Source organism: Methanocorpusculum labreanum Z (assembly GCF_000015765.1).
Classification (GTDB): Archaea; Halobacteriota; Methanomicrobia; order Methanomicrobiales; family Methanocorpusculaceae; genus Methanocorpusculum; species Methanocorpusculum labreanum.
In genome coordinates this window covers 848,826-1,079,511 of record NC_008942.1, presented here as the reverse complement: position 1 = coordinate 1,079,511, position 230,686 = coordinate 848,826, and the positions used below count along the sequence as shown (strand labels likewise).

212 protein-coding genes, 8 tRNA genes and 3 rRNA genes (1 of these 223 running past the window's edge) are annotated in these 230,686 nt (G+C 48.6%); 113 read left to right on the top strand and 110 right to left on the bottom strand.

Annotated elements, in window-relative coordinates:
- Together MLAB_RS05640 and MLAB_RS09960 are read right to left on the bottom strand one after the other, a co-directional pair.
- Nucleotides 1-1,569, bottom strand: the 5' portion of a protein-coding gene (locus MLAB_RS05640; RefSeq protein ID WP_011833437.1) for a heavy metal translocating P-type ATPase. 312 nt of this gene lie to the left of the window's left edge; only the first 1,569 of its 1,881 coding nucleotides appear in the window; it begins with the start codon at nt 1,567-1,569; its stop codon lies beyond the left edge, outside the window.
- Between the two features lie 12 nt (nt 1,570-1,581).
- Nucleotides 1,582-1,800 carry a cation transporter gene (locus tag MLAB_RS09960; RefSeq protein WP_048062063.1) on the bottom strand — a complete coding sequence of 73 codons (219 nt, stop codon included), beginning with the start codon at nt 1,798-1,800 and terminating at the stop codon, nt 1,582-1,584.
- Nucleotides 1,801-2,147: 347 nt separating this feature from the next.
- Between MLAB_RS09960 and MLAB_RS10040 the strand changes: the two genes are divergently transcribed.
- Together MLAB_RS10040 and MLAB_RS05630 are read left to right on the top strand one after the other, a co-directional pair.
- Nucleotides 2,148-2,276 carry a symporter small accessory protein gene (locus MLAB_RS10040; protein WP_342606834.1) on the top strand — a complete coding sequence of 43 codons (129 nt, stop codon included), beginning with the start codon at nt 2,148-2,150 and terminating at the stop codon, nt 2,274-2,276.
- Complete coding sequence (locus tag MLAB_RS05630) at nt 2,260-3,834, top strand: sodium:solute symporter family protein (RefSeq protein ID WP_048062257.1); 1,575 nt, start codon at nt 2,260-2,262, stop codon at nt 3,832-3,834. Before MLAB_RS10040 ends, MLAB_RS05630 begins: the two co-directional genes overlap by 17 nt.
- 84 nt (nt 3,835-3,918) lie before the next feature.
- Here the strand turns inward: MLAB_RS05630 and MLAB_RS05625 are convergent, their stop codons facing one another.
- The 11 genes from MLAB_RS05625 to MLAB_RS05575 all read right to left on the bottom strand — a co-directional run bounded on the left by MLAB_RS05625 (nt 3,919) and on the right by MLAB_RS05575 (nt 15,426).
- A complete protein-coding gene (locus MLAB_RS05625; RefSeq protein ID WP_048062256.1) occupies nt 3,919-4,803 on the bottom strand; it encodes a glycine betaine ABC transporter substrate-binding protein in 885 nt (294 codons plus the stop codon).
- 177 nt (nt 4,804-4,980) lie between these two features.
- On the bottom strand, nt 4,981-5,823 hold the full coding sequence (locus MLAB_RS05620; protein WP_011833433.1) for an ABC transporter permease: 843 nt from the start codon (nt 5,821-5,823) through the stop codon (nt 4,981-4,983).
- Complete coding sequence (locus MLAB_RS05615; protein ID WP_011833432.1) at nt 5,823-7,064, bottom strand: quaternary amine ABC transporter ATP-binding protein; 1,242 nt, start codon at nt 7,062-7,064, stop codon at nt 5,823-5,825. Before MLAB_RS05615 ends, MLAB_RS05620 begins: the two co-directional genes overlap by 1 nt.
- Before the next feature lie 279 nt (nt 7,065-7,343).
- On the bottom strand, nt 7,344-8,282 hold the full coding sequence (locus tag MLAB_RS05610; RefSeq protein ID WP_143702783.1) for a DMT family transporter: 939 nt from the start codon (nt 8,280-8,282) through the stop codon (nt 7,344-7,346).
- Between the two features lie 216 nt (nt 8,283-8,498).
- Nucleotides 8,499-9,737 (bottom strand): Coenzyme F420 hydrogenase/dehydrogenase, beta subunit C-terminal domain, encoded by a 1,239-nt coding sequence (locus MLAB_RS05605; RefSeq protein ID WP_011833430.1) that lies wholly within the window; start codon nt 9,735-9,737, stop codon nt 8,499-8,501.
- 2 nt (nt 9,738-9,739) lie between these two features.
- The gene (locus tag MLAB_RS05600) at nt 9,740-10,912 is read right to left on the bottom strand and encodes a molybdopterin oxidoreductase family protein (protein ID WP_011833429.1); all 1,173 of its coding nucleotides are present in this window, start codon (nt 10,910-10,912) and stop codon (nt 9,740-9,742) included.
- Nucleotides 10,913-11,250: 338 nt separating this feature from the next.
- Complete coding sequence (locus MLAB_RS09610) at nt 11,251-11,982, bottom strand: NifB/NifX family molybdenum-iron cluster-binding protein (protein ID WP_083755059.1); 732 nt, start codon at nt 11,980-11,982, stop codon at nt 11,251-11,253.
- Between the two features lie 84 nt (nt 11,983-12,066).
- A complete protein-coding gene (locus MLAB_RS05590) occupies nt 12,067-12,669 on the bottom strand; it encodes a transglutaminase-like domain-containing protein (protein WP_011833427.1) in 603 nt (200 codons plus the stop codon).
- Between the two features lie 58 nt (nt 12,670-12,727).
- Nucleotides 12,728-14,032: an amidohydrolase gene (locus tag MLAB_RS05585; RefSeq protein WP_011833426.1), complete on the bottom strand. Its 1,305-nt coding sequence runs from the start codon at nt 14,030-14,032 to the stop codon at nt 12,728-12,730.
- Nucleotides 14,029-14,700, bottom strand: a complete 672-nt coding sequence (locus MLAB_RS05580) for an MTAP family purine nucleoside phosphorylase (RefSeq protein ID WP_011833425.1) — start codon at nt 14,698-14,700, stop codon at nt 14,029-14,031. The genes MLAB_RS05585 and MLAB_RS05580 overlap by 4 nt, the downstream gene beginning before the upstream one ends.
- A 57-nt stretch (nt 14,701-14,757) precedes the next feature.
- Nucleotides 14,758-15,426: a cytochrome c biogenesis CcdA family protein gene (locus MLAB_RS05575; RefSeq protein ID WP_011833424.1), complete on the bottom strand. Its 669-nt coding sequence runs from the start codon at nt 15,424-15,426 to the stop codon at nt 14,758-14,760.
- A gap of 147 nt (nt 15,427-15,573) precedes the next feature.
- Here MLAB_RS05575 and MLAB_RS05570 point away from each other — a divergent pair.
- Nucleotides 15,574-15,645 (top strand) — tRNA-Ala (locus tag MLAB_RS05570).
- A 575-nt stretch (nt 15,646-16,220) separates the two neighbouring features.
- Here the strand turns inward: MLAB_RS05570 and MLAB_RS05565 are convergent.
- From MLAB_RS05565 to MLAB_RS05555, 3 genes are all read right to left on the bottom strand, one after another.
- Complete coding sequence (locus MLAB_RS05565) at nt 16,221-18,131, bottom strand: pyridoxal phosphate-dependent decarboxylase family protein (protein ID WP_011833423.1); 1,911 nt, start codon at nt 18,129-18,131, stop codon at nt 16,221-16,223.
- A gap of 16 nt (nt 18,132-18,147) precedes the next feature.
- Entirely contained in the window at nt 18,148-19,569 is a 1,422-nt protein-coding gene (locus tag MLAB_RS05560) for an amino acid permease (protein WP_011833422.1), read from the bottom strand.
- Between the two features lie 146 nt (nt 19,570-19,715).
- Entirely contained in the window at nt 19,716-20,534 is an 819-nt protein-coding gene (locus tag MLAB_RS05555) for a DUF169 domain-containing protein (protein ID WP_048062062.1), read from the bottom strand.
- A 128-nt stretch (nt 20,535-20,662) separates the two neighbouring features.
- Between MLAB_RS05555 and MLAB_RS05550 the strand changes: the two genes are divergently transcribed.
- Nucleotides 20,663-21,310, top strand: a complete 648-nt coding sequence (locus MLAB_RS05550) for a YczE/YyaS/YitT family protein (RefSeq protein ID WP_011833420.1) — start codon at nt 20,663-20,665, stop codon at nt 21,308-21,310.
- Nucleotides 21,311-21,323: 13 nt separating this feature from the next.
- Here MLAB_RS05550 and MLAB_RS05545 read toward each other — a convergent pair whose 3' ends face one another.
- The 3 genes from MLAB_RS05545 to MLAB_RS05535 all read right to left on the bottom strand — a co-directional run bounded on the left by MLAB_RS05545 (nt 21,324) and on the right by MLAB_RS05535 (nt 23,754).
- The gene (locus MLAB_RS05545) at nt 21,324-22,172 is read right to left on the bottom strand and encodes a glycerophosphodiester phosphodiesterase family protein (protein WP_011833419.1); all 849 of its coding nucleotides are present in this window, start codon (nt 22,170-22,172) and stop codon (nt 21,324-21,326) included.
- Nucleotides 22,173-22,291: 119 nt separating this feature from the next.
- Nucleotides 22,292-22,843: a flavodoxin family protein gene (locus MLAB_RS05540; RefSeq protein WP_052288989.1), complete on the bottom strand. Its 552-nt coding sequence runs from the start codon at nt 22,841-22,843 to the stop codon at nt 22,292-22,294.
- Between the two features lie 77 nt (nt 22,844-22,920).
- On the bottom strand, nt 22,921-23,754 hold the full coding sequence (locus tag MLAB_RS05535) for a class I SAM-dependent methyltransferase (protein ID WP_011833417.1): 834 nt from the start codon (nt 23,752-23,754) through the stop codon (nt 22,921-22,923).
- A gap of 464 nt (nt 23,755-24,218) precedes the next feature.
- On the opposite strand from MLAB_RS05535, the gene MLAB_RS05530 reads away from it, so the two are divergent.
- From MLAB_RS05530 to MLAB_RS05505, 6 genes are read left to right on the top strand one after another with little or no spacing between them, the layout of a single operon-like run.
- Nucleotides 24,219-25,151, top strand: a complete 933-nt coding sequence (locus MLAB_RS05530) for an ABC transporter substrate-binding protein (protein ID WP_187146101.1) — start codon at nt 24,219-24,221, stop codon at nt 25,149-25,151.
- A 1-nt stretch (nt 25,152) separates the two neighbouring features.
- Complete coding sequence (locus MLAB_RS05525; protein ID WP_011833415.1) at nt 25,153-26,157, top strand: FecCD family ABC transporter permease; 1,005 nt, start codon at nt 25,153-25,155, stop codon at nt 26,155-26,157.
- Complete coding sequence (locus MLAB_RS05520) at nt 26,154-26,936, top strand: ABC transporter ATP-binding protein (protein WP_011833414.1); 783 nt, start codon at nt 26,154-26,156, stop codon at nt 26,934-26,936. The genes MLAB_RS05525 and MLAB_RS05520 overlap by 4 nt, the downstream gene beginning before the upstream one ends.
- Before the next feature lie 10 nt (nt 26,937-26,946).
- Nucleotides 26,947-27,693, top strand: coding sequence for a nucleotide-binding protein (locus MLAB_RS05515; RefSeq protein ID WP_011833413.1), 747 nt, complete (start codon nt 26,947-26,949; stop codon nt 27,691-27,693).
- A gap of 2 nt (nt 27,694-27,695) precedes the next feature.
- Nucleotides 27,696-28,922, top strand: coding sequence for a nitrogenase component 1 (locus MLAB_RS05510; RefSeq protein ID WP_011833412.1), 1,227 nt, complete (start codon nt 27,696-27,698; stop codon nt 28,920-28,922).
- The gene (locus tag MLAB_RS05505) at nt 28,923-30,086 is read left to right on the top strand and encodes a nitrogenase component 1 (RefSeq protein WP_011833411.1); all 1,164 of its coding nucleotides are present in this window, start codon (nt 28,923-28,925) and stop codon (nt 30,084-30,086) included.
- 103 nt (nt 30,087-30,189) lie between these two features.
- Here the strand turns inward: MLAB_RS05505 and MLAB_RS05500 are convergent, their stop codons facing one another.
- Nucleotides 30,190-31,530, bottom strand: a complete 1,341-nt coding sequence (locus MLAB_RS05500; RefSeq protein WP_011833410.1) for an aspartate aminotransferase family protein — start codon at nt 31,528-31,530, stop codon at nt 30,190-30,192.
- Nucleotides 31,531-31,851: 321 nt separating this feature from the next.
- Entirely contained in the window at nt 31,852-33,303 is a 1,452-nt protein-coding gene (locus MLAB_RS05495) for an aminotransferase class I/II-fold pyridoxal phosphate-dependent enzyme (RefSeq protein ID WP_011833409.1), read from the bottom strand.
- An 837-nt stretch (nt 33,304-34,140) separates the two neighbouring features.
- Between MLAB_RS05495 and MLAB_RS09705 the strand changes: the two genes are divergently transcribed.
- Nucleotides 34,141-34,623 (top strand): SHOCT domain-containing protein, encoded by a 483-nt coding sequence (locus MLAB_RS09705; RefSeq protein ID WP_222702362.1) that lies wholly within the window; start codon nt 34,141-34,143, stop codon nt 34,621-34,623.
- A 388-nt stretch (nt 34,624-35,011) separates the two neighbouring features.
- Here the strand turns inward: MLAB_RS09705 and MLAB_RS05480 are convergent, their stop codons facing one another.
- The 3 genes from MLAB_RS05480 to MLAB_RS05465 all read right to left on the bottom strand — a co-directional run bounded on the left by MLAB_RS05480 (nt 35,012) and on the right by MLAB_RS05465 (nt 37,076).
- Nucleotides 35,012-35,503, bottom strand: a complete 492-nt coding sequence (locus MLAB_RS05480; protein ID WP_048062060.1) for a hypothetical protein — start codon at nt 35,501-35,503, stop codon at nt 35,012-35,014.
- A 581-nt stretch (nt 35,504-36,084) separates the two neighbouring features.
- Nucleotides 36,085-36,534: a GxxExxY protein gene (locus MLAB_RS05470; RefSeq protein ID WP_011833405.1), complete on the bottom strand. Its 450-nt coding sequence runs from the start codon at nt 36,532-36,534 to the stop codon at nt 36,085-36,087.
- A gap of 287 nt (nt 36,535-36,821) precedes the next feature.
- Complete coding sequence (locus MLAB_RS05465; RefSeq protein ID WP_048062059.1) at nt 36,822-37,076, bottom strand: hypothetical protein; 255 nt, start codon at nt 37,074-37,076, stop codon at nt 36,822-36,824.
- Nucleotides 37,077-37,705: 629 nt separating this feature from the next.
- On the opposite strand from MLAB_RS05465, the gene MLAB_RS05460 reads away from it, so the two are divergent.
- From MLAB_RS05460 to wtpA, 8 genes are all read left to right on the top strand, one after another.
- Nucleotides 37,706-38,746: a radical SAM protein gene (locus tag MLAB_RS05460; RefSeq protein ID WP_048062058.1), complete on the top strand. Its 1,041-nt coding sequence runs from the start codon at nt 37,706-37,708 to the stop codon at nt 38,744-38,746.
- Between the two features lie 85 nt (nt 38,747-38,831).
- Nucleotides 38,832-39,104, top strand: coding sequence for an ACT domain-containing protein (locus MLAB_RS05455; RefSeq protein WP_011833403.1), 273 nt, complete (start codon nt 38,832-38,834; stop codon nt 39,102-39,104).
- Between the two features lie 9 nt (nt 39,105-39,113).
- On the top strand, nt 39,114-40,478 hold the full coding sequence (locus MLAB_RS05450) for a PFL family protein (protein ID WP_011833402.1): 1,365 nt from the start codon (nt 39,114-39,116) through the stop codon (nt 40,476-40,478).
- Nucleotides 40,479-40,711: 233 nt separating this feature from the next.
- Nucleotides 40,712-41,476: a hypothetical protein gene (locus tag MLAB_RS05445; protein WP_011833401.1), complete on the top strand. Its 765-nt coding sequence runs from the start codon at nt 40,712-40,714 to the stop codon at nt 41,474-41,476.
- A gap of 1 nt (nt 41,477) precedes the next feature.
- Nucleotides 41,478-42,662: a metallophosphoesterase family protein gene (locus MLAB_RS05440; RefSeq protein WP_011833400.1), complete on the top strand. Its 1,185-nt coding sequence runs from the start codon at nt 41,478-41,480 to the stop codon at nt 42,660-42,662.
- The gene (locus MLAB_RS05435) at nt 42,659-43,501 is read left to right on the top strand and encodes a hypothetical protein (RefSeq protein WP_011833399.1); all 843 of its coding nucleotides are present in this window, start codon (nt 42,659-42,661) and stop codon (nt 43,499-43,501) included. Before MLAB_RS05440 ends, MLAB_RS05435 begins: the two co-directional genes overlap by 4 nt.
- Entirely contained in the window at nt 43,498-44,046 is a 549-nt protein-coding gene (locus MLAB_RS05430) for a molybdopterin-dependent oxidoreductase (RefSeq protein WP_011833398.1), read from the top strand. Before MLAB_RS05435 ends, MLAB_RS05430 begins: the two co-directional genes overlap by 4 nt.
- Nucleotides 44,043-45,029, top strand: a complete 987-nt coding sequence (wtpA, locus tag MLAB_RS05425; protein ID WP_011833397.1) for a tungstate ABC transporter substrate-binding protein WtpA — start codon at nt 44,043-44,045, stop codon at nt 45,027-45,029. The genes MLAB_RS05430 and wtpA overlap by 4 nt, the downstream gene beginning before the upstream one ends.
- On the opposite strand, the gene MLAB_RS05420 is transcribed toward wtpA, so the two are convergent.
- On the bottom strand, nt 45,011-46,018 hold the full coding sequence (locus MLAB_RS05420; protein WP_011833396.1) for an ABC transporter ATP-binding protein: 1,008 nt from the start codon (nt 46,016-46,018) through the stop codon (nt 45,011-45,013). The genes wtpA and MLAB_RS05420 overlap by 19 nt on opposite strands.
- The gene (locus MLAB_RS05415; protein ID WP_011833395.1) at nt 46,005-46,814 is read right to left on the bottom strand and encodes an ABC transporter permease; all 810 of its coding nucleotides are present in this window, start codon (nt 46,812-46,814) and stop codon (nt 46,005-46,007) included. The genes MLAB_RS05420 and MLAB_RS05415 overlap by 14 nt, the downstream gene beginning before the upstream one ends.
- Nucleotides 46,815-46,990: 176 nt before the next feature.
- Here MLAB_RS05415 and MLAB_RS05410 point away from each other — a divergent pair, with 176 nt between their 5' ends.
- A complete protein-coding gene (locus MLAB_RS05410; protein WP_011833394.1) occupies nt 46,991-48,214 on the top strand; it encodes a magnesium transporter in 1,224 nt (407 codons plus the stop codon).
- A gap of 321 nt (nt 48,215-48,535) precedes the next feature.
- On the opposite strand, the gene MLAB_RS05405 is transcribed toward MLAB_RS05410, so the two are convergent.
- The gene (locus tag MLAB_RS05405) at nt 48,536-49,540 is read right to left on the bottom strand and encodes a tetratricopeptide repeat protein (protein WP_011833393.1); all 1,005 of its coding nucleotides are present in this window, start codon (nt 49,538-49,540) and stop codon (nt 48,536-48,538) included.
- A 129-nt stretch (nt 49,541-49,669) separates the two neighbouring features.
- Between MLAB_RS05405 and MLAB_RS05400 the strand changes: the two genes are divergently transcribed.
- On the top strand, nt 49,670-50,647 hold the full coding sequence (locus tag MLAB_RS05400) for a DUF1616 domain-containing protein (protein ID WP_011833392.1): 978 nt from the start codon (nt 49,670-49,672) through the stop codon (nt 50,645-50,647).
- A gap of 90 nt (nt 50,648-50,737) precedes the next feature.
- On the opposite strand, the gene MLAB_RS05395 is transcribed toward MLAB_RS05400, so the two are convergent.
- Nucleotides 50,738-51,244, bottom strand: a complete 507-nt coding sequence (locus tag MLAB_RS05395; protein ID WP_011833391.1) for a nicotinamide-nucleotide adenylyltransferase — start codon at nt 51,242-51,244, stop codon at nt 50,738-50,740.
- Nucleotides 51,241-52,017, bottom strand: a complete 777-nt coding sequence (larB, locus tag MLAB_RS05390) for a nickel pincer cofactor biosynthesis protein LarB (RefSeq protein WP_011833390.1) — start codon at nt 52,015-52,017, stop codon at nt 51,241-51,243. Before larB ends, MLAB_RS05395 begins: the two co-directional genes overlap by 4 nt.
- Before the next feature lie 107 nt (nt 52,018-52,124).
- Between larB and MLAB_RS05385 the strand changes: the two genes are divergently transcribed.
- From MLAB_RS05385 to MLAB_RS05315, 16 genes are all read left to right on the top strand, one after another.
- On the top strand, nt 52,125-53,408 hold the full coding sequence (locus MLAB_RS05385) for an ATP-binding protein (protein ID WP_011833389.1): 1,284 nt from the start codon (nt 52,125-52,127) through the stop codon (nt 53,406-53,408).
- A complete protein-coding gene (locus MLAB_RS05380) occupies nt 53,408-54,127 on the top strand; it encodes an MBL fold metallo-hydrolase (protein WP_011833388.1) in 720 nt (239 codons plus the stop codon). Before MLAB_RS05385 ends, MLAB_RS05380 begins: the two co-directional genes overlap by 1 nt.
- A gap of 122 nt (nt 54,128-54,249) precedes the next feature.
- Complete coding sequence (gene psmB / locus MLAB_RS05375; RefSeq protein ID WP_011833387.1) at nt 54,250-54,888, top strand: archaeal proteasome endopeptidase complex subunit beta; 639 nt, start codon at nt 54,250-54,252, stop codon at nt 54,886-54,888.
- Between the two features lie 26 nt (nt 54,889-54,914).
- Entirely contained in the window at nt 54,915-56,825 is a 1,911-nt protein-coding gene (locus tag MLAB_RS05370; protein ID WP_011833386.1) for a beta-CASP ribonuclease aCPSF1, read from the top strand.
- Nucleotides 56,826-57,026: 201 nt separating this feature from the next.
- A complete protein-coding gene (locus tag MLAB_RS09430) occupies nt 57,027-57,683 on the top strand; it encodes a hypothetical protein (protein WP_143702782.1) in 657 nt (218 codons plus the stop codon).
- Between the two features lie 12 nt (nt 57,684-57,695).
- Nucleotides 57,696-61,145, top strand: coding sequence for a chromosome segregation protein SMC (gene smc / locus MLAB_RS05360; protein ID WP_011833384.1), 3,450 nt, complete (start codon nt 57,696-57,698; stop codon nt 61,143-61,145).
- Entirely contained in the window at nt 61,138-61,899 is a 762-nt protein-coding gene (locus tag MLAB_RS05355) for a segregation/condensation protein A (RefSeq protein ID WP_011833383.1), read from the top strand. Before smc ends, MLAB_RS05355 begins: the two co-directional genes overlap by 8 nt.
- 557 nt (nt 61,900-62,456) lie before the next feature.
- Nucleotides 62,457-63,923, top strand: a 16S ribosomal RNA gene (locus MLAB_RS05350).
- 152 nt (nt 63,924-64,075) lie between these two features.
- Nucleotides 64,076-64,148 (top strand) — tRNA-Ala (locus MLAB_RS05345).
- A 345-nt stretch (nt 64,149-64,493) separates the two neighbouring features.
- Nucleotides 64,494-67,411 (top strand): 23S ribosomal RNA (locus MLAB_RS05340).
- Between the two features lie 234 nt (nt 67,412-67,645).
- Nucleotides 67,646-67,717: transfer RNA gene (locus MLAB_RS09770), tRNA-Cys, on the top strand.
- Between the two features lie 7 nt (nt 67,718-67,724).
- A 5S ribosomal RNA gene (rrf, locus tag MLAB_RS05335) occupies nt 67,725-67,846 on the top strand.
- Together the 16S, 23S and 5S rRNA genes with 2 tRNA genes alongside form the textbook arrangement of a ribosomal RNA operon.
- A 185-nt stretch (nt 67,847-68,031) precedes the next feature.
- Nucleotides 68,032-68,337 (top strand): ferritin family protein, encoded by a 306-nt coding sequence (locus MLAB_RS05330; protein WP_011833382.1) that lies wholly within the window; start codon nt 68,032-68,034, stop codon nt 68,335-68,337.
- A 68-nt stretch (nt 68,338-68,405) separates the two neighbouring features.
- Nucleotides 68,406-68,479 (top strand) — tRNA-Thr (locus MLAB_RS05325).
- Nucleotides 68,480-68,772: 293 nt separating this feature from the next.
- Nucleotides 68,773-70,455, top strand: a complete 1,683-nt coding sequence (locus MLAB_RS05320) for a formate--tetrahydrofolate ligase (RefSeq protein WP_011833381.1) — start codon at nt 68,773-68,775, stop codon at nt 70,453-70,455.
- A gap of 295 nt (nt 70,456-70,750) precedes the next feature.
- Nucleotides 70,751-71,563 (top strand): class I SAM-dependent methyltransferase, encoded by an 813-nt coding sequence (locus MLAB_RS05315; protein ID WP_011833380.1) that lies wholly within the window; start codon nt 70,751-70,753, stop codon nt 71,561-71,563.
- 45 nt (nt 71,564-71,608) lie between these two features.
- Here the strand turns inward: MLAB_RS05315 and MLAB_RS05310 are convergent, their stop codons facing one another.
- The 9 genes from MLAB_RS05310 to MLAB_RS05270 form a co-directional block, all read right to left on the bottom strand.
- Nucleotides 71,609-72,085 carry a pyridoxamine 5'-phosphate oxidase family protein gene (locus MLAB_RS05310; RefSeq protein WP_048062057.1) on the bottom strand — a complete coding sequence of 159 codons (477 nt, stop codon included), beginning with the start codon at nt 72,083-72,085 and terminating at the stop codon, nt 71,609-71,611.
- Complete coding sequence (locus MLAB_RS05305) at nt 72,070-72,567, bottom strand: phosphopantetheine adenylyltransferase (RefSeq protein ID WP_011833378.1); 498 nt, start codon at nt 72,565-72,567, stop codon at nt 72,070-72,072. Before MLAB_RS05305 ends, MLAB_RS05310 begins: the two co-directional genes overlap by 16 nt.
- Nucleotides 72,564-73,955 carry an MFS transporter gene (locus MLAB_RS05300; RefSeq protein ID WP_143702781.1) on the bottom strand — a complete coding sequence of 464 codons (1,392 nt, stop codon included), beginning with the start codon at nt 73,953-73,955 and terminating at the stop codon, nt 72,564-72,566. The genes MLAB_RS05305 and MLAB_RS05300 overlap by 4 nt, the downstream gene beginning before the upstream one ends.
- Entirely contained in the window at nt 73,952-74,602 is a 651-nt protein-coding gene (nth, locus tag MLAB_RS05295; protein WP_011833376.1) for an endonuclease III, read from the bottom strand. Before nth ends, MLAB_RS05300 begins: the two co-directional genes overlap by 4 nt.
- Nucleotides 74,603-74,610: 8 nt before the next feature.
- Nucleotides 74,611-74,685 (bottom strand) — tRNA-Pro (locus tag MLAB_RS05290).
- A gap of 78 nt (nt 74,686-74,763) precedes the next feature.
- Nucleotides 74,764-75,471 (bottom strand): UMP kinase, encoded by a 708-nt coding sequence (gene pyrH / locus MLAB_RS05285; protein ID WP_011833375.1) that lies wholly within the window; start codon nt 75,469-75,471, stop codon nt 74,764-74,766.
- A gap of 115 nt (nt 75,472-75,586) precedes the next feature.
- Nucleotides 75,587-76,384 carry a hypothetical protein gene (locus MLAB_RS05280; RefSeq protein ID WP_048062056.1) on the bottom strand — a complete coding sequence of 266 codons (798 nt, stop codon included), beginning with the start codon at nt 76,382-76,384 and terminating at the stop codon, nt 75,587-75,589.
- Nucleotides 76,385-76,428: 44 nt separating this feature from the next.
- Nucleotides 76,429-76,604, bottom strand: a tRNA-Trp gene (locus MLAB_RS05275).
- Between the two features lie 63 nt (nt 76,605-76,667).
- Nucleotides 76,668-76,892: a hypothetical protein gene (locus tag MLAB_RS05270; RefSeq protein ID WP_048062055.1), complete on the bottom strand. Its 225-nt coding sequence runs from the start codon at nt 76,890-76,892 to the stop codon at nt 76,668-76,670.
- 56 nt (nt 76,893-76,948) lie between these two features.
- Between MLAB_RS05270 and MLAB_RS05265 the strand changes: the two genes are divergently transcribed.
- The gene (locus MLAB_RS05265) at nt 76,949-77,551 is read left to right on the top strand and encodes a PH domain-containing protein (protein ID WP_048062054.1); all 603 of its coding nucleotides are present in this window, start codon (nt 76,949-76,951) and stop codon (nt 77,549-77,551) included.
- Between the two features lie 104 nt (nt 77,552-77,655).
- Complete coding sequence (rbr, locus tag MLAB_RS05260; protein ID WP_011833371.1) at nt 77,656-78,198, top strand: rubrerythrin; 543 nt, start codon at nt 77,656-77,658, stop codon at nt 78,196-78,198.
- Between the two features lie 73 nt (nt 78,199-78,271).
- On the opposite strand, the gene MLAB_RS05255 is transcribed toward rbr, so the two are convergent.
- Together MLAB_RS05255 and MLAB_RS05250 are read right to left on the bottom strand one after the other, a co-directional pair.
- Complete coding sequence (locus tag MLAB_RS05255) at nt 78,272-79,471, bottom strand: inorganic phosphate transporter (RefSeq protein WP_011833370.1); 1,200 nt, start codon at nt 79,469-79,471, stop codon at nt 78,272-78,274.
- A gap of 7 nt (nt 79,472-79,478) precedes the next feature.
- Nucleotides 79,479-80,144, bottom strand: a complete 666-nt coding sequence (locus tag MLAB_RS05250) for a DUF47 domain-containing protein (protein WP_245525957.1) — start codon at nt 80,142-80,144, stop codon at nt 79,479-79,481.
- Between the two features lie 111 nt (nt 80,145-80,255).
- Here MLAB_RS05250 and MLAB_RS05245 point away from each other — a divergent pair, with 111 nt between their 5' ends.
- A complete protein-coding gene (locus MLAB_RS05245; RefSeq protein WP_011833368.1) occupies nt 80,256-81,467 on the top strand; it encodes a bifunctional 5,6,7,8-tetrahydromethanopterin hydro-lyase/3-hexulose-6-phosphate synthase in 1,212 nt (403 codons plus the stop codon).
- Nucleotides 81,468-81,593: 126 nt separating this feature from the next.
- Here the strand turns inward: MLAB_RS05245 and MLAB_RS05240 are convergent, their stop codons facing one another.
- From MLAB_RS05240 to MLAB_RS09420, 8 genes are all read right to left on the bottom strand, one after another.
- Complete coding sequence (locus tag MLAB_RS05240; RefSeq protein WP_011833367.1) at nt 81,594-82,643, bottom strand: M42 family metallopeptidase; 1,050 nt, start codon at nt 82,641-82,643, stop codon at nt 81,594-81,596.
- On the bottom strand, nt 82,644-83,753 hold the full coding sequence (locus MLAB_RS05235; protein WP_011833366.1) for a pyridoxal phosphate-dependent aminotransferase: 1,110 nt from the start codon (nt 83,751-83,753) through the stop codon (nt 82,644-82,646).
- A 1-nt stretch (nt 83,754) separates the two neighbouring features.
- Entirely contained in the window at nt 83,755-84,357 is a 603-nt protein-coding gene (gene hxlB, locus MLAB_RS05230) for a 6-phospho-3-hexuloisomerase (protein WP_011833365.1), read from the bottom strand.
- A 111-nt stretch (nt 84,358-84,468) separates the two neighbouring features.
- Complete coding sequence (locus tag MLAB_RS05225) at nt 84,469-84,996, bottom strand: nitroreductase family protein (protein WP_011833364.1); 528 nt, start codon at nt 84,994-84,996, stop codon at nt 84,469-84,471.
- Nucleotides 84,983-85,345 (bottom strand): hypothetical protein, encoded by a 363-nt coding sequence (locus MLAB_RS05220; RefSeq protein ID WP_011833363.1) that lies wholly within the window; start codon nt 85,343-85,345, stop codon nt 84,983-84,985. The genes MLAB_RS05225 and MLAB_RS05220 overlap by 14 nt, the downstream gene beginning before the upstream one ends.
- 102 nt (nt 85,346-85,447) lie before the next feature.
- Nucleotides 85,448-87,016 (bottom strand): formate dehydrogenase accessory sulfurtransferase FdhD, encoded by a 1,569-nt coding sequence (gene fdhD, locus MLAB_RS09425; protein ID WP_052288986.1) that lies wholly within the window; start codon nt 87,014-87,016, stop codon nt 85,448-85,450.
- 106 nt (nt 87,017-87,122) lie between these two features.
- Nucleotides 87,123-88,319: an ammonium transporter gene (locus tag MLAB_RS05210; protein ID WP_011833361.1), complete on the bottom strand. Its 1,197-nt coding sequence runs from the start codon at nt 88,317-88,319 to the stop codon at nt 87,123-87,125.
- Between the two features lie 165 nt (nt 88,320-88,484).
- Nucleotides 88,485-89,273 carry a TrmB family transcriptional regulator gene (locus tag MLAB_RS09420; protein ID WP_011833360.1) on the bottom strand — a complete coding sequence of 263 codons (789 nt, stop codon included), beginning with the start codon at nt 89,271-89,273 and terminating at the stop codon, nt 88,485-88,487.
- A gap of 309 nt (nt 89,274-89,582) precedes the next feature.
- On the opposite strand from MLAB_RS09420, the gene MLAB_RS05200 reads away from it, so the two are divergent.
- On the top strand, nt 89,583-90,617 hold the full coding sequence (locus tag MLAB_RS05200; RefSeq protein ID WP_011833359.1) for a 4-hydroxy-2-oxovalerate aldolase: 1,035 nt from the start codon (nt 89,583-89,585) through the stop codon (nt 90,615-90,617).
- A 36-nt stretch (nt 90,618-90,653) separates the two neighbouring features.
- Here the strand turns inward: MLAB_RS05200 and MLAB_RS05195 are convergent, their stop codons facing one another.
- Nucleotides 90,654-91,313 (bottom strand): cyclase family protein, encoded by a 660-nt coding sequence (locus MLAB_RS05195; protein WP_011833358.1) that lies wholly within the window; start codon nt 91,311-91,313, stop codon nt 90,654-90,656.
- A gap of 124 nt (nt 91,314-91,437) precedes the next feature.
- On the opposite strand from MLAB_RS05195, the gene MLAB_RS05190 reads away from it, so the two are divergent.
- On the top strand, nt 91,438-93,972 hold the full coding sequence (locus tag MLAB_RS05190; protein WP_011833357.1) for a cation-translocating P-type ATPase: 2,535 nt from the start codon (nt 91,438-91,440) through the stop codon (nt 93,970-93,972).
- Between the two features lie 25 nt (nt 93,973-93,997).
- Here the strand turns inward: MLAB_RS05190 and MLAB_RS05185 are convergent, their stop codons facing one another.
- Nucleotides 93,998-94,786, bottom strand: coding sequence for a winged helix-turn-helix domain-containing protein (locus tag MLAB_RS05185; protein WP_011833356.1), 789 nt, complete (start codon nt 94,784-94,786; stop codon nt 93,998-94,000).
- A gap of 95 nt (nt 94,787-94,881) precedes the next feature.
- Between MLAB_RS05185 and MLAB_RS05180 the strand changes: the two genes are divergently transcribed.
- Nucleotides 94,882-96,534, top strand: coding sequence for a lipocalin-like domain-containing protein (locus MLAB_RS05180; RefSeq protein ID WP_011833355.1), 1,653 nt, complete (start codon nt 94,882-94,884; stop codon nt 96,532-96,534).
- Nucleotides 96,535-96,900: 366 nt separating this feature from the next.
- Here MLAB_RS05180 and MLAB_RS05175 read toward each other — a convergent pair whose 3' ends face one another.
- A complete protein-coding gene (locus MLAB_RS05175) occupies nt 96,901-100,302 on the bottom strand; it encodes a hypothetical protein (protein ID WP_011833354.1) in 3,402 nt (1,133 codons plus the stop codon).
- Between the two features lie 14 nt (nt 100,303-100,316).
- Nucleotides 100,317-100,661 (bottom strand): hypothetical protein, encoded by a 345-nt coding sequence (locus MLAB_RS05170; RefSeq protein ID WP_143702778.1) that lies wholly within the window; start codon nt 100,659-100,661, stop codon nt 100,317-100,319.
- A gap of 657 nt (nt 100,662-101,318) precedes the next feature.
- On the opposite strand from MLAB_RS05170, the gene MLAB_RS05160 reads away from it, so the two are divergent.
- The 7 genes from MLAB_RS05160 (at nt 101,319) to MLAB_RS05130 (ending at nt 112,434) form a co-directional block, all read left to right on the top strand.
- Nucleotides 101,319-101,810 (top strand): gamma carbonic anhydrase family protein, encoded by a 492-nt coding sequence (locus tag MLAB_RS05160; protein WP_011833353.1) that lies wholly within the window; start codon nt 101,319-101,321, stop codon nt 101,808-101,810.
- Nucleotides 101,803-103,089 carry a CoB--CoM heterodisulfide reductase iron-sulfur subunit A family protein gene (locus MLAB_RS05155; RefSeq protein WP_011833352.1) on the top strand — a complete coding sequence of 429 codons (1,287 nt, stop codon included), beginning with the start codon at nt 101,803-101,805 and terminating at the stop codon, nt 103,087-103,089. Before MLAB_RS05160 ends, MLAB_RS05155 begins: the two co-directional genes overlap by 8 nt.
- Nucleotides 103,086-104,102, top strand: coding sequence for an S-methyl-5-thioribose-1-phosphate isomerase (mtnA, locus tag MLAB_RS05150; protein WP_011833351.1), 1,017 nt, complete (start codon nt 103,086-103,088; stop codon nt 104,100-104,102). Before MLAB_RS05155 ends, mtnA begins: the two co-directional genes overlap by 4 nt.
- A complete protein-coding gene (locus MLAB_RS05145; RefSeq protein ID WP_011833350.1) occupies nt 104,103-104,840 on the top strand; it encodes a DUF116 domain-containing protein in 738 nt (245 codons plus the stop codon).
- Between the two features lie 29 nt (nt 104,841-104,869).
- Entirely contained in the window at nt 104,870-107,665 is a 2,796-nt protein-coding gene (gene uvrA, locus MLAB_RS05140; protein WP_011833349.1) for an excinuclease ABC subunit UvrA, read from the top strand.
- 357 nt (nt 107,666-108,022) lie between these two features.
- Nucleotides 108,023-108,199 carry a hypothetical protein gene (locus MLAB_RS09845; RefSeq protein ID WP_187146100.1) on the top strand — a complete coding sequence of 59 codons (177 nt, stop codon included), beginning with the start codon at nt 108,023-108,025 and terminating at the stop codon, nt 108,197-108,199.
- A 398-nt stretch (nt 108,200-108,597) separates the two neighbouring features.
- Nucleotides 108,598-112,434, top strand: coding sequence for a hypothetical protein (locus tag MLAB_RS05130; protein WP_011833347.1), 3,837 nt, complete (start codon nt 108,598-108,600; stop codon nt 112,432-112,434).
- Between the two features lie 254 nt (nt 112,435-112,688).
- On the opposite strand, the gene MLAB_RS09840 is transcribed toward MLAB_RS05130, so the two are convergent.
- The gene (locus MLAB_RS09840) at nt 112,689-112,856 is read right to left on the bottom strand and encodes a hypothetical protein (RefSeq protein ID WP_187146099.1); all 168 of its coding nucleotides are present in this window, start codon (nt 112,854-112,856) and stop codon (nt 112,689-112,691) included.
- A 748-nt stretch (nt 112,857-113,604) separates the two neighbouring features.
- On the opposite strand from MLAB_RS09840, the gene MLAB_RS05120 reads away from it, so the two are divergent.
- Entirely contained in the window at nt 113,605-114,156 is a 552-nt protein-coding gene (locus MLAB_RS05120; protein ID WP_011833345.1) for an O-acetyl-ADP-ribose deacetylase, read from the top strand.
- A gap of 17 nt (nt 114,157-114,173) precedes the next feature.
- Here MLAB_RS05120 and MLAB_RS05115 read toward each other — a convergent pair whose 3' ends face one another.
- The 7 genes from MLAB_RS05115 to MLAB_RS05085 all read right to left on the bottom strand — a co-directional run bounded on the left by MLAB_RS05115 (nt 114,174) and on the right by MLAB_RS05085 (nt 120,423).
- Entirely contained in the window at nt 114,174-115,064 is an 891-nt protein-coding gene (locus MLAB_RS05115; RefSeq protein WP_011833344.1) for a DMT family transporter, read from the bottom strand.
- Nucleotides 115,065-115,099: 35 nt separating this feature from the next.
- Nucleotides 115,100-116,002 (bottom strand): TIGR00269 family protein, encoded by a 903-nt coding sequence (locus MLAB_RS05110; protein WP_011833343.1) that lies wholly within the window; start codon nt 116,000-116,002, stop codon nt 115,100-115,102.
- On the bottom strand, nt 116,003-116,194 hold the full coding sequence (locus MLAB_RS05105) for a hypothetical protein (protein ID WP_011833342.1): 192 nt from the start codon (nt 116,192-116,194) through the stop codon (nt 116,003-116,005). It lies immediately after the preceding gene.
- On the bottom strand, nt 116,194-116,901 hold the full coding sequence (locus MLAB_RS05100; RefSeq protein WP_011833341.1) for a glycosyltransferase: 708 nt from the start codon (nt 116,899-116,901) through the stop codon (nt 116,194-116,196). Before MLAB_RS05100 ends, MLAB_RS05105 begins: the two co-directional genes overlap by 1 nt.
- Nucleotides 116,898-117,872: a glycosyltransferase family 4 protein gene (locus MLAB_RS05095; protein WP_011833340.1), complete on the bottom strand. Its 975-nt coding sequence runs from the start codon at nt 117,870-117,872 to the stop codon at nt 116,898-116,900. Before MLAB_RS05095 ends, MLAB_RS05100 begins: the two co-directional genes overlap by 4 nt.
- Nucleotides 117,863-119,182, bottom strand: a complete 1,320-nt coding sequence (locus MLAB_RS05090; RefSeq protein ID WP_048062049.1) for a protoporphyrinogen/coproporphyrinogen oxidase — start codon at nt 119,180-119,182, stop codon at nt 117,863-117,865. The genes MLAB_RS05095 and MLAB_RS05090 overlap by 10 nt, the downstream gene beginning before the upstream one ends.
- A gap of 92 nt (nt 119,183-119,274) precedes the next feature.
- Entirely contained in the window at nt 119,275-120,423 is a 1,149-nt protein-coding gene (locus MLAB_RS05085) for a DUF362 domain-containing protein (protein ID WP_011833338.1), read from the bottom strand.
- Nucleotides 120,424-120,930: 507 nt separating this feature from the next.
- Between MLAB_RS05085 and MLAB_RS05075 the strand changes: the two genes are divergently transcribed.
- Together MLAB_RS05075 and MLAB_RS05070 are read left to right on the top strand one after the other, a co-directional pair.
- Nucleotides 120,931-122,535, top strand: a complete 1,605-nt coding sequence (locus MLAB_RS05075) for an AAA family ATPase (protein WP_048062240.1) — start codon at nt 120,931-120,933, stop codon at nt 122,533-122,535.
- Nucleotides 122,519-123,997, top strand: a complete 1,479-nt coding sequence (locus MLAB_RS05070; RefSeq protein WP_011833336.1) for a VWA domain-containing protein — start codon at nt 122,519-122,521, stop codon at nt 123,995-123,997. The genes MLAB_RS05075 and MLAB_RS05070 overlap by 17 nt, the downstream gene beginning before the upstream one ends.
- Nucleotides 123,998-124,594: 597 nt before the next feature.
- On the opposite strand, the gene MLAB_RS05065 is transcribed toward MLAB_RS05070, so the two are convergent.
- Genes MLAB_RS05065 through MLAB_RS04995 form a run of 15 tightly spaced genes read right to left on the bottom strand, consistent with a single transcriptional unit; the run spans nt 124,595 to nt 133,238 of the window.
- Entirely contained in the window at nt 124,595-125,077 is a 483-nt protein-coding gene (locus MLAB_RS05065; RefSeq protein WP_052288985.1) for a GNAT family N-acetyltransferase, read from the bottom strand.
- Nucleotides 125,074-125,514 (bottom strand): 4Fe-4S binding protein, encoded by a 441-nt coding sequence (locus MLAB_RS05060; RefSeq protein ID WP_011833334.1) that lies wholly within the window; start codon nt 125,512-125,514, stop codon nt 125,074-125,076. Before MLAB_RS05060 ends, MLAB_RS05065 begins: the two co-directional genes overlap by 4 nt.
- Before the next feature lies 1 nt (nt 125,515).
- Nucleotides 125,516-126,517 carry a respiratory chain complex I subunit 1 family protein gene (locus tag MLAB_RS05055; RefSeq protein WP_011833333.1) on the bottom strand — a complete coding sequence of 334 codons (1,002 nt, stop codon included), beginning with the start codon at nt 126,515-126,517 and terminating at the stop codon, nt 125,516-125,518.
- Nucleotides 126,514-127,734, bottom strand: a complete 1,221-nt coding sequence (locus MLAB_RS05050) for a hydrogenase large subunit (RefSeq protein ID WP_011833332.1) — start codon at nt 127,732-127,734, stop codon at nt 126,514-126,516. Before MLAB_RS05050 ends, MLAB_RS05055 begins: the two co-directional genes overlap by 4 nt.
- The gene (locus MLAB_RS05045; protein WP_011833331.1) at nt 127,735-128,316 is read right to left on the bottom strand and encodes an NADH-quinone oxidoreductase subunit C; all 582 of its coding nucleotides are present in this window, start codon (nt 128,314-128,316) and stop codon (nt 127,735-127,737) included.
- Complete coding sequence (locus MLAB_RS05040; protein ID WP_011833330.1) at nt 128,316-128,747, bottom strand: NADH-quinone oxidoreductase subunit B family protein; 432 nt, start codon at nt 128,745-128,747, stop codon at nt 128,316-128,318. Before MLAB_RS05040 ends, MLAB_RS05045 begins: the two co-directional genes overlap by 1 nt.
- Nucleotides 128,744-129,082: a hypothetical protein gene (locus MLAB_RS05035; protein ID WP_011833329.1), complete on the bottom strand. Its 339-nt coding sequence runs from the start codon at nt 129,080-129,082 to the stop codon at nt 128,744-128,746. Before MLAB_RS05035 ends, MLAB_RS05040 begins: the two co-directional genes overlap by 4 nt.
- Nucleotides 129,079-130,650, bottom strand: coding sequence for a proton-conducting transporter transmembrane domain-containing protein (locus MLAB_RS05030; RefSeq protein ID WP_011833328.1), 1,572 nt, complete (start codon nt 130,648-130,650; stop codon nt 129,079-129,081). The genes MLAB_RS05035 and MLAB_RS05030 overlap by 4 nt, the downstream gene beginning before the upstream one ends.
- A complete protein-coding gene (locus MLAB_RS05025; protein ID WP_011833327.1) occupies nt 130,647-130,994 on the bottom strand; it encodes a sodium:proton antiporter in 348 nt (115 codons plus the stop codon). The genes MLAB_RS05030 and MLAB_RS05025 overlap by 4 nt, the downstream gene beginning before the upstream one ends.
- Nucleotides 130,991-131,524 (bottom strand): Na(+)/H(+) antiporter subunit B, encoded by a 534-nt coding sequence (locus MLAB_RS05020; protein WP_011833326.1) that lies wholly within the window; start codon nt 131,522-131,524, stop codon nt 130,991-130,993. Before MLAB_RS05020 ends, MLAB_RS05025 begins: the two co-directional genes overlap by 4 nt.
- Complete coding sequence (mbhE, locus tag MLAB_RS05015; protein WP_011833325.1) at nt 131,521-131,805, bottom strand: hydrogen gas-evolving membrane-bound hydrogenase subunit E; 285 nt, start codon at nt 131,803-131,805, stop codon at nt 131,521-131,523. The genes MLAB_RS05020 and mbhE overlap by 4 nt, the downstream gene beginning before the upstream one ends.
- On the bottom strand, nt 131,802-132,074 hold the full coding sequence (locus MLAB_RS05010) for a Na(+)/H(+) antiporter subunit B (RefSeq protein ID WP_011833324.1): 273 nt from the start codon (nt 132,072-132,074) through the stop codon (nt 131,802-131,804). The genes mbhE and MLAB_RS05010 overlap by 4 nt, the downstream gene beginning before the upstream one ends.
- Nucleotides 132,071-132,445 (bottom strand): monovalent cation/H(+) antiporter subunit G, encoded by a 375-nt coding sequence (gene mnhG / locus MLAB_RS05005; protein WP_011833323.1) that lies wholly within the window; start codon nt 132,443-132,445, stop codon nt 132,071-132,073. Before mnhG ends, MLAB_RS05010 begins: the two co-directional genes overlap by 4 nt.
- On the bottom strand, nt 132,442-132,702 hold the full coding sequence (locus tag MLAB_RS05000; RefSeq protein WP_011833322.1) for a cation:proton antiporter: 261 nt from the start codon (nt 132,700-132,702) through the stop codon (nt 132,442-132,444). Before MLAB_RS05000 ends, mnhG begins: the two co-directional genes overlap by 4 nt.
- Nucleotides 132,699-133,238, bottom strand: a complete 540-nt coding sequence (locus tag MLAB_RS04995; protein ID WP_011833321.1) for a Na+/H+ antiporter subunit E — start codon at nt 133,236-133,238, stop codon at nt 132,699-132,701. Before MLAB_RS04995 ends, MLAB_RS05000 begins: the two co-directional genes overlap by 4 nt.
- Nucleotides 133,239-133,553: 315 nt before the next feature.
- On the opposite strand from MLAB_RS04995, the gene MLAB_RS04990 reads away from it, so the two are divergent.
- The 8 genes from MLAB_RS04990 to MLAB_RS09415 all read left to right on the top strand — a co-directional run bounded on the left by MLAB_RS04990 (nt 133,554) and on the right by MLAB_RS09415 (nt 142,674).
- Entirely contained in the window at nt 133,554-133,847 is a 294-nt protein-coding gene (locus MLAB_RS04990) for a hypothetical protein (protein ID WP_011833320.1), read from the top strand.
- Nucleotides 133,848-134,247: 400 nt separating this feature from the next.
- A complete protein-coding gene (locus MLAB_RS04985; protein WP_011833319.1) occupies nt 134,248-134,877 on the top strand; it encodes a DUF4013 domain-containing protein in 630 nt (209 codons plus the stop codon).
- 114 nt (nt 134,878-134,991) lie between these two features.
- A complete protein-coding gene (locus MLAB_RS04980) occupies nt 134,992-135,675 on the top strand; it encodes a DUF4013 domain-containing protein (protein ID WP_011833318.1) in 684 nt (227 codons plus the stop codon).
- Between the two features lie 308 nt (nt 135,676-135,983).
- Nucleotides 135,984-136,514: a nucleotide exchange factor GrpE gene (locus MLAB_RS04975; protein ID WP_143702776.1), complete on the top strand. Its 531-nt coding sequence runs from the start codon at nt 135,984-135,986 to the stop codon at nt 136,512-136,514.
- A gap of 15 nt (nt 136,515-136,529) precedes the next feature.
- The gene (gene dnaK / locus MLAB_RS04970; RefSeq protein ID WP_011833316.1) at nt 136,530-138,395 is read left to right on the top strand and encodes a molecular chaperone DnaK; all 1,866 of its coding nucleotides are present in this window, start codon (nt 136,530-136,532) and stop codon (nt 138,393-138,395) included.
- Nucleotides 138,396-138,421: 26 nt separating this feature from the next.
- Complete coding sequence (gene dnaJ / locus MLAB_RS04965; protein ID WP_011833315.1) at nt 138,422-139,555, top strand: molecular chaperone DnaJ; 1,134 nt, start codon at nt 138,422-138,424, stop codon at nt 139,553-139,555.
- Between the two features lie 330 nt (nt 139,556-139,885).
- A complete protein-coding gene (purH, locus tag MLAB_RS04960) occupies nt 139,886-141,379 on the top strand; it encodes a bifunctional phosphoribosylaminoimidazolecarboxamide formyltransferase/IMP cyclohydrolase (RefSeq protein WP_011833314.1) in 1,494 nt (497 codons plus the stop codon).
- A gap of 368 nt (nt 141,380-141,747) precedes the next feature.
- Nucleotides 141,748-142,674 carry a molybdopterin dinucleotide-binding region gene (locus MLAB_RS09415; RefSeq protein WP_011833313.1) on the top strand — a complete coding sequence of 309 codons (927 nt, stop codon included), beginning with the start codon at nt 141,748-141,750 and terminating at the stop codon, nt 142,672-142,674.
- A 46-nt stretch (nt 142,675-142,720) separates the two neighbouring features.
- Here MLAB_RS09415 and MLAB_RS04950 read toward each other — a convergent pair whose 3' ends face one another.
- Nucleotides 142,721-143,686 carry an EF-Tu/IF-2/RF-3 family GTPase gene (locus MLAB_RS04950; protein ID WP_011833312.1) on the bottom strand — a complete coding sequence of 322 codons (966 nt, stop codon included), beginning with the start codon at nt 143,684-143,686 and terminating at the stop codon, nt 142,721-142,723.
- Between the two features lie 148 nt (nt 143,687-143,834).
- On the opposite strand from MLAB_RS04950, the gene MLAB_RS04945 reads away from it, so the two are divergent.
- Entirely contained in the window at nt 143,835-144,017 is a 183-nt protein-coding gene (locus MLAB_RS04945; RefSeq protein ID WP_048062047.1) for a hypothetical protein, read from the top strand.
- Nucleotides 144,018-144,080: 63 nt separating this feature from the next.
- A complete protein-coding gene (locus MLAB_RS04940) occupies nt 144,081-144,758 on the top strand; it encodes a 2,5-diamino-6-(ribosylamino)-4(3H)-pyrimidinone 5'-phosphate reductase (protein ID WP_011833311.1) in 678 nt (225 codons plus the stop codon).
- 3 nt (nt 144,759-144,761) lie between these two features.
- Here the strand turns inward: MLAB_RS04940 and uvrC are convergent, their stop codons facing one another.
- Entirely contained in the window at nt 144,762-146,324 is a 1,563-nt protein-coding gene (uvrC, locus tag MLAB_RS04935) for an excinuclease ABC subunit UvrC (RefSeq protein ID WP_011833310.1), read from the bottom strand.
- Between the two features lie 73 nt (nt 146,325-146,397).
- Here uvrC and MLAB_RS04930 point away from each other — a divergent pair, with 73 nt between their 5' ends.
- On the top strand, nt 146,398-146,595 hold the full coding sequence (locus MLAB_RS04930; protein ID WP_048062046.1) for a hypothetical protein: 198 nt from the start codon (nt 146,398-146,400) through the stop codon (nt 146,593-146,595).
- Between the two features lie 17 nt (nt 146,596-146,612).
- On the opposite strand, the gene MLAB_RS04925 is transcribed toward MLAB_RS04930, so the two are convergent.
- From MLAB_RS04925 to MLAB_RS04910, 4 genes are read right to left on the bottom strand one after another with little or no spacing between them, the layout of a single operon-like run.
- Entirely contained in the window at nt 146,613-148,343 is a 1,731-nt protein-coding gene (locus MLAB_RS04925; protein WP_011833308.1) for a DUF2070 family protein, read from the bottom strand.
- Between the two features lies 1 nt (nt 148,344).
- Nucleotides 148,345-149,001 carry a diphthine--ammonia ligase gene (locus tag MLAB_RS04920; RefSeq protein WP_011833305.1) on the bottom strand — a complete coding sequence of 219 codons (657 nt, stop codon included), beginning with the start codon at nt 148,999-149,001 and terminating at the stop codon, nt 148,345-148,347.
- Complete coding sequence (locus tag MLAB_RS04915; RefSeq protein WP_011833304.1) at nt 149,001-149,897, bottom strand: PfkB family carbohydrate kinase; 897 nt, start codon at nt 149,895-149,897, stop codon at nt 149,001-149,003. Before MLAB_RS04915 ends, MLAB_RS04920 begins: the two co-directional genes overlap by 1 nt.
- Nucleotides 149,881-150,240, bottom strand: a complete 360-nt coding sequence (locus MLAB_RS04910) for a DUF555 domain-containing protein (protein ID WP_011833303.1) — start codon at nt 150,238-150,240, stop codon at nt 149,881-149,883. Before MLAB_RS04910 ends, MLAB_RS04915 begins: the two co-directional genes overlap by 17 nt.
- A gap of 128 nt (nt 150,241-150,368) precedes the next feature.
- Between MLAB_RS04910 and MLAB_RS04905 the strand changes: the two genes are divergently transcribed.
- Both MLAB_RS04905 and MLAB_RS04900 read left to right on the top strand, forming a co-directional pair.
- Nucleotides 150,369-150,608, top strand: a complete 240-nt coding sequence (locus MLAB_RS04905; RefSeq protein WP_245525955.1) for a 5-formyltetrahydrofolate cyclo-ligase — start codon at nt 150,369-150,371, stop codon at nt 150,606-150,608.
- 472 nt (nt 150,609-151,080) lie between these two features.
- A complete protein-coding gene (locus MLAB_RS04900; RefSeq protein WP_048062044.1) occupies nt 151,081-154,335 on the top strand; it encodes a hypothetical protein in 3,255 nt (1,084 codons plus the stop codon).
- A gap of 9 nt (nt 154,336-154,344) precedes the next feature.
- On the opposite strand, the gene MLAB_RS04895 is transcribed toward MLAB_RS04900, so the two are convergent.
- Entirely contained in the window at nt 154,345-155,031 is a 687-nt protein-coding gene (locus MLAB_RS04895) for a 3'-5' exonuclease (RefSeq protein WP_011833300.1), read from the bottom strand.
- A gap of 577 nt (nt 155,032-155,608) precedes the next feature.
- On the opposite strand from MLAB_RS04895, the gene MLAB_RS04890 reads away from it, so the two are divergent.
- The 14 genes from MLAB_RS04890 to MLAB_RS10005 all read left to right on the top strand — a co-directional run bounded on the left by MLAB_RS04890 (nt 155,609) and on the right by MLAB_RS10005 (nt 168,856).
- Nucleotides 155,609-155,938, top strand: coding sequence for a nucleotidyltransferase family protein (locus tag MLAB_RS04890; RefSeq protein ID WP_011833299.1), 330 nt, complete (start codon nt 155,609-155,611; stop codon nt 155,936-155,938).
- Nucleotides 155,939-156,033: 95 nt separating this feature from the next.
- Nucleotides 156,034-156,213: a HepT-like ribonuclease domain-containing protein gene (locus MLAB_RS09595; protein ID WP_143702775.1), complete on the top strand. Its 180-nt coding sequence runs from the start codon at nt 156,034-156,036 to the stop codon at nt 156,211-156,213.
- Nucleotides 156,214-156,589: 376 nt separating this feature from the next.
- Nucleotides 156,590-158,677 (top strand): hypothetical protein, encoded by a 2,088-nt coding sequence (locus MLAB_RS04880; RefSeq protein WP_011833298.1) that lies wholly within the window; start codon nt 156,590-156,592, stop codon nt 158,675-158,677.
- Between the two features lie 81 nt (nt 158,678-158,758).
- Nucleotides 158,759-159,052, top strand: coding sequence for a DUF424 domain-containing protein (locus MLAB_RS04875; RefSeq protein WP_011833297.1), 294 nt, complete (start codon nt 158,759-158,761; stop codon nt 159,050-159,052).
- Nucleotides 159,052-160,143 (top strand): 60S ribosomal export protein NMD3, encoded by a 1,092-nt coding sequence (locus MLAB_RS04870; RefSeq protein ID WP_011833296.1) that lies wholly within the window; start codon nt 159,052-159,054, stop codon nt 160,141-160,143. Before MLAB_RS04875 ends, MLAB_RS04870 begins: the two co-directional genes overlap by 1 nt.
- Complete coding sequence (locus MLAB_RS04865; protein ID WP_011833295.1) at nt 160,094-160,963, top strand: class I SAM-dependent methyltransferase; 870 nt, start codon at nt 160,094-160,096, stop codon at nt 160,961-160,963. Before MLAB_RS04870 ends, MLAB_RS04865 begins: the two co-directional genes overlap by 50 nt.
- Entirely contained in the window at nt 160,960-162,093 is a 1,134-nt protein-coding gene (gene coaBC / locus MLAB_RS04860; protein WP_011833294.1) for a bifunctional phosphopantothenoylcysteine decarboxylase/phosphopantothenate--cysteine ligase CoaBC, read from the top strand. The genes MLAB_RS04865 and coaBC overlap by 4 nt, the downstream gene beginning before the upstream one ends.
- Nucleotides 162,075-162,911 (top strand): pantoate kinase, encoded by an 837-nt coding sequence (locus MLAB_RS04855; RefSeq protein ID WP_011833293.1) that lies wholly within the window; start codon nt 162,075-162,077, stop codon nt 162,909-162,911. The genes coaBC and MLAB_RS04855 overlap by 19 nt, the downstream gene beginning before the upstream one ends.
- Nucleotides 162,904-163,641 carry a 4-phosphopantoate--beta-alanine ligase gene (locus MLAB_RS04850; RefSeq protein ID WP_011833292.1) on the top strand — a complete coding sequence of 246 codons (738 nt, stop codon included), beginning with the start codon at nt 162,904-162,906 and terminating at the stop codon, nt 163,639-163,641. Before MLAB_RS04855 ends, MLAB_RS04850 begins: the two co-directional genes overlap by 8 nt.
- Nucleotides 163,628-164,626, top strand: coding sequence for an AAA family ATPase (locus MLAB_RS04845; RefSeq protein WP_011833291.1), 999 nt, complete (start codon nt 163,628-163,630; stop codon nt 164,624-164,626). The genes MLAB_RS04850 and MLAB_RS04845 overlap by 14 nt, the downstream gene beginning before the upstream one ends.
- A gap of 50 nt (nt 164,627-164,676) precedes the next feature.
- Nucleotides 164,677-165,189, top strand: coding sequence for a DJ-1/PfpI family protein (locus tag MLAB_RS04840; RefSeq protein WP_052288982.1), 513 nt, complete (start codon nt 164,677-164,679; stop codon nt 165,187-165,189).
- A 6-nt stretch (nt 165,190-165,195) separates the two neighbouring features.
- Nucleotides 165,196-167,019: a tetratricopeptide repeat protein gene (locus MLAB_RS04835; RefSeq protein ID WP_011833289.1), complete on the top strand. Its 1,824-nt coding sequence runs from the start codon at nt 165,196-165,198 to the stop codon at nt 167,017-167,019.
- On the top strand, nt 167,006-168,298 hold the full coding sequence (gene brxD / locus MLAB_RS04830; protein ID WP_011833288.1) for a BREX system ATP-binding protein BrxD: 1,293 nt from the start codon (nt 167,006-167,008) through the stop codon (nt 168,296-168,298). The genes MLAB_RS04835 and brxD overlap by 14 nt, the downstream gene beginning before the upstream one ends.
- Nucleotides 168,299-168,727: 429 nt before the next feature.
- Nucleotides 168,728-168,856, top strand: a complete 129-nt coding sequence (locus MLAB_RS10005; RefSeq protein ID WP_281034006.1) for a hypothetical protein — start codon at nt 168,728-168,730, stop codon at nt 168,854-168,856.
- A gap of 314 nt (nt 168,857-169,170) precedes the next feature.
- On the opposite strand, the gene MLAB_RS04820 is transcribed toward MLAB_RS10005, so the two are convergent.
- Entirely contained in the window at nt 169,171-169,602 is a 432-nt protein-coding gene (locus MLAB_RS04820) for a hypothetical protein (protein WP_011833286.1), read from the bottom strand.
- Between the two features lie 450 nt (nt 169,603-170,052).
- On the opposite strand from MLAB_RS04820, the gene MLAB_RS04815 reads away from it, so the two are divergent.
- The 3 genes from MLAB_RS04815 (at nt 170,053) to uvrB (ending at nt 173,906) form a co-directional block, all read left to right on the top strand.
- Nucleotides 170,053-170,994 carry an HD domain-containing protein gene (locus MLAB_RS04815; RefSeq protein WP_011833285.1) on the top strand — a complete coding sequence of 314 codons (942 nt, stop codon included), beginning with the start codon at nt 170,053-170,055 and terminating at the stop codon, nt 170,992-170,994.
- Between the two features lie 66 nt (nt 170,995-171,060).
- Nucleotides 171,061-171,969 (top strand): DUF4013 domain-containing protein, encoded by a 909-nt coding sequence (locus MLAB_RS04810; RefSeq protein ID WP_011833284.1) that lies wholly within the window; start codon nt 171,061-171,063, stop codon nt 171,967-171,969.
- Nucleotides 171,970-171,971: 2 nt separating this feature from the next.
- Nucleotides 171,972-173,906 carry an excinuclease ABC subunit UvrB gene (uvrB, locus tag MLAB_RS04805; protein WP_011833283.1) on the top strand — a complete coding sequence of 645 codons (1,935 nt, stop codon included), beginning with the start codon at nt 171,972-171,974 and terminating at the stop codon, nt 173,904-173,906.
- 421 nt (nt 173,907-174,327) lie between these two features.
- Here the strand turns inward: uvrB and MLAB_RS04800 are convergent, their stop codons facing one another.
- The 8 genes from MLAB_RS04800 to MLAB_RS09835 form a co-directional block, all read right to left on the bottom strand.
- On the bottom strand, nt 174,328-175,251 hold the full coding sequence (locus MLAB_RS04800) for an SDR family oxidoreductase (RefSeq protein WP_011833282.1): 924 nt from the start codon (nt 175,249-175,251) through the stop codon (nt 174,328-174,330).
- A gap of 347 nt (nt 175,252-175,598) precedes the next feature.
- Nucleotides 175,599-176,585, bottom strand: a complete 987-nt coding sequence (locus tag MLAB_RS04795; RefSeq protein WP_011833281.1) for a Fic family protein — start codon at nt 176,583-176,585, stop codon at nt 175,599-175,601.
- 299 nt (nt 176,586-176,884) lie between these two features.
- Nucleotides 176,885-177,376, bottom strand: coding sequence for a hypothetical protein (locus MLAB_RS04790; RefSeq protein WP_011833280.1), 492 nt, complete (start codon nt 177,374-177,376; stop codon nt 176,885-176,887).
- A gap of 850 nt (nt 177,377-178,226) precedes the next feature.
- A complete protein-coding gene (locus MLAB_RS09700) occupies nt 178,227-178,427 on the bottom strand; it encodes a hypothetical protein (RefSeq protein ID WP_143702773.1) in 201 nt (66 codons plus the stop codon).
- 205 nt (nt 178,428-178,632) lie between these two features.
- Nucleotides 178,633-179,121, bottom strand: a complete 489-nt coding sequence (locus MLAB_RS04780) for a hypothetical protein (RefSeq protein ID WP_011833279.1) — start codon at nt 179,119-179,121, stop codon at nt 178,633-178,635.
- The gene (locus MLAB_RS04775; RefSeq protein WP_011833278.1) at nt 179,118-179,384 is read right to left on the bottom strand and encodes a hypothetical protein; all 267 of its coding nucleotides are present in this window, start codon (nt 179,382-179,384) and stop codon (nt 179,118-179,120) included. Before MLAB_RS04775 ends, MLAB_RS04780 begins: the two co-directional genes overlap by 4 nt.
- Nucleotides 179,381-179,875 carry a hypothetical protein gene (locus MLAB_RS04770; RefSeq protein ID WP_011833277.1) on the bottom strand — a complete coding sequence of 165 codons (495 nt, stop codon included), beginning with the start codon at nt 179,873-179,875 and terminating at the stop codon, nt 179,381-179,383. Before MLAB_RS04770 ends, MLAB_RS04775 begins: the two co-directional genes overlap by 4 nt.
- 1,663 nt (nt 179,876-181,538) lie before the next feature.
- A complete protein-coding gene (locus MLAB_RS09835) occupies nt 181,539-181,784 on the bottom strand; it encodes a hypothetical protein (RefSeq protein ID WP_187146140.1) in 246 nt (81 codons plus the stop codon).
- A 1,199-nt stretch (nt 181,785-182,983) separates the two neighbouring features.
- On the opposite strand from MLAB_RS09835, the gene MLAB_RS04760 reads away from it, so the two are divergent.
- From MLAB_RS04760 to MLAB_RS04750, 3 genes are read left to right on the top strand one after another with little or no spacing between them, the layout of a single operon-like run.
- On the top strand, nt 182,984-183,859 hold the full coding sequence (locus tag MLAB_RS04760; protein ID WP_011833275.1) for a glycosyltransferase family 2 protein: 876 nt from the start codon (nt 182,984-182,986) through the stop codon (nt 183,857-183,859).
- Between the two features lie 52 nt (nt 183,860-183,911).
- Nucleotides 183,912-185,309, top strand: a complete 1,398-nt coding sequence (locus tag MLAB_RS04755) for an NAD(P)-binding protein (RefSeq protein ID WP_011833274.1) — start codon at nt 183,912-183,914, stop codon at nt 185,307-185,309.
- Between the two features lies 1 nt (nt 185,310).
- The gene (locus MLAB_RS04750) at nt 185,311-186,414 is read left to right on the top strand and encodes a glycosyltransferase family 4 protein (protein WP_048062038.1); all 1,104 of its coding nucleotides are present in this window, start codon (nt 185,311-185,313) and stop codon (nt 186,412-186,414) included.
- 233 nt (nt 186,415-186,647) lie between these two features.
- Here the strand turns inward: MLAB_RS04750 and MLAB_RS04745 are convergent, their stop codons facing one another.
- The 3 genes from MLAB_RS04745 to MLAB_RS04735 form a co-directional block, all read right to left on the bottom strand.
- Complete coding sequence (locus MLAB_RS04745; RefSeq protein ID WP_011833272.1) at nt 186,648-187,841, bottom strand: nucleotide sugar dehydrogenase; 1,194 nt, start codon at nt 187,839-187,841, stop codon at nt 186,648-186,650.
- 170 nt (nt 187,842-188,011) lie between these two features.
- The gene (gene galU, locus MLAB_RS04740) at nt 188,012-188,881 is read right to left on the bottom strand and encodes a UTP--glucose-1-phosphate uridylyltransferase GalU (RefSeq protein ID WP_143702772.1); all 870 of its coding nucleotides are present in this window, start codon (nt 188,879-188,881) and stop codon (nt 188,012-188,014) included.
- Between the two features lie 220 nt (nt 188,882-189,101).
- Nucleotides 189,102-190,112 (bottom strand): hypothetical protein, encoded by a 1,011-nt coding sequence (locus MLAB_RS04735; RefSeq protein ID WP_048062037.1) that lies wholly within the window; start codon nt 190,110-190,112, stop codon nt 189,102-189,104.
- 80 nt (nt 190,113-190,192) lie between these two features.
- On the opposite strand from MLAB_RS04735, the gene MLAB_RS04730 reads away from it, so the two are divergent.
- From MLAB_RS04730 to MLAB_RS04700, 7 genes are all read left to right on the top strand, one after another.
- Nucleotides 190,193-191,206: an NAD-dependent epimerase gene (locus tag MLAB_RS04730; protein WP_011833269.1), complete on the top strand. Its 1,014-nt coding sequence runs from the start codon at nt 190,193-190,195 to the stop codon at nt 191,204-191,206.
- Nucleotides 191,207-192,142: 936 nt separating this feature from the next.
- Complete coding sequence (locus MLAB_RS09410; protein WP_011833268.1) at nt 192,143-193,324, top strand: glycosyltransferase; 1,182 nt, start codon at nt 192,143-192,145, stop codon at nt 193,322-193,324.
- Nucleotides 193,325-194,076: 752 nt separating this feature from the next.
- Nucleotides 194,077-194,940, top strand: a complete 864-nt coding sequence (locus MLAB_RS04720; protein ID WP_143702771.1) for a hypothetical protein — start codon at nt 194,077-194,079, stop codon at nt 194,938-194,940.
- Nucleotides 194,941-194,994: 54 nt separating this feature from the next.
- The gene (locus tag MLAB_RS04715; protein ID WP_011833266.1) at nt 194,995-196,563 is read left to right on the top strand and encodes a hypothetical protein; all 1,569 of its coding nucleotides are present in this window, start codon (nt 194,995-194,997) and stop codon (nt 196,561-196,563) included.
- 1,273 nt (nt 196,564-197,836) lie between these two features.
- Nucleotides 197,837-198,085: a hypothetical protein gene (locus MLAB_RS04710; protein WP_011833265.1), complete on the top strand. Its 249-nt coding sequence runs from the start codon at nt 197,837-197,839 to the stop codon at nt 198,083-198,085.
- 553 nt (nt 198,086-198,638) lie between these two features.
- Complete coding sequence (locus MLAB_RS04705; RefSeq protein WP_011833264.1) at nt 198,639-198,923, top strand: hypothetical protein; 285 nt, start codon at nt 198,639-198,641, stop codon at nt 198,921-198,923.
- Nucleotides 198,920-199,999 (top strand): virulence RhuM family protein, encoded by a 1,080-nt coding sequence (locus MLAB_RS04700; protein ID WP_011833263.1) that lies wholly within the window; start codon nt 198,920-198,922, stop codon nt 199,997-199,999. Before MLAB_RS04705 ends, MLAB_RS04700 begins: the two co-directional genes overlap by 4 nt.
- Before the next feature lie 572 nt (nt 200,000-200,571).
- Here MLAB_RS04700 and MLAB_RS04695 read toward each other — a convergent pair.
- The 5 genes from MLAB_RS04695 to MLAB_RS04675 all read right to left on the bottom strand — a co-directional run bounded on the left by MLAB_RS04695 (nt 200,572) and on the right by MLAB_RS04675 (nt 204,757).
- The gene (locus MLAB_RS04695) at nt 200,572-201,585 is read right to left on the bottom strand and encodes a nucleotidyl transferase AbiEii/AbiGii toxin family protein (RefSeq protein WP_011833262.1); all 1,014 of its coding nucleotides are present in this window, start codon (nt 201,583-201,585) and stop codon (nt 200,572-200,574) included.
- 6 nt (nt 201,586-201,591) lie between these two features.
- Nucleotides 201,592-202,197 (bottom strand): DUF6088 family protein, encoded by a 606-nt coding sequence (locus tag MLAB_RS04690; protein WP_011833261.1) that lies wholly within the window; start codon nt 202,195-202,197, stop codon nt 201,592-201,594.
- 292 nt (nt 202,198-202,489) lie between these two features.
- Nucleotides 202,490-203,230, bottom strand: coding sequence for an ATP-binding protein (locus tag MLAB_RS04685; protein ID WP_143702770.1), 741 nt, complete (start codon nt 203,228-203,230; stop codon nt 202,490-202,492).
- Nucleotides 203,231-203,753: 523 nt separating this feature from the next.
- On the bottom strand, nt 203,754-204,452 hold the full coding sequence (locus MLAB_RS09405; protein WP_011833259.1) for an AAA family ATPase: 699 nt from the start codon (nt 204,450-204,452) through the stop codon (nt 203,754-203,756).
- A complete protein-coding gene (locus tag MLAB_RS04675; RefSeq protein WP_042699430.1) occupies nt 204,449-204,757 on the bottom strand; it encodes a hypothetical protein in 309 nt (102 codons plus the stop codon). The genes MLAB_RS09405 and MLAB_RS04675 overlap by 4 nt, the downstream gene beginning before the upstream one ends.
- 159 nt (nt 204,758-204,916) lie before the next feature.
- Between MLAB_RS04675 and MLAB_RS04670 the strand changes: the two genes are divergently transcribed.
- The 12 genes from MLAB_RS04670 (at nt 204,917) to MLAB_RS04610 (ending at nt 215,071) form a co-directional block, all read left to right on the top strand.
- A complete protein-coding gene (locus MLAB_RS04670; RefSeq protein ID WP_011833258.1) occupies nt 204,917-205,306 on the top strand; it encodes a nucleotidyltransferase family protein in 390 nt (129 codons plus the stop codon).
- Entirely contained in the window at nt 205,303-205,644 is a 342-nt protein-coding gene (locus MLAB_RS04665) for a HepT-like ribonuclease domain-containing protein (protein ID WP_011833257.1), read from the top strand. Before MLAB_RS04670 ends, MLAB_RS04665 begins: the two co-directional genes overlap by 4 nt.
- A gap of 799 nt (nt 205,645-206,443) precedes the next feature.
- Complete coding sequence (locus MLAB_RS04655) at nt 206,444-206,926, top strand: hypothetical protein (RefSeq protein WP_011833256.1); 483 nt, start codon at nt 206,444-206,446, stop codon at nt 206,924-206,926.
- A 4-nt stretch (nt 206,927-206,930) separates the two neighbouring features.
- Nucleotides 206,931-207,215, top strand: coding sequence for a hypothetical protein (locus tag MLAB_RS04650; protein WP_011833255.1), 285 nt, complete (start codon nt 206,931-206,933; stop codon nt 207,213-207,215).
- Between the two features lie 524 nt (nt 207,216-207,739).
- Nucleotides 207,740-208,006 (top strand): hypothetical protein, encoded by a 267-nt coding sequence (locus MLAB_RS04645; protein WP_011833254.1) that lies wholly within the window; start codon nt 207,740-207,742, stop codon nt 208,004-208,006.
- A complete protein-coding gene (locus MLAB_RS04640; RefSeq protein ID WP_011833253.1) occupies nt 208,003-209,730 on the top strand; it encodes a hypothetical protein in 1,728 nt (575 codons plus the stop codon). The genes MLAB_RS04645 and MLAB_RS04640 overlap by 4 nt, the downstream gene beginning before the upstream one ends.
- Complete coding sequence (locus MLAB_RS04635; protein ID WP_011833252.1) at nt 209,720-210,790, top strand: hypothetical protein; 1,071 nt, start codon at nt 209,720-209,722, stop codon at nt 210,788-210,790. Before MLAB_RS04640 ends, MLAB_RS04635 begins: the two co-directional genes overlap by 11 nt.
- Nucleotides 210,787-211,635, top strand: a complete 849-nt coding sequence (locus tag MLAB_RS04630; RefSeq protein WP_011833251.1) for a DUF4350 domain-containing protein — start codon at nt 210,787-210,789, stop codon at nt 211,633-211,635. The genes MLAB_RS04635 and MLAB_RS04630 overlap by 4 nt, the downstream gene beginning before the upstream one ends.
- A complete protein-coding gene (locus MLAB_RS04625; RefSeq protein WP_011833250.1) occupies nt 211,632-212,597 on the top strand; it encodes an AAA family ATPase in 966 nt (321 codons plus the stop codon). The genes MLAB_RS04630 and MLAB_RS04625 overlap by 4 nt, the downstream gene beginning before the upstream one ends.
- Nucleotides 212,598-212,600: 3 nt before the next feature.
- The gene (locus tag MLAB_RS04620) at nt 212,601-213,863 is read left to right on the top strand and encodes a DUF58 domain-containing protein (RefSeq protein ID WP_011833249.1); all 1,263 of its coding nucleotides are present in this window, start codon (nt 212,601-212,603) and stop codon (nt 213,861-213,863) included.
- Nucleotides 213,864-214,298: a hypothetical protein gene (locus MLAB_RS04615; protein ID WP_011833248.1), complete on the top strand. Its 435-nt coding sequence runs from the start codon at nt 213,864-213,866 to the stop codon at nt 214,296-214,298.
- Nucleotides 214,295-215,071: a hypothetical protein gene (locus tag MLAB_RS04610; RefSeq protein WP_011833247.1), complete on the top strand. Its 777-nt coding sequence runs from the start codon at nt 214,295-214,297 to the stop codon at nt 215,069-215,071. The genes MLAB_RS04615 and MLAB_RS04610 overlap by 4 nt, the downstream gene beginning before the upstream one ends.
- 141 nt (nt 215,072-215,212) lie before the next feature.
- On the opposite strand, the gene MLAB_RS04605 is transcribed toward MLAB_RS04610, so the two are convergent.
- Nucleotides 215,213-215,284, bottom strand: a tRNA-Arg gene (locus tag MLAB_RS04605).
- A 254-nt stretch (nt 215,285-215,538) separates the two neighbouring features.
- Here MLAB_RS04605 and MLAB_RS04600 point away from each other — a divergent pair.
- Nucleotides 215,539-215,721: a hypothetical protein gene (locus tag MLAB_RS04600; RefSeq protein ID WP_048062031.1), complete on the top strand. Its 183-nt coding sequence runs from the start codon at nt 215,539-215,541 to the stop codon at nt 215,719-215,721.
- A gap of 3 nt (nt 215,722-215,724) precedes the next feature.
- Nucleotides 215,725-216,057 carry a hypothetical protein gene (locus MLAB_RS04595; RefSeq protein ID WP_011833246.1) on the top strand — a complete coding sequence of 111 codons (333 nt, stop codon included), beginning with the start codon at nt 215,725-215,727 and terminating at the stop codon, nt 216,055-216,057.
- Between the two features lie 6 nt (nt 216,058-216,063).
- Here MLAB_RS04595 and MLAB_RS04590 read toward each other — a convergent pair whose 3' ends face one another.
- Both MLAB_RS04590 and MLAB_RS04585 read right to left on the bottom strand, forming a co-directional pair.
- Nucleotides 216,064-216,747 (bottom strand): small multi-drug export protein, encoded by a 684-nt coding sequence (locus MLAB_RS04590; RefSeq protein ID WP_011833245.1) that lies wholly within the window; start codon nt 216,745-216,747, stop codon nt 216,064-216,066.
- The gene (locus tag MLAB_RS04585) at nt 216,744-217,466 is read right to left on the bottom strand and encodes a small multi-drug export protein (protein WP_011833244.1); all 723 of its coding nucleotides are present in this window, start codon (nt 217,464-217,466) and stop codon (nt 216,744-216,746) included. Before MLAB_RS04585 ends, MLAB_RS04590 begins: the two co-directional genes overlap by 4 nt.
- Nucleotides 217,467-218,078: 612 nt before the next feature.
- Here MLAB_RS04585 and MLAB_RS04580 point away from each other — a divergent pair.
- Together MLAB_RS04580 and MLAB_RS04575 are read left to right on the top strand one after the other, a co-directional pair.
- Entirely contained in the window at nt 218,079-218,804 is a 726-nt protein-coding gene (locus MLAB_RS04580; RefSeq protein ID WP_011833243.1) for a sugar phosphate isomerase/epimerase family protein, read from the top strand.
- On the top strand, nt 218,801-219,550 hold the full coding sequence (locus MLAB_RS04575; RefSeq protein ID WP_011833242.1) for a hypothetical protein: 750 nt from the start codon (nt 218,801-218,803) through the stop codon (nt 219,548-219,550). The genes MLAB_RS04580 and MLAB_RS04575 overlap by 4 nt, the downstream gene beginning before the upstream one ends.
- 6 nt (nt 219,551-219,556) lie before the next feature.
- Here MLAB_RS04575 and MLAB_RS04570 read toward each other — a convergent pair whose 3' ends face one another.
- The 3 genes from MLAB_RS04570 to MLAB_RS04560 are packed head-to-tail and all read right to left on the bottom strand — an operon-like array spanning nt 219,557 to nt 221,627.
- A complete protein-coding gene (locus MLAB_RS04570; protein ID WP_011833241.1) occupies nt 219,557-219,880 on the bottom strand; it encodes a hypothetical protein in 324 nt (107 codons plus the stop codon).
- Between the two features lie 38 nt (nt 219,881-219,918).
- Nucleotides 219,919-220,338: a DUF5804 family protein gene (locus MLAB_RS04565; RefSeq protein ID WP_011833240.1), complete on the bottom strand. Its 420-nt coding sequence runs from the start codon at nt 220,336-220,338 to the stop codon at nt 219,919-219,921.
- Nucleotides 220,338-221,627: a proteasome-activating nucleotidase gene (locus tag MLAB_RS04560; protein ID WP_011833239.1), complete on the bottom strand. Its 1,290-nt coding sequence runs from the start codon at nt 221,625-221,627 to the stop codon at nt 220,338-220,340. The genes MLAB_RS04565 and MLAB_RS04560 overlap by 1 nt, the downstream gene beginning before the upstream one ends.
- A gap of 185 nt (nt 221,628-221,812) precedes the next feature.
- Between MLAB_RS04560 and MLAB_RS04555 the strand changes: the two genes are divergently transcribed.
- The 3 genes from MLAB_RS04555 to MLAB_RS04545 all read left to right on the top strand — a co-directional run bounded on the left by MLAB_RS04555 (nt 221,813) and on the right by MLAB_RS04545 (nt 225,623).
- Entirely contained in the window at nt 221,813-223,294 is a 1,482-nt protein-coding gene (locus tag MLAB_RS04555; protein ID WP_245525984.1) for a glutamine synthetase family protein, read from the top strand.
- 6 nt (nt 223,295-223,300) lie between these two features.
- Nucleotides 223,301-223,777: a hypothetical protein gene (locus tag MLAB_RS04550; RefSeq protein ID WP_011833237.1), complete on the top strand. Its 477-nt coding sequence runs from the start codon at nt 223,301-223,303 to the stop codon at nt 223,775-223,777.
- Nucleotides 223,778-224,048: 271 nt separating this feature from the next.
- Nucleotides 224,049-225,623 (top strand): sodium:solute symporter family protein, encoded by a 1,575-nt coding sequence (locus MLAB_RS04545; protein WP_011833236.1) that lies wholly within the window; start codon nt 224,049-224,051, stop codon nt 225,621-225,623.
- A gap of 279 nt (nt 225,624-225,902) precedes the next feature.
- Here the strand turns inward: MLAB_RS04545 and MLAB_RS04540 are convergent, their stop codons facing one another.
- From MLAB_RS04540 to MLAB_RS04530, 3 genes are all read right to left on the bottom strand, one after another.
- The gene (locus MLAB_RS04540; protein ID WP_048062030.1) at nt 225,903-226,106 is read right to left on the bottom strand and encodes a hypothetical protein; all 204 of its coding nucleotides are present in this window, start codon (nt 226,104-226,106) and stop codon (nt 225,903-225,905) included.
- 96 nt (nt 226,107-226,202) lie between these two features.
- Nucleotides 226,203-228,266, bottom strand: a complete 2,064-nt coding sequence (locus MLAB_RS04535) for an acetate--CoA ligase family protein (protein ID WP_143702769.1) — start codon at nt 228,264-228,266, stop codon at nt 226,203-226,205.
- 286 nt (nt 228,267-228,552) lie between these two features.
- Nucleotides 228,553-228,981, bottom strand: coding sequence for a hypothetical protein (locus MLAB_RS04530; protein WP_048062029.1), 429 nt, complete (start codon nt 228,979-228,981; stop codon nt 228,553-228,555).
- 191 nt (nt 228,982-229,172) lie between these two features.
- Between MLAB_RS04530 and MLAB_RS04520 the strand changes: the two genes are divergently transcribed.
- A complete protein-coding gene (locus MLAB_RS04520; protein ID WP_011833233.1) occupies nt 229,173-229,367 on the top strand; it encodes a YwbE family protein in 195 nt (64 codons plus the stop codon).
- Here the strand turns inward: MLAB_RS04520 and MLAB_RS04515 are convergent.
- Both MLAB_RS04515 and MLAB_RS04510 read right to left on the bottom strand, forming a co-directional pair.
- The gene (locus tag MLAB_RS04515) at nt 229,361-230,218 is read right to left on the bottom strand and encodes a damage-control phosphatase ARMT1 family protein (protein ID WP_011833232.1); all 858 of its coding nucleotides are present in this window, start codon (nt 230,216-230,218) and stop codon (nt 229,361-229,363) included. The genes MLAB_RS04520 and MLAB_RS04515 overlap by 7 nt on opposite strands.
- 21 nt (nt 230,219-230,239) lie before the next feature.
- Nucleotides 230,240-230,312, bottom strand: a tRNA-Pro gene (locus MLAB_RS04510).
- Between the last annotated feature and the right edge of the window lie 374 nt (nt 230,313-230,686).

Below are 230,686 nucleotides of genomic sequence, written 5' to 3'. Positions count from 1 at the left end.
GATGCCGTCTCCAACGAATGCTGCCATTCGTCCTACCTGCTGTTCTGCCAGAATTTTTTCCAGTGCCGAGACCTTGTCCTGAGGGAGGAGGGACGCGTAATACTCGTCAATTCCCAGCTCACGGGCAATTGCGGCCGCTGCAGGTGGAGCATCGCCGGTAAGCATAATAATTCGATGAATACCACGTCTTTTCAATTCGGCCACTGCCTGAACGGCAGTGGGTTTGATTGTGTCGGCAAGCCTTAACCATCCGGCGTATCTTCCATCAATGGCAACATGGATCAGTGATCCCTCCTTGGAACCATCATCAATGGTGACCCCCTGTTCCTGCAGATATCCGGCGTTTCCAACAGTAATCCGGCGACCAAGATACATTGCAGAAACACCATGGCCCGCATACTCGGAAACATCCGTCAGATTGTCAGTGCTGACCGGCTGCTGATATGCCACCCGTAACGAAACGGCGATCGGATGACTACTGTAGGTTTCGGCATGTGCGGCAATTTCCAGCAGGTCTCTTTCAGAAATTCCAATCGGATGTATATCGGTAACGGAAAAACTCCCGTTGGTAAGAGTGCCTGTTTTATCGAAGACAATCGTGTCGGTTTTCGACAAAGCCTCAAGATAGCTGCTTCCTTTCACGAGTATTCCAGATCGTGAAGCACCCCCGATCCCGCCAAAAAAACTGAGAGGGACAGAAATAACAAGGGCACACGGACAGGAGACGACGAGGAAGATCAAAGCTCGCTCTATCCAGATGGTAAACGGCTCGGCGAGAATCAACGGAGGTATCACGGAAAGAATCACTGCAGCGAGGACGACGACGGGAGTATAATACCGCGAAAATCTTGTGATGAACTGCTCGGTTTTGGCTTTTTTACCAGCCGCATTCTCCACCAGTTCAAGAATACGTGTGACGGTCGATTCACTCAGCGGCTTTTCTACCCGGACATGAAGCACGCCGCTGATATTGATGCATCCGCTGATCACCTTATCGCCGACACCGACATTGCGGGGCAGAGATTCTCCGGTAAGGGATGCTGTATCCAACGCCGACATACCTGCGATCACCACACCGTCGACAGGTACCCTGTCTCCAGCTTTGATAACGATATGGTCTCCGACCTGGAGGATGCCTGGGTCAACAGAGATGATTGCCCCATCCTGCTCGATATATGCATGGTCCGGACTGATATCCATCAGGTCTGCGATCGATCTGCGGGATTTTTCCACCGCATAACTCTGAAACAGTTCTCCGACCTGGTAAAAAAGCATCACGGCAACAGCCTCGGGATACTGGCCAAGGCAGAATGCTCCGATCGTCGCAATCGACATCAGAAAATGTTCATCAAAAACATTTCCGTGGATAATATTTTTGCCGGCACGCAGAAGGACATCCCCGCCGATCACAAGATAAACGGAGAGGAACAGGAAAAACTCGGCATACAGCGAGTATGATTCTGGAAAGACAGCAAATTCTGTGAGCAAAACAGCTCCGGCAAAGAGAATCGAAGCAGCAATGATCCGGTTGAGGGATCGCCGCTGTTTTTTTGTGAGAGTAACAACCATAGGGCTGATTCGTTACTCCATAATGACACAGTCCGGTTCGACCCGTTTGCAGATGACCTTAGCTTCTTTCAGGATATCGGGAAATCTCCCATCATCAGCATCGAGAACAAGCCGTCTGGTCATGAAACTGATACTTGCATCATGGACGCCGTCGATTTTTCTGATTCCGTTCTCCATAACAGCTGCACAATGTGCGCAGTCAAGATTTTCCAGTATGAAACTCTTTTTCATAACAGTCTCCAAATGTATCTTCAAATTGGATTTCAGGAGATATTAAGCAAAAAGTGAGTTGCAAAACAGGTAGTTTCCTACAGGAAACCGAAAATTGGATTGATGCGGCACAAACTCTGGAATGTGCTCATTATTTATAGGTAAAACTCAAACTATGAGACGATTCTCATGGACGTAGAACGCACGAGTAATTCATGCGGCATTCTATCTACGTTCCACGTTTTCTTTTTCTTCTTTAGATAGGAGAACCACCGTTACGCTCGCGTATGGTGGTTCTCCGCTTGATCCGATACAGCGACCGTATGGTGTCGAAAACGCCCGAATCACCCAAAACTAGGTGAATTTCTATGTTAGGCATCAGTGACCCGTGGGTATGGATGACATACCTCATCTGCTTGATAGCACTGCTATTCTGCGGAATTTACGGATATATGAATTGGAACAAGGACAGTGATGATGATGACGGTAAGCACTGAGCTGACAATCGGCATCGTCGCATTCTACCTTGTGATGATCATAGGTATCGGATATTACGGATATAGGCGAACAAAAAAGGTAGAAGACTATATGGTTGCCGGACGAAATACGCATCCGGCTATAATTGCCCTATCCTATGGAGCCACGTTCATCAGTACATCCGCCATCATCGGGTTCGGCGGGACGTCGGCGCAATACGGTATGAGCCTGATGTGGCTGACCGTATTGTGTATCGTCGTTGGGGTGATCATCGCGTTCATCTGTATGGGAAAACGGATCAGACGGATCGGGAAAGATCTTGGGGCCCTGACATATCCCGAACTCCTCGGCAAGATGTACGGATCGAAGAAGATCATCTATGCAACCGGCGCGATTTTCGTTGCAGCAATGCCCCTTTATACTGCGGCCGTTCTGATAGGCGGGGCACGATTCATTGAAACTACACTCGGCATCCCGTACCTCACAGCCCTGCTTGGATTTGCCGGTGTTGTCGCGCTCTATGTCGTCATTGGCGGTTTGATGGCCGTCATGTACACAGATGCGGTACAGGGAGCTATTATGCTGGTTGGGATGGGAGTCCTGCTGGTTCTGACCTATGTATATCTTGGAGGTATAGTGGCAGCGAACAATGCGCTTGAGTCGATGAGCGGTCTTGTTCCAAGTACACTCTCATCTATGGGAATGACCGGTTGGACTTCGATGCCGGAGTTCGGCTCTCCCATTTGGATGACGGTCATTACGACACTCGTTCTCGGGGTTGGCGTGGGTGTTCTTGCCCAACCGCAGCTTGCGGTCAGGTTCATGACGGCAAAAGACGGAAAATCACTGAATCGGGCAATTCCAATCGGCGCTCTCTTCATCGTGATGATGACTGGAGTAGCCTTCACGGTCGGACCGCTGACGAATGTATATTTCATGGATAAACTTGGAATGCTGGCAATCGATGCTGCCGGGGGAAATGCAGATCTGATCATTCCGCTCTACATCAACTCGGCAATGCCCGAACTGTTCGTCATTATCTTTATGCTGACGCTGCTTTCGGCGGCCATGTCGACACTTTCATCTCTTCTGCATACTATGGGAACAACACTCGGCGGGGATATCTTTGCCAGAATGAGAGGTGTTCGTTACTCCATCAGAGCGAATCAGATCGGCATCATGATCATGATGATCGTCAGTATCATCCTCGCAGTAATGATGCCGGGAAGTATTATTGCACGTGCTACTGCCATGTTCATGGGGTTATGTACTGCTGCTCTTCTTCCGGCGTTTGTTCATGGAATCACCTCAAAGAATCCATCCTATCTCGCTGCGAAATGGAGTATGGCAGTTGGTGCCGGCGGCTGGCTTATTTGGGCGGTTTTCTGCCACACAGCGGAGTCGAAGATGCTTGGAATTTGCAATGCACTGTTTGGCGTCAACTCTCTGGTAGGATCGCCCTGGTGCTATCTCGATCCGCTGGTCGTCGGAGTCGTGCTTTCAGTTACTGTGCTTCTTGTCCTGATACCCTTGGACAAAAAGAGAATAACACATGAAGATCAGATGAAACTGATCTGAAACATCCTTTTTTTAATGAGTATTATTATCTGTTGAATACGGAAATCTTCCTGCGAGAATTTTGCGTCAGAAAAAAAGAGAGATTTAGGTGGTTGTACCGTTGATCCAGTAAGTGACAGTGTCAGGATGTGCTTTGACCCATGCTTTTGCCGCATCCGTCTCGGACATGCCGCCCGCGATATCATTCATGACTGATGTGATATCTTCAGTAGTCCACTGGAATCGGCTGAGAATGCCATATGCCTCCGGGTCATCGGTCTCAAGACCAAGACGTGCAAGCGTTACGATGTCCTCAGCTCCGCCGTAGACTCCTTTCGGATCCTCAAGGAACTTGAGATCATACCGGCTGAATTTCCAGTGAGGCGACCATCCGGTTACAACGATCCACTCATTCTTGCTGATTGCTGAACCGAGTTCGGCCGCCATACCAGCACTGCTGCTGGTGACCAGAGTGTAATCGAGACCATACTCATCAATTGCCTGTTCCGTTCGGGATGTAATACCTGCTCCTGGTTCGATACCAATGATCTGGTTCCCGAACTTATCGGCAACGCTGTTCAGCTCGTCAATCGAATTGATCGTCACATATGACGGGACGACAAGACCGATGCGTGCAGCGCCCGGAATGTTTTCATTGACGTAAGCGATTTGGTCACCATAGGTTTCCCAGTAACTTTCATGCGTATAAGGCAGCCATGCAGTAGTCGTGAAATCGACATCACCTTTGGCAAGTGCCTGATACAGCGGACCTGCATCGACTGCGACCAGCGTGACATCATATCCGGCCTCTTCGAACACCTGTTTCATCACATTCGTACTGGAGATAGCACAATCCCATGTGACATATCCGATGCTTATCTCTTTAGCAGGTTCTGTTGTCTGGGATGTACATCCCGCAGTGAATAGAACGAGCATTAAGAGGAGCCCTGTAATTACGATAAGAGTTAATGTTTTTTTCTTTTGAATCATGATTTTCACCATAGAATTACCCGCCTCGTCAAAACAAGACGGGATACTTACCCCGGATAACGGGGTGCGGCAATACGCGGACAAAATGAAGGGAGATGGCTGCGGACACAGCACTGTGCACCCTTCATCATAGTTTTTTGGAGTTTCGTTTTGAGAAAGGAATAGTGAATGTCTGTCTCACTTTTTCCCGTATTTTGGAACAAGATTCTGGGTGATCCTGTCAAAGATAATTGCAAGGATAACGATAGCAAGTCCTGCTTCGAATCCCATGCCGATATCCACTCTTTGGATTCCAACCAGAACCTGATACCCGAGTCCACCCGCACCGATCATAGAGGCGATGACGGTCATCGAAAGGGCAAGCATTATACACTGATTGACCCCGGCCATGATCGTTGGAAGAGCAACCGGAAGCTGAACCTTGAACAATTTTTGTCTGGGAGTTGCGCCGAATGCATCCGCCACCTCTATCAGCTCAACGGGGACCTGCCGGATACCAAGCGTCGTGAGACGCAATGCAGGAGGCATGGCAAAAATCACCGTTGCAATGATGCCGGGTACGCTGCCGAGACCAAAGAAGATCACGGCTGGAATAAGGTACACGAATGACGGCATCGTCTGCATGAAATCGAGAATCGGACGGAGAGCCGCATTCAGCGTATCGCTCCTCGCAGCCCCGATGCCGATGGGAATCGAAAGCGCCAGTGCGATCACCGTCGCGATGAGAACAAGGACCACGGTGAGCATTGATAGATCCCAGAGGCCGAGATCCCATATCAGGACAAGGCCGAGCATCGTAAGGATCGTCATTTTGATGTCGTGACGCGTAACGAACCATACGATAACACCCGTAAGAGCGATCAGCACCGGTGCAGGTACTGCGAGGAGAATATCCTCGAGTCCATTCACAAGAACACGCAGACCATCGCTGATCGCGTCAAGCAGCCAGGAAAAATACGTCTCTATCCAGTCGACAATCGCTTCAACAGCATCGCCAATCGGGATCTTAGGTAATTCCATCAGGAATCACCTCCCTTGCGGGCAAGTGCAGCCAGGATTGATGCACGTGAGATCACGCCATGCAGTCTGCCGTTTTCATCTACAACTGCCATTGGATACTGGCTGTCGACAATCAAAGAGAGAATGTCAGAAAGCGGTGCGTCGGGTGCAACAATGGGAATATCGGTTTTGAGAATGTCCGACATGGTCTTTCCTGTTTTCACAGCACCGATGGTATCTTCTAGAGTCACGAGACCACGAAGATTTCTGTGGCGGGTGACAACAAAAATCATCGGGATATCATGTTCTTCCATCAGATGCAGCGCTACCCGCGGACCGGCAGTGCACTGGGCAACCGGCTCTGGACGGCGCATAACATCTTTTGCCGAGAGAACTCGGGTCAGGTCCACATCAGCAACGAACTTCTCGACATAGGCATTCTCTGGATTTGTCAGAATCTCTTCCGGCGTACCGATTTGCACGATCGAACCGTCTTTCATCAGAGCGATACGGGTACCGAGCTTCAGTGCCTCGTCAAGATCATGAGTTACGAAAATAATCGTTTTGCCGAGCCTCTCCTGAAGTTCCAGCAGTTCGTCCTGCATATCGCGGCGGATTAGCGGATCAAGAGCACTGAACGCTTCGTCCATCAACAAAATGTCCGGATCGCTGGTGAGTGCACGGGCAAGACCGACACGCTGTTTCATCCCGCCCGAAAGTTCTGAGGGCATACTGCTTCCGTAGCCGCCAAGACCGACCATTTCCAGGACTTTTTCGGCCCGCTGATTACGTTCTGCTTTGGGAACGCCCATGATTTCAAGACCGAACGTTACGTTGTCCAGAATATTTCTCTGCGGAAGAAGTGCAAAATTCTGGAAGATCATGCCCAGTTTGCGTCGGCGGATCAGCCGAAGTTCCTCATGATCCATGCCGATAATGTCCTCTCCGTCGATCTCAATCTCACCTTCGGTCGGATCAATAAGACGATTAATACAACGAAGAAGAGTTGATTTTCCACTGCCGGAAAGACCCATAAGGACGAAAGTCTCTCCACGCATAACCTCGAAAGAGACATTGTGCAGAGCGATCGTCGCATTGGTCTCTTCGTGAACTTCCTTTTTTGAGCGGCCCGAACGGTGAAGTTCCAGGGCTTTTTCCAGATCATGACCAAAGACTTTGGTCAGACCATGTACACGAATAATCGGCTCTGACTCAGGCGGATCTCCGCTGCAAACTATTTCAACTATAACGAAACCCTCCAACTTAGTATTTGTTGTTAATCTTTGTTAAAATGACCCATTTTCAAAAAAGCTCATTTTAAACGCGAATTGTGATTTTTCACCTAGTATGCCCCTTAATTGAAAATTCAAGCCGCAGATGTCCACAAAATCAATATTTATTGGCATTTTGCCGATTGATTTTGATATAAAACCCATATTGAGCTTAGAATTTTCAAATAACAAATGCCGAATTATAGCACACAAATATTTGATAAAAAGCAGTTGTGCGCGTAGCGCCAGATCTGCAGGATCATAGGTAAATCAGGAAGTGTCGGGAGGAGCTGATGACCGAGTCCGGCTGTTCAAAAGAACGATTGCTGCAAAAATCAGAACGACGCCGGTCATATTCAAAAGCGTCATTTGTTCATGGAAAAGGAAGATTCCGATAAGCGTTGCAACCATCGGCTCAACAAAAGCCATCACCGATGCTTTTCCTCCTTCGACATGTTTCAGACCTTTGGTGTACAGGAAATAGGGAAGTACCGTACATACTATGCTGAGGATCAGAATATACGGCAGAATTCCCGTATTTCCCAGAGAAAGCTGAACCATATTTCCAACATCGCAGAACGGAAGTATGCCGATAGCTGCAATCAGAAATGTATAAGTTGTAATGGTAATCGGATGATATTTTTTCAGAGCCACCCTTCCAAAGATCGTGTATAAGGCATATCCAAATCCGGATCCAAGCCCAATCAAAATGCCTATCTCCGTGATACTGTTGATCTGATCGCCAACAATTCCCGCAGTGAGCACACAACCGCTGAATGCCAGAATCAGAGCAATTCCTTTCTGTATCGTCATTTTTTCATGGAACAAAAACAGAGACATCAGCATCACAAAAAAAGGTGCAGTGTACAGCAGCACCGAGGCCATTGAAAGAGTCAGATACTGGATCGAGGTAAAGTAGCAGATGTTGAAAAAAACGATGCTTAGAAGTCCGGTTCCAATAAACATCCAGATATCCTTTGGAACAATCTTTAGTTTGTCTCGATCGGTGAACAGCAAACCCATAACAAGACAGAGAGCGGTCACTGCGCAGCGTGCTGCGGTTATCTGGACTGATGTAAACCCTGCTGCCTGCAACTCCCTAGTGAAAATGCCGATTGTCCCCCAGCAGACTGCAGCAAGTATGATAAGAAAAGGAGCGAGCCGGATCTCACTGACGGTTCGGCGTTTGAAAATACTTGTAGATCCCATAGGCTGACGTATCATTCTCGGTTGATGTTGATTGTTCTGAGGTATTGTCACTCACGCTACATAAAGGAGATAGAGAAGATATATGGTTCAAAGTTATTGACTGAAATGAAAGCTGTCCAAAAAAGTATGGGGAGTGGATGAATGTGCGAGGGTTGGACTGAATGAAAGCTGGTGTGCATCTCAGTTCTGTGTAAAGAATGTAGCTTTTCCTTATTTTTACTCCTTGAATACATTCTCGAAGATCATGTCCGATCCGGTATCGTTCAGACGCTGACGTTCGTCTCTCTCTTCTGCAAATGCAAGTACTGGAAGACTCATGTCGCATCCGGGGGTGTGACCGAACATCTTCTCGAGTTCAACCTGCTGAGCATGCATGTAAAGGGCGTTCGGGATCTCTGCAGGACACAATTCCTGACACTGACCGCAGTTCACGCAGGAATCGGCGATATGCGCGAATCTGATCAAATGAAACATAAAGTCGGGAGGTGTCTGCGTCTGATCGACAAGATGCGGTTTCAGTGTTGAACACTCGACACAGTAACAAATCGGGCAGTTATCGATACATGCACGGCAGGCAATACAGCGTGAAGATGACTGCATGATCTTTGTAAGGCGCTCTTTACCATCTCCAAGAGCAGAAAACTGGCTCTTCTGTGTCTTTTTGCCCATCTTCACCATGACATTCTCGATCTTGCCGCGAATCTCAAGTCCTTTCGGATCGGGGGCGCAAACATCGATCACACCGGCACTGACCGCTCCGTCGAAGACTGAAGCACCCTTTGCAGAACATACCTCAACGAATGTGGCTTTACCTGCTTTTTCGCCGAATACACCCCAGTTACCACAGGCAAGATCTGCCTGACGCGGAATTTTGGTTTCACAGCGCTGGCAGTTTGCACGGCGGCCGAGCCCTTCTTCTTCCAGTTCATCGATTTTGATGCCTTTGTGCTGACCATCTTTGGTCATCACGATAAACTGTCCCTTGTCGATCTCCTCTTTTACCACGTCATCGGGATTGATGTCGTATTTTTCGGCGATCATTGCTCGGGCGCCAGTCGGTGAAACGGACCCTCCGCAGTTGAGACCGACGGAAAAGACATTGTCCATATTGATCTGCTGGCGTTTGGCAAGTTCATAGAGTGCCTTGACATCGCAGCCTTTGACCGTGATTCCGACTTTCAGATCTTTGGCACCGTTCAGATACTTTTTGATCAGTTTCGGGAGAAGAAACGTTCCGCAGTGCAATGATCCTGCGCATGAGATAAGTTCCTCAGGATCAGTGATGAAGACCGGCTGGGGGTCATAGACATCATAGCCTTTTCTGACCGTAAGAACAACATCCACGATCTTCTTCTCCAAAGCGTACTTCAGGATAGAGATTACTGCCCCTCCGCACTCGCCTTTGATGTCAGTGGACTTTGTCCATGCATAGAACATGTCGCCTTTCTCAGACATTCTCAGGCCTCCGGGAGAAATACGCCCTCAGGCTTTGCAATCTGAGCATAGGTGATATTTGCAAATGCCGGAATTTCAGCGCCAAGGGCAGTAAAGAGTTCCTCCGGCGTGCCTGACGGGATGGTGATTCCCATTTTTCCAGCAAGATCTGCAAGGACTGCGTCAAGTGTCTTCACACCATCTGGTGAGGCGACGGCAGGTTTGACCATCTGCAGACGTCCTTCCCAGTTTGTTGCTGTCCCTTCAATTTCGTTCTGTGCGGCGATCGGCAAAATGATATCAGCTACGTCTGCCAGTGATGTCTCGGCAGAAGCCGCTACTACGGTGAGTTCGAGGATGTCCAGTTTCTGGAGAATATCGGCATAGATATCCTGTTCCATAACTGGTGTTTCGGCGACGATCACGGCAGCTTTTACACTTTCCGAAAGAGTTAGAGGTTCGATACCCATGAGGTTAGCTCCCCGCCCGTTGTTCGTATCATACAATACAGCTGTCTTGATATTGAGCGTCTCGGCAATCTTCGCAGCAGCGGAATCATTTGCCAGATAGACAACAACTGGGTGGGCGGCATTCTTTATGAGTGCGCTGAATCCGGGCGGCAACTCCGTGTATTCATCAGTTATCTCAACGGTGTCTGCCTGAATTGCTGTATAGCTCTGGGGACCTATGTAAAGGAGGCGTGCGCCGTTCTCTTTTGCCTGAATGATCCTGTTTCCTGTGAGGGGGAGGGCTTGCATAACATTGCCAAGTGCGAGGATGACATCCGCATCTTTTAGTTCATCAAGTTTTACCGTTGGAACGCCGGTCCCACCATTTACTACTCCAATGGAAGTACCTGCTGCCTGAGCAAACTTTTTCACGAGATACTGGTTCTCGTTGGTGAGACGGGCCGAGGTGATGACGATAATTTCATCAGCGGCATACTTTTTCAATTCAGCCGCTTTCCCAAGAGCAGTCTCCCAATCAGATGGTTCTCCTTTGACAAACGGTTGTTCGATCCGCGCTTCATCAAAGGCATCGGCAGCGTGAAGTCCGCGGGAACAGAGTTTGCCGGAACATACGGGAGAACGATGAGAGGGAGCAACCCCTATTGTTTTCCCATCCCGAATAACGAGATTGAGTGCACAGCCTGTACCGCAGTACGGGCATATGGTGGTCACATATTTCATCTGCATGATATTACCATAAAAACGGTCACTTTTTTCAGCATTTAATAGTGATGTTAACTAAACTAGTGTTTTCTGAAATATTGAATATTATCGGTGGGTTTATAAATTATATTTGATTTACTAAAAAATTAACGTGTTGGTGGTGTGTTAACTACGCGCGCGTGTTAATCTCTATTTGAGGTGCATGGCATCAGTGATTTATCATCGTCGTGATCATCACTAAAGATTAAGCCAGTTCTCTATTATCGGAAAAATCTGGGTTGTTGAACTGAATTTTGGGATCCGTGCCAATATCTGATTTGACACGCTTTTTTTTCAAAAAAAGAGGTTTGGAATCTTGTTATTTACATAAGAGGGGACAGTTCGTGAGCAAGATATTTTTGAAGGGCTTCGGCGATCGTGATCGGTTCTGTAAGTTCATACGCAGCTATACCTCCGGCTTTCAGTGCCGCACTAGCATTTCCTCCGCTCCGGCCGGTGATGAGGACCGATACGCCGTTGGAAGCAAGAAGCTGGACAACCTTGGGACCGACGCCGCTTTCTGCATCGGTGAAGGGGTTCTGAAATATTGAAGCAGTGTTGGCGGCAAGATTGATCACGGCAAAGTACGGGGCACGGCCGAATCTCATGTCTGCCGGAGAGTCAAGTGACGTCCCGGTCGAGCTGATGCACACAATATGGGCGGGGTGATCGTGTTCATGTTCGTGATCTTCGCCGCCGCATGCATGATCTTCGTGTGAGCAAGAACTTGTTCCGGCGGTGAGCGTCCCATTTACATAAGCCTCGGCTGCACGCCCAAGATCTCCCGAGACGCCAAGAATAACTTCTATACCATTTTCTTCAAAGAGATCAATGGCACGCGGACCCATACCCCCGGCGATGATGAGATTGACACCTTCGGCGGCAAGAAGGCGCGGGAGTTTTCCGGGTTCATGACCGGGGTTTTCCAAATCGGGCAGTCGGCTCAATTTTCCATCTTCGAGATTGAATAATGCATAGCTCATACAGTGACCAAAATGCTGGGAGACCAAACTCCCGTCCTGGGCAATGGCGATTTTTTTGATTTCCTGTGTCATAACATTAGTACACATATGCGCGAAAGTATATATAATTTTTCTTAGCGACACAATATTAGATATACATCAGAAAAAGATAAAGGGTCACTCGTGAATGTCGGGGGTTTCGGTAATTGTTTCGGGAAAGTTATCGACGACATCTTTGAGCGACGACGCCGTATCAAGCACCTGCATGGTTGCAGGATGCGGAGCGGCGTAGATCCCTTTCCAGAAATATTCATCATATTCCGTCCGGTTTTGGAATGCAAGTATTGGTGTTTCCAGAGAAAATTGTGCATCTTTCCCGTTGATATTACCGCGTGCATCCAGTTTTATCCAGCGCTTCTGCAGAAAAACAGCATTAAAACAGTGAACACAGTAACCAAGAGAATCATCACCTGCAAGGGTCAGATGCTGAAAACAGAAACCTGTCGGGATACCCTCAGACCTGAGAAGAGCGGCGAGAAGGTTTGCTTTCGCATGGCAGATACCTGTCCGAAACTTGAGAACATCGGAAGCTTTTGCCGTGATAATGTCTGCCTGTATATCAAACGAGTGGGGGATTTCATCACGGACAAACTCATAGGCCTTACGTGTTTTTTCGATATCTGAAGAAAGGTCGGAAAAAAGGTCTTCGACTTTCTCCCGTATCAGAGGGTGGGAGAAATCGATATACGGATCCTCCCTGAGGAATTTGTGCATATCCATTTTTTGTAGAATTAGGAAAGCGAATCTTGATCGTAAAAGCTTTTCAAAAATGGCCTTGTTAGGGTGCGGTCGCCCGCCTAACAAGGTCAAAGGCGACCGATCCCGCCTTTTCCATGATCTCTTCCGCACCAGGGATGATACCGTCATGCATCAGAATCACACCATCGCAGATCGTCGTCGAGACGGCAAGACCGCTCGTTGCATACACGGCATTTGAATCTGTGTTGAATGCAGGTACATTCAGCGGATTTCGTCCAACAAGGACCAGATCTGCAAGATGGCCCGGAGCGATCACTCCTGCATTGAGACCCAATGCATTTGCCCCGTTAGGCGAGGCGATTTTCAGCGCATCGGCTGCCGGCATCACGGTCGGATCGTTCCAGAAGAACTTCTGCAGGATTGCCGCAGTTTTCATCTCACTGAACATATCCAGATCATTATTCGAGGAAGCTCCATCCGTTCCAAGAGCCACATTCACGCCGGCTGCTTTCATCTCCGGATAGGGAAGAGCACGGTTTCCGGCGAGTTTCATATTGCTGATCGGGTTATGGACGGCGGTCACTCCTCTCTTTGCCAGAAGAGAAATGTCGTCAGCATCAAGCCAGCAGCAGTGTGCCGCTATGCACTGCTCGGACAAGACACCACAGTGATCCAGCCATGCCGGAGGTCTCATGCCGTGGGCTGCAACACAGTCAGTGACCTCCTGTTCGGTCTCGGAAAGATGTACATGCAGGGGAATATTCTCCTTTTTGGCAAACTCTGAACACCAGGTCAAACCCTCTTTTGAAACGGTATAGACCGCATGGGGGGAAACGCCGGGCATGACCCGTGGATTGTTCATATTTTTGATATTTTTGACCGTCGACTCCATGACACGGGCTTCCGACTCGAACTTCGCATGGTCCCCGCCGTCGATCATGCAGTAAGAAAGACATGCTCTGATGCCGGATTCATCAACGGCACGGGCGATCTGCTCCATTTTAAAATACATGTCGTTGAAGGTCGTGGTTCCGGTACGGATCATTTCCAGGCAGGCGAGTTTCGCGCCCCAGTAGATATCATCCTCGGTGAGATGTGCCTCTGTCGGCCAGATCTTGGTGGAAAGCCACTCGAAGAGCTGCATGTCATCCGAATAGCCGCGAAGCAGACCCATTGGCGAGTGGGTGTGCATATTGATCATGCCGGGAAGTGCTGTTGCCCCGTCACCATCGATTATGAACTCGGCGTCGTGATCGGTGATTTTTTCTCCGACCGCTCCGATCATTCCTGTACCGTCGAGGTAGATCTCCTGTATTTTTCCATTCAGGCTGACGTTTCTGATGAGAACAGGGACCTGTTTTCCAAAGATGTCTGTGTCTGTCATGCGAGTTTTTCCACGATTTTTGTTATGATATCCGTTATCCGTTCGCCGTTTCTTCGGGCAATGGCGACGATTTCGTCATACTCCGGGGCCGATGCCCCCCCGATGCCGTTTGCATAGTTGTCCACGGTGCAGAGAGCGGCACAGGGGATCCCAAGCTCGTTTGCGAGGGTAAGTTCGCTTGCAGCAGTCATACCGACCACATCGGTGTCCCCCGCAAAGCAGGCGATCTCCGCCCGGGTTTCGAATCGGGGACCAAGCGTCTGAAAGTAGGTGCCGGGTTTTGCCTCCGGAACGATTCGGACGAGCTCTTCCCTTAGACCAGGGTTGATCGACGGGGGAATGTGATAGATGTCGTTGTCGTGCAGGCTTGGAATATCCCAGGGACTGAATGAGTCATCAGGAATAACGATGCTCCCCGGAGGAAGATCATCATGCATACTGCCGGTCGAGCCGATAACGATGAGTTTATCAACGCCGAGGATTTTCATGGCGGCCAGGTGTGCACGGTGATTGACCCGGTGAGGAGGGGTGTCGTTTTGATGGCGGCTGATAAAGACGATTCTACCGACGTGAGCCTGGACTGAGCCGAATGGTGTTGATACACGGATTTTTTCCAGAGGGGGCAGGCGTGCCTGCAGAAGAGCCGTCCCCCCAATGATACCTAACATTGTCAGAGTTATTATTTTCCGTCGAAGATATATAAGAGTCGGTTCAATCGCGTGATTTTAGAGGAAGGCAAGGAAAATAAAGTAAATGCCGATCAGAATGATTCCTATCCCGATGATGATATCGATGGTGTTCCCGCTGATTTTTGTGACCGTGCGGATCTTCTGACCAAAGGAACCGCCGATCGAGCTGAGAATAACCAATGGAATGCTGAGACCGACTGCATAGATGAAGATGGTGAGAAGTCCCTGAAGCGGGGTTTGGTAGAGGGCAATGTAGGTGAGAACGATGATGAGCATCGGAGCGCCGCGGCCGACGGTGATCACGCCAAATGAAAGACCGAGAAGAAATGCGCCGACGATAGTATAGGCATTTAGGAGACGAAAACGGTTGAAGATGCGTCGAATTGGCGGCTTATAGAGATGGAGGAGCTGAAGTCCCATCGCGATCATAAGAATGCCGCCCAGAATCCAGGCTATCGAACTGTTGAGATAGAGGATATACTCGCCGAGGAATCCGGCAAGGAAGCCTAACGGAAGAAGGGTAAGAATCGTACCTACACAGAAGGCAAGAACGAGTTTGAGTATTGTCGGGAGGGTTAGAGTTGTTTTACCGCTGGTAAGATAACCAATGAGCCCAAGGCAGATCACACTATTGCACGGACAAATGCCTGCGAGAAGCCCGAAGATAAAAATACCTGTTAGAGATGGATCGAATACAGCGGTCATGTCTCTGGTATGTATGAAGTGTGTGCTGAAGCATTATTGTTTTGGCGATCCAATGATGAAATCCGAGAGGATTTTTTGGCGAAGAAAGCAACATCTTTTTATTCACATCTGCCCTATTGGTTAAGGCACATATTATGTGTGTTCGTTGGGCCGGTAGATCAGTGGTAGATCGCGTCCTTGGCATGGACGAGGCCGCGGGTTCAATTTCCGCCCGGTCCACTCCTTTTTCAGATTTTTGTGTTAGTAGTAATGGCGTATTTCTCTGTCATATTTTAAAATAGGACTTACGCGGTGTTGGTGTGGTTGGATACGGAAAAGAACCGCGAATCTCCGCGAATTAACGCAAATCGCATTTTCCTTACGTTCGGCTGCTCTGCTCCGGCTGATCGCCTGCGCAGAATCGCACCCTCTCTTGAAAAATGCTGTAGGAAAAACCCGCGTGCGGGTTTTTCTGTTGTTTCATTATTTTTCGATTACACAAATAGAGAAGTTAACTGAGAGAAAAACCGGCACGCCGGTTTTTCCGATAGCATTTTTCCAGCCGGCGTGCGATTCCTGCGTAGGCGATCAGCCGAAGCAGAGCACGACAGCGCAAGAAAAATGCGATTCGCGTTAATTCGCGGAGATTCGCGGTTAAATAAATTCAGGTTTCCACACCCAGCCGTATCCTTCCCAAATTGGATTGAGAGCACACCGAGTAAGTCCTATTAAAAATAACAGATCGGGCCACTCACTCATTTGCATGAGAAAAAATACATAATGCCCCGGTCATGGAAAAACCGGGTCAGATATTCTCAGCACTTTCCATCGCCGGCAATTGCCGCAGCAAGCTTTTCCTTGAGGATTGCAAGGAGCCCATCCCACAGGACGTCGAAATGCACATTGTGGGAAACGAACGGATTGAGCAGGCAGACTCTAAGCACATACACCGATCCGACACGATCCCATTCTGCCGTTGGGACCCCGAGGCGCTTCACGAAGTTTCTTGGAGCGTCGCCGTAGTCTTCCCGTGCGAGAGCAGTTTTTGAGGTGATCCAGTCGTTTTTATACACCGGCCCGCTGACATAGGAGGATTCGTTATAGATTTTTTCGTTCAGAGCATTCATGGCATCCAGATCGGTATTTCCTACCTCATTAAACGCCATGCACACGATATTGAAGTCAGGTTTTCCTGCAAGAGTTTCGACCTGGAATTTCCGGTCATTGACCGTAATATACTTCGTCGTTGTCAGAGCATTGGACAGCATCTGTGCTCCTTCAATACTCCGGCCGATGATTCTTCCGTAACCGGTTACGTTCAGCGGGATCAGTCTGTGCGTTGCCCAGACGGCGGCGGCCGTGGCACCGGCCTTTGATCCTTCCATAATATAACTGCCAAGCAGAGTTGGTGAATCCTCTCCCGATTCAAAGACATAGGCGGCAAAATACGAGATAAGATCAAGAATACGCCTGTCCTTTATGGTAATTCCTCCGGCTGAATAGGGAATATATCCCATCTTATGCGGATCGATGGTGATCGAATCCGCAGCCGGGATTGCCTTGTATGCTTCATAAATCTCTCTCTGCGGGTATTCGGTTTCATGTATGAATATCCCGTCAGCGCTGAGGCGTTCTTTCACTTCATCGTACTCCATGAAACGATTCTGCTCATCAAGGTAAAGAGCACGTGAATAGCCGCCGTAGGCTGCGTCGATATGGAAGTAGAAGTTGATACCCTGTTTTTCATACTCGGCCCGTAATTCTACGATCCTGTCGACCTCATCAATAGCTCCTTCTTCGGTTGTTCCAACAACGGCCACGACTGCCATAATCGGGATCTTTCGTGCGATGTGATCGTCGATGATGCTTTTCAGCGTGTCGATATCCATGTGGTAGTGGTCATTTACCTGCACCTGGATCAGATTCTTGTTTCCAATCCCGAGAACATCGGCAGCCTTCACCCATGAATAATGTTTGGACTGCGGGACCAGGACAACACCAAGGCTACCGTCGCCTGCCCCAATACCTCGGGCACTTTCGTTTCTTACTTCATCGAAGCAGCCGGCCTCCTTCACTTTCCCGATAAGGTCAAGCACCTGTGTGGTGCTCATGTTCATGATCTGCCAGTCGTCAAGTCCCGGAACAAGATCGGGCCGTATCTTTTTGACTGCGGGAGGGAACGATTTGAGATTGCGTGCCATCCACATACCTTCGTAATTTGCGATCGTGCCGTCGGTGGTGATATGACCCCATGACTGTTCAGGGTCAAAACCGAGCATGGTTGCCATGTCTTTGCCGGCTTCGATTTCCATCGGTGTCGTCGCAGTTGATGCTTCGTAGGCTACGTTGTTTGGATTGTAGAGAATGGTCGCCATATACGCAAGGTTAGCCACCATCAGCGTATCGGAATTCATGTGACCGAGATATCTGGATGAAAACCAGGGCATCGAGGTTTCTTTGAGTTTGTTCGACAGCTGCATCAAAACATCGGATGTACGGTCGAGTGTCGTCAGATATTCCTCGCTTCGCATCTCTTTCGCCGTCGAAACCATCCGGTCTTCCGGATGGAAATCGCTTCTCCAGTGCATGTGCTCATCCATCAGGAAGTTGAGCATGTTCTTGAAATACTCGCGGTTTTCAGATTTCGGCCCGAGGAAGAGAGCCTTCACTTTGAGAGCATCTTCGGCTGCACAGGGGGATGTGTTGGTTTTTTCCGTGTTTGTCATACTAATTTCTCCGTATTTACTCTTTGGTCTCCGGCTGATTTACTTTCCATTCAGGCTTTTTGAATGCATAAATGATTAAAGGTATGGCTGCGACGACAACCGTTCCAATAATCATGAATGCCACAAAACCGGCTCCTTCCGAGATCTGGGTTGGCGGCAGCATCGCGACGACGAAAAGGATTGCCATCATCACAAATCCAAATCCTCCAACTAGCCACATGCCGGCCTTTCCGCCAGGGATCTTAAACGCCCTTGGAACGTCCGGACGCGTGTATCTGAGTCTGATTGCAGCAGCATACATCAGGAAATACATGACGATGTATACGGTGGTCGTCAGAGCAAAGAGCATCCAGAACGAACTGTTAACTCCCCCGGGAGCAAGAGCGTAAACGGCGCCCCAGAACGTGATGAGAATTCCCTGAAGGATAAGCATGTTTACCGGGATGTCGTTTTTGTTCGTCTTCTGAAGAACGGGAGGCAGAGTTCCTTCTTTTGCTGTCGCAAAAAGACCTCTGACCGGCCCTAAGATCCAGGTAGACACCTGACCGATCGCGCCAATCGCAATGAGCAGAGCGATGATCAGTACCACCCATGAGAACGGACCCGCAAAAATAACTTCAAAGGTCTGCATAATGCCTGCAAGAAGGTTGATGTTGTCTGCCGGTACGAGTAAGGCAACGATCATGGCCCCGACAATGCTTATTGCTGTGATGACTAAGCCGACGACAAATATGCCGAGAGGATAATTTTTCTTGACATTGCTGATATCCTGTGCATGACTTGCGGTCATCTCTATACCTATGAACAGGAAAACGAAGGTTACCAGCATCACCAGATTGGAAAGCGATGAAAAGTTAGGTATGAGATCCGTTACCGTCGGCTGGAGGGTTAACTGGACGGGGTTTCCGGAAAAGATGTACCATGCTCCGCCGATGAGAAGGATTGCCGCCGGAATGAATGTTCCCAGGACAACGGAGATCGAACTGATTCTGGTATAAGCTTTGAGACCCCTGAGGTTCAGGAACGTCAGGCCCCACCAGATAACAACAATGAAAATGAACAGATATAACTTGTTGTTTGCAAGCTCCGGGTTAATGATGTAAGAGAATGTTGCCGCGATGAAGGTCAGGACACTGATAAATCCGATCGTCATCTGGAACCACTGCAGCCAAATGGCGGTAAAACCCCATTTTTCTCCAAATGCCTCTTTTACCCACACATAGACACCACCTTCCTGCGGCCATCCGGTAGCTAGTTCAGCAGAAACTAGGGATGCAGGAATCAGGTATACGATAAAAGCAAGGAGGCAGAAAAAGATTGACTGCCAGCCCACCACACTTTGCGATGGGAAGGTACGCATGCTCATAATGGCTGCGAACGTAATCAGGATAAACGCAGTTAATGATAACTTATAGCTTACCGAAGGTTTTGTTGCCATAATACTTCCTTAAAGCAGTGTATGGGAACGCAGGGTTGATAAATCTTTTTTTGGGAATAACTATTTTTTCAGACATTCTGAGGATCATGCCCTGCAAAAATGAGAAATATCGTCGTTCTTTTCAACATTCATGAAGGGTGTATATGTTATTCCTTAAACTTCTCCCATGTCATCGTCTGGAAAAAACTCTTCGGCGCCGCTTCTTCCATGGCAAGAAACATGTTCCAGGGAACACTGTAGGTCATATACTCATTCGGGATAACATTTCGACAGTGCCCGCGGCCGGCAAGATCAGTCATACCTAGAACTGCATTTGGAACCTCCTTTTTTGACTCCTGCAGAACTTTGCTCCCGAGTGCCTGACATGCCGAGATCCGTGACGAAGCGGTAAGTCCGTTCCCACCTGGAAGTGAACCCGCAAGATGCATCAATGCCGCAAGTTCGACCGGATTCACGGTAAAGATTACCGAAACGGGAACTTCTCCCTCAACAAGATCCTCTAGCGGCTTAAACACAGCATATTTCCCGCTGATTTCCGGTATAGCCGTGATTTCATCATCGATGAACTTTTTTGCCGTCTCGCTGTCCACATGCATCCGCTCACCCTCCAAAAACTTTCTCCGGGATTTTTCCGGCATCCGATCACAAAATTTCTGATACGTTTCCGGGTCCTTCGCCGATTCAAGACCATACGAGAAAAACGCCGCAAACGTATCAACGCCTCCGGGTGATGCTGCATAACTATTCCCAAAACAGAGACCTGCCGCTGCTCCGGCACAAAGACATGTTTCTTTGGTGAAAACTGCTGTCTTTCGATCCCGGATAACATGCGAGATAAAACCCATCACACAGCCTCTTCGTGCCCCCTCCTTCGGCGAGATCGCGTTCGAAGGATACGTATCCGTCCGAAGAAACACGATCGGTCGAAATGCTCCCCCTAACTCATCTGTAGTAGTACTTTCCATATGGTAACATTGCTACCTGACGGATAATATCTATTCCCCTGTCGGCACGGGAATTCAACTTCGTTACACCGATCATCCCGTCCCGCATAAATACCAGACCACCCAATCTATATCAACTTCTGCGCATCATGAAAAAAGAAACAGCCACACGGATAACCGTGATGATCCTCGGCCTTTTTATCATGTCGCTTGGGATTGCGTGTTCCACGAAAGCAGGTCTTGGAACAACACCCATATCTTGCGTGCCCTATGTTCTGAGTCAAGGATTTCACCTTTCATTTGGGACGTTCACCTTTCTCATGAACAGTTTGTTTGTTGTTTTTGAGTATTTCCTGCTGAAAGACAAATTTGAAACATATCAGTGGCTGCAGATCCCTCTCATATTCGTCTTCAGCGTATTCACGGATCTCTCGATGATCCTCGTCAATGATCTCATCATCACCGGCTATATATTTCAGTGGATTTTCTGTCTCATGAGCTGCGTTCTGGTTGCTTTCGGTATTTCCCTTCTGTTGAAAGCAAACCTTCTGATGATGGCAGGAGATGCTCTTGTCAGAGCAATATCCGAGGTCACAAAGATTCAGTTCGGCTATGTCAAAGTAGGATTCGACAGCACAATGGTACTGACTGCCGTTCTTGTCTCATGGGTGATGTTTGCCGATCTGGTCGGGGTGCGGGAAGGAACCGTCGCGGCGGCCATTCTTGTTGGTCTTATTGTCAAGTTCTTTGTTCCAAGACTTGGATGCCTTGACCGGATATTCACGAGAAAAACGTAATGGATCCTCAGGATTAAGGCAGAAACGAGTCGAAAATAATCACATCGAAAGATGACACTGCCGTATCCAATTCTTTTTTACTGCGGATCGTCCAACCGACTTTGACAATGCCGAATAATTTTGTGCATATCCTATAGGACGGTTGATCCTTGTATCGAATATTGTAGGCAATAAAATCCGGTCTGATAAAAAAATTCATCAGACAATTCGTCAGAACGAATTTCTCGAGGAATGTCAGTTTCGGCGGTTCTCCGCATGCAAGTGATGCCAGTTCCTTTCGATAATCCGTGCTTAAAAAGCCACGCAGGTACTCAGGCCGATTGATCCAGAACCACCGAACGATCATGGGATTGAACGATTCGATACCAAATACCCCGTTATATGTGTCAAGGCACGCCGCAGTTCTTTCGCACAGTCCCGCATACTCGGAGGCAGAGGCGTTTTTCAACTCGATGACAAGAGGAACTGTTCCGTTTACCAGAGATAAGACGTCGGATAATTTGGGTATTTTTTCGTCCGAGTGAAATAACCGGTATTCCTGAAGCCTCTCGTATGTACAATCAGAAATCTGCGTGTCGACTTTCGATGAACGGCGCAGATTATCATCATGAAGAACGATCACCTCATTGTCTTTTGTCAGCTGCACATCCAGTTCGATCCCGTAGCCGGCATCGACCGCTTTTTGAAATGCAGGAAGCGAGTTTTCCGGAGCCGCGGTCGTATTATCGAATAATCCCCTGTGTGCAATGAAGTATTGTGTAAAGACCAGCATTCGTTCCTTTCTGGTTTTCCCGGGGTAAAGTAAAAAAAGATACAGACTGGCGGCTGCGATAAGGATTATGAGGACATATACAATGATCATGACGTTTGGGTTTTCTGCTGGTTATTGCGTGCGGCTTGGGAGAAACGCACAGCGTATCTTACAAGACCTAATTTGGTCGATGGAAAGCGTCTCGTTTCGTGAAAAAAAGGAGGTGCTCCTTATTCAGCGAGTTTTTCACCAAACGCTCGTGCCCGTGCCAATTGTGCTTCCGTGACCTCGTCTGCGTTGTGGAGCCCGCCGAAAAATTCCGGTTTCAGGATATCTGCACCGCAGCTGACAAACGCTTTGGTCAGATGTTCGGCTGCAATCGGATAATGCGTTTCGTCGGCAAAACCCTGCGTAATAAGTGCAGCAGCCTTCTTTCCTTTCTTAAGTTTGGAACCGGCGGGACCGAGGAATCCATACATCCGGTCAACAAAGCATTTGCTTTGTCCGGTTATATCTCCGAAATAAATCGGGGATCCAAGCAGGATCACATCCGCCTCGTTGAGTTTGGCGTAAAGGTCAGACATGTCGTCCTTTAAGCAGCAGAACTTGGTCTGGTCTTTTTTGCATTCATTACAACCCAGACATCCTTTGATGTTCAGCTTTGCAATGTTGACATACTCAACTGCAGCTCCTTTTTCCATCGCAGCTTCGAGAGCTGCTTCGATCAGTTTTTTCGTACTGCTCTTTGGAGCAGCAGACCCGCATAACCCGATGATTTTCATATATCTATACATTATCCGAAGTGCTATAAGGTATTTCTGTTCTCCCTACTTTAAGTAAATGAAAGAGAATTTTCAGTTTATTTTTCCCACCTGATGTGGGCAAGGTATGAGGTACTTGGAACACGTATCCCGGCATCCGTCGTCTCGTATTTATTATCCAGATCAGCGTTCACGATATCCTTCTGCCAGGGTTCCTTAGCCTCCAAACGACCGTAATAATCCTCCTGCATATCCAAAACCGTGGAATAGAGATGTCCGTTGGTTTTTGTTTTCAGATCGATATTTGCATAGACCCCAAGCTGATTCAACGCATTCCAGAGAACGGATGCATTCGGGGCACTGTAATACGGTTTTCCATGCAGGCTCTGCCAGAGATCCTCATGTCCCCACGACGAGGATTTGGAGGTCAGATACCAGTAGATATGAACGCCTTTCTTTGCAGTTCCGTCCATCATGAGCATATTTTCCCGCAGATTCCCAAACATGAGCGATCTAGATGCGATAACGTAATCGTGGAGGCCTGCTTCCTGGGGCGTTACGTTTTCCCATCGTTTGCGGATCTCGGAAATGTGCGGAGCCTGCATATGCTGCCGATACTCTTCCATTGCCTTACCCATGGGAACAGACGGTTCGATTGTGGTGACCTGACATCCGGCACAGGCAAGAGGGACGGCGAGTGTTCCGGGTCCGGCGCCTATATCGAGGACGGTTGAACCCGGAGGGATATGCATCGATGCGATATTATCCTCGATGCGGCCGCCTTTTTTATTGAGAAGATGTTTGACGAATCGATCAACATTCTCCTGATTCGACCAGAAACTGTCTTCCGTATCTCCGGAGCTGAGTTTTCCTTCGAGGGCGAGGGCATAGGTTTCATCCCAAAGTTGACAGTAGTCAGGTAATTCCATCATATAGGATATACTTTACATTCGTGAATTATAACCTGCTACTAATTATTATTTTGATTTATGACTCTGACAAAATTTCTCTGAATCTGTCATTGGAGAAGAAAGCAGGAATTCAGTCAACTCAGCACACATGTACCAAAAAAATACACCCATAAGTATAACATAACAAAATATTATTAGAATTGTTATCACACAATTTAATTTTAATGGGCGGCATAGTAATAATAAATAGTGTTTTATTAATACTTAATGCATCCAATAATGTTTTTGATAATATTATGCCGCATAAAAAAAATGTTTATCTACCACTGATAATAGTAGTAATTATCGCAATATGCGCAATTGCCGGATGTATTGGAACAAGCCAACCAACCATTGGCCCTGGAACAACGTTTACTGATCTTGCAGGAAACAACGTCACCCTCCCTTCATCAGTTGATCGTGTGATTATCACTTCCATGTCGCCGATGGTACCCATATACGTTTACTACATGGATGGAACCGACAAACTGGTTGGTGCAAACTCGGCAGGTATTACCTACGCAAAATCAGGAGTTATGTCAACAATTTATCCGGAACTTGACTCTGTTGAAACCGGATTTGTTCAGGGAACTGTTATCAACATCGAAGAAATTCTCCGGCTTGATCCCGATGTAGTAATCTACACCGGATCACGTCAGGATGAATATGCCCTTCTCACAGATGCGAATCTTACTGCGGTCGGATTCACCACCTCACTTGGCGCCACTGGTTACAACGTATTTACCCAACTCGATCTCTGGCTCAATCAATTAGGTAAAATCGTTGGAGATACTGACAAAGCCGATGATCTTATTGCTTATAACAGTGAAGTCCAGAAAAAAGTCGCTGAAAAAATCAACACAGTAACCGATGACGAAAAGCCGCGGGCATTAATTATCTTTACCTACAAAGAGGGAACGTTACAGGTGGCAGGAAGCGGACACTATTCTGAATACTGGTTGAATGCAACCGGAGCAGAAAACGTTGCTGCCGAACTTTCCGGACTCAAACCAGTTGACATGGAACAAATCATTGCATGGGACCCTGAAATTATCTACTTTGCCAACTCCCAGAATGCTCTGCCGTCCGACCTCTACAACAATACCATCCCGGGTTACGACTGGAGTCAGGTAACTGCAGTGAAAAACAAACAGGTATACATCTTCCCCTATGCAACCTACATGTCCTATGCACCATCTCTCGAAGATGGACTTGTCCTTCAGTGGATGGCACAGATCAACCATCCTGACCTGTTCAAAGATCTTGACATGGAAGAAGAAACCTCATACTTCTTCAAAGAATTTTTCAATTATACTGCAACAGATGAAGACATCAAAGGATTCCTGAATCCCGAATACATTGCAGTAAGACTCCACTAAGATGAAAACAGTCTCAAAAAAATCATTTTTTATTTTTCTATTTTTTCTTCCGATAGCAGTCGCTTGTCTTGCTCTCTGCATTGGAAGATACTGGATCAACCCCATTGATGTCTATGGAGCATTTTTGGCATTTTTTGGATATCCCGTTGAAACGACCATCCAGTCAGTTGTTATCAACCTTCGGCTTCCGCGAATCCTTCTCGCTCTCTTTGTAGGAGCAGGACTTGCCGTTGCCGGAGCAGCGTTTCAGTCAACATTTTCAAACCCATTGGCCTCACCGGACATCATCGGTGTTTCGTCGGGAGCTGCCTTTGGCGCAGCACTTGGTCTTTTGCTCTTTGAAAATATGTTCATCGTTCAGATTCTTGCAATCATTTTTGGTCTTGCGGCGATTGGAATTACCTTTACGTTAAGTAAAGCGGCTAAAACTGATTCGATCCTCATGATAGTGCTTGCCGGAATCATTGTCTCCGGATTTTTTACAGCGATGATTTCATTGGTAAAATATACCGCCGACCCTCTGCTGAAACTTCCTGAAATTACTTTTTGGCTCATGGGCAGTTTGGCAGGGGCGAATTATGAAAAAATTCTGATTGCAGCACCGCTGTTACTCCTTGGTATCATCATTATCTGGATAATGAAATGGCGTTTAAACATCCTTGCGTTAAGTGAGGAGGAAATCCAATCATGTGGAATCAATCCAAAACGTACCCGGTGGACAATTATCATAGCTGCAACATTGATTGTCGCAGCGACAGTATCACTTTGCGGACAAATTGGGTGGGTTGGATTAGTAATACCTCATGTTGCCCGAATGCTGGTTGGGTCAGATAATCGTTATGTTATTCCAGCAAGCATCAGCATTGGAGCCTGCTATCTTCTGATAATCGATACACTCTGCAGAACACTATCGCCCTCGGAAATCCCGTTATCTATTATGACGGCGTTGATTGGAGCTCCATTATTTGCATATCTCTTTCTTAAAAAAGCGAGGTCATGGCTATGAAACTAACTATTCAAAATGGCGGCTTTGGTTATCATGATGAGTATTTATTTAAAAACATTAATTTCACGGTGAATGACCAAGAGGTCTTCGCAATTCTCGGACCAAACGGCATTGGAAAAACAACGTTACTGAAATGTATCATGAATATGCTTCCTTGGAAACAAGGAAATGCATATCTGGATAAAACCGACATTTCAACACTGCCTTCCAAAGAATTCTGGAAGCAGGTATCTTATGTTCCTCAGGCAAAATCATCGGCATTCAATTATCTTGTTCGTGACATGATTATGCTTGGACGAAGTGCCCATCTTCCTATTTTCAAAGAACCAGGGGATGCCGACATGGAAATAACCGAACGTGCCATGGAGACTCTTGGAATATCACATTTAGCGAACCGATCCTGTAGAACTCTTTCGGGGGGTGAGATGCAACTGGTTTTAATTGCCCGGGCACTTGCCACTGAGCCGAAAATATTGATTATGGACGAACCGGAATCAAATCTGGATTATCACAACCAGCTCATGGTCCTTGAGAAAATACATGAGCTTTCAAAATCGATCTCCTGTATCATCAATACTCATTACCCGGAACATGCTTTGCGTATTTCTGACAAAGCATTGATGTTTCTCGGGAATGGAGAGAGCATCTGCGGCAATACTCCTGAGATAATTACAGAGCAACATCTTCGCGATGCATTTCGGGTGAATGTGATGATTGGAAATGTCTCTGACGGAACAAAAACCCACCAATACATATTACCAATATCCATTAGAAAATAAGGAGCTATGAATGAAAAAAATTGCATTTTATGGTAAAGGCGGAATCGGAAAATCAACCTGTGTCTCAAATATTTCTATGGCTCTCGCCGAGCAGGGATTCACGGTCATGCAGATCGGCTGCGATCCGAAAGCAGATTCAACGAGAAATCTAACTCACGGAGATTTGATCCCATCTGTTCTCTCAGTAATAAGGGAGAAAAAGAATGATATTTGTTTGGAAGATATCGTTTCCTGTGGATCAGGTGGAGTATTGTGTGTAGAGGCGGGGGGGCCAAAACCCGGGTCAGGTTGTGCAGGTCGCGGCATTATTACTGCTTTTGAACAATTGGAGGAGCTTGGAGCTTATACTACCTATCATCCAGATATTATTCTCTATGATGTTTTAGGAGATGTGGTCTGTGGAGGATTTGCCCTGCCGATACGCCAAGGATATGCCGATGAGATCTGTATTGTGACATCCGGCGAGATGATGTCCTTGTATGCCGCGGATAACATCTCTCAGGCGGTGAATAATTATTCAAAGCGTGGATATGCGGCATTGAAGGGACTCATCTACAATGCAAAAAATATTGAAAATGAAGATGAGATTGTGGAAAAAGCGGCTGCAGAAATGAATACAAAGGTGTTGTCCAGGATTAACCGTGACCCGATTGTCCAAAAGGCTGAAAATGCTGGTATGACTGTTGTGGAATATGCACCGAATTCATCTCAAGCAGATTTGTATAGAAAACTAGCAGGAATTTTACTTGAGGATTAACTATGAATAAACTCTGTTTCTGCTCAACAACCTATGGAGGGTATGGGATCGTAAGGGTCGGTTCGTTAATTCCGGAAAGTTATCTATTGTTTGTCTGCCCGCCCTCATGCGGGCGGCACACATCCATCAATGCAATTCAGCAGAAGTATAAAAACAGGATCAGTTATCTTTTCTTTGATGAGCATGAACTTGCTCTTGGCATGGTCGAAGATGAGCTCTGTAATGCTATCGATGAACTCCTGCCTCAGATACAACGCCCGAAAGTATTTTTGGTATATATCTGCTGTGTTCTTTATTTAGCAGGATTTGATGAACAAAGCACAATTGATGAACTTAAAAAGCGAAATCCCGACATTGTATTTCAAATTTGTCTGATGAATCCGGTGTCTGCAGATACGAAACGGCCCCCTGGACTGACTATGCAGGAGAGAATGTATGCATTACTGGATTTCTCTTCATCACAACTGAACACGCTCAATTTTATTGGGAATAATGTGCCGATCAATTCCAACAGCGAAATTTATGAGGTACTGAACAAATGTGGGGTTACAGAGACATTGCATGTATCTGATCAACCCTCATTTGAAGAGTTTAAACGAATGGGGCGATCAAAATGGAATCTGGTGGTTCGTCCCGAAGCAATTCTTGCAGCGAAAAGTCTAAGTTCCCGAATGGATTTTCGCTTTGTTCCGGTCTCTTATGATATTATTCAGATTAGAGAACAGTATGAAGAGATATTTTCGATGCTTTCTGCACGATGCTATCTCGAAGCATATGAAAAGCGTGTGCAGGAAGCTATCAATAAAGCAAAAGATGCAGTGGGAAAAAAGCCGATCGCCGTCGGAGCATCTGCGGTATGCAGACCATTTAGTCTTGCCCGGTCATTGATAAATTACGGCTTTGTTGTTACTGACATTTTCGGAAAAGACGTTGTGCCCTTTGAACGCGAAGCATATGAGTGGATACGAACGAATGCTCCAAAAATTGTTATCCACGATACGAAAGATCCTGCAATGATAAATAACATTGGAAAATGCGGCATTGCAGAAATTGCTGTAGGATATGATGCAGGATATTTCTCTGGTGCTGAAAGTGTGGTAGATCTGCTTGGTGATGAAGGGATGTTTGGCTACTATGGGATAGAACTATTGATGAATCTTTTAATTGAGAGTGTATCTCATCCAAAGGATCTGCGCAAAATGATCGAAGCATATGGACTGGTGGCATAAATGAGCAATCTGTTTGTGCACCTGCCGTCATTTGCAACGGATTACTCCGGCGCCGCTTCGGTATTTTATAATATGGGCGGACTTGTTGTGATCCATGAACCATCAGGATGTATGGGTAATTTTACCGGATTTGACGAACCCCGCTGGTACCATGCTCCAGAGATGGTATTTAGTTCATTTATCCGTGAGGAAGAGGCAACGATGGGTGATGAGTCGATTCTTCTCAATAAAATTCTTCAGGAATGCGCAAGTCATCATCCCAAATTTGTTGCGATTCTTGGAACACCAGTCCCTGCATTAATCGGTTGCGATATCTCGGGAATTGCAACTGAGGTTTTTGATACTACCAAAATCCCCGCATTTGGGCTGAATACTACTGGATTTCAGTATTATGATGATGGTATCAAAAAAGCTCTCCTGATGATCGAAGAGCAGTTAATGAAGGACTCAGAAGTAAAAGAGCCAAAAACAGTAAATATCCTTGGATACACGCCCATAGATTTTTTCCTTTCAGGTGACGATAGGAGGTTAGCATCATTTGTAGAGTCGTGCGGATTTCGGATTTTATGTTCTCTCCCCGGAGATGAGCTGGAGACGATTATCAAAGCACCCAATGCAGAAAAAAATATTGTGGTGTCCGCGGCAGCAATTCCTCTTGCAGAAAAAATGAGGGAAAAATATGGCATTCCATTCTGCGCAATGCTTCCGGGAACGACGAACGGCAAAGAGAGAATGCAGGCATTTTTACAGGATTATACGCCGCAACTTCCCGCATCTTGCGTTTGTTCCGGAAAAGCTCTTGTAATTGGGGAACAGATTTCTGCGAACACTATACGTGATTTCCTGATTGAAGACCTGAATTATTCTAACGTGAATGTCGCCACGTTCTTTGCATTTTCTCGTACTATCGCACGTGAAGGAGACATCAAACTTTCAAATGAAGGACATCTCCAAAAACTTATCGAAGAAGGGTGTTACGATATCATTGTTGGTGATCCGCTGTTTGAACGGTTTACGAACCGGCAACAGATTTTTGTTTCACTTCCACATCCGGCAGTAAGCAGTAAATTACATTGGCAATCGTATGTTTCTCTTCTCAGCAACGATTTTTCAAAATATCTTTATGAAAAAATCAATCGCAAATATCCTGTAACATTACAGTAGAGCAGAGAATGATAATATTAGATCGAGTGATGCGCTGAAAATAAATCTTCAAAATATCACAGCGCATTACACAACATTTTTCAAAAAAAATATGCCTGAATATTCAGGCAAATAATTTGGTATTATCCTGTTCGTCGCCGGTTGTCTGGGAAGCAACCGTTGCTGTAATCACCTGGGTGATTGCGCTGCGAACGATCTCAAGACCCTGCATCAGCGTAGCATCATCGGTCGTTAATGCCGGCATCAGCTTTACAACCGAGTCCTCTCTGCCCGAGAGCTCGAGAATGAGCCGGTTCTCAAAGCACAGCTGTCTGATCTGGTGGGCAGTTCCCGCCGGATATGCCCCGCAGTCGATACCCCACATCAGTCCAAGACCGCGGAAGGTCAGACCCGGATCGATGAGCGGCAGGTTTGCAGCCAGATAGTCCTGGACGATCTTGCCTTTCCGTACGGTTTCGTCAAGGACATTCTCCTTAAGCATGAACTCGAGGGCCGCCTTTCCCGCAACGAACGAGAGCTGGAAGCCTCTGAACGTTCCGTTGTGTTCGCCGGGTGCAAGAACATCGTATTCCGGCTTCACGAGAGCGATCGAGCACGGCATACCGATACCGCCGATGGATTTTGCCATGACGACGATATCGGGAGAGATGCCGCCGCGTTCGAACGAGAAGAACGTTCCCGTTCTGCCGCATCCGGTCTGGATCTCGTCAAGAATCAGCAGCATATCATGTTTATCGCACAGGGCACGGATGTCTCTGAGCCACTGATCGGGTACGATATTGATACCGCCTTCTCCCTGGACCGATTCGACAATAATAGCTGCCGGTTTGTCGACACCGCTGTGATCATCGCTGAGAATCATATCGATGTACTCGATCGTGTCCAGATTCTTCATCATCGACGGATGAGGAACATGCGTTGCATTGCCGAGAGTCACACCACAGGCTTCCCGTGCAGATCTCTCCGTCGTCAGGGCAAGGGCTCCAAGAGTCATACCATGGAACCCGCCCATCAATGCCAATATGTTGGATCTGCCTTTCGCCTTGCGGGCGATTTTCAGCGCAGCTTCAACAGCGTTGGTTCCGGTCGGTCCAGGAAACAGGATCTTATAATTGAGACCACGGGGGGCCAGAACATATTTCTGCATGAACTGAATGAACTCGCCCTTGGCAATGGAATACATATCCAGCCCATGGACTAATCCGTCATTCTGCAGATACTCGATTACTTTCCCCTTGATATAGTCATTATTATGACCGTAATTACAGCTGCCCGCCCCGCAAAGGAAATCGATATACTCGATTCCATTCTGATCAATCAGTAAAGAGCCTTTAGCTTTTGAGAAAATTACCGGATACTTCCGACAATACGACCGCACGTTACTTTCGAATTCTTCGAATACGGCTGTTTCCATCAAGACGTCATTTGTGTTTTCAAGACCCATAGACCACACTCCTTTTTTTAGATAGTATGAATGTACAGGAAATCTAGCCCCGCACACCGGGCGGCTCTGAGATTACTAAACTTAGTTGCCCCCCCCTAGGCTTAAAGGTGTCCCTCGGAAAAGAATGGCTTAGGGCCTGATTTATGGACTTTGGGACGATATACACAGAGTTCAAAAAACCCCCTGCATGCCCGGATTTTCCATTCATGACACGGGGGGGGTTGAATAGTTTTCGGTAACCTGGGGGAGGGGGGTTTTGTAAAAATTCAGGGGCGCATTCACGCGCACGCCAAGAGAAAAAAGTGCAGGGCCAACGGCCGCTCACGAAGTTTTGCGGCCGACGATGATTTCACCCTGATCGTTGATGCCGATGACCTTTTCACCGGCGTCTCTCAGCCGTTTAATGTACTGAATCACTTCCTCGGTGAGTTCTTCGCCCGGGCAGATGAAGGGGATTCCCGGCGGGTAGGGAATGATCGATGAAGCACAGATCCTGCCGGCACCTTCAAGCAGCGGGATGCGTTCTTTGTCCTGCGGGACGGGGAATAGCCGGAGTTTTTCTTTGAGAACGGCAGTGACGGAGGATTTTGCAGGCGAGGGGGCTGCAGCACCGCAGCATTCGCTGATCTCTTTCAAGGCTTCGAGAAGCCGTTTACTGTCGTCGAGGGAATTCCCGATCCCCGTCATACACATGAGGATCGGACCGGTGGTAAGTTCTGCGAAAATCCCCCTTTCCATTAAGAGTTCTTCGAGCCAGGCCCCGTCGATGCCGACGGCACTCATGTCGAGATTGATTTTTGTTATATCCATCCTGATGCCGGCTTCGGTATCCAGAGGGCTGCCGATAACGCGAAGGCCTTTGATTTTCGGTGCTTCCAAATAGAAATGCATGAGGCTCTCATGCCACTCGGCCATGAGGGTCGTCTGGTGTTCTTTCAGGATCGCGGCGTTTATGTCGAGCGAGCCCATGAGAAGATACGAGGGGCTGGTGGATTCCATCATCTGGAGTTTGTCTTCAAGGACGTAATGATCGACCCGTTCGGAGTTGAGATTGAGCACAGCGCTTTGGGTAAAGGAGGCGAGGGTCTTGTGGATCGAGTTGATGACGATGTCGGCTCCCTGCTCTTCGGCGGATTCGGGCATGTCGGCAAAGCCGACGTTACGGAAGAATTTGAGATGGGCACCGTGTGCCTGGTCGACGATAAGGATCTTGCCTCGTTTGTGAACGACTTCGGAGATTGCCCGGATGTCGGAGCATATCCCGTAATAATTCGGGGAAGGAAGTATTACTGCCTCGGCTTCGGGGTTTTCTGCCAGACACCGTTCGATCTCGTTTGCCGTGATGCCGCCGGAGATGCCGTATTCATCGATGATTTCCGGGTAGGCATAGACCGGCTGGATGTCGGCAAGAACGAGGGAGTTGAATATCGCCTTATGGGAGTTTCTGGCCATGACGAGTTTTTTGCCTTTGGGAACCGAGGCCATGATAGCTGCTATGACGCCGCAGCTTGTACCGTTGATGAGGAGATACGAGCGTTGTACATCGTAGAGCCGGGCATATTCCTCCTGAGCGGCTTTGAGGATTCCTTCTGTCTGGAAGAGATTGTCGGCACCTGGGATCTCGGTGATGTCACAGTCCATCATTTTCCGGAGAAAATCATCGTACCCAAACCGCCGGTAAATCGCGGAGCCTTTGTGCCCCGGCATATGAAAAGAGACCGTTTTTTTCTCTGCATGTTCCGTCAAAAAAGTAATGATCGATGGTGTACTCATGATATTTCCTTGCGGTACAACGTACACCGGCTGGTGAATTATATTTTTTGGGATGCGGGCCGGTCTCAGCAGAGCAAATCTTTAGATTTGAGATTGCGGGTTGGCGACGAAGTCGACGACCTCAGCCGAGCAAGGCTTTGCCTTGCGATTCGGCCCGTGGTGGAGAATCCTATTTGCTGAGGCCACGATCTGTTTCCAGATAGTTCGTCAGGAGTGGAGGATACAATTCAAGAAGGAGTTGGTTGTGTGTGGAAGCATGAGATAGCCCGCCGAGAATCTCCGCGAATTAACGCGAATTAACACGAATCGCATTTTTCTTGCGCCGTCGTGCTCTGCTTCGGCTTATCGCCTGCGCAGGAATCGCATGCCGTCTGGAAAAGTCCACGAGCTGAAAGCTCGTGAGACGTCTCAAGAGCCTTTGGCTCTTGGACAAATGCTAGGGAAAAACCGGCGTGCCGGTTTTTCTTATCTTATTTTGCATTCCTCTTTTTTGAATAGGGGTGCGGGTGGTGGCAGCGGGTCGGAGATGCAGTTGACGACCAAAGCTTGAGCAAATCTTTGATTTGCGATCCGGCGTGGAGCGGTCCGCGGGAGGAAGATCTTATTTTTGTGGCAAGGGATTGGAGAGTAGGGAGGATAGACTCAAGAAATAGTGGGGGCAATAACAAATATAATTAACTACGTTTTCTATCTGTCTCAAAACAGTCCACATATTTTTCATGTTTTCCGCCATATTTCCGTGAATTTTGTTAGATGAGTGGGAACACCTTGAAATACAATAAATCACATATGAATTGTCTGTCACAAGACAAAAAAATAGAAAATGAGGTAATAATTATGAGTGAATTGATTTATGATATTGATGGAAACATGGGTAAAATTCTGAAAGTTTATGAAAACAGATGTTTAATTTCAGCCAAACCAGGTGTTAAAGGAGCATTGTTTGGTAGTTTGCTCAATGGAGATAAGGAATATTATTACTCTGATATTACATCAGTGCAATTCAAAAATCTTGGAGCAACCACGGGATTTTTACAATTCGAGTATGCTGGTTCTCACAGCAAAAACAATTTTATCAACGAGAATAGTTTCACATTTGCGGCAACAGTCGGAACATCTAAGAATAAACAATTAAAAGAGCAGATGCCCGTAGTATATGAATATATTCAAGACAGAGTTAGAGCATATAAAGAGGGAAAGAACAACACAGTTAGTACTTTATCGGTAGCAGATGAGCTGAAAAAGTTTAAAGAATTGTTAGATTGTGGTGTTATCTCCCAAGAAGAATTTGATACAAAGAAAAAACAGTTGTTGGGATAATAATCATATATTGATACAGACATTTAGGATGCAGATGCTTTTCATTCTATCTGTAAATCCATTTTTATTCAGATTTTTTTAATATGTGTGTTTGATGTCATTTTCGTAAATCTCCCGTATTTACGTTGAACATTGTGATTATTCTCACACACTGGTTCCCTTCAGAAACTTACACAATTTTAATACTCTGCTTTGTCGATGCTACGCCAAAAAAGAACCCCGTATGGGGAAGCCCCCCGCACGGAAATATCATGATATCCACAAGGGAGAGTCATCTCTGCCCCACAAGAATCCCCTCGACGAGTTTCCCAAAAAGCATAATGAGAAACCCGAGGAACACAAGGATCAGCTTCCTAAGCCGGCGGGAGATCTGCATCTCCGCCTCCCGTTAGTTCAGGGCCGGCTTTGTGTCTGCCCAGGCGTCAACCGCTGCAAGGGTGGCGTCATCGGCATAGCCGGAGACGGTCATGGAGTCCCGGTTGAGGCTGATCTGGAAGGTGTCGGTCCCAAGCTTCGCGGAAATGCGGACGTTCCACGTTGCTTCGGTACCGATCTCGGAGGTCTCTGCCGTGCCGCCGTTCCCGAATGCGGCCTTGAGATCCTCACTGCCGGTGAGGGCGGTGATTGCCGCGGCATACTCGGCCCGGGTATATGCCGTGACCTGAACCTTGCCGTTCATCTCGGAAGTGTTCGGGTCGAAGTAGCCGACATAGGTCTTGTAGGTCTGCTTCCCGAGTTCGACTTCGGCAAGGCCGAGGGGGTTATCCACGCCGGTAATTTCTGCGACGATCGCATCATACGCGGCGGCGTTCGTAAACTCTGCGGTGAAGGTCCGCTTTGCGGACTTCGAGATTGCTGTCTGAATGAAATCTGCTGTCATATCGTATCGCGCTGAGGGGGCCGAAGGCAACCGAAGCGATGAGCAAATCTTTGATTTGCGAGCGGGCAACCCCATAAGGGGCGGCCTCAGCCAAGCAAATCTCTGATTTGCGACATGCTGCGGGAGCCAAAGGCGACCAAAGCTATCCTATTTTTATCGAAGCCGGCACACTGCTCGAAGGCGTCCGCTCTGTATATAGTATCGTTATCGTATGGTATTTCGATATTTGGCGGGAGTTCTTCGGCGGTGTGCCGACCTCTACTACTATATTGGACGGGAAACGGGATATAACGCGGGGGAAATGTCTTGATTTCTCTGTATTTTTTATGGCGGGTCGGACGCTGAAAGCGTACGACATCAGCTGAGCAAGTCTTCAGACTTGCGAGTCAAATCTTCGATTTCGTGTGTGGGATATCTTTAGACACATGAAAAAAACCAACCGCGAATCGGCGCGAATCCCGCCCTTCGGGCTCCCAGAATCGGATTTGCTTATCCTCACTCTCGCAATCCAGCTACGCTGTCTTGCTCGTCCCTTCATCGGGACCGTTCGGGCAAATCCTTTCGCCGCCCCGGCGGCTCCTTTAGACAGTGTTTGGGATGTTTTCATTTTTCAGATATTTTTCATCGGTATAGACAAATCTCTTCCACTCAAGTTTCCCCCTCTTGCCGAAATTGAACAATATACCCGCTTTGATACCTGTTGCTTTCAGATAATGGAGGAGCTGAGCGGAATCCGCATCGGTGAGTTTGGTCACTGCTTTGAGTTCGAGGATGATTTGCCCATAGCAGATGATGTCGGTTTTGTAGGTGCTTGGAAGCTTTTCACCCTTATAGTAGACATCCAGCGGTTTTTCCATTTCGGCAGGAATGTCGTTATCTCGGAATTCTAGCATCAAAGCATCACGATAGATCGCTTCGAGAAATCCGCTGCCCAGAGAATTATACACACGAAAAGCACATCCAACGATCTTTCGAACCTCGGAAAAATAGAGAAGATCCTTTTCTTCGATCTGTATATTATCACCAGACATAATGATTTTTCATTCTTTTTCGAATGATGATATAATTTATCCAAAGGAGGCGCCGGGGCGCCGACAGGATTTGCCCGAACGTTCCCGATGAGGGATGAGCAAGAGCAAATCCGATTCTGAGAGCCCGAAGGGCTCAGATTCGCGCCGATTCGCGGTTGGTTTTTCTCATAAAACCGCATCCTCCCGTACATGAAACCGAAGCCTTACTCGCAAATCAGAGATTTGCTCGGCTACGGTCGTCCGCTTTCAGCGTCCGACCCGCACGCAAAAAAGAAAGAATAGGGATTCTACTCCCTCTTCCGCTCGCAAACCTTCGGTTTGCTCGGATAAGGCCGCCCCTTTGGGGCATCCCGCCGGATAAACCGCGGCATCACCCCCCTCTGCCCCTTCGCCGAAAGTCCGTGCCGCTTCAAAGCCGTCTCCACACACTGCCGCGAACATCCCGCCCGAAGCGACAGATCCCGGACACTCAACCCCTCATCCACCAGCTCCTTGAGTTTCGTTCTATCAAGTAATTCAGCAAAATCGTAACAGTGCTTCATCGGTTCGTTCCTCCCTCTTCGGCAGTATTCTTCACGACTGCACCTCAATCACAGACTTCTCCGAAACTAGCTTATCCGAAACATACCTCGACAACTCCGGTTCCGGGAGGCGGAGGGGCCCAGATCCCCCGGGAAGCGGTCGGTTTATTATGACTGGGTGCCCAAGCAGTGGTATGTTGAATCAGAATAAGGTGTGTTGGGGTCTGCCGAATTAGACATCAACGTGAGATGATATAAACCCCAGAGCGCGCGGTGAGATAATGCCCCGGGATATGGGTAAAATGGGGTGGTCGGTGAGTGAGGATGGGGTGAAGAGGATGCAAAAAATGAGGTTGGGGGGGGCGTGAGAGAGGGGAGAAGAGGAAATTTTTCTACCTGAGGACATCAAGTGTACTGTCCCGATCCATGCAATCCTATTCTTTCCAAATCGTCGTCCCGCCCACTCAAGCAGAAAAACCAACCTAACCAAAACACAGACTCACCGAATTTCATATCCCCAAATCTGAAGTTTTTTGCATCACTTATGTCCCCACCCACTCATTGAGCATCACGATTTACCACCTAGAGTTGGCATTATCGCACCGCGCGGTTGGGGGTTTATATGTCCCTATTCCGATACTTACATGGAAATGTCGGAACTCACGCGAAAGATCGAACTGGCAACCAGCTCGCAATTTTTTGATCAGACTGGGCGAAACGAAGGAAAAACCCATCAATGCACTCCGATGCGTATCCTTCTCGAAGGTACCTGTTCTTTTGACTGTGCCTACTGCCAGGTCTGCACGAAAAGGACCGGCATCCACTTCACCCCCGATGAACTTGCCCACGGATTTCTTGAACTTCACCGTCAGGGAAAAGTCGGCGGTCTATTATTAAGTACCGGAATCCCACGCGGGGATGTTGACCTCGGCATGGAAAAACTCACCGAAACGGCAAAAATCATCCGTAGTTCGGGATACAATGGCTATCTGCATCTCAAAGTACTTCCCGGGGCAAGCCGTACCGACATCGTTGAGATGGCGAAATATGCCACCCGGCTCAGCATCAATCTCGAAGCACCCGGTTCTTCTTATCTTTCAGAACTTGCTACCGTCAAAGATTATTCCTCTGACCTCCTGACCCGGCACAGATGGCTTGCCGAAATAATGCCTGGTAAACACTCTACCCAGTTTGTTCTCGGGGCCGCCGGGGAAACCGATGCCGATCTCTTCCAGACGGTCATGACCAGTTATGAAAAGTACAACCCTGCAAGGATCTACTACTCTGCATTTTACGCAGTAAACGGGACGCCTCTGGAAAATCATGAAAACACAGCTCTCTGGCGGGCAAACAGATGGTATCAGGTCGACGCTCTTCTCCGACTCTACGGGTACGACAGAGCCGAAACCTCTCCCGTCTTCGATGAACACGGGATGCTCATGAATACTGATCCGAAAATACTTCTCGCGAGAAATCTTCCCGAAGTGGATCCGGCAACCGCCGGATATGTCGAACTGCTCCGTGTGCCTGGAATCGGGCCTGTGTCTGCTGCTTCCATTCTCAAAACCCGCGATTTTCGAAATGTCAAAAATCCGGATATTCTCCGCGAATGCGGCGTCATCATGAAACGGGCGATGCCGTATCTCTCGCTTGGCCGCACCAAACAAACCACTTTTGCCTCATGGTACTGATCCAAGCCCCGCAACAAACAAAGCTATTTGTCAATACACGGCGAATAACTTAGTAACTTTTTGAATAACTCATAAGGAGAAAAGTATGAACAAAACCATCATCACCGTCGTTGGAAAGGATGCGGTCGGCATCATCGCAAAAGTATGTACCTATTTATCGAATAATCATATCAATGTCGAAGATATATCGCAGACAATCGTTCAGGGATACTTCAATATGATGATGATCGTCGACACCAGCAGCTCTGCGGTGCCGTTCGGCGATATGGCCCGCGATCTTGAACAGATCGGTCAGGAGATCGGTGTCCACATCAGATGTCAGCGCGAAGAGATATTCGAGAAGATGCACCGCATCTAAGGGGCATCCATGATCAATATCTTCGAGGTAAACGAGACCAATAAAATGATCGAGCAGGAGATGCTCGATGTCAGAACGATCACGCTCGGTATCAGCCTTCTCGACTGCTGCGATACGGATCTTGACAAGCTCAACACGCGGATCTATGAGAAGATCACCCGCGTGGCGAAAAATCTGGTCGCTGTTGGGAAAGAAATAGAGCGGGAATATGGTATCCCGATCGTCAATAAACGCATATCCGTCACGCCGATCGCTCTTGTAGGGGGTCAGGCATGCAGTTCTCCAGAGGACTTTGTCACCATTGCCAAGACTCTTGATCGTGCCGCAAAAGAAGTCGGCGTCAATTTCCTCGGCGGCTACTCGGCCCTGGTGTCCAAAGGAATGACCAAAGCCGAACGGGATCTTATCCTTTCCATACCCCAGGCACTTGCCTGCACTGAGAGGATCTGCAGCTCAGTCAATATCGGTTCCACCAGGACCGGGATCAATATGGATGCGGTCAAGCTGATGGGCGAGATCGTTCTCTCGACCGCAGAAGCAACGAAGGATCAGAACTCTCTAGGCTGTGCGAAACTGGTCGTCTTCTGCAATGCTCCTGACGACAATCCGTTCATGGCCGGCGCTTTTCACGGCGTGACCGAAGGAGATGCGGTCATCAATGTCGGTGTCAGCGGTCCCGGTGTTGTGAAACACGCTCTCGAAGCGGTTCGCGGTAAAAATTTCGAGGTACTCTGCGAGACCGTTAAGAAAACCGCGTTCAAGGTCACCCGCATGGGTCAGCTCGTAGCGCTCGAGGCATCGGAGAGACTGGGGATTCCGTTTGGTATCGTTGATCTCTCCCTTGCACCGACCCCCTCGGTCGGCGACAGTGTTGCCGAGATTCTGGAAGAGATGGGTCTTGAATCCGTCGGTGCTCCGGGTACGACGGCTGCCCTCGCTCTTCTTAACGATCAGGTCAAGAAAGGCGGTGTGATGGCCAGTTCCTTTGTCGGCGGATTATCCGGTGCATTCATCCCAGTGAGCGAGGATCAGGGTATGATCGATGCGGTGAACAGAGGGGCTCTCACGCTTGAAAAACTCGAAGCGATGACTTCGGTCTGTTCGGTCGGTCTTGACATGATCGCCATCCCTGGAAACACTCCTGCAACGACGATCGCCGGAATCATCGCAGACGAAGCGGCGATCGGTATGATCAACCAGAAGACAACCGCTGTTCGGCTTATCCCCGTGATCGGCAAAGATATCGGCGACACCGTCGAGTTCGGCGGTCTTCTCGGTTATGCTCCAGTCCAGCCTGTGAACAAATTCTCCTGTGCGAATTTCATCAACCGCGGCGGTCGGATTCCCGCACCGATCCACAGTTTCAAAAACTGATTGGATCCTCTTTTTCTTACATCACATTTACTGACAATATGCTTACTATGTGAGTCATTTTTCCCATTCGGGCTAAGGCCAAGTTATTTGATTTTCAATGGACAAAAGGAAATATTAACTAATTAACATATCCAAAATATATATGTTCAAACTATTCATATTGGTCGTTTGTCAATGGGTTTTTGTATCCTCTGCATTCTGTCATGGTGGTTTGGGTTTTGGAGATTAGTTAAATGAATGTGTTAAATTGTACGTGCAGAATCCTTTTCGCGATATTGGTGATCTGCATATTTACCGGCACTGTTGGTGCGGCAACAACAGAAATCACAATTGAAAAATACACGGCAGACGGCAGTCTTCTCAACACGACTACCGTCGATTATCAATGGATGGAGGCAAATCTCCCTGTTGTTGGTGATGGCAATACTCATTATTACCTGCAGGGCCCTGTATTTGAGGGAGATATCTGGGATCCTACAGAGTCGGTGAATATCAAAGACATGGGTGCTCTCAAAGGGACGTCGGTCAAAGACCTCTGTGATATGGTCGGAGGAGCATCTGCGGGAGATACTATTACTTTTATCGCCTCGGACGGCCTCAAGAAGACCTTCCCGCAGAAGTACATCTACAGTCCGGCTCCGGCTATGGGTATTATTTTCCTTTCCTGGTACAGTAAAGACGAAGGATACGTCCCGGAATATTATACCGGTATGCGGCTTATGTTCACCGGGGACACCAGTCTGAACCCCCAGGGATATCATGTCTTTGGTGTTGCCGATGAAAAAGCGACGATGGATGAACAGGACTGGTATTACTATTCGGGCAAGTATCCAACGACAACGGGCCTGTCAGTACAGAACGTTGAGACGATCTCTATTATTTCTTCCGTGCCGGCAACGACGCAGCCGACGACTACTGCGACCCAGTCTCCATCTTTTGGTGTTGTGATCTGCGTCTTTGGTATTTTAGGAGCTGTTCTCCTCTTCAGGAAAGTATAATATGAAACGGATTGGTATCTTCATTCTGATTCTCCTCCTTCTGGTTCCTGCGGTCTCTGCCGCGGAACTTCCGAGATGGGGGCCGTACATCACTTCACTGGACGAGGATACCGTAACGATTCATTACTGCCTGTATGAAAATGCGTCCGGCGCAGCGGAGATTACTCAGGGAAACATGATCTCCCTCTTCACATCAGATTCGGCGGCGTTCCATCATTTACAGATTAATAATCTGACCCCTGATACAACCTACTCGTACAGGATTCTTGTGAACGGCACTTGGTCAGATACCTATTCGTTTCGAACGTTCGGTGTAGAAAACTACACCTTTGTGGTGTCAGGGGATACCCGAAGCGAGCCGCCGTTCACCCAGATCGAACGTCACGGTGTTGTAGCCTCCGCGATCCTCGAAGAGAACCCCTTGTTTGTAGTACATCTTGGGGACTTCTCCGGCGAAGCGAACGATCCAGAGGAGTGGGACCAGTTTTTTTCTGCGGGACACGATCTGTATGCAAATACGATCATCATCCCGGTCCAGGGAAATCATGATTACTCTCCACTCTATACCGAGATATTCGCTATGCCTGACTGGTATGCGTTTTCAGCTGGCTCTCTGCAATTCCTTGTCTTAAATACGAACGGCTGGACCCAGACCAGATTCGATGATCAGACTGCCTGGCTCTCAGAAAAAGTTGCGGAGAAAGGCGTGAAAATAGTTTTCTTCCATCATCCATTCTACACAACGGATCAGAAACGCACCGGGCTGACCCTTGATCAGATTCCAATCTGGCAGGAGATCTTTGAGACAGGGGGTGTCTCTGCGGTCTACTCAGCCCATATGCATGCATATGAGCGGTATGTATCCAATGGGGTCACGTACGTAACGAATGGTGCCGGAGGTGCGCCGCTTTATGCTCCGTCTGTGGATCCAGCAGATGAACTTGTGACCGCAATTTACCACACGCTTGGATACGTCCGTGTTGATGTAACGGGATCTGAGTTCACGTCTACCTTTTTCAAGGTCGCTGAGGCGTCCGATGATAACAGCGTCTTGAAAAAAATCTACCCAAGTGGAACGGTCGGCGACCAGTTTGGAACTGGTACTTCGGCATCTTCGCCTTTTGGAAACTGTGCTCTTCTTGGTCTTCTATGCGGAGCCGTCTATTTTATTCGGAGAAATCCATGAAAATCAGAATAATTCTACTAACCCTGTTTGTTGTCTTCTGTCTCGTATCAGTTGCATCGGCAGGTCCTTCGGGTGCCACTACCGAGCTGCACCTGCTTCGTATCGCAGAGAACGGGAGCGTTCTTGAGGAACAAACCGTTGATTACCAATGGATGGAAGCAAATCTTCCGGTCCAGGGAGACGGTATCACACATTATTATCATCAGGGTCCGGTGTTTACCGAGGATCTTGAAGGGCGCTGGGATGTGAATGAGACCAGCAACTACAAGGATCGGGGAGCGGTGAAAGGCACGGATGTTAAGGATCTCTGCGACCTCATCGGAGGTATGACCAAGGGTGATGATGTGATGATTGTCGCGGTTGACGGATATCATGTCGAGTATGGGTACTCAACGATCTATGAACCGCCTGCACGCCAGGGCCCGGCTACCGTTTGCTGGTATGTAGGTGAAGATGTATCGGGCGTAGGCGAACGCCAGGGTGTCGGGTATCCGGGCCAAGACGGCTATTTCTTAGGTATGCGTCTCGTCTTCCTTGCCGACAATTCCGTGAATCCCGAAGGCCTTCATGTTTTTGGCAACAATGATATGCGTGAGACCCTGCCGGAAAAATCGGTCTACTTCTATGAAGGCCTTTACCCCTCGACCAGCGGGCTTACGGTAAAATGGGTCAGCGAGATCCGGATCTATGAAGGGGGATACACTGGAGAGACCGGAGTTCTGGCAAAGTCGATGACGACCCAAACACCGGTTCCAACCACTCCTGCCTCGTCTCCGATCTTGTTTGGATCAATACTTGCCGGTCTTTTCGGAGCCGTTCTTCTTTGGAGGCGGGCATGAAACAGATTCTTGTGATTATCGCGATCATTGCCTGCATCTGCGCAGCCGGGTGCGTGAGTAATCCGTATGATGATATCGACTGGCCGTTGACGCTTGTAGGTGCAGACGGTACTGAAAAGGTTATGTCCGTTTCCGAGATTGCTGCTCTTCCCTCGGTAAGCGGGCACGGATATGCTGTTTCAACGGTAGGTATCAAGTACGGCCCCTACAACATTACCGGTGTACCTCTGATCGAACTGCTTGATCAGGTTGGAGGCGTACATGAAGGCCAGACCGTCCATGTCTCTGCAGCGGACGGTTATCTCTGGGTATTCTCGTACGAACAGCTTTTAGGCGAGGATCTTCTCTGTCTGGATGCAAACCTGAAGGAGATGAAGACTCCGGTAACCATGACCCCGATTCTGATGTATGCCGCAGATGGCGCTCCATATCCATACGATGACGGCGGCCCTCTTCGGGTGGCGACAATGACGGCTGAACCTGATGTAATTACGGAAGGCAGTCTCTGGGTAAAATGGGTTGACAGGATCGAGGTCCATGGATGAAAAAAGCATGTCTGGTGCTGGTATTCCTGATCATTCTGTTTGTTGTCAGTTCCGGCTGCGTCTCTGACGAAAAAACCGTAGTGAAAGTGGTCCCCGCCGGAAGCCTGCTTCTCCCCCTTGCAGAGATCGAGCAGGAGTATGAGGCTCTTCACCCTGATATAGATATTCAGATCGAGGGTCACGGGAGTATTCAGGCAATTCGTCAGGTTACGGATCTTCATCGACCGATCGATCTGATCGTCGTGGCTGATGAATCATTAATTCCCGACATGATGTACCGCGAAGGACCGAACGGAGAAAACTATACCGACTGGTACACGCCGTTTGCACGAAACGAGATGGTTCTTGCTTTCACGAATGAAAGCGCCTATGCGGATGAAATCACCACAGACAACTGGTATCAAATACTCTCCCGTGACGATGTAAGAATCGGCTTCTCGAATCCTACGCTCGATGCTGCCGGTTATAGGACATTTCTGGTAATGATGCTTGCTGAAGAGCAGCTGAATGCTCCTGGTTTGTTCAACACGGTGATCGGCGATAGTTTCGATCCGGACCTGGTCGTGAATAAAACCGCTGACGGTATGTCGGTCAATCTGCCGGTCCTTCTACAGCCTGAGGAGAACAGTAAAGTCTCGATCAGGGATGCGAGCATGTTCCTTCTGAGTCTTCTTGAATCGGGAGGAATCGATTATGCATTCGATTACAAAAGTGTGGCGATTGGCCAGGGTCTGCGGTACGTGGAACTCCAGCCGGAAGTAAATCTGGGCGAGGAGTCGTATGCGTCTGTATATGATCACGCGACCGTGTATCTTGGTTTCCAGAGATTTGCCACGATTGGAAACGAACGTATCGGCATGCCTATTGTGTATGCAGCGACGATTCCTTCGGATGCGCCGGAACGTGAAGAGGCGGAGAAGTTTCTGACATTTATGCTTGAGGCATTTGCCGAAGGCGGCGTCGGTTATCCGGCTCCGCTTTGAAAATCCATTATCTTTCCACTATTTTTCAGACCAAGCTGATGAACCACAGACAGCGGGATCTCTACGAAAATCTGTGACCCTGTCCGATATTCGCCCTCATGTTTTCCATATGCCGCCGTCAAAATCCCGCTTTCCGTATCGATTCGTGAGATCCTGAGTGCTCCGATTATCTCTGTAGAGAGAATCGTGCCATGCAGGCCTGATCCGGATTCTTTCGGATGAAGAATCAAATCCTCGCTTCGTACGCAGACTCTTTCATCAAGACCGATGCTTTTTCCGTCAAAGATGTTCTCGAATCCGAGGAATCGTGCGGTAGCTTCATCTCCCGGATGCATAAAAACCTCCTCTGAGGTTCCTGTCTGGATTACCTGTCCGTCTCTGATCAAGGCGATCCGCGTTCCAAGAGACCGCGCCTCCTCAAGCGAGTGTGTTACCTGAATGATGGTCAGACCATTTTTATGCAGTTTTTTCATATCTGCGATGCAGCCTTGCCGAGTCTCATTATCAAGAGCTGCATACGGTTCATCAAGCAAAAGTATCGACGGTTTCACCGCAAGGGCACGGCAAAGTGCTGCCCGTTGTGCTTCGCCTCCCGAAAGAGTCATCGGCCGCCGACTTAGCAGATGACCGATCCCAAAAGAGTCGGCAAGCTCTCTGCATCGTTTTATCTGTTCATCATGGGGGATATGCTGTCTCTGCATTCCGTAACAGATGTTTTCCCTCACAGTCATGTGGGGAAAGAGGGCATAATCCTGATAGACTATGCCGATACCCCGTTTCTCTGGAGGGATGTTTTTCATATCAACCCCGTCGATGCGAATAACTCCCGAGTCTGGTTCATGCAGACCTGCAATCAGTTCCAGAATGATCGTCTTACCGGCTCCGGATGGTCCCATTATCGCCAGAAATTCCCCCTTATCGATTTTCAGCGAGCAGTTCTTCAGGGAAAAATCTCCAAGAGAGAGAGAAACATTATCAAACTCTATCATACTTCCCTCCTATCCGTCCGGCAGCGAAACGCAGTATGCCGAAGATCAGCAGGCAGGCCACGATCATCGTGAACGCAACGGCGCTGCTTTCTTTCAGACCGCCGGTCATAAACCGGTTGTAGATAAGTGTCGAGATCACCATCGGATAATATGCTATCATAATTACTGCGGAGAACTCGCTGATACTGCGTCCCCAGGCAAGAACCGAGCCGCTGGAGATATGCCTCAGTGTCATCGGGAGGGTCACGGTACGGAAAACGGTGAATGGTGAGGCCCCAAGTGTTCGTGCTGCATTTTCCAGATGGACCGGTACCATCGCAAAGCCTTCCTGAACAGTATTCACGTAAAAGGGTGTTGCAACAAACAGCATCGCAACGACGATTCCCGGGAATGCATCCTGAAATGCTATCCCGACGGAGGAAAGGGGTGCACCAATCCACCCGTTTGGCATAAAAAGGAGATACACGAGGATTCCTGCAATCGTGTGGGGAAGCATTACCGGGAGATCGATAATTGTGCCGATGAGCTTTGCAGTTCTCGTCGTGGATCGTGCCAGAAGATACGCGAGCGGCGTTCCAACGATCATCAGGATGATCACAGCACACAACCCTGCGAAAAAGGTCAGAAGAATCGTGCCCACGACCTCGGACTCGGTTGCGACCAGCCATAAAAATGCAGGATCCGAAAGTTGACCGAGAGTTATATTGAGTAAGGCAAGCAGGATCAGACCAACGGGCAGTGCCCCAAGAAGAGCACAGCAGAAAAGAAACATGTTCATCCGCAGCTTTTTTGCCATTATAGTATCTGTTGGCTGTCGGATATGTTAAAACATAGAGTGGATGATCCGGGAATCATCTTGTGGTCATGTCCTGAACCTGCGGTTCTCTGCTCCTTTGAAGGAGAGTCCAAAGCCTTCATACGTAGCAAGAACCAATGAATATAGTATTATGTGCTTGGAAGAGGTGACCCCGGATGAAGTTGGCGATAGCCGGGAAGGTGAAGGGTTCCCTCCTTCAAGGGCACGACGAGTTCTTCATAGGTCTGTGGACCCTGCTGCTTAGCGTCAGTCTGTCGTTTATTGCAGGTATTTATCTTGGTGCGGTCAGTGAAGTTCTTATACTGATCCCAGGTCTTATGGTACTTGTTACCCCGTCGATCAATATGCGTGGAGCGATAGCTGGAATTCTCACGTCTCGTCTCTCATCTTCGATGCATCTTGGAGCATTCGAGGCAAAACTCGAAAGAGAAACGGAACTTGGAGACAATCTGCGCTCCTCGATCATTCTTACGGTGATGATCTCGGCGGTTCTCGCGGTCTTTGGAAAACTGATCTGCCTCCTCACCGGGACCGAAGTGATAGGCATTGCCGAGATGATCATTATATCCGTCACCTCAGGTACCTGTGCAGGTTTGGTCGTGACTGCGGTCGGCGTTTTTATCTCGGTGATATGTTATCGGAAAAGCTGGAATCTTGACATGGTTGGTGCTCCTGTCGTGACCACGGTCGGCGATATCGTCACGCTTCCATTTCTGGTCATTACTGCGATTCTGGTTATGCAGCTGCCGTTTATTGGAATTGTGATACTCGGCATCATTGTTCTTGCTTTGATAGTATGGGCCATACTCTCCATGCACAGTGCTACCAAGACGATGAAGGATGTTTTGCGTGAAGGCCTTCCGCTTTTAGTCCCTTTGTGTCTGCTTGGAATTGCCGCGGGTGTTCTTTACACGAACGAACTTGAAAAACTGATCGCAGCAGCAGCGGTTTTGATTCTGATCTCGCCTTTTATGAACGGGTGCGGATCGATTGGGGGAATCCTGACTTCCAGGATCGGCACCGAGATGCATATGGGTCTGGTGGATGCGAAGGTTTTCCCGCAGATCCTTGTCTGGAAACATTTTTTCGAGAATTATCTGTATGCCCTTCTGATCCTTCCGTTGATGGGACTTGTTTCGCATTATGCGGCGGTCCTTTTCGGGATCACAACGCCGGGTCTCGTCCCAATGATTCTTCTATCCCTGTGTGCCGGTATGATTGTTATAACGGTGATGAATCTTCTCGGGTATTTTACTGCGGTTCTTACCTATCGTTTAGGGTATGATCCGGATAACTTTGGCGTCCCGGTGGTGACCAGTTCGATCGATCTGGTTGGTGCTACGGCATTGATTTCGACAATGATGTTCATGTTCGTCTGAAATACCTGGAGAAGATGGTTTCTCGACGGAGATTCTTATATCAGAAAAGGTCCCAACTAAAGAATATGGTGTTTGGCATCCCGCCGTTTTTTGGCAGAAGCCTACTGGTTCTTGCAGTTCTTCTGATCTGCAGTTTTTATCATGCGCCTGACCGGATTTGGGATCATAGGGTTACAAGATTACACTCTGTACATTCTTACGTATCGGATTGATTTTACCCGCATCCCTCTGGCTGACGATAGTAGTTCTGCGTATGTTCAGTGCAGTATAGAAAAAAAGAAATCGATTACGTGTAAAATAATGATGTTTTTCAGGGGGAGATTATGCAAATGCCGCATCCAGGGCATTTGTTTTTTCACTTTTGTGCAGTTTGTCTCCCCAAGGAAGTTCACGGATTGCGGCCGTTGCCTTTGCCATCTCGAAGAATGCCTTTGCCTCCTCCTTCTGGTCAAGTTTAAGCAGATTATACGCGATTCCGACCCATGCATCGGCATGAACGCTTCGCAGATCAAGTGCCTTGGTATAATATCGTATCGATTCTTCGTACAGTTCGATCTTGGTCAGATAATCTGCAAGCTCCATCAGAAAAGCAAAATCACGTTCGTCAAATGCCGCTGATTTTGCGAATGCATCCAAAGCCGCGTGTGTTTCGCCGAGTTTTTTCAGAGCGTCACCGATCCGCAGATAGGTCTGTGCATTTTCTTCATAGGAAAGGGCTTTAAGAAATGCTTCTTTTGCTTCTCTCCACTGACCGCTGCGCGAAAGAGCATCGGCATAGGTGAACCAGGTAAAAGCATTTGGCGACTGTTCAACAGCTTTTATTCTGAGCTGTAGTTCTTTTTTTGTACTTTCCGCAGCCTCAGCTGGATGTTTCAGGTATGTATGAACCGTTGCCATACGTTTGTAAAGCCCAGCCTCCTCGGGGTATTTTGTTGCAAGAAGAGCGTATATGACGAGTGCCTCATCATGCCTCCCCATATATCCAAGCATATCTGCGACCCTGTACTGATAGTGGAAATCCCCTGAGAGAGTCGCTGCTTTCTCGAAGAGAACCTTCGCATCGGAATACTGATGTATGTCTGCATAGGCTGAGCCGAGTGCTGCGAGATATCGCGGGTTTTTCAGATCTTTATCTACGGCATTACCGTATGCTTCGATTGCCTCATAATATTTCTGCTGTGCAATGAGTACATCGCCGAGAAGTATCCAGACGTCAGAGTCAGTCTTGTTCTCCTCAAGATAGGCACGATACAGTTTTTCAGCTGCCTCATACTCATGACGAGTCGTTTTTTCTTTGGCGGTCAGGACTAACGAAGTGTCTGACATTGTAGTAGATATTGCGGCTGCTATAAGAAATACCTGACGACGTGATCAAAAACAAGTCTGCCGGTAATCTCACCCCCTAAAGCGTCCCGCAAGTCTCATAATACCTCACCACGAATAATACATCCAGATATGCCGGAAAAAGATCTAGCTGAGACGCTTGCCAGTATGGCAGACCCGAAAAATTTCCCCAAGGATCTGGCAGTGATTCTGGTTTGGGTCGCGCTTACGGTAGCTATGATCTATGTTCCGGTCGTAAACGAGACGTTTCTTCGGGTATTATTTGCCGTTCCGGTGATTCTTTTTATTCCGGGGTATGTTTTGATCGGCGCACTGTTTCCGGAAAAGAAGTCGATCGACGGGATCGAACGGTTTGCTCTCTCAGTCGGTCTTTCGATTGCGGTAGTGCCGCTGATCGGCCTCGTTCTGAATTATACGCCGTTTGGGATTCGTCTTGATCCGATCGTTACCTCTCTGGTGATCTTTATTCTTGCGATGATGATCATCACGGTATACAGGCGTGCGTCCGTTCCAGATGAGGAACGGTTTGCCGTGCCTTTCGAGCAGGTAAAACCGACACTCAAAACCGAATTTTTCCCAAAGGACAGTTCAAAACTGGACAAGGCACTCTCCTGGATCCTTATCGCGGCAATTGTCGTGGCGGCCGTGACAACGGTCTATGTGATCGCATTTCCAAAAGACGGGGAGAAGTTTACCGAGTTTTATATTTTAGGGGCGGATAAAATGGCAGATGACTACCCCGAGAAGTTTTTTGCGGGAACAGAACAGTTTGTCTGGATCGGGATCGGGAATCATGAATATCGGGATGTGACCTATACGGTTGAAACCCTACTATTGAATGCGGAGTGGGATTCAACAACGAACTCGTCGGTCATTCATGCATCGAAGGTCCTTAATCGCTTTTCGGTAGATGTTGCCGATAACTCGACGTATCTGGAGATGTATAATTTTACGATCTACGATACCGAGTACAACCGTCTGGAGTTCCTTTTGTATAATGAGACGGTACCTGATATCGGGGCGTCGGCAGAGGATAAAATGGCGGCCGCGTACCGTGATCTCCATCTCTGGATCAAAGTAATAACATAAACACAGGATTTTTTTGCGGGTCGATAAGCAAGAGGCCCGCAGTAATTTTTGCCGGGTATATCTCGGATTAAAATGTGATGTGAAAATTTCTCAGTCGCTTTTTGAAATCTGCTGCATGCGTTCGATCCCATGTATCTCTCCAACAACAGAGACAACTTCCTTTGGCACATACTCTTCCCATGCTTCCCCATGATACATTTTTTTCCGAACAGCCGTTCCCGATAGACTCTCCCGCAGATACATCGGAGGGGAAAGCACCGGGATGCCCGCTTCTTTGAAAAGCTGGATCACTAAGGGGTTGGAGGTGTATACCGTATCAAAGGGCGGGACCATGGATTTTACGTGGGCGACCCACAGGGCATTTCTTTTCACATCTTCTAGGGGGATGACGTAGAACGGGATTTTTAATCCATTCAGTGCCCGGGTGATCATCAGTACCCGTTCGCCTGCGGTAAACGGATGCCTGATATCATGGCTGATATCCGCACTGCCGATGCCGATGATGAGTTCATCCACTTCTTCTGCGAGGCCGTCGATCACTGCTTTATGACCGTTGTGAAATGGCTGGAACCGTCCAACGTATAAACCGCGCCTCATTTTTTCCCTCCGATAAGTGCCGCGATCCTGGCGGCGAATGCTCCTGCGGTAAAACCTGCGTCGATGTTGACGACCGTAATTACAGCACACGACTGGAGCATGCTGGCGAGAGCCGCCGCCCCCTGCCCCATATATCCGTATCCGGTACTTACTGGAACGCCGATCACCGGTTTGTCGACGAGGCCCGCAACTACGGAAGGAAGAGTTCCTTCTCTCCCGGCACAGACCACATACACATCCGCCTCCCGCAGTTTTTCTAAAGCAGGGATCAGCCGGTGGATGCCGGCAACCCCCACATCGAATGTTGTGAGGACTTTAGCTCCCATTTCTTCTGCAATTGCCCGTGCCTCTTCGGCTACCTGGATGTCGGAAGTTCCCGCCGTCACGATGCCGACGGTGCCGCCCGATGGGGTGGGTAGCGTGCCGTCAGACAGAATCAGAACACTTCCCGGTTCCCTGATTTCAGCGGCAACTCCCATTGGGAGATCTTTGCACACTGCTTTTATCTGATCAGCTGTTATGCGTGATGCGATGCATCGCCCGGACGCCAGCACATAACTATGCATGATTTTTACGAGCGATTCGGTATCCTTCCCTTCGGCCAGAACAACCTCGGGCATCCCGCATCGGCTGCACCGTTCCATATCCAAATTTGCCACATCGCCGACCCGGGTTACTGCCAGGGCCGTCAGCCTCTTTTCTGCAGTCGCCGGGTCAAGTATTCCGTCCTTTACCTGATTGAGGATGTCAGAAACCTGCGGATGTTCAGTCATTATTCTATGAGTTTGGTTGCCTGAGCTGAAATACTATGCTCCTCTTTTAGAACGCATCCATCACACGAAGGCTTATACTTTTTTCACACACATATATATGGACCATTATGGATTCAATATCAATAGACCCGGGACTTCTGCAGTTGACCGAAATTGTCCTTACTGCTGAAGTGGTGAACACTAATCCTGCGTTAGAGGTCAATGACCTCCCCGTAGCCATCAGGCAGATGTTCTGTACCGAATCTCCCGGAGTCATCGCCCGGCCGGTTATGATAAAGGAGGGCGTGTTAAAATCCTATCTCCCGAATCTACCCGCCCGCCGCATAATTCAGGACGAGAAAAACTCCTATCTCTTATGCAACGATCTCGGGCAGTTTTCAGTCACTGCCTTTTCTCCGGCGCTGAAATGGTACTTCCGGCATGTAGGTCCTGCAAAACTTATGCAGAATCCTGCACTTACTCTTGCTCTGGAGACTGCAGGAGAAACCGAGGTCAACTACAAAAAAGCCCGGGAAAACATCCCGCTCTTTGAAGATACGACCGCATATCTGACCGGAAAACTGGCCGCGATAACGGATAAATCGGAGTCGTTCAAAGAAGCGGCCGATCTTGTGGTCCCGTATGCCCCGGAAGAGATCGAGTTCTCTCTCTCAGATCTCGTCTGTACCCCCGATCAGCTCGGCATTGTCAGAAAAGTTCAGATCTCTCTTGAAAATCAGGATTTCCTGAGAAGCCACCGTATCTATGAACTCGGAAGGATCCTTCTGGTAGGTCCGCCAGGAACCGGTAAAACCTCGTTTGCCCTCGCGTTATCGCGTTCGGTCCACATGCCGGTTCTCGAGGTCCGTCTTTCGATGATCACTTCCCAGTATCTCGGCGAGACGTCGAAGAACATTGACCGGATATTCGATCTTGCAAAGAAGATCGCACCGTGTATTCTTTTCATCGATGAATTCGATTACATTGCCAAGACCCGTATCTCCGATGACAACGGCACGATGAAACGCGGGGTTAATACCCTTCTCAAATGTATCGACCACATCAATCTGATCAAAGACAAGGTTCTGCTGATCGGTGCTACAAACCATGCCGGCATGCTCGATGAGGCCGCCTGGCGCCGGTTCGATGAGGTCGTCACCTTCACCCTTCCCGATGCAGGCATGCGGGAAGCGATCCTGAATCATGTTGCCTCCGACATTCCCTGCACGATCGACTTCACGACGCTTGCGGCACGGACTGAGGGTTTTTCGGGAGCCGATCTGCGTATGATGCTTACAGAAGCGATCGTCTCGGCTCTTCTTTCCGGAAGAAAGGAGATCAACGAAGCCGACGTGAATGCAGGAATGGAACTGGTCAACCGGAGAAATCTGGTTCGCAGCGGGTGCACCTGATGAAGGTGACGGCGCTTGGAACCGGAGACGTTGTCGGCACGCCGAAAATCGGATGTGAGTGTCCAATCTGCCGTGAAGCAAAGGAAATGGGAAAACAACGGCTTCGAACTTCGCTGTTAGTTGAGCACAAAGGCCGCCATCTCTTAATTGACACAGGACCGGATATGCGTGCTCAACTGCTGGCCGCCGACTCCCCGCGAATCGACGCCGTCATCTGGACCCATGGACATTATGATCATTTCATGGGGTTCGGCGACTTTTACCGGGTCCAGCGGGAACCGATCTCGGTTTACGGGGCACCCGAGGTGCTGGCGTACTGCGGGGGGATATTTTGTTTCATCCGTCACGAAGAACACTCGGTCAAACCGTTTGAACCAATCGATATCTGCGGGATGGAAGTAACACTCTTTCCCGTCGTTCACGACACTCCGACCTACGGTGTTCGGATCACTGCCGACGGCAAAACGTTCGTCTACTCCTGCGATACACGTGCCGAACTTTCCGAAGCTTCGCTTGAGCAGATGAAAGGCGCTGATCTTTTACTGCTCGACGGCATATTCCCGCCGGGAGTCAACATCTCCAAACACATGAACATTGAGGATGCCGAAAGACTTGCCGAAAATCTGGCTCCAAAAGAGTTCTGGTGCGTTCATATGAGTCATAAAATACCCTGGGACTATGAGCATGCCGCTTTTGACATGCAGTCCTGGACTCTGTAATTTTTTAATCTCAGTCGGCAAGTTTATCACATTTAGCGTACACTTAACTATTAGCGCTTTTAGCTGTTTCAATGAAAACAGTGTTTTATGAATTTGCAGCGTACCTTAATTTGAGGTTTCTCATGTCACAAGAACACCAGGACGTTAAAACGGGAACCACCACAGTGGGTATTGTATTCGATGGCGGCGTCATCCTTGCTACCGAGAGGCGGGCAACGATGGGTAACTTGATCGCCAGCAAGAAAGCAAAGAAAGTACATGCCATCACTGATAAGATCGGTATGACAATCGCCGGTGGGGTTGGGGATGCCCAGCAGCTTGTCAGAATCATCAATGTCGAATGCAACCTCTACGAGATCCGCAGAGGTCAGAAGATCAGTGTCGGGGCGGCAGCAACGATCCTTTCCAATTATCTGAACCAGAATCGCTTTTCACCATACTACGTTCAGCTTCTTGTCGGTGGTGTCGATACCAGCGGTCCTTCCGTATACTCCGTAGATGCGGCCGGCGGAGCAACGCTTGAAGAGAACTTTGTCTCGACGGGATCTGGATCGCTGACAGCCTACGGTGTCTTAGAGGATCGGTTCAAACCCAATATGACCGAGGAGGAAGCAATCGAACTAGCCGTACGTGCACTTCGCGCAGCAATGCTTCGTGACTCGGCTTCCGGAGAGGGATACAATGTGGTGATAATAACCCAGGAGAAGTTCGAATATCTTCCTGAGGATAAAATAGCCGGGTATCTGCCCCCGGCAAAATAATCTCACTTTTTTTGGAAACGAATTTTATGCAGGTTGAAGACAGACTCAAAGAACTCAAAGTAACTATTAATAAAAAAGTTCCTCGTGGAGTTACCGTAACGGATGTTGAATTTGAAGGCCCGGAGATGGTCATCTATACTGATGATCCGAAAAGGTTTGCCGAGGATCATGACCTGATCAAAACGCTTGCCCGCGATTTACGCAAACGTATCGTTGTCCGCCCCAATATTCTTGGAGATACCGAAGAGGCCTATGATATGATCAAGGCAGTTGTGCCTGAATCAGCAGGGATCACGGATATTTTCTTCGATACTGATACGGGAGAGGTCCTGATCGAGGCTGAAAAGCCGGGCGTCGTTATCGGGAAGAACGGCTCTACGCTTCGCGACATCACCATGAAGACAGGATGGACGCCGAAGGCTGCGAGAACCCCGCCGATTCCCTCCGTGACGATCAAACAGGTTCGTCAGTATCTTCGTGAATCCCGTGACGAGAGAAAGGAGTTTCTCCGTAAATGCGGGAAGCGGATCCACCGGGATTCCATCTATACCGGCCGCGATCACGATCAGTGGCTTCGTCTGACCACGCTCGGGTGCTGCCGTCAGGTCGGTCGTGCGGCGTTTCTTTTGAGCACGCCGGAAAGCAAAGTCCTGATCGACTGCGGGGAATCCCCCGGAGCAACCGGCGCTGCCTCTTCGCCGTATCTGAACGTCCCTGAAATCTATCCGTTCACGAATCTTGACGCCGTCGTTTTGACCCATGCTCATCTTGATCACTCTGCATTTATCCCGCTGTTATACAGATACGGATACGACGGGCCTGTCTATACAACCCCCGCCACCCGCGATCTTGCGACGATGCTTCAGCTGGATTATCTGGATGTGAACAACAAAGAGGACCGTGCTCCGCCGTACTCTTCGAACGAGATCCGTGAATTCGTGAAGCATACCATAGCCCTCGGCTACGGCGACGTAACCGACATCGCCCCCGACATGAAACTCACCCTGCACAACGCCGGCCATATTCTCGGCTCCGCCATCGCCCACTTCAATGTAGGAAACGGCGTGTACAACGTTGCCTTTACCGGCGATCTGTTCTACGGGAAGAGCCGCCTCTTTAACCCGGCAGTCTCCCAGTTCCCGCGGCTGGAGTCTCTCGTTATCGAGAGTACCTACGGAGGTTCGGATGACTTTTCTCCTTCAAGAGTCGAGGCGGAAGAGCGGCTGTATGAGGTCATCAACGAAACGCTCGGCCGCGGCGGAAAAGTTCTGATCCCGGCATTTGCCGTCGGACGATCCCAGGAACTGATGCTCGCCATCGAAGAGGGTATGAGAAACAACCGGATCCCAAAATGCAAGGTCTATCTTGACGGAATGATCAAGGAAGCAACCGCGATGCACACGGCTTACCCAGAGTATCTCAACACCGACCTTCGCAATCTTATCTTCCGTGACAACTATAATCCGTTCCTTGCCGACTGTTTCGAACAGGTCGATTCCTACGACAAACGTCAGCAGGTCATCTTCTCGGAAGATCCCTGTGTCATCATCTCCACGAGCGGTATGATGAACGGCGGTCCGGTGATCGAATATTTAAGCAACCTTGCCGAGTCTCCGAAGAATATGATCGTCTTTGTTGGATATCAGGCTGAAGGAACCTACGGACGCCGTATCCAGAAAGGCTGGCGTGAAGTGCCGATCGGCAAACGCGGCACGATCGTTATCAATATGGAGATCCAGACCGTGGAAGGATTTTCAGGTCACGCCGACCGAAAACAGCTGATGAATTACGTCCAGTACGTTCAGCCGAAACCCGAGCGTGTCTTTACGATCCATGGCGAAGAGTCCAAGACAATCGACTTTGCCAGTTCCATCTATAAGAAATTCCATATCCAAACCGTGGCCCCCCAGAATCTCGAGACCTACCGGATGGTCTGATCATCTATACCTGAATCAACCATTTTTTTCTTTTTCCCAAGCATCTTTGCATGTCCCGAATCTCCCGATTACTGTTATAATCTTTTGATTCTGCCTCGCATTTGTGGTATCTGTCCGGCCGTTCCACAAGTGTATTATACAATGGGCACTGAAAAACCTATTAATTATTTTTACAGGATAGATGCAATCATGGATACCAGAATGAAATTCTTAGAGCACGAACTTGCCGAACAGGAACGCGGGCTCGCCGGCAAGCAGGAAACCGTACAGGCGACTGCCGAAAAATCGGAAAATACTGAGGAACTTGAACGCAAAATCCGTGAACTCGAGATAATGGTCAAAGGACTTACCGAGGAACTTCTCGATCTGAAGTCCGTGACCCGCAAACTCAGCGTCCAGGTGGAAAAACTCGGCGGAACCCCGGTCAAAAGTCATCCGGAAGCATCCCGCTTCGGTGTCCGGAGAGGGGAAGTCGTCGCCGAGCCGGTTGCAGAACCTGTTTCCGCTCGCTCTGAGGTTCCGGCTTCAAAGAGTACTCCAGCCCCCAGACGATCTCCAGTCGAAGCCCCGGCTCCCCGCATGAGTCGTCCGGCTCCCGCACCGGCAGCGGAGCCGGTTCGCGCCTCTGCCCCCGTCACTCCCGATGTACCGGTCGAGAATCTGAAACCCGGCGAGTTTGAATATGTAATGCAGCAGGACGGAACGATCCAGAAACGGAGAAAAACGACCGATCACAACGTTATCATCGCAGGTACCGGCTTCAATCCGTCCCGTGCCTCACACTCGATGTCTATTCGTGCCGACTCTTCGGCGGTTATCGAAGCTGAGGATGACGACACGGTGGAAATCAAGCGTTAACGGAGTTCATTCGTGCACATTGTCCAGGTTGACATCGACAACTTCAAGTCTTTTTCCAGAAAGACAAAAATTCCCTTTTATGAAGGATTTACTGTAATATCCGGGCCGAACGGTTCGGGAAAAAGCAACATCATCGACTCTATCCTTTTCGTTCTATCTTTATCCACCTCACGCACCCTTCGCGCCGAAAAACTCACGGATTTCATCAATACCATGTCTGGAAAAAATACCGCCGAGGTCACCCTCACCTTTTCGGACGAGACAAAAATCCGCCGGAGGATCAAACGGACCGCAAACGGATATTACAGTTATTATTATCTCAATGAAAAGACCTGTTCCCAAACCGAAATCCTGGAGTATCTTGCAAAACGCGGGATCAAGCCGCACGGATACAATGTCGTGATGCAGGGAGATATCTCCCGCATCATGGATATGAGCGATCTGGAACGCAGACGGATCATCGATGAGATCGCGGGGGTTGCGGAGTTCGATGATAAAAAAGAACAGGCTCTCGTGGAACTCGAGCAGGTTCGCGCCAGTATCGACCGCGAAGAGATCCTTCTTGCTTCATACGCCAAACAACTGGAGGAACTCGCTGATGCCAGAGAAGATGCGGTAAAATATCAGAAGCTTCAGGCGGAACTCGATTATCTCAAAGCCGCAAAACAGATCGTCAGGCTTCAGGATCTTGAGCGCGAACTCGGGTTGATCGCCCATTCGAGGTCCGAGCAGGAAGAGAAACGTGCAGGTATCCGTAACGACATCTCTCTTCAGGAAAACGAGAAAAATTCCCGTCTCGAGGAAGTTCGCGAGATCGATAAGGAGATCAGTCACAAACAGGGTCCCGCCTATATGCGGATCATTGGGGGCATTGAGGCAGAAAAAGGAAACATCCGTGTTGCCGAGGAGACCATCATCCGCAGGAAAAAAGAGAAAGAGAGCAACCTTGCCGAGATGAACCGCCTGTATCTCGATCTCCAGAAAAACCAGAACACGCTCAACGATAAGATCCGGGAATCACAGACGCTGCAGATCGACAAAGCGAATCTGGCGATGGAACTCGAGGCCCAGAAAAAAACTCTCGAGAAAGCCCACGAGCTTGTCAGTAAATGCAGCCGGGATTCAAAAGGGGCTCAGGCCGAACTGGTCGATCTTATGCGGCAGGTCGAGGAGAAAAAGGAGGTACGCGGTTCGATCGTCGTTCAAAGGGATGGGATTATCGAACGGAGCCGTGTTCGGGCACAGGAACTGGAAAAGCTTCAGAGGGAGCAGGGTTCTCTCGCGGAAGAACGTTCCGAGAAGCAGGCCGAGATCGACTCGCTCGAACACGATCTTTTGGATGCCAGGAAAAACAAAGGGATCCTCGATAAACAGATCGGCGAGACCGAGCGGGCGATGCTTGGCGCACGTAAAGCTCTGGAACCTCTCAGAGAAGAAATCGCCAGGCTGACGAAAAAGCAGATGCAGATCGAAGCCCAGCAGCAGGCATCCGGCGCTTCGGACCGGACCATTTCGGCTATTCTTGGTATGGACGGCGTATTTGGGACCGTTTCGAGTCTTGGAAAAGTGATCGACTCCGCATATGCCGTAGCGTTAAACATAGCGGCGGGCGGGCGGCTCAACAACGTTGTTGTCGACTCCGATCAGACTGCGGCAAATGTTATCCGCTATCTGAAAGATGAACGGCTTGGTCGCCTGACGCTTCTTCCGCTGAACAAGATGAAGCCTCAACCTCCTCTTCCCCCGCTCGCCGGCAACGGGGTTGTGGATTATGCGATCAATTTGATCGACTTCGATCCGGAATACCGGGATGCTTTCAATTTAGTTTTTGGTCAGACGGTGGTCGTCGAGACGCTGGATGCCGGCCGGCGGCTCATGGGAAGATACCGGATGGTGACGTTGGAAGGCGAACTTCTCGAAAGAGGCGGGGCCATGACCGGCGGTTCGATCCGGAAAGATCTTCGCGGGTTCGGTGTTGCCGTCGGCCGCGAGTCTGCGGATATTTCTGCAAAACTTGCCGATCTGCGTAATGATGAATCCGATCTTGTGGCAGCTGAAGCACGCCACCGATCGGTTGCCGAAGGTCTTCGCGCCGAACGAAACGAGTCTGATTCGGCGATCGTTAAATTCGAATTAAAAATCAGTGACTGTAATCGGATCCTCGATAAGATCGCGGACGATGAGATTCGGGCATCACGTCTTCTGGAAGAAACGGATCGCGATAAAAAAGAGACGGCAAATCAGGTGGCCGAACTCGAGACGCGTGTGGACGCTCTGTCCGATGAACTCGAGGTCCTGAATCAGCGGGTGAGCGAACTGCGCTCTGTCCTGAATGAGGATGAGTTCAATCTGCTCACCGATAAACTGCAGAAAGCCCAGTCGAGTTACAATGATACGTCCCGCCGGTATGAGAACAAAGTGAACGACCTTTCCGGTCTGAATCTCGAACGTCAGCATTTCAAACAAAATGTTGAGCAGATAACCCGGGAGCGTACCACTCTGGAGGGAAAAAATGTCTCGATCGATCAGGAGATTGCTGATTGTTATGCCGCGATCGATACGGCAAAATCCGCGATCACTGCGTTCGAGGATGAGATGAAGGCTTTCACCGGTGAGATCGAACAGCTGACCGAGGAACGGAACAAAGCTCAGCATGCGGCGGATGAAGCGCAGCTGCGGATCGTGACTTTGCAGGGTGACGAGGAGAGATGCAATGTGCAGATCTCCGCATTTGATGAAAAATCCGCCTCTCTTGCGTTGGAGATGTCCGAGATCAAGGGTTCGATCAGTGAGGAAATCGTCTGCGATCTCTGCATGGACGAGATCCTCGATCGCGTCGCAACAACCGAGCGTGCCGTCAGAAAACTTGGCAACGTGAATATGCGTGCCATCGAGCAGTATGATGAGGTCCAGAAACGTTCCATTGAGCGGACCGAAAAGAAGGAGACGCTTTCCCGCGAACGTCAGGCACTTCTCGATAAGATCGATAGTTTCAAGCAGATGAAGTTTGATGCGTTCATGAATGCCTACTCGGCAATCAACCTGCATTTCCAGGATATCTACTCCCGTCTGAACGAAGGTGCCGGTCATCTGGTTCTGGATGATATTGAGGATCCTTTCCAAGGGGGCATGACGTTTGAGGTCTCGCCGCGTGGAAAGGAAGTAACCCGGCTGAATATGATGTCTGGGGGGGAGAAGTCTCTTACGACCCTTTCGTTTATTTTTGCGATCCAGCAGTACATGCCGGCGCCCTTTTATGCGCTGGATGAGGTGGATTCCAATCTGGACGGGGTGAATGTGGAGCGTTTGTCCCAGATGGTCCGCGATATCTGTACGAAAAGTCAGTTCGTGATCGTTTCGCACAGAAAACCGATGATCGAAGCGGCGGACCGGATGGTGGGCGTGACTCTGCGTATGAGCGATAAGAGTACGCTTGTGACTGGTGTGAAGGTGAATGGCTGAAGAAATTCCTGACGGAAAACTCGAAGAGCCGGTCGAAATTCTGTATCAGCTCGCAAAACGCGGCGAGATCGATCCGTGGAATATCGATATCGTCGCGGTGACAGAACGGTTTTTGACTGAACTTGAACGCAGGCGCGAACTTGATCTGATGATCTCGGGTCGGACGATATTCTATGCGTCGGTTCTGCTTCGGATGAAGTCCGAGCTGCTTGACGGTCTGGAGGATGACGGGGGGTGTGATGAAGATATTTCCGAGGAAGGGTTGGATCCTTTCTCGGAAGATGATGTGATCACGGAACGTGCGCTCGGCCCGATCGAACTTCTTGAGCGCGAGATCGACCGCAGACTCAAGCGGAAGGATGCGCGGAAGCGTCCGGTCACCCTTTACGAACTGATCAAACAGCTCAAACTTGCGGAGAAGGCGGAGCGAAGACGGCAGAGAAGGCGGCGGTGTATCGATTCAGAGGATGAATTATTCGAGGAACCGGATGCCGACGAGGTTGTGGGAATTGCGCATGATGAGGATTACGAACGTATGGCCGGGCGGATTTATGCTCTCGTTGAGACGCATCCGGATGCGCGTGACCCGGGGGTTTCCCTGCATGAACTGGCGTTAACTCTCCACTGGCCGGTGTATTTTGTGTATCTCCCCTGTCTTTTTCTTGTTCAGAGCGGCAGGGTCGATCTTGAGCAGGATGAGTTTTTCGGTGATCTTTGGGTGGTGATTCAGGATGGCTATACAGAGAAGAGTTAAAAAAGAGCGTAATTTCTGGATAATTCTGTTGGATGTTCTGCTTATCCTTTGTCTGATCGGATTTGTGGCAATGCTTGTCTCTATTGTGCTGTCATTTTTGTGATTCTGACATCATTCCGGTTGGTTTATATGCCCCATTGCCTAACATTATTACCTCACAAGTCAACTGATCTCTGAGCGACACAATCCGGGAATTTTTCCCGGACGCCGCCTCACTGTTTCGGTGGGTTTATAAGTGATTGGGGGTAACTATGTTACCTCGCAAGGCTCGCGAACTGGGCCTTGGGACGCAGGCACGTTGTTTGCCTGTGTTCCGGGCGTTCGGTTCGAAGACTATATAAGCATCTGATGCGAATATGGTAGAGCTGTTTAAGTGGAGGACAAAACGCGAATCATCCGGTTGATGCCGGAGTGATTGTTGGTCCTGACGTTGGAATTGTGGCGATGCGGACATTCATTGAAATGACCGCTGATTCCTTTCATACGGTTGTGTTTTTGTGATTATGTCGTAGAAACAACAACTGTGTGCCTATAAGAAAGAAAAGTAAAAAATAGTAATTCTGGTTGATCCTGCCAGAGGCCATTGCTATCAGGGTTTGACTAAGCCATGCGAGTCGAGAGGTGTAAGACCTCGGCATACTGCTCAGTAACACGTGGTTAACCTGCCCTAAGGTGGAGAATACTCCCGGGAAACTGGGGCTAATGCTCCATAGTGGATATGTCCTGGAATGGTATATCCTCGAAAGATCCGTCGCCTTAGGATGGGACTGCGTCCGATTAGGTTGTTGGCGGGGTAACGGCCCACCAAGCCTTTTATCGGTACGGGTTGTGGGAGCAAGATCCCGGAGATGGATTCTGAGACATGAATCCAGGCCCTACGGGGCGCAGCAGGCGCGCAAACTTTACAATGCGAGCAATCGTGATAAGGAAACCCTGAGTGCCTGTCGATGCAGGCTGTTCATATATCTAAATCATATGTGAAGAAAGGGCAGGGCAAGACCGGTGCCAGCCGCCGCGGTAATACCGGCTGCTCGAGTGATGGCCACTATTACTGGGTTTAAAGCGTCCGTAGCTTGACTGTTAGGTCTCTTGGGAAATCTTCGCGCTCAACGTGAAGGCGTCTAAGAGATACCGGCAGTCTTGGAACTGGGAGAGGTAAACCGTACTTCGGGGGTAGGAGTGAAATCTTGTAATCCTCGAGGGACGACCTATGGCGAAGGCAGTTTACCAGAACAGCTTCGACAGTGAGGGACGAAAGCTGGGGGAGCAAACGGGATTAGATACCCCGGTAGTCCCAGCCGTAAACAATGTGCGTTAGGTGTGTCGGTAACCACGTGTTACTGATGCGCCGAAGAGAAATCGTGAAACGCACCACCTGGGAAGTACGGTCGCAAGGCTGAAACTTAAAGGAATTGGCGGGGGAGCACCACAACAGGTGGAGCCTGCGGTTTAATTGGATTCAACGCCGGACATCTCACCGGATAAGACAGCTGAATGATTGTCAATCTGAAGGTTTTACATGACTAGCTGAGAGGAGGTGCATGGCCGTCGTCAGTTCGTACTGTGAAGCATCCTGTTAAGTCAGGCAACGAGCGAGACCCACGCCGACAATTGCCAGCAGCATCTCCGGATGGCTGGGGACATTGTCGGGACCGCCTCTGCTAAAGGGGAGGAAGGAATGGGCAACGGTAGGTCAGCATGCCCCGAATTATCCGGGCTACACGCGGGCTACAATGGACGGGACAATGGGTAACAACACCGAAAGGTGCAGTCAATCTCCGAACCCCGCCCTTAGTTAGGATTGCGGGTTGCAACTCACCCGCATGAATCTGGAATCTGTAGTAATCGCGTTTCACTATAGCGCGGTGAATACGTCCCTGCTCCTTGCACACACCGCCCGTCAAACCATCCTAGTGGGGTTTGGATGAGTCCCTGGTCTTTGCCGGGGTCGAATCTAGGTTCCGTGAGGAGGGTTAAGTCGTAACAAGGTAGCCGTAGGGGAATCTGCGGCTGGATCACCTCCTAAAGAATGATCCAAACACAACCTGTATGACAGAATTAGCATGGTCATTTCAATGAACCGTACAATCGCCACAATTCCAACACATCAATATCATACTCACGCTGTATGGTTTGTTAAACAGTATCTAACAAACGACTGAATATAATGTGTGAGGGGCGCGTAGCTCAGCTGGAAGAGCGCGGCGTTTGCAACGCCGAGGCCTGGGGTTCAAATCCCCACGCGTCCACTCCGTAACCGGCTGTGACAGAATTTCTGTCACCGGTTGCGGTTACCAATGCACCCGGAAACGCGAGTTACCGGGGAAGGGCCGAGAGTCATTGACTCTTTGAGGCTGTGTATAGGTTTTGCATTTGGACGTTAAATGGGTATCAGCGGAACCTTTCTTTACTGAAAGTATATTTGTCGGTATCGACACACTTTAAGAGAGACAAAGGGACCCTGGCAACAGCACATAAGCATGATGCTGCATATTCCATTTACCACAAATAATACATTGTTGTAACAAACAATCATCAAAAACAATCATCGACATACCCTTCGATGTTCCTAGCTTTGGAACATCGAAGAACAAAGAACCTGGTTCTTATGCCGGTTAGTGAATGGTTCGGTTTGAGAGCTGATGAAGGGCGTGCCAAGCAGCGAAATGCCCCGGGAAGACGCAAGGAGTCTGTGATCCGGGGATCCCCTAATAGGACCTCCCCACGATTTATCGTGAATCCGTAAGGATGGGGAACCCCCCGAAGTGAAACATCTCAGTAGGGGGAGGAAGAGAAATCAATTGAGATTACGTTAGTAGAGGCGATCGAACCCGTAATAGTCTAAACTGAATCCCGCAAGGGACATGTAGTGTATGGCCTTCGTTGTAGTATGTGTTTATCTAATGAAAGTAGCTTGGAATGGCTTACCTTAGAGGGTGACAGTCCCGTACGTGGTGGTAAACACAGCTTAGAAGTGTCCTGAGTAGCGCGGGTTGGAATTCCCACGTGAATATGGGGGTCACCTAACCTCCAAGACTAAATACTCCTCAAAACCGATAGCGAAATAGTAGCGTGAGCGAAAACTGAAAAGTATCCCTGAAAAGGAAATGAAAAGTGCCTGAAACTAACCGGTGATCGTGTGTTACGGCGTGCAAGGATCTTCCGATCGAAAGAACCCGTCGCGAGGCGGTAGTATGAGATTGGTTGCCGACGTCGTAACTTACGTTTTGAAGAACGGGCCAAAGAGTGTATTCCGCTGGCGAGGTTAACCGGAAGGGCAGCCGCAGCGAAAGCGACAAGCGCGTAGTTTACCTGGCGCGGCGTACTAATAGTGCGTGGAGTCAACGGGATACGACCTGAAACCTGGTGATCTATGCCTGAGCAGGTTGAAGCGTGCCGAAAGGTGCGTGGAGGACCGCATGCGGTATTGATATGCAAATCATTCGCGTGACTTGGGTATAGGAGTGAAAGATTCATCGAACCGGGTGTCAGCTGGTTCCTCTCGAAACATGTCTAAGCATGACCTCGACCGAGAATGATAGTGAGGTAGAGCACCTATTGGAAATCCCGGGGAAGAAATTCCTCGCTTTCCTGTAAAACTCCAAACTCCCTATCTTTGTAGACGTCGGGCAGTCCGGGCTACGGGGTAAGCTTGTAGTCCGTAAGGGAGACAACCCAGACCATGGTTAATGCCCCCCAATGTAGGCTAAGTGTCAACACTGAATGAAGTCCTAGGTCAAAGACAACTGGAAGGTGAGCTCAGAAGCAGCTATCCTTTAAAAAGTGCGTAACAGCTTACCAGTCAAGATTTAGGGCGCAGAAAATGGACGGGGCTCAAGCCTACTGCAGATACCATGGCGCACGTTTTTGAACGTGATCGAGTAGAGAGGCGTCCTGTATGGGCTGAAGCAGGGGTGTAAGTTCCTGTGGACCGTATAGGAATGAGAATTTTGGCAGTAGTAGAAGCAAAGAATGGTGAGAATCCATTCCGCCGAAGGGGCTAGGTTTCCTCGGCAATGTTCGTCAGCCGAGGGTTAGTCGGTCCTAAGCTGCATCATAAGTTGCATGCAGCAAAAGGGAAACAGGTTAATATTCCTGTACCGTGCGTTAATATACTGACGCATCGGGTTATGCATAGCGGGACCGTCGTCCCGTCCAATCGTATAAACTCTTGGAGTACCGTAATGGTGAGAATTGAGTGAAAGCGTGATGGCGTAAGTGTGTAAACACCTGGTGCCCGTGAAAAGGTAACGCAATGTCCGTACCGAGAACCGACACAGGTGCCCCTAGTTGAAAAGACTCAGGCGTGTCGGAATTATTTGTGGTAAGGGAACTCGGCAAAATGGCTCCGTACCTTCGGAACAAGGAGTGCCTGCCTAGTGATTAGGCAGGTCGCAGTGACCAGGGAGCTCTAACTGTCTAACAACAACATAGCAGACTGCAACTCCGTAAGGACTAGTATAGTCTGTGAATCCTGCCCAGTGCGGGTATCTGAACACTGATTACAATCGGACGAAGGACCCGTAAACGGCGGGGGTAACTATGACCCTCTTAAGGTAGCGTAGTACCTTGTCGCTTAATTGGCGACTTGCATGAATGGATTAATAAGGGCTCTACTGTCCCTACCGCAAATCCGTTGAACCTTTTATCCTTGTGCAGAGGCAAGGGACTCCCATCGGGAAGTGAAGACCCCATGGAGCTTTACTGCAGCCTGTCGTTGACTTACGGTATTACATGCGCAGCGTAGATAGTAGGTGTTAATGCTCATATTCCGGTATGAGTGGAGCCACAGTTGAGACACTATCCTTGTTCTGCTGTAATTCTCACTCATCTTTCATGATGAGGACATCGGTAGGTAGGCAGTTTGGGTGGGGCGCCACACCCTCGAAAAAATATCAAGGGTGCCCTATGGTCAACTCATGTGAGTCAGCAACTCACAGGAGAGTGTCAAGAGCATAAGTTGGCTTGACGTGATTTCGCATAGCAAGAAATCACGAGTGGAAACACGGGTCTAACGAACCAATACGCCTTTTTGGTGAGGGCTATTGACTACAGAAAAGCTACCCTGGGGATAACAGAGTCGTCGCCGGCAAGAGCACATATCGACCCGGCGGCTTGCTACCTCGATGTCGGTTCTTTCCATCCTGGCTGTGCAGCAGCAGCCAAGGGTGAGGTTGTTCGCCTATTAAAGGGGATCGTGAGCTGGGTTCAGACCGTCGTGAGACAGGTCGGTTACTATCTGATGGGAGTGTTCGAAATCTGAGAGCAAGAATGAAATAGTACGAGAGGAACTTTCATTCGTCACCTCTGGTGTATCGGTTGTCTGATAAGGCAGTGCCGAGCAGCTACGTGGCACGAGATAAAAACTGAAAGCATCTAAGTTTGAAACTTCGCTTGAAAAGAGATTTCGTTATAGAGCACCGGTAAAAGACCGGGTTAATAGGCTTGGGATGTACGCACGAAGGTAACGACGTGTTTAGTCCGCAAGTACTAACGCTCAAATCCAGATTCTTAATGAACTGGTATGCCTCGATGATTACACAATGGATGATTGGTTACTTCAATGGAATGCAGTGGTAGATGGACGTCGGCATCATGAAACAATGTGCCTTTGTTCTTTTAGAGAGCCTGTCTACTACCGGCATATATTGCAGTATCCGCTGTGCCCAGACGTTATCCGAATGCAAAACCTAAAAGTATATCCTTTATAAACAGTAACTGCTTATATATTATGCCAGATTACTGTGCCAAGTTGGCGGAGCGGCCACGCGGTTGCCTGCAGAGCAACTCTACTCCCGTTCAAATCGGGAACTTGGCTTGGGGGATCATGCGGCCATAGCAGAGAGGTTCCACCCGGACCCATTCCGAACCCGGCAGTTAAGCTCTCTTACGTCGGCTATTGTACTGAGATATGCGAATTCTCGGGAAGTTGTCAACGCTGCACCCCCCTTATTCTTTTGAAATGTTTAGTGTGTTTTTTGTATTGAGCGTAAGCTTTTTGCGTTTGTAGTATGGTTTTTGTTTTCCGTCATGTTTTATCAGGATACGGTAACGTATCCCGCATACATCAGGACGGAAAGGGAAAAATCTCAGACCTTTATCTTTATCAGTTTTGAATTGCTACATACTTTCATGCCAGACTTTGGAAATCCCTTTGCCGGATTAAAAGAAAACCGGAAACTTACGCATGAAGAACTCGTACGTGCAATCCGTTTTATGATCTCGGCAGAATACGAAGCAATCCAACTTTATCAGCAGCTTGCCGAATCCATCGACAACAAACTTGCGATTGAGGTTCTTGAAGACATTGCGAATGAAGAGAAAGTCCATGCAGGTGAGTTTCTCCGATTACTGCACGAACTCGATCCGAAAGAATCCAGTTATTATCAGGAAGGAGCTGAGGAAGTCGAGGCTGAGATTAAGAAATTCAGGGGATAATTTTCCCCTCCGTCTCTTTTCGTAAACTATTATAACTTCTATCTCCAATAATTAAGAGCACTTTCTGTGCCTCAGTGGCCTAGCCCGGCATAGCGGCTGATTTGTAATCAGCAGGTCGCGAGTTCAAATCTCGCCTGAGGCTTTTTGAAATGAGGTTGGGATACCTCACTTTCGTTTTTACCGCATTTGATATGTTTGAGTATCGATTGCCTAATATCTACCATGTACAGTAAAATAACTTAACTTACTCTAGCATTCCGGTGATTTCATCCATTTTTGAAATCACATTATGTAACCGTTATTTCTCATATTATTTACTGCGCGCAAAAATCTCATCTCATCTTAGTGTGGCAACTTAGATGCTTATATATAAGATAAGTTTAAGAGTAGTTAACAACATTTGGAGATAGCCCCTCTGCTATCTCCTAAGGCTACATGGGGTGGAAATACTTGTTATCTGACATCGAAATTGCACAGCAGTGCAAAATGAAAAAAATCACTGAGATTGCCGCATCTCTCGACATTACGCCGGATGAACTCGAACTCTACGGATCGTACAAAGCAAAACTTGCTGATTCACTGGAAAAACGTCTGGCGGATAAACCAAACGGCAAACTGATCCTGGTGACGGCCATCAACCCGACGCCTGCCGGCGAGGGTAAGACCACGACAACAGTCGGTCTTGGTCAGGCGATGCCCAAGATCGGTAAAAAGGCAGTCATTGCACTTCGCGAACCATCTCTAGGTCCCGTATTCGGTGTTAAAGGCGGAGCTGCCGGCGGGGGATACTCGCAAGTCGTCCCGATGGAAGACATCAATCTCCACTTCACCGGAGATTTCCATGCGATTACCAGCGCAAACAACCTCTTGTGTGCTATGATCGACAATCATATCCAGCAGGGGAATGCGCTCGACATTGATACCCGCCGTATCATCTTCAAGCGCTGTCTGGATATGAACGATCGTGCTCTTCGAAACATCATCATCGGGCTTGGCGGTCAGACCAACGGCGTTCCGCGTGAGGATCACTTTATGATCACGGTCGCAAGCGAGGTAATGGCGATTCTCTGTCTTGCAAATGATATCGACGACCTTAAAGAGCGTTTGGGGAATGTCATTTTTGGCTACAGCAGAAAAGGAACTCCTCTCTATGCCCGTGATCTGAAGGCCGTCGGGGCTATGGCCGCCCTTCTCAAGGATGCCATCAAACCGAATCTTGTCCAGACGCTGGAAAACACCCCCTGTTTTATCCACGGCGGACCGTTTGCCAACATCGCACACGGCTGCAATTCGGTTCGTGCAACAAAACTTTCGCTGAAGATGGCAGATTATGTCATCACGGAGGCGGGTTTCGGTTCTGATCTTGGTGCTGAAAAGTTCTTCGACATCAAATGCCGGTATGCGGGCCTGACGCCGAATACTGTTGTTCTGGTGGCCACCGTTCGGGCACTGAAATACAATGGCGGTGTAAAGAAAGAGGACACCACGATTCCAAACGTTGCTGCGCTCAAAGCAGGAATGGTCAATCTTGAGGCGCACATACAGAACCTCCAGACGTTTGGGGTTCCGGTTGTTGTGGCGATCAACCGGTTCTCTACCGATACGGACGAAGAACTTGCCGTGCTTAAAGAATTCTGCACAGCGCAGGGAGCCGAGTTTGCAATCTCGGAAGTCTTTGCCAAAGGTGGGGAAGGTGGCGTTGAACTGGCGAAAAAAGTCGTTGCCTCCTGCGAGAAGCCGCAGAAGTTCCAGTGTCTCTACGAACTGAATACACCGATAAAAGAGAAGATCAATGCTCTCGCGACCCGGATATACGGAGCTGACGGGGTCGTTTACTCTCCTGCCGCCGATGCTGCAATCAAAGATATCGATGCTCTTGGCAGAAGCAATCTGCCGATCTGTATGGCAAAGACCCAGTACTCGCTCTCCGATGATCCAAATAAACTCGGCAGACCGAAGAACTTTGTTATTAACGCAGCAACGGTCAGGCTCTGTAATGGTGCCGGATTTATCGTTGTCGAGACCGGAGACATCATGACGCTCCCGGGACTGCCGGCTGTACCTGCAGCATGTTCGATCGACGTAAACAATGATGGATATATCTCCGGTCTCTTCTGATTGACTGAAGGTTATACTCATCAGGACAATCCGCCCCAAAATTTCCTTTTTCTCTCCTATTGAAAATATATTTTATCTTGATCTGACCATTTTCCTGAATAATTGATTAAATTTGATGTCTGTTATGACAATGAATATTTTATTATATTATTGAGGATATAAGTTATGCTTTGTGTGTATATTAGTGTGTATTTGTTGTGAGTATTATTTAAAAAAATGTTATCTGTGGGCATTGATGGACTGCACAGAGAACAAGATGACCACTATCTAACCATAAAAAAAGGAGAAACATTACATGAATCTTAATGAAATCAGAAAAGAATGGATTGCACATAACACGAACCCAGCGTCCGAAATTGAATTATGGGATTCACAGGCAGAGGATCCTACCTACCATCAGATGCCCACATTTCAGGACAATAAATTCCTGCAGTTGTTGGAACAGGAACACATGATTGACAGTACCTCTGACGTACTGGATATCGGGTGCGGCGCCGGTGTGTATTCTCTTGCATTGGCTCAGCGTGTACAATCCGTAACAGGCGTTGATTTTTCCCCGAACATGATTCAGAAAGCACAGGAGAAGTTAACGGAACATCAAAAAACGAATGTGGTTTTTACGTGTAAGGATTGGAATGCCGTGGATCTCGAACAGGAAGGATTCAAAGAGCGTTTTGATTTGGTTTTTGCCCATACCTCGCCGGCCATATCTGATGCAGCCACATTTGAAAAAATGAATGCATCCAGCAAACGTTTCTGTGCTGTATCCAATCCGACCAAAATGATTGAACCGGTCATGTCGGAGGTCCATAAAATTGCAGGAGTAAAAGAAGATGAAGCAAGTTGCGGAAACACGCTTATCTACCAGCTGGACATGTTATTCCAGATGGGGTATTTGCCGAAACTTGCATACGAGAATCAGATCTGGAAAATGGATCAGTCATACGAGGATGCCTGTTCCTATTATCTGGGCCGAACAACATATGCAAAACCACTGACGGAAGATGAAAGTAATGCCGTTAAGGAATATCTCTCTTCGATTACAAAGGATGGACGGATTACCGATCAGATAAATGCGACGGTCACTACGCTCTATTGGGAAAAATAAATCCTTTAAAGGAAATGGCGGGGATCTCCCCGTCATTTCATCCAATTAAAGATAATATTTACCAGTACAGATCGCCGGCGTAATCACGATAACTGCTGTCTGCATGACGGCAGTTTCCTGCATCGAAAGACAGGCAAGTTGCGGCGTGTATTTTTTCACGACTGCATCAAGGATTTCCCGTTTCGCCTGCAGATCGTCTACGAGAATGGCTGAACCTTTCACCACCACGCTTTGATATGCAGTGTTCACACTGCAGGGAGATTTAGCTTCGGCACTGTAGAGAAGTTCTCCCATTCTGTACACGGTAAAACAGACCCGTGGATCCCTCTGGATATTCTCGGTCTTCTCGCCTGCGGTCAGGCCGTGAATGTAGATTTTTTTGTCGAGGTACACGAAATGCACGGGCACGCAGTACGGACTACCGTCCGCATCAGACGTTCCCAGAACGCCGCTTGCCGCATTCTCCAGAAGATACGTTATCTCTTCTTCGGATAACTGATGATCCTTCATTCTTTTTTGCATGGTTCCGTCCCTGCAAACTGCTCTTCCGAGACCGGTTCGCCGTATCTGTTGATCTCTCCCCGATAGATTCTCGTGGAAGAGACCACTTTTCCGTCTTTAGCCATAACGCACTGGATCTGGTAGAGGTCCACCATATTTTTACCCATCTCCTTTCTTTTCGCGTTGATAAGATTTCCAACCGGGAACGTCTCCTGACTCACGACCAGAGCATCGAAGTCCTGGGTCAGGGCACTCCCGAACTGGTCGAAGAGGATTTCGATCTCGTAAGTTGCTTCGAAATGTTTTGACTCGATCCATTTGGTCAGCTCTGCGAATCTCACATCATAACTTCTGACCGGATGCAGTTTTCTCGAAGCAAACGAATCCGAGGATAATCCGATCACCACATGTCCTCCCGGTCCTGCGGTCATGAATGCCCGGGTGAGGAGAAGCTGGTGACCGATGTGAAGCGGATCGAATGTCCCGCCAACCATTACCTTCATGCGTCTGCCCCCGTTGGTGCGTTTCCACGGAACCATGAGAACAGGATTCCGATCACGGCAAGGCCTGCACATACCAGCATCGAGATCTGCAGGGCCTGGACGAACTCGGGATACATGTCGGGGCCAAGCATATCCAGACCGCCGACAAAGACGGATATCGCTGCCATACAAACGGCCATCGACAGGATCATGCCAAGCTGCCTCATCACTGCGACGATGCTCGATGCCGAACTGTATTCATTTTGCGGGACCGAGCTCATGATCGCATTGGTGTTCGGCGCCGAGAAGAGAGCTGATCCAAGCCCGATAAACACCTGCGTGATCGCGATGTAGGATACGGCGGCGGTAAGCCCGAGTCCGGCAAGCAGGGTTACGCCTATTGCCGAGAGCGCCATGCCGAAAGTGACGAGGTATCTCGGGTCGAACCGGTCGGAGAGTTTTCCTGCGATCGGGGTCATTATCGCCTGAATGAGAGGCTGGAAGAAGATAATGAATCCTGCCTCGAGCGCACTCAGCGCACCGACCGACTGGAGATACAGACTCACCATATAGACCGCCCCATACGTGCAGCCGTAGTTCAAAAGTGCCGTGTAGGATGAACGTGCGAACCGTTTGTTTTTGAAGAACAGATCCACATGAAGAACCGGTTCTGGAACTTTTCGTTCGTACCACATGAAGATGACAATCAGGCACGCTCCAAGTATTGCGAGATAGAGGGATCCGGTGTCGGTAATGGTGGAAAGACCGTACATCGTGCAGAATATTGCTGCTCCGTATAAGATCGTGCCTTTGAAATCGAAGGATTTACCTGGATTTTTAAACTCCTGTTTGAGAAAGATGATCATAAGGCCTGCAGATATCAGCAGAAGCGGGATCATCAGCAGGAATATGCTGCGCCATCCGGTGTATTCAGTCAAAAATCCGCCGATGATCGGACCCATGGATGCACCGACATAGACCATTGCCGTGTTGATTCCAATCACCATACCGCGTTTATTTGCCGGATACACCCTTGTCAGGATCGCAAGACCGGTTATCATAATAAATGAGGATCCCATCCCGGCAATGATTCGTAAAATGATCAGGGTAGTGTAATCTGGTGCAAACACCGAGAAGAAACAGGTGATTACGACAACGATGCCGCCGATGATGTAGGATTTTTTGTATCCGATACTGTCGACAAGACGGGATGCCGGTACCAAAAGAATGGCAGTTGCCAAGATAAATGCCGTGCTCATCCAACCAAGATCCCGCGCCGAAACCCCAAACTCAAGTCCGATCGCCGGGAGGGCAAGGATCACCATCGTTGCGATCATAGGATTGAGGAAAGCCCCCATGGAGGTTGCGAAGAGGATCATTCTCCGTTCATGTACACTTATTTCCGTCACTCTTCACCACTGTTAATATATGATTGGCAGTTATGCCTGATTATGCATTTCATACAGTCCGGTTTTTTCGCCGTACATACTGCCCTCCCGTGTCGGATAAGAAGGTAGTTGATCTTACTCCACCATTTTTCTGGAAAGAGTTTCATCAGATCCTTTTCGATTTTTTCAGGGTCGGTGTTTTGGGTAAATCCGATCTTCTTTGAAAGCCTTCGAACATGCGTGTCAACAGCGATGCCGCAGGCTTCATGAAAGGCGTGGTTCGTGACGATGTTTGCGGTCTTTCTTCCAACTCCGGGAAGGGTCGTGAGCTCCTCGATCGTTCTTGGAACGACCCCGCCGAAGTTTTCTTCGAGCATCTTTGCCGTACCGATGATGTTTTTTGCTTTCGAGTGGTAAAATCCGGCTGAGTGAATGATCCGTTCAACATCCAAAGGATCTGCTCGCGCCAAGGCTGCAGGATTTGGATATGCGGAAAAAAGTTCGTCGCGCAGACCATTTATGGTAACATCGGTGGTCTGTGCGGAGAGGATCGTCATAATAAGCAGTTCAAAAGGGTTTCTGAATTTGAGGAAGTTCATCTCGTCCTGGTTGCATGGATACTGATGGTCCAGCTCTTCGAGAATGGATTCTGCGGTTATAGCGTTCATAAAAAAAATGGGGTGGCCCAGATTCGAACTGGGGTCAAAGCGTCCCAAACGCTCTAGGATGGACCAGGCTACCCTACCACCCCCCTGTTGCCCAATAATATTAGTGTTCTTCCTTAAAAAGAGATGTGTATGGTGTTCCGCGACTTGCGGATATGAAGCATTTAGACGATCGGGAATCGGATGGCAGAATTCCCGACGATCGTTCCGGCAAATTCGCCTTTGAGGAGGGCTTTTTCAATGAGTGCGGGGTCTCGTCCGTCGATTACTACAAGAGGAATTCCGCTTCGTTCGGTGATCTTTGCAGCAACGAGGTCGATGACCATATTCGATCCGGCGCACATTTTCTCCTTCATGATCAGATCGATAAGTCCCTGCGGGCTCAGGATGTCATGTCGTTTTGCCTTTGCATCTTTTTTCGGGTCGGCGGTATAGATTCCGTCGATCGCGGTCATATTGATCATCATAGAGGCCCCGACCTCTTCTGCAAGGACGGCAGCTACGGCGTCGGTGGTCTGACCTGGCGTAACGCCGCCCATCACCACGATCTTTCCGGACACGGCCGCGGTCTTTGCCTCGCGATAGGATTCGGCAACGACCGGATATGCATATTCTTTGAGGGCGCCGATAAGAAGCGCGGCATTGATCCGGGTGACCTGGATCCCGATCTCGTCGGATGAGGCTTCATCCAGCCCAATATCCCTGCAGGCTTCTATATATCTTCGGGCTTCCCCGCCGCCGCCGACAACGGCAAATATCTGGATGCCGGCATTGGTGAGGTTTATCAGTGCTTCAGCCCATTCTTTCAGGCGGTGTGCGTCAAGTGACGGTACTAGGACCGACCCTCCTACAGAAATAACTACCCTCGTCATAAATTGTCCTAGTTATTTGTTCCTTCCCGACATATATGTAGTGTGTGTTCAATGACCCCTTGGAGTGATACGCTTCTCCCGGGATCAATCCGCTCTTAAAAAATATGCGGAGTGGTTACTCGGCAAGAATCAGAACGCGCCAGGTCTGCCCGCCGAACTCAAGCGTGTCCCAAACAACGGTCTTTTGAACAATTTCATCCGATCCGGTTTTTTTGTAGGTATACTTCGTTGTCCCGGAGGTTTCCCGGCATATTTCCATAGCTGCTGTTTTTACATCGTCCGGATACGACGGATCGGTCAGGATATTTTTGCCTCTCTCGCGCAGATCGTAGTCATACACCTGAAGGCCGTTTGTCTGCAGGACGCAGAGGTGATATCCGTAGTTTTCGAAAAGATACTTTTCCACATCGCCGAAGAGTCTCGAACTGTCGAACGACATGGAGATGTATCCTTTCCATGTTCCGTTGTCGTAGACTGGTGCCGAAAGGACCGAGGCATTTGTCCCGTCGTCGAGATGAAAATATTCGGTAAGGGCGATCGTTTTTCCGCTGTAGTATGCTTCGTTTGTTCCGTAGGAGCTCTGATCTGTTCCAACGGACGAGAGTATGATATCCGGATAAACGGAGACGACGATCATATTTTCGTTCGCGTAGAGGATCGTCTGGGCAAGTGTCGATTTCTGATAGAGATCCGCAAGGACTTGTTTCGAGGAGTCCGCATCGTTTTTGCCGGCCGCGATCTCATCGGCGGCTTGTGTCATCCAGTCTGCGTTTTCACTCAGGCTGATATTTATCATTGAAATTGCTTCGGATGCTGCATTTTCCTTTGATGTGTCCACTGTGTTGACACAGCCGGCAGAGATGACTGCGGTGCATACAAAAAGACCGATGAGCAGCAGATAGGGTAATCGCATAGGGAATTCTAGGTCAATTGCCGGGAAAAGAGTTTCGAAAAACGTGGGGTCGGTGAGATTTGAACTCACGATCGACGGGTCTCTCCGACAAGCGAACATGTTCAAGAGCAGTGATTAGATCAGTGCTCCAGCGGGTCATCATCAAATCAGTAGACCCGATAGTTCATCATACGCTAAGACCGCTGGAGCCCGTCGCCATTCCGGACTAGGCCACGACCCCGCCAGTTTTCTTATACAAATTCAGCGTATAGCAATTTAAGCGTTGTGTTTCCTGATTGAAGCTTCAATATTGGGTGACGAAGATGATGACGAGGAATACCGCCATAAGGATTATGAAGATCAGAAGATAGAGGAGGTCGTGTTTTGTGTCGGCCGCCGGTTTATTTTGAGCCGGCACGCGAATGACTTCTTCCTGAATCTCTTTGTAGGGATGGTCCTTTTCCAGCCGTTCGAACTCGGCACGCTCTTCTTCGGTAAAATCCGGGTCAGGTTCCAGCTTCTGGTTCACGATTATGTATGTGTCTCTCACAAACCTTATTGTATCTGCCGGTACATCTGTTTTTCATGGTTAAACTCGGTGAAGATTTTAAGCCGGCGGCGAAGTATACTTCGTATCTGGCACTTGCGAGCGTCATGGCGGTTATTCTTATCTGGGCCTGCTGTGTCGGCTGGGTCTATTTCGTTGCGTTAGGCGAACCGTTTTTTGTTCTGATCGGAGAGATTTCTCTCGGCGTTCTTGCTGCGATTGTGATCTTCGTTCTGATCTGGTCGCGTCTGTATTACGCCTCGGTCGTGTATCATCTGAATGATACGGAGATGACCTGGAAACGCGGTGTCTGGTTTAGAAAGACCGGCATTGTCCCCTACAACCGTATCACGAACGTGGATATCGTTCAGGGCCCCGTGATGCGGATCTTCGGCATCTCGAATTTAAAAATCGAGACAGCCGGCGGGAACTCCGGGAAGAACTCGGCCGAGATTCAGCTGGAAGGCATCGCCGATCCCGAGCCGCTGCGTGCCATGATCATGGATTTCGTTCGCGGCAATGCCCCAAGCCCTGCGGCGACCGGCGTTGATTTCGGCAGACGTTCTGCTCCGGCAGATATGCAGGCACTTCTTGCCGAGGTCACGGCGATTCGAAAGCTTCTGGAAGCAGAGAGAAAATAAGGTTTTGTGATCCTGTGGGCGGATCATCAAAACTCCCTCCCCTCTTTTTTTTCAAAATTCCCCTGACAGAAACTCTTTTTACTCTTTCTGCCTAAATACAGAGTATGTGTAACGTAAAAGGCACCAAAACCGAAGCAAACCTCGAGTTTGCCTTCGCAGGGGAGTCCAAAGCACGAAACAAGTACAACTATTATGCCTCCCAGGCCAGAAAAGAGGGATACAACCAGATCGCAGATCTCTTCGACGAGACCGCCGGCAATGAAAAAGAACACGCAAAACTCTGGTTCAAGATTCTCCACGGCGGCGAAGTTCCCGACACCATAACAAATCTCCTTGACGCAGCAGCCGGCGAACACGAAGAGTGGACGGAAATGTATGCCGGCTTTGCCGTTGTCGCCAAGGAAGAAGGGTTCGAGAAACTTGCAAAAACCTTCGAAGGGGTTGCCGCAATCGAAAAATTACACGAAGAACGCTACAGAAAACTTCTCGCAAATATCAAAGAAGGAAAAGTATTCGCCCGCCCGGAAAAACAGCAGTGGCACTGTGCAAACTGCGGCCACATCCATATCGGGGACAAAGCTCCGGATGAATGCCCAGTCTGCAAACACCCGCAGGCATACTTCGAGATCAGAAAAACCAACTACTGATTTTTCCAAACTTTTTTTTCTCAGCCCGTCGTTGGACGAAGCTTTCCAAATCACGGGAAAAAAGAATTGATTCTCAGAATCCGAACACGAAAGCGAGAATGATATATGCCAAAAACGAGACCACTGCTGCGCAGGGGATCGTGATAACCCAGGCTGTGACCATCTGACGAACCGTACTCCAGTTCACTGCTCCGACGCCGCGGGTGACCCCTGTTCCCATGATCGTCCCGCTCGCGACATGGGTCGTCGAGACGGGAACACCGAACGACGTCATAAACGAAAGCACGGCTCCGCCGGAAACTGCTGCGGAAAAACCCTGATACGGCAGGATCCTCGTGATTCCCGAACCCATTTTCTTGATCACCCGCCATCCTCCGGAGAGAATGCCGGCGGCGATCGCCAAACTTGCGAGAAGGATCACCCAAAGAGGCAGGTCGTCGGTGGATGCCGCAAGACCTGTCGAGATCAGAATGGCAAGGATGATACCCATTGCATTCTGAGCATCATTCCCACCAAGACTTGCCGCCTGGAAACCGGATGCGAGAACCTGGGCACGCTGGAACCATTTGTTCAAAAGCATCGGATGATTTGAACGCTTTGCCGTGATCCTCGTTAAAAGCGTCGTGAATACATATGATACGATCATTCCAAGAATCGGCGAAACGCAGATGAAAAGCAGGATCGCAAGAAGCCCGGAAAAGGTAAAAATCCCTAAAATCATCGCAATAGGCACGGCCAAAATCGCTCCGGCCCCGGCCCCGAGCAGAAGAAACAGTTTTACCGAGTCCTTGAAGATGAGTGCTACAATCAGCATTACGATCGCGCCGATAACTGCACCGAGAATCAGATAATACACCATCCCAAGAGCCATTTCCGATGTAGGCCAGTTCACGACCGAAAGACCGCCGGCGGCAATTCCCGCTCCCATCAGCCCGCCTACAAGAGAATGCGATGAAGAGACCGGGATTCCTGACCGCGAGCAGAAATTCACCCAGAAAACAGCTCCGCAAAGACCGATCAAAAGAAGAATGGGGGTGAAGATTTCCGGATTTACGATTCCTTTCCCAATAGTTTTAGCAACTGCGGTCGAGAAGATGAACGGACCTGCAAAACAACAGACCGATGCCAAAACGATCGCGTTTCTCGGAGAAAGGGCACGAGTTGCGACCACGGTCGCAACTACATTGGATGCATCGTTTCGTCCATTCGAAAAGTTGAACGCGAGCGCGATGATGATCCCGAGAATAACAACAATAAAAGTAATGGTATCCATGCTTTACTCACGTGTGACGGATCAGAATTGCGGAAAATACATCGGAAACATCTTCGCATTTGTCGGTTGCGATCTCCAGATGTTCATAGATATCTTTGAGTTTGATGATCTCGACAGGATCATTGGATTTGAACAGGTTTCTGATTGCGTTGGAAAGGATCTCGTCGGCGACATTTTCCAGCCGGTTGATCTCGATGCAGCATCCCTTGATCGTTTCCATATCTTTGAGCGTGCGAAGGCCGCTGATGCCGGTTTTGATCTCGTCGGCTGCCTGACGGAGGCATTTTGCGAACTCGATCATGAACTGGTCGGTCTTTTTCACTTCGTAGATAAGAAGCATGCGTGCCCCGTCATCGATGTAGTCAATGACGTCATCCAGCGCGGTAACAAGCCGGGAGATCTCTTCCGGTTCAAAAGGAGTTATAAAAGTGCGGTTCAGTTCATCATATGCTTTGTGAGCGATCGCATCGCCCTGATGCTCGATCTCTTTCATTTTCCGGTATTTTTCTTCGATATTCGTATAGTCGGAAAATATATCGATCAGCAGCTCGGCCGCGGTGCAGACAGTGGCTGCCTGTTCCTCAAACAGTTCAAAAAAAATCTTGTCCTGCGGTACGATTAAACTTTTTAGACCCATCAGTTTCCCCTGATTATACATACATTCGTTTGGCATCTTACATCAAGGTTATCATATATGAAATATAGGAACGCTATATCCTCTATTGGTGGTTGAATGAAGTCTTTATACCCTCCCGGCGCTAACACTACTGCAGAGATTATACCTATGTTCTTAATTGGTGAAGCACTCGTCGGCGATGGAGCGGAACTCGCTCACATCGACCTTATGATCGGAGATAAAAACGGCCCGGTCGGCATGTCATTCGCAAATGGTCTGACCCAGCTTTCCGCCGGCCACACTCCTCTTCTCGGCGTTATCCGCCCCAACCTTCTGCCAAAACCGGCAGTTCTGATCGTCCCCAAAGTAACCCTCAAACACACCGAGCAGGTTACCCAGATCTTTGGTCCCGCACAGGCTGCGGTCTCCAAAGCAATAGCAGATGCATTGGAAGACGGCGTTTTCGCAGGAATGGATGTTGAGGAAAACGTCATTGTTGCAAGTGTTTTCATCGACCCCTCGGCAAAAGACTTCAATAAATTGTACCGTTTCAACTACGGAGCAACGCGCCTTGCCCTCTCACGCGCTCTCGATAAGTTCCCGGACACCACCACCGTTCTGAAAGAGAAGGACAGAGCAGCTCACGGCGTCATGGGCTTCAAGGTCCAGCGTCTGTGGAACCCGCCCTACCTCCAGGTCGCCATGGATCTTGTCGACATGAAGCAGGTCGAGCGTGTTTTAACCGGCGTCCCGCAGAACGACCACGTCATCTTCGAGGCAGGTACCCCGCTGATCAAACAGTTCGGTCTCAGTGTTATCAATGAGATCAGAAAGATCCGCCCGAACTGTTTCATCGTTGCCGACCTGAAGACCCTGGATACGGGTAACCTTGAGGCACGCATGGTCTCGAACGCCGGCGGAGACGCCGCAGTCGTTTCCGGCCTTGCACCGGTAGAAACCATCGCAGCCTTCATCAAAGAAGCAAAGAAGTGCGGCATCTACGCGATCATCGACATGCTCAATGTCGAAGAGCCTGCAAAACTCATCGAGTCCCTCGGTCAGATGGGCGGCGCAGCACTTCTCCCGCAGTATGTCGAGATGCACCGTGCGATCGATAAGGAATCCACCGGCGACTACAGCTGGGGTGACATCAAGAAGATCAAGGAAGTTGCAAAGACATACGATGCAAAGATCCTTGTTGCGACTGCAGGCGGTATCCGTCAGCCGGTCGTCAAGAAAGCAATTGCAGCAGGAGCAGATATCGTTGTTGTCGGCAGAGCGATCACCGCAAGCAAGGACATCAAGAATGCAGCAGAGAGCTTCCTCGAGGAACTCGACTCGGAAGAGATCGACCAGTTCCGTATCATGACCGACTTCTAAAGCGGTCATACCCGCGGCTTTTGCCGCCAGCCTATTTTTTTTGATCGTTCCTGTATCTTCAGCAGATACGCCGGCGTCTGCAGAACTGATCCATTCAAAAACAAACAAAAAAGAAGATGGGAAAATTTAGAATTTTGGTTTTGTTTCGACTGCTTTTGCGAGCAGATGGATCGCCGCTTCGAGATCCTTTAAGTCGATGACCTCGACCGGGGAGTGGATATATCGCGCCGGAACCGACATTGGAACGCTCGGGATGCCGCCGCGTTCAAAGTTGATGGCGGACGCATCCGTGTTGCCGCCGTCTCCAACCTCGATCTGGCAGGGGATGCTGAATTTCTTTCCGGTTTTTACCAGCCAGTCGACGATCCGCGGATCTGCGAGGTGGCCGCGGCCGCTCGCCGACGCCATGCCTATGACCGGCCCTTTGCCCATATACACCGGAGCTTTCCGCCGCTCGACGCCGGGAGAGTCGCCAGGGATCGTCACGTCCGTCGCAATTGCCACGTCAGGGTTCAGCGTGAAAGAACTCGTCTTTGCGCCTTTAAGCCCGACCTCTTCCTGGACGGTGAAAACTGCGTATATAGTGTGCGTGGTCTTCATCTCTTTCAGAGCGCCGATCAGCATAGCACAGCCGGCACGGTTGTCCATGGCTTTTCCCGTAACCGTGGTCCCGGCAAGTCTGGTGTACTGCCTGTCCATCGTGACGGAAGTTCCGACCGTAATGCCAAGAGCCTCGACCTCTTCGGGGGATTTTGCGCCGATATCGATGAACAGATCAGCCATATCGATTGGCTTTTTCTTATCCTCTTCGGTCATGACGTGCGGGGGTTTGTTGCCGAGAACACCGTATACGTCGCCTTTCTCTCCGTGGAGGATCACACGCTGGCCGACCATGACCGGATTATACCAGCCGCCGACCGCGACGAATCTGATAAATCCGTGATCGTCCACGAACTGGACCATCATGCCGATCTCGTCCATGTGGGCGGCAAGCATGATCTTGAAGTCGTCTCCTTTTTTCACCGCGATAAGATTGCCCATCTTATCGGTTTTGATCTCATCCACGTAATCTGCGATCTCGGCACGGATGATCTTTGCAATCTCCGATTCACGGCTGGAAATGCCGTGTGCGTTCGAGAGTTTTTCAAGTAAAGTATTGATATCAGTAAGTTCCATTTACGCCACGACCGTTCGTATTCTGTCAAGAGCGATTTTTATATTTTCCTGAGACGTTGCATAACTCATACGGGCATATCCTACACCCTTCGAGCCGAAAGCGGCTCCCGGCGTGATGATGACGCCCGCCTCTACGATCTTCATTACCGTGTCGAGGTCGAGTTTCGGGAACGCATAGAACGCTCCTTCCGGCATCTCGACCGAGATCCCCATCTCGCGAAGTCCGCCGATAAGGAGATTTCTGCGTGCCTCATACTCCTTTTTCATAACGCCGATGGAAGACTGGTCTCCGGTGTATGCCTCGAGCGCCGCATACTGGGCGATCGATGTCGGGCAGGCAAGCGAGTACTGCTGGATTTTGACCGCCTGGTCGATGATCTCCCGGGAAGCTGCCATAAATCCGATACGCCAGCCGGTCATCGCATAGGTCTTGCTTGCCGCGTTGATCGTGACGACATTCTCGCCGAATCTTGCAGCGCTGACGAACTCGGTGTCTCCGTAGCAGAACTTCTCGTACACTTCGTCGGAAAGAACGGTGACGCCGTAATCCGCGGCGGATTCGACGACCGCCTTGATCGTCTCTTTCGTTTCGACTGCTCCGGTAGGATTTGCCGGGCTGTTTAAGACCATGACTTTGGTGTTCTTGTCGGAGAAGTGTTCTTTAAGTGCCTCGATATCCAGATGGAGATCTGGTTTGAGGGCAACCGGGTCGGGGATGCCGCCGGCAAGCGTCGCAAGAGAGCCGTAGGAGACGAATCCCGGATTGTTGAAGACGACTTTCTGTCCGTTTTCAACGAGTGAAAAGATCGCGGCGTGCAGTGCGCCCGACCCGCCGGCCGTGATCAGGATGTCGGCAGGTTGATACGAGAGTCCGTTTTCCGTCTTGAGTTTTGCAGCTATTGCGGCACGAAGTTCGTCAATTCCCGCATTGTTCGTATATCCGGTTTTGCCCTCGGCAATGGCTTTGAACGCAGCGTTTTTGATATTCTCCGGGGTGTCGAAATCCGGCTGGCCGAGACCCATGTTGATGGATCCGGGAGCCGCCGATTCGAACATCTTTCTGATCCCCGAGATGTCGATGGATGTTACACGTGAAGCAAAATCTGTCATATTATTCGATGTTGGTGTGGCGGCGTTTCAGATCGGCCTCTTCGATCTTTTTCATGTCCATCAGAGTCGAGATGACCGCATCGCCGAACATCAGAGAGGATGTTTCAAAGATGGTGCCAAGCGGAGCAAACGAGCGGTGTTCGCCCAGCATCTGACGGATCTCGTATTCGTGGGCATCGCAGGTGACCGGGTCGCGCTGGGTCTCGATTTCGATGATAAAATCCGCAATATTGCCGATACGCGACTTCGGATTGGAGGAAACAAGGGCAACTTTTGCGCCGAGACCTTTTGCGGTTTCTGCGATATCACCGATGGTTTTCGTGTTCCCCGATCCGGAGAAGGCAATGATGAGATCGGTATCGCCGATTGCCGGGGTGATGGTCTCGCCGACGACGTAGGCGGTAAATCCGGTGTGCATCAGACGCATCGCAAAGGATTTGGCAACCAGTCCTGATCTCCCGGCCCCCATCACATAGATGCGGTCTGCAGCGAGGATCGCGTCAAGAAATGCATCCACCTGGTCTGTTGGGATCTTTTGAGCGATGGCATCGATGCGTGATGCCATAAGGCTCATCATGTTTTGAACGGACACTCCGTAATTCATAATTATCTAGCTATTGGATGTGCAGATAGAAGAGGGTGTTGGAAGTGGGGACCTGATCGGGTAATCCGTCGATGCCGTACAAAAAAAAGAAAATGATTGCCGGGAGCTGCTCTACCAGAAATCGAAATGGGTGTGACCCTCAGGATCCATCCGCTCGGGGTGTGATTCAGGCGGCATCCCTCTGCCGACGGAGAGGATGGCGACCGGCCGGATGTGGGTTGGAAGATCAAGAGCCTCTTTGACTTCGTTCTCGTCGAATGCTCCGATCCAGCAGGTGTGCAGGCGAAGGGCGTGTGCCGCAAGCATCATGTAGGTCGCGGCGATCGTGGCATCCTGAACGGCGAAAAGGATCCCTCTGTCGCCGTATCTGGACATCGACCGGACGTAATTTGCGCAGACGACAAGGGCGGAACCCGCGTCAGGGATCTGGTGCTGGTTTCCTGCAGCATCTCCGAGGATCTCGAGCTGGCTTGGATCGGTCACGACGACGACGTCCCATGCTTCGAGGTTTCCGGCCGAAGGGGCTGATGAAGCGGCCTGAAGAAGATACTCCAGCTCCTCTTCGGTGAGACAGTCGGGTTCGTACTCGCGGACCGAGTAGCGGGTCGCAAGGAAGTTCTGGAATTCAGATAAGTCCATGTTCGTGTAATACCGCAAAGGCGCCTGCGGCAACGGTTGTTATCGGGGTCATTGCTTCGCCTGATTTATCGGAAGCAAGACCGAACTGGTTCGATTCGGCAAGACCGATGACGGCAAGCAAAACGGCGGCCGCCTGATTGAACTCTTCGGCCCCGGTCATTTTTGCGGCGGCTTCGCAGTCGCTTGCAAGAACATCGGTCAGGGCGATCAGAACGGTTTTTGCCCCGGCCTTCTCCTCTTTTTTCAGGGAAGGAATGGTCACGAACTGGTGAGCGATCATCATGATGTCGAGTTTGAGCCGCTCGGCGAGGTGATACTGCAGAAGTGCATCTTTTGGCGTAAGAGTCATGATGTATTTGTTTTCCGTGAGGGGATAAATAGCATCTGATTGTGTGCGTTGCGGCCCAAAATCAGGTGAAAAAGAGAGGCTCGGAAATTGAATGAGCGGGGTTTAGATGCCTTTTTCGTATCCAAGGCCGACGATCCGTTCCGGATGCGAGTAAACGGTGAACCGGGGTGGTCTCGTGAAACAGATGAGCGTGATCCCGGATCGTTCGGCAAGCGCCGCTCCAGTGCTCGTCGTCGCAGCACGGGATACAATGACCGGGATTCCGGCATTTGCCGCTTTGGAAACCATACCGTGCGGCATGCGGCCTGTGCATCCAAGAACACATTTTCCTGCAGGCAGCCGATGTAAGGTCATATATCCGATGACCTTGTCTACGGCATTATGCCTGCCGATGTCGTTGGCGGAATAAACAACTTCTCCCTGATAATACAAAACGGCGCAGTGCAGAGCTCCGGTCTTGTCCCACTCCTCGGTGTTGATCTGTTCGCGGACGGTAAAAATTTCCTCCGGCGAAATCGTAATGCCGCCTTCCACGTTTACTGCGGACTCGCGGGGACAAAAACCTCCGGCCGATTCCATTTTACCGCAGACTTCGGCGACCTCGTCCGCCTCCACGAAAATATCCGCGTCCCGGACTTTCACCGACCGGATTTTCTTGGTGATCCCTGCGGCTATGAAAAATCCGGCGCCGAGTTCTTCGAGAGATTCCAGCGTTGCCGTATTATCCAGATATTTTTCTCCGTTCAGATACAGAGTGACCGTGTCCTCCAAAACGACCACATCGACGGCGGGTTTCACCGATCCTTTGTCGTACTGCCAGCCGGAAAGAAGGAGCTCGCCGTTATTTTCTGTTCCTTTTCCGTTCTCCGGTTCTTCTGCAGGGAACCCGGCGATCCTTTCAGGGTGTGAGTAGACGGTAAACCGGTTCTCCCGGGTAAAGCCGATTAAGGTCACGCCCTCCTCTTTTGCGAGCATCGCCCCGGGGTATGTCACCGCGGTCCTGCCGACGATCACGGGGATCCCGGCATTCACCGCCTTCATGACCATCCCTTTCGGCTGCCTCCCGGTACATCCAAGAACGCACTCTCCCGGGGGGATTCCCTGCAGCGTCATGAATCCAATCAGTTTATCGACGGCGTTGTGTCTTCCGATATCGCTTGACACGGCGATAATTTTGTGATCATGCCACAATGCGGCGCAGTGAAGTCCGCCTGTCTGCCGCCAGACATCCACGTCCATGGCTTTTCGTACGGCAAAGATCTCTTCCGGGGTTATCAGCAGTTCTGAAACTACATGACCTTTTTTCTCTGCCGGGGCAAATCCTTCGCGGGGTCCGGCGCCCGGAAATAGATCCGCCTCCACAAACACGTTTTTGTCGTCTATCCTGACTGAAAGGATTTTTTCGGCGATCCCTGCCGCAGTGAAATACCCGGCGCCAAACTCCAGCAGCATATTTGGACTTGCCACGATGTGCAGATACTCTCTGCCGTTCAGATACAGCACGATCTCCTCTTCCCGTGCGGCAGTGTCGCAGATGTGCGTGACTTCTCCTTCGTTCCAGAGAACTGCCGGAAGTTTTTCGGTCATCCCGCTGGTATCGGTCGTTGTCTCTTGCAGGCTCATGGTCGTTCCTTGTGCCGGATCGGTATTACTTTCTGCAGATTCCTGCATTTATCTTCGTAACAGCGAATAGGTATCCAGTATTTTTGGCGTGCTACCTAATAGGAGTATGGATAATGAAAGAGCGAATGCCGGTGAAAAAAAGATGTTGGGAGAATTATCTGACCATCTCACCGTGCAGCGTGAGGTCAAGACCGATATACTCCTCGTCTTCGGAGACTCTTAGACCGACCGTCTTGTCCACGACCCAGGCAAGGAGATACGTTACGCCGAAGGCAAACACTGCGGTCACGCAGGCATCGAGGATCTGGATCCCTAAGAGATAGGCGTTTCCTTCAATGAGGCCGGAAACTCCGCCGACAGCGGCTGTCGCGAAAATACCGCAGGCGATGGTCCCCCAGAATCCGCCGACACCGTGGATAGACCAGGCATCGAGACTCTCGTCGAATCCTTTCTTGACTCTCCAGATAAGGGCGTAGTAACAAAGGATTCCGGCGACCGTTCCAATTAATAGGGCTGCCCACATGTTGACGAATCCGGCGGCGGGTGTGATCGCCCCGAGACCGGCGATCGTTCCCGAGATAAATCCAAGCGAGCTTGGTTTACCATGTCGCCAGTTTGCGATCATCCAGGAGATCGTTCCGGCAGCTGCGGAAATCAGCGTTACCATGATCGCGTGAATGGCGAGTTCGTTGGCGGCAAGAGCGCTTCCTCCGTTGAATCCCATCCACCCGAAAAGAAGAACGCCGCCGGCGAAGAAGGTGAGAGGAATGTTCTGCGGGTGGAAGTTGTATGATCCGAACCCTGACCGTTTCCCGATATAAATCGCGAGAGCAAGGGCGCCGAATCCTGCACTGATATGCACGACCGTTCCTCCGGCGAAATCCAGAGCGCCGAGCTGCTGAAGCCAGCCTCCGCCCCATAACCAGTGGGCGATCGGGTCATACACAAACGTTGTCCAGAGAACACCGAAAAGAAGGAATGCTCCAAACTTCACGCGTTCGGCAACGCCCGAGACGATGATTGCAAGCGTAAGGCCTGCAAACGTCATCTGGAATGCGGCAAACAGCAGATCGGGGATCTGCAGGCCAAGGGTTGTTCCAAACTCCACGCCGTTTAAACCGAGATGGTTGAGACCGCCGATCACCAGCATGTCGGTTCCAAACACAAGCGAGTAGCCGAGCAGGAACCACTGGAGAATCACGATCATAAGAGATGCGAATACGAGCATCAGAACGGAAATGAAGTTCTTTTTGCGAACCATGCCGCCGTAGAAAAGACCTAGGGCTGGCGTCATTAAAAGTACAAGGGCGGTTGAAGCAAGCACCCAGGCAACGGATCCGGTGTCAATCATATATATGGTGTCTCCATCGGGTCGCCGGGACCAGGTCTGCGATGCAGGACAGACCCTCCTTCGTCCCGGCTCACAGATAATTTACACCGGACTTATTGATTCTGTAAATATATAAATTGTGAGAGTGGTTAGCATGTCACATGTTACCATACATAAATGTTCCCGTCAGGCGGCCTGATCCGGCTGTTCCGAGGCTGTTTCTTTGGTGAGCGGAATAATGTTTTTGAGCAGGTATTTTACCAAAATGGAGACCGACGGATTGCCTGCGGAAAAGATCCCGATCTCCCGTCCGTCCAGTTTACCGATGATCAGCGTGTCCTGCCGGTCTGCATGGATGGTCAGCTGGAACTCTGGTTCCGTCCCGAACCCGTCGGTATTTCGCGCATCCATGAACTCCTTCATCTCGGGCTGAAGTTTGTAGCACCTTATTGGAAACATATCCGGGTCGGTGTCGTCCGGGACGATTAAATAGAGGTCGATCTTTTTCGAGAGATTTTTCAGGTTCAAGATATGTTTTTTCACATAGGCCGTGTCGTGACAGATCATCACGATCTCTTTTTTGCTTCTGTTGAACATCATCCGAAGATGACTGTCGATTGCCCAGGTATTCTGGAGAGTGTGCGAGAGCAGCGGGCGGTTGTGCTGGAAGGTGATTCTTGAATGGAGATACTGTTCGACGTCATTGAGCCGTTCGAGATTCTCCTGTCTTAACCGGTTGAACGTCTTGGTGATGTCGTGGATAAAAAACCGAGAAGGTCCTGCTTCTTCTGCCGTACCGACAAATCCCTTCTCTTCAAGAGCGGCGAGTGCTTCGTAGACTTTGTTTCGCGGCACCTTGCTGATCTCGTGCATCTCCCGGGCGGTCGCTACCTTCAGTTCGAAAAGAACCGCGTAGACTTTTGCCTCGTTTTCGGTCATTCCGATCGATTTCAGTTTTTCAACGAACTCCTGCATGCTTCCCTTCTCCTCTGATTATTATGGGTTTTTCATGATGAATAATTGGTGTGTTGTTACCTTTTATGGTAACACCAATTATATATGCGTTTGTGCCAATTTTGTAATAACCAGTTGAAACATATCTGGGGTTCTGAAAATCGGAGCCGGATATGATGCGGGATTCTGGGCAACAGGATCCCGCCCGGATTTTATCTCCAAAAAAAGTTACCAATTGATCAAAAAAGATGCGGAAATACCAAGGTATTCAGCATTGTGCTGTAACCATTTAAGGTACCGAGCCGATCATGCGTAACGGGAAAGGGATTCATGGAAATACTAGATACAACCATTAGGGACGGGGGATATGCAGTTGATTTCAACTTCTCCTGTTCAGACGTTAGAAACATCTCTTCCAAGCTGGAAGGGATGGGCATAGGATTGATCGAAATCGGACACGGGATGGGACTGAACGCCAGTTCTCCCAAAAACGGCATCGCCGCCCAGACCGACGAGGAATACATGCGTGCGGCCGGAGAGGTGCTGACGAAATCCAAATTCGGAATGTTCTGCATTCCGGGCATCGCACGACTGGAGGATCTGCAGCTCGCCGTCGACTGCGGGGCCTCGTTTATCAGGGTCGGCATCAATGCGGATCAGATCCCGCTGACCGAACCGTACATCCGCGAAGCAAAAGACCTCGGCTTAACGGTGATGACGAACTACATGAAGTCGTATGTTCTCACACCCGACGAGTTTGCGCAAAACGTCATGCTTTCAGAAAAATACGGGGCAGACTGCGTGTATATCGTCGACTCGGCCGGGGGCATGTTCCCGGGCGAAATACAGGAATATTATGATACCATACGCGAATATTCCAGCATCCAGCTCGGATTTCACGGGCACAACAATCTCGGACTCGCCGTTGCAAACAGCGTGTACTGTGCAAAGCTCGGATTCGATTTCATCGACTGCTCGCTGCAGGGGCTTGGACGAAGTTCCGGCAACGCCTGCACGGAAATGTTTCTCGCGATCCTTGAGAAAAACGGATACCGGACCGATGTGGATCTCGTGGAATTATTTTCGGCGGGATACGATCTTCTCCGGCCGATCACGAATAAAGACCTCACCGATCCGCTTGATTACGTCTGCGGATATGCCGGGTTCCACACCAGTTATCTCAATCAGATCAACACCTGCGCAGAAGAGTTCGATGTGAATCCGTTCCGTCTGATCATCGAGTACTCGAAGTACGATCAGGCCAATATGGATTACGATAAACTCTGCAGCATGGCGATGACGATGCAGAAAAACTCCCGTCTGCGGCAGCTCGACCACCCGATCTGTCCAAACTGTGCAAGCTGAGTCTTGCCTGGACCACACCTCACAATTTTGAAAAAATTATTTTTCCTTCTCGATGAGAAGGACCCGCGCCGGTGCTCCGTCGCTGTCTTTGATCTTCATCGGGAGCGCCGCGATCTGATACTCGGCGGTGTAATCGGTTATTTTGGACGCTGCCAGATACTCGACGAGGATCACGCCGTTTTTCAAAAACAGTTTATGGATCACGGAATCGTTTTCTGCATGAAGGGGCGTTTTGCTGTTGTCGGGCGACGGGGTGTCCAGTCCGAGGAGTTTCACGCCCGAATCGACGAGATACTGCGCCGCCTCTTCGCTGAAGTACGGATACTTCGCATAATAATCCCCGGTGGTCCAGTGCTTGTCCCATCCAAAAACGCAGATGACCCGCTCGTGCAGCGGTATCCCGTGAAGCATCTCAATTGTGACCTCTGTATCGTCTGCAAGACTTCGGAGATCGATGAGGGTCACATCGCCAAAAAGCGTTGATAAGGGGATCTCGGGGATCGTTATCCCGTCGGAGATGAAATGCTTCGGTGCATCCATATGGGTGCCGGTGTGACTGCCGAGCGTCAGTTTTTTCGTGTTTCTTCCGACCGATTCAATCGTTCCAAGCGTTTCAGAAGAGAACGCCGTGTGCCAGTCCGCATGGAAGCAGGGCATTCCTTTTTCCATCGCATGGGTTAAGTCAATGATATTCATACAAACGGTCTCCGCTGGTTTAGGTATAATTTGGTAATTCTATCATTTATGTTTGACCCGAGCAGGCTTCTTTGCAGGAATATATATTAATGTAGGACGACGGAGTAAAGGATAGAAGAGTGTTATGGAAAAGGTAGAACATCCCTGGTCATTGGATACCGACGAACTTCGGCGTGCCCTCACCTGCGATACAGAGACAGGGCTTGATGCTGCGGACGCAAAACGACGACTCCAAGAGTCCGGGTCGAACACCATAACCGAGTTTAAAAAAATCTCTTTTTTCAAAATACTGCTCGAAGAACTCAAAGAACCGCTGATCGTGGTCACGATTCTGATAGGCATCCTCTACAGCATATGGGGACAGATCGGCGACACCATCATGATCATTTGCCTCATTCTGCTCGTCACGCTCGTCGAGGTCTACACCGAGTTCAAAGCCAAAAAAAGTATGGAGGCTCTGAAAAAACTGGCGGCGCCGACGACCTGGGTCATAAGAAACGGCAAACCCGACGAGATCCCGGCTGCCGAGGTCGTGCCCGGCGATCTGATGATCTTAAAGAGCGGCGTTCGGGTAAGTGCCGATGTCCGTATCGTGACATCGCAGGGCCTCGAGGTCGACGAGTCGCAGCTCACCGGCGAGTCGATGGGTGTCGGAAAAGACGAAAGGCCGATCCCGCAGGAGACGGGGCTCAACGACCGAACCAACATGATCCACATGGGAAGCGTGATCCTGAAAGGAAACGGGACCGGTATCGCGGTACGTACAGGGATGGATACCGAACTGGGAAGAATCGCCGGCCTTACGCAGGAGGCGAGCGACCCGAAAACGCCGATGCAGAAATCCACCCTGCATTTGACCAAAAATCTGATCGGGCTTGCGGTCATCTTCACCATCGCCATCCCCATCCTCGGATTTTTTCGCGGTCTCCCCCTTCAGGACATGATCCTCACCGGTCTTTCCCTTGCTCTCGCGACGATCCCCGAGGAACTTCCCATCATCATGACGATGCTGCTTGGCTTTGGGGCGATCCAGCTTGCAGGAAAACACGTCCTCATCCGCCGGACGAAGGCCGCCGAGACTCTCGGCAGCGTTACGATAATTGCGACCGACAAGACCGGCACGCTGACGGAAAACAAAATGAGCATCGAGTCATGGACCGCCGAAAACGAAAAGCAGCTTTTCACCATCGGCGTTCTGATGGCGGATGTCTCCGTCGATCACGAGGGGAACTTTCTGGGCGACCCGATGGACAAGACCGTCGTCGAACAGGCCGGCCTGCTTGGGCTCGAACGAACCGCACTGCTGAAAGAGTACACGCTGATGGAGGATGCAGGCTTCGACGGCGCGAAAAAAATCTTTTTGATGCGGTATGACCATGCCGGAACTCCCGTCGATCTCATCAAAGGGGCCCCTGAAAGCGTGTTTGCTTTGTCGAAACCGGATCCTGATCTGGAAACCAGGCTCAATAACTCGATCAAATCGGGATTTCGCACGATCGCCGCCGGATTTAAATCCCCGTCCGAGGAGAAATACACGATCGCCGGTCTGATCAGTTTCGACGATCCGATCCGTGAAGAAGTCAAACCGGCGATCCGGGAGTTTTCCAGTGCCGGCGTTCGGGTCATGATGATCACGGGCGATCATGCGGGAACGGCGGCCCGGGTGGCGGACGAGGCGGGGATCACCGTCGACACCGTTCTGACCGGTGAAGAAATCCGCGGGATGTCCTCCGAAGCACTTTGCGACGCCGTTTCCCGCTGTAATGTTTTTGCGAGGATCACCCCGGAAGAAAAACTCAGGATCGTTACCGCCCTGCACGAAAACGGGGAAGTTGTGGCCGTGACCGGGGACGGGATCAACGACGCTCCGGCTTTGAAAGCCGCCGACATCGGGATATCGTTTGGTATTGCGGGGACCGACGTCGCAAAGGAAGCGTCCGATATGATCCTCGCAAATGACGACTTCACCGCCCTCGTGGACGCCATCAAAGAAGGCAGACGGCTGTACGAGAATATGTTCAAGTGCATCATGTACACGCTCGCAAGCAAAATCGGTCTGGTCTTCATGCTTTTGATCCCGATCCTTCTGGACGTGCCGCTCCCGTTTGCCCCGATCCAGATCATCATCATGGAGCTTTTCATGGATCTTTTCGCGTCCACGTCCTTTGTCGTGGAGCCGGCCGAATCGGATCTCTTAAAGCAGAAACCGCGTGATCCGGGCGAGAAGTTCATGAACAAAAAGATGATCTCCGGTATTTTTACCGGCAGCCTGACGCTGATCGCGGTCGTTTTGTTCGTCTACTTCTTCAGCTGGTTTACGACCGGGGACCTTGGCGCTGCCCAGACGTATGCGTTCGTCGCCTGGCTCTTCTGCCATGTTCTTCTGGCAATGAATATGCGGACCAGCCGCGTGCCGCTGATCCGGGTCGGGTATTTCTCCAGCAAAGCGATGAACATCTGGGTGATCGGCGTGATCGTTTTCCTGCTCCTGGTCCTGAACGTTCCGTTCTTTATCGAATACCTGAAGTTATCCCAGGTAGGTCTGCTGCCGGTCGTCGGCATCGTTCTTCTGTCGTTTGCTGCGACCTACTGGATCGAGATCAGGAAATTACTGCGGGTAAAAAAGGGCGGGGCCGGAGGGTCCGGTTCGCTCGTATAATTATAGAATGATCGTGTCCGCCGGATCATACGTCCGGCGAGATGTCCTGTCCTTTTTCATCGATGAAAAGAACGGCAAGGAGACTTTTCCCCTCCTCTGCATACAGTTTTTCAAACAGCAGGTCGATCTGCTTTACGTCTTCGGATGCGGGCGGGAGATTTTTGTCCTTATTTTTCGTGATCCGTTTGATCGCGTCCGACTCTTCAGCAGACATCTTCGATCCATATGTCTGGGTCACTCGTTCGACCCGCTGACGCCAGGGTCCCTGCCGTGACGTGTTTATGATCTTTTTGAAGTCCAGATCCTTTTTCACGACCGTGATCGCAGGCCGTGCGGCGGGTGCTTTGCTTTCTGCAGGAGGCACGGCCCTGGTTTTCGGCGGGGCGGCGTTCGGTCTTGAAGGCGGCATGATCTTTTCATGGACCGGTTTTCGTAAGGTTGGTTCGGGCCGCTTTCCCGGTTCCTGCTGTTTGTCAAGGATCCGAAATCCGTTCCCGTGTTTGGTCAGGATCTCGTTGTCGATGACCCGGAGTTTCATGTTCGCGAGATCCATTCCCCGTTCGGTTATTTTGAAGATGGTCGTGTCGGTCTGCTCGACCATGCCGGTTTTCAGGAGGTAGAAGAGGGCATCGTTCACTTTGCTGTCGAAAATCCCAACTCCTCTTCCCCCGGTCTGCATGATCTGTTCATCCAGAGTCAGACTAAAAACGGCGACGAGACTGGTTTTGATCTCTTTTCTTTTGCGGGGGGCGCCGTCAGCAAGGAAGTTCATGATCGGTGCATACATCTGGGAGTACTGTTTGGGCAGAGACATGATACTAAGGGGTAGAAAGGGGTGAAGAATATATAAGATTTCCGTCAGGCAGGTTGGGAATCTCTATTTTATCTTCATCCGCCGTTTTTCCTCTTATGACGACCGTGGACGCAGACCTCAAAGGACCGGACCGTGAAACCGGGGAAAACATCGCCCGTTCTCTGTGGATGCATGAATATACGCCGGAGGCACTGCCCCCGGAGATCAGAGCCCGCATCTCGGATCAAAAGAATTTCGGCTCGGCGTTCGGCGAACGCATCCGGGCAAGGATCACCGATCTTCGCGATGCTCCCGAGAGTTTCAATCCGGATTACACAAAACGTTATGCCGAACTTTTCAGGTATGCCGGCGATCTGACGCCGCATCAGGCATATGCGATGAGTAATCTTTTCGGTATGGACAGTGCCCGTGGATATCAGGAACTTCCAACCGACAAAAAATTCACCTTCCCGGAGGATGACCGCCCGCAGTTCGAGTATCAGGTCGGCTGGCACTTTTTCGTCGGAAATGTTTTTGATACGAAGGGCCGCGAGTACGGGGTCCAGCTGATGTTCTGGAGGTATTCTCTTCTCCCTCCGGAAATGGCAAAGGAGGCCGGGTTGACTGATATCGAGAATCAGATCGTCGAGATCCATTTTGCGGTGAGTGCGGCAGGTGAGAGGCATTATCGGATGCGGCCGGTGGTTGTTGCCGGAACGACAGGTCTTATCAACTTCTCGACCGGACCTTACACGTATTCGGTTGGCAAACAGACCCTTCAGTCTCAATCGAAAGACGCTCTTTTTCCCCTGAGACTTCAGGCATGGGGGATCGACAACCACAAGGATGTGCTGGCTGAGATCTCGATCGATATCACGATCAACCAGACTAAAGGCTATGTTCTGAACGGGGACGAAGGGTTGATGCCGAGTGTCGGCGGGGTTGGGACACTGTATTATTCTGTCCCGCGTCTTCTGGTCGATCCGGAAAAAAGCCGGCTTTCGATCGACGGGGAGGAGCTCCAACTTGCATCCGGCACGTTCTGGTACGATCATCAGTGGGGGACCGGTTTTATGCCGGCGGGCAGTCCGCGAAGCGATGTTCTGCGTGCGGCAGGGATCATCGATGACAAGCCGGCCGTCGGCTGGGACTGGATGGAGGTTCAGTTCGATAACGACACCGAGCTTACCCTCGCGTCGATCCATTCTAAAGAGCAGAAGGATTTCATTAATCAGTCCGGGCCAACCCCGCCGGGCGTTATGACGGCTCCTGCCGTTGGGTCGTTTATTAAAGAAAACGGGGAGTATTTCCCGATCAAAGCTATGCTGAAGGTCACCGAATGGGTGAAGAGTTCGGTGACCGACGGCCCGTATCTGACGACCCGCGTCTGGTATCCGAACCGAATGGAGGTCACCGTGGAAACTGCGGAGGTGCCGGATGCATGCAAACAATTCGTGATGATCCCGATCGTTTCGACCGGTCAGCAGGGATTTTTTGCGGCAGGAGCGGAGTATTCGGAAGGGGCGGTCAGCATCGAGTGGCCCAAAGGCAAACGAATTGGCTCGGGCTTTTTGGAAAATGTGAGTTATGCGGATGCCTGCAGACAGAATCTGCGGCTTGCCGGCATCCCTGATACGCCTGAGATGGCCGGGATTTTTGCAAAGCCGGTGATCACGGACGAAATGAAGGCCGCCGCGATGGTTTTTCTGATGAAACCGGAGAATGCCGCAAGACTCGCAGCGGAGCTCGCAAAGGCCAGGGGGCTTTGAGTTCCGGCTTTCTTTTTTTTGTATAATTATTAATCACACAAAATCCGTGAATAATGGGATAGAGGTGGGTGACTTCAAACTATTGTGATGCTATGGGAGAAAGGAGACGAGAGGGTGTGGAAACAAGAGATAGACCAACCGCGAATCGGCGCGAATCCCGCCCTTCGGGCTCCCAGAATCGGATTTGCTTTTCCTCACTTGAACACGGTGGGTCTTATCACCCCACCGGTTCATCCCTCATCGGGAACGTTCGGGCAAATCCTGTCGCCGCCCCAGCGGCTCCTGTGAGGAAATCTTGGGTATGTTATTCATTAATGAGGAGATGATGCAATATTCAAAAAAATGGGAGAGTCTCAAGTAAAATACTTAAAATGATTCAAAACTCCTGATCTCCATTTCTGATCTCTTCTTATCTTGAATATATGACTCCGAAATCTCTCGCATGAGTTCTGCGAATAGAGGATATCCAGCATTATCCAAAGCATCTGCTTTCTCCCTAGAATTTTTGGTTCGTTGTTCTTCCCATTCTCCATCGCAGATATGAACCCCATCCTTATTTCTAATACCAATCCCGAAATGCCGTCTTAATGATTCATTATCATCTTCATTGAGCAGATTCGCAACCGTTCTGTGAATCCAGAGGCCATCTGGATCTTCTGGAGCATATGTCAGTATTCGGCCAATTTCAACGAATGCTACATCTTCAAGACCCTGTTTCTGACAGATATCAATTACTGAATGATACCAATCAAGGAAGGCGCTTTCATCAAATGTACCGTCATCTCTTGTCCCTGGGATAACTCTCCAATGCTGAAGCATGTAATAAATATTATTTCGTACATCTATGCTGATATCATACTTCATATCAGTGGCTTGTTCATTTTTAGATTTGTAAATGAGTTGCAGCATCTCACAGAAAAATTCAGGACTTTCGGCAAGTCTTCTCTCAAAAATCGTTGTGTGAAGGCTTCCATGAACATCCATTCCAGAGAAATAGGCAACTTCTAATATCCATATTTCTTCCTTGTTAATATCTTTTGACTCAGCGAGATATTTCAGAATTTGCGTAATGGCATATGGTTCAATATATGGATGCATGTTCTTATCTGCACGAAGCAATTTAAGAGCACCGATTATGTATTCGCCCTCTACTTTTTGTTTATCAAATAGCAGAGAGGAAATACATTTAATCGCCTGCAGCGGTAAGTTGAACTGAAGAAATTTATCTAATACATATGCCCAATTATTTTCTTCTTTAGGAAGATATGGCCACATGTGTTCCCAATAGATTTTTTCTTCATCTCCCATTAAAGTCGAGACATATGCCCATGTCTTATTCATACGCGGAAGAGAGAGGAAGAAAACGCTCATTTCATTTGGAGTCCACGATGTGATAAGTAAACTATCAACAAACTGCCATGCTGATTTATCGAACCTTCCCCTGCAATATCCAATGATAAATTTATTTTTCCATTCATCAGTTGTGGTCAAATATTTTGGAAGGAGGATTGTATCATCTTCAGTTTCCGCACTCTTGCCAAATAAATAACCGACAGATTCAGGTACAGATGTTGATTCTGCAAACTCCAGTATGTCGGAGATCCCGCCAATAGAGTATATTTCCTTCAATGCATCTATTTGAGGAGTCAGTGATGCGTCAGAATCTAATATGCCGGGATGATAAAGAGCAGAATTATTTATTGGATTAAACAAAGACCTGTGTTTATATTTGGGTTCATCCGGCATTAATTTCAGGCTGATGGCAGATAACCTCTCCACCTCTTCTTGAGAATATATTTTATTATCTGGAAAACGTGAAATCCACATGAGAGCCTTATTAATCTCCAACCAAATTTGATGTTTCTCAAGTTGCTGCGTGGAGTTGAAGTCATTATTTTCCAAAAACTCCACAATATATTTGCGCACGCAACCGTTCTTCTGTACATATTCACTTAGAAGATTTGATGTGAAATCAGTATCATTACCTATCAAATAATGTGTTATATCGCAATATATTGGATATAATGACACAACGTTTGAACATTCTCCAAAGAAATCACCCCTCCATTTGGGTTTAGTGCCACCATCGCAATACTTATTCTGGAGAGATGTCTCCTCACGGATAAGGACACTGCCTATAGCTGGATGATTTTTTAGAAGACTATATATCGCGGCTTTACATTTTTTTGAATCGGCAGATGTATGCGGTCTTGGTAGCCACAATATTGTATTGAGAACACGAAATGCTTGTTTTTCATGATATGGTTCCCCCTCCATTTCAATTATATCACCCAAAATGGCTATCACCTGAGTAAGATTATCTGTACTCCATGCAAGTTTTTCCAGACCCCAGATAAGACCTGGTAAATATGATATTGGACCAAATTGATTCGGTGCTTCCCGAATCAAATCCTTAATAAAAGGCGTTTTCAGATTTTTCCGGAGTCTGTTGAGAAATTCTCTTGGGGATGCTTCTGCCAAGAGTGATATTGAGTGGTCAAGTGTGGCGTAAAGTTTCCAATTGGGTGAGGAAAGAATTTCACGAACCGACATTTGAATTATTGATTGAACATCAACATCCAGTCCGCTGTTTTTTTGACAGAGAGGACTTGCCAGAAATGCTAAGGTATCTGCCACCCCCTCACGCAATGTAGAAGAATATGTGGGACTTTTCGTTAGAATGCTGGCCATGTATCTTTCATTCGGTTCAAGCTCATATTTCGGATCAATCTCTTGTAATACCTGAACTGCCTGTTTGCAGAACTGCTGAATCTGTTCAGCTCTAACTCGTTCCCAGATTAAATCCCAGATTTCCAGTTTTCGTGTTACCTTCCAGACATTATTTTCTTCATAAATCGGAATCTGAGGAGACTGCAGGAGAGCATTGGTTATTTCTCGTATCCAGTCCTCGTATGGTTTTTTTACAAAATCCGAAATAATTTTTCGGTCTCCTTCATAACTTCCGTCCCACTTCCCAAAGAGACATGCAGATAATATTGTATTCACATCGATATTTCCCAAATTCCATGTTGGACTAATTGGATAACCAGAAATGAGAGTTCTAAGATTGCTTGGATTTCCGAAACATTTGTATGCAAAATAGAATGCCTCTAACTTCCCATATCCAAGTTTATCTAATTCTGTGGAGATATATTCTGGTGGAATATCTGGAAGAGTGCTTGTGTAAGAGTTTGTGATTGAATTCTGACTTGGTTTACCAGAGTAAATTACTGAGTGTTCTCTTGAATTTGCTTCACTAATTAATTTTTCTTCGTCAATAACTTCGAATGTGATTACGAATACATGCGATCCAGATTCACTAACCATTTTTTGAAAAGCTGATTGTGTATCAATGACCAATGTTTTAGAATACCAAGTATTCCTGTCATCTCTGCTTTGTAAGACAGCCGCAATGAAATCCGGAATTTGAGCTGGACAATATGTAGTCAGTTTGAGACGGTTTTGATGATTATCAAGGAATTGATTGACACGCTCTTTTGCTTCCGCACGATGTGCAAGAAATATCTCTGGGGATAATGGATGTATTTTTGTAGCCTCTAGAATAGCATCCCAATATTTCTCTAATGGGCGAATATCCTCAACTGGCATCCCCATTTGATCAGCCATCCAAATCCCAACTGTTGGGTAGAGTGAAAGCCAATCACATAAGGAGTCAGCATCAATAATTTTGATATCCCTCCACTCCCCCTTTTTGATCTCATCCTGAATCCACTTGCCACGACCAGTTTTATCTAAATCTTTACCCATTGCAAGACGTGGCGTTACAAATACAAATGTCGAATTTGATTTATTGTACTGATCATTCTGAAATTTTTTTCAGATGACTGCAGATCACTCTTGAATTTAGAAATAGAATCCTTGTTCGTTCCAATTTCCCAACAGGAATATCCTTCTGGAATATAGTGAATAGGCGACTCTTTGACGTTGAGTTCTCCATCAAATCCATGTTCCATAATTACTTTTGAAAATCGACATTCAATTGGATAAGATACGGATGCACGAACCAAACGATCTACCAGTTCAACAATAATCTCCTGGGCTCTTCGTGAATTCTGATCAACCCAACTCTGCAGTTTTTCTTCGGTAATTATACGATAATAGGTCATCTCCATCTCCTATCCAGAACGTATGTCATAATATGCATTCTAAGATGGGCGCTTATTTAAATCTATTACCATATGAGAGATCATATCGCTCCCCCTCCTCAAAATAAGATGAAAATGGTTGCATCTCTTCATCAAAAAAAGATTCTCCACCCCGGCCCCGCACTCCCGAAATATAACAAAAAACATCCAGTTTGTTTCACTGGAGCCGCCGGGGCGGCGACAGGATTTGCCCGAACGCTCCCGATGAGGGATGAGCAAGACAGCGTAGCTGGATTGCGAAAGTGAGGTTAAGCAAATCCGATTCTGGGAGCCCGAAGGGCGGGATTCGCGCCGATTCGCGGTTGGTTTATCTCATGTTTCTGCCCTCTGCCAATCCCTTTCTTTTGAGAATAATTCCTCTCTCCCAGACAACCATCTCTGCCCCGTTTTGTGCATTTCGTTGATTTTCGATAGTTTCGTGTTTTCGTGGTGAATTTCGTGCATTTGGTGTGATGAATAATAATATCCAAAAATCTTGTACACCTGACTAATATTGTCCAATCCAAAAAAAATCTCAACCTCGGAAATTTACGGGTGCCGTTATATTCCGGCACCCCGCCCCCATTCCTCCCCTATCCACAATACTCATAACTTCCGGCATGCAATTATATAACCACTATGGACTTCGGCGGTTCTATCGGAAAAAACACCTATGTCGCACCCAATGCGACCCTCAAAGGCGACGTAACGCTCGGCGATAACGTCACCATCCTTTTCGGGGCGGTCCTTCGTGCAGATATGGAAAAAATATCAATCGGCAACGGCTCTAATGTGCAGGACAATGCCGTCATCCACGAAAGCCACGGATATCCCGTCACCATCGGTGAAAACGTCTCGATCGGTCACGGGGCGATCATCCACGGGGCAACAATAGAAGACGACGCACTCATCGGCATGGGAGCGATCGTTTTGAACGGCGCAAAGATCGGCAAAGGATCCCTCATCGCAGCCGGAGCTCTCGTCTCCGAGCGAAAGGAGATCCCCCCGAACTCGCTCGTCATCGGCGTTCCAGGAAAAGTCGTTCGCGAACTCACCCCCGAAGAGGCCGCCGGCAACCTCAAAAACGCCGCGACCTACGTCTCTGTCGGGCAGAGGTATCTCCATGAATAATGTTGTTGTCATTGGCGGAGGAGTCGCCGGCATCCAGAGTGCCATGGACATCGCCAATCACAACATCCATGTCTATCTGATCGAGCGCGAGCCGTCGATCGGCGGCCACATGGCCATGCTCGACAAAACCTTCCCGACCAACGACTGTTCGATGTGCATCCTCTCGCCGAAGATGGCCGAGATCTCCCGGCATCCGAACGTTACGATCCTCACCCTCGCCGAGGTCGAAAAAATCGTTGGTGAGGTTGGAAATTTCACCGTCACCGTCACCAAATATCCACGCTACATCAATGAAAAGGAGTGCACGGGCTGCGGCGACTGTATCACCATCTGCCCGATCGAAGTCTACAACAAATTCGATGCTGGCATCGGGGTTCGAAAAGCGATCTACAAACCCCACGCCCAGTCGATCCCCAACATCGTTGTAAAAGACAATCTCCACTGTATTGAATGCGGCCTCTGCTACGGGGTCTGCGGCAAAGACGCCGTCCTCAAAGTCACCGAGGCAAAAGTCGAAACCCTCGAGATCAACGCCTCCGCCGTCGTGATCGCGACCGGATACTCGCTCTTCGACCCGCAGAAGAAATCCAGATTCGGCTATCTTCGATACCCGGATGTCATCACCTCCCTCGAATTCGAGCGGATGATCAATGCCGGCGGACCGACCACCGGCAACTTACGCCGGCTCTCGAACGGCGAGACCCCGAAAAGCATCGTCTTTGTCCAGTGCGTAGGATCGCGTGACATGACGATCAACAGAAACATCTGTTCCTGCGTATGCTGCATGTACGCCCTCAAAAACTCCATGCTCATCAAAGAGCATTATCCCGACTGCGAGGTCTCGATCCTCTACTCTGACATCCGGGCCTACGGAAAAGGCTACGAGGAGTATTACCAGCGGGCGATCGACGCCGGCGTCAAAATCATCCGCGGACTGCCGGGCGATGTGCAGGACAACGGAAAGGGCCGGCTGGTTCTCCCGGTCGAAAACACCGAGACCGCCGAATTCCTCAATCTGGAAGCCGATCTCGTTGTCCTTTCGGTCGGCATGATCCCCGAACCGGAAACCGTGCGGCTCGCAAAATCGCTCGGCCTTCCCCTCGACGATCACCAGTTCTTAAGTCCCGCCGATATGAAACTCGACCCGGCGGGAACGATCCGTCCCGGGATCTACATCGCCGGCGCCGCCCTTGCTCCAAAAGACATCCCTGACTCGGTCATGTCCGCCGGTGCCGCCGCCATGAAAGCCTCCATCGACGTCGTCAGGAGCGAACAGTGACCGAGGACAAAACCATCTGGTGGAACGATGAAAACAGTTCCGTGATGCTCATCGACCAGACGCTGCTCCCAACCGAGTATAAGGTCATCGAGATCACCGAGGTTTCCCGGCTCGCGGACGCGATCCGCCGGCTCGAAGTCAGAGGAGCTCCGGCCCTCGGCGTTGCCGGCGCATTCGGGGTCGCTTTATCTGCGGCACGCTGCGTTTCGGACGTCGAGTTCGACGAGACGATCGCGTCCGATGCGGCGCTTCTGAAAAGCACCCGCCCGACCGCCGTGAATCTCGCATGGGGCGTGGACAAAGTCCTCCGCAGCATGGAAAATCTCCCCCCGGAGATGGCACGGGTCATGGCGCTTTTCGCCGCGAAAACCATCGCCGAAAACGACACCAAAGCCTGCATGCTTCTGGGTCACAACGGCGCCTCGCTTCTCCCGCAGATCGGGACCGTGCTTACCCACTGTAATGCAGGGGCACTCGCCTGCTCTTCATGGGGGACGGCGCTCGGGGTCATCCGCTCGGCCAAAAAGATGGGCAAGAAGATCTCGGTCGTCTCCTGCGAGACCCGCCCCCTTCTCCAGGGCTCCAGGCTCACCGCCTGGGAACTCGCCCGTGATGAGATCCCCGTGACAACGATCGTTGACTCAGAAGCCGCATTTTTGATGCGTCAGGGAAAAATCGACGCCGTCATCGTCGGTGCCGACCGGATCACAAAAGACGCCGTCTTCAACAAGATCGGGACTTACATGCACGCCGTCTGTGCCAAATATCACGACATCCCGTTCTACGTCGCGGCTCCCGTCTCGACTTTTGACGCAGCGGCGTCAGAGTCCGATATCACCATCGAACAGCGTGACCGGACCGAAGTTTCCGGCCTCTTTGGGAGAACGACCGTTCCGGAAAACGTCCCGGTCATCAACTACGCCTTCGACGCGACGCCGCTGGATCTAGTTACCGCCATTATAACCGAAAAGGGTGTCCTGTATCCCCCGTATGATTTCCAGGACATGAAATAAATGGCTGCGACCCTCTCCCTCGCATTTTTCGACAGTCCGGTCTGGAACAACCTGGCCCTGATCCTCGGCCAGCTTCTTCTGATCTTCATAGCCTTCTGGCTGATCTTCTCCATTCTGATGGCGATCTTAATCGTCATCTCGATCCACCGGAAACAGATGTACTTCCCGCGGCTTCTCAGACCGTTCTTTACGATCATGGAAGGCACGGTCAAGATCGTCTGTCTCCTCCTCGGCGTCGACGGAAAAGAGCTGATGGAGTTTCTGATCAGAATCGACAACGAGATGAACTACTCCAACTTCGCGAAAACCCCGGTCGAAGACCGTGTCGTCTTCTTTCCCCAGTGTCTCCGTGCTCACGATTGCCCGGCCCGTCTGACCCCCGACGGACTCAAATGCGTTTCCTGCGGGCGCTGCGGGCTTGGACGGGCGGTCCCTGCTCTCAACGAAGCAGGATACAAGACCTTCATCATCCCGGGCTCGACCTTCATTAAAAGGATGGTGAAAAAATATAAGCCGAAGGCAATGATCGGCGTCGGCTGCATGATGGAGGTCAAGGAAGGTCTGCAGATGGGCCGAAAGATCTCCATGACGACGATCGGATTCGTTACCAAGACGGACGGATGCGTGGAAACGACCATGGACTACGAAGAGCTCATGGAAGTTGCCTCCCTCGGGCTTGCCCACCCCGTGGTCATGAAGCCCGAGACCGGCGACAAACTCCCCGGTTCTAAAACATAATAACCCCCTGCCGCAAACATGTACCCCGCATGAAAAACCTGATCGTGAAGGGTGCCAGACAGCACAACCTTCAGAATATCAATATAGAACTCCCGCGTGACAAACTGATCGTCGTCACCGGGGTTTCGGGCTCGGGAAAATCCACACTCGCTTTTGATACGATTTATGCGGAAGGGCACCGCAGATACGTCGAATCTCTCTCCGCCTACGCCCGCCAGTTCCTCGGACTGATGAGCAAACCCGATGTTGATTCCATCGAAGGCCTCTCCCCCGCAATATCCATCGAACAGAAAACCACTTCGAAAAATCCGCGCTCTACCGTAGGTACGGTGACGGAGATCTATGACTACCTGCGGTTATTGTATGCCAGGATCGGGATTCCCTACTGTCCGATCCATCACGTAAAAATCGAGTCGAGGACGCCTGGTCAGATCGCCGATTCGATCCAGAAGGAGTATCCGGAGACGATGGTCACGATCCTCGCCCCGATCATCCGCAAGAAGAAAGGGACGTATGAACAGTTGTTCCGCGATCTGCATGCCGACGGCTTTGCAAGGGTTCGGGTCGACGGCGAGATTTTCCGGACCGACGACGAGATCAAGCTCGGCAGATACATCATGCACAACATCGATGTCGTCATCGACCGGGTGGAAACGTCCGACCGGAGCCGGCTGACCGAGGCGATCGAATCGGCACTGAAGCACGCCGAAGACGGGCTCGTGTATGCGAACGCCGGCGAGACGGACTCCGTCTACTCGGCACGGATGGCATGTCCCGTCTGCGGTCTCTCGTTCGAGGAGCTCCAGCCGAGAATGTTCTCCTTCAACAGTCCGTTCGGGGCCTGTCCGACCTGTAACGGTCTTGGGTTCCAGATGGTCTTCGATCCCGACCTGATCATCCCGGACAAGAGCCTCTCTCTTGCCGACGGCGCCGTCGCCGTGTACAAAAATTTCCTCGACGGGTTCCGTGTCCAGTATCTGGACGCCGTCGCGAAACATCTCGGCTTCACGCTGATGACGCCGGTGAGCGAGTTCACCAAAGAGCAGTATGACGGGCTGATGTACGGCGTGAACCAGGACATGAAGTTCCGCCACACCTCGAAAAATGCCGAGTGGGCCTATCACGGGACCTGGGAGGGGCTGCTTCCCCAGACCGAACGCCTGTATAAGGAGACGAAGTCTGAGTACCGCAAAGAAGAGCTTGAGAAGTTCATGCGGATCCTTCCCTGTCCGACCTGTCACGGAAAACGGCTGAAGGATCACGTGCTCGCGGTCAAAGTGGGCGGTCAATCCATCGCGGACGTCGCCGATATGTCGATCGATGCGGCCCTCGAGTTCTTCGAGTCTCTGCCGCTTTCTGAAAAGGAAGAGGAGATCGCGAGGCTGATCCTTCGGGAGATCAAGTCCAGACTGAACTTCCTGAAGTCGGTCGGTCTTGGATATCTGACGCTTTCCCGGAGTGCGGGGAGTCTTTCCGGCGGGGAGGCCCAGCGTATCCGGCTCGCCACCCAGATCGGTTCGAACCTGATGGGGGTTTTGTATATTCTGGATGAGCCGTCGATCGGTCTCCACCAGCGGGACAACCAGAAACTTATCCAGACCCTGCAGAAGCTTCGGGATCTTGGAAACACGCTCATCGTGGTCGAACACGACGAGGACACGATCCGGGCGGCCGACTACGTAGTGGATATCGGTCCCGGGGCAGGCGTTCACGGCGGGAAAGTCGTTGCCGAAGGAACGCCGGATATGATCGAAACGTTCCCGGAGTCTTTGACGGGAAAGTATCTTTCGGGCGAGCTTTCTATTCCCGTCCCCGAGAAGAGACGGCCGGCGAAGCGGTTCATCCGGCTCAACGGTTGCACGGAGAACAATCTGAAAAATATCGATGCGGCGATCCCGCTTGGGACGCTGACGGTCGTAACTGGCGTTTCGGGTTCGGGAAAATCCACGCTGATCTACGATACGCTGTATCAGGCCCTGATGAAGGAGTTGTATAAGTCGAAGGTGACGCCGGGGGCATATAAGGAGCTGATCTTCGAGTCGGAGATCGACAAGGTGATCGTGATCGATCAGTCGCCTATCGGGCGGACGCCGCGGTCGAATCCGGCGACCTACACGAAGGTGTTCGACGATATCCGGAAATTGTTTGCCGAGACGAAGGAGGCGAAGCTGCGGGGATACGGCCCGGGGCGGTTTTCGTTCAATATCAAAGGCGGCCGCTGCGAGGCGTGTTCGGGGGACGGCGTGATGAAGATCGAGATGAATTTCCTGCCTGATGTGTATATCGAGTGCGAGGAGTGTAAGGGGACCCGGTATAATGAGGAGACGCTCGAGGTGAAGTATAAGGGGAAGTCGATCGCGGATGTTTTGAATATGAGCGTGGACGAGGCCCTCGAACTGTTCGAGAACGTGCCGTCGATCAGTGCAAAGCTCCAGACGCTTGCCGATGTGGGTCTCGGGTATATCAAGCTCGGGCAGAGTTCGACGACGCTGTCCGGCGGCGAGGCCCAGCGTATCAAACTGACGAGGGAGCTTGCGAAGCGGGCGACGGGGAAGACCGTGTATCTCTTAGATGAGCCGACGACTGGTCTCCATTTCCATGACGTGAAGAAGCTTATCGGGGTTCTGGACAGTCTGGTCGGGAAAGGGAATTCGGTTGTGGTGATCGAGCATAATCTGGATGTTATCAAGTCGGCGGATTATCTGATCGATCTCGGCCCTGAGGGCGGGAATGCCGGCGGCGAGATCATTGCCGAAGGAACGCCGGAGGAGGTAGCGAAGGTGAAGCGGAGTTATACGGGGCAGTTTTTACAGAGGATGCTGTAAGAATTATCTGTTCTTTTTTTGGGGCGGGTTGGACCCGAGCGAAGCGAAGGGGACGACCTCAGCGGAGCAAATCTTTGATTTGCGACTGTGGGCTTCGGTTTCGTGTATGGGATTTTTTTTGATGTGCGCATCTATCACACAAAATTCACGAAAAAAATACGAAAACACGAAATAGAGAAAATCATTTGGATCGTCCCCCCACACAAAATTTTCGAAATTCAGCGAAATCCACGAAAAGGGGGACAGAGGTGGAAGGATAGACAGGCAAGCTCTGAGATGGAAGTAGTTGAGATGAGTGTGGATGTATGAGATGATTTAACCGCGAATCTCCGCGAATTAACGCGAATCGCATTTTTCTTGCGTCGTCGTGCTCTGCTCCGGCTTATCGCCTGCGCAGGAATCGCACGCCGTCTGGAAAAATGCTGGGGAAAAACCGGCGTGCCGGTTTTTCTTTTTGTTTGTTATTCTTTTCTGATTTTGTGGTGCGGGGAAGTGACTGCGGGGTGGACGCTGAAAGCGGCCGACCTCAGCTGAGCAAATCTTTGATTTGCGATTCGGCGCGGAGCGGCCCGCGGTGGAAATATCTTATTTTTATTTTCGGGAGAAGGGATTCTTTTTTTGCGGGAGTAGATATTAATTTCACCAAGAGAATGATGGTAGAGAGATAAAATTAAAAAACCGCGTTCGATAACTTCCGGCTGGCTCTCCAACTCAGACATGTGCCCTCGCTTGAATCAATGTGGATCCTGCTCGTCAAGGGGGTAGTTTTTTGAGTTTTCTATGAATTCAAGGAGATAGGAGAATTATCTAATTTCACTGAAAATCTTATAATCACCACAAAATAGCGTTACAATAACTAACTTTATCGTATAATAGATTGAATAAAAGGTTGTGATGCAACATCTTTTTAAAAGAGTAAATATGGAGTTCAAATGACACACTTATTTGAGATTGGCCATAAAGATATTCTAAGACTGGATGATGAGCAATTAACACAATTATTAAAGAAACTCCTCTCTCTTGAAGTTAAAAGATGGAATTTACAGATACAATCATTTAGGGTTTCTCTAGCTTCAAACCAAAAAGATGGTGGGGAGGATGGGTATATAAAATGGGATCACTCATCAATAAAAAAAACAGATTATTTTCCAAATAAATCAATATTATTCCAATGTAAACAAAGAACTGATGCAAATGGTTTTACCGCAGCTGCATGCAAAAAAGAATTATTGAACACCGATAATAAAACCGTTAAAGAACGCATTAATTCTCACTTTTTAGACCAGGGTACATATATCTTGTTCTGTAATTTTCCATGTAATCGGAGTATGCAAGAAGATAGAATAGAGGGGTTTCGAAAGGGTTTGAGGGCTGCACACGCGCCTTATGCTGAAAGTTGTGCTATTCAGATTTATGATGGGGAAAAAATTGCAGATTGGACAAACCAATTTCCAGCAGCGGCTCTTTATGTGTGTGAATGTATTGGTCGTCCAGTCCCCTGCGGTGCTCTCACGTGGGGAGAATGGGAAAAATATTATTGTAATAGGTTTTTTTCAGACAAATATCTTCAAGATATAATTACAGGAATACGAACGAATATCTCTGGTAAGCAGAAGGTTGTGCGTTTTGTCGGAAATTCTGGATTAGGGAAAACCCGAGTAGCATTAGAGGCCTTTAGACCCCCTGAACTTCTTAGTGATGAGATATCACCTGGTGATATTGTACAGAGTCAGCTAAGTGCCGACGTCGTTTATTTTGACAACGCTCGGGATGTTGAAAACCTTATTTCAGCGATAAGAAATTGGCGTAAGAGTAAGTTGTCTGGAACAATAATTGTTGATGAATGCGATTGTGAAACCCATGATCGCCTTGCAATAGAGATAAAACATTCAGATAGCTGTTTATCCTTATTATCAATTGATTACACAGATACGTGTGGTATAAGAGAAGATCCCGTTTACAAACTCCAACCGGTTAGTAATGACATAATCGAAAAAATTGTATTGGAACAATTTTCTGGATTGCCTGAGCCAGATGTTAAACGAATAGTAGATTTTACTCAGGGATATCCTGAAATGGCTGTTTTGATTGCTAAGAATAGAACAGCCGGCGCTGAATCGATTGGAACAATTACTAAAGAATATCTCATAGATCGATTAATTGGCGGTCGAGAAAAACCAACCGATATTCAGAAAGACGTAATTAAAGCGTGTTCTCTTTTCACGGAATTTGGTGTGAAGGATAATCTGTATATCCATGCAGATTTTATTGCTAAAAATATTTGCAATATATCCTCTGATGATTTCCACCGTATCATCAAACAGATAAAATCTGAACGTGGTATTATCGAAGAAAGAGGACGGTATTTTAGAGTAACTCCCATGCCCCTTGCAATCACTCTTGCAACAGGGTGGTGGAAATATTGTTCTCCAGATCAGGCTGAAAAACTCTTATTCGGAAATGATATTCCAGAGGGTTTGGTCAATTCTCTCTGTAATCAATTTAGATACATAAACATTGATCCAGAAATTGAAGAATTAACTAAAGAACTATGCAATAATCGACGCCGTTTAGGGAAAGCAGAGACACTAAATTCTGAGAGGGGTTCACGGATCTTCCGCTCAATTGCAGAAGTGAATCCCCGCGAGGCTACCGATGCCCTTTACCGATGTTTTGGTGACGCAGATAAAGAATTGATTAAACAAATTATCCCAGGTAGAAGAAACATTGTTTGGGCTCTCGAAAATTTGTGTTTCTGGGAAAACACCTTTACGAAAGCCGCAAATTTATTACTTAAGTTCGCAGTTTCAGAAACTGAACCAGGATTGGGAAATAACTCTACAGAGCAGTTTTATCAGTTGTTTCATTTGGCATTGTCTGGTACGCAAGCACCGCCGAACATGAGATTAAAGGTAATTGATGAGGGATTATCAACAAATGATCCTGAGTTCCAGACGATCTGTATCACAGCTCTGGGTCATGCCCTCCAAACCCATAGTTTCTTAAGGATCGGTGGTGTAGAGCTTCAAGGCAGTCGATATCCCAAAAAAGACTGGATTCCAAAAACAAGGAAAGAAGTTTTTGATTATTGGGATGATGTTCTACGGATATTGAAAAAATATGCCTTAAATGAGGATCCAATTGGAAAGCTTGCTATATCTCAAATAGAAAAATCCATCTGGGGTATGCTAGAGTATAGACGACTTGATATTTTAGATGATGTTATATTCTCTATTTGTAAAGAGAGGGGATATTTCTGGCCGGAAGTATCAGCAGAATTAAACAGGTTTCTCCATTACCATTCAGAGGATATTCCAGAAGATGCAAAGATCCGACTAAATAATTGGATCAATAAATTGGGACCTCAATCGATTATTGATGAAGCATATCTCAAAATAATAAGCCCGAAACAATATACGCCGTATGATGGTTCGAATCATTATGAAAAAGTAAATACTGAGACTATTGAATTTGCAAAATATCTAAGCAGTAAACCAGAAGACTTGCGTGAAGTCTTAGAATTATTATCTAGAACCCCGTCAAGTCAAGGATATCAGTTTGGTTATGCCCTTTGTAATTGCACTGATGACAAAGATAAGATCATCAACACGTTAATTGATTTATTAAAAGGCGTACCTAAAGAGGAAATGGATGATTCTGTTTTAGGGGGCTATCTCTATGCACTCCGATCGGAAAACTCGGCTCTTGTAAGTCAGTATCTTAAAAGGATATCCGAAGATCCACAATTATCCCATTTATTATTAGTTTTGACTGCACGAACTAAACCTGAAAAGACTGATTTGGATTTATTGATCACTCAATTAAAGAATGATAAATTACATATTGAGGATTTTAGGGAATTTCAGTATAGAAACGCTCTTAGGCACTTATATCCTGCTTCAGTACTTGATTTCTTTAATGATTTGTTGTTAAATTCTGAGAATGGGTGTATCATGGTATTTGAATTAGCATTTGACTATGCTTATGATGATGAAATAAAGACGCATATGTTTAGACCATTTTTCAAAAAACTATTCATTGATTACAAATGTTTTTCCACGATGATAAAAGATACTAACTCGCTTCAAGGTACCCTTTATTCAGTTACTAACATTATTTCAGGTTTGTTACAACAATCCGGACCCGATTTAGACATAGCAAAGAACTTAACCGAAGAAATAATCGCATTATGTTCTGGCAACACGGTTATCGTATTAATTTATGAAGATCTTGAAGAAATTATTAAATTACTTCTCTTACCAGAATATATTGAAACAACTTGGCCAATATTTGGAGCTGCTATAACCTCCAGGGAATATCGCGGATCTGATTCTCTTGAGCTTATTCTTGGATCGGAAGCATCAGCTGGAAAATGGGCGCCCAGTCCATTAGAATCTATCCAATTACCACTAATAACTCAGTGGTGTGAAGACGAACCAGATCGTGCTCCCATCTTCCTTGCAAATGCAATATTACCACTTATTAATATTGATCAGAAAATCACTTGGAGTCCATTGGCCAAGTATTTAATTAATCATTATGGTGACAATGAAAAAGTGTTGGCAGGGTTAACTAACAAAATTTCTATTTTTTCGTGGATTGGTTCTAAAAGACCATTTTATGAAACTTGGTTAAATAATTTCGAAGCGCTCCTCACTCACCTTAATCCACGTGTCAAAAGATGGGCTGAAATAAATATTGAATCTTTGAGAGATAACATACGAGCTGCTGAACGTGAAGATGAAGAAAAGGAGTTATACCGCGGTTAAATCCATTAAAAATCATTTTTCATCTGTATTCATGGAAAATAGAATCCTCTCTCTCTGTTTTGGTGGATTTGTTTGTGAATTTAGCGTGATGAGTCATACTCTCCAAAGAATCTCGCCACCTTTGAGGATTCATTGAGCTTCTCGGATCGTTCATTCATCCTAGAACTTAGGATATTTCCACCGCGGGCCGCTCCGCGCCGGAGTCGCGGCCCCGCACCCCGAAATATCAATTATATTAGCACACTCTGGAATGATCATGAAAAAGAAAAACCGGCACGCCGGTTTTTCCTCAGCATTTTTTCCAGACGGCGTGCGATTTCTGCGTAGGCGATAAGCCGGAGCAGAGCACGACGACGCAAGAAAAATGCGATTCGCGAGAATTCGCGGAGATTCGCGGTTGGTTTTATTTCATGTGTCCCCAAGAATCCCTTACACGAAATGAAAGTACACCTCATCTGATTTCCTCACCCGAACCCAAAACATGCAGAGTTCCACACGAAAACCACTATTTCAACTCCAAAATGACCATCCGCCCATCAAAATGACCCCTCTCCCGCTCATCAAAAACCATACCCCAAACATAAAACAAGCCGAATCCTGCCGATTTCCCCGGCAAAACATCAGGACTATATAAATAAAACCCCAGGCGCCTGAAAAAAACGATAACCCCCGACAGACTACCTACCTAGGTAGTGACCTAGAGCGGAAGAAAATCTCTCATCAATCACTTTTTTTTCAGGCGCCTAAACTCTTATTATTATTATTTTATGTACAGTACAGACGAGAGAGAGAGAGAGAGAGAGAGAGAGAAGACCTTGAATAAAAATTACTACTATATAAATTAGTAACGCGGTAGGTAGTGAGTCTTTCCGGGGGTATCGTTTTTTCCAGGCGCCTCCGTTTTTCTTTATATACTATGACCTCGTTGGACGGAAAATACGCCCAATCCTGCCGATTTCATTTTTTCACCACCAAAAATCATCAAAGAAATTTGGCCAAAAATGGTGTTCGGATCATCAAAATGGAATCGAAACACCTATTTGCGAATGGAAACATGGTCATTTTTGGGTGCATGGAAGGTGTTTTCGAGGCGGGTTTTTTTGGGTGTGTGGTCACCCGTTTCGTTCCCACAGGAAAAACACTATCCGGCTGAACGGCGAAGAATTGAGCATGGAAGATCCCGTCTTATGGATAACCGACCATCTCGGCGTCGTCAAAACCGACATAACAACCCTCTCCGTCGACGTAATCGTCAATGCCGCAAACACCACGCTTCTTGGTGGCGGGGGCGTGGACGGGGCGATTCATCATGCGGCCGGTCCCGGACTTCTTGCTGAGTGCCGGACGCTTGGGGGGTGCAGGATCGGGGAAGCGAAAATCACGAAAGGCTATGCTCTCCCCGCGAAATACATCATCCACACGGTTGGCCCCGTCTGGTGGGGCGGGAATGAAGGAGAGCCGGAACAACTGAGGGCCTGTTATTTTCATTCGCTCACGCTTGCCGGGGAACACGGTCTTCGAACCATCGCCTTTCCCGCCGTAAGCACCGGAGTATACGGCTATCCGAAAGACAAAGCCGCCGTCATCGCGGTCGAAACGGTTCTGTCGTTTCTCCGGGACGATCCGGATGCATTCGACCGGGTCATTCTGGTCGCCCACTCCAATGCTGACTTCCAAAATCTCACGGCTGCGGGGAAAATGGTTCGAATCGGTACGACGTGATGTCGTCCCCATCTCAATTATAGTGTATCTTCCTTTTCCTTTTTCCAAGGCAGTTTCTTATGACTGAACATCTCGCCGAACATTGCCCCGCCGAGAATCAGGGCCGCACCGATTACCTGGATAAAACCCAGATGTTCCGATAAAATGACCGCCGAAAATACCAGAGCCGACAGAGGTTCGAGATACCCGACGATCGCCACCGTCTGCACGGAAAGGTTCCCGATCGCCGAGAAGTAGAGATAACACCCGAATCCGGTATTCACGACGCCGAGGAAAAGAAGCGGCAGGATACTTCCAGCCGGGATCTGGAAGGAGAGTCCCTGATAGGCAAGCGTGAAAACCGCGACGGTGATGAAACTGCTCGTCAGCTGGATCATCGGGTTTTCAAGGCCGTTTATATGGACCGCTTTTTTATTGAAGATCAGCATCACGGCATACATCACAGCCGACATGATCCCGCAGAACAACCCAAACGACATGCCGCCCGTGAGAAGATCTCCTCCGTTGACGAAGAGCATCCCGAGAAGCACGGCGGCGAATCCCGCAATAATCGAGAGATGGAGTTTTTCCCGGAAAATGATCGGTGCTGCGATCATGACGAGGACCGGGCCGCAGTAATACGCAAGCGACGCGATGCTCACCCCGACCTGTGCATACGCCTCGTACAAAAACATCCAGCAGATCCCCATCGCGACTCCGGAGATCACGACAAACAGGGTCTCTTTTCGATAAGCCGGGAACTGCGGTTTTTTCCGGATTCCAACAAACAGCAGGATGAGAAACAGGGCGCCGATCATTGTTCGGAAAAACACGATCTCGTAGCTGGTCAACGCGATAAAGCTCGCCACGATGCCGTTCGAACCAAAGATCAGCAGGGCGAGGATATATTTGAAGAAATTGAGATTCATGTTCCGGCTCCCAAAAAATTCACCAAAAAAAAACGTTACTTCAGCTTTTCGAGCAGAGCACACGCCGCACACAATCGGTGACTCGTCGGTTCCCCGCAGAGTTCGCAGCGGCCCATCATGGTGATCTCGCCCTCCCGCGGTCCGAGTTTTGCGAGAAGCTTCTCCTGGCCGGTCACGATATTCATCATCGTCCCGGGAGTTGTGTACTCGAGCTTCCCAAGTCCTTTTCGGACGTCCGCACGCAGAGCATACTTTGTGTAAGGGCACTCCGGCAGATCGGTAAGCAGGCGGTTCACGATCCCGTAGGCAACCGTCTCCCGTTCCGTTGCCCGGCAGAGCGGTTTGATTCTCGGCAGAAACAGCGTATCCGCGTTCGTCCGATACGATCCCGTAACCCGGGTCACATCGCCCCGCAGATAATTCATCAGAACCGACTGTGCCTCGTCGTCCAGACAGTGACCCGTCGCGATTTTGGTTGCCCCGACCTCGCGGGCCGCCTGATTCAAAGCCCGCCGCCGCAACGTCCCGCAGACCGAGCACGCCTGCCGGGGATCATTGGAGAGGAGCTCGTCGAGCGTTTTCCCGCAGATATCCGTAAAAGAGACCAGTCTGTCTGCGAGGCCGAGTTTATCGCAGAGCCGGGTCGCCGCAAGGATCGTATCGTCCCGGTAGCCGCCGATCCCCTCGTCAACCGTGATAGGGATCAGCTCCGCGTCCAGATCCAGTTTTGCAAGTACCGTCAAAAGAACCGTCGAGTCCTTCCCGCCCGAAAGGCCCACCGCGATCCGGTCACCGGGTTCGATCATCCGGTATTTTTCGATCGCGGCAGAAACTCCCGCCTCGAACCATGTCGAAAAATGCTCCCCGCAGAACCGCTGCTTTGTGACCGGATCGACGTACACCGCCTTTTTTCCGCAGCGGCTGCACATGGTCGTCATCTATCCTCCGTGCACGATCGAGGTCGCCCGAAGGACATCGTCCTCACGGACCTCGTCGTCGGCAAGCAAAAGTTCGCCGTCCCTTGTGACAAGGATCTCGTACGGATTCAGATCCAGACGGAGAAGGATCTCCTCAAGCGTTCCGGCATGGGTCGTTAAGACCAGATCGTCGGGGAGATACAGCGTGACCATTATTTTTTCGTATATTCCTTACCCATATACTGGTGTTTGTCCGAGAACCCGCCTTTCGCGACCACGTAGAACCACTGGAACGCCGAGCGGAAGAGACCGAAGTTGATGTACCGCCGCATCGAAAAGCCGATGATCATCTTCATATCGAGGACGACCCGTCCATAGTTTTTCATACGTTTGGGCAGTTCCCAGTCGTCTCCGGCATCGCAGACCTTGTACATCCCGGCCTCGATGAAAAGGTTCTTCCGAAACGCCGTATTTGCTCCAAGCGTCGCGTAGAAGATTCCCGTTCTCCCGCCGATCCGAACGACGATATTATACAGGAACACCTCGAACTTATGCTTGAATCCGGGTTCCAGCGGATAGATCGGGCCGTAGATGATCGATGCGTCAGGATACTTCTCGAAGTCTTTTACGATCGTCTCAAGCCAGGGTCTCGGCAGGAAACAGTCTGCATCGGTCGTCACGATCAGGTCATATTTGCTTGCAAGAACGCCGTCGTTTCTTGCCCCGCCAACCTTTTTGCTCGTCTGGATGAAGACCTTGTCCGCGTATTTTTCGGCGATCTCCCTGGTCTTGTCCTTGGAATTTCCGTCGACCACGATGATCTCATACTGGTCTCTTGGAAGAGTCTGGTCACAGAGACTTTTCAGGAAGGCTTCGATGCCTGCCTCTTCATTGAATGATGGAACTACGACTGAAATCATGCTAATAACTCCGCATACAGATCGGCATGCATCTGTGCTACCTTATAAATGTCATACTGCTCGACCGATGCCCGGGCATGGGACGCGGCGTTTCTGAGAAGAGCGTCGTCTGCGAGCAGGGGGGAGATCTCCTCGTTTTTGGTAAAGAATCCGGCGATCCCGGTGAAAAGTTCCCGGTACTCCGGCAGGTCGCGGGAGATGACCGGAAGGCCGCTCGAAAGTGCTTCCATGATGGAAATCGACATCAGATCCCCGTAGGACGGGAACAAAAAGACGTCGGCTCCGGCATATACGCCGGTGATGTCCGGGACGAATCCCGGGAAGATGACGTTGTCGCCTGCTTTGGCTTTCCGTGCCTCGACCTTTTTCTTATCGTCCGAGATCGGCCCGTAAGGAAATCCCCCGACCCACATAAATTTGTATTCAGGATGTTCATCCGCCAAGTCAAGAAAATCGTAGATGCCTTTTCTCGGGGTCTGCTGAGCGACCTGAAGGATCACTTTGTCGTCATCCGAAAAGCCGTATGTTTCCCGGAAAATCCGGCGTTTTTCTGCGTCCGGCTTGAATTTGTCCATATTTACGCAGCTTGGGATTCTGGTCGTCGGCATGTCTGGGAGCATCTCTTTGATCTCCCGCTCATTGTCTTTCGTGATGGTGATGATGTGATCGTACCTTTTATACATCGGCTTGTAGATCTTATTAATGAGCGAAGCACCGGCGAGGTTGTTGACGTTCAGGCTCGGGGTCGAGTGGGCCGTGATGATCTTGACGTGTTTTGCCCGAAGCATCGACCAGACCGCACCCGGGCCAAGGGTATGACAGTGGGTTATGTCGTGGTCGTGTTTTTTACTATTCAGCTCGACATCGACGCCCGGGGTCTTCTGCAGACCTTCGTAAAGCATCATCGCGACCGTTGCACAGCCGACGTATTTGAATACCGAAAAATTTTCCACCCGGATATTTACTCGCATGTATTTTTCTCCACGAAGTTCATGGCGCTTCGGATGCAGCCGTCCATATTGATGTATTCGAACTCGGAGAATCTGCCGACGAGATCGATGCCGAGAGCTCCTTCGAGATATTCCCTGACGATTTTGATATTTTTCAGGTAATCGAGATCGTACACGACGTAGGCGAATTTGAAGTGGTCGACCGCGGTATGAACGACATCGTCGGCCGACGGGATGATCCCCATTCTGACAAGACCGTCGACGGTGTGGATAATGATCTCCTCGTCGTTCATCTTCGAGATGTCGTCGCCTTCGTTGTAAGTGATTTCGGCAAGGACCGCAGAGCAGCCTTCAGGCGCGACTTTGCTCGAGAAGTTGGACGGGAAGGAGAGACGGTTGAAGGCACCCCACTGTTCTTCCGGCACGTACATCCAGGAGATGTCCGGAAGGGTCCCTTTGAATCCGACGGAGATGCAGGCAATCGAGTTGTACCTGAGGGCATCGCATGCCTCCTTAATTGGGGCAGGGACATTGAGCATCGGAAGAAGGGTCTGGAGCGGCAGGGTCGAGATGATCCGGTCGGCCAAAATAGTCTCTTTTCCATTGGAGACAGCCCATCCGTCGCCCGTATTCACAACCGAGGTGACGGTGTAGTTTGTCTTGATTGAATCAGCGATAGGTTTTGCGATGGCGTGGATCAGGGCTTCGATGCCGCCATCGATCGGATAGGAAAAGACCGCCTGGTGAGTGTATCCCTCAGTTTCGATGCCTATCGCCGATTTGATGATGTCTTCCACCGGCGGGCGGGGAACGCGGCCGTCCATCCAGTGTTTCGACATTTTGTCGGTCGGGTAGTTCCAGATCTTCTCATTGTAGGGAACGAGATAACACTCGGCGATCCCTTTGCCGAAGGTGTAGTAGATCCAGTCCTTGAAGCTTTTCGGCTCCGTTACTTCGCCTTTTTCGACCGCGACCAGATTCTTGACGTATTCGTTTATGCAGAAGAACAGGTCTTCTTTTGGAAGAGCGTACAGTCCGTTTTCGAACGGGTATTTTACATACTGACCTTTATAGAATATTTTGGTGTTTCTGTTTCGAAATTCCTGGTTCTCTGCCAGAGCGTTCTGCATGAATGCGAGAACATCTGTATCGCGGGAGAAGATGATATGCGATCCGCCGCAGTCGAAGGTAAATCCGTTTCGCACTTCGGATTTGCACAGACCGCCGATTTTCGGTTCCTTTTCGAGGACCGTGACTTCATGTCCTTTTTCCTTGAGAAGACGGGCGAGAGTGACCCCTGTCAGACCTCCGCCTAAAATTGCCCATTTCACGAGTATATATTTGGGGCTGAACAATAATAAGATGAGTACGTCCGTCCCCGATCATGGAAAAAGGAGAGTGAACTGACGCCGAAAAGAGGCCGTCAGTGGATGACTTTGTGGATGACTTTTCCGCTCATCGAGCGCTTCATTTCGATCGCGTGATACTGGCACATCTCATGACAACAGTAACAACGAATACAGTTGGTCAGATCGAAGAGCGCCTTGTCGTTTATGATTTCAACGGCTTTCACCGGGCAAATCCGTGCACACTGCCCGCAGCCGATGCATTTTTTGTTGTTGATGACGGGAGAGGGTTCGTATCTTTTGCCGACCCTTTGAAGTTTTCGGTAGATATTTTTTTTGTGCCAGGACTCTTTCTGGCGGCCGCTGTAGGTGGACGGGTGGACGTAGTCCTTGATCGGTATGATCTCGTCTCCTTCGACCTCGACCTCGTCGACGAGTCCGCGGCGAAGGGCGGCCATCGTCGTTCCGATGCATTCCGGCCGCATGTTGACGAGTGTCTGTGCGGAGATGTCCAGCCCGTAGACCGAGTGGGAAGCAAGGATGTAGCCGACTTCACGGGGCTGGCCGCCCATCGGGCCGTTTCCTTCCATACCGACGACCGCATCCATGACGACGAAGTCCGGCTCGATGAGCTCGTTCAAGTCAACAAGCATCTCGGAAAAATCGATCGCGTCAGGGAATCTGGAGTGAAAAACGGGTTTGTCGAGCCCGGGTACGACGCCGAAGGTGTTTTTGACGGCGCCGGAAAAATGCGTGAACATGTGGGTTTTGAGTTTGCAGACCGAGATGATGACGTCCGCCTCGCATGCCTGATTGATGACCGTGAATCGTTTCATGACGTTTCCGGCAGGACAGGAACGTTCCTGATATCCGGTGTCGTAGGAGAGTTTGATGCCGAGTTCGTCGGCGACCTTCTCGATCCCGCATTTGTGGTAGACTCTCTTGAGAACCCTCGGTGAGTAGATGATCCCGGCCCCCGGACTGTCGGCGATCGTTAAGATCCCGCCGGCTTCGATGATCATTTTCCCGACCGCGTAGACGATTTCCGGATGCGTGGTGATCGCACGGTCGATTCCGGCGTCAGAGAGGAGATTTGGCTTGAGCAGAACTTTTCTGCCGTCGACTCGCGGCAGGCCGCCGGAAGCTTTTATCGCTTTTTCCACGGCTTCACGTACCTGTTCTCTTTCATACGTGCTGCATCGTGCCGAGCCGGTTATACTTTTCATATTTTCCTGTGTATATGCCGGCCTATCGGCCGGATATTGATATCTATAATGATTTTACATTCTCAGTAATATACATTCTTAATCTAAGTGTCTAGATATTATGAGTTTTTCGAACGGATACGTCATGCGGTTGTACTTGGTTTTTTATATCCATATTGAATCTTCTGAAAAGTATGAGTCAATCAGTATCATTAATGAAAATGTAGTGATATGGACTGAATCTACAAAATTAAACATTTTTAAGGTTGTATTGGTAATCTGCAGGTATGCTATATTGGAAATCCTTCTTAAAGTGCCTATCCCTCCTCACAAAGAGGTTGGCTATGAAAAAAGGAGGGAATAGATTACTAAATCACTGATTTGATAATCTTTTGATATTAATGTTGATTATTTATTATATAATTAAAACTAATAAATATACTTTATTGAAAACTTGATTATGAAAATTATTTGAAAAACTTTGTAAGGTTGTAATGTAACATGACTCATCCACAAGCACATAATTTTATGAAAGAAAGAGTTACGGATTTAATTACGATCTGTTCTGATGGATTGTATGAACGAGAAGAGATCGTTGCAGTTTCTCTTCTCTCAGCAATTTCTGGGCAGTCAATATTTTTATACGGGTTACCAGGAACGGCAAAAAGTCTCATTGCCCGTCGTTTATCAAAGGCGTTTAAAGATACAACTCATTTTGAATATTTGATGCAAAGATTTAGCACGCCTGAAGACGTTTTTGGACCTGTGAGTATTCAAGAACTGAAAAATGACAATTATATTCGCAAAACAGAGGGATACTTACCTACTGCAGACTTTGCATTTCTTGATGAAATATGGAAAAGCAGTCCCGCTATTCTAAACACCCTGTTGACGATCATAAATGAACGAATTTATCGCAACGGTGGTAAAGATGAAAAGGTCCCGCTTAAAGCATTGATCGCCGCAAGTAATGAGACTCCGCCACCGAATCAAGGATTAGACGCTCTCTATGATCGGTTTATAATGCGTATAATCGTAAATCCTCTGGAAAAGCGAGAAAATTTTGAAAAACTGCTTGATGGAGGTGTTGTTTCAGCTGACATTGAGGTTCCAGCTGAATTGCAGTTTTCTTATGATGAGTGGGAGCAGCTTTCCAGGGAAATCTCAAAAGTAACTATTTCCAAAGAGGTTTTCAACATAATACATTCAATTCGAGTTTTGATTGATGAGTTTAATAAAGATAATCCGGAAATTGCAGTTTATGTTTCCGATCGCAGATGGCAGAAAATTGCGATTATATTGAAAACAGCTGCATATTTGTGTGATCGCACTGAAGTAATACCCGTTGACGCCCTGATATTACGACATTGTTTATGGACACTCGAAGAGAACAGGATATCTATTGATGAAATAATTATAAAGTGCGTGAAAGAGTTTGGCTGTGCTAACAATGCGGAATTACAGAAATGGTTACTCAATCACAAGGACCTTGAGAATGGTGTATCTGATACATTCTTTTACACGGAAGATGTATATGAGACTGAAAAAATTGGAGACAAGCCGTGTTTCCCGGTAACTACACCGAATATACGTAAAAATCGTAGTTACAATTATTATAATGAGGATAAGAATACGATAAAAATCCGATTCTATATTCCGGTTGAATATATGGATACAACGAAATCGTTTTCTCCTCTTGATGAAGAAGGAAAGTCCGTAAATCAGGTCACATGCAATTTTAATGGAAAAAAGTCGTGCGAAGTACAAATATATAATGAGGTATTAAACTATGGATGGGATTCTGGTTATGCAAATAATTTCTTTGTTAAGTGGTTTGACGTAACTCCTCCTATACAGATAAAAAAAGGAGTGCAAAAGCATGTAGATTCCCGGGTGAAAGCTACTTTTATCAATGAATGCCACAAGTCTTTAGAATCTCTCGAGAAGATCATCACCGACACAAGATCTTATGTGAGGACCCAGAAAAAGTTGAATGAAACACCTTTCGTGCCTGCAGAAAAGAGAGATTTAGTGCTTGATGTATTCAATTCTTTCATCAAAGATCTGGAAAACCATAAACTGAATGCCGAGCATTTGTTGAAAAAGGTTGAATCACATGCCGTCTCCAAATAATGAAATACCAAGAACGAAGGAGTTAGCAATTAACCTTTATTTTGATTATTTTTCTGGTTTAAATGATAAGGATTTTGAAAATGAATTAAATAAAAAACTTACTGACTGGGAAAAATCAACGGTTAGTTATTTAGAGAACACCAATCCTCTTGAAACACATAGATTAAACTTGGTTTCTGCAGAGTGGGATTATAGAGCACACGGAGGTTCTAAAAAATCTATCATAAGTGATTTAGATGAATATAAAGTGCTTCAACCGTCTGTAAATGTTAAATTTTGGGAAGAAAAAATAGGTGAAGTTGACAATCAAACTGGAGAAAGGAAAGATGAGTCCATTATAGAAAACCTAAGTCTTATTCGTCGGAATGAGCAGGAAGCATGGAGAAAAGAGTATGAAAAACAGTTACTTGAATGGCAGCTTGAAGAAATACAAAATCGCCGTAAACAATTGCTGCAAAATTTAAAAGAATGGTTTGAAACAATACAGCAGATGAAAGAGGTCTTTGAAGCGTTGGGAGTTGATACCGGAGTTTTTTGGGATTTAAGCGTAGGTAAATTAAGTGCACAAGACATCTCAGTCCTTAAAAAATGGGCAGATTACCTAAAATATGATGAAAAAATCCGTGAACTCTGTGAATTAATGGGGAGATTACATAAAGAACAACAGTCTCATCATACAGAGATTATTAATTCAACAATTCAATATCATGTTAAAAAACCGGATGTCCATTCCAATGAAGAAATTATTGGTATAAAGTTTGGTAGGGATCTGGAAAATATCATTCCGCAGGAACTGGCTCTATTAAGCGACCCTGAGGTTACATTACTCTTTGATCTGAAATATGTTGAAAATAGATTGATGTGTTTTTCTAAACAAGGCTATATAACAGAAATCATTGAAGAGAACATGCAGGAAACTGTGAACGTTGATGATGAGGAAAAAATGGGGCCGATAATCATCTGTGTGGATACGAGTGGGTCAATGTCCGGTGCCCCCGAAAATATAGCTAAAGCATTAACACTTAGTTTAGCATCACGTGCAATTTCTCAAAAGAGAAATTGTTATTTAATTAATTTCAGTACATCAATAAACACCCTTGATTTTACCCCTCCAAAAGGGATTCATGATTTAATTAACTTCCTTAAAATGAGTTTTCATGGAGGCACCGATGTTGCGCCGGCATTATACGAGGGAATACGAATGATGTCGGAATCTGATTATAAAAAAGCAGATTTATTGGTAATTTCTGATTTCGTAATCTATGGTTTGTCTTCTGATATTGTTCCGCTATGCAAAAAACAAAAGCAGGAAGAGAATAGATTTTTTGCGTTGTGTATCGGCAGTTTTGGCACTCAGAGAGTAGAGGACGGTGTTTTTGATCAGAGTTGGACTTATGACCCTCGAAGTGGGAGTATTGCAGAAATTAACAATGTGTTTGAATGGGTTACTCGGAAGTCATAAGATCATGAAAAAGAGCAATAAATATTGACACCTGAATTTATCTACAACTTCCTTATACATGTAGCATTATGATTCTACTTTCCTGGACTGCAACTTTTTCCTATTTCTCTTATGTGGGATCCTAATAATATCATTTCTCCTAGAAATAGCGGGCATTAATTTCAGATTTTTTTGTGAATGACAATATTCCATTACATATGGTTCCCTGCTCATCCATTTGAACCACACCAAAAAAGATATCTCCACCGCGGGACGCTCCGCGCCGGATCGCAAGGCAAAGCCTTGCTCAACTGAGAGCGTCCGCTTACGGCGTCCACCCCGCAGTCACTTCCCTGCACCCCGATTCATAAAATATTCGCAGTCTTCTTATGAAAATAGTAGAAAACAGATTCTTCCGTCCCAGTCTTCTTTTCGTGCATTTCGTTGATTTTTGTGAGTTTTGTGTGGAAGAAAGGAGTGTGCCCAATCTCATCTTATTCTCTTTCGTGTTTTCGTATTTCTTTTGTGTATTTCGTGTGATGCATTGATACACAAACAATCGAAGCACATTCAAAAAAGCCAACGCAAAAAAATAATTACAGAAATCTATCCCGAAATTTACCCGCGGCCACGCCCGAGCGTATACACCCGGGACTTCTCCTTCTCTCCCGAATACACGAAGCCCGCCTTTTCCAAGACCCTTTGCGATGCCGCGTTCCACTCATAGGGCTCGGCGAAGATCTCGTCGATGGGAAATATCTGAAACGCCATATCGCAAATCTCTATCACCATCTTCGTCATAATCCCTTTGCCCCAGTAGGGTTTGCCGAGCCAGTAGCCAAGCTCTGCCTTCCTCTCGCCCCGGCAGAACACCCCGATGCTGCCGACCGCACAATCGTCATCGGTTATCGCGAGGCAGAGATTTTCTGTTGGATCCTGCTGATGACAAAACGCGATGTAGGCTTTCGCATCCTCGAGGCCGTAAGGCGAGGGAAACCCTGCTCGCAGATTCTTTGCTATTAATGGTTCGTTGGCAAAAAAAGCAAGGGAAGGGGCGTCCTGCTCCTCCCAGGGTCGAAGGTCGATATGCAAAGTTCTCACTCTATGATCTGGCTCTCGGCGAACCGGTCTTCCGTTGCCAGCAGGAAATCCGGCGACTGGGAGATCGCTCCCTTCGGGCAGATATCGATGCATTGCCCGCAGAAAATACAGTTTCCGACATAGATCCGGACCCTCTTCTGGGCACGCGGCTTGTCCTCGGCATCCTTTGCAGGCGGGACCGGATACACGACCTGTTCGATCGCATGGGCCGGACAGACCTTCATACACAGGCCGCACCCGTTGCAGAGATTTCTGTCGTAGAGCAGCTTTCCCCGCATCGCGGACGGCGTCTCCACCGGAGGGATCAGGGCGGCTTTTCCTTCGCCGACCTGCCCTAAAAATCCGGTGATGGTTTTTGGGAGGCGTGCTGCCGGGAAGAGATTTGTGACCGGCTTTTTTACCGACTGGGCCAGGATCTCTTTTAACATCGGAAACATCTCAGAGACCTCCCATCAGAAAAGCATCCAGCATCAGGAGAATGATCGCCGCGATCCCAAGTCCGCCGAAGATGAACCAGTAGACCTTCACGACCTGCGTGATACGGAATCTTGCCATCATCGTTCTGATCACCGTCACCGAAAGGATCGAGACGATGACCACTTTCACGAAGAAAAAGACCAGATCGATAGCCGCGGCTCCGGCCCCCGTGAGGCCGAAGACCGGCGAAAGATTCCAGGGTAAGAGGATGATAACGCCGAACGCGATCATCGCGACCGTTTTCACAGCCTGGGCAAGGGAGAAGACGCCGAGGTTTCTCCCCGAATACTCGACCAGAATACCTCCCGCAAGTTCCGTTTCGGCTTCGGGCGTATCGAACGGGATCTTCGAGAGCTCTCCGGGCGTGATCCAGGCAAAGAGGATCAGAAGGATCAGAAGACCGATGATACCGAGGGGTCCGACGACATCCCAGACGGATGTCTGCATCAGCGTCGTAAAGGAGAACGGGTTTGCGACATTCGCGGCCATCAGTCTCCAGGCGATGATGATCACGGATACTGCGAGCGGCAGTTCGTAGGCGATCATCGAGACCATTTCACGCTGGGCACCAACCGTTGCATACGGCGAGCCCGAGGCAAATCCGCCAATTACGAGGGCAAGCGACGGAACGATCAGGAGATAGAGGACGAGGATCATATCGCCCGCATCGCCGAGGATCGGGGCAAGGCTTCCAAACGGCAGGTACAGAAGTACAGCGATCGAGGATGCGAGAGCGACGATCGGCATCAGATTGAAGAGCCAGGGGATCGCGTTCGCCGGCACGATGCTCTGTTTGGCGAACAGTTTTTTCACATCGGTGAAAGGCTGGGAAAGGGGCGGGCCCATGCGTGCCTGCATGTGGGCGACGATCCTCCGGTCGATTCCGGCAAGGAACAGGCCGACGAAGATCGCAATGATCGCGAGGACAATTGTCCCTCCGAAAGCTGAGAGGAGGATGTTCATTGCATCATCCTCCGGGACTTCTCGTAGGACATCTTTGCGAGTTGTTCTTTCGTGAAGATCTTCGTTGATCCGTTATCGGTGACGGCGACCCGGTCCGTGCAGGAAAGACACGGATCGACCGAGGCCACGATGACCGGGATGTCGGCAAGCTGGGCGCCTTTCAGGATGATCGGCCAGACATGCAGATTACTGTATGAGGAGGCTTTGACCTTCCAGGAGATCGGGGCTTCCGCTCCGTCCATGGCGACATAATGGACCGCCTCGCCTCTCGGGGCTTCGTGCCGTCCGACCGCTTCGCCCGATGCCTTCTTGCAGGTCGAGAGGATCTTTGCGACCTTCTCTTCCCAGATGACAGGGCCCGGCGGCATGTTGTCGAGACATGTCTCGATGATCTCGACCGACTGGGCTACCTCGAAGATGCGGACCACGATCCGGTCATAGGTATCTCCGTTCACGTCGCTTCCGTAAATGGTCGGCATGATTGGTTTGATGTCGAGATCTCCGTAGGCACAGTAGGGATAATCCACACGGAGATCGGCAGTCACGCCGGACGCACGCGAGGTCGGACCGACGGCTGAATATGCCATCGCGGTCTCGAAAGAGAGAAGGCCGGTTCCAACACAGCGGGATTTGATCACCGCGTCTTCGAGGAAGAGCTTCTTCAGTTTCGAAAACAGGTCCTTGTAGGTATTGAGACATTTGCGGATCTTGTCGTACTGATCCTCGGTGATGTCCCGGCGGGTGCCGCCGATCTGGATGATGTCGTAGTTCACCCGGTTTCCGGTGATCACTTCTATCGCGTCCATTGCCTCTTCGCGGACTCTCCACGCAAGATAGAACAGCGTGTCGAATCCGAGTTCGTGAGCGGCGACTCCCGCCCAAAGAAGATGAGACTGGATACGCTCGAACTCGGCGATGATCGTTCTGACATAATCGCCCCGTTCGGGAACGGTGATGTCGGCGATCTGTTCGACGGCTCTCGCAAATGCGAGCGAGTGGGTCACGCCGCAGATACCGCAGATCCTGTCCGTGAGATGCACGATCTGGACCGGGTTTCGGGAAAGACCCATCCACTCGATACCGCGGTGGGTCTGTCCGGGCGTGAAATCGGCCGAGATGACCTCTTCGCCGACCACGGTCAGTTCGATGTGGACCGGCTCTTTTAACGCCGGGTGGATCGGACCGACCGGGACGATGTAGGGTGCTTTTCCGGCCATTTACTCATCCTCCAGAGGTGCAGGCGGGCGGTTTTCCGGTCTGCCGCATGCCCAGAGATCCTTGACCATCGAGTCCGGGATCTTCTTCTCGTCTTTTCGCAGCGGATAGATATTTGACGGGAAATCCTGCGGCAGGAAGAATTTGTGTTTTGCTTCCGGCAGGCCGTCGACGATGATGCCGAGATACTCCCGTTTCTCCTGTTCGGTGAAGGCTGCCCCTTCCATCAGATCGGTGATCGTCGGGATATGGGGGTCGGCTTTCGGGATGTCGGTCGAAAAGATGACCATGCATTCAGTGTTTTCGATCCCGCCGTAAAGGGAGAAGATATACTGAACGCGAAGGTTTGGATCTTTTGCTCCTTTGTCGTATCCGGAAATGCAGGACAGGTGAGGATATCTGATCTTCATCAGTTCTTCGACTGCGAAATGAATCGCTTCCTTTTGGATCGTGATCCAGATATTGCTGTTTTCCCGTTTCTTCACGCCTTCGGCTCTGACCCTGATGGAGGATTCCAGCATGGCGTCTCCGAGTGCGGCTTTGAGTTTCTCCACCACTTCTGCGGGGGTATATATTTCATCCATTATTTTCCTCCTTCGAGTCGTTCGAGCTTCGCGATCGCCGTAACCACGCCGTTAATAATTGCCTCGGGTCTCGGGGCACATCCCGGGACATATACGTCCACCGGGATGATCTGATCGACCGGGCCTGCCAGATTGTATGATGTCGAGAACACACCGCCCGACTGGCCGCATGTTCCAACGACCATCACCACTTTGGGTCCTGCCATCTGTGCATAAACCCGGCGGAGTCTGTCGGCCATCTGATTGGTGACGGGGCCCGTTACGAGTAAAACGTCAGCATGGCGGGGAGACCCCACGAGTTTTACGCCGAAACGTTCAGGATCGTATCTGGGGGTCAGGGTCGCCACGATCTCGATATCGCAGCCGTTGCACGAACCCGCATTGAAGTGGAAGACCCAGAGGGATTTGTTTAAGGATGGTGTGAGTTTCATAGGACGATCACCACCACGAAGATCACGATGACTCCTATCAGGAACCATGCGAGGTAGTCGTTCACCACGCCGGAATGGAGCGGAACGAGTTTGTCGTAGTATCCTTTGAGGGTCTGGGTGAATCCCCAGTACATGTTCCCGCCTCTGATGTGGACTGCGCCTTTTTCGGGCTCGTCGTTTCCGGAGAGGTAGGGTTTCGTCTGTTCGGTTCCTTTGTCGTAGTCCGACTCGCCGCAGCGCCAGATAAGCCAGGCGACCAGCAGTCCCGTGGCCATAACGACGATCCAGACGAGCGGATTCCAGAATCCGTATCCAGTTAAGAGATCTCCGATCATAATCCGCCTCCTAAAACGGCGGTGATATACGCGCCTTTATCGATCAAAGCGTTGGCCGCCGGGGCAATGAGGTTGTTCACCACAAGATCCGGCACGAGACCGAATCCGATCACGAAGATCGTGAGAATGACCATTCCGGCGATCATGAGTTTCGGAACTTCCTTCACTTCTGCATACTCGGGGAGCTGTGGTCCCATGAACATCGAGTGGAACACCTTCATGAATGAGGCGAGCGTCAGGATCGAAACGACCATTGCGATGATCGAAAGAGCCGGGTTGAACGCAAAGACCGATTCGTAGATCATCAGCTTCGAGGCAAATCCGTTGAAGGGCGGGATTCCGGCGATTGCCAGTGCTCCGATCAAAAAGAAGATCATCGTCCATTTCATGTTGTGGCCGAGACCTCCCATTTTGTTCAGACTCCACACACCGGTCCGGTAAATCACGGCGCCGACTGCGAGGAACAGGAGACCCTTGTACATCGCATGGTTGATGATATGGAAGAGACCTCCTTCCATGGCCGTCTGACCATAGGAGGCCATTGCGAGCGGATCGCCCAAAACGGCCAAAGCCACGCCCACGCCGAGAAGCATGTATCCTGTCTGTGAAACGGCATGGTATGCCAGCAGACGTTTAACATCCTTCTGGGGTATTGCCATAGTAACACCGATGACCATCGAAAGGACACCAAGGATAATGACTACCCAGCCGATCGTAACGGTGTTGAACGTGTCGCCGTAGAGGGTAAACAGGATCCTGAACATACCATACAGACCAGCCTGGCTTGCCACGATCATTGCCGCGGTGATTCCCGAGGGAGCGACCGAGTATGCGTCGGGGGTTGCGAAGTGGAAGGGCACCGATCCTGCTTTCATGGCAAGAGCCGCGACAAAGAGGACGAGTGCAATGATGTTCAGAGTCGAAAGCGTCATCTGCGATGCGATCACTGCCATGTTCAGCGAGTTGTACTGGGCATACAGCAGACCGATCGCGAACAGGACCATCAGTCCGCCGACGGTGTTGACGATCAGGTATTTAAGTGCTCCTTCGGCGGCGATTCCTCCTCTCCTGTGGTAGGAGACGAGCGCTGCGCCTGCGAGCGAGTTGATCTCAAGGAACACGAAGAAGTTGAACATATCCCCGGTAGAGACCATGCCGAAGACGCCTGCAGTCAGCAGGAGATACAGGGCATAGAACTCGGATTTGCCGCTCCGTTCCTTTTGGGAGGAAATGAGGTAGAGAACGACCGCAAACGAAACGATCGCCGCTGAAAGCAGCATGAATGCGCCGAATCCGTCGATCGTGAAGATGATCCTGAACGGAATTCCCCCCGAATCGATTGGGGCCGCGGGCGTTCCCGCCGCCGCTCCAAAGACGTAGACGATCGTTCCTTTCGTGTAGACCGTTATCGCCGTAATAACGGCGAGAAGACTTGATGCGAACGAGGCGAGAACGATCCAGGCATCCCGGATCTTCGGCACGAATCTTCCGATGAGCGGGACGAGGAATGCGCAGAACAGCGGGACTGCGATCAGCAATGCCGGCAGATTATCGAAGAAAACGTTCATTCCTTGAGCCTCCGCATCTTATCCGAATTAACCGTACCGTATTTTTTATAGATAACCATCACGAGAACAAGCATCAGGGCGGTCGTTGCCACACCGATAACGATGTTTGTGAGCGTGAGCGCCTGGACCGTCGGGAGAACCATATCGGCGCCTTCCGGTGCATTCGTGAAGATCGGGGCGATCCCGTTTTCCCGGTAACCAAGCGTTACCAGGAAGAGATTGACCGCTCCTTCCAGCATCGCAAGTCCCATCACCATTTTTATCATATTCTTCTTGAGAAGAATGGTGGCAAGCGCGATGCCTATAAGTAATGCTACCGCAATAAACGGCAGATTTGCTATCATTTTCTCCCTCCTTTTTTGCCCGTATTCATATGATGGAGCGATGTTTCCGCATCGTCCTCTTCCTTGGTCGTCTCCTTCAGACCGGCAAACATGAACATCAGCACGGCTGAAAGTGCGCCGAACACCTCGATGCCGATCGCGAAGTTCAGCACCGGGATGATTCCGGCGGTGTAGAGATTACCTGGATTTATTCCGTAGACGACTGCGTCACCGAAGAGTCCTCCCGTGGCGTTCAGCCAGTTGAAGAGGAAGCCTGAAGCAACAACAAGTCCGGCGAGGGCCGTACAGATGAAAAGAATAAGACCCGCTGATTCGACGAGTTTGAAGCTCGTCACCGGAATGAAATTCTCCATGCACTCGCGGTAGTAATAACATACGAGGATCAGTGCCACGCCTGTTGCGATCACCGCTCCTCCCTGGAAACCTCCTCCCGGCGTCAGGTGACCATGGGCCACGATGTAGAAACCGAAGATGAAGATAAAGGGAACGATCAGGCGGCCTGCTGTCCTGACAATAAGACCGATCGTCATTTGTGCAGCCTCCTGAAAATCATCGCGACTCCAAGAACCGCGATGAAGAGCACGGTCGCTTCGCCGAGCGTATCGAATCCACGGAAGTCGAAGACGACCGCGGCGACAACGTTGTTCGCTCCGGTCTCCGTCTGCGAGTTGTCGATATAATACTGATCAGTCATCGTGGCTGCCGGATCGCCGAAGGTCAGACCGAATGCCGGCAGAAGGAAGATGATCGTTACAAGAACGATCAGAACGATCGCAAATTTTGGCTGGAAGATTGCGCCTGTGTCTTTCATTCCTCATCACCCTCCTTACGTTTCGTTCCGCGTATGGCGATCATCATGATCGCTGTAGAAATTCCAGCCCCGATACTCGCTTCTGCGATCGCCACATCTGGGGCCTGCAGAAGGAAGAACTCGAGAGCGAGAAGGAAGCTGAATGCTGAAAAGGCGATCGCCGCCGCAATCAGATCCTTCAGGAAAAACACCGTCACTGCGCAGAAGAGGATTGCAGCGAGGAAGAGAAGGTGCAAAACCACATAGCTTTCCGGAAACAGTTCGATCATTTTCTTTCCTCCCGACGTTTCATTTTCGGTTCATCCGCTTTGAGGGCATCGGTTTTTGCGATCGGCATATTTCCAGACCTGTATGCACTACGGGCGATCGCGTGGGTGGCTGTAGTTCCTGTGATAACCACGACGAGTAATGCCAGAACGAGATGCGTGCTGAAGTTGAGCCAGGCTTCATCTCCTGCAAGCAGGAGACCTACGGCGTAAGTAAGGACAGCGGCCCCCATGAAGAGGAAACCGAGACTGCTGACCAGTCCGGCGGCATGGATGCGTGTATAAAAGTCAGGGAACCTGAAAAGGCCGATAACCCCGAGAATACAGAATATGAGCGAGATCACCACACACACGGTTACGATTATATCGATCATCTGAGTTCCCCCATGATGAGTTTTGCGACGTAGAGTGTTCCAACAAAGGAGAGAAGAGCATAGACGATAGCCACATCGATGAACACCGGCTGCTCGAACCACAACGAGAGGGTGATCATGATAGTGACGACGAGAATGTTGATCACTTCAAGTGCGAGCATACGGTCGGCATTCGTCGGGCCGCGCCAGATCCGAACCCCGCAGGCAAAGATCAGAAGTACGAAGATGATCGCCGCGACCATGAATATATCGTTCATTCGGTGATCCTCCTGATCCATTTGGCGAGATTGATCTTTGCAAATATCTTATCTGCAGGCATGACGCCTTTTGCGTCTTCGCCGGCATCGAGACAGTGAACATAGAGCTCCCGGGTCTCATCGTTCACGTCCACCGTGGCCGTTCCCGGCTGGTAGGTGATGGATGCCGAAAGAAGCAGCGCTCCTCCGTCGGTTTTCATACCGGGCGTGAGTTTCACGATCCCGGGTCTGATGTTTCTGCCGGTGATAATCTTGGAAGCCACAGTCAGATTTGCAATAATAAGTTCGATTAGAAACGGAATGATATAGACGATTAAAAGGAGCCAGCGAAGCGGGTTTGCCATTCTATAGCTTTTTCCATTCCAGAGTTTCCGGCATATCAACCCGGTTATAATCGAAAGAATTAGTCCAATGACGAGTTCGGCAGATGACCAGATAAGTATCCCGTCGCCCGGCGTCGCCGAGCCTGCAGAAAGTACCAGATAGATGATGAATGCAGCAACACCTGCGAGTATTGCGGGAAAAACGTTACTCACGCTGCACCCCTGAGGTTGTTCTTATTTCTCATGATAAATTATCACTTTATCTCCACACATGATTTTGTACAGACTCATACGTCGTGGATGATGCCTGCATCTATATTAATAAGTGTATCAGTAATTTATACCCTGCGCCGCGATTTTTTGCCGGAACATAGAGCTTGAGATCATAATCCGTTTAAAATGAGTTGAAATACTGCCGGAATTTCGCTTCTTCTTAGGTCATTTCGGATAAATTTATATTCCAGTATGCGTAATATACGCCTGTCTGAAAATCAATCCTTTTGATTGAACGGCAAGGAGTTACTAATTATGGCTAACGAAAACGGACTGCCGACCACCTCCTACGGGAAAGTTGTCACCGGCGAAAAAAGTATGATTCTGGGAATTGTCCTCTGGTTCTTCCTTGGAGGCATCGGACTTGCATATGCAGGACGCGTAGGACTTGGAATCGCTCTCTTCATCATAGAGCTCATCTGTGCATTTTTAGCATTTCTTATCATCCCCGGTATCATTGCGATCATCGTCTGGATTGTTGCTCTTTATCTGACCTATAAGGCAATCAAAGAGAACAACGAACTCTGGGCCAAGCACCTGACAAGCTAAGAGAATTTTTCCTTTTCTTTTCATAAAGCAGATGGGGTGTTTTCCCCATTCTGCCGGCATCATTTTTTTGCAGTATGTTGTTTTTCGTTTCGACGTCCTGCCTAAGTATTTTCAATGATCTTAATCCAGTTCATTGGCGCGTGAACGGGAGAAACCGGGCATTTTGCTAGGTTTTTACCAGTATCCTTGGATCATACCAAAGCGCGTTTTCTGCATTGTTCGTAAACCTAACCAGTTTCGCAGTGTATTCTCATGTACAATTCCCTCATTTCGGGCTCAATTTACCCTTTCACGTTGAAAAATCCAGGCATATTGTTTAACATTTTAGATACGTTAAGAGTGACTTTATATAGTAGAAAGTTCTTCTATAAACTATCTCAAAAAAGGAGATGGTATTATTATGTCAATTGGAATTGGAGAAAATTTATCCGGATCTTTTGGTTATGCAAAAGATAAACTCTTTGGGAGTATTGGGAACTGGATCCTTCTGATCATCCTGACCATTATCCCGATCGTCAACTTCATCGCAATGGGTACCTATCTGAAGGTATACCGCGGCGAGGACCCGAAAGTAGAAAACATCGGCAAATCGTTTGTTGACGGTCTTCTCATCCTCATCATCGTTTTCCTCTACATGCTCATCCCGACCATCGTCTTACTGATTCTTGGAGGGGGCGCAATCTTTGCAGCCGGTTTAGGCGGACCTCAGGCTCTTATGGCAGGTCTTGGAATCGGCGTTCTTATTCTCTGCATCATCCTCTACATCCTGTTCGGTCTGATTATGACTCCGGCAATCGTCAGCTTTGCCCGCGGTGGATTTGGTGATGCCTTCAAATTCGGTCAGCTCTTTGCAATGATCGGCAAAGCCGGCTGGCTTAAGTACATCTTATCCATCATCATTCTCGGTATTATCTTTGGTATCATCGGTCTTCTTGGCGCGATTCCATTCGTCGGCTGGATCATCATGATCATCATCTATCCGTTCCTTATCGTTTGGGGCAGCAAGTTCTGGGCAAACCTGTTCGAGTAAGATACCAAACATTTTTTTTCTTTTTTTATTAGTGACGTGCTCAGTTCCAGACGCGAATTGTTTTATATCACTGCATCCTTCATGTATCTATCTCATTCATGAGAGGGAATTATTATGTCAATAGGAATTGGAGAAAATTTAACCGCGTCTTTCGGGTTTACAAAGGAAAAACTCGGGGGCAATATCGGGACCTGGCTGATCCTCTCGATCCTGAACATCATCCCGATCGTCAACTGGATCGTCTACGGAGCGTACGTCAAAGTACTGCGTGGCGGTGATCCGGATCTCAACAATATGGGTAAGTCCTTCGTCGACGGACTTCTTGCACTGATCATCGGTCTCATCTACATGATCATTCCGATCATTTTGATCGTTCTAGTCTCAGTCGGCATGTTTACCGTAAGTTCGGTTGCTACAATAACGCCGATGTCGTCAATGTCTCCTATGTCTCAGGTCATGCCAGTAGTTACAACTGGTGCGGGTTTTGCCCTTATGTTCGGTCTGATCATACTCTGCATCATCGTGGCATTCCTGTTCGCTCTGTTTGCAAAACCGGCCGTGGTGAACTTTGCGCGAAACGGATTCGGCGCTGCGTTCAGGTTCGGAGAAATATTCAGAATGATCAGCAAAGCCGGCTGGCTCAAGTACATCCTTTCGCTCATCCTCTTCTGGTTCATCTTTGGTGCGATCATTCTCGTCTGCTTGATGATCCCGATCATCGGCTGGATCCTTCTGATCTTCATCATGCCGTTCCTGTATTGCTGGGGATCGAAGTATCTTGCAAATCTGTTCGAGTAAGAACAGAAAATCTACTTTTTTTAACTGTGTTCCCGGACAAATCCCATTGGAATTAGTTTATCAGTCTATAGTATCCCAAAAGGTATGAACTCTGTAAAGAGTCTAATCCGTTCAGGCCCCGATATCCGAAGGAAAACGGATAATTTCATTTCCGGTTCATTTTTTCATCTCAACGCGCCTTTTTCTCTTGAATCTTCGGGATTCTCTCTGATAGTGGGTACTTCTGCTGATATATGGGTGTGCAAACAAAACAAATATATAGAACTGCAATACAACAAATATGTGCAACAAGCGAAACAGGAAAAGCCATGGACAAACACACCGAGCCTGCGGAGGTCAAAAACGTTGACGCTTCGAAGGCAGAAACCCAAAACCCGGATGAGAATCCCGTTCCTGAAACCACTGTTGTTGACGAACTCACAAAAAAATACGATGAACTCAATGACAAACATCTTCGTCTCGCAGCCGAATTCGAAAATTACAAGAAGCGTGCCAAACGCGATCAGGAAAGTGCTGTCAGATATGCAAACGAGAAGTTTGCGCTTGACATCATCGACGTCCTCGACAACTTCGAACGTGCTCTGAAAAGCGATGACGAAAATCTTCGTGACGGATTAGAGCAGATCCACAAACTGTATCTCTCCATCCTTTCGAGAAACGGCATCGAACCAATGAAAATCACGGGAACAACATTCGACCCCGCATTCCATGAAGCGGTCGCCTGCATCCCCGCAGACGCTCCCGAGGGTGCGATCATCGACGTCGCCGTTCCCGGATACATGATCCGCGACAAGGTGCTTCGTCACGCAAAAGTGGCCGTAGCGAAGAAAAAAGAATAATAAAAGGTACTAAAAATGGCATCAAACAAAGTAATCGGAATTGATCTTGGAACCACCAACTCCTGCCTTGCGATTATGGAAGGCGGAAGCCCGATCGTCATCGCGAACGCAGAAGGATTCAGAACAACCCCGTCTGTCGTCGGCTTCTCCAAAGAAGGCGAAAGACTTGTTGGAAACGTTGCAAAACGTCAGGCGATCATCAACCCCACGAGAACTGTAAGCTCGATCAAACGGTACATGGGTACCGACCACCCGACCGAGATCGACGGTAAGAAATACTCTCCTCAGGAGATCTCTGCAATGATCCTGCAGAAACTCAAGATGGATGCAGAGGCATATCTTGGAGAAAAAGTCGACAAAGCCGTCATCACGGTCCCTGCCTACTTCAACGACGCCCAGCGTCAGGCAACCAAGGATGCAGGAAAGATCGCCGGGCTGGAAGTCCTTCGTATCATCAACGAGCCGACGGCCTCGGCGCTTGCATACGGTCTCGACAAAGAAAACGAAGTCACCGTCCTTGTATACGATCTGGGCGGAGGAACATTCGATGTCTCCATCCTTACCCTTGACGACGGACTCTTCGAAGTTAAATCGACCGCAGGTAACAACCGTCTCGGCGGCGACGACTTCGATGCACGCATCGTCGATTTCCTTGCAGACGAGTTCAAGAAGAAGGAAGGCGTCGACCTGAGAAAGGACCCGGTAGCCCACCAGAGACTGAAGGATGCCGCAGAGAAAGCAAAGATCGAACTTTCCTCCCTCCAGAAGGCAAACATCAACCTCCCGTACATCACCGCGACCTCCGACGGACCCAAACACCTTGATGTCGACCTGACCCGTGCAAAGTTCGAGCAGCTCATCAGCGACCTTGTCCAGAAGACCGTCGAACCCGTCAAACAGGCATTAAAGGATGCAGGCCTCAGCGCCTCCGACATCAACCACGTCCTCCTTGTCGGCGGATCGACCCGTGTTCCGGTCGTCATTGAGACGGTTCGAAACCTCCTCGGTAAAGAGCCTGACAAGACCCTCAACCCGGACGAGTGTGTCGCACTCGGTGCAGCCGTTCAGGGAGCCGTCCTCACCGGCGAAGCAAAGGATGTTGTCCTTCTTGATGTCACCCCGTTAACTCTCGGTATCGAGACACTCGGCGGTATTGCCACCAAACTCATCGAGAGAAACACGACCATCCCAACCAGAAAGAGTCAGATCTTCTCGACCGCTGCAGACAACCAGACCTCTGTAGAGATCCATGTTGTCCAGGGAGAGCGTCAGTTCGCCCGCGACAACTTCAGCCTCGGCAGATTCCAGCTCACCGGCATTCCGTCGGCCCCCCGCGGCATGCCGCAGATCGAAGTCACCTTCGATATCGATGCAAATGGTATCGTTCATGTCTCCGCAAAGGATCTTGGAACCGGTCACGAGCAGTCGATGACCATCACCGGCAGAAAAGACCTCAAGGACGACGAGATCGAAAAGATGGTCAAGGACGCAAAACAGTTCGAGGAAGAGGACAAGAAACGCCGCGAAGAGATCGAACTCCGCAACAACGCCGACAACGCCGTCTACGCTGCAGAAAAACTCGTGAACGACAAAGAGACCGCAGACAAGATCGACGCCGAAGACAAGGAAAAGATCTCCTCCGGCGCAGCTGCTCTCAAAGAAGTCCTTGCAAAAGAGGATGCAGCCTCTGAAGAGATCAAAGAGAAGATGGACGCCCTTCAGGAAGTCGTCTTCGCCGCGACCTCCAAGATGTACCAGAAGATCCAGGAAGAACAGCAGGCGGCAGGCAATGCGGCCGGTTCCGGATGTGAAGGCAACTGTGACTCCTGCAAAACCGACGACAATGTCGTAGACGCAGACTACGAAGTCAAAAAGGACTAAACCTCCTTTTTTTGGGAATGTAGAAAATGGGTTCGGAATCGTACTATGATGTCTTAGGTTTGCCCCGTAATGCTACGGAGACAGACATTAAAAAAGCTTACCGAAACCTCGCCAAGAAGTATCACCCGGATGTCTGCAAGGATCCCGGGGCTGAGGAGAAGTTCAAGTCGATCAACGAGGCCTACGACGTTCTTTCTGATGAGACGAAACGCCGGCAGTATGATCAGCTCGGACATGATAATTTCACGAATGCATCGAAAGGGAACTATTCCGGTGCAGGAGGTGCAGGATTCAATGCGGACTTCTCGGGATTCGGAGACATCTTCGATTTCTTCGGCGGAGGGGGACGCAGACAGAGCGGGCCGCGCGAAGGCGACGATATGCTGATGCGTATCCAGATCACGCTCGAAGAGGCAGTGTTTGGAACGCAAAAAGAGATCGAAGTCATGCATACGGAGAGCTGTCCGGACTGCGATGGTACCGGCAGTGCAACGAAAAAGACCACCACATGCAGCAAATGCGGCGGCACTGGTCAGATCAAACAGGTGAAAAATTCCATCTTTGGTCAGATGGTCACCCAGTCGACCTGTCCGACCTGCGGCGGCAGAGGAAAAATTCCCGAGACGCCGTGTAAGAAATGCAACGGAACGGGACGAACCAAAGTCCGCCGTCAGGTGACGGTGAATGTTCCGGCAGGCATCGACAGCGGCATGCGTCTGCGCATGGAAGGATACGGCGAGGCAGGAGATTACGGAGCGAGAAACGGCGATCTGTACATCGAAGTCTATGTCGTGGCAAATCCGAAGTTCGACCGCGAGGACGACAATCTGATCACGCAGTACGAGATTTCCCCGGCACAGGCGGTTCTCGGATGCGAGGTGGAGATCGAGACGATCGACAGAAAGAAGGTCATGCTCAAGGTCCCGGCAGGAATCGCCTACGGGACCCGTCTCAGGATCGCCGGCGAAGGTGTTCGAAGACGCGGCAACTATGGAAATCTGCTGGTCAGAATCGTGATCGCCACGCCAAAGAAGGTCTCTTCGGCTGAAAGAGAGCTGTATGAAAAGCTTCTCAAGGCCGAAGGAAATGCCGGTTCTTCCTCATCTTCCAAGGATGATGAGAAGGAAGGCCGCAGCAAAAAGCGCGGGATCTTTAAGTAAGCGAGGGTTGAGTGAAGGTCCCCTTCACTCCACCCGAAGCGGGGAGCAAATCTTTGATTTGCGACCAAGTGAGGATGGATCTTCACACAGCCCCGAGAAGGAAAAACCCTCACTCCATCTGAAGCGAGTGTTTCCCCGTACGCTCCCCTCGTGAAGCGGAAATCCTGCCCTCACAATATACATGTAAACACCCCCGGACCGGGGCTCTCTGCAAGGGCCGAATACTCCGAATCGACCCCGGTTCTCTCACTGATTTTTTGATAGGTTTATCACACATTCTTAGGGGGAAGTGCTACCCTTAATTAACCCTCGCGTCCATAGTAATAGATAATGACTCTTGCACTTCTGTCAGTCTGGGACAAGACCGGGATCCTTGATCTCGCCCGTGCCCTGGTTGCAAAAAACATTGGAATCCTAAGTTCAGGCGGAACGGCAAAGGCTCTGCGTGAAGCGGGCATTCCTGCAAAAGACGTTTCAGAATACACGCAGTTTCCCGAGATGATGGACGGGCGTGTAAAGACCCTTCACCCGAAGGTCCACGGCGGTCTTCTTGGTCGCAGAGGCATCGATGACGATGTTATGAAGGCCCACTTCATTGAACCGATCGACATCCTTTGCGTCAATCTGTATCCGTTCGAGGAGATGTCCAAGAAAAATCTCCCGTTAGAGGAGCTCATCGAGTTCATCGATATCGGCGGCCCGGCGATGATCCGTGCGGCATCCAAGAACTACAAGGATGTTGCTGTTTTGACCGATCCTTCCGATTATCCTATGGCGATCGAAGCGATCAAAACCGGCGGCTTCACTTCAGAGCAGAAACTTCGTCTTGCGACCAAGGCATTCACTCGAACAGCCGCATACGATGCTGCGATCTCTAATTATCTCAATGGAATCGACAAGGAGTTCCCGGATGTCTACACCATGCAGTTTGGCAACGGCAGAAAACTCAGATACGGAGAGAACCCTCACCAGAAAGCAGCCGTCTACGGTACATCCGGCATCGCCGGTCAGGTCGCTCTGCAGGGCAAAGAGATGTCCTACAACAACTACCTCGATGTCCACGCCGCGGTCAGTCTCTGCAGAGAACTCCCGGGTTTTGCGACCGTAATCGTAAAACACAACAATCCGTGCGGGGTTGCTCTTGGGAAAAACCAGCTCGAATCATACATCAAGGCGCGGGATGTCGACCCAGTCTCGGCTTACGGTTCCATCGTAGCTATGAGCACGCCTGTCGATACCGATATCGCCAAGGAGATCTGTTCAACCTTCGTCGAGGTCCTGATCGCTCCGTCGTTCAGCGACGAGGCACGCGAGATGATGAAGAAAAAGGAGAACATGCGTCTCTTAATTCTCCCGCCAGCTGAGCCTGCCGATGAGATCCGCACGATCGACGGCGGTATTCTCGTCCAGAGAACCCCTGCCTACACCGAGGACTGGAAGGTCGTTTCCAAGCGTGCTCCAACCCCGGACGAGGTCGAGGCACTCAAACTCGCCTGGAAGGTGGTTGAATACGCAAAGAGTAATGCCATCATCTACGCGAACAAAACCGAGACGGTCGGTATCGGTGTCGGTCAGATGAACCGTGTCGATTCAGCAAAACTGGCCATTCAGAAAGCTGCCGAGTTCGGCAGAACGATGCAGGGAACCGTGATTGCCTCCGATGCCTTCCTGCCGTTTTCAGACACGCTGGAAGTGGCGGCTGCCGCGGGAGCGACGGCACTCATCCAGCCCGGCGGCTCGATCCGTGATGATGAAGTGCTTGCAAAGGCCGATGAACTCGGTATCGCGATGGTGTTCACCGGCGTCCGTCACTTCAGACATTAAATATTGCTTTTTACGGGGATCTTTTCCCCTGCTTTTTTGGTTACTGTAAGTAATTTACTATGGCCGAATCGTGTTGTTTGTTCCTCAATTATTATGCGAGGTCGGGGAAGAAATGTTTCAATTTCGTCTCTATTTCCTATTTTGACAAAGGGATAGTCATATCTGAATATTGCCGGAAAAAAGGGTTAAACAGACCCAAACTTCGGCTGAATCAACTGTTTTGCTATCGAATTATATGGAAAACGGACATTATCATCGGTTGTTTTCCTATCGGAGCAAATTCAACGGTTATATTACTATGAATTTCCCATATCTTCGGATGAAATATTATCGGGAACGAACGTTTCGGTAATAGAATGGAGAATATCATGGAAGAAGGGAAATGCCCTATATGTGGACAACATTGTTATATACATGCAAGAGCCGGGAGTAATGTTCCCACATACAAATGTGATTTCTGTTTTGCCTATGAACTTGCAGATGAGGATATCCCTCTGGCCCAAGAACATAAGGTGGTTCTTGCCGGATATCTGTTTGAAACCCGCAGCAGATCCCATTCGATACGGATCAATGCAGGTACCCTCCCCATTATACTCTCCGATTCCCGTATTCCAAAAACTCCCCTGCAGAAACTGGATAAACTTATTCTGTCGATTTACGATCTGGGATCGGGATTCAAGAACCATATCTCGAAACTGGCCAAATATCCCCCTGCAGTCGGCTATGCAGAAGATGCCGCCGAGTTCAATCTTATGGTCTCCACGCTGAACGATATCGGATATCTCCGGGAACGTCAGGCCCGTTTCGGCGAATACGACTGCGGGTATTTTATCACCATCGAGGGAATGAAATACGCTGAATCTCTTCTTTCGGGCAATACCCGGTCCACTACTGTCTTTGTCGCCATGCAGTGCACCGACGATCTCAAACCGGTGTATGAAAAGGGGGTCAAGGCCGCGTGCGATGTGTTTGGTCTTTCCATCTCTATCGTCGATACAACAGAAAACAAGGAAAACATTGCGGATAAAATCATTGCCGGCATCAAAACCAGCCGTTTTGTTATCGCAGACTTCACCAATAATGCTCTCGGTGTCTATTATGAAGCTGGGTATGCTAAAGGACTCGGGCGCGAAGTAATCAAAACCTGCAGAAAGGCGTGGTTTGAAGAGGAAAAAGACGGGAAACGGGTAAATCGGCTCTACTTCGATATGGAACGCGACAATCTCATTTTATGGCAGGATGAAAAGGATCTGAAGAGGAAGCTCGAGGATCGTATCCGTGCAGTGCTTCTCTAAACGGCGTTCAAAAAAATTATTTTTTTCAAAAAAATTCAGAAAATATTCAGGGCAGTTTGATCGTCCCGACGATCCGGAGTTTACCCCCGTCCAGATAATGGATCACTGCGGTGTCGCCCGGTTTGTAGACAAGCGGTGTCTCCATCTCGAGCGTCAGCTTCGGGGCATGCCAGTCCGATCCGTTCTCGACTTTTGTGATCCGTGCAGATAAGAACTGCATCCAGTGTCCAACGGATACGACCATCTGCTCTTTGATCTCGGACGGCCAGTATTTTACCAGACGTACATCACCGGTGACTGCCGTGGAGTTGGTCACTTTCGGGTCGGTAGTAAGAACGAAGCCTCTGTCAAGTTCCTCGGCATCGATATCTTTCAAGGCACAGCCGACACGGTCGCCGGCATACGCCCAGGCGAAGTCGTCGTCATGCTTCTGGACCGATCTGATCTGAGCGGTTTTGCCCAGCGGCTCGACCCGCATCTTGTCGTGTTTTTTGATCCATCCGTCCGCAACGCATCCAAGGATGACGGTTCCAATACCCCGCACATTGAAGTGGTGATCGATCGGGACCGATCCGACTGCTCCTTCCTTCGGCTCGATATCGGGCTGGTTTGCCGCCCGTTCAAGAAGTTCGGCTGAAAGTCCGATGAAATCCTCTTCCATGATCTTGTAGGATTCAAGCACCGTTCCTTTGGTCAAAGGAGCGATCTGATTGGGCTGGATATAATTTTTGAGAACGATCGTTCCGTTTTTGACACCTGCGCAGTCCAGCATCAGGATCCACTCGGCAAGCATCGGCGTGATCTCCGAGACAACGACGATCGCCTCATGGGCCATTGAAACTACATAGAACAGCGGAGCGAGTCTGTCCGGATATCTGGTAGGCTCCAGGAATGTTACGGTATCGTGACCTTTTTTCAGATTGTAGAAGGTGATATCAGTACTGGTTCCTTTTTTCCCGAGATCGCGGGCATATCCGTTAGGAGCCAGAACGGCGACGGTTAAGTTCGGCATGGTTATACTCATTGGTGTTTTCGCATCATTATATTTATGGGTTTTATCCTCCGCTTTCCCTCCCCACTCAGTACACTCAGCCAAAAAACACCAATTTTCCGATAAAAATCCCACAACATTTATCTCTTCATCATGCACATTATCAGATATGAAAAATGTGAAAACGTCAGTTGATGGAGATATTCTTACAATTACGGTCGATCTTTCCCAGGAAGTCGGACCCTCATCCTCAGGCAAGACCATTATCATTGGATCAAGCATGGGAAACAAACCCATTGACCGCAAGCACCCCGATGTCCGCGTTGGTGTAAACGTTTATAAAAAGATCTAAGACGTTACGATCTATTCTCTTTTCAATGATCCGTCTACGTCTGCGTGTCTGTAAGGTAACTGTATGCGTCCGTATGTGATAATCAACGCAGCCATGAGCGCTGACGGGAAACTCGCCACCCGGGAAAGGAAACAGACCAAAATATCCGGTCATGATGACTTTTTGCGGGTGGACCGTCTTCGTGCCGATTCGGACGCGATAATGGTGGGTATAGGAACCGTCCTCTCCGACGATCCCTCTCTTCGCCTCAAAAGCGAGGAGCATGCCGGCATGCGAAAAGCAAACGGCAAGGATCCGCATCCGATGCGGGTCGTTATCGACAGCACGGCAAAAATGCCCGCTGACGGCGATATGTTCAAAAAAGGACTTGGCCGCGTGGTGATTTTCGTCTCTGAAAAGGCGCAAAAGGAAAAGTGCGATGCTCTGAGAGAAAAAGCGACCGTGATCTCTGCCGGCCGCGACTCTGTCGATCTGGAAATCGTTTTGGACGAACTCTCAAAACTCGGCGTCGAAAAACTCATGGTCGAGGGGGGGTCGACCCTTCTCTGGTCCTTTATGAGCAGCGGTCTCTTTGATGAAATACGCATATACATCGGAGCGCTGATCATCGGCGGGAAAGATGCTCCGACCTTTGCCGACGGACAGGGCTTCACGGATCCTGACGATTTCACCCGTCTCACGCTCAAAGATATCGAGCGGATCGATGACGGCGTCCTGCTGACCTGGGTAAAAAAGGCGTGAATATTATTTTACCAGCCGCTTTTTCCGAAGCAGCCGGTTATACGTAACAGCAAATCTGTGGGCCTCGTCCCGTATCTCCTGAAGGTACATGTTTGCCTTCGTTTTTTTGCCGAACGGCAGCGGGAAAGGTACTCCCGATACGAATACTTCTTCTTCCGCTTTCGCAAGCGAGATGAGCGGGATGTCGGCATCCAGTTCATCAATGATCCGCTTGGCTGACGAGAGCTGCCCTTTCCCTCCGTCGATCACGATAAGATCGGGCAGAGGTTTTTCCTCTTCGATCAGGCGGCTGTATCTGCGGTGGACGACCTCGGCCATCGAAGCGAAGTCGTCGATCCCGTCGACCGTTTTGATTTTGAACCGCCGGTAGTTTCTCTTATCCGGTCTGCCGGCTCTAAACTGGACCATGGAGGCGACCGTATCGGTCCCTGAAAGGTGCGAGATATCGAAACACTCGATCACGTTCGGCGGGGTCTTGAGATGAAGGGCCGCCTGCAGCTCCATGACCTTTATTTCATCACCGAAGTGTACCGTCTCGATATTTTTTCCCGCAAGTTCGAGCAGTTTCTTCTTGGCTCCCTGTTTCGGGACGGTGATTTTGACAACATGTCCTGCAAGAGTTCCAAGATACGCGGCGAGTGCTTCGTCCAGCTCCTCCTCGACGATTATTTCTTTTGGAGCCGGATTTTCATCGGTGTAATATCTGGCGACGAACTCTTCGAAAAATCCGTCGGAGGCATCGAAAATGAACTCGTCCCTGCCGCCGAGCGTTCCTTTGTAGACATGGAAAACCATCAGATACACCGTTCCGTCAACAACACGGTAGGCGATGACATCCTCGTCATGATCGGTTTTTCTGGCAACATACTGACGCGAAGAGAGATTTTCGACCGCGGTGATCATGTCCCGGCAGAGAAGGGCCGCCTCGAACTCCATGTCCTTTGAATACTCAGCCATCTCCTCTTCGAGTTTGGCAGTGATCTCTTTTGTGCTCCCTTTCAGCACTTCTGCAGCGTATGAACACTGTTTTGCGTATTCATCGACGGAGACGTGTGCCCCGCAGGGCCCTGTGCAGTTTCCTATATGATATCGAAGGCACGGACGGTTCTTCGGCATATTTTTACAGGACCTGAGTCTGAAGGTTTTTTTCACGACCGAAAGCACATAGTCCCGCTCCTTTGCCGAGACGAATGGCCCGAAAAACTGCCCGTTCCCGCGTGTGTTTCTCGCAATGGTGATACGCGGATACGGCTCTTTCGTGAGTTCGATGTACGCGTAGGATTTTGCATCCTTGAGGTCGATGTTGTACTTCGGGAGGTGATGTTTTATGAGCGTATTTTCCAGAAGATATGCCTCTTCATCGGTCGCCGTGATAATATACTCGACCGAACGGATCGCTGCCACCAGTTTTTGGGTCTTTGGATCGTGATCCTTTTTCTGAAAATAGGAAGAGACGCGTTTTCGCAGATCTTTTGCTTTGCCGACGTAGATAATCGTCCCTTCGCTGTTTTTGTATAAATAGCAGCCCGGCGAATGGGGAATGTCGGCAAGATCGAAGGGGGGCATTTTCGGCAGGTTAATGTATGGGGGTGAATGTATCTTTAATCATATGGTTGTTCCTTGTTTAACCTGTCTGCATATGGATTCTCATGAATATACCTACGACAAAGAGCGGGATTTTTACAACTATCGTATCACCTGCAAACTGGGTGTTGTTCTTCCCGATCCCATGCCGAAATCAGGATTCACCTGCGATAAATATGAAAACAAGCTCGCATCGATGCCGAGGATCAGAAGAAGTTCCTGTGCGATCGATGTCGAACCTGCAGAAAAATAATTTTTTTCTTTTTTTCTTTACAGCACGATCATGCAGACGACCATGATCAGCAGAAATGCCGTGGTCAGCAGAAGTGTCGAGAGGGGGAGCAGGTTTGTCACGATGGCGTTTACCGTCGAAGTCAGCTGAACGATCCTTGAGGGACCGAACACTTCTACCTCCTCGCACATGTTGGTGGCGGCGCCTCCCGATGCCGTGGAGAGATCTTCGACCGCCTTTAAGACCGCTTCTGCGACATACGGGATGATTTCGCTTGGTGAAACTGCATCACCGATCGGGTTTCTGCCGGAGACCGAGTTCACCACATGCGAATCGGTGGTCAGGATCTCGACCTCGTCAATCCCGAGTCCCAGGACCGCGTTCTGCAGGATCTCTCTGACGCCCAAGTGAACATTGTTCCCGTCAAACAGGACATACGCCGTTTTTACGCCGCCGACCTCGGTCACCATCGCAATGATTCCCATGTCGGCGAATCCTTCGCCTCGTCCGAAAGGCGGGATGACCTGTGCCGCTCCAACACAGAACGGCAGCATCTCGGCATCCAGCATTTTGTTCATCGCCTCGTCCGCTCCGGAGATGAACTCGTTTCCGGTTTTGGTCGAGGGGTAAATGATGTTGGTGACCGCCGTCATACAGTTGTGGGCATCAACGAATCCGATATTTTCGTATCTTCCTTTACTCTCTCCCATGACGATCCGGCCGATCGAGTAGTCCATATCCTCCGTCATCTCGGGAGATCGTGTCGTGATCATCAGAAGAGAGTCGCCGAATCTCTGCGAAAGGATTGAAACCGTGCCAAAACTCGTTCGCACCGGGCGGCTTGCAAGTCCCGTATACGTGACCGAATCCAGACTTTCGCGGATCGCTTTTGTTATGCTTTTTGTTTCGCGGTTGGAGATCAGGTTCAGATCATGACTTGCGCATCCGTGGGAAACGAGTACGACCGCATCGTCGGCAAAAACATCGTGCAGGATCTTCGGGAAATTACTGCCGCCGATCTCAGCCATCGGACCCGGGTGCAGGTTCGGGATGACGAACCAGACATCCGGTTTGCCGGCACGCTTGAAGAAGAACGTCGTTTCCGGGACCGAGACATACTCGCTGATGTGATGGAAATACTCCTCCATGTCGTTTGATCCGTTCGTCAGATGGGCAAGGAATGCATTGACGAAGTGCATCGCACCGACCCCGCTCGTCCGTTTCATCGGCAGATCGAACAGTAGTAAAAATACGATGACACCTACTGAGAATACCACGATCGAAACGACGACCGGAATGATGAATCCCGGACCGAAGTACCAGACTCCAACGATCGCTCCCGCGAATGTCTGGATGGCGGCCGGCGCATACATCCGCCCGAACCGGTAATCCGCTACGGCGGCGAGAACCACGAGCCTGATCGCGAGGATGAATCCGACGCCGAAGACATAGGCAAAGCCTACGCCAAGGAACAGAGCGGTGATCATCCACAGAAGCATGAATACTTCTGACGCGAGTGCCAAAAGGCCGGACCGGTTCCATGTGAACTCCTGTCGGGCGGTCGCGCTTACGAATGGTTTGGTGAGGATCAGCGCAGCGACGCCGGGGATCGAGAAGGCAAATCCAAACCACCAGATCTTGCCGGTGAAGAGAAACCCTACTCCGTCGGCGATTAGGCCGAGTAGGATTATCAATCCAAGAGACAATCCCCATTTCGGTGCATCGAAGAGATATTTGGTCAATGATTCGGTTTTTACTTCGCGTTTCATGTTACCAGAACCTCTCGATCATGACTTCGCCGCGAAGGCCTTCATAGCTGAACTTCATCTCGGAACAATGTATCGGCTCTGAAAAGCAGGGTGCATTCAGCACGAGCGATTCATACTCCCCGCCCTCTCCGGCGAGATGGATCCGTCTGGATTTATGGACGGCAAGCAGAACATCGATCAGTTTTTCATCGATCTTTTTCCCGAGCACGTTGTCGCCGAGCCCGTCAGCGGCGCAGACGACGATTACAGCATCGAGACGGGACGCCACTTCGTGCATAAGAGTGAGAGGGTCCATTTTCCAGAGCGGAGCAAAAAGCTTCAGACCAAGCCGGTCACAGACCGCGGCGACTCTCGACCGCTGATACTCGGATTCGATAGCCCCGACGATGATTCCCTCGACACCGAGATCCGCAAGACCCTTTTCAAGGTCTTCGACCTCCTGTTCCTTGACGCCTTTCGATCGTATTTCCACATACTCGGCCCCGCAGCGGGCCGCCATTACGGGGACCGCCTTGAGATTTGCCGAGTGGAACATGTACGACTCGGTATTTTCCGGAACGACCGTGACCAGATGTGTGACCTGCATGCCGGCGTCGATCGCTTTTTGTACCGCAAGGATCGAGTCCTTCCCTCCCGAAGTCAGTGCTGCCCAGCTCATTACGGCTCCAGTTTTCCAAACGCGGTTTTGTAGCGTTCTGCCATCCGTTTCCAGTCGGGAAGGTTGGTCTGCGTCCCGATCATTTCCACGACAAACGACGAGGTGACTGCGCCGATCTTTGCGCAGGTGACCGGGTCATATCCCTTTTTCCATGCGGTGAAAAACCCTGCCCGGTATGCATCTCCTGCGCCGGTCGGATCCTTTGCTTCGACAAAAACCGCCGGAATCTGTTCGGTTTTTCCATCGAAGTAGAGACTGCTGCCTGCTTTTCCATGAGTGATGATGGTAAACGGCACCGAATCGAGAATGTCTTTTTCGCTGCAGGAAAGGGTCTCTTTTATGATATCTATCTCATAATTGTTGCAGATGAGCATGTCGATCTCGCCAAGAAGGGTTGTGAGATCGTCGGCAGTATAGTATTTTACGTCCTGGCCCGGATCGAGCGAGGCAAACTCCGCCTGTTTTGCGATATTGATATTGAAGGCGGCGTCTCCGGTGGCCATATGGACAAACTCGCATTTCGGCGGGGTTGCCCGGGCAAAGGCTTCGCCGGCCCCCCATTCGAAGTAGGTCACCTGGTCTCCGGCGGCATTGTTCACCATGAACGCGGTCGAACTGTTTTTTTCACTTTGAAACACCGTCGTTTTCACGCCGAGTTCTTCCAGATATTTTTCATATTCACTGCCCGGGAAGTCACATCCGACCGCACAGATGAGTTCGGCCTGACCCCCGAGTCTTGCGATGCCTGCTGCGATGTTTGCCGCCCCGCCGCCGAAGTATATCCTGCGTTCCGAGACCCTTCTTGATTCGCCGATAGGGGGATACTCATCCACCGTTATGATGTAATCTACGCAGAGATGCCCGGAGACCGAGATCATTTCACTCGGCAATTTCATCACCTTCGATAAGTTCTACGGAATAGGTCGAAAGAGACACGTCACGCAGTGCTCTGCCTATCACCGATTTGGCAATGTGTACTGCGTGCTCCGGGTTTTCGGCTTTGAAGACCTTCATGGAAAGAAGAAGACCAACGAGGCCCGTTCTCGCGATCACCAGAGCGGTATTGATCTCTTTTCCACAGTATGGACAGGGCATGTTCATCACATCCACGTCAACAAATTTTGCTGACGGGTGAAGACGTTTTCCTGCTTCACTCACGGCTATTCCAATGGCATCCTGAACGGACTCAACATCTTTTACCGTCCATCCTGCCTCCAGCGTCACTCGATAATCCGACATTTTCAACTCGTTGTGTTCTGTATTATTTGTTGGTATAAGATAATGGTATTTGCGGGTTGACGACGAAGTAAACGACCTTTGATGATCAGGTTGATCAGATTGAAGGTGTGCGGATCAGAGATGATTGTGTGAACTGCCTTCTGGAAGAAGGGAAAACCTTCGTCGTCCCGAGGGTGGGGTTCGACCGAAAGGGTCACAGGCTGGGATATGGTGCGGGATACTATGACCGCTTTTTTGCGAGCCATCCGGCTATCCCAAGGATTGGGATGGCGTATGCCTGTCAGGAGGTCGACTTGATCCCGATGGAAGCATACGACGCCCGGATGGATTATGTCGTGACCGAGGATGAGGTCATAAACTGCAGGTAAGTTAGGTTTCGTTTTTTGGGTGTACTTCGATTTCGTGTATGGGATTCTTTTTTATGGGCGCATTCTCGCAAGGCATTTGCCTTGCTCAGCTGAGGTCGACCGCTTTCAGCGTCCACCCCGCTCATCACACGAAATGCACGAAAAACACACGAAAACACGAAAAGAAAAATATCCATTGGACGGACTCCATGTAGTACCCTCCCCCGTCCCCCACACCAAATCCACCAACACGCAAACCTTCGGTTTGCTCGGCTGAGGTCGGCCGCTTTCAGCGTCCAACCCGCCAACGAAATTCACGAAAAGGGGGGACAGGGGCGGAGAAAAGAATCTCTTTTCTGATTTTTGGGTGCGGGGACGCGACTTCGGCGCGGAGCGTCCCGCGGTGGAGAGATCCTATTTTTTGGATTAAGAAGATATTTTATCTCATTTTTGTGGAATCACATTTATCGTCTTATGCACAAATGAAATATATGTGACATCTCCCGAAACATTAAACAATATACTATATAATACTGTATATAGGAAACTTAAACAGGCAGTTTACTATAATTCCGACCTCTTCTTAAAAAAGAAACTTGCTTTGTATGAATATGATTCTGCAGAGAAAGACAAGCTCCTTAAAATATTCGAATGTATAACAGCACCTGAAATCTCAATTTCAGATGAATTAAAGAAAGTTATTGATGACTGGATAAATCAAATTTCATTTTATGTTCTTCCCAAATCAGTTTCACCGTATCGTAATAAAGAAGCAATAAAGAATGCTGAGAATACCGAGATTTATGGACTCTCAAATGTAGTTTCTTCTGAAATTTATTACTGGCATGGTCTTAATTATTATATTGACATGCCGATCCCGCTTCATATGCTGGATGTCCTCTGGATTATGAAGGTTGGAGCATACCTTGATGAGGAACTAGGTGATTGTTGTTTTGGAAATCGTGTTCATGAAAATCTTTGTGAAAGAAAAAACAAAGATACGAGCAGTCATCTGATGAAAATTTATGGCAAACAATATGCCTTTTGGCAAAATAAGGCATTAGATTTTGCAAATAAAGCTATAGAAAATAATGAAATAGTAGATATTCTTACCCTTGATTTCAAGCAATTCTATTATCATATTGAAGGTGATTTTGGGGAGATTGAGGCACATATCACCAAAAAATCAGAAGAAGCAACTTTCAAAGGCAATTTACAAACAAACTTGTTTTTAACTAACATCCTGTTACGGATTCATGAGAAATACTTCGAGATAGTTAAGAATTATATCTCAGTTACAAACCGTACTATTAAAGACAGAGAAATAAATAAATTTCTGCCAATAGGTCTATTTTCATCGGGAATTTTAGCTAATTGGCATCTCAAAGAATTTGATAAGGCAGTAATAAAGGATGTCTCTCCAAGATATTACGGGAGATATGTTGATGATTGTATTTTCGTATTTGCCCGAACGCAATATAACACAAAAGATAAAGTAAATGATAATGATTCACCTTCAAAAGAGGAAATAATCAAAAAATATCTTGTAGATAGCGGACTTATATCCGAACCAAAAACGCGAGATGTACAACTTACATTAAATTATAAAATTTCTGAAATTAGCGGTGATAAAGAATACAGATTAAATGATAGCAGATTTACAAATTCACGCATTGCGGTCCAAAATAACAAAGTAATGCTTTATCATGTAGATCCAAACCACTCTACGGCAATATTGAGATTATTTAAGAAAAAAATTAAAGAAAATGTTAGTGTGTTTCAATATTTGCCGGAAGAGTCAATTATTGACACACAAGACACAGGAATGCATCAATTAGTGTTTTCTGATGGTTCAACAAACAAACTGCGTAATCTACAGAAATTAGTGATTGACGATTCGAAACTAGCCATTGTTCTCTCAAAACAGATATCACATATCTCTCTGTGCAGCAAACCGATTGAAAAAATAGGGGCACTCACAAAAAACATGTTCAATGATTTGCGGGGAAATAACTATCTCACCTATATGCGTGTATGGGAAAAGATGTTTAGTATCTTGTTGTTTTCCAAAAAACAAGAGCAGGAGGATGAATTATTTGCCGTGAGTGGTGAACTTTTAGAGCACATTGCCCATCTTAAACCATCAAGTGATTTCAATCCTGTGAATAAGGACGGAAAGGAGGAAATAAATAAAAGTGAAAAAATGATCTTGGATGAATTGTCCAATAACATTCAGGATACTTTACAAAAATATCTTCTATACTCTATGTTTCAACCTCTCGCCCTCTTTGACGGGGATAGTCGGGATAAATTTGCGAAGAAAATATCTTCAATTCTGAAAAAATATCTCCAATCAACTCATAACGAATTCTCCGAAGCTCTCATTATAAAATATATCATTGATTCATTTCGTGCCACGAATCTTTTTCCGCAACATTATGTGATATATCCACTACTCAACTATCTGGAAAATTATGATGGAGATTTATTTGATGTTGATGTATTCAATACGGATTCTTTAAACTTTTTAGAATTGGATAATCAAAAGCTGGATACAACTCCACGATTTATTCATCTTTACGAATATCAACTATTTTTTGCTTTGAAAAATCTCAAGAGTGAAAACCATCTTACTGAGTGTTCAAAGAGCACGTGTTCTACTAGTGATAGTCCATTATGTTGTTATTTGCAGAAAGCAAATTCTATTTTTGGCAAAAGGACGTATAATAATTGGGGCTCACAATATGATTCTCATGTTACGGTAACCCCATATCTCTGTATGGAATATGGGGAAAACCCCAATCCAGTCCATCCAACAAAAATAACGATATATTCTGATGACAAACCTCTGAAAAAAATTCGGGTTGGTCTTGTAAATCTTCGGATTACTGAGAAAAACTTGAGACAAAGTTTTGAACCATTGGAAATGCCCCCAAACATTTCTCTAGAGCGCTGGTTGTTAATCTCTCAGGCATTAAATTCGGCGGTCAAAGACAAATGTGATCTGGTGATATTCCCAGAATGTTCCATTCCAAATCGTTGGTTACCAAAATTGACGCATTGGTCAAAACAACATCAAATTGGGCTAGTATTTGGTCTTGAATATATCTATAATACAAAAAGCCCGGATACTTCACCATCGAACAATACCGGCAGTGAAAAATGTATCGCTTTCAATCTGACAACCGCTCTCCTTCCATTCCAGATAAATGATAAATATAAATCCTGTTGCGTATCCCTTAGAATCAAAAATCATTACGGTCCACAGGAAGAAAAAGAACTCAATATGTGTGGTTATTCTCTTCCGGATTTGGGAACCTCTACATATCATCTTTACAATTGGAGAGGGAATCAGTTTACAATCTATAATTGCTTTGAGCTTGCAGACATTCAGCACCGAGCTATATTTCGCTCCGAGTTAGACTTCCTGATTGCTTGTTCTGTGAATCGTGACGTGAATTATTTTATGGATATTCTTGAATCCGTTGTACGGGATATCCATTGTTATGTGATTTATTCAAACACGTCTGAATACGGATGTTCTAGGATCATTCAACCAAAGAAACACGAAGAAAGAAATATTGGTCAAATCGGAGGTGGTACAAACTGTACGCTTCTTGCAGGTGATTTGGATATTGATGCATTACGTAAATTCCAGTCCCATCAATATGATGAGACAGATAATAGCTTCAAACCTTTACCCCCCGGTTTCGATATTAAGAAGGTCATTGAACGTAGTGTTGAGTGAGAGTGAAAATCATACTCTCTCAATTTTGGAAATGTCTTGATTATATTTCTTAATTAGATCCGGGAGTTTACCCTCTGGATTGCCAGTTATCTCCTGTCCCCAATATTGTAATCCGGGAATTTTATATGCAAATAATTCTGATTTACCATAGACTCCGATAAGATTGATATATTCATCTAAATCATTTTGTTCCTGACACATCGCATCAAAAACGGCACATAATGCAACTACATCATCAATTGCCCTATGACTATTTTTCACTCCATCAAGACCATAATATGAAATTGCATCAGAGAGTCTGTGTGGTTGTGGTTTTCTATCCCTAAATACAGTTAAAGTATCAATGACACCCCACCCATTTGGAAATACATAACGGTGTCGAGATAGCATCTCCTGAATAAAACGGAGATCAAACTGAGCATTATGTGTCACTAAAAGGACACGCCCGGGACTTTTCAGCATCATAGCAAACATCCATGCAATTTCTTCTTCGGGATGTCCCTTCAGTTCTAATATCTCTGGTGTGATCCCAGTCATTTCTTGGACATTTTCAGGATAACAAATGTCATTCGGAAGCGAGATGTATTCATCCATCACTGATTTATTACCGTATTTATCGAATTTGATTGCTGCTAATTCAGTTATCCGATCTATTTTTGGATTTAAACCGGTAGTTTCCGTGTCCACTATAAGCATATGAGAATATGTTTTAAAAATATTCGAGATAATTGAGAATAATTGATTGGATTGCATGAATTATACTTAGATTCAAATACAACGTTGTTGGATTTAAGGTTGGTTATGTTTTGTGTTGATATGCATAGGTCTTCCCAATAAAATCTTTGAAAAATGAATCATCTTATTCGAATCAAAAAAGAAGATTCCCCGCCGCGTCGGGCTCCACGCCGGAGTCGCTCTCCCGCACCCCCAGAAATAAGTAAAAAGAGATGCTGTTTTTTTCTTTAATCGATGTGAATTTCATGAATATATTTTTGGGTGCGGAGCCGCGACTCCGGCTCGGAGCGGCTCGCGGTGTGACATCCTATTTTCGCGCCGATTCGCGGTTGGTTTATCTCATGTATCCACACTCATTTCATACATGAATTTGACACACGTTCCCGCAAAAAAAAGAATCCCCGCCGTGAGCCGCTTCACGCCCGGATCAAAAATCCTTCAACTTGTTCAGCTGAGTCCGTCCACTTTCAGCGTCAACCTCGCCCATAACAGGCAAAACCTCATTACATGCGAAGGACAAATACTCAGATATTAATCAATGTCAGAATATGTAAGCATCAAAAACCGCGTTCTTACACAACTGTCCGCATCTCTTTCAACTCTCCAGACAGCGTATGGCATTGAGTTCCTCGCTCTCTTCGGTTCAGTCGCACGCGGGGAAGATACACCTTACAGTGACATTGACCTCCTGTATACATTCAAACCGGAATTCGACACATTCGACAATTATCTTGCTCTCGCTGAGTATCTTGAATCGATCCTGGAACGCAAAGTCGACCTTGTCTCCTTTGAATATCTCAAACCGCGTATTCGCTCCAACATACAAAAAGACGTCATCTTCTGCGGTACAGGAAAAGCTGCCGTATGAAAACACCGGATATTCTCACATATTTAGATGACATCTGCGAACAATCTGAAAACATCATGGCTGCTGTCAATCGCATGAGTTAAGCGGCAAAACACATCCCTGAAGAGATCCGCACACAATATCCCGATATCCCCTGGAGAAAAATGGCAGGTATGAGAGACCGTCTGATCCATGCCTATGCAAATGTCAATCTCAAATACGTCTGGGACCTCGCAGTACATGATAGCCCTCCTCTTTACACACAAAGATGTGCCCTTCGTACGGCACTTGACTAACAGTAATGTTCCATTTTTTGATGTTGATCTTTTTGCGTATTTTGGTGTTTGGTCGGCCCGCCACTCGCAAATCATAGATTTGCTCGCCGACTCGTTTCACTCGCTTAATCGCAAGTCTCTCGACTTGGTCGCAAATCAAAGATTTGCTCAGCTAAGGATGAGCCTATTGGCTCCTCCCGCCCCAGCTAAGGTCGCCGGCAATGCCGTCGACCTGCCACCTCCAACCGCTTATTTATTCATCAGCACAACTATCTAACTATAATGAGGATTCGTGTGGATAATGCATGTATTAATTCGATATTAATGCTGTTGCTTCATGTCTAAGCTAAGAAACTGTGAGATGTGATTAATGAAAAATCTGGTAAATTTGTATTAAATGACCGAATATCAATATACAATTCACTTAAGTTATGTAAATAATGAATATTGGGAGGCCTACAGTCCTCAATTTCCAGTATATGTTGTAGGTGATATTGATAAAAAGATGGCCTGTAGTATATTGATAGAAGTTCTGATTTCCGTTGTAACTCAGTATCTATGGAATGATCAAGAATTACCATTGGGATATAATCATAATATTCCCTATCTCAAATCTTTAAAAGGTAAAAGGGGCATTAACATACTGCCTATTCTTGTTGATGAAGAGAAAGAGTTAGGTCACGCAGGACTGTTACCATCTCAATATGGTTTTCTAGGATATTATCTCCCCAAAGAGTATTTATTTAGTAAAAAGGGATGGAATAATAGAGTAATACAAAACGCCACTTTAAATGATCATTCACCACCAATTATATCCGAGAGAGATGTTTTTTTCCCAAAACCATCCCTAAATATATCGTCTCTCCCCAACTTGCTACCAATTCATATTGGAATAATGAAGGAAGAAATGCTCTCTTTAATTCAGGAATATAATCCAGAACTAAAGATAGGGGCTTCTCTTAATGGTTTAGAAAATGTGAATAAATTCGTTAAATGGGCTACTGATGCAACATATCAGCGACTACACAATCTCATAGCACAATATCCTATACGAGATATATTGGCATGGACTGTATCTCAACATGAACTCATTGCTTATCTTTTCACTCGGGAATACTATGAGATGGAGGATTTTGATTATACCAAATCCTCAATATTATCAATATTTACTGAACACTACACTCAAAGAGATCAATTGAAAACAGAATTGGAACATTCCATTCAGCATCTAATTGAGATATCTATCGCTGAAAATCCAACAGGTAATCACCCAATATCCTCTGATGATTATTGTAGATTATTGGCAAATGCAGTGTTATTCACCTCAATTCGAAATATTATGTCTCAAATAAATTTTCTATCTCATAATGATTTATCAAAAAATATTGGGATAAAATTTACCATACGTGGAATTGTTGCATCATCTTATCCTCTTTCAACAGAATGGACGGATTTTCGTATGGGACATACAAAAGATGTTTTAACAATGCGAAATAGAAAATATAAAGCTTATTCTCCAAAGTTATCAATTTCTGAAAAAGAAAAAAATGAGTTTGAAACTGCTTTTTATGATGAATTTGGACTCACATTTAATGAATTTAATCAGTTCAATTCCTGTCTTTTATCGTTACCTATTAGGCCACCATTTTGTTTTTGCATTTGCTTTGAATCTCAATTGTGCCAGAAACTGATTGCTGATTATGGATGGACAAAAGAAAAAGGGCTTGATGCATTGAATCTCTTCAGTCTGCAACCGAGAGGAGCATGGGATCAAATTGATAGTAATAAAATAGAAGATTTTATTAAAATTGAAGATCATTACCACAAATATTCTTATTACTCACATCCTATTCTAAGAATCCCAGGTGAGAATGGCGAGAACGAACTTGTCATTGGAATAAGGAGTTGGAATGTGTTTGTTACAGATTTCCTTCTTTATATTCAACATGGAGGTTATGATGCTAAGTCTGATAGAATGAATAAATGGATATCAAGATTTAGAAATCTGGAAGGTAAAGCTTTTGAGATGGCTGTAGAAAACTGGTTTAAGAAGAACACAACATTTGTGGTTCGAAGGGCACTTAAGCCAAAGGAGATAATAAAAGGTCGGGCAGATATTGGGGATATTGATATAGGGTTAGCTGATTTAAATAATTCCATTTTCTATTCAATAGAATGTAAAAATTATTTATCTCCTCATGAAATGAAAAAAATTGAAGATTTGAATTATAAATTTTCACGAAAAGAGATCAATAAGACACCCGCATATAAACATCAAAGACGTCATAAATGGCTTTGTTCACATCAAAAAGAAGTAAAGGAATACTTTGGATACACTTCCCCTCCTCAAATCATATCTCTGTTCATCGTATCTCACGATGGCTCCCCGTCTCACTTTGATGGCATGATATTCCCAGTAATACCTTTTTCTGATTTAATGAATACTGGTCAAAAATGTTTGGAACACATTGCTATGAAAAAGTAAACCTGGAGTAATTTTTGGCTATGGGGTGGGGGGTATATTGTTTAAGTATCTGTGAGATTAATATGTACACCAGGTTCGAACATGTACCTCAAGATACACAATATCCCTGGTCAGGGAAGCATCCTCGCCGCATGCGATGCTGAACTCATGGGAAAAACATTGACCAGTCCTTTATGCGACGTTGAAATAGACCCCTCCTTCTACGGCGATACGAGAGCGACCGAAGAGGAACTTCTGGCAGCTCTCGCCGACGTATGCAGCGCAAATCTGATGGGCAAACGCGTCTGCGATATAGCGATCAAAGCAGGCCTTCTCGAAATAGAATCCTGTCTGCTGATCGAAGGCGTACCCCACGCCCAGATCTACGGAGTATAATGAGCCTCACACAAGGATTCTGTCCCAAATGCGGTGCTCCGTCGGAAAACGGCGAACTCTGCGGCAAATGCCGGGTCAAAGACACCGTCTGGGTAACCATCGCTCCCCGTGCAGAATGCATCATCTGCCCTACCTGCGAGTCCATAAAAACCGCTGGAATGTGGTCCGACAGTGCGGTCGACAAAGAGGAACTTGGTCAAAATCTCGTCAACAGCGTCATCGTGTTCCACAAAGACGTCGAAGACATCCAAAAAGAGATCAGCATCATCGACACGAGCAGCAACCGGTCCCTTGCAACCGTCCATGTTTCAGGAAACCTCTACGGCATCCCTCTCGAAGAGACCACAAAAGTCAAGATCGTCTGGGCCCGCGAACAGTGCGACCGGTGTTGCAGGATCGCCGGAAGCTACTACGAAGGCGTCATCCAGGTCAGAGCCTCGGGAAGAAAACCGACCCAGTTCGAACTGCGCCGTGCAGCCGAGATCGCCTATCAGGTCGAAGACCAGCTCCAGACTGCCGGCGACCGGCTCTCCTTCGTCTCGGATATCGACGAGACCAAAGACGGGATCGACATCGTCTTCAGCTCGCAGACGATCGGAGCGGCCATCTCCCACGACATCTGCGGAGCGCTCGGCGGTTCCTTTACCACCCACCCGAAACTCGTCGGCCAAAAAGCCGGCATCAACATCTACCGGGTGACCTACTCGCTTCGTCTGCCGAGATTCTCCCGCGGGGACATCATCAAACACGGCAGAGAATACTTCCAGATCCTTCGCCAGGCAAAAGACACCCTCTTCGTCCGTGATCTCGCGACCGGTCAGTCCCGTGCCTTCAGAGAGGATGAAAACGATCCGCTTCTTGGAAACATCCACGAACCCGAGACGGGCGTCGTCATCTACAAGGACGCAGGGCTTTTAGGTTTTCTCAACCTCAAAACCGAAACGACCGAAGAGATCGCCGAACGTTCCTGGCTCGATACAAGGGAAGGCGACACGATCCTGTTTGTCCGTGACGGAGAAACGCTTGTGTTAGTTGGAAGAGATGAAGATCAGGAAGATTTCGAAGCGATCGCTCCCGAATGCAGCGAGTGAACCCTGGGTTGATGCGACCCGCCGCGTCTACTGCGAAGGTGAGTATGCCTTCGTTCCGGTGAAGGAAGGCTATCCCTTCGACGGCGAGATCCCCGACCGACGTCCATACTCAGGTCCCGGATATCAGCGGATGGGAGACACCCTTCTTCTGCACGGCGATGCTCCGACAGCCGACGAGCTCGCCGCTCTCATCGCATGGGAAAAACCCTCCTGCGTGATTCACGCCGCGACCCACGAAGGGGTCATGCGTACGCCGAAGGCTTCCGTTCTCTTTGGTCAGCCCCACGACGTGACGTTTCGGGAAGCGGGCATCACCTACACGCTCGACCCTTCAAAGGTCATGTTTTCGCAAGGAAACCGGGGCGAAAAACTCCGGCTCCGTTCTCTCGTAAAGCCCGGCGAGCGGATCGCCGACATGTTTGCCGGCATCGGCTATTTTACCCTCTCGGCGGCGCTTGCCGGCGGCAATGTACATGCGGTTGAAATCAATCCGGTCTCTTTTGCCTATCTCGAGAAAAATATCGAAGCGAACGACCTCGCGGGCAGGGTCACCCCAGAGCTCGGTGACTGCCGTGAGAGACTTTTCGGGATCTACGACCGGATCCTCATGGGACATTTCGAAGCTCCCGACTTTTTAAAAACCGCTTTGGATCACGCGGAGCCGGGCACCGTTCTGCATGTTCACGGGGTCGGGGACCGGAAAAACGACATAACCGAGACTCTCGAAGGGGCAGGTTTTACGTATATTATCAGCGAACATAAAGTAAAGAAGTATGCGGGGCGCCTCTGGCACTCGGTTTGGGATGTGAACCTCATATGAAAAGACTCAACAATATCCGCATCGTTCTCGGCGTATGCGGCAGTATCGCCGCTGTCGAGACGATCAAACTCGCCCACGAGCTCAGACGCCGGGGAGCGAGAGTGACCGGCATCATCAGCCCCGCGGGGTGCGGGATCATCCATCCCGATGCGCTGACCTATGCGTGCCAGAATCCGGCGCTGACAGAGATCACCGGCATGGTCGAGCATGTCAAATACTGCGGCGAAGGAGGCGAGGCGGATCTTCTTTTGATAGCTCCCGCCACCGCGAACACCGTTGGAAAGATCGCCTGCGGGATCGACGACACCATCATCACGACCTTTGCGACCACCGCGATCGGCCGCGGTCTACCGGTCGTCGTCGTTCCGGCGATGCATGAATCGATGTACCGCCACCCGGCAGTCAGGAAAAATCTGGAGACCCTCAAAGAGTTCGGGATCGATGTTGTTCCCCCGCGAATGGAAGAGGAGAAGGCGAAGATCGCGGGAATCGACGAGATTTGTCTGTATGCCGAGCGGGCAGTCTCGTCAAAGAAGCTCGCAGGCAAACGCGTCCTGATCTCCGGCGGGTCCTGCCGCGAAGAACTGGACGATGTCAGGATCCTGACGACGCGATCCAGCGGGACGATGGCAAAGGAGCTCGCGCTTGAAGCCTTCCGGCTCGGCGCCGAGGTGACCCTCGTGATGAATCCGATGCACGGCATCGTTCCCTGTGTGAAGAATGTCCCGGTGATCACCGCGGCCGATATGCACGAAGCGGTCCTTCGCGAGGCAGATGGAGCCGATTATTATCTCTCGGCCGCCGCGATCTCCGACTTTGCCCCGAAAAGGGTGGACGGCAAGATCAAAAGCGGCTCGGCTGTATCCGTGACGCTTGAACCGCTTGAAAAACTGATAACTAGGATCGCCGCAAAAGGCGTGAAAACCGTCGGCTTCAAGCTCGGCAGGGACGCAGAAGAAGAGGGGCTCCATCTTCTCGAATACGATAATATCGTCCTTGTTCTTGCAAACAAACCCGAGACTATGGGCTCTCCCTTCGGCGAGTATGTCTTTTTACGAAAAGACGGGAAAGAAACGGTGTGTGGAACAAAAGACGAGATCGCGGGGAAAGTATGGGACGTTCTTGCATAACTTTTGCTCCGGGTCATATCTCAGGCTACTTTAAGCGGATCGACGGTATCTCTGCCCAGACGACCGGGAGTCTCGGCGCCGGGATCGTGATCGACAAAGGCGTCACCGTCGAGATGCGTGAAGCATCTGAGATCCGAATCGAGATCAGCGACGGCAGTATGGATGACTGGCTGATCAGGGAGGTGCTGTCATCTCTCGATGTGACTGCCGAGGTGCGGGTCATGGTTGACCTCCCGATAGGGGCTGGATTCGGGATGAGTGCTGCGGGGCTTCTTGCGGCATATTCTGCTGCAAACTGCGTATTTCAGCTTGGGATGACGCCGGCAGATATCGCCGCCGCGGCCCACGAGGTCGAGGTATCTCACGGAACTGGCCTCGGCGATGTGGCCGCGGCGACCGGCGGGGGTCTCGTCGTCAGAACGCATCCGGGCATTTCGGGCGTGACGAGCCGTTTCTATCCTGATGAAGTGTTCTGGACGATCTCGTTTGGCGGCATCTCCACGCACGACGTCATCACCTCGCATGAAAAAATGCAGCAGGTCACCGCCGCATTTCCGGAACGCGAGCCAGCGTCCCTTGCAGAATTTATGGAAAATTCACTCTCCTTCACGGAAAAAAGCGGGCTTCTGCCGCCCGACCTCCTGCCCGTCCTTGCCGCCTGCAAAGCGGCAGGCGTTCCCGCATCCATGACGATGCTTGGAAACGGCGTCTTTGCCGTCGGTCCCGCGGCTGAAAATGTTTTGAAACAGTTCGGCGAACCGATTCTACTGCATGTCAGCAGATCAGGTCCTGTCATTCTCGAGGAAAATTATGTCTGATATTCCAGCATCCCATCCAAGATACAAATCGCTTATCACGAGAGAACAGCTTGCCGGTTACGCAAAAAGCGGCGTCGTTTCCATGGAAGGTCTGACCTCCCACGGACGCGGTGAAGCCTTCGATTATCTGTTCGGCGAAAAAACATCCGCCTCGGCCCTTGAAGCCGAAAAACTTGGCGCACGCGTTCTGCTTGCCGCAAAACACCCGGTCCTTTCCATCAACGGAAACACGGCCGCCCTCGCAGCAAAAGAGATTGCCCAGCTGCAGAAGGCAAGCGGCGCCGAGGTCGAGGTGAACCTCTTCCACCGGACCGATGAGAGGATGACGCTTGTCACAAACCTTCTCGAAGAGGCTGGATGCATCGTCTCCAAAGGCCCTGTCGAGCGGTGCGTCCCTCTACCCCATGCCCGCGGTCTCTGCCGTCCCGACGGGATCGGTTCGGCCGACGTCGTTTTAGTCCCTCTTGAAGACGGCGACCGGTGCGAAGCCCTCGTTTCGATGGGCAAACTGGTTATCACCGTCGATCTGAACCCGATCGACCGCACCTCCAAAACAGCCACCCTGCCGATCATCGACGAGGTCACCCGTGCCCTGCCCAACATCGCTCTGGAATGCGACCGGCTCAAGGCATCGGGCGAGACCGTTACGATGCCCGAAATCGACGCAAGATATTTCCTCAGCCAGGCTGTAAAGGATATTCAGGAATTCCTTTCCCATGCTCTGGATTGAAAAATACCGCCCGACCTCGTTTGAAGAGGTGATCGGACAAAACAGTCCGGTAAAGCAGCTCTCTGCCTACGCAGCTCTCGGCAACCTCCCGCACCTGCTGGTGATCGGGCGAAGCGGCTGCGGGAAGTCCTCCGCTCTTGAGGTCTTCTCCCGCAGGTTCTACACGGAATCTGCCGCAGAAAACACGACCGTTCTGCCCGTGAGCGTGATGTTCTCGCAAGGGCACACCTATTTTGCCGAGAACGACCGGTTCGCCCATCTGTATCAGAAGAACAAATCCGTTCTCGCCAACTTCAAGTATATCGTCAGATGGCACGCCTCCTTGAAACCGCTCTCGGCTCCGTTTCGTCTGATCATCTTTGATGGAGCCGGCGATCTGACTAAAGATGCCCAGGCTGCCCTTCGCCGGATCATGGAGCAGTACAGTCAGACCTGCCGGTTTATCTTTGTCACCAGCTCTCTTGCCTCGATCATCGATCCGATCCGATCAAGGTGCGTGCCGCTCTACTTTTTGCCGATCGATGAAGCAACGATGCGGGACTATCTGAAGCATGTCCTCGAGCAGGAAGGATGCGTTGGTTCGATCTCCGAAGAGAATCTGGATATGCTGATCCTCGGGTCTGCAGGCGATCTCAGAAAAGCTCTCGTCTGGCTGGAACTCATGGCTCTCCATGATGTCAGTGACCTTTCAGAGCTCATGACGACCGAGACCGGAGAGCTGTCGGCCGCAGCGGTCCTTGCGGCCGGAAGAGGCGATTCTGCAGCTGCACAGCAGATCGTTGAAAATCTCCAGATCGAGTACGGCATGAATGCCGGCGATGTTCTTCGTTCGCTTCGCAGATGCCTTATTGGAAATATTACGCCGGACCTTGCTTTGCTCTTTTCCAAAGCAGAGATCACGCTTGTCGAAGGACAGAACGAATATCTCCAGATGAACGCGTTCACTGCCGAGCTGACCGAGCTCCTTAGCGGTTCTTCCGTCTAAGGAAGGGCAGGATGAACAACTTAAATCCTCTCGAAGCACAACCATATAGTATGAAGATTCTCTTCGTCATTGCATCAGACCGTTTCATAGATATGGGATATACCGTTCCCAAAAGAATACTCGAAGAACAGGGTGTTGAATGTTTGACCGCATCGACCATCCACGGGACCTGTTACGGCATGCACGGAGAGATCGTTGAGTCGGACTTCTCTTTCAGCGAAGTAAACCCCGCGGACTTTGACGGAATCGTCATCGACGGCGGGATCGGCTGTCAGGACGAGCTCTGGAGAAATGAAAAACTCATCGATATAACCAATAAAATCGGCGTCTCCGGCAAACTCGCCGCCGCTATCTGTCTTGCTCCCGTGATCCTGGCCGAAGCCGGCCTCCTTGCCGGGAAAAAAGCGACCTGCCTTCAGACGCCGGCAACACTTCGTGTCCTCACGCTTGACAAAGCAGAGATCGTGCAGGATAAAGTCGTCGCTGACGGCAGCATTGTCACTGCCCAAACCCCCTTCGATGCCGAGGAGTTCGGACGCGCCATCCTCTCGGTAATACGCTGAAAAAACATGACCGACGATCCTGTTGCAACCGCGAAAAACCTCTCAGTCGGCATGGAACTTTTCAATGCCGGAAAATATTCGGAGGTCATCTCCTTTTCATCCGGCACGAGCGACCCCGCTCTCCTTCTTTTAGCTGCCAGAAGCTACATGGAAACAGGTCTCTACGACACCGCCGGATCCCTTTTGAAAGATCTCATCCGGCTCATGCCGGCTTCTTCGTATCTGCACAGTTATCTCGGTCTCGTTCTTGAACATTCGGATACGATCAAAGCCGCCGAAGAGTATGCGACCGCCCTGATCCTCGACCCGGAGAACAAAACCGCTCTTCGAAGATATTCGTCTCTTCTTCTCGCAAACGAGGATCTGCGTGGCGCCATTCCCTCGCTTCGTGCTCTGGTCAGGCTGGAAAACCGCCCCGAAGACATCAGAACACTTATGCAGACGCTTACCCGCGTCGGCGAGCCGAGCGAAGCGATTGCTCTCCATATCCAGAACTTCGGCGGCGAGACATTCAGTCACGAGTACATCGATGCACTGTATACGGAAAAGGAGTATCAGAAGGCGATGCAGCTTTCCCTTCGGGCATGGAACGCCGTCAAAGACACGGTCTATCTCAGGCAGAGTCTCGAGGCGCTTGCCGCACTCGATCCGGCCGGGGCCGAGCGGGCATACCGCTCGGCGCTCGACAGTCTCGAAGAGGCAGGCGTCGAAGACGAAACCGTTTCGCAGATCCGGTTCTCCTACATCCTTCTCGAAAAACTTCTCGGGAACTATACCTCTGCGAGGTATGAGCTGGGTGAACTTCTCAAAACCGCAAACGATCCGGTATACCGCCTGCTTTTCGCCGAACTCGAGTCACGTCTTGAAAACGACGATGCGGCGAACAGCGTGTACCGGGGTTTGATCACCCAGCTCTGCAGTGCCGACGACGCCGATCCACTTCTTCAGGAACTGGTCATCTCCAAATTCACCGCATTTCTCTCGACCGTACGCACGAAAGAAGAGGTGGCTGGAATCATCAGCGTCATCCTCTCGCCGTATCCGACCCCGGTATGTCTTGCCTGGATCGGCAAAGCATACGAAGACGCCGGCTCCCTTTCGCAGGCACGCGACTGGTACTACCGTGCCTACCGTGCGGACTTCATCAAAGGCGGCATCTCCTATGCCGGTTTTCTCAAACGGAGCGGGGACGAACGTGAGTGCGAGACGACGATCCGGTATATGGTCGCGAATACCGTTAAAGTCCGCGACATCGAGACGATCGCCGATGCCGTCTTCAACGGCGGGGAAGAGATCTATAAAATTGCCAAAGCCAAGGATATGATCATCAAAAAGCTCGGCAGCGTCACGGATCGGCTCTCTTCGAACGGCCGCGAGATGCTTTCGGCAGGATATCTGTATTCTGCAGTCGATTCTTTGGAGCGGCAGGATTACGAGACCTGCAAATGGTGCTGTCTTGCAGGAATCGACGTCCTTCCCTGCTATCCTGAAAAGATCCGCGTCGAGGATTTCATGGATGTCCTTTCGCGTCTGAAAGGCCGGGTGCTCGCCGAGCGTCCGGTCATCGTTGAAACACAGGAAGAAGAGGAGGAGCCGGATGTCCAAAACAGCGATCTTTCGTTTCTCGATGAACGCGAGTCGACTGTCTTCATTTTCTTAAAAGAGCACCGCGAAGCAACGGAAATGGATCTTCGCGCCGTTCTCGAGACCCGGCGGGTCACCGGGATCGTAAACTCGATGCTGGCGAAACTTGCCGAACACGGGATCTCTTTAATAGAGAAACGCGGTGTGGGCGAACGCGGCGAGGTATACGGCTATGTCGGAACATAACGGACACATTGACCGAAAACTGGAAAGTATCGGGATAATCAATGCTCTTCGCCGGGGAACGGTGCCTCAGGCGGGACTTGCCCGTCTCGCGGTCGGTCTTTCGACCGAAGAGAAGGTAATTAGATCTCAGCTTGAATACGTGGCATCCGGGCATGCGGACTGTAAATTCGTTCGCGGCGAGTATGGTTCGGGAAAAACGTTTCTGATCTCCCGTGCGGTCGAGATTGGACAGAAGCAGCGTTTCGTCACCTCGCATGTCGTTATCTCGCCGGACACGCCGCTGCATAAACTGCAGGCGATCTATGCAAGGATCTGTTCGGGGCTGACCACGGGGACTGAGGATCATGCCCTCAAAAGCATCATCGACACCTGGATCTACGGGATCGAGGACCGTCTGATCAGCACGGGGATCGGCGAGGACGATCCGCGTCTCGTCGAGCTGACGGAAAAGGAGATCGAGTCGGTCCTCGAACGGGTGAGCGGGATGAACTCCGGTCTCGCCTCGGCCCTTCGGACTTATTATCAGGCAAACAACAAAGGGGATTTTGCAACCGCCCAGGCGGCGATCGGCTGGGTGTCGGGCGAACCGACGGTCGGGAGAAGTTTCAAAGCTCAGGCGGGTCTGAAAGGCGGGGTCACCGAAGGCGACGCCCTTCAGTTCCTGAAAGGTCTCGTATATGTGATGACCCAGGCGGGGTATGCCGGTCTTTTGGTCAGCTTCGACGAAGCAGAAACGGCTCAGGCGTTTGCCCGTCCCCAGCGCGAAAAAGGCTACATCAATCTCCGGCAGATCGTCGATATGATCGATAAAAACGACCTGCCGAACTGTTTCTTCCTGTTTGCCGGGACGCCGGCATTCTTCGACAGCTCAAAGGGCATCCGTTCTCTCCCGCCGCTCTTTGATCGGATCGGGATCATCGCCGACGACGGGTTTTCAAATCCGATGCAGACCCAGATCGTTTTGTCCAAGTTCGATGCGGCAAAACTCGGCGAGGCAGCCGGCAAGGTCATGGATATCTATGCCGAGGCATATCAGGAAGTGGATAAATCAAGGGTCTCGCCGAAGTTCATAAAAACGATGATCGACAAGGTGACCAGCCGGTTCGGCGGCCGGGTCGATGTGGTGCCGAGGCTTTACCTGCGCGAGTTCGTGGATGTGCTGGATAAATGCGCCCTGTATCCAAATTATCAGCCGATGGAAAAGTATGTGTTCGAGCCGGTGAAGGATGCGGCAGGGCTGAAAGAAGAAGAAAAGGCCGTAATGGAAGTGTCATGGTGATGCGAAGCAGCGCCAGGTCCGAGCAAATCTTTGATTTGTGATTTCTGGTGACATGCAATGTCACCAAGGCTGAGCAAGAAGTCAATGTAAGGATTGCATGCCCCTCGTCTGCTCTTATCATAAAAAGTGTGATGTGTTCCAGATGAGATAGAGCGGGATTTCCAGAAGGGTTCCCATATCATCGGTTTGCTTGGAGATATTTTTTAGACTTGTTTTGATTGCGAGCCGCGGGTGATGAGTCTGTACCTGAGGAATACACCTTTTATGTCAGTATAATGTGTTATGTGTACACCTTTTTCCCACTTAACTATATATGGGAGTCGCTCATCTGATGGTTACTGGGAGGCGTATGTCAAATCAGTATCTCCATTTCAGGTAGGAGTTACGCGGTGTTATTCTCAACTCAATTCGGGAAGGGTATTACTGGGTGTGGATAAAAGTGATTATTTAACCGCGAATCTCCGCGAATTAACGCGAATCGCATTTTTCTTGCGCCGGCGTGCTCTGCTCCGGCTTATCGCCTACGCAGGAATCGCACGCCGTCTGGAAAAATGCTGAGGAAAAACCGGCGTGCCGGTTTTTCTCTCTGTTAACTTCTCTTTTTGTGTAATCGAAAAAATAATGAAACAACAGAAAAACCCGCATGCGGGTTTTTCCAATAGCATTTTTCAAGAGAGGGCGCGATTCCTGCGTAGGCGATAAGCCGGAGCAGAGCACCCGAACGTAAGGAAAATGCGATTCGCGTTAATTCGCGGAGATTCGCGGTTGGTTTTTCTCTTGCGTCTACACTAATGCCGTACACGAAATCGAGGTGCATCTCATAAGTACGTCAGTCTTTCTCGGTCAATATCACAACACTGCGCAAGTTCTATTCAGGTAAACTTAATCGTACTGAGTTTGAGCAGGCTTGAACTGCCGTCGGTAAAAATCCCGCGGACTCCAACTTTTCTGACACCCGTTACGCCCATGCAGGTATTAGAAAAACAGACCTCCCCCGTTCCCATCTGCGGCGCAGGCATCATCGACATCGACGTCGGGAGCGATACGCCTTCGATTTCAAGGACGAGCATGCGCAGTTCATCGACCCTCCGCCCATCGTAGACGGTCACAATCATATCCCCTCCGGAAACCGCCATATGGAGAACAACGTCAGGATCCTCGAGAGACTTCTGAACCACATAATTCGATCCGAAAAATCCAGCAACAACGGCAACAAAAAGCGCAATAAGAACAATAATAACGAAAAATGCAATCACCAGATTGCGTTTGCTCTTGGGATTGTCTCTCTTGTATCTATACGCCATGATATTTCAATCCAATTACTTTGTCAGGTCAATCCAGAGGAATCCATCTGCGGATCTGATGCAAAGGGAAATCCACCCCTGCACAAGGTCATCAAAAAGACCTTATTCAGGGTCATCATTATGTTTTGGAATTTGGAACAAACTCCAAACATTGTATTAATCTATTTTGATTGAATATTACCACTTATCTAATATAAGTCTATCACATATGTCATTTATTGTCTTTATTCCTTTTTTCACCCAGATCCATTGTAACAATAAATCAGTACAAAATCTCCATGATTGAAACTGTCTATGATATCCCTACACAATGATTCCCGTCGCCGGATACCTCGCAGTTTCGGAACATCTATCATATCTTCGACGCTGTAAAACAGAATCATGATTAGGCAAAACGACACACCCATACTATCAACTGTACTTCTAAACGGTGAAAATGCGAGGATAAACATGGAAAAAACCCAATTCGTAGAAAATATTGTTGAATCGACCCCGGTCGACTCACTCTTCCTGATCAAGCGTGCCGACCTTCGAAGCAAACGCGGCGAGCAGTTCGCCCATCTCACCCTTGCCGATAAAACCGGCCTCATCGAAGCGAAGTTTTACGGAGAAAAAGCCGTGGAAATCCCCAGGATCGTCCAGACCGGCCGCGTCTATAAAATATCCGGTAAAGGCAGAGTGAATCAGAACGGCGAAATCCATATCTTCTCCGACTCGCCCGAAACCATTAATGATATCGCTGCCGGACCGATCGACCTTCTGCCCAGTCAGGAAAGTGCGTTCGTCTACACGCCTGCCGATCTCAACGCCAATGCGCTGGAAATTCAGAAGATCGTCGGGACCATCAGAAACACGGACCTCAAACTCTTCGTTGCCTGCTGTCTCGATGCGCGGTTCTACGGATGTCCGGCCGCGATCCGCCGTCACCACGAATACACCGGAGGTCTCTGCGAACACTCTCTTGAAACCGTCAAGATCGCGCTTTCGCTTGTCGAGATCATGCCAAGGACCGATATAAACCGGGATATGGTCATTGCAGGTGCAGTTCTCCATGACATCGGAAAAATTTTCTGTTTCGACAAAGTCGGCTACGGCTATGTTCCAAACGACACCTACAACCTCATCGAACATATCACGATGGGGATCATGTACATCGACGAGTACAAAAACCTCATCACAGACGAGCAGCTTCTTCAACTTCGACACATCATCCAGTCCCACCACGGTTCCTACGGCGATGTCATCCCCCTCACTGTCGAGGCCTGGCTCGTCCACGAGGCCGATTCCGGAAGCTCGCTTCTTCGAAGCATCGTCGATGATCTTTCCGAAACACCCGCCGGGCAGAAGAAAAAAGGTCTCCGGTCCGAGAAATTCTTGTGGCATGCCGTATAATCACGGAGCCATAACCAACAATTAATACCGGAGTCCAACAATAGTAATTACGTAAGGAAGGCACCCATGGAACACGCAGACATTATATCTGGAGCTTATACCTATACCAAAGAGGCATTTTTCGCCCTGAAACAGCTTCCACGCTGGATCGTGCTTTTTCTCTATGTCGCATTACCCATCCTTGTGTGTCTTGCAATCTCCTCGCTTATCCTCCAGATGGCGGTTCTCCCGGTACTTGTGAACGTGTTTGTCAACGACAACTACGGATTCACGGCAGCGAGCCTGTCGGGACTCCTGCAGTATTTCGCCGTTATTCTGAGCCTGTGTTGCGTCTTCTTCGTGCCGCTGATCCAGGGATACTGTTATCGGATCGCAAAAAGCGATAGTTCCGAGATGCCCGACCATACGAATCTCTGGGGACTGTTTTTCAGCGGCTGGCGGATCAACTTCGTCATTCTCTATTACGCGATTCCGATCATCGTCATCTCGCTCATTTATGCGATGATCTTTTACTATCTGTTTCCCGAGGCAGGATTTTATACGACGATCGATGTTCTGGCGCTGGAAAGTCTGTTTACCGTTCTGATCACTCTCTCATATGTGGCCGTTGAGTTCATCACGATCATTCTGGTCTCGCTGTTTGCGTTTGTCGGACTCGTCCATCTGACACGCTCCGGCTCGCTTGCAGAAGCGACCCATATACGCGGGATCGCAGATATCATTAAAAAGATCGGATGGTACGACTACATTCTTTCGCTTGTGATCATGAGCATCCTCTTCCTTTTAGTCACGTTCATCCTGATCCTGCTTGCCCAGATATTTGCCTACAACGGCGTCGCGATCGTGATTCTGATCGGCGTGTATCTCTTTGTAATGATCCCGATCATGGTCTTTTTCATCAGATACCTCTCCGAGGTCTACGACACGGCATTCCGGGTCCCCGAAGAGGACGACGTAGACTTCGATGATTTCTGAAAATGCCTGATCAGTTCTCGCTTCAATCCACCTATTCGCCGAAAGGATCCCAGCCGGAAGCGATCGAAGAACTGACCGAAGGCCTTCTCGATGGTGAGCAGTTTCAGACGCTTCTCGGGGTCACCGGTTCGGGGAAGACGTTTACGATCGCAAACGTCATCCAGAACGTTCAGCGCCCGACTCTCGTTCTGGCCCATAACAAGACTCTCGCCGCCCAGCTCTACAACGAGTTCAAGGATTTTTTTCCGAACAATCACGTCGAGTACTTCATCTCCTACTATGACTACTATCAGCCGGAGAGTTACATCGCGAAAAAGGATCAGTATATAGAAAAGGACGCCTCCATCAATCCGAAAATTGAGATGATGCGTCTTGCCGCGACCGCGTCGATCCTCTCGCACCGGGATACGATCGTGGTCGCGTCGGTTTCCTGTATTTACGGTCTCGGCAACCCGGAAAACTTCCAGAATCTCGGGTTCGAGGTCCGCAGGGGACAAAAAATCACCCGCCGCGAACTTCTCGAACGGCTGCTCTCGATCCTTTTCGAGAGAAACGACATCGAGTTGATGCCCGGTCGGTTCCGGGTCAAAGGCGACACGGTGGATCTGATCCCGGGTTATTTCAATAATATCATCAGGATCGAACTGTTCGGCGACACGATCGACAGGATCAGTGAGATCGATAAAACCACGGGAAAGGAGAAGGAGCGGATGGAGTATTTCTTCATCTATCCGGCCCGCCATTTCGTCACGCCCGAGTCGGAAAAGCAGGCAGCTATTGATTCGATCCGGGGAGAGCTGGAAGAGGTGCTCGCCGAGAACCGTCTGGACGATCTTGCGGCGCACCGGCTGCGTCAGAGGACCCAGTATGATCTGGAGATGATCGAGGAGACCGGTTCCTGTAAAGGGATCGAGAATTATTCCCGGCACTTCGACCGGCGTGCCGCGGGAGAGAAGCCGTACTGTCTGCTGGATTATTTCCCGGATGATTTTCTGATGGTGATCGACGAGAGCCATCAGTCTCTCCCGCAGGTCCGGGGGATGTACAACGGCGATCATTCCCGCAAGCAGTCCCTTGTGGAATACGGGTTCCGTCTGCCGAGTGCGTTCGACAACCGGCCGCTGAAGTTCGTTGAGTTCGAGAAGTATCTCAAACAGGTGATCTTCGTTTCGGCAACGCCGGGAGATTACGAGCGGAAGTATTCGTCACAGATCATCGAGCAGATCATCCGCCCGACTGGTCTCGTTGATCCGGTGGTTGAGGTCCGGCCGATCACGGGCCAGACGGATGATCTGCTGAGAGAGATCAGCGCCGTCATCGGGCGGGGCGACCGTGCTCTTGTGACGACGCTCACAAAAAAACTCGCCGAAGAGCTGACCGAGTATCTTGCGGGGCAGGGGATCAAGACCCGGTATCTGCATTCGGAGATCCAGACACTGGAGCGGACCGAGCTTATCCGTCAGCTCAGGCTTGGGATGTTCGATGTTCTGGTCGGCATCAATCTGTTAAGGGAGGGGCTGGATATCCCGGAGATCGGGTTCATCGGTATTCTGGATGCAGATAAGGAGGGGTTCCTGCGGGATGCCAGGAGTCTTATCCAGATCATCGGCCGGGCGGCCAGGAACTCGGACTCGCATGTCGTGCTGTATGCCGATAAGATGACGGATTCGATGCGTGAGGCTCTTGCCGAGACGGCACGCCGCCGCGAGATGCAGATGGCGTTCAATACAGAGCACGGGATCACGCCGGTGACGATCAAGAAACCGGTGCGGGAGAAGGAGGTCGATATCAAGGATATCCGGCACCTGCCGAAGTCGGAGATCCCGAACCTGATCATCGAACTGGAGGCCGAGATGAATGCGGCGGCGGCGGCGCTGGATTTCGAGCGGGCGATCCAGCTGAGGGATCGGGTGAAGGAGTTGAGAGGCGGGTCATGAGGGGAGATTAGCGAAAAGTAATACCTTTCATGTATTTTGGGGTGCGGGGACGCGACTACGGGGTGGACGCTGGAAACGAACGCCCTCAGTTGAGCAAATCTTTGATTTGCGATCCGGCGCAGAGCGTCCCGCGGTGGAATATCCTAATAAAATCTCATGGGCTAAAATATGTATTATAGCGATTATAAATCGAATATCCCTTAATTCGAGTGTTCAGGAATGTTCAGCTACAAAAGAATTGAGGTGAGTGTGTGCCTCAAAAAAATAGGATACTTCACCGCGTCGGGCTCCACGCCGAAGTCGCCCTCCCGCACCCCAAGAATATATGAGAGATATACTGCTTATTTGAATCAATAGGACCCAAACACACAAAATCAGCGCATGTGGTTTGATATGTGTGTCCTGTTCTCCGGTCTATTTTTCAAAGAAGATCTCTGAAGTATTCCACCGTCTCTTTGATTCCGTCTTCGATCGAGTATTTCGGTGCGTATCCCAGTTCCGGTTTCGCTTTCGATATGTCGGCGACCGAGTATCTGATGTCGCCCGGTCTTGGCGCTTCATAGATTATATCGCAGCTGATGCCGGCTGCCCGCATGATCATTCCTGCAAGGTCGTTTAAGGAGGTTTGGATGCCGGTCCCGATGTTGAATGTCCCGCATGTATGGGAGTTCATCGCGAGCATGTTTGCGAGAACGACGTCTTTGACGAAGACGAAGTCGCGGGTCTGGTTCCCGTCACCGAAGATGACCGGCTTTTTGTCATGGACAATTCGTTCAGTGAACTTCGGGATGACTGCCGCATACTCGGCGTTTGGGTCCTGACGCGGACCGAAGACGTTGAAGTATCGAAGAGCTGTGGTCTCGACGCCGAAGAGGTCGGCAAAGTTTCTGCAGTACATCTCTGCTGTGATCTTCGAGACCGCATAAGGCGAGAGAGGCTCGGGAAGCATGTCCTCTCTTTTTGGGAACACCGGGTTGTCGCCGTATGCCGCGGCCGATGCAGAAAGGACGACCTTTCGAATGCCGTGTTCTTTTGCGGCGTTGAGGATATTGAGTGTCCCTGTCGCGTTGACCTCGTGGACGAGGAGCGGATCCTCGATCGATTTCTGCACGCTTGCTACCGCTGCAAGATGAAAGATCCCTTCGAAGCTGTGGGTTTTGCAGATTTCAGCGAGGAGGGGGCGGTCGGTGACCGATCCTTTGATGAACTCGGCGTCGGGCTGGATATTTTTCGTGCTGCCTGCAGACATGTCGTCGAGGAGTGTGACGTCATGATTTTTCCGGATGAGTTCTTCTGCGATGTGGGATGCGATGAAGCCGGCGCCGCCGGTGATGAGGTACTGCATGGGATAATGTCTCCGTATGGTGTTTTATGGCGGGAAGACGATATCAGGATTCCTATTTGGGGTGCGGGTTGGACGCTGAAAGCGGACGACCTTAGCCGAGGCGGGCTGCCCGCAGTGCGCCCCTAGCCGAGCAAGGCTTTGCCTTGCAAGCGGGCGTGTCTGTGTACTAATATCCCGATTCGTAAGAGTATATCATCCCAATTTGGGTATGTCTGTCAGATGATTTTTTCAGGTCTGGAAACATAAATTATATTTGAAGTGTGAATATTTTGCATTTGAGCAATAATCACATATGATATTTTCGCAGGAAAGGCGACTGAGTATTTCCGTTGATAACTCTCTTTCACTCATTCGTTCCGCGGGTAATACCCGCCGTTTTTTGCAGCACCCCGGAACTCGATCATGCCGTTGGTTTTGAGAACACGGATGTACCTTTCAACACTGGATCTGCTTTTACCTGTCAGTTCAGACAAATCTCTGGTATTGAGACCCGGCTGCCATGTTATGAGTTTCAATACTGCATTTACTCCTTCATTTTCCAGGCTGACCTTCGGATTTGCACCTTCATTTATCTGCTTTGCACCTTCATGCATCGATGTTGACTCTCCAAATAATCTCAGGATGTCCTTTTCCGTTTCGACGATCCGTTCTGCAATGAATTCGATGAAAGGTTTTGTATCTTTATGTGCGAGTTCGAGGGATTCGACGTATTCATGCCGGAGTATTGGCGGAATGATGCAGATCTGATATCCTGCACGTAATAATACCAGGTTCATGATGAGTCTTGCAACCCGTCCGTTGCCGTCGATGAAGGGGTGGATGAAGACGAATTTCTGGTGTGACAATGCTGCAAATTTGACCGGATCAGTAGTTTTTTCATGGGCATTGAACCAATCGATATATTTTTTCATTTTATCCGGAATCTGATCCGGTTTTGGCAAGGGGTAATGACTTCCAGTGACAACAACACGCTCTGTCCGGTAGATGCCTGCGTTGCCTTTGTCTATCTGGTCATAGAATAACCGGTGGAGTGTTTTGATATGGTCTTCGGTTATTGTTTGGGCTGAAAGGATGTCGTATATGTATCCGTATGCTTTGGCATGACCGAGTGTTTCATAGATATCACGCAGAGGCTTGCCGCTGACGGTGAGTCCGTCTTCAATGAGGACCTTTGTTTCCGATTCGGTAAGACTGTTCCCTTCTATTGCATTGCTGGTGTAGGTGAGACCTATACGGAAGTATTCCTTTAATGAAGAGAGTGTTTCCGGAGGAAATGGACGTAATGCGTCTATCCGTTTTTTATAATATCTGCATTTTTCAAAGGTATCAGTCATGATGATCACAGAAAAAGATCCGGCAGCATGCAGGTATTCAGGTGCTGCTTTCGTTCTATAATATATTGGTTTTATACCCTCAAATAGCTATTTCCAAGGTCATGGGTAGTATCCGGCGAGGGAATTTGACTCCGGATGAAAAAAAAGTGCCGGGAAAATCCCGGCGGTGTTTGGATGCTTTACTTTTGCGTCGATCCCAGTTCCCCGGTCAGTTTCCCAAAAAGCATGATGAGAAACCCAAGGAACATCAGGATGAGCCGCCGAAGGCGTCCGGAGATATGCATGCCTCGCTGCCCCCTTTAGTTGAGGGCCGGCTTGGTGTCTGCCCAAGCATCGACCGCTGCAAGGGTCGCATCATCGGCATAACCGGAGACGGTCATCGAATCCCGGTTCAGGCTGATCTGGAACGAATCCGTGCCGAGAACGCAGGAGATCCGGACGTTCCATGTCGCTTCGGTACCGATCTCCGAAGTCTCTGCCGTGCCGCCGTTCCCAAATGCCGTCTTAAGATCCGCACTGCCGGTAAGAGCGGTGATCGCGGCAGCGTATTCGGCCCGCGTGTAGGCCGTGACCTGGACCTTGCCGTTCATTTCGGAGGTGTTCGGGTCGAAGTAGCCGACATATGTCTTGTAGGTCTGCTTCCCGAGCTCGACTTTGGCAAGGCCGAGGGGGTTATCCACGCCGGTAATTTCTGCGATGATCGCATCAAACGCGGCGGCGTTCGTAAACTCTGCAGTGAAAGTCCTCTTTGCGGACTTCGAGATTGCTGTCTGCACAAAATCTGCTGTCATGTTTTTCAGTCCCGAGATCGGTTGGGGCCCCGTCCAACCTCTGATTATATTCTTGGATGAGTGTAGGGATAGCGGTAAAGTTTTTGCGAATTTTTCACAAAAAAGGTGGGTTTATATGGGGAATATTATGGATTTGACAGCCAGCAAATTTTTGAAGTGAAAAAAAAGTTGACAAGGCGTGAATAGATGAGATAAAACCAACCGCTGATCGGCGCGGTTGTTTATCTCTTGTGTTCAGAGACAACCATACATGTTCCATATCGTATCTCTAGTAAGATTACAATGACGAGATGTCCGCGGTATGGGCATAATAAAAAGGTGAAATCAACGTTATTAAATGGAGAATGATCCCCCAAATGGGAAATTGCACCTGTTTCCATGAATAAAACTCTTTTCAAGCTAAAAATTATTTAAGACAAATCTGACGACGCAAAGAAAAATGCCCCCTATAAAAACAAACCAACAGAAAATTTCAATGATACCTAAATCAATTTTGGCCAGATAAGTGAGTATAATCACAATTGTACAAAAGACCCAGATCGTTGCTTCAATTGAGATCCGGACATTCGTGTTTTGTTCGATGATTTTTTTCATATTATTCGATATAATGCAACGTAATATTAATATGCTGGTCAAATTATTGTGGGTATTTTTTGGTTATTGTACATTATATTCACTCCCAAATCTCACGCGCGCGTGATACATATTGTGATAATCGCGCATCTCTCTTTGTGAATTAAATGATACGTAAAAACCCACCTCGTATCTTCCCATTGCAGCTCATTCACAACCCTTCTGTTTGCTTGAGTGAACTTATCGACTTCTTTGATAATCCCAAAAAATAGGATAATTAGAGCTTCAGCTTTTGCCGAAGCTCCTCGGATATAATGATCACCGGCTTTTTCAGCGTATGCCGCAGTTCTGCTGTACGCACCGCCGACACGGGACACCCAACCACCTCTGCGATCTCCTGACGCGTCATTCCTTTGCGAAACATCCAAAGAAGCGTCTCCTTATCCCTTAATTCAGGAATATCATACCAGTGCTTCATCGGGGGTAAACCCCCTCTTCATCCCTGGTCTGCAGTCGCAAGGAAAAACCTTGCTTAACTAAGAGTGAACCATTTGGTTCACTCCGTCGTCGCAAATCAAAGATTTGATCGCAAACCATCGGTTTGCTCAGCTGAGGTCGTCTGCTTCGCATTCGACCCGCCCCCACTAAGAGCGAGCCTATCGGCTCACCCCGTTGAAACCACATCATTCTGCGGTCCGCACGACCCTTATCAGACTCTCGTGCGGGACTGACGTCACGTACCTTGCGGCTTCGTCAGCCGGCAGGGCCTTTTTCAGATCCAGCAGATTCACCCGCTCGACTTTTGCCACCCGATCACGGCCTGCCGTCTCGACCGAAAGATCATACAGAGCCTTCAGTCCGATAAACCGCTTTGCATCAGACGGCTGGATGAAAACCAGCTCATCATAGATGTCGGGCAGCTCGTCTTTTAGCATATCCGTGTTCACGACATTGTCCGTCGGGATCTCGAGGACGAACGCATCCGAGACGAGGCCCTCAAGTTGGATCAGGGCAATCAGCTCCTTACGGCGTTCTTCGAAGAGCAGCCTGAGCTCTTTGAAGCAGTAGAGAAACTCCTGATACCGGTATGCCGCGGCGAACGCCTCGTCCGGGACCGGCCGCCACTCCAGAAGCAGGGCTTCGAGAGAGGCCGGCGTCAGATCTTCCGTCATGGCGCCCTCCTGAGAGGGATATGCCCTTCGCATCTGCCGATCCAGAACGCGACTTGGGCCACCCGGTCTTTTTTGACCGTGAACCGGTGTCCGTGGACATAGGTTCTGAGAGATGGCCCGCTCCTTTCCGAACGGAACACGAGCGGTTTGCCCGTATTCATGCTGATGACATCGCCCGTGACGATGTTGTAGACCCAAGAGCCGGTGATGAGTTTGTGCCAGGCGGCAAAGTCTCCCGGTGCATCGCCGATCAGCTCGCTCATTCTTCATCTCCTGCAAGGGCGGCTGCAAACTGTCTGCTTCGATACTCCAGCAGCTCGGCTCTGTGGAGGTTCTTGAAGAGCCGGAACCAGTCGTGGATCTCGGTATCTTCTGGAACCATCCCGCAGCGTTCGTAGATGAGGGCTTTGATGTCGCCGCCGAACGCGTGTTCAGCGGTGGCGATGCCTTTCATGGCGATCACGGGAAGCGCCGTCTCCCGGACGATCTCCATGAAGCTCTGCTGCATGCAGACGATCTTTTCGCTGTGCGTGTGAAGTCTTGCAAGCTGATCGGCGGTGTATTCGTCCGGCGAGCTTCTCCCATCTGCCGTTTTTCCGTAAAGAAGGAGATGGGCACACGAGGTAAATAGATCGGTCCGGCTGACATAACCGAGATCGCCTGCGATGCGGTCGAGGATCTTGAACTCCTCGTTCGATATGTTGAGATAGATGCTTTGTCTCATTGATGTGATTTTTTGGGTGCCGTCATCCATCACTGATCATCCATCAGTGATGTTCGATGGTTAGGACGGGTGACCCCTGATTTTTTATTTTTTCAGACTTGACAGTAACTATATATACTTTTAGAAAAAGAAAAATAACACAAGAGTGTTTCGGCAGTCTGCCTCTTCAAAGGAGAGTGCGGCTCGATCTTTTAGTGCAGTTCTTTTTCCGGTTTGTATGTGATGGATGATTGATGACGGATGACGTCATCCCAATAGATACTGTTCGATGTTTGGAGATGATGCAGTACTTTTGATTATCTCCAGGCTCCAATAGTTGAGTGTCTGTTCCTGTTCTTTCGCTTCGATGTTGGAATCGGGCAGACACGTATCCCTGTTTTGTTTTTTGTTGTCCCTCCTAAGGCTGTATCCTCATACTGTTATTGGGTGTTTTTGTGGATTATACTGTGTTTTTTAGTGGTGCATTGGGAATATTCTGCGTGAATTTGTTGTGTTTTGCCGCTTATCTGCATATGTCAGGGGGATGAAGCGGGAAATTGAGACGGGTGGTTTGAAAGTGCAGCGGTATGCAACGTAAGTTGTGCGGTGTGAGCATAACAGAAATACTGAGGTCCTTATGAGATGTATTTCGATTTCGTGTACGGAATCCGTTTTGACACCTGAGATTGAACCAACCGCGAATCAGCGCGAATCCCGCAAGCCATTGGCTTGCTCTCAGAATCGGATTTGCTTATCCTCACTCTCGCAATCCAGCTTCACTGTCTTGCTCGTCCCTTCATCGGGATCGTTCGGGCAAATCCTGTCGGCGCCCCGGCGCCTCCCAACGGTAATTTCCCTCATAGTGAGATTATATTAAATAGGAGTTACGCGGTGTTATTCCCAATCCAATTTGAGAGGGGTATTATTGGGCGTGGACACAAGAGAATATTTAACCGCGAATCTCCGCGAATTAACGCGAATCGCATTTTCCTTACGTTCGGCTGCTCTGCTTCGGCTGATCGCCTACGCAGAATCGCACCCTCTCTGGAAAAATGCTGAGGAAAAACCCGCGTGCGGATTTTTCTTATCTTACATGTTTTTTCTGCAAAATATAGATGAACAATCCCTTTTCTTGATCTGGGGTGCGGGGCCGCGACTCCGGCGCGGAGCGGCCCGCGGTGGGATATCCTATTTGCTGCGGCTCCGATACGTTTCCACGTAGTTCATCTGGAGTGAAGGATTCATATAGGAAATATGTGATGATTGTGAGGATACAATTCGGGAAGTATATGGTTGGGTGTGGAAGCATGAGAAAGCCCACCGCGTAAGTCCGATTATAAAAATCTTTTTTGAAGAAGGATAGCACTCTGATTTTTCCTCGCAGAAGGCGCTGGGGCGCCGACAGGATTTGCCCGAACGATCCCGATGAAGGGACGAGCTGTCGTGTCTTAGCCGAGCAAATCTTTGATTTGCGAGGGACACGACGAGCGAGAGTGAGGTATAGCAAATCCGATTATCTCGCCCGAAGGGCGGATTCGCGCCGATTCGCGGTTGGTTCTTTCTCTTGTTTCAAAACGAATCCCGTACGCGAAATCGAAGTGCATGTCATAATTACGTCAGTTTTTTTTTTGGTTTACACCAACACCGCGTAATTCCTATTGGAAAAAAGGTATGATCAGGACACTTCTGCACCCGGTTTTTGCACGGCTCTTGGTTATGTGCGTTCGAACGGGCGGGAGGAGCCGGGTTCCCGGCTTTCATCCTCTGTTCTGGTCTCATCCTCCTGATCTGTGTCTTTCCAGTTTTTCATCTCCCTGCTCACGATCCTGCGGTGGAGTTCGGAGGGTTTGATACCTTCCTTTTTTGCACGGCGGTAGAGGCGTGCTTTTTCCGTTTTGGGGATCCTTGTCGTGATCTGGGCATCGTATTCGACGGGCGTTTCAAGGATGACCTGTTTCATTTTGAGACAGATCCTAGTTGGTACTTCTTCATTAGCCATTGTATCGTTATGTGTTTCTTTTAAAACACGGCCTGCATGCAGCAGGTTATCTACGTCGATACATGCCGATTGACCCAGCGGCATGCCTTTTTTGTTGTCGAAAGAGGGATAGAGTATCCTCTCGGTGGTTTCCTTTGACCGGCACGATTCCCGCGCCGGTATGTTCATTCGGGGAATGAAAAAAGGCTTCAGGGTTCACCCGTGGCAGAGGGGACATTAGTGTTATTTTGGCGAAATCCCATGCTCTTAGCAGCTTGCCGTCCCGCAGGACTCGTACTCCGGGCTACTTCCTGTCTTTTTTCATCAATCGAATGTTGATTATATTTAGTTTGTTTTTGTGGTATTTAATGGCTATTTTTTGCGTATTACGTTTATTTTTGCTGATTTGTCTGTTTTGTTGTTGTGTTTTGTATTGTGAAGATATAAAGCCCCGACCGTGCGGTGCGATAGTGCCTCTTCATGTTTTGGAGAGCGTTTTGTTAGTGAGTGGGAAGGGGGTTAAGCATTGTTGCGAAGCGGGGGGTGGTATTTATGTGCTCCGATATGTGGTAAGGTTGGATGCTGCATCGCGGCTATGGTGTCGAAAATAGGTGAGAGAGAAAGGGCGCGGACAGGGTGGAGGGGTGGGTGCATGAGACAGTCAATTGAGGATATATCCAAATGGCCTGTATTCATTTGTGCGAAAAGCGATTTGGAAAAAGGCATGATCGGGGGTGCGGGGACGCGACTTCGGCGCGGAGCGTCCCGCGGTGGAAATATCCTATTTTTATGGCTTATATGAGTAATTAAAGAGGTTCATCTATAAGTGAATGTTGTAAATATTGTTTTTGGAGGTTATGCTTCTCTCGTGCATCTGCATCCCCTATCACACCAATAATATGACGTCAAAACTGATGCATCATTATGGATGAACCGACTCATCATCATTCAAACATATGTTCATCACAGATCAGCACCCTGATAGAACCATCGCCTCAGAGGGAGCCAAACAGAGCCTGACGACCGTGAAATATAACTCTGATTGGAGCACAAATACCTATGTATTTCTATAGTCATAGATACACAATGGTGGTAGTGTGGCCAACAACAATACAACAACTTCACATTTTTCAATACCCGAACAAGAGCCGCTCTCAGATAAGCCGTCTGTGATGGTTGCAATGCCGGCATACAACGAACAGGAGCGTGTGGGCGCCACTGTTGCTGCTGTCAAGCCGTTTGCCGACGTGGTCGTGGTGGTGGATGACGGATCGAAGGACAATACAATCACAGCAGCCGAAGATGCTGGTGCGGTTGTTATTCGTCACCGGATCAATCAGGGCTACGGCGGGGCTCTTCGGACGATATTCCTCACTGCACAAAAGTACAAGCCGGATATCCTGATCATCATCGACGCCGACGGTCAGCACGACCCAAAGGACGTCCCCAGATTCGTTGAAAAGATCATGGAGGGGTATGATGTTGTCATCGGTTCACGGTTCCTGGAGAAGACAAGTGCGGATATGGTTCCCGGTTACCGGAAGTTTGGGATGAAAGTTCTCGACCGTGCGACGATGATTGCAGCCGGGAACATCCGTGTGAGCGATTCGCAGTGCGGCTACCGGGCATATGCGAAGAGTGCGTATATGGTGATCCATCCTTCGGGAAAAGGAATGTCTGCCGGCTCCGAGATCCTTGTGCAGATGAGCGATCACCGTCTGAAGGTCGGCGAGATTCCAATTAAAGTGCGGTATGATATCGACGGCACGAGTTCCCAGAATCCGTTTAGGCATGGGCTCACGGTTCTGATGAATGTGGTCCGTTTTGTCACGATTCGACGACCGGTGGCGGCGTTCGGGATACCTGGAGTGATAATTTTGGGGATTGGTGTTTTCCTAGCGTTTCAGGCTCTGGATATCTCTGCAAAGACTGGGTTTTGGTCCCCAACGATTACGCTTGTCTCGATGATGCTCTTGATGATGGGGATGCTGCTGATTACAACAGCGCTGATATTGTATGCGGTGGCGCAGATGATACAGATGGTGGGGAGGGAATGAATCTATATGTTCACTCTCGAAGCAGTAACCAATACGAAGGAAAGGAACTAAAATGGCAAAACAGTGTGATGTTTTGATTCTTGGTGCGGGCCCAGCGGGGCTTACTGCGGGCTATAAATTGGCTGAGGCTGGTGTATCTATTTGCATTGTAGATAAACAGGAGCATGTTGGTGGACTTGCCAAAACTCTGCGGCACGGTGACTGTTTATTGGATATTGGGCCTCATATTCTCTGTAGTAGGGAATATGTCTATGATTTCAATCCTGAGATGTATACATTTATCAAGGCTCTATTACAGGAGGATATTTATGAGTATGAGTCTGAACACCGAAAATATCTCGAATCTATGCAGGTGGGTCAAGTCCGCTATAAATATCCGGTAAGCATAATGAACGCTCTCATAAACGCTGGGCTTGGAAAATCCATGCATATAGGCTGGGACTATTTGCGTGCCAAATCTTCTAAAAAGTCAAATAGTAATGATTATGAAACCAGCCTTGTTTCATCTCTTGGACAATCATTAGCAGAGTTATTTTTATTGAATATTGGGGAGAAAACGTGGGGGGTGCCCTGTGGTGCTATGTCACAGGATGTTGCATGGAGAGTTGGTGAATTCTCGATGCTGGACGTTTTCAAAAAACAGTTCAGCACTATGATCGCCTCCCTCCAGAAGAAAGGGGATCCTGTTAACTATCCAAAACACGGTATTGGGGAGATATGTGACAGACTCAAGCAGGAGATCGATGCTAAAAATATTTGTGACTGGTTCCTCTCTGCGACTCCAAGTAATATCTTGGTGGAGAATGGTTCGGTTGTATCGGTTGATGTTGTCTGTAGTGATGGTAATGTAGAGACAATATATCCCAAACATCTCATCTCCTCAATACCTATGCCTTATTTATTAAGTGCTATGCGTCCTTTCCCGCCAGAGGATGTACAGGCTGCCGGTCAGAGTCTTCGATGCCGATGTCATATTTGTGTATATCTTGTGTTCTCTGTCGATAGTATTCTCAAAGAGCATTGTATCTATTTTGCTGATCCAAAAATTCCCTTTTCCAGAATGATGGAGCAAAAACACTATTCTGATATGATGATTTCTGATGGTAAGACGGTTCTTGCCATAGAATATTTTAGCTGGATTGAGGGTGGCATTTGGAGCATGAAGGATCAGGAGCTTTATGATTTAACTGTTGAATGGCTGAAGCGTTTGTCGATAATACAGAATCAGGATATAATTGATTACTTTATTAACAGGGAGACTGATGCATATCCTGCTTATGAGTTGGGATACCGGCAGCATCTGGAGAAGGTCATGAGTTATCTGGATGGTATCACTAATCTTGATGTTATTGGGAGGACCGGGTCATTCACATATATTGGACAGTATAAGGCGATGCAGATGGGATGGGATGTTGTTAAAAATATAAAAATCAAATGTGGAGTATTGTAATATGAAGATACTAAGAGTTTCAAGCGATCTATATCCGGCATTTGTGGGGGGCATTGCTCTTCATGTCCATGAACTTTCAGTTATGCAATCAAAGATGGGGCATGATGTGACTGTATATACCTCCATTTGGACAAATGAACCATTATATGAGGATAGAGGTGACTATGATGTAATACGTTTTAAAGGTTTTACTATCTTCCGGAATTCTATCACACTTAAGTTATTATCAGCTCTAATTTCAAACGCTAAAAATTATGATGTTGTTCATGCTCACTCACAGTTATATTGCTCTACTTTATTTTGTGTGATTGGAAAAAGGATAAAAAAATTTCCATTAATTATTACAAATCATGGTTTAGTATCCCAAACAGTTCCATTATGGATTCAAAAGATCTACATGATGACTATTGGGAGTTTTGTCTTAAAATCTGCTGATTATATCATAACATACACAATTGATGAAAAAAAATTATTGGTTGATTATGGTGTCGACCCTTCTAAAATCATTATAATACATAATGGAATTAATGTCGAAAAGTTTTTAATACCATTAAATGTGGATAAAAAGAAACAAATATTGTGGATAGGAAAATATGTACCTGGTAAAGGTGTTGAATATTTGGTAGAAGGATTTGCAGACTTTTCCCATAATTATCCCGATTATTCTTTGCTAATGATTGGCCGTGGGCCTGGAAAAGATATGATCTGTAATAAAATAGATCAATTATCCCTTAATCAAAAGATTAAAATGGTGGATTTCATACCAAACGATGAATTACAGATAATATATGAGGAATCCATGATTTTTATATCACCAAGCTTGGCTGAAGGCGTTCCCAAAACTATGCTGGAAGCAATGGTTTGTGGATTGCCGGTGATATCAACCGATCTCCCTCAACTTGTGGATATTGTCGAGGGGTGTGGTATAATTATACCCTGTCGTGACCCATCTGCTATCTGTCACGCTTTGGAGCAGATGACAACAGATCCACAATTTATGGCTCAATGTGGTGAAAATGGTCGTACCAAAGTTCTTTCGAACTATGATTGGCGTGATACTGTAGAAAAAACGAATGAGCTTTTTACAAAACTCATCTCCTCTTGATTATATTTCATCAATTACTTCATTTTTCTGTGCAGTCAATAGATTTGTGATAATGTACATAACCCCTAAGAATTGAAATGTCAACTCTTGGAACTATCCCCATTGATATACCATAATGTGATTTGAATGGGGGGTGGATCCCTCATGCAAACAGAGGGGTCATATATAATTTGACCCATTTCATCTCTCTATCTGAATCTATAATAATCAACAAGGAATGATGTGTTTTTCGCTCAATCCCTGAAGTATAGATCCCGCGTATACACCTTCTCCATCATACCCTCAAGCTCCGGATCATACCGATTTGCCACGATCACCGCAGCCTCCTTGTTGAACATATCAAGAGAATGCACCACACGCCAGGAACCAAACATATCATCTGTCAGCGTCGGCTCATAGACGATGATTTCGGCTCCCAGTGCCTGCAGACGCTGCATGACACCCTGGATGCTCGATGCACGGAAGTTATCCGATCCGGACTTCATGGTGAGCCTGTACACGCCGACCGTGCACGGAAGGCCGCCTGCTTTTTCCAGAACACGGTCCGCGATAACATCCATCCTGGTTTCGTTGGACTCAACGATTGCACGTACAACCTTGTTTGGGACACCCTGAAAATTTGCCAGCAGCTGTTTCGTATCCTTCGGGAGACAGTAACCCCCGTAGCCAAAGGACGGGTTGTTATAATGACCGCCGATACGCGGGTCAAGACAGACCCCGTCGATGATCTGCTTTGTGTTCATACCTTTTGCTTCAGCATAGGTGTCCAGCTCGTTGAAGAAGCTGACACGAAGCGCGAGGTAGGTGTTTGCAAAGAGTTTGATGGCTTCTGCTTCTGTCGGGTCCGTGATGAGAACAGGAACGTCTTTTTTGACAGCTCCCTGCAGGAGTAAATCCGCGAAGGTCTGCGCTGCAGAAACGAGTTTTGCGTTATCTTTCGGCGCACCTACGATGATCCGGCTCGGATACAGATTATCATACAGAGCTTTTCCCTCGCGCAAAAATTCCGGGGAGAAGATGATAGTATTCAGCCCGTATTTTTCACTGACCGCTTTAGTATAGCCGACGGGAACGGTTGATTTGATGACAAGCACTGCATTTGGGTTCAAGCGTTTGGCGATTTCGATGACATCCTCGACAGCGGAGGTATCAAAGTGATGTGTAGCTGTTTCATAATTCGTCGGGGTGGCGATAACAATGAACTCAGCATCTCGGTATGCTGCTTCTTTATCGGTCGTGACGGTAAGATCCAGCGGTTTTTCTGCGAGATACTCTTCGATTTCGCAATCTGCAATCGGAGATTTTTTTGCATTAATCATGTCGGCTTTCTTCTGTGTTGTGGTCACTGCGGTGACACTATGATTCTGTGCAAGAAGCACAGCTAGGGAAAGACCGACATATCCTACTCCTGCGACAGTAATTTTCATGCCTATACTATTTCAGTTACAGAGTTATAGACTCTGGGATTTTTGTCGGATCAGCCGTTGCTCCTTCAGAGTGGTTAAAGAAAGGATGAGTACGGACACAAGAGAAAAAGAGAGATGGATGTATTGAACAGAATCCGCGATTAGTCAGACCTGGGGCTGAGATCGTATCATTATTGATTCAGTTCTTTTTCCAGCGCATCTCGGATCATATCGCCGTAGAGCGGATGTTTCAAGAGAAGCTGGAGATTTGAAACCATCCACCCGGGAATATCACCAATATCATATCTCGTATTTTTAGCAACATATCCAAGTGATGCATCATAATGCCTCAGTGCATCGGTCAGCTGGATCTCGCCTTTTCTGCCAGGCTTTGTATCCTCAAGAATCGCAAAGATCTCCGGGGTGAGCAGATATCTGCCCATTGCTCCGACATTGGATGGAGCCTCTTCGGGAGTTGGTTTTTCTATGATGTCTTTGATCTGATAGAGCCTTTCTTCAAGAAGTATACCATCAATGATGCCATAATCTTTGATCTTATGTTCAGGAACGGTTTCCACGCCGATGACCGGGAGTTTGTATCTTTTGTAGATATCGATTAACTGTGCCGTGCATGGCTTTGCCTCAGCATCGGGTATGCAGATCGTGTCCCCAAGAAGAACAGTAAACGGTTCATCACCCACATGCTGCTTAGCACAGAGAATAGCATCTCCAAGACCCTTCTGCTCTTTTTGTCTGATGAAGTGGATGTCGGCAAGATCTGCAAGTTTTTCACTTTCGGCAAGTAGCTTTAGATCCCCGCTGTTTCTCAGATGTTCGTTAAGCTCCTGGGAATTGTCAAAGTGATCCTCTATAGCGCGTTTGTTTTTGCCGGTGATGATCAGGATGTCATCGCACCCGGATGCAACCGCTTCTTCGACAACATATTGGATGACCGGTTTGTCAACGACCGGCACCATCTCCTTTGGCATCGCTTTTGTGATCGGGAAGAAGCGCGTCCCCCATCCTGCGGCAGGGATGACTGCCTTTCGAACCTGTTTCATGAATTGATTCTCTCCTGATGAAAAATAGTTAAAATATGTCTCTCTTCGATTATTATACGTTTTTTTCATAGCATCATACCCAGTATTCAATTGTGCATACTCAGACTATTCGATCATCTCAGACAAACGCCTGCATTGTGCAATGCTGTTTTTGCGTCCTTTGTATAAGTCAGTTGTGTGAAGAGTGTTTTCATATTATTCAAAGCCATCAGATCAAATTTTACTCATTGTATTTTGCAAGAATATATGCTGATGATGTTTGAAAGTCATCATCCGATAATCTAGTAAATTTACCTCTGAGCTTTTTTCTAGAGATACTTGAGCTGCCAAATCCTTCATTATTTTGAATACATTTTATTATTTTGAATCCATTTTTTGAAAATAATTTCAGATGCGTTGAAAGTGGCTCACGATTAATGAAATAGGGTCTGGTACCTCGAATTGTTTGCCATAGTGAGTCACTATATGACCATTGTCCATTCCAGTATTTGGAACATCCATGAGATTTGAAATCTATGTCATGTGACATATAGGTTTCTTTCACTGATATTGATGCCATTACAGAGTATGCATTTTCTAAATTGTCTATGTGTTCAAGTACTGCTTGTGAGAAAATCAACTCTGGATTAATTTCCGGGAGTATCGTATTTTCCCATGGAGCAAGATATGATATCATATTATTAATGATTATATTGTGATCGTTAGATAGATTATTAAGAGATTCTTTAATTGCGTCTAGCCTTTCATCAGAAAGATTCTTATCGATTACTTCTGGTGAAATAATGTGATCTGGAAATTTATAAGATTCTAACTTTGGTTTGATTTTAGGATATTCTCTATCATCTGGAACATCTGTATGATTTTTGAAAAGAGTTATCATCTGGTCATATATATTCATTACATTTTCCATACCAGAATATTTCATGAAATCAAGGGCATAATACTGATCGCACCCACTTAACAATGCAGCGATACCAGTACCTATACTGTCCCCAGGACCAAATTCAACCACTATACTTGGTATCTTTCCCGATTCATTGTAATAGTTTATCAGATGGCGCATCCACACAGAATAACAATATCTGGCATCACAACTCCCACCAGTTGACATCTCGTCAGATTTTATTAGTTTAGTATAATATTTTCCAAAAAAGCAATTGATTATCACATCTCCATAAGGAAGGCGAAATGATATATCTCTAGTTATTTCCATTATACGTCTTTTTATCATAGAACAAAGTATATATTTCTTATCAGGGATAATCTTTATCCAAAGAATAATGGGTATATAACCTGAATGTATATGATGTAATGTCATTAGATACGATACTCATTACCGGGGCTGCCGGGTTTATTGGCTTTCATTTATCCAAAAAACTCCTGGAACAGGGAATCCAGGTTATCGGCTACGATAATATCAACTCCTATTATGATGTCAACTTAAAATATGCACGTCTCGCTATCCTAAAGGACTATCCTGATTTTATTTTTGTAAAGGGCGATTTGGCTGATAAATCAGAGGTAGAGAATGTATTTACTAAATATAAACCAGATATTGTTGTGAATCTGGCTGCACAGGCAGGTGTTCGCTACTCTATCGACAATCCTCAGGTGTATATCGATAGTAACATAATTGGATTTTTCAATATTCTGGAAGCTTGCCGTCACCACCCGGCTGAGCATCTGATATATGCATCCAGCTCTTCTGTGTATGGAAATCAGGAGAAGACTCCATTTTCAACGGATGATGATGTAAGCAGGCCAATCAGTCTGTATGCGGCAACCAAAAAAAGCAATGAACTGATGGCATATACATATAGTCATCTTTATGGTATCCCGACAACCGGTCTTCGTTTCTTTACTGTATATGGTCCTTATGGGCGTCCGGATATGGCATACTTTAGCTTTACCAGGAAGATTCTTGCCGGTGAGACCATTCAGATCTTCAATAATGGAGATATGTACCGGGACTTTACGTATATAGATGATATCGTTCAGGGAATAGAAAATATGCTTGAGCACCCACCCGCAGCAGATGAAAATGGTGATCGCTACAAGTTGTATAATATTGGTAATAATCACCCGGAAAAGCTGATGTACTTCATCGAGGTGCTGGAAAAGTGCATCGGGAGAGAAGCGAAGAAAGAGTTCTTGCCGATGCAGCCGGGTGATGTGTATCAGACATATGCTGATGTGGATGATTTGGTGTGGGATTTTGGATTTAAGCCGGAGACGAGTGTCGAGGTGGGGCTGGGGAAATTTGTGGAGTGGTATAAGAAATACTTTATACCTCAAGTCTGCCCAATCGTCTATTCTGCGAAATAAACCTCTCCATTTTTTCATATGTAGACTAATTTTTCTGAGGGTGGCGTGTTATTATTTCAAGATGAATCCAAAGGTATTTTCAAAAATAGGTTCATTCAACGGGATAAGTTCATCAGCTGTTTCATCTCCAAGCTCGATATTTGTAACATTGAAAGAAAAATAGAACATACACTAGGTTCTGCATAAATAAACGTTGCGTCCTCTGGAATTTTATTGACATCGGAGAGGTAATCACCAAGATTATTCATAAAGCTCGTGATATGCTCGATTTAGACTGAAGCTACTGGAAGTCTCCATACATAGTATTCAACGTACAGGAAGAAAGTACTTCCTGTTAAAAATGGCTCGTTAGAATTTTTCATAAATATTATAACGTTTCAATTATTGACGTTAGCGCAATTGCAGAATGGATTTCAGAAGTTCACGAACTTTAGTTCGTGAGACGTCTCATGAACAAATAGTGCTCAAGGATAATATACAATTTGCAAATTAGTGTTAAATCTCAAAGAAGTTTGATTTGACATATCTCCGCTGGATCCCTTCTCAAAAGTGAGATGAGTTGATTTATGTTATTTCAAGAAGATTTAGTCATTATGAAAAACCTCTGTCCAACGAGTTGACATATCGATTGGACAAACTTGATAATAACAAAGCACAATCTTCTTTTGGCTATAAGTCAGAATAACTAGTACACAAAAAATTAGGGGGGGGGAAATCTCATGGTTCAAAAATCAGGCGAAAATATTACTGTCTATGTTGTTGGTGTTAGATATATGCGCTTTTCATTTACAGAGGCATTATTTCAACATGGTAATAGTATTGGATACGATGTTGATTAGTTGGAGATTTCACCGATGAAGACACGGATTACCTCTATTGATATTATTACAATTCCATTTCATCTTGCTGATGTAGATATGATCTTGATGGTGTAGTATGACTGACCTATTAATTCTTTTAGGATCGATAGAGGGGGGAGGGGCTGAAAGAGTTGCTGTAAGTTTGGCAAATTCTCTTCCTACCTCTATATCTAACGAGTTAGTGATCATACATGAGTCTAAAATAAAATATAATGTAAATTCTCCTTATATTCTTTTATCTGGAAAACAGATTTCAGGACTTGCTAGATTATGCAAATTTCCACTTGTTATTCTACGTTATATACTTTTACTGAGAAAATATAATCCAAAGGTATCTCTATCTATTTTACCAGAGGATAATGTAGTTAATATAATTTCATCCCTGATTACTGGTGTACATCCCATAATTTCCTTTCATGGTATGCCTTCAAACAAAAATTGCCATATTTTTACACAAATATTAAAGAAGATTTCGATTTTTTTACTAAAAATAACTAATACATCTGCAATTGCTGTTTCAAATGGGGTGAAAAATGAGTTGGTGATATTATACGGTGTGAATTATCAGAAGATTCATGTAATACATAATCCAATTGATGTTATTCAAATCAATAAATTATCATTAGAGGAGGTTAAAACAGAAATCTTCAACCACAAAGTTAAAACAATTATCACTGTTGGCAGACTGTCTTCTGTCAAAGGCCAGTGGCATATTCTTCGTGTTTTTGCTGAACTTAGAAGAACGATTCAGTGTAGACTAGTTCTTTGTGGAGAGGGGCCTGAATTAGAGTATCTTATGAATCTCACCATAGATTTGGGTGTTAAAGAGGACGTTGTATTTCTTGGGTGGTCTAAAAACCCATATAAATATGTTGCAAGGGCGGATTTGTTTGTTCTGTCATCATTATCTGAAGCCCTTCCAAACGTCCTTGTAGAGGCTATGGCAGTTGGATGCCCGGTTGTAGCGGCGAACTGCTCAGAGGGAATTGAAGAAATATTAGGCTTTGATAACTCGTGTGGATTCGTTACAAATAAAATGACCGGAATTTATCATGTTGCAGATGAACCATTGGATGAAGGTGAACTAAGTATGCTCTATTTTATACAAAAAATTCTGTATAATCCCGATTTGCGCGAATCTATGTCACGAAGATGCAAGGAGCGGGCTCAGATGTTTGATTTGAATAGAGGAATTCAAAAATATACCGATATGATTGATAAAATCAATAATTTAAATAGAAACTTTAAGAAAAATTGAGTGTTTATGTCTGGAGAAATAATATGATGATGAAATTGAGTCATAATCAGCAATTCAAAATAGGTATAATATTATATCTATTTCTAGTTGTATACTCCTTCCTCTACACCTATGGGAATTCTGATGCTTTTCTTCCACAAAATATTGTTAGTTTTCTAGACTTTGTATATTATGGTAATGGATTTCTTTCAACTGTGATTGGTTATCATTCTTTTGGAGCAATGATTTGTCTGATTCTTGGGATTTCCCCTGATTCTCTATTAACTCTACCCATATCTATCATCCCATTATCAGCAATTGTGTGTCTTATATTGTATAGGATATCCAAAAATATTATTTTAGCAACAATATTAATGGGATGTTTATTTTGCTCTATTTCAACTTCAGATTATAACGTGTATTGGATCCATACCATTGGTATGATTCTCTACTTCCTTATAATTTATCTTATATTTATGGACTTAGAGAATAAAATAGGGGAAAATTCATATAAAAATTCAATATTCATCTGTTTAATAATTGTTCTTCTCTCATTAAATTATATCTCATACAATTATATGGCAATGGTATTTTCTCTTATATTTTGTTTTACAGCGGTAGTGCTAATTCAGTTCATCCGTGTGAAATTCTATAATTTGGATATTCGCTATATTATTCCAAAATCACATATACTCCTCCTCATGATCATTTCAGGCCTTATGATATTCGAGTTAAATACGTATTATTATATATTTTATAATGCTATCGGCACTATGAATGAATTCGGTATTTCAAGTATTGATAAATTTCTAATCTATGCTTATCAATTTCTTGGAGTTAGCGAGTCCGCTTCTATTTCTCCATTAGCACCATATTACTTCACATCAACATATGAAATCGCTATTCTTCAGATTTTACGTTTTACTACCTGTGCTTTAGTCATTATTATTTATGGTCATTGGCTGTTAAAAATATATTTAAGTAAAAATAAGACAATAGACTCAATTGATATTATTCTTATAACAATATTGCTGGGAATCATTATATTTATTTTGACACGAATAATTCTAGTTGTAAACTTAGGTGCTTTGTTGATGCTAATCACCCCTTCTGTCCTCATCTTTGCAAGGGTGTGCACATTAAAACAAGATGTAAAGCTCAAAAAAATTGGGCAGGTGCTTGCGACGATATTTATTATTTTGACTGTTGTGTTGATAGCATTTACATTTGTAACTAACCTAGATGAACCAAGTAAATTTGAATCATACCCGCAAATATCTGAAATCGGATTGTGGTCTTATGTATATTCAACACAACCTATTTCTTCAGATGTGTATACGACAGGTGCAATTGGTTTGGCAATTATAACTAAAAATAATCCAATCCGTATTGGATTAATACGAGATAGTTACAGTGTTTTCACGGATGATTGTGATATTCTTCCTTTGCTAAAGGGAAATTTAACGCCTGTAAATAAGGATATGGTTGTTAATTGGGGATTGCCACAGTTATCTGTTTCAAATAAGGATTGGGTTACTTTAATTCCTTGGAGAGTATATAAGCAAGAAATTATCTATAATTCTAACTATAATATTGTGTGTTCAAGTGGAGTAATTGATTATTTGGTCCCATCATAGGTTGTGTTTTGCCCACCTAATTCATTGAAATATTGAAAATATGAAACGTTTAGCATGTCCGAGAAAACACTTGATATCCAATTTCAAAAGCAATTACCAAAAAATCTGCTTTCAAATTTAGCATATTTGACCATCAATCTGGTCATAGGTCTTGCCTTAGTTCCATTTTTTCTTGAGACTCTTGGTGAATCAGCCTATGGATTGATTCCTCTTGCCACATCTTTTACCAGTTTTATCACTCTATTTATAGATGTAGTTAATGAAGCAATATCACGCTATCTCACCATTGACCTCCAGCGCGGAGATCGAAAAAAAGCAGTAATTACTTTTAACACCTCCCTCATTGGAACACTGGTGATTCTTCTCATAGTAACCCCCATTGGACTAATCTTTGCACTTTTATCTCCAACAATATTTAATATTGGAGATACAGTTGCAACTGATGTAATCTGGTTATTCGCTCTTGTGATAATATCTGTCCTTATCAGGGCTTGGAGCAGCAATTTCAGTGTGATATTATTCGCATATAATCGTATCGACCTCAAAAACCATGTGAACAATACCAACCTTATCGCACAAATTATATCTGTGGTTCTCCTATTCACCTTACTCGAACCAACACTTCCCTTTGTTGGATTATCATATCTAATAGCTGCATGCATGGCATTATTTCTCTCCATTGTATTTTCCAGAAAAATATGTCCTTTCCTTAATATCTCTATCACAGCATTTTCTCTATTCCATCTGAAAGAAATACTAAGCACTGCATTTTGGTTAGCAATATTACGAATGGGTGTTGTCCTGAGAAATCAAGCGGCATTAATAATTACTAACATAGTACTTGGATCCATCGTCGCTACTGAATTTTCTCTGGTTCTCACATGGAATACACTCATAGTTGGTCTTCTTGGTTTGATAACTACCTGCTTTTCGCCGATGATATTCTCATACCGTGCTAAAGATAACAAAGAGAGTATGGTAACATTTACAGCCTTCTCTGTAAAAATAGTAACCCTGTTAACCGCACTTCTTGTAGGGCTTGTCTGTGTATTTTCGTCCCAGTTAATGACAATATGGGTTGGTCAAAACTACGCAGACCTCTCCTTGCTTGTATGGATTACTGTAATTGCCTCTATATTTATGGTCCAGTTTTCATGTTGTGGGTCAATTACAGCTGCCTACATTCGTGTTCGCACTCCAGGCCTCATATATCTTGTGGCAGGTGGGTTTAATGTCATACTAGCTCTTACTTTATCGCTTGTATTTAATATGGGGATTTACGGTATAGCTCTTGCCACTACTATAACAACTCTCATAACAGACGGATTATTTGGTCCTATATACGCAGCTCACATTCTCAAAGCCCCTCTCATCACATTTGTCAAGCCCGCATTCCCCGGTTACGTTGCACTCCTCATCCTGTTGGTGCTTGGATTCTTATTCATGCAGGTTGTTTCCATTAGCGGAATTGTACCAACGTTCCTCGCCGGAGGCTCGATTGCTACAGTTTACTGCGTCATTTTATGGTGTGCGGTATTAAATAAAGGAGAGCGAAAAAATATACTCAGGATATTTCCTCCCAGCCTGGATAGAAAATTGCTGTGGAATAATAAGAGAGAATAGAATAGTAAAAAATGGAAGTTATTCAAATGAAACTACTCCTATTTGAATACTGTACCCTGAGTCATAATATGGATTTGTGTTTTAGATTTGTTTTATGTAACTGGTTTATGCGTGTGTAATATTTAGCCCATCTGATGTGTGGTTATTCATACAATAATTCGTGGAGATTCAAGAAAGGGTCATAGATCCGAAGTGGAGAGCAAATTCCTGATTTGCTCGGCTGAGGTCACCCCTGCGGGGCAGAGCCCGCCTCGGCTAAGGTCGTCAGCTGCGTCACCCCCCTCACCCCAAAAACGGATCCTGCTACCCATGAATATTCTGCAGAAGATGAACTACCTGGAAACGTGTATGTGCCTCGAAAATAGGATATCTCCACCGCGGGTCGCTCCGCGCCGGATCGCAAGTCTATCGACTTGGTCGCAAATCAAAGATTTGCTCCGCTGAGACCGGCCCTATGGACCGATCCGCCTCGGCTAAGGTCGTCCACTTCGTGTCCAACCCGCCTCAGCTAAGGGCGAGCCTGTTCGCAAACCTTCGGTTTGCTCTCCGACTCGGGTCTACGACCCTCGCTTGTCGGCTCACCCCGCACGCGCTCTTCCCTATCCGCACAAAAATCGTGCCCACACATGCATCCATACACCCCCTCCCTCCTCCTTCAGACAGCTCTAACCGTTTTCCATCCTGATCTCTCCTATCCGGGCAGACAAACCTCCCTGATCAAAAAACAGACCAACAATATTCCATAAGCTTCCAGCCGGTTTTTCTGCATTTTTCGTAACCCATCTCTCTCACTGAGCACCCAATTTTTCCTCCTTCCCGGGGCATTATCGCACCGCGCGGTCTGGGGTTTATAACATCTTAGAACGAATCTCAACACTAAAACAGACAAATACCCGTAAAATTATCGTAATACGCAAAAAATAACCATTAAATATCTAAAAAACCAACTAAGTATTAACAACATCAGGTAAATGAAAAAAGGCAGGGGCTAGCCCGGAGCACGAGTCCTGCGGGACGGCAAGCTGCTAGGAGCATGGAGTCAGGTATCACACATACTACTCCCTCTGCCACGGGTGAACCCTGAAGCCTTTTTTCATTCTCTGAATGAACATGCCGGCGCGGGAATCGTGCCGGTCAACGGAAAACACGAAGAGGGTACTCTGTCCCTCTCTCGACAAAAAAGGCGTGCCGCTGGGTCAACCGGCATGAATCGACATTGAATAACCTGCCTTACGCAGGCATTGTTCCAAAGAGAACACAACAAGGAGAAAGAATGATTCAAGACGAATCTACTACCCGGATCTGTCTCAAAATGAGCCAGGTCATCATGGAAACGCCCGTCGAATACAACGGCCGGATCTCAACCAGGATCCCGATGAAAAACAAGGAATGGTTCTACCGCCGTGCAAAAAAGGAAGGCATCAAGCCGTCCGAACTCCAGCGCCGCATCGTCATTAAGGAAATGAACAAATGGCATGAAGAGGAACTTGAGGAAGAGCGCCGGAAACGGGAAAGAAAGTGAAGGCCGGGAAACCGGCCCCCCTCCACTTTGGGTTTGTGCTCCGGTGACCTGAAAGTGGAGGTATCGAATATCTATTACCCATCTCATGTGTCCATTCTAAGCTAAACCCCTCTAAACCCACCAAACCAACTCTTTTTTTTTTAATCTCCCATTCTCACTCCCTGCTCGGTCTTCATTCTCATGGCAATCACTCATTTCAGATATGGTATGTTCTGCTGCAGATGAAGATGAACTACCTGGAATCGTGTAGGGGTCTCGAAAATAGAGATACTCTACCGCGTCGGGCTCGCAAATCAGAGATTTGGTCGCAAACATTCTGTTTGCTCGGCTGAGGGACCTAAAGGTCCCCGCCTCCGCTAAGATCACCGGCTGCGCCGTCGATCCGCCTCCGCTGAGGCCGCCCCTTCGGGTCAGCCCGCAGTCGCAAATCAGAGATTTGCTTGGCTAAGGGCGAGCCTATCGGCTCACCCCGCCACCGCGCGGTCAGGTATTTATATTGCGTTAAATCATAGATTGATTACACGTTCGGAGATACCCGGACAGGAGGTCAGATATGATGAATGATATTCCCAAAACACTTCTGGAACAACCAAAGCCGCTCTTTTTCAAAAAAAATGTATATTCAGGCAGGCTCTATACAAATGGGAAAGAAAATCGGAAAAACCAGCTTGAGCTGATGAAGGAAGGTGAGATAATAGAAGAGAGGCTCCTGCGCTCCTGGAGCCTGCTCGATGAAGTGACCTATCTGAAAGCGTTGGTCAGGGTTCTTGAGGGAGATCTCGCAAAAACAGAGAAGAGACCGGCAGGTTTTCTTTCGAAGCTTGGGGTGGATGTATGAGCGGAAAGGGTCTCACCCCTGTCGAGGAGCTATCTGAGTTTCTGCTGTATAATACGGACGGGGGGAATACGCGTGTTCAGGTTCGACTGTATGAGGGGTCGGTGTGGCTATCTCAGCGTTTGATTGCTGATTTGTATGATAGGTCGCCAAAGACGGTGAGTGAACATATCGCGAATATTTTCGAGGAGGGTGAGCTTGAGCCGGAGAGAGTCACCCGGGTTTTTGATGTGGAGCAGGATGAGGGCGGTCGGTCGGTCGTCCGTTCGATCGTCTGCTATAATCTGGAGATGATTTTGGCGGTAGGATATCGTGCGAGGTCTGCCCGCGGGACGCAGTTTAGGAAGTGGGCAACGAAGCTTTTGCAGGAGTATGTGGTGAAAGGGTTTGTTCTTGATGATGAGCGTTTAAAGGAGCCCGCAGGGTTTGGTCAGGATTATTTCGATGAGCTGCTTGAGCGGATTCGTGCGATTCGTGCGTCAGAGAAGCGGTTGTATCTGAAGGTTCGGGATATTTACGCGCTGAGTGTGGATTATGATAAGAATCATCCTGCTGCGAAGAAGTTTTTTGCAGCGGTGCAGAATAAGATCCATTTTGCGGTTCACGGTCATACGGCGGCGGAGATCATGGTTTTGCGGGCGAATGCCGATCTGCCGCATATGGGGCTTTCGACATGGAAGGAGAGTCCAAACGGGAAGATTCGTCTGGCTGATGTTTTGACGGCGAAGAATTATCTTTCGAGTGAGGAGATCACGACGATGAATTCGCTGGTGAATCAGTTTCTGGAGTATGCGGAGCAGCAGGCACGTTCCAGAAAGGTTATGACGATGCATGACTGGGAGGTGAAGCTGGAAGCGATTCTCCGGCTGAATGATATGAGTATTCTTACGAGTGCCGGGAAGGTTTCGATGGAGCGGGCGAAGAGTAAGGCATCCCGGGAGTTCGAGGTGTTCGAGGCACGGGAGCTGGAGCGGGAAACTGCGCAGGATGAAGATGAGTTGGAAGATGTGCTAAAAAAGCTAGTATATATCCCTAAATCTGATTCCAGCAAAGATAGTGAGTGTAATGAAAATAGATAATCTTTTAAATGAAATCCCAACTGTCCGGTTTAACCGGATAGTTCGAAGTCAGATATTTGGCATGGATGCGGAATTTTTGGCCGGGCGGGAATACAGCGAAAATTTCGTTTGAATCAGTAAAATGGAGAGTATCACATCAGTTTGTTGACGTCAACAATATGATGCCCGCGGACAAAATGCCCGAGTCGGAGAGCAAAGCGAAGCATAATGATTCGCGGCGGAATTCTCATGCGTCCGCACGTATGCCGTACAAGAAACCAAAGTACATCCAAAGAATCCCGCTTAAACAAATTCGATCCGGTTCGCCGGGAAGGGGGGTTCGCAAGTCTGTCGACTTGCTCTCCGACTCGGGTCTTCGATCCTCGCTTGTTCGCAAATCAAAGATTTGCTCGCAAGGCAAAGCCTTGGTCGCAAGTTTCCTTCGAAAACTTGCTCCGCTAAGATTGCCGGCTGCACCGTCAATCCGCCTCGGCCGAGGCCGCCCCTGCGGGGCAGCCCGCCTTAATCGCAAACCTACGGTTTGCTTCGCTGAGGGCGAGCCTAACGGCTCACCCCGCCTTCGCTTGTCATATTTAAGATCTGGTCTTCATCAATTGTTGAATCTCTTCCTGAAGTGCCCCTAACTTTTCAAGAATTTCCTCAAAATCCAAAACATCCCCGTACATCATACTCTGCATACGGGAATAATCAGACTTTAGAGCCGCCATATGAACATCCGAAGGCAGCAGCCGGATCTCACCAGCGAAAACCTGCTCATAGTTTGCCCATGAAAGAGGATAAAATTTCATTTTGAATTTAGTTACCATCTCTAATAGATCCAGATCGGCAAATGCCTTGGCTTTTACCTTCGAATCTCCCATTTTCACGACATCATAATAATGACGTGAATATCGTAAGGGAACCGGCTTTCCTTTTGGAAGATTTGCCACGCTATGAAGGATAAGGATCTTTTCCCAGAACGTCCGTTCCGGATGCACGGTTAGAACATCGGTTGACTTTTGCCCAAAGAGATTCGGATATTTTTCGGCAGAATACGGCTGGATCGTCTCCCAGCCGGATGGAGTGCATGCAGCAAGAGGCCCTATCTCCAGACGGATCTCCTGAAGGATAGATGCATCGGAAAAACCATGTGGATACCTGAAGGTTATTGTCTGTTTATCGTCAGCCAGGATCCCCATATCGACAGAAATGCCAAGTTCCTCCGATAGATCATTTGTGATCTGCGGGAGAAATATATCCTTGAGAAACTCTTCGGCACGGTGATTTGCCTCTTTGTTAAAGTGATCCTGCTGATTCTTTGTCCGATCCTTCCAGGGTTCGTCTTTATCATAATCCAGAATACACCAGTCAAGGATCAGATCAATATCTTCAGAAAAACGATCGATCAGCCCGTATGCTTTTGATAAGCTCGTGCCTCCTTTGAATGTCAGAGTATTTTTCCAGGGGCAGTCGTGAAAAAGATAATCCAGCATCCAGCAGACCCAGAAGTCTTTCTCAATAATCGCCTCATTGATCCCCATCTTGTCAGCAGTGTTCCTGAATAATGCTTCACGGTCTTCTGCCGGACGTTTTCCAATATTTTTCATGGTTCTTTATGCACATATCTGTCTGATCGTTCCGGAGATCCAGGCAGATGAGCGTTTTGTATCCTCCAATAAGGATTCTTTTTCATTCAGCGTGAGCATATCGGAGAATTGTTTGATGAATGTATCATTCATGTTATCCCTGCCGATCGCTTTCAATGCCTGAATGATCAGTGCGGATTTTGCTGAAAGATTCGTGATGTCTTTATTTGAGGTATGCTTGAATTGTATCGTGACATTTCCATATGCGTATTTTTTGTAGGGGCCGTCAGAAGCATACGTCCATGAAGCAGGGACTTGGGTAGAGATCCCGAGCATATTCAGGGCAGCATCTTCATAGGGGACAATGGTCCAGCCAAAATTGCGTGCAAGCGCTTTTGCTATCCCATGAGGTGAGGGAGCGACGTATTCATCAAGGAATGCATTGTAGATGGGATATTCGTATATTCCCCGCATGATCCGGCGAATCGTTTTGTCTTGAACTAGCCGTGATAATACTTTTTTTATCGTGGGGGTCGGGGAGATGTCGGCAAAATCAGAGATGACGAATATTGTGCCTCTCTTTGATGTGGTTATTCTCTCCCGGATTTTTTCATGATAGGTATCATTATACATATTATAGTATGTATCATTATGTCACTAAAAGTATATAGTATTGGTGACAAAATCAGGTTCATCATCTGGGGTGGGAGAGGGAGAAGGGGGGGCGCAAATCAAAGATTTGCTCTCCGCTTCGGGCTTCAAGCCCTCGCTTGTTCACAAGACAAAGCCGGTATACTCGTTCACCCAATCAGCACGGCAAATATTTGAGCTGCGTAAAAACCGTTAGACAACCCGTAACTGTATAGATGATCTTACCGCCAGATAGCAGACTGGCTGCTATTTACGGTGACATTTACCGTGACATTTACCGTGACATGTATTGGTGTTTTTGCCCCGGCATATTGATAAGAATCTCCCAATGACCGGATTTAGCAGAACCAATACGCTGAATAGCACCCTTTTCCTTCAACTCCGCCAATAACCTCTTTGCATGACGTAAAGACACATCAAGATTTTCGGCTATCCTTTCTCCCGTAATGGCAGGATTAACCGCAATAAGTTCCAACACTTTCTCTTCCGAAGGAGATAACATAACACGGGGCTGGATAAAGGAAGATACGGCAGTATCCTGCACAGAATAATTCTTATTTGGCAGCGTAACACGGAAATAGGAAGATTCAGAATAGAATGCCGGTTTAACCTCAAAATCATTGTATCCATCAATTATTCTGCTAAGACCGCTGCCGCGCCTCTCCATTATACGCAGTCGGCCAAACACATCAGAGATGATCATATTTCTCCTCATCGACGGGATCGTGGAAACATCAAGTGCCTGAATTTTGGAACCATCCGGCATTCCTCCCGGAGAAGTAATCTCAACCCGGTCCGGATACATATCAATATGTATTTCTGAACCGATGATCTGATAGTCCCGATGTATAATGGCGTTGATCAGAGCTTCGCGAACTGAAGAATGAGGATAATCTTCATGCTCATCACGCTGCATTTCACTAACGCCCCATGATTTTTTAGAATTATTCTTAATGAACACTTCTGCATTTTCAAGAAGAGAGAGAAGATTCCCCTCATACTCTTTGTCATCCAAAGCATCTTCCCCAACGGTTCCTTTTGTGAGATGTTTCCACCGGGTGCAGAATATGCGTGACTGGCTGACAATATACTGGTCGCAAAGCAATGCTCCGGCATACGTCAGCCGCCCGTCAGATAAAATGAGACCAAATGAAGCCAGGTCACGATCTGTTATTTCAGGTTCATTCAGCCTGTTTTTGAATGTGGCTTTAAGATAGGTGAAACTTACATCAGAGAGTTTCTATGGACTTGGCAGTGCGTCAAAGGTCATATTCTGACCTTTCAATATGAGAGAATTCAAAATATGCTGAGGGGCAGCGATGGATTCATCACCTGAACAGATACTCCCGCCGCGGGCCGACTCGTAAGGCAAAGCCTTGGTCGCAAATCAGAGATTTGCTCCGCTAAGCCCGGTCCTATGGACCGGCCCGCCTCAGCTAAGATCGCCGGCTGCGCCGTCGATCTGCCTCAGCTAAGGGATCTAAGGCCCCGCCTCGTCAGTTCTATCTGTTCAGAGTCTCCGTGAAAAAAATGCTGCTCTACGGATAATGGTCCCGGATAAAAAGATTGGAGATCTCCTCATTTAAGACTAAACAGAATCTCGACTTTTCTTCCAGAGGCTCGACAAGATTCCGGCGGACCCATGAAAACAGCGCCGCATCCATTTTATCTCTGTTCAAAACCATATATTCGCCCCCGATCTTTCCAAAGATCAATCCAGGAGGAGATTTATGATAAGAATTGTCATAGACCAATGCTTCATCCGCCAGATCAAGCATATCCGGCAGCAGCTTCACCGACCGTTCATACCTGCTGCGTATCTTCTCTTCGGGAACACCGTGTCCTCCCTGTGCAGCACGCATCAGTACACGTTCCACATTTATGGCCGGATCGATCGTTGTCACATACACCAGTATAACGAAATACCCCAGTTCCTTTGCTTCTCTAATAACATCCATTCTTCCCGGATGAGAAAAAACCGTCTCCCATTTAATGTTGTGATGCCTGTCCCTCAATGCCTTCGTGCGCCATGCATTTGTCCCGTGCCATGCAGCCAGATCCTTCTCTCTGCCTTCCGGCATAGCTTTAACGACAGGATCCAATTTGGCATAATAGTCCGCATTGATATATAATGCATCATTCGAATCATAAAAGCTGAATGGAGATGCTGCAAAATTCCCGATCACAGTGGATTTGCCCGACCCGTTCGGTCCTGCAAAAATGAAAAAATAGTTCATGAATTGTTCAAATTAAGCACATCAGCAGTTTTTTGCGTCATCTTCATTAAAACTGCATCTATTGTATGATAATCTGTGCTGAAGGTCATATTCTCCTGAGATATCGCTGCACAGATTCCCAAAGACGCTCTGGATAGCTGCGGCTTTGTGATACATATCACCCGCGCTGCGTGTGTATCCGCCAAACCTGCAGATCCGCCTGTATCACCGGTGCCCCGCTTTGGGACTGCATCATGTACTGTCATTTTGAGATTTTTATCCGTGATTTCATATATTCTGCGGGATGCTTTACCTCTTCGTATCATATGCTGCACCTCCTGTTCTATATGTATTCATTAAGATTCAAACTCACATATATCTTTTGCCTGAATTCTGCAGGAGATGCACGTAAAAAAATCGTAGTATCTTTCATCTTTGATCAAACACGTTTGTACATAGTTTATTATTTCCATTAAAAGTATGCCATGCCTGAGGCAGGCAAAACCTCATTACCATCCACCGACAAAGTACCATATACCTGTATCATGTCCGAATACGCAAGCATCAAAAAGGAGGTACTCACGAAATTAGAGGCAAACCTTCCGGAGATACGCGAGCGTTTCGGCATTGAAACGATCGGAATCTTCGGCTCCGTGAGTCGGGAAGAAGACACGCCCGACTCAGATGTAGATGTATTGTATGCATTCAAAACAGGCGGGGTCCCTCTTCGGGAATTTTTCGCCTTCAAACAGTATCTGGAAGATCTGTTTGGAAGAACGGTCGATTTAGTTCCCGTACGATGGCTGGCACCGTCACTTCGCCCCTACATAGAACGCGATATGATACTGTTTGAAGCAAATAAGGCAGAGGCATGAAATCCGAGTATATCTATCTGGACCACATGCTTCAGCGCTGTGAAAAAATACGAAAAATTACCAGTTCGGTCAAAAAAGAGGCATTCTTTCTGGATGAAGACAAATTGGATCTTGTTGTCCATTCTCTGGAGATCATCGGAGAGGCAACCACCCATATTTCCAAGGAGTTCAAAAAAGAACATGATGAAATACCCTGGCAGGAGATCAAGGATTTTCGAAACGTTATGTTCCATCAGTATTTTCGCATAGATCCTGAGGTAGTTTGGACCGTCGCAAATACAGATATTGAAGATCTCTATGTATTCCTGATCAGGATCCTGAATAAAGACGAGATATAAGCTGCCTATGGGCTAATACACTGTCATTTTCGCGAACATCACTGTTGAATAACCAAAAAAACGCATCCTCGCAGTATTGCTTATTATCTCATCTGTCTGGTTTTGACAGCACGATCAAGCTGCATATGCTGGTGAATACGGCTAATGAGATAGTCGGTTATGATGAAGGACTTCTGCTAAGAGCAAAAATACGCAGTATGGAATTTTATGACCTCATACCAAAAATGATATCAATATTTGGTATGATCCTGATTTTGCAAAATTCACCACAGGATTTCTGGAGGATGAAACGATTCTCTTCAGATTACAAAGACACCCCTGACGCGAAGGCTTCGCCCCACTCGTAAGACAAAGCCGGCATGCCCGTTCACCAAATCCGCACGGCAAATATTTGAGCTGCGTAAAAACCGTTAGACAACCCGTACCCGTATAGATGATCTTACCACCAGATAGCAGATTGGCCAATATTTACCGTGACATTTACGGTGACATGTATTATTGTTTTATTGTTTTTGCTCTGGCATATTGGAAACAAATAGCGACCCCGGCAAAAGAGGACATCTCCACCGCGGGCCGACTCGCAACGCAAAGCCTTGGTCGCAAATCAGAGATTTGCTCGCAAGTCTATCGACTTGCTCGGCTGAGGTCGTCTGCTTCGCTTCGCTCGCATCCAACCCGCCCGCTCGCAAACATTCTGTTTGCTCAGCTAAGATCGCCGGCTGCGCCGTCGATCCGCCTCGGCTAAGGGACCTAAAGGTCCCCGCCCCCTAAACAGAGAAACGACCGTATTGACGATTCCATGACAGCAAAACCTATTATCTTCCCCTTCCCATTATCAGATACGATCATGCAGGCGATAGATGGAGACAAAAAACGGACACAGATGCCCGTTTACCCCAAAACAAAACAGCGCATCCTCTCTCGTAAACGTGAACATCAGACCTACGACGATGTGCTTAATATTCTCCTGGATACCGTAGAGATTGGAGACAAAGGAGAAGAGTATGGCGTTATATTTCTCCAATCCGTATTCATTGGCGAAGAGATGAAAAAGCTGAAAAAACCCTTGCCGTTAACATTGAATATTGCAGAAAACGGCTATATCCAACTGGCAAATACAGAATACTCGATCCTTGTTTCATCTCCAAACGTCAAAGAGGCTATTGAAGAAGCGCAACTACAGTTTTCAGATGGATTCGGGTTTTTCAACAACCCTGCTCTAAACCTCTCCCCAGCTGCAAAGGCCCGCGGCGAACGCTTTAAAGATGCCGTGTGGATGTGATCTCATGGCGGTATTGAAGGCAGAGACAGTAAAGAAAGCTATGAAGAAAAAGGGTTTTATCGTGGAAGCCGGCAGGCAGAAGCATCCGCGATATTACTTTGAGGATAATGGGGAAATTGCCGCTGTAAAAACCCACATGAGTCATAATGATCAGGAACTCACTGATTTCCTTCAGGCACAGATGGCAGCTCAGCTTCACATCTCCAAAGCGGATTTCCTTGAGATGATTTCATGGAAAATTGAGCATGAGGGGATTGCAAATATCTACCGCGAAAAGGGATTGCTTTAATCCCTTAACACATAGCGCACATCTGAATCATCATGCGCATCGCATCTCCGGTCCGCGTTCGCAAACCTACGGTTTGCTCAGCTAAGCTCGACGACTGCGTCGTCGACCCGCAGTCGCAAATCAAAGATTTGGTCGCAAGTTTCCTTCGGAAAATTGCTCCGCTAAGATTGCCGGCTGCGCCGTCAATCCGCAGTCGCAAATCAAAGATTTGGTCGCAAGTTTCCTTCGGAAAATTGCTCCGCTAAGATTGCCGGCTGCGCCGTCAATCCGCAGTCGCAAATCAAAGATTTGGTCGCAAGTTTCCTTCGGAAAATTGCTCCGCTAAGATTGCCGGCTGCGCCGTCAATCCGCCTCCGCTGAGGCCGCCCTGTGGGCCGCCCGCCTCAGCTAAGGTCGTCCGCTTCGTGTCCGACCCGCACTCGCAAGTTTTCTTCGAAAACTTGCTCAGCTGAGCTCATCGACGCAGTCGATGAGCCGCAAACCAAAATCTATTACCCTAAATACACCAAATCAATACATTATCTATGGCTCCCGCGAAAACCCAGACCGCAGCACTCATCCTGACAGCATGGATGGGCACAGTAGCCGCGATCATGATCCTCGCACGAACCATCAATATCGAGATCTTTTTTGTACTCTGGCTCATCGGCTTTTTGATAATCACCGAGTTCTTCGTTGTCACCACCCTTCGGCCGAAAAGTGCACGCTGGCAGCGCCTGATTGGGATCGCCGGCGTCGGCATCTTTGCCGTCATCATCATCATGAAAATCGTGGAGATCATCGCAAAATGAGGCAAAACCTCGCTGCAGCTGCCGCAATACTTGCCGTCATCGCTGTAGTAATGCTTGCAGCACTGCTTGCCGGAAGCGGCACGCTTCTCTACGCTGCCGAAGGAAACACCAGCACATCCGATCACACCGACCCCTCGTCGATAGCCGTCATGACCACGGAAGAGGCCGAGACCATTCTGCCGTTGATGGAAGATATCATCGGCCTTTCCTACGACTCGGTTTATCAAATAAGTATTGATGATCCGGAATATGCTGCTCGCTATCTTGCCGCGTATGAAAACTCGGTCAGCCGCCTTGGCACTAACATCGTAAAAATAAGTCTGACCAAAACCGACATCAACACGTACAAAAAGGAAGCTTCATCTCTCGACACCTCCATCCAGATCATCCTGAATGATGTAGTGCGTCTCGAAGAGATCGACGAGTTAAAAAAACAATACGCTGCCGAAGGAAATATTCTCGGATCATTCAGTCTTGAAGCAGAATCACTCCTCATCCGAAACGAACTCGCCCTGACGGCAATGAACTACGCCGATTCTGCTGACATCATGGCACAGATCGCCGCATATTATGGATTAGACGTGAGTCAGCTGCAGGATTCAGTATTACTGATAAATCAGATCATTACTGATGCCACCTCGGGGAAAATCACCATAACAACGGATTCATCGGGTAAACTCATCATCAAAGATACGTCCGGTTCAAGTATCAATACTGACACATCAGGCTTGATCACCCTTACAGTCTACCCGGTCAAAGGATACTACGGGGATAAAATCCTCGTCTCAGGTATCGCGAGTAACACAGGTTCAATATTATCAATTTATTGGGATACGAATCTCTGGGGTACTGTAGCAAAAGATACTGAAGGGGTCTTTGCAAAGAGCATGACGATCGGCCGGATATCCGAAGGAATCCATGCAGTCACCGTCCAGTCCGAAGGCATCACTTCAAAGCCGGTTTACATCACTATCCTTTCGAAGCCTTCGGTCGTTACGATTCTCAAAGATGAACAGGAAAACGGAGAGCTCCACCGAAAACTGACTCTCTACGGTTCTCTACGGACCGAAGACGATATCCCGGTCGTCGGAGCGCCTGTTACCGTCTACTCTGAGGATCACATCAACATCGGTACAGGTATCACCAATGCAAACGGTATTTGGAACGTTTCTGCTGAACTCATTGATGGGGGTTATGCTTTCTACGCGGTCTTCGATGATCCCTCGTTTCCGCTCGAAGGAAACACGAGCGAGCTGTATCCTGTCACGATCCTTAATCCAACCATTTACTACATTATTTTGGCTATTATCGGCGGCGTGCTGATCATCCTGATAGTTCGCTTTGCCGTAAGAAGAAAACCATCTCAAAAGCAAACCGGTAAGGCAGGAATTATCCCGCAGCAAATCATCGCATCTGAGCCTGCGATTATCAAAGTGATCAAAGAAATATTCAAAAATGAAAAAGATGCAGACGATCTGGACGAACTCCGCCGGATCTATACAACAACTGTTGTTTTTCTCGCATCAGTCGAACGTATCCAAAACATCGCTGTTCTGACCCCGAGGGAAATTCTGAAGGGCATAACCGTATCCACAGAATATATACGGGACTTTATGTCTACATATGAGTATCTGCATTACGCAAATGTGATTGTGACACGTGAACAAATGAAGAGAATGGAAACTCTTTCCAAACTGATAATTGAGGGTTATAATGAAACATAATATTCTGACACTTCTTCTGGTGATCTTCCTCATAGCCGGAGGATCCTGCGGTTTTGCGGCTGCTGATGAGACGTATGACAACATCACATATCCTGCTGCCGATGAGGTGCTCGTGGAAGGTAATACCTCAGGTACCTATGCCGGGATCATAGCAGGACTTTCAGCAGTTTCGGTATCTTTGAATAATTCGGCATCATCATTGATTGCGACCCCGGTGGATACGGGCAATATCAGTTTAGATCTTCAGATGCAGATTACGGAACTGCAGGTACTGCTTACGGAGATGAATGCCACATCTGTACCTTTAGAGAACCAAAATGAACTTGAAACAATCATTCTTAACGTAGAAAATGCGTCAGAATCATTGTCTAGAGATTCACCGGATTTTATCCAGATCTCTGCCGACTTACAGAACGCCTCATCTGCAATTGACGGAGTAAGTGCGCAGATCGCAGCTCTTCAGACGGAGCAAAGTGTCACACCCACTGAATCACTGCAGGTAGAACCAACCGACACGCCGATGCAAAATGGATCCGTACCAGAAAGTCCTGATTATGATCTGGTAACTATATCATGGATTTCTGCAGGAGTTGCCATACTGCTTATCGTTGTCGGCCTCGTTATATGGATAAAAAAACGGGCAAAGCGTGGTAAAATGGAGAATACCACTAAGATTCCAACGAGTGATGAAGCACCATTATTCACTACGGCAGATGATGGACCAGAACAAAATGAATCTTGGGAAACTCATGATATAGAAGATAATATGAGAGAATCCAACGGAGAAACAGATACAGAAAAAGACCTGGAAAATACTCCGGTCAACCTGAGCCACGCCGAACAATTTAAACTCATAGCAGCATCGATCGCAGAAAGTCATGGGATTATGAAAAGTGATGCGCTCACCCCGCGTGATCTCTTGAAAATCACAGAAGGAACACCGCTCGTGAAAGAGTATGTGGAACTCTACGAACGTGTCAGATACTCAAAACATGCCAGTGTTTCCGATATCATCAGACTCAAAGAACTTGCTAAAATACTTCTGGAACAAAACGCATGAGAAAACGAGTCATCATAGCCATCCTCCTAATCATCATCGTCGGACTAATAGCGACCGCACAGTTTGCCACGACCGATGAGGAATACAGCCGGTACAACATCAACTGGAACGGCACCTCCGATTTTTTCGGAATGGCAGCCGATAAACAGTGTGTTTACAGCTATGATGATCTCCGCTCCGCGGAGTCGGGCAGCACACTCCTGATCATCGCACCCGGAACCGAGTTTACGGGCCTTGCCGACTACCTGTATCAGGGCAACACGGTCATAATCGCCGACCAGAGCGGGAATGCAAACATATTTCTTGAAGAGGTTGGCAGTTCTATTCGTGTCCATAATGAACCGGTCAGATCCACCAGCATGGAGTATAAGGACATGGGCATATTCCGAGGGACGGTCGAGGGAGATCTTTTCGGATCCAATGTCACGACCCTCACGTTCAACTACCCGGGGTATGTCACTGGGGGCGATGTCATCGCTTCCACCTCCTATCTCTCATGGATAGACACAAACGGAAACAATATCCCGGACAGCAATGAAACACTGAAAGTTTATTCACTTATCGCATCAGAAAATATAGGTAATGGGCGTGTAGTCGTCATTGCCGACCCTTCGGTTTTTATCAACAGTATGCTTGTGCGTACTCATACCGAAAATATGCAGGTCATCGATGCTCTCATAAATGAAGACATAATAATTGACCAAACCAACTCAGCGACGACTGATGGTGGTGGACTATGTCCTCTCCTTCAGATAATGCACAGATATCCCTCCATCGGCACTGCCCTGCTTACCATCATTTTAATTCTTGCAGCCATAATCGGCATACGGAGAATCCGCCAATGACAGAACAGCAAAACATCGATAAAGTACATATATTTCACGAACAACTGAAAGAACAACTGCATAAATTCATCGTTGGCTATGATAATCTTCTGGATCTCCTGTCCATTACATTGTTGACGGACGGCGCACTACTCATGGAAGGGATTCCGGGGACCGCAAAGACCACAATATGTAAAATATTTGCGCAGAATATCGGAGGAAAATTCGGCCGTCTGCAGGGGGCTGTGGATGTCCTTCCGATGGATGTCATAGGGGTTCAGAAATATCTTCAAAGCCAGGGTGATTTCAGCTTTGAAAAAGGTCCGATCTTCTCCAATGTGTTTCTCGTGGACGAGATCAACCGAATGACACCAAAGGCGCAGGGTGCGTTGCTCGAAGCACTAGCCGAGCGTCAGGTCACTGTCGATAATCTCACCTTCCCTCTCCCCTACCCGTTCGTGGTCATTGCGACGCAGAACCCGTACGAAATGGAAGGGACGTTCAATCTTATCGAATCGCAGAAGGACCGCTTTACTCTCAGCTATCAGATCCAGTATCTTAATGTAGGCGATGAAGTCTCCATTCTCCGAAAAGGCATCGACCGCGGGTTGTATATGGATACCTTAGAGCAGAGCTGTGAAGCAATAACGACTCTGACAGATATTCTTACCATGCAGGAAACGGTTAAAAACGTTTATGCAAGCGACGATATCCTTGCCTATATCGGTGATTTGATTATGGCAACCAGGCTCCATAACGACGTGAAACTTGGTATCAGCACCCGTGGTTCCCTTAGTCTTCTGCGAAGCGCAATGGCATATGCGGCGATTCACGGTCGTGATTATGTGATACCCGATGATGTTAAATTTCTGGCAATCTATTGCTTCAATCACCGTCTGATCCTCAAACGCGAAGCGGTTCTTGGCGGCATCACAATTCAGCGGGTTATCTCAGATATTCTGGAAAGTGTTCCGGTGAGATAATCCATGCATCCGACCCCGCTGACCAGTACTCTATTACTGTTTACTCTTTTTTGTTTTGGGTATGCCTGGCTGATGAATTCATCGGAAGCAGTAGGTGCGGGTCTTGGAATTCTGGTCGTTCTGGTAATTCAGGCAGGCATTTTCCACGCAAAACTGCGTACCCTTGTTCTCTCTCTTAATGTAACCCGTGATGTCGACAAGCAGATTCTTCATCAGAATTCGATTGTTAACATAACATCGTCGATTACTGTTGTAATTAAACAATTGACGGCTTCATTCGAAGACGTTCCCCCGACAGGTTCTGTTCTGATTTCAGGCTCGACAAAGTTCATCGAAGGAAGAGCGACATATGCAGTGAGAATACCGGTCATCGGTGATTCGTATTTTAGAGGGATACAGATTACATGCAGCGACATGTTTTTCGCCCGTACACTTCTGTTTGCCCGAAACGCCGGGCTTCCTAAGTTCACTATGTACCCAACCGGGATCTCGCAAACATACACGATCATTGGGCATGGGGCAGGATGGGGAGCTAAAGAATATGACAGACACGCACTTCTCCAGGGTTTTGATATTAGATCTCTGCGCCCCTACTCGGATGGGGATAACATCAGAGATATCGACTGGAAGCTCTCAAGTAAGCACAGAGATCTCTATGTTCGCCTGAAATCGGATGCATCCGGCGGTCTGCCTGCATTAATTGCAGATATTCCCCCGCTCGGTGCCTCAAAAGAAACATGTATTCATTTTGCCGAGACGGTCATCGGTGCTTTGGAGGGAATTAAAATCGGAGATGATTTTCCGGTTATTTTCTTCTCCGGCGCCATGTATTTGGGAATAACCCGCTCAGGTCTCACCCATGAAATCAATGCCATGCTCAAACGTGCCGGCAGTATCCGTCCTACGGACTATGTATTTCGACTCAGTCATCCGTATGCATTGATGGAAACAGATAAACCTGGTAAGATCATGACTGATTTTGAACAACGCATTTCCGATTTGGAGCAGCAGTATGCCGGACGTTATCCTACTGATTTTGAAAATGTCGTGAAAAACATCGTGATGGATATGGAAAATGAGACACACGTCACTTTTGTCACCACAGCGCACGGAGATCTGAGTCATCTGACATATTTTATTTCGGAAACAAAGATGAAAAATCGTCATGTAACGGTGTTTGTTGTAGGGGTTGCCGGAACTTCTCGCGAAGAAGAAGTGCGTAATGCCCTAACCCGTGCCGGGGCAAATGATCTGGAGATGGTCTGAATGAATAAAATAGTATTCTCGATACTAATGGCGATCGTTGCAGTTATTGGTGCTGCAAATGATCAGAGGATCATCGCCGTGATCCTGGCAGCGGCGTTCCTCATCTGCACGCTGATCAAAATATCTCCCGAACGAAAGATCCTGTTTATGACGGCGACGGGCTTCCCGCTCGTGCTCACATCCGGGTATGTACTGGTGACAGGTCTTCTGATCTTTTTCCTGATTCTGGCAATTACTGCATGCACTGAAACACCGATGAGGCTGAACATAATCCTCATAAGTCTTCTTGCGGGTGCTGCCGGATGCATATTCGCTCTGCAGATATCGGTAGTTCTCCCGGTGCTCGCGTCAGGAATCTTCGTTATTGTTGTCATCTATATCCTGTTTATCAGAGAATACCGTCTGAAAAAAGAAGTCAAGGGAGCTAACAAATGAAACTCAAATCAACACTTATAACCTCGGCATACTTCGCACCGATTGTATTGTTTCTTGCTGCAATACTGACCTTTACCGCATATATCTTCACGAACCGCGGCGACATGACCAGCGCGCTTCTGCTTCTCGCCGGATTCATGCTTCTCATCACCGGCGTCCTTATGCTGACCCTCGCCGACCGCCGCCCTCTCCCGGTAAAACTCACCGAGATGCTGCCGGTCACGCCAACACTCAACCTTGCAACGATCCTCGCAGATCTCGGGGTCACAAGCAACAGTGTCTACCGGACCCTCCCATCAGGCGAGCATGTTCAAGTCAACCCCGTTACCGGAGGGACGATCCCGGAAATGCCGAAGGATATGACGTTCGTCTCGGTAAATGACTGGTATGGTATCCAGTATCGGGCAACGGGCGAAGCCCTGCTCAGCCAGTTAAAATGCGAGGATAAACTTGTTGTCCCGACCGGAAGTATTTCCCAGCTTGGAACCTGCATCTCGGAGGTTCTAAACGATACCCTCTCGCTTGCCGATAAGGTCACCACAGCAACGACCGACAAATCAGTGATAATAACTCTTGAAGAATTTACGATGAAGAAGACCTGTCTTTCTTTGCAGTCAGCCTCCCCGAAATGCTGCACCATGGTTGGCTGCCCTGTCTGTTCCCTTATGGGTGCGATCCTGGCAGAAGGATCAAACCGCGACGTGGAAAGCACGAGCGCAGTCCTTGAAGGCTCCACCCTTACTGTCTCCTTTGCACTGCTCCCGGCAAAGTGAGCAGAGCAAACGAAAATATTTATACTTTTTTTAGCGTTTTCCAGAATCTAAATGAAATCCGTCGGCAAAAGCTGACGAGTCATTGTAACAGATAAAAAACAAAAAAATGGACGCTGCCGATCTCAAACAGATCGGCTGATACGTCCCGGCGGGGACTTGAACCCCGGTCAAAAGCTCCGCAGGCTTCTAGGATATCCTCTACCCTACCGGGACCTGTGCTTTACACACTAAGTGCTCTACTACATAGCCTTTCGAACGATATAAAGCCACCGTTTTCATCGGCTGGAAACCACGCCTTTCAAAGAGTTTTCCTGCCGTTGTGTGCCTGAGATGCCTGCCATACCTGCAAATACTCTCTGCAGACGGCGGGGAGCGCAGATGCCGGACATATCCTAAAATCAGTGCGACCAACGCTTTCACAAAAAATCCCGTTCTTTTCATATGGAAGAAGGAACATATGAGTATCCATGACACAGGAAAATACAACGGTCAACCACCCAAGACTCATCTGCACGGCAGTGGGTCTTGCAATGGGAATTGCGGTGCTCGTCTTGTCTCTCATGCACAAAATCCAGCCTGAATCCGCGATCATTATGCTCTCCATCGGGGTCACCATGTATGGTGCAGCGCTCCTCCTCTTCAATAAATAGATCATGAAACCGCTCATTCCGGCTCTTGCCGGCACAATCGTCTTCCTGCTCCTCATATACTACCTCCTGCCTCCTCTGTTTCTTCAGACAGACGGCCCGGTCTGGTTTCTGCTCCTCGTCATAAACCCGCTTGCCTGTCTCATTTCAGGCATCGTGTTCGGTCTTGTCTGCGGCATCCAGAAGACCGCTATCCTTCACCCCCTCATATCGGCTTTAGCCTTCGTCCCGACCCTGTTTATTTATTATAATGACTCGGCGCTGGTTTACCTGGCCTTCTACATCATAACCTCGGTTATGGGTGTTGCACTCGGCTGGATCGTCTATCTGAAAAGATAGTCCGGTTCACTCTTTTTTTGGAAACCTGCGTGCAGTAAATTTTTTCCAGCCGAAATAAATCAGAGCACCGCAGGCGATCACTCCAGCTACCGCTCCGATTGCATACAGCGGGTGAACGAACCAGAGATTAATGATCGCAGATGCGCCAAATGCCATCGTCAGGGTCGCAAGGATGCTTCCAACAAGCACGATCGGCAGGATGATCTTTGGATGGATCGAAAGCAGTCTTCCGATGATCGAGGTGTCGATCGCACTCGACCCCATGAAAGGAACATACATGAAAATAAGCAGACCTCCAACGGAAAGACCTTTGATCCATGGTTTTCTCTGCAGGAGATTATTTGTTTTTCCGGTAAAAAACATCAGAACCTGACCAAGGATCGGTATCTTCAGCAACAGATCGAAGTTAAACGAGATCAACACCGCAAGCGTCATGTCGATTATGACGATACCTGCAAGCACCACCCACCAGGGAAAACCAAATCCCATCATCACCGGGACGACACTTTCTTTTCCTGCTCCCGGTGCCATGTAGAGTGCAAACAAGGAGACGCCGAGAATGAACTGATCGGTCGGCAGATACGCAAAAAGCCAGATGATGAAAACAGCAAGAAGCCCGAACATCCCAAAGGTCATCGCCAGCCGTATCTTCAGCGAAGGGGTGTAATATGGAGGGATCTCTTCGTTCATACCCCCTCCGAGCGATAAAACCTCTTCGTGAATCTGCTCCAGAAGTATGCAATCACCAAAATCGCCGCTAAAATGGCGAGTGCGGCGGCAACACCCAGAAGCGGGTTAATGTACCATAACTGGATCACCGAGGATGCCCCAATTGCGACCGTCAGCGTGGAAAGAATACTCCCGATAACGACCAGCCCCAGACTTACTGCCGGTTTGTAACCAAGCAGCCGGCCAAGAACCGAACAGGTGATCGAGCCGGATCCCTGCAGCGGGATATACATGAAGAGCAACAGGCCGGCGCTTGAAAGCTGTTCAATCCATGGTTTGGAAACCCGCACCTTGTCGGCAGTCCGCATGACCCACCGGATCCATCTGCCGATAAGCGGGACTTTGAGCAGCAGGTCGAAGTTTAATGAGACGAAGGTTGCCGTAACGATGTCCATCCCGACAACGCCAAGGAAGATGACCCATATCGGATAGCCAAGCCCGAGTGCCAGAGGGACGATCGTTTCTTTCCCAAACGGCGGGACAAGATACGCCCCCATGAGACCGACAAGGGCGAGATACTCGGTGCTTGGCGGCAGAGTAAATACGCCCGTCGGCGGGGGATAGACGAACCAGAAAACAACGAGCAGAACAAGATAGACCAGAATAGGGACGACCAGATAGAAGATGCGCTTCAGGATACGGTATAGTAGCGCCGTTCCGGTTTCCCCATCTGGATTCATGCCTATGTGTTTGTGCGGGAATGATAAAGAGTTGGCGGGTGCCCTTGTGGAGAGGAAGGCAGTCGCCGGTAAAAACCAGCAGGAATCACCGATCGTTTGTAACAGAATGCGGTGGGCAGGAGATAATTTTGTTGATTCAACCTGAATTTAACAGTAAGTGGAAATACCACATAACGAGTACCCCTGAGCATTTTTCAAAGGCCTTGATAAACGCTCTCGTTTCTAATTATGGGGTGCGGGAGGGAACTGCGAGATGGACACTGAAAGCGGCCGATCTTAGCAGAGCAAGTCGATAGACTTGCGACACGGCGTGGAGCCCGACGCGGTGGTGATATCCTATCTGCTATGGCCCTATATGTGAGCCCTGAACATACGATATTTACACCGCGTCGGGCTCCACGCCGGATCGCAAATCAGAGATTTGCTCAGCTAAGGCCGCCCATGCGGGGCAGCCCGCTGTCACTTCCCCGCACCCCATTATCAGATAAACGAAGTGAGATGTGGGAGAAGTATATTTGCCAACTGTCAAATTCAGGATTCAATCATTCGCACAAGCGCCGAAGAATATACGGTGCGAATCATTTTTTGCCAGCACCGGCAATAAGTAATCATATGGATTATTCAATCTCGACGCACTGCCTTCACTCGGACCCTCTGGCCAATGTGCTTGACACTCTTGCTCCCTACACGGATTATGTCGAGATCATGGACGACGGCCCCCATCTGCTCACGGACGCCGAACTCCTTCACTCATACACCTATACGTACAGCATCCATGCTCCATCCCGGGGTGTGAATCTTGCCTCGGTCCTGGAACCCATTCGCCGGGCCGCAGTCGAGGTCATCCGGGACACGTTTTCGATTGCGGCCGAGGTCGACGCTCCGGTCGTGATCCACCCGGGATACATCGCATGGGAATATGAGCGAGAGCTTGCCGGTAAAAACCTGCGAGCGTCCCTTGCACAGATCCGGTCGGATGCGACCGATTACGGGGTGACCTACTTTATTGAAAACATGGGGAACTGGGGCTACTTCTATCTCAAGACCCCGGACGACATCGACCTGCTGGACGGCGCTCTTTTCTGTCTGGATGTGGGGCATGCCAACGAGTGCAGTGTCCTGCCCGAGTTTCTGGAGGTGCCGTTCTCCCACATTCACCTCCATGACAACGACGGTAAACACGACAGCCACTCGGCTATTGGAACCGGCAACATCGATTTCGATGCCGTGATGACGAAGGTGCGGGAAAACAGGGTATGCCACCCGGTCATCGAAGTGGAGACGCTGGAAGGAGCGCTTGAAAGCATTTCCGCTCTGGAAGAGAGGGGATACGTATGAAAAAGTTCTCGTGGGAGGCACGCCTCGCCTGTATGCTGATCGCGATCTCGATCTGTGTGTATGCGATTAAATTCCTGTTCTTTGGTGACAACGGGGAAAGCAACACCATGTCGTACATCTTCAACAGCCTGGGTTTTCTCCCGATCAACATTCTGATCGTAACGCTGATCATCAACCGTCTGCTGACCATGCGGGCGAAACGTGAGCAGCGGGAAAAAACCCGGATGGTCATCGGCCTCTTTTTCACTGAGATGGGCGATACCCTGCTTCGCAAGATGGTTCAGTGGGACACAGCGCCAGAAACGCTTCGCGAGACGATGCTGGTCACAAATACCTGGACCAAAGAGCAGTACAAAGCGGCAAAGGAACAAGCCGCAAAATTATGCACCCGCACGATCCCGAGCGCCGACGATCTGACCGAGGTCAGAGATCTCTTTATGAAAAATCACGACTTTCTGCTGCGGCTGATCGAAAACCCGGTGCTTCTCGAGCATAACACCGTCTCGAAACTCATGCAGGATCTTTTCCATCTGGGAGAAGAACTTGCCAGCAGAAAGGATATCCACTCTCTGCCGGCGTCCGATCTCGCTCACCTTTCAGGCGACGTGAATCGTGTTTACTGTCAGCTCACGACCGCATGGCTGGAACACATGGAGTATTTGAGCAGGAACTACCCGTATCTGCTCTCTCTTTCTTTACGTAAAAGTCCGTTCCTGCTGGAAGACCGGGTCGTCGTTACCGAATAAAAAAACTTATTTTTTAAAGAACCCGCGGCGTGAGGGTTTTGAAGCTGCGGCTTCCTTTTGGAGGTTGAGCAGATGGTGCATCACCCGGACCTCTTTTTTCAGTTCATCGATGTTTCGAACCAGCATATCGATGTTTTTCTGCATGCGTGCCGTCTCTTTAAAACTTCGTTCCCGCGGCGGCGACACGATCCCTGCCTGCTCGGCCTGCATGAGACCCCCTTCGATCAGACGCAGAAGGGCCTCGTTTCGCTCCAGCTCCTGTTTCCTTGCAAATATATCGACCCGTTCCGCCAGTTCGGGATCCAAAGTAAAAGAAAGATGAAGTGCCATACTCGTATTACTCCATTGGTATTCAGACTTATTGTAACTTATGGATGTTCACGTGCCAGACCCCATACACGGAATCGCTGGACGACACCGTCGGGAATCGGCACGCCGTCTGGGACGCGGGCCGAACTGCCGTCTTCCATGATTATGACGCTGAAGGAAATATTCCAGCCGTCGATTAACGCGGCCGATCGGGTTTCATACACCTCTCGTGCCAGATCGCGGGTGAGGTACACGGCATGCTCCGTGTCCTCGAAGAGCACCTCGGTCATATACCGCATGATGTACCAGCGAAGTTCGCTTGCCAGAGCGAGTCCGCTGGAAACGGTCGCAACCTCAAGAACTACACCCCAGGGTGTCTCTTTCGGGTGATAAAACCGGAGGATGTGCCGGCTCGTCTCGGAGTCCGAGAGGGTCCGGTAGAGATCCACACCTGCTTTTCCAATACAGACCAGACGCATTAGATATACATTATGTCCCGGCGCTCTTCATCCTTGTCCTGGTGCTTGACCTTGCGGATCGCCTGGACGAAGTTCATGCCGGTGATAAGATCTTCGTTGTTTCTGATGGCAAGCATTCCCGCCTCGCGGCAGATCGCTTCGATCTCGGCGCCGGTCAGACCTTCGGTCATACGCACCAGTTCGTCGTAATCGATGCCGGAAAGGGAGCCGGCTGCTTCCATCTTCTTCATGTGGACCTTAAAGATCTGCATCCGTGCAGCATTGTCGGGGGCCGGGATCTTGATCAGCCGGTCGAATCTTCCCGGACGGAGGAGGGCTGCATCCAGCATATCAGGGCGGTTTGTCGCCGCCATGATCCGGATATTGCCGCGGTTGTTGAACCCGTCCATCTCGGCGAGAAGCTGCATTAAGGTTCTCTGAACCTCAGCAGAACCGGACGTTCCGTCGTTGGTCCGCATACTGCCGACCGCGTCGATCTCGTCGATGAAGACAACGACCCCGTTGTTTTTCTCGGCAAGATCACGGGCCATCTCGAAGAGATCGCGAACCAGCTGGGCGCCTTCACCGATGTATTTGTGGACAAGCTCGGAACCTGCCATTCTCAGGAACGGAACGCCGGCATTATTGGCGACCGCTTTTGCGATCAGCGTCTTGCCGGTTCCGGGCGGGCCGTAGAGGAGGACGCCTTTGGGCGGGACGACACCAAACTTCTCGAAGGACTCGGGACGGGTAAGCGGATATTCGACCGCCTCACGCACCTCGATGATCTCGTTTTTCAGACCGCCGATGTCGGCGAAGGTGATCGCGGGCTTCTCTTCAAGCTCCATCACGCGGACCCGCTCGTCGATGGTGTTTCCAAGGATCTTCACGACCGAGAGAGTGTTGTTGACGGCAACTTTGGTCCCTGCCTTGACCTCTGCGTAGATCAGCGGGTTCGCCTGGGTCACATACTCCTGATTGTTGCCGAGCTGGCGCAGATAAAGCTCATTCTCGCCGAGCTTCTCCAAAACAACCGCGACAAACAGCGGCAGGCGTTTGAGCTGCGCATTCTCCTTCTTGAGCTGCGCATTGTCCATCCGGATCTTGTTGTTCTCCAGCCTGAGGGACTCGTTTTCGGTTTTTGTCGTTTTGATTATTTTATGGAGAGAGTCGTTCTCTTTTTTCAGGAAAAGAGCTTCGTCCCGTAACTTGGCGTATTGGTCGTTGAGGTCCCCGAAGTCGAGGGCGTTGGGGGAGATGTTCGATTCGCGTGAGCGACCGGTATTGGGTGATGGTATTTCTTCTTCCATGTAGTGTAGATATGTTTAGATTTTGTGATTTAAAGTCTATCGCATATGAGCACACAGCCTTCTGCCGGGCTGTTTTTGCCATCGGACGAAATATGAAAAAAACCGGTTCGATACTTAAAAAACCCAGTCTCCTTAAGTACCAAAAGAACCCATATTAATATATTATGAATGATGCGGAGGTCCTGATGAACCCAAACGACTTAGTGCAGTTTTTGAAAAAAAATCCTGAGTATTTTACAAAAGATGACATCCTCCGTTTTTGCGAAGAAAACCATGTTGAGATGGTTAACTTCCGCTATGCCGGCGGCGACGGGAAACTCAAAACCCTGAACTTCGCCGTATCGTCAAAAGAGCAGCTTGATACGATCCTCTCCGAAGGCGAACGGGTCGACGGCAGCAAACTTTTCTCTTTTATCGAGGCAGACAGTTCCGATCTCTACGTTATCCCAAGATACGGGACGGCGTTCATGGATCCTTTTGCAGAGGCCAAAACCCTGAACATCCTCTGTTCCTATTACGACGGGAACGGGCATCCGCTTGCCTCCTCGCCGGAACACATCCTTCGCCAGGCAGAAGCATCATTCAAAAAACACACCGGGATGGAGTTCAAATGCCTCGGCGAACTTGAATACTATATCATCTCCAAAGAGGAGACCTTCTATCACCGAAGCAACAGGATCGGGTATCACGAATCGGGCCCCTTCTGCAGATTCTGCGAGATGCGGACCGAAGCCATGCTTATGATCGCCCGTGCCGGCGGGAAGATCAAATACGGCCATGCCGAAGCGGGTTCTTTTACAAAAGACGGCTATTATTACGAGCAGCACGAGATCGAGTTCCTGCTGACAAGCCCGATCCTCGCCGTCGAACAGATCCTCATTGCAAAATGGATTCTCAGAAGACTCAGCGTTAAGTACGAGGTCGAGGTCTCGTTTGCGCCGAAGATCGCCATAGACAGATCGGGTTCCGGTCTGCATATCCACCTCCTTGCTGAGAAAAACGGCACGAACGTACTGATCAAAGAGGGAAAACTTTCCGACACGGCAAAGCGGATGATCGTCGGGATTCTGGACATCAGCGATGCGGCTACCGGATTTGGGAACACCGTTCCTACTTCATATCTGAGACTTGTGCCGAACCAAAACGCACCGACCTACATCTGCTGGGGAGAACAGAACCGATCGGTCGTGGTCCGCGTCCCGCTTGGCTGGGTCGACGGAGTCGATATGGCGGCTGATGCAAACTTCGGCCTTAAGAGAAGATCCGAAAAAGCTACCAGACAGACCCTGGAATTCAGGGTCGCCGACGGTTCGGCCTGCATCTACGAAATGATCGCCTGTTTGATCTGCGGGGCGATCCACGGTCTCGGCATGAACGGTGCCCTCACCAAAGCAGACGAACTCTATGCATCGAGAAATATCTTCAATGAGGAGTGCACGTCGTTCCTTAAAACTCTGCGCCGGCTGCCGATCAGCTGCACAGAATCGGCCGATGCGCTGATTTCCAAACGAAAACTGCTCGAAAGAGACGACATCTTCCCGCCGGGAGTCATCGACGACCAGGCGGCAAAACTGAGAGCGTATAATGACAGTTGTCTTTCTGAAAGACTTCGCAGGGACGAGACCCTCTTCACGGAATGTGCGGAGCAGTATCTCCACATCAACTGATCTGACATGGGATTTTTAGGCAATATCGAACGGGCACTCGGTGTGTGGTATCCGGACAAAGACACGGAACCCGATGACGGCAACCCTCTGGTAGCTCTGGCGTTTCGCGATTACGTGATCAAACGGCTTGGAAGCACATGGTCGGCGACCGGCCGCGAGGAGAGAAGCCCGGGCGAACCGGATCTTCTCGCCCTTAGAAATGCCGACGAGAAACGCTATGATCTGGTCACCTGCTACCGGAGCCGTATGTTTGTCGGGGAAGACGGCGAGGCCTACCTGCCCTGGACAACCCAGGAGATCTACGAAAAATATCTCGCGTATGCAGCAGCCGAAGGAAATCCCTTTTACGTCATCTTCGGTCTGCACGGATTTGCCGATGCGCCGAAGTTCTTGTTCGCCGTCCCTCTTGATAAGGCGGTCATCGATCTGAAGAAAAGCGTTCTTCAGCAGTATGAAGTCCCTGAAAGCCGGGAACTTCTGTAACGTTCTTTTTTTGCGCGGTCATGCGCCTGTTTCGTGAGCCGGTTTCAAAAGCCGTGGAATAAAGCGTTTTTGGCGGCTTTTTTCACTCTCTCCCAGAAGGCAAGCCGCAATAGAACCGATCGTGTTATATGTCAACACGTAGCACGCTTATGGGTATGATACTAGGATTACCCGATATCACGGTTTTCACTGTTGGCGGAGCCATCATTTTATGTATCATTCTCCTATTAATTTGGGGCATCACATTCCCTAAGGAGAATGACGACTAAAGATGGCACTGGCTGAAGGAAGCACATTTATTACGATCGCGCTCATCGCTGTTTACTTTGTAGTTTTACTCGGTATCGGCGTATGGGCATCGAAGAAGATCAAAAATTCAGAAGACTATATGCTGGCCGGCAGAAGTCTCGGGTTCTGGCTGTTTACCCTGTTGATCGTCTGTTCGATCTGCAGCGGTATGACGCTTGTTGGAACCAGCGGGTTTGGGTTTGCGTCAGGCTGGCCGGGCATTTGGGAACAGATTTTCGTTCCATTGTCGGCGGCGTTTTGTATCATCTTCTTTGGTTCAAAACTCAATAAGATCGGCAGAAAAAGCGGGTGCATGACCATTGTGGATTATTTTGCACTCAGATATGAAAATACGCGGGAGCTTCGCACTCTTTCTGCAATCGCAAGCATTGCAGTTTCACTGGTATATCTCGTCGGGCAGTACACCGCCATCAGTATCGTTTTGATCTGGGCGTTCGGGCTGGAACACTGGCAGGCCCTGCTGATCGCAGGGGTCATCATCACCGCATATACCGTTATCGGCGGCCTGTATGCCGTCTCCTGGACGGGACTCGTTCAGGGTCTGATTCTTATCTTCGGCGTGATTCTCGTAGCACCGTTCATCCTGACCTATGCAGGAGGTCTCGAGCATATTAACACGGTTCTCGCAACGATCGATCCGAATCTGGTCATGCCCTGGTTCCCGTCGGGAAGCACGGAAGCATACGCCTATTGTACACCTGAATATCTGTTCTCGTTTGGCGTGCTGCTGATTGTAGGTCTCGCCTGTGCACCGCACGTTCTCTCGAACGTGTTTGCTGCGAGAAAAACGTCCTACTTCAAGTGGGCGCCGCTTGTGGCATTCTCGATCTACCTCGTGATCATGCTTTTGATCAAGATCTGCGGTATGGCGGTCAGATCCATGCAGGCGGACGGCCTCCTTTCCGGGATTGTGCCGGAAGGCGGACGGGTCGCGGACTTTGCACTGATGTATGGTATTCAGGCGGCAAGTCCAAGCATCCTGATCACGGGTCTGTTTGCGGTGATCGTTCTCTCGGCAGTTATGTCGACGACCGACCGGCTTATGCTGACGGTTGGAACGACCTTCTCCTGGGATATCTTCAAGACGATGCTCAAACCGATGGCAAGCGAACGTCAGGTGGTTCTCGTGAGTCAGATCTGCGTTCTTCTGGCGGCAGTCATCTCGCTGATTCTGGCAATCAACCCGCCGGAGATGCTCGCCTTCCTGATCTGGCTCGGTATCGGCCTGATGCTTTCAGCATTCGCCGTGCCAATGATCGCCGGTCTCTACTGGAGACGGGCGACCGCAGCGGGCGCGATTGCGAGTATGCTCGTTGGTCTTATCACCTGTCTCGCGTTCGGCGCGTACTACAACTTCATCGACAAGCTGCCGATGCACTTCTCAATCTATTCACTGCTCTGTTCAATCGCCGCGATGGTTATCGTCAGTCTGCTTACGAAGAAGAATTCCGAGAAGGCACTTGATCTGACCTACACAGGCATGTATCTTCATCCAAAGGATGAACCACACTCTTCGACTGAACAGTCAAAAGAGTAATTTCTTTTTTTTTACGCGAACGTTTGAAGCAGTGTGAAAAGCACGCGAAAGGAACGATTTTTTTGAAGAGAAGTTACGCGGCGTTATCCTCAATCCAATTCGAGAAGGGTATTACTGGGTGTGGAGACAAGAGATAATTTAACCGCGAATCTCCGCGAATTAACGCGAATCGCATTTTTCTTGCGCCGTCGTGCTCTGCTCCGGCTGATCGCCTGCGCAGAATCGCACGCCGTCTGGTAAAATGCTGACGGAAAAACCCGCGTGCGGGTTTTTCTCACCTTAATCATCGCTTTTTGTGTAATCGAGAAAATAACGAAACAACAGAAAAACCGGCACGCCGGTTTTTCCTGTAGCATTTTTCAAGAGAGGGTGCGATTCTGCGCAGGCGATCAGCCGGAGCAGAGCACCCGAACGTAAGGAAAATGCGATTCGCGTTAATTCGCGGAGATTCGCGGTTGGTTCTTTCTCATGGATATACACCATCTCTTACACGAAATCAAAAAAAATGATTGGGGGTTGAGAGATTCATACCACAAAAAATGGATATAAAAAAATGAGAGGCAGACCAGATCGTGCAGATCAGCGATCTGCAGTCCAGCTCAGGTGTCCGAGGGCACGGTAGGTAAACTCCAGCTCCTCGAAGACCAGGATATTGTTCTTCTTCAAGAGATCGACACCCGGCTTTAAGCAGTCTCCACCGACGAAGGTTCCAACCAGCAGATTGTCCGTGCGTTTCGAGTTGTCGATCAGGATCTGGGCGACCCGGTCGGGTGCCAGAACCTTGTTCGGGAAGTTGACGAGGATCGCCATATCCCAGAGATCCTCGTTCTTGCACAGAACATCGAAGACGCCTCTGAAACGTGCCTCGGTGGCATCGCCTAAGAGATCGATCGGGTTGTTCTTGTTCCAGAACGGCGGGAGGAAGGTGTTCAGCTCATCGATGATGTGCTTGGGCAGATCGATGATCTCGATGCCCCAGGTCTCGGCGTAGTCATTGGAAAGAACGGCAAATCCACCGGCATTGGTGATTACGACAGCACGACGGCCGGTCAGCGGCTTTTTCAGATCGCCAAGGGCCTTTGCGACCTGGAATGCGCCCGGAAGGGTCTTGACCGGAACAACACCGCACTTTCTGAAGGCCTCCATGTAGACGTCGAACGAACCGGAAAGGGAACCGGTGTGGGAAGCGGCTGCGGCCTGACCTCTCTTTGAAGATCCGGCTTTGATCGCGACGATCGGTTTTGTCTGGGTGATCTCTTTTGCCATCTCCATGAATGCTACACCGTTTTTGATCTCTTCGACGTAGAGGATGATCGATTTGGTGTGCGGGTCGCGGGCTGCATAACTCATGTAGTCCAGGAAGTCCAGATCACACTGGTTACCGACCGAAACGACCTCGGAGTACCCCATCTCGGAGCCTTCTGAAAGGGATATTCCTACGACTGCGTTGACGATAGCTCCGGACTGGGAAATGAACGCGATGTCTCCCGGCAGAGGCGAAGTGGAAACATACGTTGTATCGAGTTTGAAGGGCGGAAGGATCAGACCAAGACAGTTTGGACCGACGATACGAATGCCGTAGTTTTTGGCGATCTCGACCATACGGGTCTCAAGCGCACGACCATCCTCGTCCATCTCCTTGAATCCTGCGGTGATCACGACCGCCATCTTCACGCCTTTGAGACCGCACTCGCTCATGATCGCCGGAACGAGCTGAGCAGGAACGGTGATAACGACCATATCCACGTGGCCGGGGATATCGGAGAGAGTCGGGTAGCATTTGACACCCTGGATCTCGTCGCGTTTATTGTTCACCGGATAGACTTTGCCCGGGAACTGGAGAATATTGCGGAACACCGCGTATCCCATTTTGGTCGGGTCATCGGATGCACCGATCACAGCGACGCTTCTCGGCTTATAGTAGTCAAGCGGTACGATCTTTGCAGGATCGTAGTGCGCCGGAAGTTCGACCGGTTCGTCCTGAACAATGACGCGTGCATCAACTGCGCAGCCGCCCTTCTCGTAGAGTCTGAGGGGGTTGATATCGAACTCGACGACATTCACGTTTTTCTCAAAGAAGTCGCAGGCGTTCTTTAATGTCTGGAAGAGGAACTCCTCATCCAGCGGGGCCTGACCGCGGTATCCTCTGATGAGCGTATATGCTTTGATCTGGTGGATCAGACTTCTGATATCTTCATCGTCGCAGGGCAGCAGACGGATCCCGACATCTTTATAGAACTCGACCAGGGTGCCGCCGAGACCGAAGGTAAGAACGCGTCCGAATGCCGGATCGATTTTACCGCCGATGATCAGCTCGAGGCCGGATTTTGCCATCTCTTCAACGATGACGCCTTTGATCTCTGCCGAAGCATCATAGGCTTTTGCAGAGGTTACGATTTTATTGAATGCTTCTTTTGCTTCAGCATCCGTTTTGATCCCGACAATCACTCCGCCCGCATCGCTTTTGTGGATGATCTGGGGGGAGACGATTTTCATTACTACGGGATAACCGATTTTTGTTGCGGCTTTTGCAGCATCGTCCGGAGTTTGGACGATCTCAAAGGCCGGAGCAGGTACATTAAACTGACGCAGAAGGTCATATCCGTCTGCTTCAGAGAGCATTGTGGTAGCTTTGACTGTCATGTCGGTACTCCAGTAGGTATCTCGTTTGCGAGGCTTACCCCGCAAATCCGAATTATACATTATTTATCATGTAGATTTGATATATACTCTGTGGTTTGAGGTATTTGTTCTGCGATCGTCTACAGAGGAATTCAACGTTTGTCGAAGTTGCGCGCATGTTCTGACGACAAAATTTCAAAACCACATGAAAATATCTGCCCGATCCGGCCCCCGGCGTAACCCGGATGAGCGTTTCGGTTGTTTTGCGGAACTCTGCACGGCGAAAAAAAGTGAGATTTTTGTGAACTCAGTATTCCTGAGTTTCGGATTCGCTTTCCGGCAGGGTGTCTTCGGCCGAAAGCTCCGGGATCTCTTCGGAAACGGCGGACTCTTCGTGGAATCTGCTTCGGTAGGCTGCAAGAGCGTCGGCATACTCGTTGGATTCATGGAAGCCTTTGAGGAAACTGTCTCTGGTTTCGCAGATCGTTTCACCGACTCCCTGTTCGGCCGACTCCTCAAGCATGCCTTCAAGAGCTGCCTGTTCGGCAAAGTAGTTGCTCATGGACCGGCAGTAGTTAAGGAGACTTTCGGCCGCCTGCTTCTCTTTCTTGAGCTGCTTTAATGTCTTCTTTGCCGTCTTCGTTTTCTTCACGAGTTTCTTGGAAGCTTCCTTACTCGCCTTTTTGTCGTTTTTTGATTTACCCGAGGCCATGATTGAAACAACTCCGTTAACCATGCATTAGGAGTTCTTCTATTAATAGTGTTTGGATGGAGTACCCAAAGATACCGTATTTTCCCGGAAAACACTTTGGATTCTTCTGGTTTCGTCCCGATTCCTGACCATAACTGAAAAAAAGCCGGATCATTCGTTTCTTCTGCCCGGATACGATCCTTTTTATCTCAGACGTCCAACCAGTATCCAAGATCATGAAAAAGGGAAATCTGCGCAGTAATATTCATCCGGGAGATGCGGTGGCAATAATCCTGAAAAAAGATCAGCCGACGGGTGCGCTTACGTTCGGGCGGGTCGCAGAGATCCTGACAAACTCACAAACCCACCCCCACGGGATAAAAGTCAGGCTCACCGACGGATCGGTCGGCCGGGTGCAGGAGATCTACTGACGTCTCAAAACAGCGATCATATCGCCTTTTTTTGCCCCAATATCCCTGCCGACCGCGTCGCATTTCACCATCATCAGGTAGGCAACCGGCGGCCGGACCTCATACTCAGTCAGGCTCTCGTAGTTTGCAAGACCTTTTGAAATGATCAGTGTCGCGGAATCGACCGCGTCACGGACCTTGGGCGGGAAATACGGAGGATGCGTCCCAATCTGCGCCCCGCCGCCCGCGTGAAGAAGAACGTCAGCCGCATCCCCGAGCCGGATATCCACCGCTTCTTCTACCGCCACGTCGTTTAACATCGGTTTTTCCTTCACGACGATCGTCACGTGCGACCCGTTCTTTCGCAGTTCTTTGCAGAACAGTTTGTCGAAGATGACCTCGTCGCAGTTGTCGGTGAAGTAGACCACCCGTCCGGCCAGTTTAAAAAACTCCTCCGAGTCATCGAGCGCCAGGCCTTTTGCCAGCATTTTTTCGAAAAATGCCGCCAGATCGGTCGAGATCTCATGCCCGGTCACGCCGTAATCGATGGTATTGCCGATGATCGCAGCCGTCATGTAGTCATGCAGGGTGTGAAGTTTCGGAAGGACAGAGGCCGCAACCTTTTCCGCCGCCGCATTGTCCTGGCGTTTCATCTCCGTATACGGATCGTTTGATCCGATCAGCCGATAACAGGTACGGTGGACCTCGCCTGCAGCGACGGCCGCCCGCGGATCATTTTCAAGATAGCGATCGTATACCTCCGTGCATTCGGCGGTGACTCTCGCTAAAACCTCCTCGTCATTTGTAACGAGTTCTGACTGCGAACGGACTTTTGTCAGAAGACAGGTCCTGCATTCCGGTGCCAACTTCATAAAAACTCTCCAAAACAGGTATGGGGCCGCCGCGATTTGAACGCGAGTCAGAAGACCCCCAGTCTCCTAGGATTCCAGGCTACCCTACGGCCCCTTGCTCCACTTATATTGGCTCTCCTCTCTTTATTAAGTTGCGGTTTTGCCGGCCGAAAAAATCCCGGATTTTTCTCAATAGGAGTTCTGCAGTGTTAGTGTTAATCCAATTCGGGAGGGGGTAAGGTTAGGTGCGCACAGATGAGATAAAAACCAACCGCGAATCACCACGAATTCCCGCGAATCGCATTTTCCTTACGTTCGGGTGCTCTGCTCCGGCTCATCGCCTACGCAGGAATCGCACCCTCACTTGAAAAATGCTGTCGAAAAAACCGGCGTGCCGGTTTTTTTTTCATTGAATTTATCTCCCTCATTCATCTGATGGCAAGTCTCCAAATATAATCATTTCATGAAAAGGTGATTTGGGCTGGTTGA

Coding starts and splice junctions, on each gene's coding strand:
- pyrH (WP_011833375.1), bottom strand. CDS start 75,471: ATGACGAGGGTAGTTATTTCTGTAGGAGGGTCGGTCCTAGTACCGTCA.
- MLAB_RS05415 (WP_011833395.1), bottom strand. CDS start 46,814: ATGGCAAAAAAGCTGCGGATGAACATGTTTCTTTTCTGCTGTGCTCTT.
- MLAB_RS05185 (WP_011833356.1), bottom strand. CDS start 94,786: ATGTCTCTGCCCAAACAGTACTCCCAGATGTATGCACCGATCATGAAC.
- MLAB_RS05095 (WP_011833340.1), bottom strand. CDS start 117,872: ATGCGAGTAAATATCCGGGTGGAAAATTTTTCGGTATTCAAATACGTC.
- MLAB_RS05605 (WP_011833430.1), bottom strand. CDS start 9,737: ATGTCTGAGAAAGGCGACATGTTCTATGCATGGACAAAGTCCACTGAC.
- MLAB_RS05585 (WP_011833426.1), bottom strand. CDS start 14,032: ATGACAGACACAGACATCTTTGGAAAACAGGTCCCTGTTCTCATCAGA.
- MLAB_RS05430 (WP_011833398.1), top strand. CDS start 43,498: ATGAAACAGATTCTTGTGATTATCGCGATCATTGCCTGCATCTGCGCA.
- MLAB_RS04910 (WP_011833303.1), bottom strand. CDS start 150,240: ATGTCGGATTATCGAGTGACGCTGGAGGCAGGATGGACGGTAAAAGAT.
- MLAB_RS04775 (WP_011833278.1), bottom strand. CDS start 179,384: ATGAGCGAGCTGATCGGCGATGCACCGGGAGACTTTGCCGCCTGGCAC.
- MLAB_RS04715 (WP_011833266.1), top strand. CDS start 194,995: ATGTCCGAGAAAACACTTGATATCCAATTTCAAAAGCAATTACCAAAA.
- MLAB_RS05400 (WP_011833392.1), top strand. CDS start 49,670: ATGCCGGAAAAAGATCTAGCTGAGACGCTTGCCAGTATGGCAGACCCG.
- MLAB_RS05445 (WP_011833401.1), top strand. CDS start 40,712: ATGAATGTGTTAAATTGTACGTGCAGAATCCTTTTCGCGATATTGGTG.
- MLAB_RS04950 (WP_011833312.1), bottom strand. CDS start 143,686: ATGCCGAACTTAACCGTCGCCGTTCTGGCTCCTAACGGATATGCCCGC.
- MLAB_RS04600 (WP_048062031.1), top strand. CDS start 215,539: ATGACACAGGAAAATACAACGGTCAACCACCCAAGACTCATCTGCACG.
- MLAB_RS05170 (WP_143702778.1), bottom strand. CDS start 100,661: ATGACCTATTATCGTATAATTACCGAAGAAAAACTGCAGAGTTGGGTT.
- MLAB_RS05405 (WP_011833393.1), bottom strand. CDS start 49,540: ATGTCAGACACTTCGTTAGTCCTGACCGCCAAAGAAAAAACGACTCGT.
- MLAB_RS04670 (WP_011833258.1), top strand. CDS start 204,917: ATGCCTGAGGCAGGCAAAACCTCATTACCATCCACCGACAAAGTACCA.
- MLAB_RS05085 (WP_011833338.1), bottom strand. CDS start 120,423: ATGAAAAGTATAACCGGCTCGGCACGATGCAGCACGTATGAAAGAGAA.
- MLAB_RS09700 (WP_143702773.1), bottom strand. CDS start 178,427: ATGAAGCACTGGTATGATATTCCTGAATTAAGGGATAAGGAGACGCTT.
- MLAB_RS05245 (WP_011833368.1), top strand. CDS start 80,256: ATGTTCTTAATTGGTGAAGCACTCGTCGGCGATGGAGCGGAACTCGCT.
- MLAB_RS05420 (WP_011833396.1), bottom strand. CDS start 46,018: ATGATAGAGTTTGATAATGTTTCTCTCTCTCTTGGAGATTTTTCCCTG.
- MLAB_RS04620 (WP_011833249.1), top strand. CDS start 212,601: ATGCATCCGACCCCGCTGACCAGTACTCTATTACTGTTTACTCTTTTT.
- MLAB_RS05550 (WP_011833420.1), top strand. CDS start 20,663: ATGAAAAAAGAAACAGCCACACGGATAACCGTGATGATCCTCGGCCTT.
- MLAB_RS04815 (WP_011833285.1), top strand. CDS start 170,053: ATGGAAAAAACCCAATTCGTAGAAAATATTGTTGAATCGACCCCGGTC.
- MLAB_RS04545 (WP_011833236.1), top strand. CDS start 224,049: ATGGCACTGGCTGAAGGAAGCACATTTATTACGATCGCGCTCATCGCT.
- MLAB_RS04880 (WP_011833298.1), top strand. CDS start 156,590: ATGACCGAATATCAATATACAATTCACTTAAGTTATGTAAATAATGAA.
- MLAB_RS05465 (WP_048062059.1), bottom strand. CDS start 37,076: ATGAAGCACTGTTACGATTTTGCTGAATTACTTGATAGAACGAAACTC.
- MLAB_RS04710 (WP_011833265.1), top strand. CDS start 197,837: ATGATTCAAGACGAATCTACTACCCGGATCTGTCTCAAAATGAGCCAG.
- MLAB_RS04890 (WP_011833299.1), top strand. CDS start 155,609: ATGTCAGAATATGTAAGCATCAAAAACCGCGTTCTTACACAACTGTCC.
- MLAB_RS04570 (WP_011833241.1), bottom strand. CDS start 219,880: ATGGCACTTCATCTTTCTTTTACTTTGGATCCCGAACTGGCGGAACGG.
- MLAB_RS05500 (WP_011833410.1), bottom strand. CDS start 31,530: ATGGGTCTTGAAAACACAAATGACGTCTTGATGGAAACAGCCGTATTC.
- MLAB_RS04840 (WP_052288982.1), top strand. CDS start 164,677: ATGAAGATTCTCTTCGTCATTGCATCAGACCGTTTCATAGATATGGGA.
- MLAB_RS05145 (WP_011833350.1), top strand. CDS start 104,103: ATGGCTGCGACCCTCTCCCTCGCATTTTTCGACAGTCCGGTCTGGAAC.
- MLAB_RS05305 (WP_011833378.1), bottom strand. CDS start 72,567: ATGAAGGTAATGGTTGGCGGGACATTCGATCCGCTTCACATCGGTCAC.
- MLAB_RS04700 (WP_011833263.1), top strand. CDS start 198,920: ATGAGCGGAAAGGGTCTCACCCCTGTCGAGGAGCTATCTGAGTTTCTG.
- MLAB_RS04750 (WP_048062038.1), top strand. CDS start 185,311: ATGAAGATACTAAGAGTTTCAAGCGATCTATATCCGGCATTTGTGGGG.
- MLAB_RS04780 (WP_011833279.1), bottom strand. CDS start 179,121: ATGACGGAAGATCTGACGCCGGCCTCTCTCGAAGCCCTGCTTCTGGAG.
- MLAB_RS04540 (WP_048062030.1), bottom strand. CDS start 226,106: ATGGTGTATATCCATGAGAAAGAACCAACCGCGAATCTCCGCGAATTA.
- MLAB_RS04855 (WP_011833293.1), top strand. CDS start 162,075: ATGGGACGTTCTTGCATAACTTTTGCTCCGGGTCATATCTCAGGCTAC.
- MLAB_RS04580 (WP_011833243.1), top strand. CDS start 218,079: ATGGATTATTCAATCTCGACGCACTGCCTTCACTCGGACCCTCTGGCC.
- MLAB_RS04915 (WP_011833304.1), bottom strand. CDS start 149,897: ATGAAATTGCCGAGTGAAATGATCTCGGTCTCCGGGCATCTCTGCGTA.
- MLAB_RS05515 (WP_011833413.1), top strand. CDS start 26,947: ATGAAAAAAATTGCATTTTATGGTAAAGGCGGAATCGGAAAATCAACC.
- hxlB (WP_011833365.1), bottom strand. CDS start 84,357: ATGAATTACGGAGTGTCCGTTCAAAACATGATGAGCCTTATGGCATCA.
- MLAB_RS05495 (WP_011833409.1), bottom strand. CDS start 33,303: ATGAGTACACCATCGATCATTACTTTTTTGACGGAACATGCAGAGAAA.
- galU (WP_143702772.1), bottom strand. CDS start 188,881: ATGAAACAGGTTCGAAAGGCAGTCATCCCTGCCGCAGGATGGGGGACG.
- MLAB_RS05255 (WP_011833370.1), bottom strand. CDS start 79,471: ATGGATACCATTACTTTTATTGTTGTTATTCTCGGGATCATCATCGCG.
- MLAB_RS05200 (WP_011833359.1), top strand. CDS start 89,583: ATGGAAATACTAGATACAACCATTAGGGACGGGGGATATGCAGTTGAT.
- MLAB_RS05330 (WP_011833382.1), top strand. CDS start 68,032: ATGCCAGACTTTGGAAATCCCTTTGCCGGATTAAAAGAAAACCGGAAA.
- MLAB_RS04705 (WP_011833264.1), top strand. CDS start 198,639: ATGATGAATGATATTCCCAAAACACTTCTGGAACAACCAAAGCCGCTC.
- MLAB_RS05100 (WP_011833341.1), bottom strand. CDS start 116,901: ATGATTTCAGTCGTAGTTCCATCATTCAATGAAGAGGCAGGCATCGAA.
- MLAB_RS05600 (WP_011833429.1), bottom strand. CDS start 10,912: ATGCAGATGAAATATGTGACCACCATATGCCCGTACTGCGGTACAGGC.
- MLAB_RS04770 (WP_011833277.1), bottom strand. CDS start 179,875: ATGGATGACGGCACCCAAAAAATCACATCAATGAGACAAAGCATCTAT.
- MLAB_RS04565 (WP_011833240.1), bottom strand. CDS start 220,338: ATGCGTCTGGTCTGTATTGGAAAAGCAGGTGTGGATCTCTACCGGACC.
- dnaJ (WP_011833315.1), top strand. CDS start 138,422: ATGGGTTCGGAATCGTACTATGATGTCTTAGGTTTGCCCCGTAATGCT.
- MLAB_RS05075 (WP_048062240.1), top strand. CDS start 120,931: ATGAAAGAAAGAGTTACGGATTTAATTACGATCTGTTCTGATGGATTG.
- MLAB_RS04990 (WP_011833320.1), top strand. CDS start 133,554: ATGGCTAACGAAAACGGACTGCCGACCACCTCCTACGGGAAAGTTGTC.
- MLAB_RS04615 (WP_011833248.1), top strand. CDS start 213,864: ATGAATAAAATAGTATTCTCGATACTAATGGCGATCGTTGCAGTTATT.
- MLAB_RS05320 (WP_011833381.1), top strand. CDS start 68,773: ATGGGGTGGAAATACTTGTTATCTGACATCGAAATTGCACAGCAGTGC.
- MLAB_RS04515 (WP_011833232.1), bottom strand. CDS start 230,218: ATGAAGTTGGCACCGGAATGCAGGACCTGTCTTCTGACAAAAGTCCGT.
- MLAB_RS05590 (WP_011833427.1), bottom strand. CDS start 12,669: ATGGATATGCACAAATTCCTCAGGGAGGATCCGTATATCGATTTCTCC.
- MLAB_RS04535 (WP_143702769.1), bottom strand. CDS start 228,266: ATGACAGTCAAAGCTACCACAATGCTCTCTGAAGCAGACGGATATGAC.
- MLAB_RS05625 (WP_048062256.1), bottom strand. CDS start 4,803: ATGATTCAAAAGAAAAAAACATTAACTCTTATCGTAATTACAGGGCTC.
- MLAB_RS04895 (WP_011833300.1), bottom strand. CDS start 155,031: ATGCTTATAGTGGACACGGAAACTACCGGTTTAAATCCAAAAATAGAT.
- MLAB_RS05530 (WP_187146101.1), top strand. CDS start 24,219: ATGGTACCCATATACGTTTACTACATGGATGGAACCGACAAACTGGTT.
- MLAB_RS05280 (WP_048062056.1), bottom strand. CDS start 76,384: ATGCGATTACCCTATCTGCTGCTCATCGGTCTTTTTGTATGCACCGCA.
- MLAB_RS04575 (WP_011833242.1), top strand. CDS start 218,801: ATGAAAAAGTTCTCGTGGGAGGCACGCCTCGCCTGTATGCTGATCGCG.
- MLAB_RS04810 (WP_011833284.1), top strand. CDS start 171,061: ATGGAACACGCAGACATTATATCTGGAGCTTATACCTATACCAAAGAG.
- MLAB_RS05220 (WP_011833363.1), bottom strand. CDS start 85,345: ATGACTCTTACGCCAAAAGATGCACTTCTGCAGTATCACCTCGCCGAG.
- MLAB_RS09430 (WP_143702782.1), top strand. CDS start 57,027: ATGAAATTCTTAGAGCACGAACTTGCCGAACAGGAACGCGGGCTCGCC.
- MLAB_RS04945 (WP_048062047.1), top strand. CDS start 143,835: ATGAAAAATGTGAAAACGTCAGTTGATGGAGATATTCTTACAATTACG.
- MLAB_RS05535 (WP_011833417.1), bottom strand. CDS start 23,754: ATGATGGAATTACCTGACTACTGTCAACTTTGGGATGAAACCTATGCC.
- MLAB_RS04735 (WP_048062037.1), bottom strand. CDS start 190,112: ATGATAAAAAGACGTATAATGGAAATAACTAGAGATATATCATTTCGC.
- MLAB_RS05505 (WP_011833411.1), top strand. CDS start 28,923: ATGAGCAATCTGTTTGTGCACCTGCCGTCATTTGCAACGGATTACTCC.
- MLAB_RS04800 (WP_011833282.1), bottom strand. CDS start 175,251: ATGCAGTACCTCATCACCGGCGGCGCCGGCTTCATCGCATCCCACATC.
- MLAB_RS05155 (WP_011833352.1), top strand. CDS start 101,803: ATGAATAATGTTGTTGTCATTGGCGGAGGAGTCGCCGGCATCCAGAGT.
- MLAB_RS09410 (WP_011833268.1), top strand. CDS start 192,143: ATGACTGACCTATTAATTCTTTTAGGATCGATAGAGGGGGGAGGGGCT.
- rbr (WP_011833371.1), top strand. CDS start 77,656: ATGTGTAACGTAAAAGGCACCAAAACCGAAGCAAACCTCGAGTTTGCC.
- MLAB_RS05250 (WP_245525957.1), bottom strand. CDS start 80,144: ATGCCAAACGAATGTATGTATAATCAGGGGAAACTGATGGGTCTAAAA.
- MLAB_RS05565 (WP_011833423.1), bottom strand. CDS start 18,131: ATGACAAACACGGAAAAAACCAACACATCCCCCTGTGCAGCCGAAGAT.
- MLAB_RS05315 (WP_011833380.1), top strand. CDS start 70,751: ATGAATCTTAATGAAATCAGAAAAGAATGGATTGCACATAACACGAAC.
- MLAB_RS04980 (WP_011833318.1), top strand. CDS start 134,992: ATGTCAATAGGAATTGGAGAAAATTTAACCGCGTCTTTCGGGTTTACA.
- MLAB_RS05035 (WP_011833329.1), bottom strand. CDS start 129,082: ATGATCGGAGATCTCTTAACTGGATACGGATTCTGGAATCCGCTCGTC.
- MLAB_RS05575 (WP_011833424.1), bottom strand. CDS start 15,426: ATGACCGCTGTATTCGATCCATCTCTAACAGGTATTTTTATCTTCGGG.
- wtpA (WP_011833397.1), top strand. CDS start 44,043: ATGAAAAAAGCATGTCTGGTGCTGGTATTCCTGATCATTCTGTTTGTT.
- MLAB_RS05210 (WP_011833361.1), bottom strand. CDS start 88,319: ATGATTGACACCGGATCCGTTGCCTGGGTGCTTGCTTCAACCGCCCTT.
- MLAB_RS09960 (WP_048062063.1), bottom strand. CDS start 1,800: ATGAAAAAGAGTTTCATACTGGAAAATCTTGACTGCGCACATTGTGCA.
- MLAB_RS04690 (WP_011833261.1), bottom strand. CDS start 202,197: ATGTATAATGATACCTATCATGAAAAAATCCGGGAGAGAATAACCACA.
- MLAB_RS04645 (WP_011833254.1), top strand. CDS start 207,740: ATGGCTCCCGCGAAAACCCAGACCGCAGCACTCATCCTGACAGCATGG.
- MLAB_RS04745 (WP_011833272.1), bottom strand. CDS start 187,841: ATGAAAATTACTGTCGCAGGAGTAGGATATGTCGGTCTTTCCCTAGCT.
- MLAB_RS05110 (WP_011833343.1), bottom strand. CDS start 116,002: ATGACGACCATGTGCAGCCGCTGCGGAAAAAAGGCGGTGTACGTCGAT.
- MLAB_RS04920 (WP_011833305.1), bottom strand. CDS start 149,001: ATGAGCTGGGCAGCACTGACTTCGGGAGGGAAGGACTCGATCCTTGCG.
- larB (WP_011833390.1), bottom strand. CDS start 52,017: ATGACTGAACATCCGCAGGTTTCTGACATCCTCAATCAGGTAAAGGAC.
- MLAB_RS05020 (WP_011833326.1), bottom strand. CDS start 131,524: ATGACGATCGGTCTTATTGTCAGGACAGCAGGCCGCCTGATCGTTCCC.
- MLAB_RS05560 (WP_011833422.1), bottom strand. CDS start 19,569: ATGGCAACAAAACCTTCGGTAAGCTATAAGTTATCATTAACTGCGTTT.
- MLAB_RS05385 (WP_011833389.1), top strand. CDS start 52,125: ATGGATTCAATATCAATAGACCCGGGACTTCTGCAGTTGACCGAAATT.
- MLAB_RS04870 (WP_011833296.1), top strand. CDS start 159,052: ATGAGCCTCACACAAGGATTCTGTCCCAAATGCGGTGCTCCGTCGGAA.
- MLAB_RS05410 (WP_011833394.1), top strand. CDS start 46,991: ATGAAGTTGGCGATAGCCGGGAAGGTGAAGGGTTCCCTCCTTCAAGGG.
- MLAB_RS05105 (WP_011833342.1), bottom strand. CDS start 116,194: ATGGTCACGCTGTATCTCCCCGACGATCTGGTCTTAACGACCCATGCC.
- MLAB_RS04940 (WP_011833311.1), top strand. CDS start 144,081: ATGCGTCCGTATGTGATAATCAACGCAGCCATGAGCGCTGACGGGAAA.
- MLAB_RS09420 (WP_011833360.1), bottom strand. CDS start 89,273: ATGCAGGAGTTCGTTGAAAAACTGAAATCGATCGGAATGACCGAAAAC.
- MLAB_RS04925 (WP_011833308.1), bottom strand. CDS start 148,343: ATGAAACGCGAAGTAAAAACCGAATCATTGACCAAATATCTCTTCGAT.
- MLAB_RS05225 (WP_011833364.1), bottom strand. CDS start 84,996: ATGGACTTATCTGAATTCCAGAACTTCCTTGCGACCCGCTACTCGGTC.
- MLAB_RS05055 (WP_011833333.1), bottom strand. CDS start 126,517: ATGAACATCCTCCTCTCAGCTTTCGGAGGGACAATTGTCCTCGCGATC.
- MLAB_RS09405 (WP_011833259.1), bottom strand. CDS start 204,452: ATGAACTATTTTTTCATTTTTGCAGGACCGAACGGGTCGGGCAAATCC.
- MLAB_RS04635 (WP_011833252.1), top strand. CDS start 209,720: ATGAAACATAATATTCTGACACTTCTTCTGGTGATCTTCCTCATAGCC.
- MLAB_RS05520 (WP_011833414.1), top strand. CDS start 26,154: ATGAAACTAACTATTCAAAATGGCGGCTTTGGTTATCATGATGAGTAT.
- MLAB_RS04625 (WP_011833250.1), top strand. CDS start 211,632: ATGACAGAACAGCAAAACATCGATAAAGTACATATATTTCACGAACAA.
- MLAB_RS04610 (WP_011833247.1), top strand. CDS start 214,295: ATGAAACTCAAATCAACACTTATAACCTCGGCATACTTCGCACCGATT.
- MLAB_RS05120 (WP_011833345.1), top strand. CDS start 113,605: ATGGAAGATCCCGTCTTATGGATAACCGACCATCTCGGCGTCGTCAAA.
- MLAB_RS04560 (WP_011833239.1), bottom strand. CDS start 221,627: ATGGAAGAAGAAATACCATCACCCAATACCGGTCGCTCACGCGAATCG.
- MLAB_RS04650 (WP_011833255.1), top strand. CDS start 206,931: ATGGCGGTATTGAAGGCAGAGACAGTAAAGAAAGCTATGAAGAAAAAG.
- mnhG (WP_011833323.1), bottom strand. CDS start 132,445: ATGATCGATATAATCGTAACCGTGTGTGTGGTGATCTCGCTCATATTC.
- dnaK (WP_011833316.1), top strand. CDS start 136,530: ATGGCATCAAACAAAGTAATCGGAATTGATCTTGGAACCACCAACTCC.
- MLAB_RS04640 (WP_011833253.1), top strand. CDS start 208,003: ATGAGGCAAAACCTCGCTGCAGCTGCCGCAATACTTGCCGTCATCGCT.
- MLAB_RS04730 (WP_011833269.1), top strand. CDS start 190,193: ATGTCATTAGATACGATACTCATTACCGGGGCTGCCGGGTTTATTGGC.
- MLAB_RS05180 (WP_011833355.1), top strand. CDS start 94,882: ATGACGACCGTGGACGCAGACCTCAAAGGACCGGACCGTGAAACCGGG.
- MLAB_RS04655 (WP_011833256.1), top strand. CDS start 206,444: ATGACAGCAAAACCTATTATCTTCCCCTTCCCATTATCAGATACGATC.
- MLAB_RS05435 (WP_011833399.1), top strand. CDS start 42,659: ATGAAAATCAGAATAATTCTACTAACCCTGTTTGTTGTCTTCTGTCTC.
- MLAB_RS09835 (WP_187146140.1), bottom strand. CDS start 181,784: ATGAAACAGGTCATCCTTGAAACGCCCGTCGAATACGATGCCCAGATC.
- MLAB_RS05580 (WP_011833425.1), bottom strand. CDS start 14,700: ATGTTAGGTATCATTGGGGGGACGGCTCTTCTGCAGGCACGCCTGCCC.
- MLAB_RS05000 (WP_011833322.1), bottom strand. CDS start 132,702: ATGAACGATATATTCATGGTCGCGGCGATCATCTTCGTACTTCTGATC.
- MLAB_RS04930 (WP_048062046.1), top strand. CDS start 146,398: ATGGATTCTCATGAATATACCTACGACAAAGAGCGGGATTTTTACAAC.
- MLAB_RS04820 (WP_011833286.1), bottom strand. CDS start 169,602: ATGGCGTATAGATACAAGAGAGACAATCCCAAGAGCAAACGCAATCTG.
- MLAB_RS05395 (WP_011833391.1), bottom strand. CDS start 51,244: ATGAGGCGCGGTTTATACGTTGGACGGTTCCAGCCATTTCACAACGGT.
- MLAB_RS05030 (WP_011833328.1), bottom strand. CDS start 130,650: ATGAACGTTTTCTTCGATAATCTGCCGGCATTGCTGATCGCAGTCCCG.
- MLAB_RS04585 (WP_011833244.1), bottom strand. CDS start 217,466: ATGAATCCAGATGGGGAAACCGGAACGGCGCTACTATACCGTATCCTG.
- MLAB_RS05370 (WP_011833386.1), top strand. CDS start 54,915: ATGCAGGTTGAAGACAGACTCAAAGAACTCAAAGTAACTATTAATAAA.
- MLAB_RS04695 (WP_011833262.1), bottom strand. CDS start 201,585: ATGAAAAATATTGGAAAACGTCCGGCAGAAGACCGTGAAGCATTATTC.
- MLAB_RS04845 (WP_011833291.1), top strand. CDS start 163,628: ATGCTCTGGATTGAAAAATACCGCCCGACCTCGTTTGAAGAGGTGATC.
- uvrA (WP_011833349.1), top strand. CDS start 104,870: ATGAAAAACCTGATCGTGAAGGGTGCCAGACAGCACAACCTTCAGAAT.
- MLAB_RS05070 (WP_011833336.1), top strand. CDS start 122,519: ATGCCGTCTCCAAATAATGAAATACCAAGAACGAAGGAGTTAGCAATT.
- purH (WP_011833314.1), top strand. CDS start 139,886: ATGACTCTTGCACTTCTGTCAGTCTGGGACAAGACCGGGATCCTTGAT.
- MLAB_RS04595 (WP_011833246.1), top strand. CDS start 215,725: ATGAAACCGCTCATTCCGGCTCTTGCCGGCACAATCGTCTTCCTGCTC.
- MLAB_RS05450 (WP_011833402.1), top strand. CDS start 39,114: ATGATCAATATCTTCGAGGTAAACGAGACCAATAAAATGATCGAGCAG.
- MLAB_RS05190 (WP_011833357.1), top strand. CDS start 91,438: ATGGAAAAGGTAGAACATCCCTGGTCATTGGATACCGACGAACTTCGG.
- MLAB_RS05470 (WP_011833405.1), bottom strand. CDS start 36,534: ATGTCTGGTGATAATATACAGATCGAAGAAAAGGATCTTCTCTATTTT.
- MLAB_RS04975 (WP_143702776.1), top strand. CDS start 135,984: ATGGACAAACACACCGAGCCTGCGGAGGTCAAAAACGTTGACGCTTCG.
- MLAB_RS05440 (WP_011833400.1), top strand. CDS start 41,478: ATGAAACGGATTGGTATCTTCATTCTGATTCTCCTCCTTCTGGTTCCT.
- MLAB_RS05455 (WP_011833403.1), top strand. CDS start 38,832: ATGAACAAAACCATCATCACCGTCGTTGGAAAGGATGCGGTCGGCATC.
- MLAB_RS04865 (WP_011833295.1), top strand. CDS start 160,094: ATGAAGATCAGGAAGATTTCGAAGCGATCGCTCCCGAATGCAGCGAGT.
- MLAB_RS05160 (WP_011833353.1), top strand. CDS start 101,319: ATGGACTTCGGCGGTTCTATCGGAAAAAACACCTATGTCGCACCCAAT.
- MLAB_RS05040 (WP_011833330.1), bottom strand. CDS start 128,747: ATGAAACTCACACCATCCTTAAACAAATCCCTCTGGGTCTTCCACTTC.
- MLAB_RS05510 (WP_011833412.1), top strand. CDS start 27,696: ATGAATAAACTCTGTTTCTGCTCAACAACCTATGGAGGGTATGGGATC.
- MLAB_RS05240 (WP_011833367.1), bottom strand. CDS start 82,643: ATGGAACTTACTGATATCAATACTTTACTTGAAAAACTCTCGAACGCA.
- MLAB_RS09705 (WP_222702362.1), top strand. CDS start 34,141: ATGAGTGAATTGATTTATGATATTGATGGAAACATGGGTAAAATTCTG.
- MLAB_RS04665 (WP_011833257.1), top strand. CDS start 205,303: ATGAAATCCGAGTATATCTATCTGGACCACATGCTTCAGCGCTGTGAA.
- MLAB_RS05265 (WP_048062054.1), top strand. CDS start 76,949: ATGGTTAAACTCGGTGAAGATTTTAAGCCGGCGGCGAAGTATACTTCG.
- MLAB_RS05045 (WP_011833331.1), bottom strand. CDS start 128,316: ATGGATGAAATATATACCCCCGCAGAAGTGGTGGAGAAACTCAAAGCC.
- MLAB_RS05630 (WP_048062257.1), top strand. CDS start 2,260: ATGACGGTAAGCACTGAGCTGACAATCGGCATCGTCGCATTCTACCTT.
- MLAB_RS05130 (WP_011833347.1), top strand. CDS start 108,598: ATGACACACTTATTTGAGATTGGCCATAAAGATATTCTAAGACTGGAT.
- MLAB_RS05060 (WP_011833334.1), bottom strand. CDS start 125,514: ATGTTTCCGATGTTAAAAGAGATCCTGGCCCAGTCGGTAAAAAAGCCG.
- MLAB_RS05115 (WP_011833344.1), bottom strand. CDS start 115,064: ATGAATCTCAATTTCTTCAAATATATCCTCGCCCTGCTGATCTTTGGT.
- MLAB_RS04550 (WP_011833237.1), top strand. CDS start 223,301: ATGGGATTTTTAGGCAATATCGAACGGGCACTCGGTGTGTGGTATCCG.
- brxD (WP_011833288.1), top strand. CDS start 167,006: ATGTCGGAACATAACGGACACATTGACCGAAAACTGGAAAGTATCGGG.
- MLAB_RS05620 (WP_011833433.1), bottom strand. CDS start 5,823: ATGGAATTACCTAAGATCCCGATTGGCGATGCTGTTGAAGCGATTGTC.
- MLAB_RS09610 (WP_083755059.1), bottom strand. CDS start 11,982: ATGACACAGGAAATCAAAAAAATCGCCATTGCCCAGGACGGGAGTTTG.
- MLAB_RS05050 (WP_011833332.1), bottom strand. CDS start 127,734: ATGGCCGGAAAAGCACCCTACATCGTCCCGGTCGGTCCGATCCACCCG.
- MLAB_RS04630 (WP_011833251.1), top strand. CDS start 210,787: ATGAGAAAACGAGTCATCATAGCCATCCTCCTAATCATCATCGTCGGA.
- MLAB_RS09415 (WP_011833313.1), top strand. CDS start 141,748: ATGGAAGAAGGGAAATGCCCTATATGTGGACAACATTGTTATATACAT.
- MLAB_RS05545 (WP_011833419.1), bottom strand. CDS start 22,172: ATGATCATTGTATATGTCCTCATAATCCTTATCGCAGCCGCCAGTCTG.
- MLAB_RS04790 (WP_011833280.1), bottom strand. CDS start 177,376: ATGACAGCAGATTTTGTGCAGACAGCAATCTCGAAGTCCGCAAAGAGG.
- uvrC (WP_011833310.1), bottom strand. CDS start 146,324: ATGCCCCCCTTCGATCTTGCCGACATTCCCCATTCGCCGGGCTGCTAT.
- MLAB_RS05380 (WP_011833388.1), top strand. CDS start 53,408: ATGAAGGTGACGGCGCTTGGAACCGGAGACGTTGTCGGCACGCCGAAA.
- MLAB_RS05195 (WP_011833358.1), bottom strand. CDS start 91,313: ATGAATATCATTGACTTAACCCATGCGATGGAAAAAGGAATGCCCTGC.
- MLAB_RS05235 (WP_011833366.1), bottom strand. CDS start 83,753: ATGACAGATTTTGCTTCACGTGTAACATCCATCGACATCTCGGGGATC.
- coaBC (WP_011833294.1), top strand. CDS start 160,960: ATGAAAAGACTCAACAATATCCGCATCGTTCTCGGCGTATGCGGCAGT.
- MLAB_RS04835 (WP_011833289.1), top strand. CDS start 165,196: ATGACCGACGATCCTGTTGCAACCGCGAAAAACCTCTCAGTCGGCATG.
- uvrB (WP_011833283.1), top strand. CDS start 171,972: ATGCCTGATCAGTTCTCGCTTCAATCCACCTATTCGCCGAAAGGATCC.
- MLAB_RS04850 (WP_011833292.1), top strand. CDS start 162,904: ATGTCTGATATTCCAGCATCCCATCCAAGATACAAATCGCTTATCACG.
- MLAB_RS05555 (WP_048062062.1), bottom strand. CDS start 20,534: ATGGAAAGTACTACTACAGATGAGTTAGGGGGAGCATTTCGACCGATC.
- MLAB_RS04555 (WP_245525984.1), top strand. CDS start 221,813: ATGAACCCAAACGACTTAGTGCAGTTTTTGAAAAAAAATCCTGAGTAT.
- MLAB_RS05175 (WP_011833354.1), bottom strand. CDS start 100,302: ATGGGTAAAGATTTAGATAAAACTGGTCGTGGCAAGTGGATTCAGGAT.
- MLAB_RS05610 (WP_143702783.1), bottom strand. CDS start 8,282: ATGGGATCTACAAGTATTTTCAAACGCCGAACCGTCAGTGAGATCCGG.
- MLAB_RS04755 (WP_011833274.1), top strand. CDS start 183,912: ATGGCAAAACAGTGTGATGTTTTGATTCTTGGTGCGGGCCCAGCGGGG.
- MLAB_RS05010 (WP_011833324.1), bottom strand. CDS start 132,074: ATGATCGAACTGTTTCCGGAAAGCTATGTGGTTTTGCACCTTCTCTTC.
- MLAB_RS04720 (WP_143702771.1), top strand. CDS start 194,077: ATGAATGAATTCGGTATTTCAAGTATTGATAAATTTCTAATCTATGCT.
- MLAB_RS04760 (WP_011833275.1), top strand. CDS start 182,984: ATGCCGGCATACAACGAACAGGAGCGTGTGGGCGCCACTGTTGCTGCT.
- MLAB_RS04530 (WP_048062029.1), bottom strand. CDS start 228,981: ATGGTTAACGGAGTTGTTTCAATCATGGCCTCGGGTAAATCAAAAAAC.
- MLAB_RS10040 (WP_342606834.1), top strand. CDS start 2,148: ATGTTAGGCATCAGTGACCCGTGGGTATGGATGACATACCTCATCTGC.
- MLAB_RS04675 (WP_042699430.1), bottom strand. CDS start 204,757: ATGATACGAAGAGGTAAAGCATCCCGCAGAATATATGAAATCACGGAT.
- MLAB_RS05025 (WP_011833327.1), bottom strand. CDS start 130,994: ATGATAGCAAATCTGCCGTTTATTGCGGTAGCATTACTTATAGGCATC.
- MLAB_RS04795 (WP_011833281.1), bottom strand. CDS start 176,585: ATGACTGATACCTTTGAAAAATGCAGATATTATAAAAAACGGATAGAC.
- MLAB_RS04520 (WP_011833233.1), top strand. CDS start 229,173: ATGAAAAAGGGAAATCTGCGCAGTAATATTCATCCGGGAGATGCGGTG.
- mbhE (WP_011833325.1), bottom strand. CDS start 131,805: ATGAAAGACACAGGCGCAATCTTCCAGCCAAAATTTGCGATCGTTCTG.
- fdhD (WP_052288986.1), bottom strand. CDS start 87,016: ATGCAGGAATCTGCAGAAAGTAATACCGATCCGGCACAAGGAACGACC.
- MLAB_RS05310 (WP_048062057.1), bottom strand. CDS start 72,085: ATGCAAAAAAGAATGAAGGATCATCAGTTATCCGAAGAAGAGATAACG.
- MLAB_RS04875 (WP_011833297.1), top strand. CDS start 158,759: ATGTACCTCAAGATACACAATATCCCTGGTCAGGGAAGCATCCTCGCC.
- MLAB_RS05540 (WP_052288989.1), bottom strand. CDS start 22,843: ATGAAAATCATCGGGTTATGCGGGTCTGCTGCTCCAAAGAGCAGTACG.
- nth (WP_011833376.1), bottom strand. CDS start 74,602: ATGAACGCTATAACCGCAGAATCCATTCTCGAAGAGCTGGACCATCAG.
- MLAB_RS05355 (WP_011833383.1), top strand. CDS start 61,138: ATGGCTGAAGAAATTCCTGACGGAAAACTCGAAGAGCCGGTCGAAATT.
- MLAB_RS05480 (WP_048062060.1), bottom strand. CDS start 35,503: ATGACAGCAGATTTCATTCAGACAGCAATCTCGAAGTCCGCAAAGCGG.
- MLAB_RS05460 (WP_048062058.1), top strand. CDS start 37,706: ATGTCGGAACTCACGCGAAAGATCGAACTGGCAACCAGCTCGCAATTT.
- MLAB_RS05525 (WP_011833415.1), top strand. CDS start 25,153: ATGAAAACAGTCTCAAAAAAATCATTTTTTATTTTTCTATTTTTTCTT.
- psmB (WP_011833387.1), top strand. CDS start 54,250: ATGTCACAAGAACACCAGGACGTTAAAACGGGAACCACCACAGTGGGT.
- MLAB_RS04985 (WP_011833319.1), top strand. CDS start 134,248: ATGTCAATTGGAATTGGAGAAAATTTATCCGGATCTTTTGGTTATGCA.
- MLAB_RS04590 (WP_011833245.1), bottom strand. CDS start 216,747: ATGAACGAAGAGATCCCTCCATATTACACCCCTTCGCTGAAGATACGG.